Below are 225762 nucleotides of genomic sequence, written 5' to 3'. Positions count from 1 at the left end.
CCCCAGCACCACACCCACGCGGTCGCCGCGCCCAACGCCCATTTTCACCAGGCCGTTGGCCAACTGATTGGCCGCTTCCGCCAGGCGAGCATAGGTCCAGACCTCGCGGTTGCCAGATTCATCTTCGTAGTAGATGGCAATGCGCCGCGCATCCGGACTGCTGGATGCCCAGCGGTGGCAGCACGCTTCCGCGATGTTGAACTGGGTGGGTACCAGCCAGCGGAATGTTTGGTAGAGCGCCTGATATTGGTCGTTCATGGCCCTATGTTGTGAGCATGTTGCAGCGTGAACGGGTCAAGTTGGCCCGTTGCCCCAGATGCAAGCATGACCTAGAGGGCCGTGAACTGCAACATCCCCGTTGCGTAACGGGGACGCATACGGGTTATCACGGGTGTTTGCCTTGGCGGCGCAGTGCGGAGGGCAGGGCCGGCAGCGTCAGCGAGCGGGGCGGCCGGGCGGCGGGATCGGCTTCGCGATCCGCCATGACAGTGGCCCAGTCCAGCAACTGGAGCTGGCCGTCGTGCGTCTCCGCCAGGGCGGACAGGCTCTCCACCCAGTCGCCGTCGTTGCAGTAGAGGATCTCGCCCACGTAGCGCAGTTCGGCCTTGTGGATATGGCCGCAGACCACGCCGTCCAGGCCCCGTCGCCGGGCTTCGCCCGCCAGCGCCTCTTCGAAGTCCGTGATGAAGGACACGGCGTTCTTGACCTTGTGCTTCAGGTATTGCGACAGGGACCAGTAATGCAGTCCCAGGCGGTGGCGCAGCCGGTTGAAATGATGGTTGATCCACAGCGCCAGTTGGTAGAGCCCGTCGCCCAGGTGGGCCAGCCAGCGGCTGTGCTGGATCACGCCGTCGAACTGGTCGCCATGCAGCACCAGCAGGCGCTGCCCCTTGGCGGTGGTGTGCACGTCCTCGTCCAGGATCTCGATGTCGCCGAAGGCATAGCCAGCGAACTCGCGCGCGAATTCGTCATGGTTGCCCGGGATGAATACGACCCGGGTGCCGTTGCGCGCCTTGCGCAGGATGCGCTGGATGACGTCGTTGTGCGCCCGGGGCCAGTGCCAGTGCTTGCGCAGCTGCCAGCCGTCGACGATGTCCCCCACCAGGTAGAGCGTGTCGGAATCGTTGTGGTCCAGGAAGTCGAGGAGGAATTCCGCCTTGCACCCGGCGGTGCCCAGGTGAATATCGGAAATCCAGAGGGCGCGCCAGTGCGCGGGGCGGATTTCGTTCACGGTCGCTTTCCCAGGGGCTGTGCTCATGCCTGGGAATGAAACCATCCGGCGATGACCGGAACGTGAACGCTGCGTGACGCTGTTGTGACGGCGGGCGAGGCTCTGCGATGCACGGCGGACCGCCGTGCATCGGGTTCATGGGTTCGGGGGGGGGCCGCGACCGGAGTCGGCAGTCAGGGCTGCTGCGGGTTGGCCTTCTTGGCCCGCAGGCGCTTCCAGATGCCGCCGCCCAGCGCGGCCGCGGCCAGCAGGCCGACCTTGGCGAACTTGGCCAGGAAGGCGGCGATCACGGCGAACAGGCCCAGTTTCTTGGCCGCTACGCCAGCCACCAGGGCGGCCAGGCCGTACTCGGCCACCTTGTCGGTCGAGGAGTTGAAGTCGGCGTAGCGCTTGCCTTCGACGTAGTTCAGGTTGTCCAGCAGGGTCAGCACGGCCGTCTTGTCCTTGGGCACCATGCTCTTCTGCGTGATCAGGTCCAGCGTGATGTAGCCGTCGCGGCCCAGCGCGTAGGTGTTGTAGTTGACGGTGGGGTTCTCGGTGGCGCTTTCGCCCTTGTGCTTGACCGCGACCGACCAGACCAGGCGCTGCGAGTGGCTGTCGTACTTCGGCGCCTCGACCCAGCCGTCCATGATCAGTTCGGGGAAGCCACGCTTCTTGCGCTCTTCGTTGGATTGCTCGGTGCCTTCGCGCAGGCTGTCCAGCAATTCGTTGACGTTCCAGTTCTTGGCGTCGTCGTCCTTGATGTAGCCGGCCTTGTCGAAATTGACGGTGATGACCCAATCGTCATCGTCGCTCTTGGGCATCACCACGCCCAGCAGGGAAGGATCCTTGCCGTTGCCGTAGGCCGCCATCAGCCGGTCCGCCTGCAGGCGCGGCACGAAGAACATGGATTCGGGCAGATGCACGACCGCCTGCTCGCCCAGCTTGACGTCGGCGGGCCCTTCCTGGGCAGCGGCGAAGGCGGCCTTGGTGGCCGCTTCGATTTCCTGTTGGGCGGCGGCGTTCTGCGCCAGGGCGCCGGCGGGCAGCAGGAACAGGGCGCTGGCGGCGGCCAGCGCAACACGGGAAAGGAAAGCGCGCATGATGGTTCTAGGGCGTCTGAAAAAAGGGGCCCCATTGTCTTTGCGGTCGACTTTCAACTTTCTGAAAGCAAAAGGCTAATTCGGCGCACGATGTTGCCGTTTGTCGCAGAATGTATACGGCGCGGCGGCTGACGCTGCCTGCGCAGGCTAGCGGGCCTTCTTGTGGCGCGGCGCGTTGCGCAGCCGCGTGCCCAGGATGCGATCGTGCAGGAACTGGCCGTCGGGATCGAACCAGGACCAGACGAAGATGGTGAAGGGCGCGGCGACGATGAACATGTCCATCGAAGGCCAGCCGGTGGCGCTGGCGGCCGCCCACACGACCGCCGCGCCGGCCAGCACCAGAGGCCAGACCAGGATGTAGCGCAACATCAGGCGGGTCGTGGACGGGGTGTTGCCGTCGCGGTCGACCAGGCGGATGTTCCAGGTTTTCATGGGCAGGGTCTGGCCGCGGCGGCGCCAGCACAGCACGAAATACGCTCCGATGGCGACGAACAGCCAGGCCTGCCGGGCGCCGCGCAATTCCAGCGCGTTCTTGCTCTGGGTCAGGGTATCCAGCAGGTAGCCAGCCAGGAACACCACGCCAAACAGCAGCACGGCTTCGTACATCATGCAGGCGAACCGGCGCAGCCGGTTGGGGGTCTGGTCAAGGAGGGCGTCGGTCGTCATGGGTCGCTATTATCCGACAAAGCCCAGGCCTTCCAAGGCAAAAAAAAACCCACCGGTAAGGGCGGGTCTTAAAAGGGGCTATGCAGCCCCCAAGGGGAAAACTGTTCAGGCCGTAAGCCTGGGCCTTGCTCAGGCGGCGGAGTGCGCGTTCTTGGCGCTCGTCTTGCCAGCCAGGGCACGGATGCCGTGGGCCAGCTTACGCAGGCCGGCGGCCAACGCCCGCATCGGGTGCGGACGGAATTGTTCTTCGATAGCCTGGAGCATCAGTTGGCGCTCGAGTTCGTCGGTCAGGCGGATGGTGTTGTTCGGGTTGATCACAATAGCCTCCACGGGCTTGCACTGTTTGTTTAGCTACTAGGGATAACCCGAATTATAGGGGTTAACCCTGAACTTGTGCAAGTGCCTGGTGCATATTGGCAACACCTTGGTGCGATGATGCGCTCAAACGGTGCTGGGGAAAACCATAAGCAAAGATAAGCGCGCCATGTTGCGGCGCCTTTACAACGCGCTGTTCAAGGGGAAGGGGGCGCCCGGGGGCCGAAACCTCCCGGGGCGCAGGGGCGCTCAGGCGTCGCGGTAACCGGCCGCGACCAGCTCGAAACCGAACAGGCGGCAGTCCAGCGAACCGTTGTGCAGCGGCACACGGCGCTTGGGCTTCAAGCGCATCTGGTTGGGCAAGGTGAGGTCGCTGGTGATGACGTGCAGTTGCCAGCCCGCGAAATTGCGCTTCAGGCAGGTGGCCCAGTCGCGCCACAGATCCGCGTCCTGTTCCGTCCCCATGCGCTCGCCATAGGGCGGGTTGGTGACGATCCAGCCGTGGTCGGCGGGCGCCGTGACGTGGCGGGCATCGCCGACCTCGAAGCGGATCGAGTCTTCGGTCAGCCAGGCGCGTTCGGCGTTGTTGCGGGCGAATTCGATCGCGCGCGGGTCCAGGTCGTAGCCGACCAGCGGCGCGTCCAGTTGCGGCAGGATGCGCGCGCGGGCATCGTCCTTCAGGTCGCGCCAGCGGTAGGCGTCATGTCCGCGCAGGCGTTCGAAGCCGAACGGGCGCGAGATGCCCGGGGGCACGCCGAGGGCGATCCAGGCAGCCTCGATCAGGATGGTGCCCGATCCGCAGAACGGATCCAGCAGCGGGGCGGCTGGATCCCAGCCCGCCAGCGCCAGCATGCCTGCGGCCAGGTTCTCGCGCAGCGGCGCCTCGCCCTTGTCCAGGCGCCAGCCGCGCTTGAACAGCGACTCGCCCGAGGTGTCCAGGTAAAGCGTCGCGGTATGCCCGGTCAGGAACAGGTGCACGCGGGCGTCCGGACGCACGGTGTCGATGCTGGGGCGTTCGCCTTCCAGTTCGCGCAGGCGGTCGCAGATACCGTCCTTGGCGCGCAAATTGCAGTACTGCAGGCTTTGCACCGGGCTCTTGATGGCCGAGGTATCCACGCGCAGGGTCTGCTCCGCGCCGAACCAGCGCTCCCAGGGAGTGTCGCGGGCCAGGTCCAGGATGTCGTCTTCGTGCGAAATCTCGGCATGGGCGACCTGCACCAGGATACGGGTAGCCAGGCGCGAATACAGGTTGGCGCGCTGCACGCCGGCCCAATCGGCCGTGAACGAGCAGCCAGCGCGGCCGGCCTGGGCGTCCTCGAAGCCCAGCGCCTGCATTTCGGCCGTCAGCGCCTCTTCCAGTCCTTGGGGGCAGGGGGCGAAGATGGGAAATGTTTCCGCCTGGCGGGTTTCGCGCGGACGGCGGCTGCGGACCTCGACAGCGGGTTCGCGGTGGTCTTGGTCCCGGTTACGTGCTTCGACAAAATCCGATTCGTGCTCGGGTTCAGCCTGATATTCCGGCGCCGGACCGTCGTCCTCGAACGGGTCGTAGAAGCGTCCCGCCGGGGTGGCCGGCGCGATGTACTGATCGTCGCGCAGGCGCGGCGCGCGCTGCGGGGCGCGGCCGGAGCGGCCGCCGGATTCAGTTTCGCGGCGCGGGCTGTCGGCCCGCTTGCGGTCCGTAGCAGGTCGCCCCGATGCCGCCCGGTCCGAGGCGCCGCGTCCCGGCGCCGCCCGATCCGACGCGCCGCGCGCGGACTGGCCGCGGCCGGCGCCGCGCGGGCCACGCGCTTCCTCGTCCTTGCGCCGCTGATAGGCGGCGGGATCTTTCTGGCGTTCGATGCTTTCCTTGGTGCGCTCCTGTTGCGCGACCAGACGGGCGCGGGCGCCGCTGCGGGTGCGCTTGGGGGCGTCTTCGGCATAGGCGTCGCGCGCCGTTTTCTTGATCGTCAGCGTCTTGCGCGGGCGGTCCTGTTCATCAGAGGACATACGAATCCTGGCGAATGTGCAGAGGTAGGGGTATCAGAAGGGTTTGACGACGACCAGCGCCACCACCACCAAGAGCAGCAAGACGGGAACTTCGTTGAACCAGCGATAGAACTTGTGCGAACGGGTGTTTTTGCCCTGTTCGAATTTGCGCAGCATCAGGCCACAGGCGTGATGGTAGCCGATGACGAGCAGGACGAAAAAGAGCTTGGCGTGCATCCAGCCGTTGCCGGGGCCCACGCCGATGCGATAACCCAGATAGAGCCACATGCCGAATACCACCGCGACCACGGCCAGGATGGTGGTGAAACGGTACAGGCGGCGCGCCATGCCCAGCAGGGTGGTCTGGACCGCGGGGTCCGATTGCTGCGCCAGATTCACGAATATGCGCGGCAGGTAGAACAGGCCGGCGAACCAGGAAGCGATAAAGACAATATGAAAGGTCTTGACCCAAAGCATGGCCATGGCGCGATCCAGTCGAGGAAAGCCGCATTGTAAGCTGCGCCACTACGCGTTCAGGCCAAGAGGCAAAGCCCCGCGGACAGGGCTTTGCGGGGAGGCGGCTCAGATCACGTACAGGTCGACGTACTCGTGGACCGGCATGGCTTCCAGCCGCTTCTGGTCCAGCGAGGCCTGCAGGATGCGGTCTTGCTGGCGGGCTGGGAACATGCGCGCCAGATTGGTGCGGAACTTGGTTTCCAGCAGCGGTATGCCTTCGGCGCGGCGGCGCTTGTGGCCGATGGGGTACTCGCAGACGATCTCGTCCAGCCGCGTGCCGTCCTTGAATTCCACCGTCAGCGCATTGGCGATCGAACGCTTGTCGGGGTCGTGATAGTCGCGGGTATAGGCCGGGTCTTCCACGCACACAATCTTGTCGCGCAGCGCGTCGATGCGCGGATCCCGCGCCACCGTGTCCTCGTAGTCGGCCGCGGTCAGGCGGCCGAACAGCGTCGGTACCGCCACCATGTACTGGATGCAGTGGTCCCGGTCGGCCGGGTTGGCCAGCGGTCCCTTCTTGTCGATGATGCGGATGCAGGCTTCGTGCGTGCGGATTGTGATTTTCGCGATGTCGTCGGCGTTCTTGCCGGCGGCCTGCAGCCGGGCGTGGAGTTCCATTGCGCACTCGACGGCGGTCTGCGCATGGAATTCGGCTGGAAACGAAATCTTGAACAGCACGTTTTCCATCACGTAGCTGCCGTAGGGGCGCTGGAACCGGAACGGCTGGCCTTTGAACAGCACGTCGTAAAAGCCCCAGGTCTTGGCCGTCAGCACGGACGGATAGCCCATTTCGCCGGTCCGGGCGATCAGCGCCAGGCGCACGGCGCGGCTGGTGGCGTCGCCCGCGGCCCAGCTCTTGCGGCTGCCGGTATTGGGCGCGTGGCGATAGGTGCGCAGGCTCTGGCCATCGACCCAGGCCAGCGACACCGCATTGATCACTTCATCGCGGCTCAGGCCCAGCATCTGCGCCACCACGGCGGTGGAGGCAACTTTCACCAGCACGACGTGGTCCAGGCCGACCTTGTTGAAGGAGTTTTCCAGTGCGATGCAGCCCTGGATCTCGTGCGCCTTGATCATGCCGGTCAGCACGTCGCGCATCAGCAGGGGCGGTTTGCCGGCCGCGACCGCCGTGCGGGACAGCCAGTCGGCGGTGGCCAGGATGCCGCCCAGGTTGTCGGACGGGTGGCCCCATTCGGCGGCCAGCCAGGTGTCGTTGAAGTCCAGCCAGCGGATCATCGTGCCGATGTTGAAGGCGGCCTGCACGGGATCGAGCTGGAATTGCGTGCCCGGCACCTTGGCGCCGTGGGGCACGGTCGTGCCGGGGACGATGGGCCCCAGCAGTTTCCTGCACGCTGGATACTCCAGCGCTTCCAGGCCGCAGCCCAGCGTGTCGATCAGGCAGTTGCGCGCCGTTTCGTACGCCAGGCCGCTCTGGATTTCATACTTCAGGACGTAGTCGGCGATATCGACCAGAACCAGGTCGGGATCGGGACGGACGTTGGAGATCGGGGCAGACATAGCGGTACCTCTCCATGGAATGAATACAGGTGGCCATGCCGTGCCCTCGTCCGCGCCCTGGTGTCGTGGCTTACTTGCGCTTTTCCAGCGGCACGAACTTCTGGTCTTCCGGGCCCACGTAATTGGCGGTGGGGCGGATGATCTTGTTGTCGATGCGCTGCTCGATGATGTGGGCCGACCAGCCCGCCGTGCGCGCGATGACGAACAGCGGCGTGAACATGGCGGTGGGGACTCCCATCATGTGATAGCTGACGGCCGAGAACCAGTCCAGGTTGGGGAACATCTTCTTGATGTCCCACATGACCGTTTCCAAGCGTTCGGCGATGTCGAACATCTTGGTGCTGCCGGCCTTCTTGGACAGCTTCTTGGCCACTTCCTTGATGACCTTGTTGCGCGGGTCGGACACGGTATAGACGGGGTGGCCAAAGCCGATGATAACTTCCTTGGCTTCGACGCGGCGGCGGATGTCGGCCTCGGCCTCGTCCGGGGTTTCATAGCGCTTCTGCACGTCGAAGGCCACTTCGTTGGCGCCGCCGTGCTTGGGGCCGCGCAGCGCGCCGATGGCGCCCGAGATGGCGGAGAACATGTCCGAGCCGGTGCCGGCGATGACGCGGGCCGTGAACGTGGACGCGTTGAACTCGTGTTCGGCGTACAGGTTCAGCGAGATGTGCATGGCCTTGACCCACTCGTCGCTGGGCTTTTCGCCGTGCAGCAGGTGCAGGAAGTGGCCGCCGATGCTGTCGTCGTCCGTCTGCACGTCGATGATGCGGCCGTTGTGGCTGTAGTGGTACCAGTACAGCAGCGCCGAGCCCAGGTTGGCCATCAGGCGGTCGGCGATGTCGCGCGCGCCCGGGGTGTTGTGGTCGTCTTTTTCAGGCAGCACGCAGCCCAGCACGGACACGGCGGTGCGCATCACGTCCATCGGGTGGCTGGCGGCGGGCAAGGCTTCCAGCGCGGCTTGCAGTTGGGCGGGCAGGCCGCGCAGGCTGCGCAGCTTTTCCTTGTAGGCCTTCAGTTCGGCCTTGTTCGGCAGCTTGCCGTGGACGAGCAAGTGGGCGATTTCCTCGAACTCGCTGGCGTCGGCGATGTCCAGGATGTCGTAGCCGCGGTAGTGCAGGTCGTTGCCGCTGCGGCCGACCGTGCACAGTGCGGTGTTGCCGGCGACGACGCCGGACAGCGCAACCGACTTCTTGGGCTTGAAGCCGGCTTTTTCTTCCGGCTGGGCGTCCGTCTTGGCCACTTGCTTCTTGGGAGCCGTGCTCATGTCTCTACTCCTTCCTTTCGCGATGGTCGTTGCTATTGGGGGTGGGCATGCAAGGCGCCGGGCGGCTGCCGCGACGCCGGAAACCGTGGGCTGGCTTAGGCCTTGCCCTTCTGGAACAGCGCGTCCAGCTTCGATTCGAATTCGTGGTAACCGATGCGGTCGTACAGTTCCTCGCGCGTCTGCATCAGGTCCACCACGTTCTTCTGGTGGCCATCGCGGCGGATGGCGGTGTAGACCGCTTCGGCTGCCTTGTTCATGGCGCGGAAGGCCGACAGCGGGTAGAGCACCATGCCCACGCCCACGCTCTTCAGTTCTTCCACCGAGAACAGCGGCGTCTTGCCGAATTCGGTGATGTTGGCCAGCACCGGCACCTTGACCGCCTTGACGAAGCGGTCGTAGGTAGGCAGGTCGTAGGCGGCTTCGGCGAAGATCGCGTCGGCGCCCGCTTCCACGCAGGCCAGCGCGCGCTCGATGGCGGCGTCCACGCCATGGGAGGCAATCGCGTCGGTGCGGGCGATCAGGTAGAAGTCCGTATCGGTGCGGGCGTCGGCCGCGGCCTTGACGCGGTCGGCCATTTCTTCGGTCGAGACGATTTCCTTGCCGGGGCGATGGCCGCAGCGCTTGGCGCCGACCTGGTCTTCGATGTGGCAGGCGGCGGCGCCGAACTTGATCAGGCTCTTGACGCTGCGGGCGATGTTGAACGCCGACGGGCCGAAGCCGGTATCGATGTCGACCACCAGGGGCACGTCGCAGACGTCGGTGATGCGGCGCACGTCCGTCAGGACGTCGTCCATGGTGTTGATGCCCAGGTCGGGCAGGCCCAGCGAACCAGCCGCGACGCCGCCGCCGGACAGGTAGATGGCGCGGTAGCCGGCGCGCTTGGCCAACAGCGCGTGATTGGCGTTGATGGCGCCGATGATCTGCAGGGGGCTTTCTTCGGCAAGCGCGCGGCGAAAGAGGGCGCCGGCGGATTCGGGTCTGGACATGGGTGGTCTCCGTAATTTGGACCGGGTGTTTTCGTGGGCCCCGGATGAAACGACTGGACTGCGGACTGGCGCGTTGCAGGCCAGGCCGGGATGCGTCCCGTCCTGGTTCCTGACCTTACCGCGGGCCCGGAAAATAAATCTGTCCCCTTCGCGACATTCCTTTGCGCAGGGGCAAAGGGACAGGTTTATGTTTCGGTCTTGCCTAGGAATTGGGCCCGCGCAAACGGGCCCAATTCTTTACTCATGCGCTGCTTACTTCAGCAGGTCCTTGACGCCGTCGCGCTCTTCGAGGAGCTCTTTCAGCGTGAAGTCCAGGCGCTCGCGCGAGAAGGCGTCGATTTCCAGGCCTTCGATGCGCTTGTATTCGCCGTTTTCGGTCGTGACCGGCACGCCGTAGATGATGCCTTCGGGGATGCCGTAGGAGCCGTCCGACGGGATGCCCATCGTGACCCACTTGCCGTTGCTGCCCAGGACCCAGTCACGGACGTGGTCGATGGCGGCGTTGGCAGCCGAAGCGGCCGAGGACAGGCCGCGGGCTTCGATGATGGCGGCGCCGCGCTTGCCCACGGTGGGGATGAACGTGTCGCGGTTCCAGGCGTCGTCGTTGATCAGCTTGGACAGCGATTCGCCGCCGACGGTGGCGAAGCGGTAGTCGGGGTACATCGTGGGCGAGTGGTTGCCCCACACGACCAGCTTTTCGATGTCGGCGACGGCCTTGCCGGACTTGGCAGCCAGTTGCGACAGGGCGCGGTTGTGGTCCAGGCGCAGCATGGCGGTGAAGTTCTTGGCGGGCAGGTCCGGCGCCGACTTCATGGCGATGTAGGCGTTGGTGTTGGCCGGGTTGCCGACGACCAGGACCTTGACGTTGCGGCTGGCGACGTCGTTCAGGGCCTTGCCCTGAGCCGTGAAGATCTGGGCATTGACCGACAGCAGGTCCTTGCGTTCCATGCCGGGGCCGCGCGGGCGGGCGCCAACCAGCAGGGCCACGTCGGCGTCCTTGAAGGCGGTGCGCGGGTCGCTGTGGGCGGTGACTTCTTGCAGCAGCGGGAAGGCGCAGTCATCCAGTTCCATGATGACGCCCTTCAGGGCCTTTTGCGCTTTCTCGTCGGGGATTTCCAGCAGTTGCAGGATGACGGGTTGATCTTTACCCAGCATTTCGCCGGAGGCGATGCGGAATAGCAGTGCGTAACCGATTTGGCCGGCGGCGCCGGTGACGGCGACACGCAAGGCAGGCTTGGACATGGACGTTCTCCGTAATGGTTTGGCGAGAAAAAATCTCACCAAGCAGTGTAATCGTTGGGCGTGAAAATCAACGCGTGTGCAACGGCGTGCGCAGTGGCAGGCGCGAGGCCCGGGCAGCGTTGAATCCTAGATCGAATTTACGTGTCCGTCAATTGCTCTTCTATCTTATATAAGACATAAGACGTTGGACAGCCGCCCGGCCGATATGCCACAATAGAGCGTTTATTCGAATGCGCCGCAACCCGGTTTCGGTTGCGCGCCTGTATCAAGCCAGAACACTGGCGGCAGCAGCGCATTGCGGATGGGTTCGCTGCCTTGCGCCGCCCTCCCATTTCCCCGGATAAACATGACTCAATCAAAAAGATCCATGGCAGAGCCCCGGCCCGAAACCTCCTTACGCATTCGCGCCGCCCGCACGGCGGGCGAGGGGGCCGCTTTCAGTCCGCTCTACCGGCAAATCAAGGATCTGCTTGTCCAGAGCCTGGAACGCGGCGAATGGAAGCCCGGCGAACTCATCCCCAGCGAAATCGATCTGGCTGCCCGTTTCCAGGTAAGCCAGGGCACGGTGCGCAAGGCGGTCGATGAGCTGGCTGCCGAGCACATGCTGCTGCGCCGCCAGGGCAAGGGCACTTTCGTCGCCACCCACCACGAAGCGCGCGTGCGCTACCGCTTCCTGCGCCTGGCCGCCGATGACGAAGGCGAGGCCGGCCGGGCCGAAAGCCGCATCCTGGAATGCCGGCGCCTGCGGGCGCCCGCCGAGATCGCGCGCGCCCTGGACCTGCGTGCCGGCGAAACCGTCGTCATGATCCGCCGCCTGCTGTCCATGGGGCAGACGCCCACCGTCGTGGACGACATCTGGCTGCCTGGTTCCATCTTCCGTGGACTGACCCTGGAGCTGTTGACCGCCAACAAGGCGCCGCTCTACGGTCTGTTCGAATCCGAATTCGGCGTGAGCATGGTGCGCGCGGACGAAAAGCTGCGCGCGGTGATCGCGCCGGCCGAGGTCTGTCCGCTGCTTAATGTTCCCGCCGGGACGCCGTTGTTGCAGGTTGATAGGGTGTCTTATACGTATGGTGACCGCCCCATGGAAATCCGCCGGGGGTTGTACTTGACCGATCGATACCACTACCGCAATAGTCTGAATTGATGAGTTTTTTACCTACGATTTGATACCGACCCTATCTCTGGGCGAAAATACCGTGTTTGCCCGCAAGGGCTACGGCATTTCCGCCGTAACGATTCCCTAGTTCCGAAACACCGAGGCCGTCATGTCCGACACCGCTGCCAAGCCACGTCCGCAGTTTCGCAATATTGGTATTGCGCAACTCGCCAGCTACCGCCTGCCCCTGGCCGGCAAGCTGTCCATCCTGCACCGCGTCAGCGGTGCGCTGCTGTTCCTCTGTCTTCCCTTGGTCATTCTGCCGCTGTTCGCGGCCAGCGTGGCCGCACCGCAGACGTTCGCAGCCGTGGCCGCGTACGCCGGCAACCCGATCGTCAAGCTTGTCTTCCTGGTCCTGATCTGGGGCTATCTGCACCACTTCTGTGCCGGCATCCGCTACCTGCTGCTGGACCTGCACATCGGTATCGACAAGCTGTCGGCCAAGAAGAGCGCCGGCGTGGTTTTCGGGGTGAGCCTGGCGCTGACCCTGGTGTTCGCTCTCAAACTGTTCGGAGTGCTGTAATGGCCGACGTCAAAAACTACGGACCCAAGCGTCTGGTCGTGGGCGCCCATTACGGCGTCATGGATTTCATCATCCAGCGCATCACCGCCGTCATCATGGCCGTGTATACGCTGGTGCTGCTCATCGGCATCCTGATGATGCCGGCCTTCACGTACGAGCACTGGACCGCGCTGTTCAACTTCTACGTGGGCGTTCTTCCGGTTGGCCAGATCCTGGCCACCCTTGCATTCATTGCGCTGGCCTGGCATGCCTGGATTGGTGTGCGCGACATCTGGATGGACTACGTCAAGTCGGTGGGCGTGCGCCTGCTGCTGCAAGTGCTGACGATCCTCTGGCTGGTCGGTTCGGTCGTTTACTTCGCGCAAATCCTCTGGAGCATTTAAGCCGTGGTCTCTGTCATGAAATCCCTGCCGCGCCGCCAGTTTGATGTGGTGGTCGTTGGCGCCGGTGGAGCCGGCATGCGTTGTTCGCTGCAACTGTCCCAAGCGGGCCTGTCCGTTGCAGTGCTGTCCAAGGTGTTCCCCACGCGTTCGCACACGGTTGCCGCACAGGGCGGCGTGAGCGCCTCGCTGGGCAACATGAGCGAAGACAACTGGTACTGGCACATGTACGACACCGTCAAGGGTTCGGACTGGCTGGGCGACCAGGACGCCATCGAATTCATGTGCCGTGAAGCGCCGAACGCCGTGTACGAGCTCGAGCACTTCGGCATGCCGTTCGACCGCAACCCCGACGGCACCATCTACCAGCGTCCGTTCGGCGGCCACACCGCCAACTTCGGTGAAAAGCCGGTCCAGCGCGCCTGTGCCGCTGCCGACCGCACCGGCCACGCGCTGCTGCACACCCTCTACCAGCGCAACGTCGCCGCGCGTACCCAGTTCTTCGTCGAATGGATGGCGCTGGACCTGCTGCGCAACGAAGCGGGCGACGTCGTGGGCGTGACCGCCCTGGAAATGGAAACGGGCGAAATCTACATCCTGGAAGCCAAGACCACGGTGCTGGCCACCGGCGGCGCCGGCCGCATCTGGGCCGCTTCCACCAACGCCTTCATCAACACCGGTGACGGCCTGGGCATGGCCGCCCGCGCGGGCATTCCGCTGCAGGACATGGAATTCTGGCAATTCCACCCGACCGGCGTGGCCGGCGCCGGCGTGCTGATCACCGAAGGCGTGCGCGGCGAAGGCGGCATCCTGCTGAACAAGGATGGCGAACGCTTCATGGAGCGCTATGCGCCCACGCTGAAGGATCTGGCCCCGCGCGACTTCGTGTCCCGCTCGATGGACCAGGAAATCAAGGAAGGCCGCGGCTGCGGTCCGGACGGCAGCTACGTGGTCCTCAAGCTGGATCACCTGGGCGCCGACGTGATCAACAAGCGTCTGCCCTCGATCCGCGAAATCGCGATCAAGTTCGGCAACGTGGACCCGATCAAGGAACCGATCCCCGTCGTTCCGACCATCCACTACCAGATGGGCGGCATTCCGGCCAACTACCACGGCCAGGTGCTGACGCGCGAAAACGGCGAGAACAAGATCGTCAACGGCCTGTACGCCATCGGCGAATGCGCCGCGGTGTCGGTGCACGGCGCCAACCGCCTGGGCACCAACTCGCTGCTGGACCTGATCGTGTTCGGTCGCGCCACCGGCAACCACATCGTCAATTCGCATCCGGAACGCCAGCACGCGCACCAGCCCGTGCCGCAGCAAGCCGTCGAATTCTCGCTGGACCGCATCAACAAGCTGGAATCGCGCACTTCGGGCGAGAAGACCCAGGACATCGGCAACGCCATCCGCTTCTCGATGCAGCGCCACTGCGGCGTGTTCCGCACGCTGGAACTGCTGAACGAAGGCGTGACCCAGATCGAAGATCTGGCCAAGCAAGCCGACAACATCTACTTCAAGGACAAGTCCAAGGTGTTCAACACCGCGCGCGTCGAGGCGCTGGAATTGGCGAACATGACCGAAGTGGCCCGCGCCACGATCAAGTCGGCCGCCAACCGCACCGAAAGCCGCGGCGCGCACGCGCTGGACGACCACCCGACGCGCGACGACGAGAACTGGCTGAAGCACACGCTGTGGTACTCCGAAGGCAGCCGCCTGGATTACAAGCCCGTGCAGATGAAGCCGCTGACGGTCGAGTCCTTCCCGCCCAAGGCGCGTACCTTCTAAGTCCGGATTGAGCCCACTATGAGCACCAAGAGAATCGTCAAGTTCGAAATCTACCGCTACGATCCGGACAAGGACGAGCGCCCGTACATGCAGAAGCTGGAAGTCGAACTCCAGCCGACCGACAAGATGCTGCTCGATGCGCTGGTGCGCATCAAGAACGACGTCGATGACAGCCTGGCCCTGCGCCGCTCGTGCCGTGAAGGCGTGTGCGGTTCGGACGCCATGAACATCAACGGCAAGAACGGTCTGGCGTGCACGACCAACCTGCGCGAACTGAAGGAACCCATCGTTCTGCGTCCGCTGCCGGGCCTGCCCGTCATCCGCGACCTGATCGTGGACATGACGCACTTCTTCAACCAGTACCACTCGATCCGCCCGTACCTCATCAACGACACGCCGCCGCCCGAAAAGGAACGTCTGCAGTCGCCCGAGGCCCGCGAAGAGCTGGATGGCCTGTACGAGTGCATTCTGTGCGCGTGCTGTTCCACTTCCTGCCCGTCGTTCTGGTGGAACCCGGACAAGTTCGTCGGCCCGGCCGGCCTGCTGCAAGCCTACCGCTTCATCGCCGACAGCCGCGACGAAGCCACGGGCAGCCGCCTCGACAACCTGGACGATCCGTACCGCCTGTTCCGTTGCCACACCATCATGAATTGCGTCGACGTCTGTCCCAAGGGACTGAACCCGACCAAGGCGATCGGCAAGATCAAGGAACTGATGGTTCGCCGTACGGTCTAGTTTTTATTAAGCGCATTTTGCCTCCGGCGGCATTTTTTGCCGCCGGGCCGTCCCAAGGCAAAAACGTCCCCAAGGGGGGCAGCAAGCCCGCGTAGCGGGTGCGGCGTGGGGGCTTTTAAAGGTGTAAAGAAGGATGAGCAAGCTAACTGAATTGGAGCGGGCGCGCTTGCGTTGGCGGGCGCGCCGCGGCTTGCTCGAAAACGACTTGATCATCACCCGGTATCTGGATGCCCACGAGGCTGAGCTTACCGATGATGACGTAGCCGCATTGACGCAGCTTTTCGAGATGGGAGACAACGACCTTCTCGACCTGCTGCTGGCCCGCAAAGAGCTTGAGGGCGCGCTGGACACGCCCAGGCTTCGGAGCATCATTGGCCAGATGCGCGCGCTCTGATTAATTGAGAGGAATGAACATGAACCTGTCTGACAAAAAAGCCACTCTATCCTTCTCGGATGGCAGCGCCCCCATTGAGTTCCCTGTTTACAAGGGTACGGTTGGTCCGGATGTGATCGACATCCGCAAGCTGTACGGCCAGACGGGCATGTTCACGTTTGACCCCGGCTTCATGTCCACCGCTGCCTGCGAATCGGGCATCACGTACATCGACGGCGACAAGGGCGAACTGCTGTACCGCGGCTACCCCATCGAGCAATTGGCCGTCAATTGCGACTTCATGGACATCTGCTACCTGATCCTGAACGGCGAACTGCCCAACAAGGACCAGAAGGCCGATTTCGATTCGCAAGTGACCCATCACACGATGGTCAACGAGCAGCTGCACTTCTTCCTGCGCGGCTTCCGTCGCGACGCGCACCCGATGGCCGTGCTGACCGGCCTGGTCGGCGCGCTGTCCGCGTTCTACCACGACTCCACCGACATCACGAACCCGCAGCATCGTCACATCTCGGCCATCCGCCTGATCGCCAAGATGCCGACGCTGGTCGCGATGGCCTATAAGTATTCGCAAGGCCAGCCCTTCATCTACCCGCAGAACGACCTGTCCTACACGGGCAACTTCCTGCGCATGATGTTCGCCACGCCGTGCGAAGACTACAAGGTGAACGAAGTCGTCGAGCGCGCGCTGGACCGCATCTTCATCCTGCACGCCGACCACGAGCAGAACGCTTCGACCTCGACCGTCCGCCTGTGCGGTTCGTCGGGCACCAACCCGTTCGCCGCCATCTCGGCCGGCGTGGCTTGCCTGTGGGGCCCGGCTCACGGCGGCGCCAACGAAGCTTGCCTGCAGATGCTGGAAGAGCTGCAAGCCAACGGCGGCATCGCCAAGGTCGGCGAGTTCATGGAGAAGGTCAAGGACAAGAACTCGGGCGTGCGCCTGATGGGCTTTGGCCACCGCGTCTACAAGAACTACGACCCGCGCGCCAAGCTGATGCAGGAAACCTGCAAGGAAGTGCTCTCGGCCCTGGGCCTGGAAAACGACCCGCTGTTCAAGCTGGCCATGGAACTGGAACGCATCGCCCTGTCGGATCCGTACTTCGTCCAGCGCAAGCTGTACCCGAACGTGGACTTCTACTCGGGTATCGTCCAGCGCGCCATCGGCATCCCGACCTCGCTGTTCACGGCCATCTTCGCGCTGGCCCGCACGGTGGGCTGGATCGCCCAGTGGAACGAAATGCTGTCGGATCCCGATTACAAGATCGGCCGTCCGCGCCAGCTGTTCACCGGTTCGGTCACGCGCGACGTGCCCCCGATGGACAAGCGTTGATACGCAGTCTGGCTTGAACAAGAAACCGCCTTCGGGCGGTTTTTTGTTGCCTGTACGCCGTGTGGCCGCGGCGCGATGGTTTGGCGTGTACCATCCTTGCCATGATTCCGATAGCGCTGCCTTCTGCTGGCTTCTACATTTTTGTTTCCCTGGGTTTTCTTGCCGGTCTGGCGCTGCTGGCCTGGGCCGTGGTCCTGATCGCCAGCGGCGGCGCGCGCCGTACGGTGCGCAAGTACTGGAAGACTTCTTCCCTGGTGTTCGTCGTGCTGGCCGTGCCGTTCGCCTTCTATGCCTGGGTGCAGACGGTGATCTGGCAAATCGAGCGAGAGGGCGCCCGTGCCGAGGCAGCCCGCAATGTCACGCTGCAGGAAGTCACGACCGTCGGCGGCATCGCCATGCCCGCGGGCACTCGACTGAAGCTGCAGGACGAAGGGCAGCTGGAGACCTATCTCGAAGCGGAATTTCCGCAGCCCGTGGCCATGTATGGCGTGCAGGCGTCGAGCGCGCGGCGCTATCTCAATTCGGACTATGACGACGAAACCTACGCCTTGCGGGGCCGCTATCCGCGCAACGTCATCCTGCGTGGCGCGGGCAGCCAGACCGTGCTGGGCTGGCAGTGCGACGCCACGCAGGATATCGAATTCGAGGTGGCGCGCGATGGCGCGATGAGGGCGCTGGACAAGTGCGTGCTGGGGCCGGGCAACCGCGCCGAAACCCTGGACCTTGCGCCGGGTTCCGTCGTCTACGGCTCCGGCGGCACGGTCTACACCGATGGCTCGAGCGATCCGGACCGCTGGCGCATCGAGGTCAAGGATCCGATGGCGGTCCGGATATTCGGGCTGCCCTTGAGCGAGCCCCGGCTGTACCTGGACGAGGCGCGGCGCCTGCTGCGGGTCAGCGATGCGGAACTGGCCTGCCCGACGCGATTCGGCGGCGTGAGCTATGCCGCCGGCACCCAGGTCAAGTCGGTGCGCCGCGGCCGCGGCGATGCGCGCGAGCCGTTCCCGGGCGTGCTGGTGCTGAGCCCCTGGAATGGCCAGGCCGCCACACGCGACGGCCAGGCGGACGTGCCGGAAGGCATGTCGGTGATGCAGACCTTGGCTGGCGAGGTCGTGGACGTGGTCCGGAACGACACGGTGGGCGTCTTCCACTTCGCCACCTTCGTCGTGGGCGACGAGGAACCCGAGGCCCCCCGTCGCGCATCCTGCCCTTGAGCGCACGGCCCTCGCGGGCGGGTGTTACGCGCCGATGCCGCGCGCCATCAGCACGGCGAACAGCGGCAGGAAGATGAACAGGTGCGATTCGATCATGACCCAGCGCCGCGCCCGCTTGATGTCGGCGGCCGCAGGCAAGAAGCCCGGCTGCTGCCGCGACTGCTTGGCCCAGCGCAGGAAGGTCATCGTCGGTGCGATCGAACAGAGCCCGATGATGACGAAGAGCGTGATCTTGGCATGGAACCAGGGATTGCTCATGTAGAACGCGGCGCCCTTGATGCCCAGCGTCAAGCGCAGCACACCAGTGATGAGCACCACCACGGCGCTCAGCGCATAGAGGCGGTCATAGATGACCAGGCGCTTGAGGCCGGCGGCAGTGAGATCGGGCCGCAGCAGCACGGCTTCGGCGGTCAGGACCACCACCAGCAGGAAGATGGCCAGGTAGTGAAACCAGGCATACAAGGCGTCGGCCAGCATGTTGACTCCAGAAAACAAGGTTGAACTTGGTTTTTACCATCAGCCCGTGCCGGCGGGCTATCGCGGCGGCATGAGCCCGCGCAATGAAAATGGGCGCCCCGAGGGGCGCCCATTGCTCAGCGGCTGACTATCATCAACGGCGCTTCTTGGCGGCCTCGGCGGCTTCCTGCTGCGCGTCCACCACGGCCAGCGCCGTCATGTTGACGATGCGGCGCACGGTGGCGCTGGTGGTCAGGATGTGCACGGGGCGCGCCGCGCCCAGCAGGATCGGGCCCATCGCGACGCCATTGCTGCCAGTCATCTTCAGCATGTTGTACGTGATGTTGCCGGTGTCCAGCGTGGGCATGACGAGCAGGTTGGCGCGGCCCTTGAGCGTGCTGTCCGGGTAGGCCAGGACGCGGATCTTTTCCGACAGGGCGGCGTCGGCGTGCATTTCGCCGTCGACTTCCAGGTCGGGAGCGCGGTCCTGCACCATCTGGCGCGCGGCGGCCATCTTGCGCGAGGATTCCGTCACGCGGCTGCCGAAGTTGGAGTGCGACAGCAGGGCGATCTTCGGCACCACGCCAAAGCGCAGCATTTCGTCCGCGGCCTGGATGGTGATGCTGGCGACTTCCTCGGCCGTCGGGTTCTCATTGACGTGGGTGTCGGTGACGAACAGCGTCTGGTCGGGCAGCATCAGCACGTTCAGGGCGGCGTAGGTCTGGCCTTCCTTCTTGCCGATGATTTCGTCGATGTACTTGAGCTGGTTGTCGTACTTGCTGGCCACGCCGCACAGCAGGGCATCCGCGTCGCCGCGACGCAGCAGCATCGCGCCGATCAACGTGTTGTGCTTGCGGATCATCGCCTTGGCGATGGCCGGCGTCACGCCTTCGCGGCCCTTCAGCTGGTAGTACGCGTTCCAGGTTTCGTTGAAGCGGCTGTCGTCTTCCGGATCCACGATCTCGAAGTCCTGGCCGGCCGCCAGGCGCAGGCCGAACTTCTTGATGCGCATTTCGATGACGGCCGGGCGGCCGATCAGGATCGGGAACGCCAGCTTCTCATCGGCCACGGTCTGCACCGCGCGCAGCACGCGCTCGTCTTCGCCGTCGGCGTAGATGACGCGCTTGGGCGCCTTCTTGGCCTGGGCGAACAGCGGACGCATCAGCTGGCCCGAGTGGTACACGAACCCCATCAGCTTCTGGCGGTAGGCTTCGATGTCCTCGATGGGGCGGGCGGCTACGCCGGAGTCGGCGGCGGCCTGGGCCACGGCGGGGGCGATCTGGACGATCAGGCGCGGGTCGAAGGGCTTGGGGATGATGTAGTCCGGGCCGAACGACAGTTCCTGGCCGGCGTAGGCGCGGGCCACTTCGTCGTTCTGCTCGGCTTGCGCCAGTTCGGCGATGGCCTTCACGCAAGCCAGCTTCATCTCTTCCGTGATGCGCGACGCGCCAGCGTCCATGGCGCCGCGGAAGATGAAGGGGAAGCACAGCACGTTGTTGACCTGGTTCGGGTAGTCCGAACGGCCGGTGGCGATGATGCAGTCCGGGCGGGCGGCCTTGGCCACTTCAGGACGGATTTCCGGTTCCGGATTGGCCAGCGCCAGGATCAGCGGGCTGGCGGCCATGGTCTTGACCATGTCGGCGGTCAGCACGCCGGCGGTCGAGCAGCCCAGGAACACGTCGGCTCCGTTGACCACGTCGGCCAGCGTGCGCGCGTCGGTCTTCTGCGCGTAGCGCTTCTTGTTGGCTTCCATGTTTTCATCGCGGCCGTCCCAGATCACGCCGCGCGAATCCACCACGTAGATGTTCTCGCGCTTGACGCCCAGGTGGACCAGCAGGTCCAGGCAGGCGATGGCGGCGGCGCCGGCGCCGGAGCAGGCCAGCTTGACCTTGCCGATGTCCTTGTTCACGACCTTCAGGCCGTTCAGGATGGCGGCCGACGAAATGATGGCGGTGCCGTGCTGGTCGTCGTGGAAGACGGGGATCTTCATGCGCTCGCGCAGCTTCTTCTCGATGTAGAAGCACTCGGGCGCCTTGATGTCCTCGAGGTTGACGCCGCCCAGCGTGGGTTCCAGCGCGGCGATGATGTCGACCAGCTTGTCGGGGTCGTTCTCGGCCAGTTCGATGTCGAACACGTCGATGCCGGCGAACTTCTTGAACAGGCAGCCCTTGCCTTCCATCACGGGCTTGGCGGCCAGCGGGCCGATGTTGCCCAGGCCCAGCACGGCGGTGCCGTTGGTGATCACGCCCACCAGGTTGCCGCGCGAGGTGTACTTCGAGGCGGCGTCATCGCCCTGGTCGAAGATGGCCATGCAGGCGGCTGCCACGCCGGGGGAGTAGGCCAGGGACAGGTCGTCCTGGTTGGCCAGCGTCTTGGTCGGCGTGACCGAGATTTTGCCGGGGGTGGGGTAGGCGTGGTAGTCCAACGCCATTTTGGTGAGGGTTTCGTCCATGGGATACAGGCCTTGCGGGCGCTAAATGGAAAGGAAATGGGATTGCAAAAAGCGGGCTCGCGGCCCGCCGTATTTTCTGGGAAATGCTTGGGAACACCCGTATTTCAACAGAAAGCGCGGGTGCTTGGTTGTTGCGCTGCAGCGAATGGACGATTTTGCGCAAAACCTCGCTGCATCGCGGATTGCAATCCTATCTATCCCAAGGCGGCGTTTGCCGCGCGCCGGCATTCAGGCGCGCGCGCAACGCCTGGGCATCTTCCTGGCGGTCCAGGCTGTCCAGCGCGTACAGCACGATCCAATCCGCGCTGACCTCGAAGAAGTCGCGCAGCTGGGCGCGGGTGTCGCTGCGGCCGAAGCCATCGGTGCCCAGCGTGCGGTAGGGCGCGGGCACCCAGGCGCGGATCTGCTCCGGCACGGCGCGCACGTAGTCGCTGGCGGCGACGACCGGGGCGTTGCTGGCGCCCAGGCAACTGCGGACCCAGTCGGCGCCGGATGCAAGGCCGAGCACGCGGGAGCGTTCGGCTTCGCGGCCGTCGCGGGCCAGTTCGGAAAAGCTGGTGACGCTCCAGACTTCGGCGTCCACGCCGTAATCGGCCTGCAGGCGCTCCGCCGCGAGTTCGGCCTCGCGCAGCATCGGGCCCGCGCCCAGCAGGCGCACCTGGGCCTGCCCGCGCGCGGGCCGCAGGCGGTACATGCCGCGCAGGATGCCCTCGCGCACGTCGTTGCCTGCCGGCATGTCCGGCTGCGCCAGGTTCTCGTTGGTGACGGTCAGGTAGTAGAACTCGTCGCGCTGTTCGTCCAGCATGCGGCGCATGCCGTGCTCGACGATGATGGCGACCTCGTAGGCATAGGCCGGGTCATAGGCGCGGCAGTTCGGCACGGCGGCGGCCATGATGTGGCTGGAGCCGTCCTGGTGCTGCAACCCCTCGCCGCCGAGTGTGGTGCGGCCGGAGGTGGCGCCGACAAGGAAGCCGCGCGTGCGCTGATCGGCGGCTGCCCAGATCAGGTCGCCGATGCGCTGGAAGCCGAACATCGAGTAATAGATATAGAAGGGCAGCATCGGCAGGCCGTTGACCGAATAGCTGGTGCCCGCGGCCGTCCACGAGGAAATCGCGCCGGCCTCGGTAATGCCTTCTTCCAGGATCTGGCCGTCGCGCGCCTCGCGGTAATACAGCACCGAGCCGATGTCCTCGGGTTCGTAGAGCTGGCCTTGCGCGGAATAGATGCCGATCTGTCGGAACAGGTTGGCCATGCCGAAGGTGCGCGCCTCGTCCGCCACGATGGGCACGATGCGCGGCCCCACGTTGGCATCCTTGAGCAGGGCGGTGAGCATGCGCACGATGGCCATGGTGGACGACATTTCCTTGCCGTCGGCGGCCAGCGCGAAGCGCGCCCAGTGCTCCGCGTCCGGCGGCGCCAGGCGCGGCGCCTCGGTATTGCGGCGGGGAATGTGGCCGCCCAGCGCGGCGCGGCGCGCCTGCAGGTGGCGCAGTTCGGCGCTGTCCTCGGCCGGGCGGTAGAACTTCAGCGCCAGGCAATCGGCGTCCGAGATCGGCAGCGCGAAGCGGTCGCGGAAGGCCAGCAGCGCCTCGTCATCCAGCTTCTTCTGCTGGTGCGTGGTCATCTTGCCCTGGCCGGCCGAGCCCATGCCGAAACCCTTCTTGGTCTGCGCCAGGATCACCGTGGGCTGGCCGCGATGGCGCACGGCGCGGTGGTAGGCCGCGTGGATCTTCACCATGTCATGGCCGCCGCGGTGGAGGCGGTCGATGGCTTCGTCGCTCCAGTCGGCCACCAGGGCGGCCAGTTCGGGATTCTGGTTGAAGAAGTGGGCGCGGTTGAAGGCGCCGTCGTTGGCCGCGAAGGTCTGGAACTGTCCATCCACGGTATTGGCGAAGGCGCGCGCCAGGGCGCCGTTGGTGTCGCGCCGCAGGAGCGCGTCCCAGTCGCTGCCCCAGACCAGCTTGATGACGTTCCAGCCGGCGCCCGCGTACAGCGTTTCCAGTTCGTCGATGATGCGGCCGTTGCCGCGCACCGGGCCGTCCAGGCGCTGCAGGTTGCAATTGACCACGAACACCAGGTTGTCGAGCTTTTCGCGCGCGGCCAGCGTCAGCGCGGCGATGGATTCAGGTTCGTCCATTTCGCCATCGCCGAAGATGCCCCAGACCTTGCGGTCGCCGCCGGGCATCAGCGAACGGTGCTCCAGGTAGCGCATGAAGCGCGCCTGGTAGATGGCGTTGATGGGGCCGATGCCCATCGAGCCCGTGGGGAATTGCCAGAAATCCGGCATCAGCCACGGGTGCGGATACGACGACAGCCCGCGCAGGCCGCGCGCGCCAGCCGTGATCTCCTGGCGGAAATGCGCCAGGTCCTCTTCGCCCAGAAAGCCTTCCAGATAGGCGCGGGCATACACGCCGGGCGCCGAGTGCGGCTGCATGTAGACCAGGTCGCCGGGGCCGTCCGGGCTCTGCGCGCGAAAGAAATGGTTGAAGCCGACCTCGAACAGGTCGGCGGCCGAGGCGTAGCTGGCGATGTGGCCGCCCAGCTCTCCATGCGCCTGGTTGGCGCGCACCACCATGGCCAGCGCATTCCAGCGGTTGATGCGGGCGATCCGTTCCTCCACGGCGAGGTTGCCGGGGAAGGGCGGCTCCTGATCGGCGGGGATGGTGTTGAGGTAGGCGGTGCGGGTCTGGCTGTTGGCGCGCAGGCCCAGCGACGCCGCATGACCCAGCAGATTGTCCAGCACGTAGCCCGCGCGCTCAGAACCTTCCGCCTGTACCAGCGATTCCAGCGCCTCACGCCATTCGGCGGTTTCGGCGGGGTCGGCGTCGTGCTGGATGTCTTGCCCGGGGCGGGCGGAACTGGCGTCGCGCATGGTCTTGTCGTCTCCTGGTTTGACGTCCATGCTAGACCCTAGCCCCTGGCATGGGTGATCAAAATTCTGGGGAAACTTCGGAAAATTCAGCATAATCTTTTGCAAGTTTTACCGCTTGCGGCAGCTTCTGCCGAGGATATGCTTGGTGGTCGTATCAGAGGGGTGACCGCCAGGTGGACGCGAAGGCGCTAGAATTCGCGCCTGGCAAGATAGGAATAACTGCAATGACCCAACCCATCAGCGTCCCGGCAGAGGTCACGTTGCCCGAACTTACGTTCCGCGGCATCCTCCTGGGCGCAATCATCACCGTCATCTTCACGGCTTCCAACGTCTTTCTCGGACTGAAGGTGGGCCTGACGTTCTCATCCGCCATTCCGGCGGCGGTGATCTCGATGTCCGTCCTGCGCCTGTTCAAGGACGCGAACATCCTCGAAAACAACATGGTGCAGACCCAGGCCTCCGCGGCCGGGACGCTGTCGTCCATCATCTTCATCCTGCCGGCCCTGGTCATGATGGGGCACTGGCAGGGCTTCCCGTTCTGGCAGACGCTGGGCATCTGCGCCGCCGGCGGCATGCTGGGCGTGATGTTCACCATTCCGCTGCGCCACGTGATGGTGGTGCAGAGCGACCTGCCGTATCCGGAAGGCGTGGCTGCCGCTGAAATCCTGCGGGTGGGCAGCGCCGAGCGCGCCCAGGACGAGGCCGCGGACACCGGACGCGCGCCAGCCAAGGCCGAGACCGGCATGGGCGACATCGTGGCCGGCGGCGTGGTCGCCGCCGCGGTCAGCTTCGCGGCCAGCGGACTGCGCGTGCTGGGAGACAGCGTCAGCGGCTGGTTCGCGCTGGGCGGCGCGGTGTTCCGGCTGCCCATGGGCTTTTCGCTGGCGCTGCTGGGCGCGGGCTACCTGATCGGCATCGTCGCGGGCCTGGCCATGCTGACCGGGTTGATCATTTCCTGGGGCATCGCCGTGCCCATCCTCACCGCCATGGGCGACATCCCGGCGGGCACGTCGCTGGCGAAGTACGCCACCGGCCTGTGGGCTTCGCAGGTGCGCTTCATCGGCGCCGGCGTGATCGGCGTGGGCGCCATCTGGACCCTGGCCACGCTGTTCATGCCGATGGCGCGCGGCGTCAAGGCTTCGTTCGCGGCGCTGACCAAGGCGGGCGCGGCCCGCGCCGGACGCGCGCCGCGCACCGAGCGCGACCTGTCGGCCGGCTGGATCTCGGCCGTGACGCTGGTGCTGGTGGCGGTCCTGGTGGTGACCTTCCAGGTGTTCCTGTCCGGCGCGCCGCTGTCGCCTGCCGGCATCTGGAAGCTGGTGGCCTACGCCGTGCTGTTTGCCTTCGTCTTCGGCTTCCTGGTGGCCGCCGCCTGCGGCTACATGGCCGGCCTGGTGGGGTCGTCGACCAGCCCGATCTCGGGCGTGGGCATCGTTGCCATCGTGCTGGTGTCGCTGCTGATGCTGGCGCTGGGCGGCGAATTGCTGGGCGCGCAGAACGGCGTGCAGATGGCGATTGCGCTGTCGATCTTCAGCACCTCGGCGGTGGTGGCGGTGGCCTCCATTTCCAACGACAACCTGCAGGACCTGAAGACCGGCTGGCTGGTGGGCGCGACGCCCTGGCGTCAGCAGGTGGCCCTGCTGATCGGCTGCGTCGCCGGCGCGGCAGTGATTTCGCCGGTGCTGGAACTGCTCTACAACGCCTACGGTTTTGCCGACGCCATGCCGCGCGAGGGCATGGACCCGGCGCAGGCCCTGTCCGCGCCGCAGGCGACGCTGATGCTGGCGATCGCGCGCGGCATCTTCACGCACCAGCTCAACTGGACCATGATCCTGATCGGCATGGCGGTCGGCGTGGGCCTGATCGTGGTGGACGAGATCATGAAGCGCACCTGCCGCGTGGCCCGGATTCCGGTGCTGGCCGTGGGTATCGGCATCTATCTGCCGCCCACCGTCGCCGCGCCCATCGTGGTCGGCGCGGTCCTGGCATGGCTGCTGGAACGCGCCCTGCGCCGCCGCGCGGCCGCCGCCGGCAAGCCCTACGAGCAGTTCGCCGACGCAGCCAATCGCCGCGGCGTGCTGATCGCCTCGGGCCTGATCGTGGGCGAAAGCCTGGTCGGCGTGCTGATGGCCGGCATCATCGGCGCGGCCGGCACCGAAGCGCCGCTGGCGATCGCCGGCGCGGGCTTCGAGCACACGGCCTCGTTCCTGGGGTTGGCCGTCTTCGTGGCGGTGGCGATCCTGTTCTGGCGCCGGGTGATGAAACTGGCGTGAAGCGCCCGGCCGGTCCTGCCGGGCGGCCGCCTCAGGCGGCGTCCAGCAGGTCGGCCAGCGTGCGGGCGATGACCTTGGTGGCGCGCCGCAGGTCTTCCAGCACTACCCGCTCATCGTTGCGCTTGGCGTGCGATTCCAGCACGGTGCGCGGTCCGGCGCCGTAGATCACGCCCGGAATGCCCGCTTCGGCGTACAGGCGTACGTCGGTATAGAGCGGGGTGCCCATGGCGGCGATGGGCTCTCCGAACAATTCCTCTCCATGCTTCTGAATGGCCTGCACCAGCGGCTGGCTGCCGGGCAGCGGGCGCATGGAATTGGCCAGCAACAGGCGCTTGATGTCCACGCTGATGCCGGGCACGGCAGCAGCGGCTTCCTGGATGATGCGGCGGATGTCGGCCTCGACCTCGGCCGCGCTTTCTTCGGGGATCATGCGCCGGTCCAGCTTGAACGCCACCTTGCCTGGCACCACATTGGTGTTGGTGCCGCCTTCGATGCGGCCCACGTTCAGGTAGGGGTGGCTGATGCCCGGCACCTTGGAGCGGATTTCCCGGTACCGTGCGTTCTGCGCGTACAGCGCGTTCAGGATGGCAACCGCGCCTTGCAGCGCGTCCACGCCGCTGCTGGGGATGGCGGCATGCGCCATCTTGCCGTGGACCGTCACTTCCATTTGCAGGCAGCCGTTGTGGGCGGTTACGACCTCGTAGCTGAAACCCGCGGCGATCAGCAGATCGGGCTTGGTCAGTCCTTGGGACAGCAGCCAGCCGGGGCCGAGCAGGCCGCCGAATTCCTCGTCGTAGGTGAAGTGCAGTTCGACGGCGCCGCGGCTGGGGCGGGCGACGGCTTCCAGCGCGCGCAGGGCGAACGTGTAGCTGGCGAAGTCGCTCTTGCTGACCGCGGCGGCGCGGCCGTACAGGCTGCCGTCGTCGATCTCGCCGCCGTAGGGGTCATGTTCCCAGCCTTCGCCGGGCGGCACCACGTCGCCGTGGGCATTGAGCGCCACGCGCGGGCCGCCCGCGCCGTATTCGCGGCGCACGATCAGGTTGGTGATCGATTGCAGGCCATAGTCCCGCACGGCCTCGGCGGGCACGGGATGGGCTTCCGCCTGCAGGCCGAAGCCTTGCAGCAGCTCGGCCGTGCGCTCGGCATGCGGGGCGTTATTGCCGGGCGGCGTGTCGGTCGGCACGCGCACCAGCTCCTGCAGGAAGCGGACTTCCTCGTCAAAGTGGGCGTCAATCCAGGCGTCGAGTCGGGCGTAGTCGGTCATGGTCGGCTATTGGGTGTCGTGGGCAAGGTCGTCGAGCAGGTTCAGGAACGCCAGCACGGCAAGCTGGATGTCGTCGCTGGAGGTGGATTCGCGCGGGTTGTGGCTGATGCCGGAATTCTGGCCGCGCACGAACAGCATGGCCTGGGGCATGACCTCGTGCAGCTTCATGGCGTCGTGGCCGGCGCCGCTGGGCATGCGGTGGACGGGCAGTCCCAGCGCGTCGACGGCGCGTTCCCAGCGCTGCTGCCAGGCGCGATCGCTGGGCGCGGCGGCGGCGCGCATGGTTTCTTCCAGCGTGTAGCGCAGGCCGCGGCGCTGGCAGATGGCTTCGAGTTCGGCCAGCACGTCATGCGCCAGCGCATCGCGCTGCGCGTCGCTGGGCGCGCGCAGGTCCAGGCTGAAGCGGCATTCTCCCGGCACCACGTTGATCGAGCCGCCCGGGACTTCCAGCATGCCTATGGTGCCGACCGAGTCGCCGTCGCGGGCGGCGCGCTGCTCCACGTACAAGGCCAGTTCGGCCGTGGCGGTGGCGGCGTCACGGCGGCGGTTCATGGGCGTGGTGCCGGCGTGGCAGGCCAGGCCGTGGATCCGCACCTGGTAGCGCACGCAGCCGTTGATGGACGTGACCACGGCCAGCGGCAGCCCCATTTCGTAGAGCACCGGCCCTTGTTCGATGTGGACTTCGACGAAGCCCAGATAGCGGGCAGGGTCGCGCTTGAGCGTGGGAATGTCTTCACTGCGCAGGCCGGCTTGCGCCATGGCGTCGCGCATGCTGACGCCGTCGTCGTCCTGCTGGTCCAGCCATTGCGGCTTGAAGTCGCCGATCAGTGCGCCCGAGCCCAGGAAGGTGGCGCGGTAGCGCTGGCCTTCCTCTTCCGCGAAGCCAATGACTTCCAGGTGGTAGGGCAGGCGCTTGCCCTGGCGGCGCAGTTCGCGCACGCAGGCCATCGGCACGAAGATGCCCAGCCGGCCGTCGTATTTGCCGGCGTTGCGCACGGTGTCGTAATGGCTGCCCGTCATGAGCGTGGGGGCGTCGGGGCTGGCGGCCAGGTAGCGGCCAACCACGTTGCCGACCGCGTCGATGCCGACCTCGTCGAAGCCGCAGTCGCGCATCCATTGCGACAACAGTCCGGCGCAGGCGAGGTGGGCTTCGGTCAGGTAGGTGACGGTGAGCTGCCCTTTTTCGGCGTAGCCGGGATCGCTGTGGACGGCCAGTTGCTCGCCCCAGTCCCAGATGTCGTTGCCGATGGCGGGTTCGGCGCCGAAGCCATCGCGCAGGCGGATCTCGGCGATGCGGTGCAACTGCTGCTGGGCCTCATCGAACTCCAGGTCCGGCGGGTTGTCCAGGCGGCGGGTGAACTCGTCGATCACCTGCTGGCGCGTCATGCCGGCGCCGCGCGGGCCGCGCACGGCCAGCACGAAGGGAAAGCCGAACCTGGCGCGGTAGTCGGCGTTCAACGCTTGCAGGCGGGCAGATTCGGCGGGCGTACACGCGGCCAATCCGGCCAGGTCCTGTTCGCGCGCCGAATCCGCGTCCTGGGGCGTCCCTGCTGCCAGCTCGGGATGGGCGCGCAGTAGCGCCGTCCGGGCATCGGCATCCGCGTCGTTCACGGCGCGGCGCAGGCGCTGCGCCAGGTCGGCCAGCGAGCGGAACGGCCGGTGGCCAAGCGCGCGTTCGGCGATCCAGGGCGCGCGGCCGTACAGGCCGTCGAGCATGGCGGCGGCGTCCGCGGGCGCTGCCGCATTGAGTTGGGCTAGGGTGTGGGCCATGGCCGTCCTGTTCAGGCGTTGGGGGTGTAGGGATGCGCCGTCTTCCAGTGGCGCGCGATGTCCAGGCGCCGGCAGACCCAGACGCGGTCATGGCTGGCAATGTGGTCCAGGAAGCGCTGCAGCGCAGTGATGCGGCCGGGCCGGCCCAGCAGGCGGCAATGCATGCCGATGCTCATCATCTTGGGGGCCTCGTCGCCTTCGGCGTAGAGCGCGTCGAAGCTGTCCTTCAGGTACTGGAAGAAGGGATCTGCGTGCGAATAGCCCTGCGGCAGCGCGAAGCGCATGTCGTTGCAGTCCAGCGTGTAGGGCACGATCAGTTGCGGCACGACGCTGCCGTCCGTTTTCTGTACGCGCATCCAGAAGGGCAGGTCGTCGCCGTAGTAGTCGCTGTCGTACTCGAAGCCGCCGTAGTCGGCCACCAGACGCCGCGTGCGCGGGCTGTCGCGTCCGGTGTACCAGCCCAGCGGACGGCTGCCGGTCAATTGCGTGATCGCGTCCATGGCCAGGCGCATGTGTTCGCGCTCGGTGGCCTCGTCGATGTGCTGATAGTGGATCCAGCGCCAGCCGTGGCAGGCGATCTCGTGTCCCAGCTCGACGAAGGCGGCGGTCAGCTCGGGGTGGCGCTGCAAGGCCATGCCGACGCCGAACACCGTCAGCGGCAGGCCGCGCTTCTCGAATTCGCGCAGGATGCGCCAGACGCCGGCGCGCGAGCCGTACTCGTAGATGCCTTCCATGCTGAGGTGGCGCTCGGGATAGCTGGCGGGGTTGAACATTTCCGACAGGAACTGTTCGGACCCGGCGTCGCCATGCAGCACGCTGTTTTCGCCGCCTTCCTCGTAATTCAGCACGAACTGCACCGCGATGCGCGCCTGCCCCGGCCATCGGGCATGCGGCGGATTGCGGCCGTAGCCGGCCAGGTCGCGGGGGTAGGGGAGCGTGGAATCGTAGACGGTCATGGACAGGCGGGCGGAGTGCAACGGCGCGCGGCGGCCGGGCGTGGGTGGGCGGACGACTTCCTGATGATCAGCACCATAGCTGGAAATCCTAGTTTTGTATACAAACTATGTACATAATTTTGCGGAGGCGATGTGTCGGGAAGGTCCGGCCACGGAAAAAAGCCCAGCCGGCGGACACGCCGGCTGGGCTGCGCTTCCTGCGCTCATCATGGGCGCTGGCGGCCAGGGCTGGCAAGCCCTGGGGCAAGGCTGGACTTTCAGCGCAAGTCGCCGCAAGGCCAGCCGAAGGCGCCGTAGGCGCCCTTATCCGTTGCGGTAGAGAAAGCTGTAGGCGTTGATCGCCGGCACCCCTCCCAGGTGCGCATACAGAACCCGCGAACCGGCCGGAATCTCGCCGCGGCGGATGATGTCCATCATGCCCTGCATGGATTTTCCTTCGTAGACCGGGTCGGTCATCATGCCCTCGAGCCGGGCGCAGAGGCGGATGGCCTCGTTGGTCTCGGCCGAGGGCAGGCCGTAGGCCGGATAGGCATAGCGGGTGTCCAGCACCACGTCGCGCTCTTCGATGGCAGTCCCGAGTCCGACCATATCGGCCGTGCGCCGCGCGATGCGCAGGATCTGCGCGCGGGTTTGCTCGGGCGTGCCCGAAGCGTCGATACCGATGACGCGGTCCGCGCGGCCATCCGCCGCAAAGCCCACCACCATGCCGGCCTGCGTACTGCCCGTGACGGCGCAGACGACGATGTAGTCGAACTTGAAGCCCAGCTCGGCTTCCTGGCGCCGCACTTCCTCGGCGAAGCCGACGTAGCCCAGGCCGCCAAGTTCATGGTCGGATGCGCCGGCCGGAATCGCGTAGGGCTTGCCGCCGCGCTTGCGGACGTCTTCCAGCGCCTCTTCCCAGCTGCGGCGAAAGCCGATGTCAAACCCCTGGTCCACAAGACGCACGTCGGCGCCCATCAGGCGGCTCATCATGATGTTGCCGACCCGGTCGTAGACCGCGTCTGAATAGTCCACCCAGTTTTCCTGCACCAGCACGCAGGCCAGGCCCAGCTTGGCGGCCACCGCAGCCACCATGCGGGTGTGGTTGGACTGGATGCCGCCGATGGTGACCAGCGTGTCGCAGCCCTGTTCCAGCGCCTGCGGGATCAGGTACTCCAGCTTGCGCAGCTTGTTGCCGCCGAACGCGAGGCCGCTGTTGCAGTCTTCGCGCTTGGCGTAGATCTCGACCTTGCCGCCCAGATGCGTGGACAGGCGCTCGAGCTTTTCGATGGGGGTGTCGCCGAAGGTCAGGCGATGGCGCGGAAATCGTTGCAGATCCATGGGACTCTCCTGGGCCGGGCCGGGTGGCGCGGATGGAAAAATCATAGGAATTTCAAGGATTTGCCGTCAATTGCGTATTTTTATTATTTAAAAGGAAAATAATTAAATAAACGTCCAGGTTTCTATTTAATATTTCCTGATTGGCTTTTTGATCGAAATTTAATTTTCAGGGACGTATCAAATGCCGGCAAATTCTGAGCTGGACCGCATTGATCGCCACATCCTGCGCGTGCTGCAGCAGGACGCGCAGATCACCAACCTGGAGCTGAGCGCGCGCGTCCACCTGAGCCCGGCCGCCTGCCTGCGCCGCGTGGAAAAGCTCAAGAACGAGGGCGTCATCCGCAAGACTGTCGCCCTGCTGGAGCCGGCGGAAGTGGACATGGCCACCCTGGTCATCGTGGGCGTGGTGCTGGACCGCTCCACGCCGGAGTCCTTCACCGATTTCGAAGCCGCGGCGCGCGGCATCAGCGGCTGCCTGGAATGCCACCTGGTGGCCGGCGAGTTCGACTACTTCCTGATGCTGCGCATCCGTGATCTGGAACGCTTCAACAAGCTGCATGCGGGCGAGATCATCAAGCTGCCCGGCGTACGCCAGATCCGCACCTTTTTCGTCCTGAAAGAGATCCTGTCGACCACCGAATTGCCCGTATGAACGAGGCTAATGCGCAACACTGCAATTTCTGCCAGTGAAAATGATGCGGCGCGGCATTTTGGGTTGCCGGAAATTGAATGCGAGTAGACGGCGCAATGGAAGGGGTTGCCTGGACATTCCAATGCTGCATGACGGCATTCCGAATGCGCTTTTGCGTCACGCAAACGCAAGAAGACGTCCTTAAACTCAAAGGGCTATACTCTTATCCCATACGGCTTTTAAGGCTTGTACGCGCCTTCTGCCCCTGCTATCCGCCTAACGGGAAGCCCGTGTCGCGGAAGGTTTTCCTGCATCGTGTCGAGTGAAGCACTCGTAAAGGTGAAGCGATATGTCTTCGGAAATAGAATCTCTATCCACGTCTTATCTCTTTGGGGGTAACGCCCCTTATGTTGAGGAGCTTTACGAAGCCTACCTCGACAATCCCGGTTCGGTACCTGACAACTGGCGCGAATACTTCGACCAGCTGCAACACGCTCCCGCTACCGACGGCCAGGAATCCACCCGCGACCAGGCCCACGCTCCCATCGTCGAATCGTTCGCCCAGCGCGCCAAGGCCAATGCCTTCGTGCAACGCGCGGCCGAACCCGACCTGACCGTGGCCAGCAAGCAGGTTTCGGTGCAGTCGCTGATCGCGGCCTACCGCTCCCTGGGTTCGCGCTGGGCCGACCTGGATCCGCTCAAGCGCCAGGAACGTCCCCCGATCCCCGAACTCGATCCGGCCTTCTACGGCCTGACCGAAGCCGATCTGGACCAGACCTACTCGGCCACCAACACCTACTTCACGACCGCCAGCACGATGACGCTGCGCGACATCCTGAAGGCGCTGCGCGACACGTACTGCCGCAGCATCGGTGCCGAATTCACGCACATCTCCGACCCCGCCGCCAAGCGCTGGATCCAGGAACGCCTGGAAGCCACCCTGGGCGCGCCCGCCTACTCGGCCGAAGAAAAGCGCCACATCCTGCAGCAGCTGACCGAGTCCGAAGGCCTCGAGCGCTTCCTGCACACCAAGTACGTCGGCCAGAAGCGCTTCTCGCTGGAAGGCGGCGAAAGCTTCATCGCCTCGATGGACGAAGTGGTGAACCACGCCGGTGAAAACGGCGTCCAGGAAATCGTGGTCGGCATGGCCCACCGCGGCCGCCTGAACCTGCTCGTGAACATCATGGGCAAGATGCCCGGCGACCTGTTCGCCGAGTTCGAAGGCAAGCACGCCGAAGGCCTGACCGACGGCGACGTGAAGTACCACAACGGCTTCTCCAGCGACCTGTCCACCCGTGGCGGCCCGGTCCACCTGTCGCTCGCGTTCAACCCGTCCCACCTGGAAATCGTCAACCCCGTGGTCGAAGGCAGCGCGCGCGCCCGCCAGGAACGCCGCGGCGACGCCGAAGGCAAGCAAGTGCTGCCGGTGCTGGTGCACGGCGATGCGGCCTTCGCCGGCCAGGGCGTGGTCATGGAAACCCTGAACCTGGCCCAGACCCGCGGCTATGGCACGGGCGGCACGCTGCACATCGTCATCAACAACCAGATCGGCTTCACCACGTCCGACCCCCGCGACTCGCGCTCGACGCTGTATTGCACCGACGTGGTCAAGATGATCGAAGCGCCGGTGTTCCACGTCAACGGCGACGATCCCGAAGCCGTCGTGTTCGTGACCAAGCTGGCGCTGGACTACCGTCTGCAGTTCCGCCACGACGTGGTCGTGGACATCGTCTGCTTCCGCAAGCTGGGCCACAACGAGCAAGACACCCCGTCGCTGACGCAGCCCCTGATGTACAAGCGCATCGGCCATCACCCCGGCACGCGCAAGCTGTACGCCGACAAGCTGACCACGCAAGGCGTGCTGGCCGACGGCGAAGCCGATCAGCTCGTCAAGGATTACCGCCAGCTGATGGAAGACGGCCAGCGCACCATCGAACCGGTGCTGACCGACTACAAGAGCAAGTACGCCATCGACTGGTCGCCGTTCCTGGGCGCCAAGTGGACCGACCAGGCCGACACCGCCGTGCCGCTGGCCGAACTCAAGCGCATCGGCGAACGCATCACCAGCGTGCCGGAAGGCTTCACGGTGCACCCGCTGGTCGCCAAGCTGCTGAACGACCGCCGCACCATGGCCAAGGGCGAAATGAACCTGGACTGGGGCATGGGCGAACACCTCGCCTTCGCGACCCTGGTGTCCTCGGGCTACGCCATCCGCATCACCGGCCAGGACTCGGGCCGCGGCACGTTCACGCACCGCCATGCCGTGCTGCACGACCAGAACCGCGAACGCTGGAACGACGGCACCTACATTCCGCTGCAGAACGTCTCGGAAGGCCAGGCTCCGTTCACCGTCATCGACTCCGTGCTGTCCGAAGAGGCTGTGCTGGGCTTTGAATACGGTTACTCCAGCGCCGAACCCAACACGCTGACCATCTGGGAAGGCCAGTTCGGCGACTTCGTCAACGGCGCCCAGGTCGTGATCGACCAGTTCATCAGCTCCGGCGAAGCCAAGTGGGGCCGCCAGTCGGGCCTGACCCTGATGTTGCCGCACGGCTACGAAGGCCAGGGTCCCGAGCACTCGTCGGGCCGCATCGAGCGCTTCCTGCAGCTGTGCGCCGACAACAACATGCAAGTGGTCCAGCCGACCTCCGCGTCGCAGATCTTCCACGTGCTGCGCCGTCAGATGATCCGTCCGTTCCGCAAGCCGCTGGTGCTGTTCACGCCCAAGTCGCTGCTGCGCAACAAGGACGCCGGTTCGCCCCTGACCGACCTGGCCGGCGGCAGCTTCCGCCCGGTCATCGGCGAGGTCGACGAGGCCATCGACGCCAGCAAGGTCAAGCGCGTGCTGGCTTGCTCGGGCAAGGTCTACTACGATCTGGTCAATGCCCGCCGCGAGCGTGGCGCCGACAACGTTGCGATCGTCCGCGTCGAACAGCTGTATCCGTTCGCGCACAAGTCGTTCGAAACGGAACTGCGCAAGTACCCGAAGGCAACCGAAGTGATCTGGGTTCAGGACGAACCGCAGAACCAGGGCGCCTGGTTCTACGTTCAGCATCACGTGTACGAGAACATGGTCGAAGGCCAGAAGCTGGGTTACGCCGGCCGCGCCGCGTCGGCATCGCCGGCCGTGGGCTACCTGGCCAAGCACCAGGAGCAGCAGAAGGCCCTGATCGAAACGGCTTTCGCGCCCAAGTTCAAGGTCATGTTGACGAAGTAACACTCGCTTGATGCACGCGCCGCGCGCGCAGGTTTCTGGAATTCCGATTCGAAGCTTGCCGCGCAGCGCGACCAGAACACAAACTTTACGGAACAAACAAAATGGCTATTACCGACGTCGTCGTCCCCCAACTCTCCGAATCCGTCTCCGAAGCGACGCTGCTGACCTGGAAGAAGCAGCCGGGCGCTGCCGTTGAAGCGGACGAAATCCTGATCGAAGTCGAAACCGACAAGGTCGTGCTGGAAGTGCCGGCTCCCGCTTCGGGCGTGCTGGCTGAAATCGTCAAGGGCGACGGCAGCACCGTCACCTCCGGCGAAGTGCTGGCTCGCATCGACACCGCCGGCAAGGCCGCCGTTGCCGCCGCCGCGCCCGCCGCCGAAGCGCCCAAGGCCGCCGAGCAAGCCGCTGCCGCTCCGGCCGCCGCTCCCGCTTCGTCGGCTGCCGCCGGCGTGGCTTCGCCCGCTGCTGCCAAGATCCTGGCCGAGAAGGGCGTTGACGCCGCTTCCGTGGCTGGCTCCGGCCGCGACGGCCGCGTGACCAAGGGCGATGCCCTGGCCGCCAGCGCTCCCGCCAAGGCCGCTCCGGCCAAGGCCGCCGCTCCGGTCGCGCCCCCGACGCTGTCGCTGGACGGCCGTCCGGAACAGCGCGTGCCGATGAGCCGCCTGCGCGCCCGCATCGCCGAGCGCCTGCTGCAATCGCAACAGGAAAACGCGATCCTGACCACGTTCAACGAAGTGAACATGCAGGCCGTCATCGACCTGCGCAACAAGTACAAGGACAAGTTCGAGAAAGAGCACGGCATCAAGCTGGGCTTCATGTCGTTCTTCGTCAAGGCCGCCGTTGCCGCGCTGAAGAAGTTCCCGCTGATCAACGCCTCGATCGACGGCAAGGACATCATCTACCACGGCTACTTCGACATCGGTATCGCTGTCGGCAGCCCGCGCGGCCTGGTTGTGCCGATCCTGCGCAACGCCGACCAGCTGTCGATCGCCGACATCGAAAAGACCATCGCCGACTTCGGCCGCCGCGCCGCTGACGGCAAGCTGGGCATTGAAGAAATGACCGGCGGCACGTTCTCGATCTCCAACGGCGGCGTGTTCGGCTCGATGCTGTCGACCCCGATCATCAACCCGCCGCAATCGGCCATCCTGGGCGTGCACGCCACCAAGGATCGCGCCGTGGTTGAAAACGGCCAGATCGTCATCCGCCCGATGAACTACCTGGCGCTGTCCTACGACCACCGCATCATCGACGGCCGCGAAGCCGTGCTGGGCCTGGTCGCCATGAAGGACGCCCTGGAAGATCCGCAGCGCCTGTTGCTGGACCTGTAATCTCGACGCCCCGGCCCGGCGCCCGATCGACCTTCGGGTCTTGCGGCGCCCCGGCCGGCTCCATGCCGGCCCGCAGGGCGGGGCGTGTTCCACTCAATACCTCTTCGCGAGAACACTATGTCCAAACAATTTGACGTCGTCGTCATCGGCGCGGGCCCCGGCGGCTACATCGCCGCCATCCGCGCCGCGCAGCTCGGCATGTCGGTGGCTTGCATCGACGCCTGGCAGAACGGCCAAGGCGGCCCGGCTCCCGGCGGCACCTGCACCAACGTCGGCTGCATCCCGTCCAAGGCGCTGCTGCAATCGTCCGAGCACTACGAACAAGCCAACCACCACTTCGCCGAGCACGGCATCGAAGTCAAGGGCGTCAGCCTGAAGCTCGACACGCTGATCGGCCGCAAGAATACGGTGGTCAAGCAGAACAACGACGGCATCCTGTACCTGTTCAAGAAGAACAAGGTCACGTTCTTCCATGGCAAGGGCGCGTTCGCCGGCCAGGTTGACGGCGGCTGGGCCATCAAGGTCACCGGCACCGCCGAGGAAGACCTGGTTGCCAAGCACGTGGTGGTCGCCACCGGTTCGTCGGCGCGCGAGCTGCCCGGCCTGCCGTTCGACGAAAAGGTCGTGCTGTCCAACGACGGCGCGCTGAACATCGGCGCCGTGCCGAAGACGCTGGGCGTGATCGGCGCCGGCGTGATCGGCCTGGAAATGGGCAGCGTGTGGCGCCGCCTGGGTTCCGAAGTCACCATCCTGGAAGCCATGCCGGAATTCCTGGCTGCGGCTGACGGCCAGGTGGCCAAGGAAGCCCTGAAGGCCTTCACCAAGCAAGGCCTGAACATCCAGATGGGCGTCAAGATCGGCGAGATCAAGGCGACCGCCAAGTCCGTCACCGTGCCCTACGTCGACGCCAAGGGCGCCGAGCAGAAGCTGGTGGTCGACAAGCTGATCGTTTCGATCGGCCGCGTGCCCTACACCGGCGGCTTGAACGCCGACACCGTGGGCCTGAAGCTCGACGAGCGCGGCTTCATCGCCGTGGACGGCGACTGCAAGACCAACCTGCCGAACGTCTGGGCAGTGGGCGACGTGGTGCGCGGCCCGATGCTGGCGCACAAGGCCGAGGAAGAAGGCGTGGCGGTTGCCGAGCGCATCGCCGGCCAGCACGGCCACGTCAACTTCGACACCGTGCCGTGGGTGATCTACACCTCGCCGGAAATCGCCTGGGTCGGCAAGACCGAGCAGCAGCTCAAGGCCGAAGGCCGCGAGTACAAGGCTGGCAGCTTCCCCTTCCTGGCCAACGGCCGCGCCCGCGCGCTGGGCGACACCACCGGCTTTGCCAAGGTGATCGCCGATGCCAAGACCGACGAGGTCCTGGGCGTGCACATCGTGGGCCCGATGGCCTCGGAACTGATCTCGGAAGCCGTGACCATCATGGAATTCCGTGGCGCAGCCGAAGACATCGCCCGCATCTGCCACGCGCACCCGACGCTGTCGGAAGCCGTGAAGGAAGCCGCATTGGCCGTGGACAAGCGCGCATTGAACTTCTGATACGCGCATAGCCGATGCAAGACGGGGGCGGGTTCACGGATCCGCCCTTTTTTCATTCTGCTTTTCCTGCTCCCACATGAACGTCCGCGAATACTACGAACACGCCCTGGCCGAACGCGGCTACAAGCCCGACGAAGCCCAGAAAAAGGCGATCGACCGGCTGCAGCGCTATTTCGACGAATGGGTCAAGTTCAAGTCGATGCGCTCGAACGCGCTGAAGAAGCTGCTGAACCGCCCCGACGTGCCGCGCGGCGTGTACCTGTGGGGCGGAGTGGGGCGGGGCAAGAGCTTCCTGATGGACGCCTTCTACGCCACCGTGCCCGTGGTGCGCAAGACGCGCCTGCACTTCCACGAATTCATGCGCGGCGTGCACCGCGAACTCGAAGAAGTGAAGGGCATGCAGGATCCGCTGGACGAAGTGGCCAGGCGCGTGGCCAAACGCTACCGCCTGATCTGCTTCGACGAGTTCCACGTATCCGACGTGGCCGACGCGATGATCCTGCACCGGCTGCTGTTCAAGCTGTTCGAGTACGGCACGTCCTTCGTGATGACGTCCAACTACGAGCCCTCGACCCTGTATCCGGACGGCCTGCACCGCGACCGCATCCTGCCCGCGATCCAGCTGATCCAGGCGCGCATGGACATCATGAACGTGGACGCCGGCGTGGACTACCGCCGCCGCTCGCTGGAACAGGTGCAGTGCTATCACACGCCGCTGGACGAGCGCGCCCAGAAAGCATTGCAGGAAGCATTCGACAGCCTGGCCGACACGCCGCCCCAGGATCCGGTGCTGCATATCGAGCACCGCGAGATCCGCGCGCTGGCGCTGGGCGGATCGGTGGTGTGGTTCGATTTCGCCACGCTTTGCGGCGGGCCGCGTTCGCAGAACGATTATCTGGAGTTGGCCAACCGCTTCCATGCGGTGATCCTGTCGGGCGTGCCGCGCATGGGACCGCGCCAGGCTTCGGAGGCGCGCCGCTTCACCTGGCTGATCGACGTGTTCTATGACCACCGCGTCAAGCTCATCATGTCCGCCGAGTGCGAACCCGAGGAGATCTACACGGAAGGCGCGCTTGCCAATGAATTCCACCGCACGGTCTCGCGCATCCTGGAAATGCAGTCGCGCGAGTACCTGGAATCGGAACGCCGCCACACCGTGTCGTTGTAGTCGCGCCGCATCTGTCCGAATTTTCCGGGCAGATCGCGGTTGAAATTGGTAATACAAGTCATTATCAATTAAGATTTGGAGACTTCTGGTCCAGCACCGCAGTTTCCAACGTGTCTTCCACCCTCTTGTCCGCATCGGCCGCGCGCACCGACCCTTCCGCCGCGCCCGTCGATGGCCTGTACCGCGATCACCGCCCCTGGCTGTTCGGCTGGCTGCGCCGCAGGCTTGGCTGCGAGCACCGGGCCGAAGACCTGGCGCAAGACGTGTTTCTGCGCGTGATCCAGGGCCGCAAGGCGGTGCGCGCCGGCGAAGCACGCGGACTGCTGACCACCATTGCCAAGGGCCTGGTGGTGGACCACCAGCGGCATGCGGCATTGGAACGGGCCTATCTCGCCTACCTGGCCGCCATACCCGAGGCTTATGCGCCGTCCCCCGAAGAGCAGACCGAGCAACTGCAATCGCTGGCGCGGCTGGACCGTCTGCTGGACGGCTTGCCGCCCAAGGCGCGTTCCGCGTTCCTGCTGTCGCAGCTCGACGGGCTGACCTATCCCGAGATCGCCCAGCGGCTCGAAGTCTCCTTGAGTTCGGTGCAGCAATACATGGTGCGCGCCATGACCGCGTGCTACGCGGCCTTTGATGACTAGCGCCGCGGACCCCGTCGCCGACCAGGCGATCGCCTGGTGGGTGCGGCTGCAATCCGGCCTGGCCGGTGCGGCAGAGCGGCAGTCCTGCGAGGCATGGCTGGCGCAGGATCCCGCGCATCGCTGCGCGTGGGATCGCTTGCAGCGCATCAGTCAGGATGCGCGGCGCGTGCCGGCGGCGTTGGCGCATGACGCGCTGACGCGTTCTGCATCGTCCTCGCCCCGATCGGCCGGCCGTCGCACGGTATTGCGCGGATTGCTGGCTGTTGGCGGCACGGCTTTTACCGGTTGGGCGGGCTACCGGCATACGCCGTGGCAGCGACTGGCGGCGGACCTCAGCACCGGCACAGGCGAACGGCTGGCCGTTGCGGTGGCTGATGGATTGCACATCACCTTGAACAGCGACAGCGCGGTGCGCCTGCACTTGCAGGACGATGCCCGCGGCCTGGACCTGTTGCGCGGCGAAGTGCTGGTGCGGACCGAAATGCGGCCCGCCATGGCGGCTCTGCGCGTGGATACCGGGCATGGCGAACTGCGCGCCGAACGGGCGCGCTTTGACCTGCGGCGCACCGCCGCAGGCGCGCGCTTGGGCGTGTACGAAGGCAGCGTGACGCTACTGCGCGGCGGCGTGGCTACGCATGCGGAAGCCGGGGAGCGCCTGGAATTCTCCGAGCATGGCGAAGTCGGCCGTCTTGCCTCCGATCCCGACCGGCTGGCCTGGACCGACGGGCTGGTGGTGGCCAAGGACTGGCGCCTGGACTACTTCGCGCAATACCTGGCTCGCCAGCGCCTGGGCATGATCCGGGTGGATCCGGCGGTGGCCGGTCTGCGGCTGTCGGGCGTATTTCCGCTGGATGACGCCGAGCGTGCGCTCAAGGCACTGGAGCCCGCCTTGCCCATCCGCGTGACGCGGCATACGCAGTATTGGCTGCAGGTCGGTCCGCGCGAGGCCTGAGCGTTACAAATTTTTTTGCCTGCGGCTTGCAGGTTTTCCGATCCCGTACGGAAGGCAGGGATAGATACCACCGTACAGGGAGAGTTTTGTGTCCGCTTCATCTCACTCGCGCTTGCGCGCCCCCTTGTCTGCCGGCCGCATGGCCCTGCTGGCCGCCATGTGCGCGGGCGGGCTTGCCGCCGGCATGCCGCAGGCCTGGGCGCAGCCGGCGCCCGCTTCCGCGAACGCGCCGCGCAGCTACCAGATCGCTGCCGGCTCCTTGGCCGATGCCCTGACGCAGTTCGCGCGCAGCGCTGGCGTGGTCCTGTCGTTCGATCCGGCGCTGGTGCGGGGACGCCGCTCGGACGGGTTGGACGGCGCCTACTCGGTGGGCGCGGGATTCGCCCGCATCCTGTCGGGCAGCGGTTTGCAGGCGCGTGCGCAGTCGGGCAATACCTGGACGCTGCTGCAGGTTGCCGCGCCCGCGGGCGACACGCCCACGCTGGCGCCGGTGACCGTGTCGGGCATGTCCGACAGCGCAATCACGACGGTGGGCTACGTGGCCACGGTGAGCGCCAGCGCCACCAAGACCGACACGCCGCTGATCGAAACGCCGCAGTCGGTATCGGTCGTCACGCGCGAGCAGATCACGGAGCAGGGCGCGCAGACACTGAACCAGGTGCTGCGCTACACCGCGGGCGTGGCCACCGAATCGCGCGGCGCCACCGCCACGCGCCTGGACCAGTTCAGCGTGCGCGGCTTTCAGGCTTCGTCCTACCTGGACGGCTTGCGAGTATTCGGCGGGCGCGACGCCTTGCCGCAGGTGGACACCTATCGCCTGGAGCGCGTGGACGTGCTGAAGGGACCGGCCTCCGTCATGTACGGGCAGGGCGGTCCGGGCGGCGTGGTCAACCAGGTCAGCAAGCGCCCGCTGGAAGAGACGCTGCGCGAGGTCGAGGTGCAGGTCGGCAACTATGACTATCGTCGCGCCAACTTCGATTTCGGCGGTCCGGTCGATGAAGACGGCAAGTTCCTGTACCGCCTGGTCGGCTCGGGCTACATGTCCGACGGCCAGGTCAAGGACACCAAGGAACGCCGCTACTTCGTGTCGCCGGCCTTTACCTGGAAGCCCAGCAGCGACACGACGCTGACGGTGCTGACCAACTTCCAGCGCGATCCCGACATGGGTTCCTATGGCAGCGTGCCGGCCATGCGCACGCTGCTTTCCGCGCCCGACGGCATCCGCCTGCCGGCCGATTACTACGACGGCGACGCCAATTTCGAAAAGAGCGACCGCAAGAGCTATTCGCTGGGCTATGTGCTGGAGCACCGCTTCAACGACAACATCAAGGCATCGCAAAGCCTGCGCTGGACGCGCGCGGAAGCGCAGTACCGCAGCATCTACGGCGCGATGACCAATAACTACGGCTATACCGACAAGACCTACCGCTACCAGCAGCGCGCGTCGATCGCGACGGATGTGGACGTGGGCGCGCTGGTGCTGGACAACAATGTGCAGGCGCGTTTCAACACCGGCCCCTTCGCCCACACCACGCTGCTGGGCTTTGACTATCAGCACGTCAAGACCGACACGCTGTCCGGCTTTGGCACCGCGCCCGCGCTGGATGTGCTGAACCCGAACAATCATCAGAACATCCCGGCGCCGGCGTTCTCGACGGATGCGACCAACAAGCAGTACCAGACCGGCCTGTACTTCCAGGACCAGATCAAGATCGATCGCCTCTCGGTGTTGCTGGGTGGCCGCTACGACTGGTCGCGCACCGTGGGCGAGACCACCACGATCGCCACCGGACGGGTCGCGCCGTCCTCGCTGAATGCGGAGAAGTTCACGGGCCGCCTGGGTGCGATCTACAACTTCGACAACGGCGTGGCGCCGTACTTCAGCTATTCGGAATCGTTCGAGCCGCAGTCCGGCACGGGCTGGCAGAACAAGCCGTTCAAGCCGATCGAAGGCAACCAGTACGAGGTCGGCATCAAGTACCAGCCGCCGGGCAGCGCCACGCTGCTGTCGTTTGCGGCGTTCGACATCCGCCGCGAGAACATGACCACCACCGATCCGGATCCGACCCACATCTGCGGCACGGCGGGCGGACGCTGCTCGATCCAGGCGGGCGAGCTGCGCACGCAGGGCATCGAGCTCGAAGCCAAGACCGAGCCGCTGCGCGGCCTGACGCTGGTGGCTGCTTACTCCTTGATGGACAACGAGTACTCCAAGGGCTATCCCAACGCCGCGGGCATGAACCTGAAGGGCAAGACGCCGGTGGGCGTGCCTTCGCAACAGGCGTCCGCCTGGGCCCGCTACCAGTTGCAGGACGGTCCGCTGGCGGGCGTGGGGGTGGGTGGCGGCGTGCGCTACATCGGTTCCTCGTATGCCAACGAGACCAACACCCTGAAGGTGCCGTCGGTCACGCTGTTCGACCTGATGCTGGACTACGACCTGGGCCGCGCGTCGCCGTCGCTCAAGGGCATGCAGGTGGCGCTGAACGTGCAGAACCTGTTCGACAAGGAATACATCGCGTCGTGCTCGGGCGATTCCTGGTGCTGGTACGGCTACCAGCGCTCCATCAAGGCCAGCCTGCGCTATCGCTGGTAAGTCTTGCTGCTAGTTCGAAGTGAGAATGGTTATAATTTAAAACCCTCCGAATCGGGCTTGGGCCGCGGGGCTGGTCCGATCCGGTCCTCTAAAGGAAATCAATAATGACATTCGCAAGAACCTTGGCCGCCATTGCCCTGTTGGGCACGGCGGGCGCCGCGCAGGCGCATTTCGTTTGGTTGGAACGCAGCGCCGAGGGACCGGCCAAGGCGTATTTCGGGGAATGGGCGGATGACGTGCGCGAAAAGCGTGACGGCCTGCTCGGCAAGATCATGGTCGCACCCGTCGTTACGGGCGCCGATGGCAAGCCGCTGAAGGCCTCGGGCGAAGGCGCCGACTTCCTCGAATTCGCGGCGGCGGGCAAGGGCGATGTGCGCTTGCGCCAGGCCTACCAGTTCAAGGACACCCTGGTGCAGTACGGCGCCAAGGCCGGCCGCGCGGACACCGAGGGCAAGCTGGACCTGGAACTCGTGCCGGTCGCGGCCGGGACCAACGCCTTCGTGCTGCAGTTCAAGGGCAAGCCGCTGGCGAAGACGGAAGTCACCGTATTCGGCCCGCCCAAGTGGGAGAAGCGCTTCCACAGCGATGAGAACGGCCGCATCGAAATCACCACCCCGTGGCCCGGCCAGTACGTGCTCGAAGCCGCCCACGTCGAAGACAAGGCGGGCGAGGCCGACGGCAAGGCATACGCCAAGATCCGCTACGTTTCCACTACTACCTTCAACGTGTCCCAGTGAAAGCTCCCGCTGCCGGCGCAGGCATGATGCGCTACCGTCTGGCCGTCTTTTCCAGGGCGGCGGCCGCCATCCTGGGCGGCTATGTTCTGGCGTCGGCGGCAGCCGCCTGCCTGGCGATCTGGCTGCCCATGCGGCGGCCGGACGCCGTGGTCACGGCGCAGATGCTGTCCTTTGTGTTCTACGCCTGCGGCGTGATCTGGGTTTTTGCCACGCGCAATGCCTGGCGCGCCTGGGCCGGCGTGCTGGCGCCCGCCGCGCTCCTGGGCGGGCTGTTCGCGATCGGCCGCGCGATGGGGGCGGCATGAAGGCGAAAGTGGAAAAGGCGCCGGGCGAGGAAGGCCTGCGCCAATCCATGTCCTGGCTGCACACCTGGTCGGGACTGATCTTCGGCTGGGTGCTGTTCGCGATGTTCCTGACCGGCACGCTGGCGTTCTTCCGCCCCGAGATCACGGCCTGGATGCAGCCCGAGATCCAGACGCGGCCCGCGCCTGCGGCGCAGTCCGTGACTGCTGCACAGAACTACCTGGCGGAACATGCGCCCGACGCCACGCGCTGGTTCATCACGCCGCCGTCCGACCGCGAACCGCTCATCCAACTGCTCTACCAAGTGCCCAAGCCCAAGCCGGGCGAACGCGGTTTCGTGCGCGTGAAGCTGGACCCCGCCACCGGCCAGGCCCTGGCCGCGCGCGAGACGCGTGGCGGCGACTTCTTCTACCGCTTCCATTTCGAACTGGAAACCGCGTTTCCCTGGGGGCGCTGGCTGGCCAGCATCGCCGGCATGTTCATGCTGGTGGCCATCATCAGCGGCATCATCACCCACAAGAAGATATTCACCGACTTCTTCACGTTCCGGCCCGGGAAAGGCGGGCAGCGCGCCTGGATGGACGGCCACAACGCCTTGTCCGTGCTGGGGCTGCCGTTCCACCTGATGATCACGTTCAGCGGGCTGGTGCTGTTCATGGCCATGCTGATGCCGGCCGGCATACTGGCCGTCTACGAGAGCCCCAGGCAGTATTCCGACGAGGTCTTCAAGTCCTTCAGGATCACTCCCGCGCGCAACGAGCCCGCGCCGCTGACCGCGCTGGCGCCGCTGGTGGAGCAGGCGCAGCAGCACTGGCAAGGCGGCCGGGTGGGGCGCATCACCGTCAATCATCCCGGCGATGCCGGCGCGACCGTGACCCTGGTGCGCGACGCCGCGGATGGCGTGTCGTTCGGCAAGCTGGCGCCCTACATGCGTTTTGACGGCGTCACGGGCGCATTCCAGGAAGGCGAGGACGAGCTCGGCGCCACGGCGCGTACGGCGGGCGTCATCGTCGGCCTGCACCTGGGATTGTTTGCCGAACCGTTTTTGCGCTGGCTCTATTTCCTGGTCAGCATGGCGGGCACGGCGATGGTGGGCACGGGCCTGGTCCTGTGGATCGCCAAGCGGCGGCAGAAGGCGCGTCCGGGGGCGCGCGAAGCGTTTTCGTTGCGCCTGGTCGACGCGCTCAACGCCGGCACGGTCGCTGGCCTGTTCATCTCGATCGCCGCCTTTTTTTGGGCCAACCGCCTCCTGCCGATCGACCTGGCGGGCAGGCAGTTCTGGGAATCGCGCGCCTTCTTCGCCGTCTGGGGCTTGTCGCTGGTCTACGCCTTCCTGTTCCAGCGCAGCAAGTGGCGCGACCTGTTGGCCGCGGCCGCGGCCTCCCTGGCGCTGGTGCCGGTGGTCAACGCCCTGACGACCTCGCGCCATCTCGGGGTGTCGCTGCCTGCGGGCGATTGGGTCATGGCTGGTTTTGACCTGACCTGCCTGGCCGGGGCGCTGCTGCTGGCCTGGATGGCGCGCAAGGCGGCCCGCGCCAGCAAAGCGGGCGCCAAGGCGCCCGCCAAGGGCCGCGCCGCATCCAAGCCGTCCCAGCCCGCCTACGAACCTAGAGGTGATACGCCATGACGCTAGCTGCCTTCTGCCTGGCCTACGCGGGCTTTTCCGCCCTGTGCCTGGGCATGGACCGCCACTACGAAGACCTGTTCGACCGCGCGCTGCCGCGGCGTCACAGGTTGCCTTTGCGCCTGTTCGGCTGGGGGGCGCTGGCTTTGTCCTTGTGCGCCTCGGCGGCGGTCTGGGGCTGGAGCTACGGCACGGTGGAATGGATCGGCATTCTGAGCATCGCCGGGCTGCTGCTGATCTGGTTCCTGACGTTCCGGCCGCGCGCCGCGCTGACCGCGGGCGGGCTGTGCGCGCTGGCGGCGCCAGTGTTGGCCGTCCTGTAGCCGCGCGCCCGGCAAGTTACACTGGGCGTTTCCCCCAGCAAACGCCTCTTCGCCTCATGAATACCCGCGTCCTCACCGGCATCACCACCTCTGGAACTCCCCACCTCGGCAACTACGCGGGCGCGATCCGTCCCGCCGTTCAGGCCAGCGCGCAGCCCGGCGTGGACGCATTCTTCTTCATGGCGGATTACCACGCCCTCATCAAGTGCGACGACCCTGCCCGCGTGGCGCGCTCGCGCCTTGAAATCGCCGCGACCTGGCTGGCGGTGGGCCTGGACCACGAGCGCGTGACCTTCTACCGCCAGTCGGACATCCCCGAGATCCCCGAGCTGACCTGGCTGTTGAACTGCGTCACGGCCAAGGGCCTGATGAACCGGGCGCACGCCTATAAGGCGTCGGTGGACCAGAACACGGAAAAGGGTCTGGAACCGGACGATGGCGTGACCATGGGCCTGTTCTCGTACCCGGTGCTGATGGCCGCTGACATCGTCATGTTCAACGCCAACAAGGTGCCGGTGGGCCGTGACCAGATCCAGCATCTGGAAATGGCGCGCGACATCGCCCAGCGCTTCAACCACCTGTACGGCCGCGACTATTTCACGCTGCCGGAAGTGGTGATCGAAGAAGACGTGGCGACCTTGCCGGGCCTGGACGGCCGCAAGATGTCCAAGAGCTACAACAACACCATTCCGCTGTTCGAGGGCGGCGCCAGCGCGCTGCGCGCGGCGGTGATGCGCATCGTGACCGATTCGCGCGCGCCGGGCGAACCCAAGGACGCCGAGAACTCGCACCTGTACACCATCTACCGCGCCTTCGCCACGCACGAACAGGCTGCCGCGCTGCGCAAGCAGCTCGAAGAAGGCATGGGCTGGGGCGAAGCCAAGCAGGCGCTGTACGACCACCTGGAAAACCTGCTGGCGCCCATGCGCGAGAAGTATTTCGACCTGATGGCCAACCCTGGCCGCATCGAAGACATCCTGCAGGCCGGCGCCGCCAAGGCGCGCAAGCTGGCCACGCCTTTCATGCAGGAACTGCGCCAGGCCGTGGGCCTGCGCAACCTGGAAGCCGGCTCGGGCGCCAAGGCCGCGCAGCCCAAGAAGGAAAAGGGCAAGGGCGCGCGCTTCGTCAGCTTCCGCGACGAGGACGGCAGCTTCCGTTTCCGCCTGCTGGCAGCGGATGGCGAGGAACTGCTGTTGTCGCAGCGTTTCGCCGATCCGAAGGAAGCCGGCGCGTTGATGCGCCGTCTGCAAGCGGAACCGGCCGATGCGGTGCTGAAGGCCGATGGGCAAGGCTATGCCGCGATGATCGACGGCGTGGCCGTGGCCACCGCGCCGGCTGGCGCGCAAGACGAATCCGGCGCCTTGCTGGAACGCGCGCGCGCCGCGCTGTCGTCTTTGTCGCAGGAATAAACCCAAGGGGCCGGCGCGCAGCCGGCCCGGCGGTTCAGGCCGCGCGGGCGCTGGCTACGATGCGCCCGTCGCGCACCTGGAAGCGCTGGGCGCTGCCCTGTCCGGCGATTTCCAGCATGTCGCCTTCCGTGTAGCCCGTGACATTCGGGCAGTCCAGCCATTCGGGGTTGATGAACGGGAAGTACTTGAGCGTGCCGCTGCCCTGGCTGGCAAAATCGAAGGTGGTGTTGGCGACCACTTCCGGATCCCATTGGCTGGCATCGAAAGTCAGCGCGCAACCCGCGCCGATACGGTAGGTGATGCTGGCGCCCATGCTGGCGAATCCCAGTGCGCCGACGTGCAACTGCGCCCCATTGCTCAATTCGATGATGCGGCTGCCCAGCCGCTCCAGCGTGATGTGCTTGAAACTGACTTCGGTGCCATCGACAAGCAGGTGCGAATACTGGCCCAGGGTGATTTCGCTGTAGACGCCGCTGGCGTTGGCTTCCTTGGCGGTGAGGGTTGCCGTTTCATTGGCGGCGAGCGTGATGGTATGGGACATGGCTGGGCGGATCTCCGGTCGTTCGGGGCAGGGCGCTGTTGTTCTTGTGCTGCTCCCCGGCAGGCGCTATGCGCCTTGGCTCGCCTGCTCGCGGGGGGCTTGTGCCGCCTTGCGGCCTGGCGCCGCCGGGTTTTATTATTTGGACACAATTAGATATTTTCTATCATTTTTGATAGGTTTGGCTTGAGAGAAAACAAGTAACCCGCCTCTTTACGGGTAAGCCCTAGGTAAAAAAAACCGGCGCATCAGGCGCCGGTTTTCCGTGGGGCGGGTCTCGCTCAACGCTTGAGCTTGGCGAACGCGTCCGCCATGGCGCTGTTCATGCCGGCGCCGGCCCCGGCGCCGCCGCGGCTGCCGTCGCCCTGCGGACGGCGGTTGCGGTCGCCGCCCTTGGGGGCGTCGCCGCTGCGGCGGGCGGGAGCTGCGGTGTCGTTCAGGCGCATGGTCAACGCGACGCGCTTGCGCGCCACGTCCACTTCCAGCACCTTCACGCTGACCGTCTGGCCCACCCGCACGACGTCGCGCGGATCCTTCACGAACTTTTCGGCAAGGGCCGAGATGTGGACCAGACCGTCCTGGTGCACGCCGATGTCCACGAACGCGCCGAAGTTCGCCACGTTGGTCACAACGCCTTCCAGCACCATGCCCGGGTACAGGTCGTTCAGGGTTTCGACGCCTTCCTTGAACTGCGCCGTCTTGAACTCCGGACGCGGATCGCGGCCGGGCTTTTCCAGTTCGGCGAAGATGTCGCGCACCGTCGGCAGGCCGAAGCGCTCGTCGGTGAAGTCGGACGGCGACACGCCCTTGAGCGCTTCGCGCTGGCCGATGATCTGCTTCACCTCGGCCTTGATCTTGGCGACGATGCGTTCGACCACCGGATAGGCTTCGGGGTGAACCGACGAGGCGTCCAGCGGGTTGTCGCCGTTGGGAATGCGCAGGAAGCCCGCGGCTTGTTCGAATGCCTTGTCGCCAAAGCGCGGCACCTTGCGCAGGATCTCGCGGGTCGGGAAGGCGCCGTTCTCGTCGCGCCAGGCGACGATGTTCTTGGCCAGCAGCGAATTCAGGCCGGACACGCGGGCCAGCAGGGCGGCCGACGCGGTGTTCACGTCCACGCCCACGGCGTTCACGCAATCCTCGACCACGGCGTCCAGCGAACGCGCCAGCTCGCGCTGGTTGACGTCGTGCTGGTACTGGCCCACGCCGATGGCCTTGGGATCGATCTTGACCAGTTCGGCCAGCGGATCCTGCAGGCGGCGGGCGATGGACACCGCGCCGCGCAGCGTCACGTCCAGGTCGGGGAATTCCTGGGCCGCGGTTTCAGACGCCGAATAGACGGAAGCGCCGGCCTCGGAGACCACCACGCGGGTGACCTTCAGGTCCGGGAAGCGTTCCATCATGTCGCCCACCAGCTTCTCGCTTTCGCGCGAGGCGGTGCCGTTGCCGATGGCGATCAGGTCGACCTTGTGGCGCGCCACCAGGGCGGCCAGCGTGTTGATGGTGCCGTCGCGGTCGCGGCGCGGTTCGAACGGGTAGACGGTGGTGGTGTCCACGACCTTGCCGGTCTGGTCGATCACGGCGACCTTGCAACCGGTGCGGATGCCGGGGTCCAGGCCCAGCACGGCCTTGGGGCCGGCGGGCGCGGCCAGCAGCAGGTCCTTCAGGTTGGCGGCGAACACCCGGATGGCTTCGGCTTCGCCGCTTTCGCGCAGGCGGCCGATCAGCTCGCTTTCGAACGCCGTCAGCAGCTTCACGCGCCAGGTCCAGCGGCAGACTTCGCCCAGCCAGCGCGCGCGCGGCGTGGCGTCCAGCGCGAACAGGCCGTTGCCCAGCTTGAGGAAGCCGGCGATGCGGGCCACGCAGGGATGCGGCGTCTGCGCTTCCAGTTCGGCTTCCAGGCCCAGGCGCAGTTCCAGCACGCCTTGCTGGCGGCCGCGCAGCAGCGCCAGGATACGGTGCGAGGGCAGGGTGCGCAGCGGTTCGTTGAAGTCGAACCAGTCGCGGAAATTGGCGCCCTCGGTTTCCTTGCCGTCGACCACCTTGGAATGGATCAGGCCGGTGGACCACAGGTGCTCGCGCATGTCGGCCAGCAGATCCGCGTTTTCCGCGTAGCGCTCGGCCAGGATGTCGCGCGCGCCGTCGAGCGCGGCCTTGGCGTCGTTGATGGACGCTTCGGGATTCAGGTATTGCGCGGCGAGCGCGGCGGGGTCGCAGGCGGGATCGGCGAGGATGCCGTCGGCCAGCGGCTCCAGGCCCGCTTCGCGGGCGATCTGGGCGCGGGTGCGGCGCTTTGGCTTGTACGGCGCGTACAAGTCTTCCAGGCGCTGCTTGGTGTCGGCCGTGGCGATTTCCTGCTGCAGCGCTTGCGTGAGCTTGCCCTGTTGCGAGATGGATTCAAGAATGGAGCCGCGGCGCTCTTCGAGTTCGCGCAGATAGCCCAGGCGCACTTCGAGATTGCGCAGCACGGTATCGTCCAGGCCGCCCGTGGCTTCCTTGCGATAGCGGGCGATGAAGGGCACGGTGGCGCCATCGTCCAGGAGTTCCACCGCCGAAGCGATCTGGGAGGCGCGCGTGCCCAGCTCGGTGGCGAGCTGCGCGACGATGCGGGCGTTGTCGACGCCGGCGGCGACGTACGTGATAGCGGAAGTTTCAGACATCTCGATACGACGACAAAAAGGAAAAACAAGGGGCGGATTGTGCCATAAGCCGCTGTTACAAAACGTGCCAGGGTGGACGGATATGTCCCCCTCGCGACGGCCTGGCGGCCAATCCGCGGCCCGGCAGCGGGTATCATTTGGTCCTTTCCCACCCAAGTGTCTGGCGCCCGAACCGCAACCGGCACCGGTTCACCGTTGACTCGCTATGCTGGACCTGGATATCTCCGAATTCTTCGACGCCGACGGGCCTTTGGCCACGGCTTTGCCCGGCTACAAGCCCCGGCCTTCACAGGTCGAACTCTCGCAGGCCATAGGGCAGGCCATCCAGGACCGCGCCACCTTGGTGGCGGAGGCAGGCACCGGCATCGGCAAAACCTGGGCCTATCTTGTACCCGCCTTCATCCAGGGCGGCAAGGTGCTGATTTCCACGGGTACGCGCACCCTGCAGGACCAGCTTTTCGCCCGTGACCTGCCGCGCGTGCGCGCGGCGTTGGCCGCGCCGGTGACGGCCGCGCTGCTCAAGGGCCGCGGCAACTACGTCTGTCATTACCACCTGGATCGCCTGCAGGGCGACGAGCGCGCGCTGAAGTCGCGCACCGAAATCCAGCAGTTGCGCCAGATCCAGGTGTTCGCGGGCATTTCCAAGACGGGCGACCGCGGCGACCTGGCGCAGGTACCGGAAGACGCCGACATCTGGCAGCGCGTGACCTCCACGCGCGAGAACTGCCTGGGCCAGGAATGCCCGCGCATCCGCGACTGCTTCGTGGTAAAGGCGCGCCGCCAGGCGCAGGAAGCCGACGTGGTGGTCGTGAACCATGCCCTGTTCATGGCCGACCTGGTGCTGCGCGAAGAGGGCGTGACCGACCTGCTGCCCGAAGCGGACACCGTGATCTTCGACGAAGCGCACCAGTTGCCGGACACGGCCACCCGCTTTCTGGGCAGCAGCGTGTCCACGCACCAGTTGCTGGATTTCGGCCGCGCGCTGGAAGCGGCCGGCCTGGCCTACGCGCGCGAAGCCGCCAAATGGAGCGACGTCAGCCGCCATGTGGAAACGGCGGCGCGCGAGCTGCGCCTGGTCTGTGCGCCGCTGGACCGTATGCCCGGCCGCAAGGCGACTTTCGAGGCCATCCCCAATCCCGAGGAATTCGACGAAGCGCTGTTGGCGCTGCGCGAGGCCGTGGACGGCGCGGCCAAGGCGCTGGGCGCGGTGGCCGAAAAGCACCCGGACCTGATGGCGGCCGCGCGCAGCGGCGCCGAGATTTCGGTGCGGCTGAAGCGCTGGGCCACGCCGGGCCGGGCGGGCGCAGACCATTCCGACGAAGGCTGGGGCCGCGACGACCAGGCGTCCGAACCCGTCGTGCAATCGGCGCTGGGCGATGGACTGCCCACGCCTGCCGCCATCCTGGAGGGCGCGGCCGCGGCGGAACAATGGACCGGCCCGGCGGTGCGCTGGGTCGAACACGGGCAGCACCACGTGCGCCTGCATTCGGCGCCGCTGTCGGTGGCCCAGGCTTTTTCCAAGTACCGCAAGCCGGGCCAGGCCTGGATCATGACCTCGGCCACGCTGTCCGTGAACGGCGAGTTCACGCACTTCACCAGCCAGCTGGGGCTGGAGAAGGCGCGCACGGGCAAATGGGAATCGCCCTTCGACTATCCCGAACAGGCCTTGCTGTTCGTGCCGCGCGGCATGCCCGAACCGCAATCGCCGCAGTTCCTCGACCGCTTCGTGCAGACCCTGCTGCCGCTGCTGGAGGCCAGCCCCGGCGGCACGCTGGTGCTGTGCACGACGCTGCGCGCGGTGGACAAGGTCGCCAACCTGCTGGCCGACGCCTTCGACGATGCCGGCCATGAATGGCCATTGCTCAAGCAGGGCGAGGGCACGCGCCGCGATCTGCTGGACCGCTTCTGCAAACTGGAGCATCCGGTGCTGGTGGGCAGCGCCAGTTTCTGGGAAGGCATAGACCTGCCCGGCGACGTGCTGACCCTGGTGGCGATCGACAAGCTGCCGTTCGCGCCGCCCGACGATCCGGTCATCGAGGCGCGCCTGCGCGCCTGCCGTGCGCATGGCGGCAATCCCTTTGCGGAATACCAACTGCCCGAAGCCGCGATCTCGCTCAAGCAGGGCGCGGGCCGTCTGATCCGTACGGAATCGGACTGGGGCGTGCTCATGGTGGGCGACGCGCGCCTGGTCGAAAAGCCTTATGGCAAGCGCCTGTGGCGCGGTCTGCCGCCGTTCGCGCGGACGCGCGAACTGGAAGAAGTACTGGCGTTCTACCGGCGCAAGCAGGAACCGCAGGACTAGCGGCCGTTCACGCCACAATCAGCCAGCCCTGGGGGCTGCCCGCGCCAGCGGGCCCCCCTGCCAGCCGCCTCAGGCCGCGACCCGTTCCGTCCGCCGCGACATCGCCCACCACCCGGTCATGACCGCGGCCAGGCCCACGATGGGCAGCATGGCGGCGTTCAACGTTTCCCAGCCCATGCGCACGAGCGCCGGACCCGCGGCCAGCGTGGCCAGGGCGGTGGTGGCGTAGCGCAGCATTTCGGCGGCTCCTTGTACGCGCGCCCGTTCGGCGGGACGGTAGGACTGCGCCAGCAGCGTGGTGCCGCCGACAAACATGAAGTTCCAGCCCACGCCCAGGCAGAACAATGCCGCGTGGAAGGCCGTGAGCGAAGTCGATTGCATCGCGATCAGCGAGCAGGCCGCGTTCAACGCCATGCCCATGCCAAGTACGCGGGGCAGACCCAGCCGGTTGATCAGCGCGCCGGCGAAGAAGGCCGGGGCGTACATGCCGATCAGGTGCCACTGCATGATGCTGGCGCCATCGGCGATGCTGTGCTGGCAGGCGACCGCGGCCAGCGGCGCGGCCGTCATGACAAACATCATCGACACCGAACCCACGACGTTGTTGGCCAGGGCCGCCACGAAAATCGGCTGCCGCATGACCTCGCCCAAAGGACGGGCCGGCAGGCCTGCGGCCTGCGTGTCGGCGGGCTGGCCGCCTTCGCCTGCCTGGTCGCGGTAGGCGATGAGCAGCAGCGCGCTGGCGGCTCCCAACAGCGCCACCATCAGATAGGCGCCGGAAAAGATCGCGGCGGGGAAGATGTCCTTGGCCCAGGCCGCCAGCGCCGGCCCCGCGATGGCGGCGATGACGCCGCCCGTCAGGACCACGGATATGGCGCGGCTCTTGGCCTCGGCGGGTACCGCGTCGGCGGCGGCCAGGCGGTAGTACTGCGCAAACGCCTGGAACACGCCGACCAGCGCCGTGCCCAGGCAGAAGAGCCAGAAGTCGCTGGCGAACACCGCGGCCACGGAAATCAGCCCACCGGCCGCGCCCGCCAGCGATCCCAGCATGAAGCCCGCACGGCGGCCGATGCGCTGCATGAGCAGCGATGCATACCAGGTGACCGCGGCGCCCGCCACGGTGATCAGCGCGAACGGCAGCGTGGCCAGGGCGGGATGCGGCGCCAGCATCTGGCCGGTCAGCGCCGTCAGGGTCAGGTCGATGGAGATCGCCGCGATGTACAGGCCCTGGCAGACGGCGAGGATGCGGGCATTGCGCAGGCCGCGCGTGGAGGAGGTCATGGCTGTGGGAGTCCGGAGGATTGACAGGCCCCACTCTAGCGCCGGAAACTATGGCAAGAATGACTATTTTCCCTCATTTCATGCCATGACCCATCGCGTCTGCATCCTGCCCGTACCCAACTTCCAGCTGCTCGACATGGCAGGCCCGCTGTCGGTCTTCCAGATCGCTGCCGAACTGGTGCCGGGCGCCTACGAAGTGGCCGTGGCGTCGGCCGAAGGCGGCCTGGTCCGCTGTTCGGCCGGCGTGCCCGTGCTGACGCGGCCCTGGCGCGGTCTGCGCGCCGACACCGTGCTGGTGCCGGGCGGCCAGGGCGCGCGCGAACCCCAGGCGGCCCCGGCCATGCTGGCCTATCTGCGCGCCGCGCATGCGCGCGGCCGGCGCGTGGCCAGCGTCTGCACCGGCGCGTTCGTGCTGGCGCAGGCCGGCATCCTGCAAGGGCGCCGCGTGACCACCCACTGGCGTCATGCCGCCGAACTGCAGCAGCGCCATCCCGCGCTTGCGGTGGAAGCGGACCGCATCTACGTCGAGGACCGCGCGGTCTGGACCTCGGCGGGCATCACGGCCGGCATCGACCTGGCGCTGGCCATGGTGCAGGCGGACCACGGCGAGGCGGTCGCCCGCGCCACCGCCCGCGAGATGGTGGTCTATCACCGGCGCACGGGAGGGCAGTCGCAGTTCTCTGCATTGCAGGACCTGGCGCCAGCCAGCGGACGCATGCGCGAGGTGCTGGCCCATGTGGGCCAGCACCTGGACGAAGTCCTGGACATCGAGCGCCTGGCCGGCGTGGCCTGCCTGAGTCCGCGCCAGTTCTGCCGCCAGTTCAAGCTGGAAACCGGGCAGACCCCGGCCAAGGCCGTGGAGCGCGTGCGCGCCGAGGCTGCGCGTGAACTGGTCGAGGAAGGCGAGGCCGGCATGGATGCCATCGCGCGCCGGGTGGGCTTCGGCGATACGGAGCGCATGCGCCGCGCCTTCATCCGCATCTACGGGCAGCCGCCGCAAGCGCTGCGGCGCGGCGCGCCGGCATGAAAAAGCCCCTGCGTGGCAGGGGCTTTGCTTGGTGCGGCGGGCGTTACGTCAGTTGAACGGGTTCCACCAGCTCTTGTCGGCCTTCAGGCCCTTGGTCTTGAATTCGCTGTTGGGGAAGTTCTTGTCGTACACGCGCTGCGAGTCGTTCTTCAGTTCGGTCAGGCCGAGCTTGTCGTAGGACTCGACCATCAGATAGAGCGCTTCCTCGGTGGCGGGGGCGCCTTCGAAGTCGGTGATGACGGTCTGCGCACGGTTGGCCGCGGCCACGTAGGCGCCGCGCTCGTAGTAGTAGCGGGCGACGTGCACTTCGTTCATGGCGATGGTGTTGACCAGCCAGGCGACGCGCTTCTCGGCATCCACCGTGTACTTGCTGTCCGGGTAGCGCTTGATCAGCTCGTTGAACGCGTCGTAGGACGCGCGCAGGCCCTTGGGATCGCGCTCGGCGGGATCCTGGCCGGTGATGCTGCTCATGAAGGCGCTGGCCGGGGTGAAGTTGATCAGGCCCTTCAGGTAAAGGGCGTAGTCGGTGCCGGGGTGATTGGGGTAGAGCTGCTGGAAGCGGTCGATGGCGGCCAGGGCCTGCTCGTTTTCGCCGTCCTTCCAGTTGACGTAGGCAAGCTCAAGCAGGGCTTGCTGGGCGTAGACGCCGAAGGGGTAGCGGCTTTCGATCGCGGTCAGGCGTTCGCGCGCTTCTTTCCAGCCGCCCGAGGCCATTTCCGCCTTGGCGTCTGCGTAGAGCTGTTCGGCGCTCCAGTTGGTGGTCTTGTCGTACTTGCTGTTGCTCGAGCCGCAACCGGCGATGACCATCACGGCGAGCAGCGCGATAACCACGCGCAAGACCGGCCCGCTTCGGGAGGCGGGATTCGAGGGAGCTGCGGAGTGGTGAATCACGAGAATCGTATCCTTGGTGTTAGCATGCAAGGCTGATTATATGATTTGTCTCCATGTCTGATACAGCCTCCGGCGCGGATCTCGTTTCCGACGACGAACTCCTGGGTATTTCCGAAGAAAACCCGCAGGGGGAACCGCAATTTGTAACAGTGCCTTCCGGCACGCGCGCCGACCGGTTGGACAAGGTGCTCGCGGGGCTGATGCCCGAGCATTCCCGCAGCCGGCTGCAGGGCTGGATCGAGGCCGGCAACGTCCACGTGAACGGCAAGCCCGGCAAGATCCGCCAGACGGTCGGACCCGACGACGAACTCACCGTCTGGCCCCAGCCCGCGCCCGAAACCCTGGCCTTCGCGCCCGAACCCGTGGAGTTCGCGGTCGTGGCCGAAAGCCCCGACTGGATCGTGGTGAACAAGCCCGCCGGCCTGGTGACGCATCCTGGCGCCGGCAACTGGAGCGGCACGCTGCTCAACGGCCTGCTGTACCGCTATCCCGAACTGGCGCAGGTGGCGCGCGCCGGCATCGTGCACCGCCTGGACAAGGACACCTCCGGCCTGATGGTCGTGGCGCGCAACGAAACCGCCCAGACCCACCTGGTGCGCCAATTGCAGGCGCGCAGCATGGGCCGCGAGTACGTGGCGCTGGTCCACGGCTGGCTGGCCGCGGCCGGCAAGGTCGATCGTCCCATCGGCCGCGATGCGCGCGTGCCGGTCCGCATGAGCGTGGAGCGCCCGGTGGCGCCCAAGCCCGCCATCACCCATTACATGCCCGCCCGCCGCGGCGAGGCGGATCCCGGCGGCCGCGTCACCGAAGTGGTGTGCCGCCTGGAAACCGGCCGCACCCATCAGATCCGCGTGCACATGGCCAGCCTGGGGCATCCGCTGCTGGCCGATACCATCTACGGCGGCAAGAACATTGCGGGCGCGCAGCGGCAGATGCTGCATGCGCGCGCGCTGCATTTCGAAGATCCGGGCGGTCGCGGCGAAGTCGACTTCACCGCGGCCGTGCCTCCCGACATGAGCTTGGTCCAGGAAGAGATTGCATGGAACGCGTAGTGGCAGGCTTGCCGGTGGTGACGGGCCCGCAATGGCCGGGCGTGAACTACTTCTGCACGACCCGGGCAGGGGGCGTGGGCGTCGCGCCGCACGACACCTTGAATCTGGGCCGCCGCGCCGGGGACGATCCGGACACGGTGACTGAGAACCGGCGCCGCGTGCGCGCTGCGCTGCCGGCCGAACCCCTGTGGCTGCGTCAGGTCCATGGCAGCGTAGTGGTGGATGCCGATCAGGCCGACCTGCCGGACGAGCCGGCGGTCGACGCCAGCGTCACGGCGCAGCCCGGCCGCGTGCTGGCCGTGATGGTTGCCGATTGCCTGCCCGTGGTCATCGCCGATGCGCAAGGCACGGTGCTGGGCGCGGCGCATGCCGGCTGGCGCGGCCTGTCGGGCGGCGTGCTGGAGAACACGCTCGCGGCCATGCGCGCCAAGGCGCCGCAGGCCTCGGGCTGGCGCGCCTGGGTCGGCCCCGGCATCGGCCCGCAGGCGTTCGAGGTCGGGCAGGACGTACTGGACGCGTTCACCAAGGACGATCCGGCAACCCTGCGCTACTTCACGCCGCGGCCGGGCATTTCCGGAAAATGGCTGGCCGACCTCGCCGGATTGGCTGATTTCCGCCTGCGCCGCGCCGGAGTACAAGAAGTGTCCTTGAGCGGGATGTGCACGGTGGCCGGGGCGGACCGGTTCTTTTCGTACCGCCGCGACGGCGAAACCGGACGCATGGCTTTGCTGGCCTGGCTAGGCCCGGTTTGATCTGGCGCAAGGCCCGCAGCCGGCCTTGCGTCATACCCTGTCAGGCCTCCTTGTATACCCGCATTGACAGTCCCGGACCCGGAATGCAACATCAATCGCGTAGTTTCGATAACAAGGTGTCGAAGTGAATGCCAATCTCTCCGCAGGGCCCATTCCGGTGAGCGTGGCACCGGAAGTCCTGGCCGACATTCAGGCCGAATTCTCCCGCGAGTGGCAGCGCCTTTGCGATGACGCCCGCCGTGGCGCGCTTGCGCCGCCGCCAGACCGCCGTTTTTCGGGTGATGCCTGGGCCTCCAATCATTCGCACCTGCTGCTGGCGCATACCTATCTGCTGTCGGCCCGCGCCATGTCGCGCATGGTCGACGCGGCCCAGGTCAGCGAGCCCATGCGCGATCGCCTGCGCTTTTCCATCATGCAATGGGTCGACGCGCTGTCGCCGTCGAACTTCCTGGCGTTGAACCCGGATGCCCAGCAATCCATCGTCGAAAGCGCCGGACGCGCGCTCAACGAAGGGCTGGCCAATCTGCTGGGGGACGTCAAGAAAGGCCGCATCACGCAGACCGACGAATCGCAGTTCGAGATCGGCCGCAACGTCGCCGTGACGCCGGGCGAAGTGGTGTTTGAAAACCGGTTGTTCCAGCTCATCCAGTACGCGCCGTCGACCGCCACCGTGCACGAACGGCCGCTGGTCATCGTTCCGCCGAACATCAACAAGTTCTACATCCTGGACCTGCAGCCCGAAAATTCCTTCGTGCGGCACGCGGTGGACCAGGGCTATACGGTATTCCTGATTTCCTGGCGCAATCCGGTGTCCAGCGACACCGATGGCGTGGACCGCGCGACTTGGTCCGATTATCTGGACGACGCGGTGCTGCAGGCGCTGCGCGTGGCCAGCGACATCACCAAACAGCCGCAGGTCAATGCGCTGGGCTTCTGCGTGGGCGGCACGATGCTGGCTTCCGCGCTGGCCCTGGCCGAGGCGCGCGGCGAGCATCCGGTCGCGTCGCTGACCCTGTTGACCTCGCTGCTGGATTTCCACGATACCGGCATCCTCAACGTCTTCGTCGACGAAGCGCACGCGCTGCTGCGCGACCACCAGTTGGGGCAGGGCGGGCTGATGCCCGGGCGCGATCTCGCCACCACGTTCTCGTTCCTGCGGCCCAACGAGCTGGTCTGGAACTATGTGGTCGGCAACTACCTGAAAGGCCAGAAGCCGCCCGCGTTCGACCTGCTGTTCTGGAATGGCGACAGCACCAATCTGCCCGGCCCGTTCTTCTCCTGGTATTTCCGCAATACCTACCTGGAGAACAACCTCAAGGTGCCGGGCCGCGCGCAGGCCGCGGGCCTGCCGCTGGACCTGACGCGCCTGGAAATGCCGGCGTACATCTTCGGGTCACGCGAGGACCATATCGTGCCCTGGGTTTCGGCGTATGCGTCGACCCAGGTGCTGCGCGGACCGCAGCGCTTCGTGCTGGGGGCGTCCGGCCACATCGCCGGCGTGGTGAACCCTCCGGCGAAGAAGCGCCGCAGCTACTGGGCGGCTGACAAGCTTGAACAGTCAGGCCATCATCTGCCTGGCGACCCGAACACCTGGTTCGCGCAAGCGGTCGAGACGCCGGGCAGCTGGTGGCCCGATTGGGCCGGCTGGCTGTCGGGCCATTCCGGCAAGCAGGTCAAGGCGCGTGAAAAATTGGGCAATGCCAAGTACCGGCCGATAGAGCCGGCGCCTGGCAGATATGTGAAAGTCCGGGCAGCCTGAAGCCGCGACCAGCGGTTAGGCCCAGACGAGAAGAAGGTTAATCAACGAGGCGTCCGTCGCACACAGGAGGAAGTCCAATGAGCGGAAAACTGGCTTACGTTACAGGCGGGATGGGCGGTATCGGCACCTCTATTTGCCAGCGCTTGGCCAAGGATGGCTTTCGCGTGGTGGCAGGTTGCGGCCCCAGCCGCAACTACCAGCAGTGGCTGGATGAGCAGGCAGCGCAGGGCTACACGTTCTACGCGTCCGTGGGCAACGTGTCCGATTGGGACTCCACGGTAGAAGCCTTCGAACGGGTCACGAAGGAGCTGGGCCCGGTCGACGTGCTGGTCAACAACGCGGGCATCACCCGCGATGGCCTGTTCCGCAAGATGAGCGCGGACGATTGGCGCGCGGTCATCGACACCAACCTGAACAGCTTGTTCAATGTGACCAAACAGGTGATCGACGGCATGGTCGAACGCCAGTGGGGGCGCATCATCAACATCAGCTCGGTGAACGGGCAGAAAGGCCAGTTCGGCCAGACGAACTATTCGACCGCCAAGGCCGGCATCCATGGCTTCACCATGGCGTTGGCCCAGGAAGTCGCCAGCAAGGGCGTCACCGTCAACACGATTTCGCCCGGCTACATCGGCACCGACATGGTCCGCGCCATCCGTCCCGACGTGCTGGAAAAGATCGTCGCCACCATCCCGGTGCGCCGCCTTGGCACGCCGGAAGAAATCGCGTCCATGACGTCGTGGTTGGCCTCGGACGAGTCCGGCTTTTCGACGGGCGCGGACTTCTCGCTCAATGGCGGCCTGCACATGGGCTGACCCATCGCGGGCCGCCAGCGGGCGGCCCGTCGGCGCCGGAGGGCCTCGGGGAGAGGGCCCTCCGGATTACACTAACCCTATCCGAAGCCTTAGAGATCGCCCGATCCGGGGACAACCATGACGCAAGCACAAACCGGCGCCAGCCTGCGCCTGATTAAAAAGTACCCCAACCGTCGCCTGTACGACACCCGGACCAGCACCTACATCACCCTGGCAGATGTCAAGCAACTGGTCCTGGCAAACGAAGAATTCCAGGTCGTCGATGCCAAGAGCAGCGAAGACCTGACGCGCAGCATCCTGCTGCAGATCATCCTTGAAGAGGAAAGCGGCGGCATGCCCATGTTCTCCTCGAACATGCTGTCGCAGATCATCCGTTTCTATGGCCATGCCATGCAGGGCATCATGGGTTCCTACCTGGAAAAGAACATCCAGGCCTTCATGGAAATCCAGCAGCGCATGGCGGAGCAATCCAAGGGCTTGTACGGCAGCCAGTTCGGCCCCGAGGCCTGGGCCCAGTTCATGAACGTGCAGACGCCCATGCTGCAGAACATGATGAACAACTACATCGACCAGAGCAAGAATCTGTTCGTGCAGATGCAGGACCAGATGCAGGATCAGACCCGCGCCATGTTCTCGACCTTCCCGTTCACGCCTGGCGGCACGCAAGGTCCCGGCCGCAAGTAATGGCGGGGCCGTGCCTGGCGCGGCCTCATCGATCAGCACCCCAAAAGCCGGACATAGATCTGGTTCTTGGGGTGTTTTTTCATCACCGCGTGCAGGTTCTGCTCGCGCGGCAAGCAAGCACAGATACCTCGGAGAGCAAGCATGAGACTGAACAAGGCGTTTTCCCGCCTGGCCTGCGCGGCACTGGCAGGCTTGACGGCCATGTCCGCGTCGCCCGCCGCTTGGGCTTGCACACGCGTGGTCTTCCATGGCGCCAACCAGCAGGTGGTTACCGCACGCTCCATGGACTGGAAGAACGACATCACCAGCAACCTGTGGGTATTGCCGCGCGGCATGGCGCGCAGCGGCGAGGCCGGCCCGAACTCCCTGCGCTGGACTTCGCGCTACGGCAGCGTGGTCACGTCCGGCTATGACGTCTCCACCACCGATGGCGTGAACGAGGCGGGCCTGAGCGCCAATCTGCTGTGGCTGGCCGAATCGCAGTACCCGCAATTCGATGCGAAGAGCAAGCCCGGCCTGACCATCGCGGCGTGGGCGCAATACGTGCTGGACAACTACGCCACCGTCAAGGAGGCCGTGGCGGCGCTGGAGCAGGAACCCTACACCATCGTCTCGGACAACGTGCCGGGCGAGGACCGCCTGACGACGCTGCACCTGTCGATCTCGGACGCCAGCGGCGACAGCGCCATCATCGAATACATCGGCGGACGCCAGGTGATCCACCATAGCCGCGACTACCAGGTGATGACCAACTCGCCTCAGTTCGAGCAGCAGCTTGCGCTCGATGCCTACTGGCAGCAGATCGGCGGCACCACCATGCTGCCGGGCACCAACCGCGCAGCCGATCGTTTCGTGCGCGCATCGTTCTACATCAACGCCATCCCCAAGGATCCCGATCCCAACAAGGCGCTGGCCAGCGTCTTCAGCGTGATACGCAACGTCTCCGTACCCTATGGCATCAGCACGCCCGGACAGCCCAATATCTCGTCCACCCGCTGGCGCACAGTCTTCGACCACCAGCGCAAGCTGTACTTCTTCGAATCGGCCCTGACGCCCAACACGTTTTGGGTGGACCTGAAGGCCCTGGACTTCAGTCCGGAAACCGGCAAGGTGCTGAAGCTGGACCTGGGGCCGGATCAGCGCCACACGTTTGCGGGCGACGCCACGCGCGACTTCCAGCCCGCGGCGCCGTTCAAGTTTCTCGGGCTCTGAAAAAAGGTCAGGGCCTTTTTCGCCGCTTGATCAAACGCAATGATCCGCAGATTTTCCTGATCCGAGGTTCAGGGTTCTGTCAGTTGATTTGGTTACATTAATGAAAACGGTTCTTGTTTGTATTTTAGGAGCCGTCGTCTCATTTGTGTCTCAAGGATTATGCACATGATCAAGAAAGCCTTGGCCCTGGCCATTGTCGCCCTGAGCGTTTCCGCCGCGAACGCGGCCGAATACCCCATCGGCAAACCGGTGGAAAAGGGCGGCATGGAAATCGGCGCGGTGTATCTGCAGCCGATCGAAATGGACCCCCCGGGCATGATGCGCCCGGCCAAGGATTCGGATGTGCACCTTGAGGCCGACATTCACGCCACCGCCGGCAACAAGACGGGCTTCCCCGAAGGCGAGTGGGTGCCTTACCTGGTCGTGAAGTACGAAATCCAGAAGGTCGGCAGCCAGAACGTGCAGAAGGGCACCTTCATGCCGATGGTCGCCAACGACGGTCCGCACTACGGCGAGAACGTCAAGCTGGAAGGTCCGGGCAAGTACAAGCTGAAGTACTCCATCCTGCCGCCGACCGCGGACAAGATGAGTCACTTCGGCCGTCACGTCGACAAGGAAACCGGCGTGGGGCCGTGGTTCGAGCCCTTCGACCTCGAATATGAATTCGTCTACGCCGGCACCGGCAAGAAGGGCGGTTACTGATCGTGCGCAGCCTGCTTCGCGTTGCCGTCGCATTGCTGATCGGCCTGGCCGGCCTGGCCGGCGGGGCGCCCGCGCAGGCTGACGAACTACCCACGTTCACGCTGACCTTCAAGCCGAACGGTACGTTCGAGCCCGCCACGCTGGAAGTGCCGGCGGGCCGTTTCAAGATCGAGCTCATCAACGAGAGCAACGAGCCGGTGGAGTTCGAAAGCATTCCGCTGCGCAAGGAAAAAGTCCTGGGGCCGGGTGTGAAGTCTTTCGTGGTGATCACCATTTCCCGCCCCGGCGAGTATCCATTTTTTGATGACTTTCACCAGAGCGTGAAAGGCACCTTGGTCGTCAAACCCAAGGAATAAGCGGTAGCAATATATGGAACAGGTCCTCTTTATCGTCTGGCGTGAAAGCGTCGAAGCCATGCTGGTGGTGGGCATACTCTACACCTGGCTGCGCTCCACGCCGGAGGGCAAGCGTGGCCTGAACTACCTGTGGGGTGGCGTCGCGGCAGGCCTGGCGCTGGCCGTGGCCCTGGCGCTGGTGCTGCTGGGCGTCTCCTCCTGGCTCAGCGACGAAGGCCAGGAATGGTTCCAGGCCATCATGTCGCTGGCCGCGTGCGCGCTGGTGGTGCAGATGGTCGTGTGGATGAAGAAGCACGGCCGCACGCTCAAGGGCGAACTCGAAGGCGGGGCCCGCGCTTCCGTCGCCAGCGACAACTGGTGGGGCCTGTTCGTGCTGGTGGCCATTGCCGTGGCGCGCGAAGGCAGCGAAACCGTGGTGTTCCTGTACGGCACCGTGTCGGCGGGCGAGGGCGGCAGCGACATGCTGATGCTGGCGCTGGCTGGCGTGGCCGGTTTTGTGGTGGCGTTGCTGACGTTCTGGCTGTTGCAATTGGGCGGCAAGCTCATCACCTGGCGCCGCTTCTTCCGCGTGACCGAAATCCTGTTGCTGCTGTTGGCCGGCTCGCTGCTGGTGGGCGGCCTGGATCACCTGATTTCGCTGGACGTGCTGCCGACCATCGTGGATCCGGTCTGGGACAGCTCGTGGCTCTTGAGCGACAGCACCGGCGTGGGCAAGGTCCTGGCCGACTTCGCCGGCTACCGCGCGCTGCCTGCGTTGATCTCGGTGCTGTTGTGGGTGGCTTACTGGATCATTGTGTGGGCGCTGCTGCGCTGGGTGGGGAGCAAGCCGGCAGGCGCTGCCACCGCCGCCCGCAGCGCCACCTGAACCCGACTGTTGCCGGACTGAATATTTGAAGGTTTGACCATGGCAGCTGCACTCGGGAGGGCGACCTCCCGTATCGCCGACTTTCTCCGTGACCATGCCCCGCTGTTGCGCAAGCTGCAGTGGGGCATTGTTGCGATATACGCGTTCCTTTTGATCGTGCCCGCGATCCTGCCCTTGCCGGACAACGCGGCCTCGGTCTTCAACAATCTGACCATCGTCGCTCAGTTCGCGTTCTGGGGCGTGTGGTGGCCGTTCGTGCTGATTTCCATGCCCATCCTGGGCCGGGCCTGGTGCGGCTGGCTCTGTCCCGAGGGCATGCTGACTGAATGGGCCAGCGAGCGCGGCCAGGGCCATGCGATTCCGAAATGGATGCGTTGGGGCGGCTGGCCTTTCGTCGCGTTCGCGTTGACGACCGTCTACGGGCAACTGGTCAGCGTCTACCAATATCCGCTGGCGGTGCTGGCGGTGTTGGGCGGGTCCACGGTGGCGGCCATGATCGTCGGCTGGCGCTACGGCCGCAGCAAGCGCGTGTGGTGCAAGTACCTGTGCCCGGTCAACGGCGTCTTCAACCTGTTGGCCAAGCTGGCTCCCTGGCACTTCAAGGTCGACGAAGAGAAGTGGCGTCATCCTGTCATCCGCATCGAGCCCATCAACTGTGCGCCGCTGGTACCGCTGCGCCACATGAAGGGCGCGGGCGACTGCCATGTCTGCGGACGCTGCAGCGGCTATCGCGGTGCGATCGAACTGACGCCGCGTTCGCCCGAAGAAGAAATCGTGCATGTCACCCATGGCGATCCATGGCAGACGGCGCTGCTGTGCTTCGGCCTGATGGGCATCGCGATCGGCGCCTTCCTCTGGAGCGCCAGCCCCTGGTACGTGACCGCCAAGCAGTGGGCCGCGACCTGGCTGGTCGAACACGACATCATGTGGCCGCTGCTGGACAACGCGCCCTGGTTCATCCTGACGCATTACCCGGAAGTGAACGACAGCTTCTCGTGGCTGGACGGCGCCGGCATCCTGATGTTCGTCGTCGGCGCCACGATCTGTGTCGGCGGCGCTTCCTTCCTGTCGTTGTGGATCGCCGACCGCCTGGCGCCCGCCGCGCCTGTGGAAGGCGAACCCGCGACGCGCTGGGGCCGTCCTGGCCTGCACAAACTGGCGCAGGCCCTGATTCCTTCCGCCGGCATCGGCGTGTTCCTGGGCCTGTCGGCCACCACCGTAAATCTGCTCAAGCACGAAGGGATGCAGGCCGCCTGGGCCGCGCCGGTGCGGTTCACGCTGCTAAGCCTGGCGGTGCTGTGGACGCTGCGCCTGTATGCGCGCCTGCTCAAGCCGCGCGCGGCAAGCGGTTGGCGCAAGGGGCTGGCCTGGCTGGTGCTGGCAGCCGGCCTGGTGCCGTTCTGCCTGGCATGGGTGTTGTTCTTCGCGGTCTGGTAGTCCGGGCCCGAGGCTTGCGATAAAGTAGGGAACGCGCCGGCTCAAGCCGGCGCAATGTTTTCAACTATCGCTACCGCCATGGCCACCTACGCTTTCCGCCTGCTCAACGTTTTCGCTTCCTCCACCTTCAGCGGCAACCAGCTCTGCGTGTTCGAAGACGCGCGCGGCATGGACGACGCCACCATGCTGAATCTGGCGGCGCAATTCAATCTGTCCGAAACGACCTTCATCCTGCCCTCCGACAAGGCGGCAGCGCGCGTGCGCATTTTCACGCCGGGCTTCGAGATGAAGTTCGCGGGCCATCCCACCATAGGCACCTCGCAGGTCGTGCGTGACTTGCGGCAGACGGGCGATGCATTGACCCTGGAGTTCGCTGCCGGCGTGGTGCCGGTGACGGCGCGCGGCGATGCCTGGACCTTTACCGCGCCGTGCCCGGATGGCGTGCGCACCGCCGCGCCCGAGCTGGAGCGAGGCGAAATCGCCAGCCTGCTGGGTCTGGATGCGAGCGATCTGCTGGACGATCCGATCTGGCTGGACACCGGCGCCGATCAACTGCTGGTGCCGCTGGCCAGCGTGGACGCGGTACGCCGCGTTGCGCCCGATGCCTCGCGGCTGGACCGTTGGCAGGCCAACAGCCTGGGCCGCAAGGTCATGTATGCCTACGCTTTCGACGACAGCCGCCAGCAGGATGGGCGCCAGGTGGTGGTGGCGCGCTATTTCTACGCCAAGGCGGGCGGCGGCGTGAACGAAGACGCCGGCACGGGTTCGGCCTGCGCCAATCTGGGCGGCTGGCTTTTGCATCAAAAGCGACCCTTGCCCGCCAGCATCCTGGTGGAGCAGGGCGACCAGATGGGCAGGCCCTGCCGGTTGTTGCTGGACGTCCAGGCCGATGGCCGGATCCAGGTGGGCGGACGCGCCCTGGAGATAGGCCGGGGCGTAGTGGACGTCTGATCAGGACCGCCGTGCGGGACGCGGCGCAAAAGCAAGGCGGCGCCTGTGTCGGACACAGGCGCCGCCTTGTTTTCAAGACCGGGCCGAAGCGGCCCGGTCGGGCTTACTTCTTGTTCTTGGCCGGGTCGACCTTGATGTTGTTCATCACCTGCTTGACGCCTTCGACGCCGCGCGCCACGGTGGCGGCATGATCGGCTTCGGCCGCGGTGCCGACGGTACCCGTCAGCTTGGTGACGCCCGCATTGGTCTCCACGGCGATGTCCAGCGCGCTCAGCTGCTTGTCGGCCACGATGGCAGCCTTGACCTTGGTGGTCACGGTGGCGTCGGACGCGTACTCACCCACGGACTGTTTCGGCTTGCCGTCATCGGCGGCAAAAGCCATGGAAGTGAAGACGGCGCCCGTGCCCAGTGCAGCGGCGGCGATCAGCTTGCGGAATTCCATAGTCATGCTCCTTGTTAGTGGTTCAGCGCGTCGGGACGCGAGGATTGTGTGGTGTCTTGGGTCCGAGTTCTATTTTTTGCGGAATGCGCCGCCGAGGATGGACAGCAGCGCCAGTACCAGGAAGACGAAGAACAGGATCTTGGCGATGCCGGCAGCGCCGGCGGCGATGCCGCCGAAGCCCAGGACAGCCGCGATGATGGCGATGACGAAGAAAACTACGGCGTAGTGCAACATGTCAGCTTCTCCTGGTGGTTTATCGGATCAAGGATTGCGGTCGAAGAAGTCGCGGACTTCTTTTTCAGCTTGTTCCTTGGTCTTGCCATAACGCTCCTGGATCAGGCCCGCCAGACGTTCGGCGTTGCCTTCGGTGCGGGTCAGCTCGTCGTCGGTGAGCTCACCCCAGGCGGCCTTGGCCTTGCCCGTCAGTTGCTTCCATTTGCCAGCGATGATGTCGTTGTTCATGGTGACCTCTCCTGTTGCTAGCGGCATCCGGTTTGCGGCCTGTAAACCGGGTTGTCGCGGTTGAGTGGGACACTGATCAGCTAGGGCCTGCCGGTTCAAGAAGTTGCCGTGCAGGCCATGTACTTACCGTACGAGCCTGCGGCATGGCCGTCAAACCTGGCTGTGGGCAAATGTAACGGCCTGGCGGCGGCAAAATGGCCTGGTTTCCGGCGGGAGGAGATTGCAGGCGCATTAGGTGCCGCAGTTACATTCCGGCAATGTCTTGTCCCCTTTTGAGGGAGGCTGGTAACTGGATCTGCAAGTCTGGATGCGGGCATGCGCGCTTGGCTTGCCGACGCGCGCGCCGGTATAGTGTCCGCGGAACCCGCAAGCAGGTTCGGCCACAGAATATGGAAAGAGGAACTCGCATGACGCAACGACTTTGCCGCGCTATCTTGCTGACGCTGGCCGCGATGGCCGCGCTCGGATGCACGCACGTGACGGACCGCTATCAGGCCGCTGCGCCTGTGGTGTCGTCCAGCAGCTGATCGGCGCGCGCCGACGCAAACGGGGCGCCCTTGGGCGCCCCGTTTGCACTTCAGGAACCGCGTACGGCTCAGGCTTGCGCGATGCGGCGCGCGATGTGATCCAGCGCCTCTTCGACCTGGTCGACCAGGATCAGGCACAGGTCGCCTGCGCCCAGGCGCGCCAGCGCCGTGTCGATGGCGAGAAACTCGCCGTGGATCTCTTCGACGTGCTTGCTGCGCGTGGCGTTGGCCAGGCCTTGTTGCAGCAGGGCCAACACTTCGCCGTCGGCGCGGCCGCGCTGGCATTGGTCCTGGTAAAGCAGCACGTCGTCGAAGGCTTCGCCGAGGATCTCGGTCTGCATCCGGATGTCTTCGTCGCGCCGGTCGCCCGCGCCGCTGATGACCACGGAACGGCGCTTGGCCGGCATGGCGTCCACCGCGCGCACCAGGGCCAGGATGGCATCGGGATTGTGGCCGTAGTCGGCGATCACCGTGGCGCCGCGGTAGTCGAACACGTTGAAGCGTCCGGGCGCTGTCTGGGCGTCGTTGACGAAGCTGGCCAGGCCGCGGCGGATGATGTCCGTGTCCAGACCCAGCGCCCAGGCCGCGGCGATTGACGCCATGGCGTTTTCCACCTGGAAGGTGATCGTGCCGTTGCGCGTGAGCGGAATGGCGGCCAGCGGGTAACGGGTTTCTTCGCCGCCCTGCGCGGTGACGATGGAGTCGCCGTCGCGGTACACGCAGCGCAGGCCTTGCGCGCGATGCGTGGCCAGCACGGGATGATTGCGGTCTTCGGCGAAGTAGGTGATGGAACCCGGGCAGCTCGCCGCCATTTCAGCCACGATGGGATCGGCCGCGTTCAGCACCGCGGTGCCGCTGGGGTGCACGTGCTGCACGATCACGCGCTTGACCACGGCCAGGTCCTCGACCGTGCTGATGTAGCCCAGGCCCAGGTGGTCGCCCATGCCGATGTTGGTGACGATGGCCACATTGCAGCGGTCGAAGGCCAGGCCTTCGCGCAGGATGCCGCCGCGCGCGGTTTCGAACACGGCCGCGTCGACGTCCGGGTGCATGAGCACGCTGCGGGCGCTGCGCGGGCCGCTGCAATCGCCGGTGTCGATGCGCAGGTTGTCGACGTAGACGCCGTCGGAATTCGTCATGCCGACGCGGTTGCCGGCGACGCCCAGGATGTGGGCGGTCAGGCGCACGGTGGTGGTCTTGCCGTTGGTGCCGGCCACGGCCACGACCGGGATGCGGCCGTCGTCGCCGTCCGCGTACATGTTGGCGATGATGGCCTCGCCCACGGCGCGGCCCTTGCCGAAGGACGGATTCAAGTGCATGCGCAGGCCGGGGGCGGCGTTCACTTCCACCACGCCGCCGTTCTGGTCTTCAAGCGGGTAGAGCACGCTTTCGGCGACCACGTCCACACCGCAGATGTCCAGCCCGATCATGCGGGCCGCCGACACCGCGCGCGCGGCCATTTCCGGATGCACTTCGTCGGTCACGTCGGTGGCCGAGCCGCCGGTGCTCAGGTTGGCGTTGTTGCGCAGGAAGATCAGGGTGCCGGACGGCGGCACGGAGTCGGCCTCGAAACCCTGCTTCTTGAGAGTCGCCAGGGCAATGTCGTCGAAGCGGATCTTGGTCAGCGAGGTCGCGTGGCCGTCGCCGCGCAGCGGGTCGGCGTTGACCTGGTCCACCAGTTGGCGGATGGTCTGCACCCCGTCGCCCGTGACCTGCGGCGGGTCGCGGCGCGAGGCCGCGACCAGTGCGCCGCCGACCACCAGCAGGCGGAAGTCGTGGCCGGGGATGTAGCGCTCGACGATGACCTCGGAGCTGATTTCCTCGGCCACTTCAAAGGCCTGGATCACGCGCTCGCGGGATTCGATGTTGACGGCGACGCCGCGGCCCTGGCTGCCGTCGCGCGGCTTGACCACGACCGGGCCGCCCAGTTCCTCGGCGGCGGCCCAGGCTTCCTCGGCGGTGGTCACCGAACGGCCCATGGGCACCGGCACGCCGGCGGCGTCCAGCAGCATCTTGGTCAGGTCCTTGTCCTGCGCGATTGACTCGGAGATGGCGCTGGTCAGGTCGGTTTCGGCGGCCTGGATGCGGCGCTGCTTGCTGCCCCAGCCGAACTGCACCATGCTGCCCTGGGTCAGGCGGCGGTAGGGGATGTTGCGGGCGGTGGCGGCATTGACGATGGAGCCGGTGCTGGGCCCCAGGCGCACGTCTTCGTCCAGTTCGCGCAGGCGCTTCAAGGCGTCGGCGAGATCGAAGGGGGTGTCGTCCAGCGCGGCGCGCACCAGCACTTGCGCCAGTTCCATCGCCAGCTTGCCGACTTCTTCCTCGCTGTACTCGACCACCACCTGGAACACGCCAGGCTCGATGGTGGAGGCGGTGCGGCCGAACGTGACGGGGCAGCCGGCATGCGCCTGCATCGTCAGGGCCACGATCTGCAGCACGTGCGCGATGGAGACCGCGCCCTGATGGCCTTCCGGACGCAGCAGCCCGGTCTGCGGCAGGCGCGCGCGCAGGCGCGCTTCGAAATCAGGCAGGTTGTCGATGGAGCATTCGGCGTCGGCGCAGGAAACGATGGCCTCGATCGCGGTGTTCTTGCTCCACAGATTGGGGCCGCGCAGTGCTCGGATACGGGAAACTTCCATGGCAGGTATTCCTGTCTAGCTCACGCGCGCCCCGCTAGTACGAGGGCGCGCGCAGATATTGTCAGTATTGCTGAATCCAGCGGCGGACCAGGTCGATGGTGGGACCGGAGAAGGCTTCGTCGGACTGCAGCAGGACGAAGTCGCCTGCGGCGATGGCGTCGAGCTGGCTCTGGATGGCCTTGCCGTGGTCGGGTTCGTCCTGGATGTCCTTGACGCGGGAGCCTTGCGCCAGGCCCTGGCGCAACAGCGCGCGCGCCTCGCCTTCGGGACGCTTGCTGCGCACGGTCAGGTCGTCGTAGAGCACCACGCGGTCGAAGGCGTCGCCCAGCAGCTTGCCCTGTTCGATCAGGTCCGCGTCGCGGCGGTCGGCGCCGGCCGAGTAGACGGCGGCGCGCGTGGTCGACGGGAACTGGTCGATGGCGGCGATCAGGGGGCGCAACGCCGAGGCGTTGTGCACGTCGTCGACCACCACGGTGCTGCCGTTGCGTTCGAACAGCGTGAACTGCCAGGGAGCGTCGGCCTGGTCGATGTCGAAGGTCTCGATGCCGGCGCGGATCAGCTCCACGGGTATGTCCAGCGCCCAGGCCGCGCCCACCGCGGCCAGCACGTTCTCGACCTGGAAGGCCACGCGGCCGCCATGGGTCAGCGGGATCGAGGCCACCGTGGCCAGGCGCTCCTCGCGGGTGCCATGCGCCAGCACGATGCCGCCGTCGCGCACGAACACGGCGCGGCCGTCTTGTTGCAGGTGAGCGACGATGGCGGGCAGGGCGGGATCGATGCCGAAGAAGATCACGGCGCCGTCGGATAGCTCGGCCATTTCCACCACGCGCGGATCGCGCGCGTTCAGCACGGTGGAGCCGCCGGGCAGCACCACGTCCACCTGCGTGCGGAACACGTTGAACATGCGCTCCGTTTCATTGATGTCGAAGTCGCCCAGGTGGTCGGCGTCGTCGATGTTGGTGACCACGCCAACCTGGCAGCGGTCGTAGGCCAGGCCTTGGCCCAGGATCACGCCGCTGTCGTTCTCGATGACGGCGGCATCCACGTTGCGGTTCATCAGCAGGCGCGTACCGGAAGCGAAATCGGCGCGGTCGCCCTTTTGCACCAGGCGGCGGTCCAGGTACAGGCCTTCACTGCAGGCCAGGCCGGTGCGCTTGCCGGACAGGCTCAGCAGGCGGGCCACCAGGCGCGCCACCACGGTTTTGCCGTTGGTGCCGGTAACGCCGACGATGGGGATGCGGCCCGCATCGCCTTCAGGGAACAGGTGGTCGACGATGGCGCGGCCGACCGGACGCGGCGTGCCGTCGGCAGGCTTCAGGTGCATCAGCAGGCCGGGGCCGGCGTTGACTTCGACGATGGCGCCGCGCTGTTCTTCCAGCGGGCGCGAGATGTCCTCGGCCACCAGGTCCACACCGGCGATGTCCAGGCCGACGATGCGCGCGGCCAGGGTCACGGTGGCGGCGATGCTGGGATGCACACGGTCGGTGACGTCGAAGGCGACGTTGCCGCTGCGTTGCACCAGCACGCGCTGGCCTTCGGGCGGAACGCTGTCTTCCGACAGGCCCTGGCGGGCGATTTCCAGCCGCGCGGCGGAATCGAGGCGCACCGGGTTCAGCGGGTGGTTCTCGGTGCGGCCGCGGCGCGGGTCGGTATTGATCTGGCTGTCGATGAGTTCGGTGATGGTGGACTTGCCGTCGCCCGTCACCCAGGCCGGTTCGCCGGCGGCGGCGGCCACCATGCGGTCGCCCACGACCAGCAGGCGGTGTTCGTTGCCCAGCACGAAGCGTTCGACGATGACGCCGCTGCCTTCGTCCACGGCCACGCGGTAGGCCGACACCACTTCCTCGCGCGTCGTCAGATTGGTGAACACGCCGCGGCCGTGGTTGCCGTCATAGGGCTTCACGACCACCGGCAGGCCGATGTCCTCGGCAGCTTCCCAGGCGTCGTCCTCGCTGCGTACGAGGCGGCCTTCGGGCACGGGCACGCCGCAGGTCGACAGCAGTTCCTTGGTCAGGTCCTTGTCGCGCGAAATGCCTTCGGCGATGGCGCTGGTGCGGTCGGTCTCGGCAGTCCAGATGCGGCGCTGGGCCGAGCCGTAGCCGAACTGCACGAGGTTGCCCTCGAACAGGCGGATGTAGGGAATGTCGCGGTCGTCGGCGGCATCCACGATGCAGGCGGTGCTGGGGCCGAGACAGTGCTTGTCGATCAGGCTGCGCAGCTTGGCGATGGCGGCGGGCACGTCGAAGGGGCGGTCTTCGATGCCGGCCATGACCAGGTCGCGGGCTTCGTTCAGGGCGGTGCGGGTGACCTGTTCCTGCCAGGCGCGCACGACGACCTTGTAGACGCCGCGGGTGGAGGTTTCCCGGGCCTTGCCGAAACCGCCGCGCAAGCCGGCCAGGTTCTGCAGTTCCAGGGTGACATGTTCAAGTATGTGGCCGGGCCAGGTGCCTTCTTTCAGGCGCGACAGGAAACCGCCCCGGACTCCCGGACTGCAGCGGTGCTCGATCAGCGTCGGCAGCCATTCGGTCAGGCGTTCGTAAAAGCCGGGAATGGTGTTGGAGGGATAATCCTCCAGTTCACCGATATCCACCCACGCTTCGAGTACCGGACGGTACGTCCAAATGTTCGGGCCGCGCAAAGCCACGACATCGAGAAATTCAATGTCTTTCTTTTTCATGTTTTAATTTACGAGAGAAGCAGGTTGGCACGCGCGGACGCCCCTATGCAAGACCGCGAATTTATTGGGGTTGCGCCTTTAGAATAATGCCAACGAGTGGGGGATCCCAGATATTCCTAATTAGAAAAATCGGCTGCTACTATACGACGCCTTCAAGGCGTGAAATCGTTATGTTGTAAGGAAGGGACACGTTTGCCGCCAGTCCTGGTTGCGAACCGGTTGCCGCCTAGTAGGGCAGAGTCCTGGCCCGGCATGCGTACCAATGAAAAAACCAAACCTGCTTTCCGGCCTTGCCGAAGCCTTTCCTGCCCGCTGGCGCGATGAAATCAGCGCCGAACTGGCGGACGGCGAAACCTTGTTGGCCTGGGTTGAAATAGACCTGGATCAGCGCCTGAAGTTCCGTCCGGGGCTTATCGCCGCCACCGACCGCCGGCTGTTGGCGCGCCATCCCGACGAACCGCGCTGGGAATCCTGGGCATATGGCCCCCAATTAAAACTGAGCCTCACCGACCACGCTGGCGCCGCGCTGCTGGAATTGCACGACGACGGCTCCCGCCTGGGCGCGTGGCGTTTCACGCTGGCGCGCAATCCGGCCGCGTTGCGGCTGCTGGCGCAGTTCGAAACGCAGCAGGCCATCCGTTTGTCCGGCCATCAGGACGAGGATCTGGCGGAGCGCACCTGCACCGTCTGTAATAACGTCATCCCGGCGGGCGAGGAAGAATGCCCGACCTGCAACCAGGAACAGGCAGCGCCATCCACCACTTGGGCGCTGCTGCGCCTGTGGCGTTTCGCCCGCCCTTACCGCGGGCCGCTGCTGGCGGGTTTCGTGCTGACCCTGCTGGGCACCGCCGCCACCCTGGTGCCGCCGTACCTGACCATGCCGCTGATGGACGACGTGCTGATTCCGTTCCAGAACGGCGCGCCCATCGATTACGACAAGGTCCGCCTCTATCTGGGCGGGCTGCTGGCCTCGGCTTTCCTGGCCTGGGGGCTGGGCTGGGCCCGGACCTATATCCTGGCCTGGGTCAGCGAGCGCATCGGCGCGGACCTGCGCACCACCACCTATGAGCACCTGCAGCAGCTGTCGCTGGAGTATTTCGGCGGCAAGCGCACCGGGGATCTGATTTCCCGCATCGGCAGCGAAACCGACCGCATCTGCGTGTTCCTGTCGCTGCACTTGCTGGACTTCGCCAACGACATCCTGATGATCTGCATGACCGCGGTCATCCTGGTGTCCATCAACCCGTGGCTGGCGCTGGTCACGCTGGTGCCGCTGCCGTTCATCATCTGGATGATCCACGCGGTGCGCGACCGCCTGCGCCATGGCTTCGAAAAGGTCGATCGCATCTGGTCGGAGATCACGAACGTCCTGGCCGACACCATTCCGGGCATCCGCGTGGTCAAGGCTTTCGCGCAGGAAAAGCGTGAAGTCGCGCGCTTTCGCGAAGCCAACAACCGCAACCTGGAAGTCAACGACCGCGTGAACACCACCTGGTCGCTGTTCTCGCCCACCGTCACGCTGCTGACCGAAGTGGGCCTGCTGGTGGTGTGGATCTTCGGCATCTGGCAGGTGTCGCAGAAGCAGATCACCGTTGGCGTGCTGGCCGCCTTCCTGGCCTATATCGGGCGCTTCTACATGCGTCTGGATTCGATGAGCCGCATCGTCTCGGTCACGCAGAAAGCGGCGGCTGGCGCCAAGCGCATCTTCGACATCCTGGACCATGTCTCCAGCGTGCCGGAACCGCAGAATCCCGCCAAGCTGCCGCACATCAACGGCCGCATCGAGTTGCGCGACGTGGGCTTCCGCTACGGCAACCGCCAGGTCATCCGCGGCTTGAACCTGAACATCGCGCCGGGCGAGATGATCGGCCTGGTGGGCCACAGCGGCTCGGGCAAGAGCACGCTGATCAACCTGATCTGCCGCTTCTACGACGTATCCGAAGGGGCGGTGCTGGTGGACGGCGCCGATATCCGTTCGGTGCGCGTGGCGGACTACCGCCGCAACATCGGGTTGGTGCTGCAGGAGCCGTTCCTGTTCTTCGGCACCATCGCCGAGAACATTGCCTACGGCAAGCCGGACGCCACCCGTGACGAAATCGTGGCTGCGGCGCGCGCCGCGCATGCGCATGAATTCATCCTGCGGCTGCCGCACGGCTACGACTCGCTGGTCGGCGAACGTGGCCAGGCCTTGTCCGGCGGCGAACGCCAGCGCATCTCGATCGCGCGCGCGCTGCTGATCGATCCGCGCATCCTGATTCTGGACGAAGCCACCTCGTCGGTGGACACCACCACCGAAAAGGAAATCCAGAAGGCGCTGGACAACCTGGTGCGTGGCCGCACCACAATCGCCATCGCCCACCGTCTGAGCACGCTGCGCAAGGCGGACCGCCTGGTGGTGCTGGACCGCGGCCAGATCGTGGAGCAGGGCCCGCACGAAGAACTGATGGCCCGCGAGGGCGCCTACTACCGCCTGTACCAGGCGCAGGCGCGCCAGGCCGAGGCCGACGCGCAGGCGTCGGGCAGCGAAGACATGGCCGCCGTGGCCTGACGCGGAACCGGAATTATCGTCATGACCTTGCCGTCTTTTCAGCTGCGCCGCAATGCCTTCGGGCGCCTGGAGTTCCAGTCCGCCGATGGCCAGAACCACGAGGGCGTGCTGCCCGTGCGCGCCTTTCCCATCAGCGAACCGGGCCGCGGCCTGTCGCTCGTGACAGTGGACGGGCGCGAACTGCTCTGGATCGAGCACCTGTCCGATGTGCCGGCTCCGCAGCGCGAGTTGATCGAGGAAGAACTGGCAAGCCGGGAATTCATGCCCGAGATCCGCAAGCTGGCCAGCGTCTCCACTTTCGCCACCCCCAGCACCTGGCAGGTCGATACCGACCGCGGCCCCACCTCGTTCACGCTGCGCGGCGAAGAAGACATCCGCCGCCTGAGTCCGCAGACCCTGTTGATCGCCGACAGCCACGGCATCTTCTATCTGGTGCGCGACATCCAGTCGCTGGACAAGCACAGCCGCAAGCTGCTGGACCGCTTCCTCTAGCCCTCAGCCTTCCCGCGGCCGCTTGAACGGGGAGTGCGTTTCCAGTTCTCCCAGATAGTCCGTCACCGCCGCGGTTTCCTCGTCCAGGAAGTTTTGGATCGCGTCCGCGAAGCCGGGGTGCGCGACCCAGTGCGCCGACCAGGTGGGCGTGGGCAGCAGCCCGCGCGCCATCTTGTGTTCGCCTTGCGCGCCGCCCTCGAAGCGCGCGATGCCGTGGGCAATGCAATAGGCGATGGACTGCATGTAGCAGGTCTCGAAGTGCAGCCCCGGCACGTATTCGGTCGCGCCCCAGTAGCGCCCATACAGCGCGTCGCCGCCCGCCAGGTTGAGCGCGGCCGCCACCGGCCGGCCGTCGCGCTCTGCCAGGATCAGCACGAAGGCACCGGCCTGTTCGCGATACGCGCGGCGGAAGAATTCGTGGCTCAGGTAGGGTGGATTGCCATGGCTGAAGTAGGTGCGGCAATAGCATTCGTAGAAGAAGTCCAGCTCGACCGCGCCGATCTCGGCCCCGCGCAGCCAGCGGTACGACAGCCCGGCGGCCGCGACCTTCTTGCGGTCCTGGCGGATCTTCTTGCGCTTGTCGTGGCTCATCGTGGCCAGAAAGGCGTCGAAGTCCGCGTAGCCCGGATTGGTCCAGTGGAACTGCACGCTTTCGCGGATCATGAAGCCGGCCTCGCGCAGCGCGCGCATGTCGGCCTCGGCGGGGAAGAGCAGGTGCAGCGAAGACACCTTGGTCTCTTCGGCGAAGGCGACCAGCCCGCGCACCAGCGTGGCGCGATCCTCATCGTTGCCGGCCAGCAACCTGGGGCCGGTGACCGGCGTGAAGGGAATGGCCGACAGCAACTTGGGGTAGTAGCGCAGCCCGTGGCGCTGGAAGGCGTCGGCCCAGGCGTAGTCGAATACGTACTCGCCGCGCGAATGGGATTTCAGGTAGAGCGGCGCAGCAGCCGCCAGCGCATCGTCGCGCCACAGCGCCAGGTAATGTGGCGCCCATCCGGTCTGGGGCGTGGCGCAGCCGGTCTCGTGCAGCGCGCGCAGGAATGCATGGCGCAGAAAGGGCTGGTCGCCCGCCAGCGCGTCCCATTGCTGGGCGTCGATGCGGGACAGGTCGGTCTCTATGGTCAGGCGCAGGGAATCCATGGGTGAATGATAAAGTCTCCGTGTATGCGCGAGGCCTGCGGCCACGGCGCTTTCAAGGGATTTCGGGCGGGCGCGAGGCCGCCCGGCACAGAGAAGCATATGGATAGCAACACGACGCCCGACGCGGCCGGGCATCGCCAGGATTGCCTGCGTGGGCAGGCGCTGGCGGCCCTGGCCGCCACGGCCTGGCAGGACAAGCTGGCGGCAGTGCGCGCCATGTCGGATGAGACGGTGCTGGACTGCGAGCAGGCCTACACGCCCACGGCGGAACTGCCGGGCCGCCCGGCGCGGCCTGAGCTGGTGGTCCCCGCCCAGGTCAAGCAGCGTTCCATGGCCACCGAGGAAGGGCGCGCGGCGCTGCTGCACGCGCTGGCGCACATCGAATTCAATGCCATCAACCTGGCTCTGGATATCATGTGGCGCTTTGCTGGCATGCCGGCAGCCTTCTACCGCGACTGGCTGCGCGTGGCGCGCGAAGAGGCCTATCACTTCGATCTGCTCAGGCAGCGTCTGGCCGCCATGGGCTACGCCTATGGCGACTTCCCCGCCCACAACGGGCTGTGGGACATGGCGCAGCGCACGCAAGACGATCTGCTGGCCCGCCTGGCGCTGGTGCCGCGCACGCTGGAGGCGCGCGGCCTGGATGCTTCCCCCGCGATCCGTGCCAAGCTGGCGGGAGCGGGCGATGCGGAAAGCGCTGCCATCGTCGACATCATCCTGGCCGACGAGATCGGCCACGTGGCCATCGGTAATTATTGGTACAAGCAGCTGTGCGCGCAGGCAGGCAAGGATCCCGTGTCCTGTTATGCCGAACTGGCGCAGCGCTATGACGCACCCCGGCTGCGCGGTCCCTTCAACCTGGAGGCGCGCCGCGCCGCCGGCTTCGACGACGCCGAGCTTGCCGCGCTGCAGGTCGGCTGACTGGACGACATGAACAACCATAACTTCTTCAAGACGCTGCGGGCCCGCCCGCTGCGCGCGCTGGCCTGCGCCCTGGCCGGCGGCGCCCTCATTTCGCTGGCGCCCGCGGCGTCGGCCGCCGACGCGTTCGCGGCCTGCCTCGCGCAATTGCGCGGCGCGGCGCTCAAGGCCGGCGTGTCCGGCGCCACGTTCGACACCCAGACCGCCGGGCTTGCACCGGACATGACAGTGCTGGATCTGCTGGACGCCCAGCCGGAATTCAAGACGCCTATCTGGGACTACATGGCGGCCCTGGTCGACGACGAGCGCGTGGCCGACGGCCGGGCCGGCATGGCGCGCTGGCAGTCCGACCTGGACCGCGCCGCGTCGCGCTACGGTGTGGACGCAGCCACCATCGCCGCGGTGTGGGGCGTGGAAAGCAACTACGGCCGCACACTGGGCGGCCGGCCCCTGCTGACGTCGCTGTCCACGCTGTCCTGCTTCGGCCGGCGCCAGGCATATTTCCGCGGCGAATTCTTTGCCACGCTGAAGATCATCCAGGACGAGCACATCGCGCCCGAACGCCTGACGGGCTCCTGGGCGGGCGCTTTCGGCCAGACCCAGTTCATGCCCTCGACGTACTTGCGGCTGGCGGTGGACTTCGACGGCGACGGCCGCCGCGACCTGGTCGACAGCGTGCCGGACGCGCTGGCATCGACAGCCAATTTCCTCAAGCGCGCGGGTTGGAACAGCGCGCTGCAATGGGGCTATGAAGTCCGCCTGCCGGCGGGTCTGGACACTTCAGGCGCGGGCCGCAAGAACAAGCGCGCGATGTCGTACTGGGCGGGGCGCGGCGTGACGCGGGCCGACGGCCAGCCGCTGCCCGCGGGCGACACGCCGGCGGGGCTGCTGCTGCCGGCGGGCAGCAAAGGTCCTGCCTTCCTGGTCACGCGCAATTTCGACGCCCTGTATTCCTACAACGCAGCCGAAAGCTACGCGCTGGCCATCGCCCACCTGTCCGACAGGCTGCGCGGCGGCGGCCCGCTGGTGCAAGCCTGGCCAACCGACGATCCAGGCCTGTCGCGGGCGCAGCGGCGGGAATTGCAACGGCTGTTGATTGCTCGCGGCTATGAGATCGGCGAACCCGATGGCATGATCGGCGCCCGCACCCGGCAGGCCCTGCAGACGGTGCAGCGCGAACTGGGCCTGCGGCCGGACGGCCGCGCCGGCCTGAAGTCGCTGCAGGCCTTGCAAGAGGGAAAGGCCGTCAACTGACGGGATGCAATCGACAAGCTTTGTAAAGATGCCGGGTGTCATCCATCGGATGACAGGCGGGGCGGCAGGCATGGGCCTATACTGGATCTCCGTTTTTTCAGGAGCACGATGATGAGCCTATTGGATACCTTGGCCTCGATGGCCGGCGGCGGTCAGCAAGGGGGCTCGGCTTCGCTGCTGCCCGCGTTGATCGAGCAACTGAACAAGTACCCGGGCGGCCTGACCGGCCTGATCGCCAGCTTCCAGAAGGGCGGCTTGAGCGAGATCGTGGCCTCGTGGGTGGGCACCGGCCAGAACATGCCGGTCAGCGCCGATCAGCTCGGTTCCGTGCTGGATCCCGGCGTCGTCAACGAACTGGCCGCCAAGACCGGTCAGGACACGGACTCCGTGCTGGGTTCGCTGTCCTCGCTGCTGCCGCAACTGGTGGACAAGGCCACGCCCAACGGCGAGGTCCAGGGCGAACAGCAATTCAACCCTGCCGACCTGCTGGCGTCCCTGTCGGGCATCTTCGGCAACCGCGCCGGGTAAATCCTATCGCCAGGCAGCCCATGCAGGCGTCTGCGCCTGCTTCCACCGGCCGGCGACGCCTGTTGCAGGGCCTGGGCGTGGCGGCGCTGGCCGCCAGCCTGCCCGCCTGCGCGCCGGCCTGGTCGGTGCAAAGCACCTTCTGGCAGCTTTGGCCCAGCCACCTGGAATTGAGCCCGCAGGCGTGGCGCGAACGCATCGCCGCCATGCACGCGTTGGGATTCCGCGAGATCATCATTCAGTGGGTGGGCGCCAGCGGCGGGGCGCAGCCCTGGCAACTGCCCGCGTCCACGCTGGCGCTGATCTTCGACGAGGCCGAGCGCCTGGGCATGGGGCTGCAGTTGGGCCTGCCCTACGACGAGCGCTGGTGGCGACAGTTGGGCAATCCGGATGACGCCGCGCTGGCCGCATTCCTGCAGGCCACGCAGGCGCAGGCGCTGGCTTATGCGCAAGCGTCGAACGCAACCCGGCTTGCCGCTTTCCGCGGCTGGTACATCCCTTACGAGATCGAGCAGCACAGCTGGGCCGCGCCCGGCCGCCAGGCGCTGCTGGCGCAATGGCTGCGCGAGCTGTCCGATCCGCTCGTGCAACAGACGGGACGCGTGCCCGCCATCTCCACGTATCACAGCAAATTGCCGGGAGCGCTGAGCCTGGCCGACCTGTGGAACGGATTGTTGGATGTGGTCAGGCTGAGGCCCATGCTCCAGGACGGAGTGGGCGTGTCCGGCATGGCGGCGTATGAGGCGTTGGAGCCCTTGCATCGCATGCTGCTGGCGCGTCGTGCGCCGTTCGACCTGATCGTCGAACTATTCGAGGAACTGCCGTCCGAACGCCAGGACGGTACCACCTTCAATGCCCGCTCCGCCGACGCGGCGCGCGTGCGCCGGCAGTTGCGCATCGCGCGGCGCTACCGCGCGCAACGCGTGGTCGCCTTTGCGGCTGATCCCTGGCTGATCGGGCCTACGCCCGAGGCCGAGCGCCTGAAGCGGGAATGGCCGCTCTAGGCGGCCGATCAGCGGTCTGACGCGGAATGGCTAGCGCGGTTGCGCCGCGGCCATGGCCTTGAGCTGCGCGCAGGTCTTTTCCTTGTCGGCCGCGCTCAACGTGCCCAGTTGCACCTTGGCTTGGCTGTAGGACTTCGAAAAAGCGGCGTCGAAGTCCGCCGCCGACATGCCCTGGGCGCTGGTCGCAGTCTTCTGTTGTTGCTTCATCTGCTCGAGCTGCGCTGCCGTGTAGGCGCCGCAGTACTCGGCGGCGGCATGCATCTGGCCACTCACGGCCGCCAGGTTGGGCATCTGGCCCTGCATGGTCTGCTGGGCAAGGGCGGCGCCGCTGGCCAGGGTCAGGGCGGCGGCGGCCAGGGCGATACGGGCTTGTTTGAACATCGGCAATTCAATCTCCAACGCGGTGAGGGATGAGGTTTGCACGCCTGGCGATCGCTCAGCCTGCGTGGCGCGGAGCACTATGCCCGATTCATTGTTATAGGCTTATGAACCGATGTAATCGTGTGTATCAGCGGCTCAGTACGACAGCGTCATGTTCATGAACCAACCCTTGGCGCGGTCGCTCTCGCCCCCGCCCAGGCTTGTACGGTACTGGACGCCGAAGTCCAGGTAAGAGCGCGGCGCGTTGTAGTGGTCTTCGCGGAACCAGTAGCGCACGTTGAAGCCCGGCCCCACGCCCAGCGACCAAGAAGTGCCGTGGTCGGACAGGACCACCGACTGGCTGCCGTAGCCGGGCAGGTCGTCCAGCTTGGCCACGCTCTTCTGCCACAGCCAGTCCGCGCCGACCACCGCGTACGGAAACAGCACCAGCTTGTCGCTGATGCTGGTGGCGCGGAAGCTGCGGCCCACGCGCAGTTCGCCGGACAGGAAGGCCTGGTCGCGCTTGAGGCGGCCCGAGGAACTGCCCAGATCCTGCTGACGCTGGCCCTTGGAATCCACCGAATAGGCGGTATAGCGGGCGCTGTTGTCGTCCCAGGCGTAGCCGGCCTGCGCATAGCCTTCGATCGTGAGCCAGCTGGGTACGTCCACGCGCAATTCGCGGCCTTGGTAATAGCCGTAGGTGACGTAGGACATCCAGCCCCCGGCATTGCCGTTGAGTTTGTAGCGCGCCACGGCGCTCTGGTCCTGCAGATTGGGATAGGCGTTGTGGAAGGCCTGCTGCGCCGCGCACTGCACCGCGCTGGATTCGGGGTAGGCATAGCCCTGGCGGGTGGCGGATCCCAGAAAGAAGCGGCGTTCGATGCCGAAAGTTATGCCGGTATCGGCCAGCAGATAACGCAGGCCCAGCGCGCCGATGGTGCTGGGGATGCCGGATGAGGTGCTGTTGTTGCGAAAGCGTTCTTCGTTAGAGCGTTCGTCCGGGGTGCTTTCCCCGGTGCAAGGGTCGACATTCCTGCGCGACTCGTAGGTGCTGCCGCTGTCGTACAGCGTGTTGGAGCTGCGCGCGTACGCCTCGAGCATGCCCCAGCGGTTGTTCAGTTGCGGCGGACGCCAGAAGATTTCCGCGGTGCTGAAGATCACGTCGCCAGGGGTGTTGATGGCGGCCCCGCCCAGGCTGGAGCTGGCCGGCCGTGCGCCGCGATAGGATGCGGAGAACGAGCCGCCCCATTCGCGCGACAGGGCGGCGACGCCGCTGCGCGTGTTGTAGCGCTCCAGCGGCGTGAGGCCCAACTGGCCGGCATCGTCCATGTCGATGGCTTGCTTGAGCGAGTCGGTGGCGGCGCGGTTGTCGCCCATTGCCGACTGCGCATAGGCCTGGTCCAGGATCAGGCGCGGCGGCGCCTGGCCGGTGGCGCGCGCGGCCGCGAAGTCGGACGCCGCGCCCGCGGGCTGGCCCAGGCGCTGGCGCGCATAGCCGCGCTGCGCAAGCAGCTGGGCCGAGTCCGGCTGGCGGGCGATGGCGTCGCTCAGCCGGGCTTCCGCCTCGGCGGCTTGCGCCTTGTTGCCCGCGGCCAGCGCGGTCGTCAGCAGCTGGGCATAGCTCTCATTGTCCGGCGCTTGCGCCACGGCCTGGCGGGCCAGCGTGATGGCTTCCTGGTAGGCGCTCTTGTCGTAGGCGGCATAGGCGCCCGTGGCGGCCTCGCTACCCGGAGCCGGCGCCGCGGGCGCCTGGCTTGCGGCGATCTGCTTCTGATAGGCCTGCTGCCTCGCCTGCAGCGCCGCCTTGTTGGGCGCGCCCAGCGCCAGCGCCGTGTCGACGGCCTGGCTGGCGGCTTCGTAGCGCTGTTGCGCGCCCAGCGATTCCACCCACAGCAAGGCCCATTCGCCTTGCCTGGGCACGGCGCGGAAGGCGCGTTCGGCGCCTGCGGCGGACGCGGCGTAATCCTGGCGTCCATAGTCCGCATAGGCGCGCGCCGCCACGGGATAGGCGCGCTGGTACGGGGTTTGCGGCGCGGGCTTGCGGACAGGGGCGGGCGTCTGCACGGGCGTCTGCCCGGAAGCTTGCGCAGGCGTTTGCGCCGCGGGCTGTGTGGGCGTGGCGGCCACGGCAGGCGGGCGCTGCAGGTTGGCCTTGGCCTGCCGCAGTTCCGGGGTGCCCAGGCCGTCGGCGATCGCCGCGTCGGCCGCACGGGCGGCCTCCTGCCGTTTACCTTGCTTTTCCAAGGCATAGACCAGCAACAGGCGCAGGCGAGCCACGTCGGGCCGCAGGCGGATGGCGTTCTCCGCCATGATCTGGGCGGTTTCGTAATGGCCGGCGTCGTACTGCTTGTAGGCCTGGTCGGCCAGTTGGTAGGCGTCGCCTTCCAGCGGACGTTCGGCTGCGGCGGCAGGTTGCGCGGCCGCTACAGGGACTGCGGCCACGCACAGCAGGGCGCTGAAAGCCAGCGTACGGGAAAGGACGGTCATGGAGGAGTGGGCCTGTGCGATAGCGGGTCCGCGGGGTGTTCGGTTTGCGTCGGGGCGCCTTGCTGGAATGACAGCGCTTCGTGCAGCGTCTTTTCGTCGAGCCAGCCCCGCTCCATCAGGATTTCGCCCAGCGGCCGCTTCTCGCGCGCCTGGATCTCCAGCGCCTGCTCCAGCATCTGATGATCGATGGCCTGCCAGGACAGCAGCAGGTCGCCCAGGCGCTGGCGCTGCTGCGCCAACTGGTCGGTGGAGGGGAAGTCATGCATGGTCTTGTCCCAGGCCAGCCGCTTGCCCGTGATCAGGTGGCCGATGAACAGGCGCCAGGCCCGCGCCGCCGCCATGGCGTTGATGAAGTTGCCGACGATCATGCGCGGCATGGACAGCAGGGCGTGCTCCCAGCCGTACATGCGGCCGACGAAGTACGCGCGCTGCACCACGCGCAGCAGCAGGGCCCCCGCGTTCAGCCACATCAGCGTCACCAGCCAGCCGCCGGGGCGGAAGTAGGAAGGGTAATAAACCTTCCACCAGCCAAAGCGGTCGGCCAGATAGAAGAGAAAGAAGTTGGCCAGCAGCAGATAGGCCAGTATTGCGATGAACGACGTGAACAGTCCCTTGCGGTCGCGGAACAGCAGATACTTGGTGGCCAGCGAGCCGGTCCATCCCACCTGCTGCCAGCCTTGCAGGCCGATGCCCAGCGTCCAGCGCGCCTTTTGCCGGTAGGCGGTGCGGAAGGTGTTGGGGAAGTACTCGCGCACGCCCAGCGGCATCCTGATGGCGGAGATCTTCTCCCGCCCCAGGCCGAACCATGAGCGGCGGCGCGTCACGTACTCGACCTCGAATTTGCCGAAGATCTGGCGCATGCCGCGCTGGGCCAGGCGCGCGCCGATGTCGTAGTCCTCGGTCAGCGTGTCGGTATTGAAGGGCTGGTTGTTGGTCTCTGCCGCCAGCACCTCCAGCGCGTGGCGCGAGAAGCAGGTGCCGACGCCGGCGGACGGCACCATCTTGGACAGGCTTTCACGCACCACCAGGTCCTTGGTGTGCCATTCGGCGAACTCGTCCATGTAGGTGCCGGCGACCAGCTCGTGCCACTCCCGTTCCAGCGACGTGACTGGCAACTGGATGAAATCGATGCGCGGCAGCAGATAGTTGTAGTACTTGAGTTCCAGCGGGTGCAGCACGTCTTCGCTGTCGTGCAGGATCACGCCGGCGAAGGGCTCGGGCTGCATGGCGTTCTGCGCGAAGATGGCCTGCACGATCCAGTTCAGGCAGTCGGCCTTGCAGGTCGGCCCGTCGTGCGGCACTTCCACCCGTATCAGTTGGCGGTAGCGCCGCCGCATGCGTTCCACTTCCTTGATGGTGCGCTCGTCGTTCTGGTACGTGCCCGCGAAGATCATGTAGTTCTTGTATTCCAGCGTCGACACCATGTTCTCCAGCATGGGCGCGATCACGTCGTACTCCAGCCAGGCCGGCACCATGATCGCCAGCGGCTGTTCCCGCTTGGCGCGCAACTGCTCGGCGGTCAGCGGCGCATACTGGCGCTTGACCGTCAGCCCGCGGCGCAGTTCGCGCAGCCAGAACCAGCCGTCGATGAACAGGTCGTCCAGGCTGGACAGCAGGATGATGACGCCGACTACCGCCGTCACGATCTCCAGGCCGCGGTAGTAGTCGGCGATGAGGTAGGGCCAGTAAAGCGAGGACATGGCGCCTCCGGGTTACTTGCTGTCCTTGTTCTTCCTGCGGGTGACGCGCAATGCGGCGATCAGGATCAGGAGCAGGACCAGCAGGCCCACGCTCAGCGCCGGGACGCTCCACGACAGGTAGTTGCGCCATTCGAAGAAGGCGCTTGCGCCCGCCCCCGGCGGCTGGCCCGCCGCGGGATTGGCGCTGTCGATCCAGGCCAGCGGCCCTGCCGCGCCGATGATGGCGATGTTGCCGCGGTTCAGCACGAAGGGCGCCTGCGGCATGACCGGGCGCTGGCCCAGCGTGTGCCACAGCAGGCCGTCCTGGCCGCCGGCGCGCACCACTTCGGCCGTGCTCAGGTTGTCCAGGCCGGAAACGTCGAGCCAGGGCGCGCTCTTGCCGTCCACCGTCAGCTGCTTGCGGTCCGTGACCTTGACCATGGGCTTGGCGCCGTCGACCGCGACTTCCATCGCCACGAAGGGGCCGCCGGGCTTGGCCGCCTGGCCCGCCGGCGTGAGCGACAGCGCCGCGCGCGTGGCGGACAGGCCGCTGGCCGTGGCGATGCCGATGACGCGTTGCAGGCTGGCCGGCGCGTCGGCCAGATAGCCGTCGGGGATCAGCAACTGGGGGCTGCCGGCCAACAGCGGCAGCAGCCCCACGAAGGTGCCGTCCGGCTGCGCGCGGCCCGGCTTCACATAGCTGGTGGGCAGCACGTTGACGGGGTAGCCTTGCGGGATTTCATTGCAATCCACCGATACCGGCTGGCGCTGGAACGTGACGCGCACCGCGTTGGTAAGGCCCAGGGCGTAGCCGGGCACGCGCGCCGTCAGGCGTTCGGGATGGCCGTCGGCGTCCATCTGCTTGGCGGCCAGCAGGATGCCATTCCAGAACACCGAGGCGACCGGCCGGGTGGCGGACGCGCCCGGCGCGGCGGCCAGGTCCATGACCAGTTCGTCCGGCATGCTGCCGTCCGCCGACACCGCGGCCAGCGCGAACGTGGCGTTCCAGTCGCCGCGCGCGACCACGTCGAAGCTGGCGGACGATCCGCCCAACGCGGTCAGGCGCATGCCATCTTCGCCCGAAGCCTGCGGCGGCTCCGCCGTCTTGACCTGCGCCTGGCGCGTGACCAGGATGCGGCGCCAAGCCGTGTCGAAGGCACCCGCGCCTTGCGCGCCGGCGTCGGCTGCCACGGCGATGACCGCCTGCCGGCCCAGCGGCGCCAGGCGGATCTCCTTGGAGGGCAGGTCCTGGCCGGCCAGGGGCATGCGCCGCTGGCGCCAGGCCTGGAAGGCCTCGGCGGCGTCGCCGTCCTGCGCCAATTGCGCCTGCAAGGCGTCCAGCGCCTCGTTGTAGCGGGCGCGCAGCGCGGCATCGGCGATCACCACGTCGCCGCTGACGGCGGGGGCGCCCATGACCAGCAGCGCGCCGATCTCCGCGGCGTTGGCCAGCTTGTGCTTGTCCTTGCCCGCCAGGGCTGCGAACGCCTGCACTTGCCCCAGTCCGTTCGGGGCCTGCAGGCCGCGGGTGTCGATCTCGTCGCCCACCGCCGGGAAGGCGCGGACTGCGACCCGCTTGCCGCTGCGCTCCATCGCCACGCCCATGCGCCAGGCGCTGTCGAAAGCCTGCTGGTCGAGCTTGGCGCCCGCCACCATCAGCACGGGCTTGCCGGGCAGGGTGCTCCAGGCTTCGTCCAGGCTGCCGATGGCCGAGGCGTCGTAGCGGTAGCTCAGGCGCGTGCGCGGCGACACCATCAAGGCGTTGGCGGTGGCGCGGTTGCTTTCGCACTGGCGCTGCGCGATCTCCGATTGCCAGTCCACCGCCAGGCGCACGAAGCCGGTGTCGCGCACGCGTTGCTCCACGTTCAGCTTGCGCGTGGCCGACCCCTCGCCGTCGGCGATGCGCTGCGCCGTCTGCGGCACGCCGTCCACCCATAACACCATGCTGGCGCGGCCCGGTTCGCCCTTGATGTAGCGCGCGTCGAAATCGAGCGTGGCGTCGGCTATCGCCACGCCGCGGGGTACCGGCAGGTAGAACTCCTGGCGCGCATCGCTGTTGCTCAGCACCACCGGTTCGCGGATGCCCAGGTCTTCCAGGCTGGTGTCGCGCGTGACCCAGTCGTCGCCCAGCAAGCGCCGCAAGGCGTCGCCCGCGGGACTGGCCATCGCTCCCAAGGGGAGCAGCAACCCGGCGGCGATCAGCGCGCGGCAGAGGGTGCGGGCGGCGGGGGAATGCGGGGCATGGGGCATGAGGGCTCCGGTGGTGAGGGGCATGGGGCGGCTAACGGGCCGCGGCCGGTGCTTGAGGCGCAAACTCGGATACGGCGCGGCCGCAAAGCGCATCGACGATGCGCTGGCTGGCGAGGCCGTCGCCATAGGGATTGATGCGGCGCGAGAACGAAGCGTGCAGTTCCGGGTTGTCGAGCAAGCGGTTCACTTCGGCCAGGATGCGCTGCGTATCGGTGCCGACCAGCGTCACGGTGCCGGCCTGCACGGCTTCCGGGCGTTCGGTGACGTCGCGCATCACCAATACCGGCTTGCCGAGGTAGGGCGCTTCTTCCTGCACCCCGCCCGAGTCGGTCAGGATCAGGTAGGCGCGCTGCATGAACCAGACGAAGTCCAGGTAATCCAGCGGGGCGATCAGATGCACGCGCGACAGGCCGTCCAGTTGAGCCATCACCACGTTGCGCACCTGCGGATTCAGGTGCACGGGGTAGACGATCTGCAGGTCTTCGCGCCGCGCCAGTTCGGCCAGGGCGGCGCAGATGTTCCGGAAGCCCTCGCCGAAGCTTTCGCGCCGGTGTCCGGTCACCAGCAGCAGGCGGCGCTGCGGATCCAGCCAGCCGTAGCGTGCCGCCAATTGCTGCGCCAGCGCACCTTCGGGCGCGAGCTTGGCGCAGGTCATGGCCAGCGCGTCGATCACGGTATTGCCTGTGACCGTGATGCGGCCCGAGAGGTTTTCGCGCAACAGGTTGGCGCGCGATTGCGCCGTCGGCGCGAACAGCCAGTCGCCCACCGCGTCGACCACGCGGCGGTTCATTTCCTCGGGGAAGGGCTTGGCCAGATCGCCGGTGCGCAGGCCGGCTTCGACGTGGCCGATGCGCGCGCGGCGGTGGAAAGACGCCAGCGCGCAGGCCGATGCGGTGCTGGTGTCGCCGTGGACCAGCACGCAATCGGGCTGCTCCGCCTCCAGCACGCTGTCCACCCGGCTGATCAGCCGCGCGTACAGGCCGTTGAGCGTCTGGTTGGGCACCATGATGTCCAGGTCGTGCTGCGCCCGCAGGTCGAACAGGGCCATCACCTGATCCAGCATCTCGCGATGCTGGCCCGTCACGCAGACGACGCTCTGGATCCTGGGTTCGCCTTGCAGCGCGGACACCAGGGGCGCCATCTTGATCGCTTCGGGACGGGTCCCGAATATGGAAAGGACTTTCATCGCAAGAGCGGGCCCCCTACGCCGGTGGCATTTTCTTGCGTAGATTATGGATTGAAAGTAATCGTAATATGTGACGGTTTATTTCAATAAAAGGGGATTGCCGGAAAATTTGGGGACAAACTGTTGCTTTCGCGCGATACCCCGAACTATTTACCCAGCGTCATGCCGCCGTCGATGGTGACGACCGAACCCGTCATGAACAGGAACGGCGGCCTGGTCAACGCGATGATCGACGCCGCGATTTCCTGGGTAGTCGCCAGGCGGTTCATCGGATGCATGGCCGCAAGCCGCGCTTCGTCCAGTTCGCCCGCGTCGATGGAATGCTGGATCAAGGGCGTCTTGACGTAGCCCGGCGCCACCGCGATGACCCGGATGCCGTCCTCGGCCCATTCATTGGCCAGCGACCGCGTCAGCGTCGCCACGCCGGCCTTCGATACGGCGTAGTGGGCGCGGCCCTTCATCATGACCATGCCGGCCACCGACGCGATGTTGACGATGACGCCGCCGCGGGCGCGCAGCGCCGGATACAGGGCATGCGCGCAATGGAAGGTGCCGTTGAGGTTCACCGCCAGGACCTGGGCCCATTCCGCGGGGTCCTTTTCCGCGACCGGGGCACGGCTGCCGGCGATGCCGGCGGCGTTGATCAGCAGGTCTACGCCGTCCAGCTGTGCCGCCGCGCGGGCTACGCTGGCGTAGTCCGAAACGTCGACGGCCACGGCGTCATCCGCGGCGCTCCGGTCCCACACCACGACCTGCCAGCCTTCGGCGCGCAGCTGCCGCGCGCATTCCTGGCCGATCCCGCTTGCGCCGCCGGTGATGACGGCGGTCCTTGCTTGAGTGTTCGTGCTCATGTCTGACTCGCTATGTAGGTTGTGTCGATTTCAGGTGCCGGAGGCCGCTGCTTGCGCGGCCGGCGCCGCGCGCCGGTTGCGCACGCACAGGATCGCCAGGCCCGCGCTCGCCAGCGTCGCCAGGGCGAACACCTGGGCCGCGAGTTCCCATTCGCCGCCGCTGGCCTGCATGACCGCGCCGGTCAGGGTCGGGCCGAAGAAGCCACCCAGCGAGCCGATGGTCGTAACCAGCGCCAGGGGGCCGGCGCTCGCGCCGATGTAGTTCTGCACCGCGGCATTGAGCGGACCGTAGTACGCGATGGTGTAGCCGGTGATGATGGACACCACGGCCAGGAATGCCGCCAGGGACACCGTCGCCGCGCCGTGCAGCATCAGGAAGCCGCCCGCGCCCGCCAGGCAGACGACCGCCAGGTGCCAGCGGATGTCGCCGGTGCGTTCGCTGCTGCGTCCGACCACGTAGCTGAACACCAGCGCCACGACGTTGGGAATCATCAGCAGCGCGCCGATTTCCAGCGGCGTGATGCCGTACAGCTGCTTGAGTATGGTCGGAAGAAAGTACGCCAGGGCAAAGGTCGCGGCATACGCGGCCAGCAAGATCAACAGCAGGCCCCACAGCATGGGCTGGCGGAAGACGGCGAATCCGTGCGTCCAGGAAGCGGAGGGGAAGGCCGTGCGGGCCGGAGCCTCGTGTTCCATGACGGCGCGCAAGCCCTGGCGCTGGCCGTCGCTGAGCCAGCGGGCCTCCTGCGGCGTGCCGGGCAGGTAGCGCAGGATCAGCAAGCCCAGCAGCATGGTGGGCAGGCCTTCGATGAGGAACAGCCAGCGCCAGCCCGGCATGCCGGCGTCGATCTTCAGCAGCGCGCCCGCCAGTGGCCCGCCGAAGATCATGGCCAGCGGCAGCGCCATGATGAAGATCGAATTGATGCGGCTGCGGTAGCGCGGCGGAATCCAGGATGCGATGTAGAAGTTGACGGCGGGAATGAAACCGCCTTCCGTCACGCCCAGCAGGAAGCGCAGCGCGTAGAACGATTTTTCACCGTGCAGCGCGGCCATCAGGCAGGAGACCAGGCCCCAGGCCAGGAACATGCAGGCCAGCCAGCGCCTGACGCCGAAGCGTTGCAGCGCCAGGTTGGCGGGCACGCATACGCTGGCATAGCCGATGAAAAAGAGGCCCGCGCCGAACCCGTAGGCCGCCAGGGAGATGCCCAGGTCCGCGCCCATCTGCAGCTGCGCATAGCTGATGTTGGTGCGGTCCAGGAAGTTGAGCAGATATCCTGCGAACAGCAAGGGCAGGACGCGATTGCGAAAGCCGGCGACAGCCTGTTCGGCATGCGCCAGATCTTCATTGCGGATCATGGTAGGTCTCCTGTCGTCCGCCTTGGTGGCGGATCTCTCTAGGCTGGGATGGCGGCGGCGCGGGGCAGCACTGCGCCGGCTGTGGTTTCAGTTGCGCCCTGTCACCCGGGCGTACAGGTCGGTATCCGGCCACGCGGCGCCGCGCCAGGCGACGTGCTGGTCGGGCCGGATCAGGGTGAGCGGGGCGGGGTAGAGGTTGGCCACGCCGCCTTCGTCCGGACGGATCAGCGTCAAGGGCACGCCCGCAGCCTGCGCTGCGGATACGGCGGCATCGACGTCGCGGGCGGCCGCCGTGGGCAAGGCCAGCAGGGTAAAACCCGGGCCGAAATGGTCGTACAGCGAGCTGCCGTCATGCAGCCAGGCATGCGGCGCCAGGGCGCCGGGACGGGACGAGGGCGTGTAGTTGATGAAGTCCCGGGCCGGCTCGGGGCTGCCGTCGGGCACGATGACGGGAGAGTCCGCGTACTGGTAGCCCAGCACCACGCCCAGGGTGGAGAACTCGCGCATCTTCGCCGCGCGGATGCGCGCGCCGGCTTCCTGGCGCGCCCGCTCGCCTGCGGCGCCAGCGTCTTCAAGATGGTCCGCCAGCAAATGATTGCCGAGGATCGAATGGTTGTGTTCGGCTTCGTCGAGCACCCATTGGTGCACGGGCCGGCGTTCCCGTTGATAGCTGTCGATGAGGGCGGGGCCGCCCCAGCCTTGCAGCGCCGCGGCCAGCTTCCAGCCCAGGTCCACGCTGTCGGCCACCCCCATGTTCATGCCATAGCCGCCGAAGGGCGGATGCAGATGGCAGGCATCGCCCACCAGGAAGACGCGCCCTTGGCGGTAGCGGTCGCCCAGCAGCTTGCTGGCGGTCCACTCGTCGCTGCTGAGCACCTCGTATGGCAGGTCGATGCCGGTGGCGCGGGCGATCATGGCGCGCGCGTCGATGTCGCTGGCGCGTTGCTGCGGGTCCACGTGAGTGGGCATGAAGAACCAGGTGTCGCCGCTGTCCATCGGACCGATCAGGCTGGGCGCGTCGCCGTTGATCTGCCAGTACATGATGGCGGGGCCGTGCCGATGGGCCTGGGCCAGTCCGGGGGCGCGGAACACGATGTTGTAGTTGCGGGACAGCCCGTAGCTGCCTTCCATGCGCGTGCCGATCAGGTCCCGCACCAGGCTGCGGGCGCCGTCGGCGCCCACCAGGTAATCCACTTCCAGTTCGATGTCCCGGCCTTGCGCCAGATCGCGCAAGCGCGCGTGCACTCCGCCGGCATCCTGCGTCAGGTCCAGCAGCTCGGAGCGGAACCGTATCTCCACGTCGGGTAGCGAGGAGGCATGCGAACGCAAGACCTCTTCCACGGTGTACTGGGGTATCCACTGCGCGTGTTCCGAGTACAGCGGATTGCGGCCGGGGGCGCAGTACATGGCGTTCTCGTGCCGCCCGAGTTCGACGCCGGCCAGGCGGGTGCAGAACACGACGTTGGAGGGGTAGTACGCGCCCAGCGGCGACGCCGCGCGCAATCGGTCGGCGATGCCCCAGCGGCGCAGGTGTTCGCGCGTGCGCACATTGGTCGTCTTGGCGCGCGGCGCGTATCCCACGCGGTCGTTGCGCTCGATGAGCAGGCACGGAATCCTTCTGTGCCCCAGTTCGATCGCCAGACTCAGTCCGGCCGGTCCGGCGCCCACGATCAGCACGCGGGGCGAGGCTCGCTTCTCCACCTTCGGTCTCCTCGGTTGCCTGCTCACCTGCAGGCTTTGGAAGCATCCTAGGCCTATGTCCATGATGCTGAAAGATGGCAGAATTGGCTTACCGATATCAAATTTGATTCACTTCCATGAAGCTCAACACCCTGCGGGATTTCCTGGCCGTGGCCGAACGCGGCGGCGTCAGGGCCGCGGCCCGCCATCTGGACGCGCCTCAGCCGGCCATCTCGCGCAGCATCCGCGAACTCGAGAAAGAGCTGGGGTGCGTGCTGTTCGAACGGCATGCCAAGGGCGTGCGCCTGACCCCCATGGGCGCCGTGTTCCTCAGGCGGGCCAACGCCATCCGCCATGAGCTGCAGCGTGCGCGCGACGAGATCGGCCAGTTGAACGGCGCGTCCCGCGGACGCGTCACGCTGTGCATGTCGACCGCGCCGCATCTGGGACTGTTCGCCGAAGTGTTGCGCGAGTTCCGGGCGCGCTACCCGGATACTCATCTGGAGATCATCGACGGGGTCTACCCGCTGGTGGAGGCGTCCCTGCTGGATGGCACCGTGGACTTCTACATCGGGCCGGTGCCCGCGCGCACGCCTGGCGAACTACAGGTGGAAAAGCTCTTCGACAACACGCGCGTGATCATCGGCCGCAAGGGCCATCCGCTGGCGCGCGCCCGTTCCCTGCGCGACCTGGCCGGGGCGCAATGGATCACCACCTCCATCACGCACAAGGCCGAAGAAGAGCTGGGTCCGCTGTTCGAGAAGCATGGCCTGCCGCCGCCGCACCTGGCCTTGAAGGCCCAGTCCGCGCTGACCTTCATCACGGCCCTGACCAATTCCGACCTGCTGATGATGCTGCCGGTGCAATGGCTGCAGTATCCGCTGCTGCAAGGCGTGTTCCAGGAAATCCGCGTCAAGGAACCGCTGCCCGCGCCGCCGGTATGCATCGTGCAGCGCGCCGGCCTGCCGCTGACGCCGGCGGCCGAGTACTACTGCACGCTGGCGCGGCGGGCAAGCGCGCGGACCTCGGGCTAGAGGCCGGCCGCCGGCCACTGGAAGCGTTGCGCCACCTTGTCGAGAAAGCGGCCGGCCGCCTCGCGGTGGTAGTCGGTGGAGCGGGCCACGCCCTGGCCCGCGGCTTCCAGGTCCAGCATCGCGTTCAGGTCGCTGTTGAGCGAAGCGTTGAAGCCGCGCTTGGTGATCGCCAGCGCCGCCATGGGCAGTTCTGCCATGGATAGCGCGATCTGCCGCGCGCGCTCGTGGATCGCCTCCTGCGGCTGGATCTCGAACACGATGCCCATGTCGCGGGCTTCCTGCGCCTCGAATTCGCGGGTGGAGAAGGCCAGTTCCTTGGCGCGTTGCAGGCCCACCATGCGCGGCAGCGTGTACATGGTGGCGCAATCGGGGATGGCCCCCAGCCGCAGGAAGGACAGGCAGAAGCGCGCCCGCGGCGAGGCCAGGATCAGGTCGGCGGTCAGGGCCAGGCCCAGCCCGGCGCCATAGGCCGGGCCGTCGACCGCCGCGATCACCGGCCGGTCCAGCGTGATCAGGCCTTCTATCGTCAGGAGCAGGCTGGCCATGCGTTCGCGCGCCTCTTCGGCGGAGCCGCCGGAGCCCATGGTGGAGATGTCGCCGCCCGAGCAGAAGGCGCCGCCCGCGCCGGCCAGGATCACGACGCGCACGCCGCGGTCGCGCCGGATCTCGCCCACCAGATGGGCCAGCTCTTCGCGCATGACCATGTCCAGCGCGTTGCGCTGGGCGGGGCGGTTCAGCGTGATGGTGGCGACGCCGCCTTCCACGGCATAGAGCAGGGTCTTGAACTCGCTAGAGATGACTTGCATCGGATCGGTCTCCATGTCTGCCTTCCATGATGGCCGGGCCGCGCCATGCGGATCCGGCCGCAAGCTGCCGCGGGCGCTCAGGCGATGGCGCCGCGTTCGCGCAGGGCCTGGATCTCGGCTGGCGCCAGGCCCAGTTCCGCCAGCAATTCTTCTGTGTGCGCACCGGGCGCGGGCACTGCGCGAGCCTGCCCGGGCGTGCGCGAAAGCCGCGGCGCGGGGGCGGGGTGCACGATGCCGCCGGTTTCGATGAAACTGTTGCGCGCCACATGGTGGGGGTGCCGCGGCGCTTCCTCGAAGTCCAGCACCGGCGCGAAGCAGGCATCCGTGCCTTCGAGCAGCGCGCACCATTGCTCGCGGGTGCGGCCCGCGATGATGCCGGCCAGCTTGGCGCGCAGCTGCGGCCATTGCGCGCGTTCCCATTGCTGCTGGAAGTCCGGGTCGTCGATGCCGCAACGCTCCAGCAGCAGGCGGTAGAACTGCGGTTCGATCGCGCCGATGGAAACGTACTTGCCGTCCGCGCAGGCATAGCAGCCGTAGAAATGGGCGCCGCCGTCCAGCATGTTGGACTGGCGCTGGTTGATCCAGCCTCCGTCTTGCAGCTTGCCGTGGTAGGCGCTCGCCAGCAGGGACGCGCCGTCGCAGATGGCTGCGTCCACCACCTGGCCCCGGCCCGTGCGGCCGGCCTCGAGCAGGCCGCAAAGCACGCCGAAGGCCAGCATCATGGCGCCGCCGGCCATGTCGCCGACCAGATGCAGCGGCGGCGTCGGCGGCCGGTCGGCATGTCCCATGGCGTGCAGCGCGCCGGTGATGGCGATGTAGTTCAGGTCATGGCCGGCCGCCTGCGCCAGCGGTCCGTCCTGGCCCCAGCCCGTCATGCGTCCGTACACCAGCCGCGGATTGCGCGCCAGGCATTCGTCCGGCCCCAGGCCCAGCCTTTCCATCACGCCCGGGCGGAAGCCTTCCAGCAAGGCGTCCGCCCGGTCCAGCAGCCGCAGCACGATGTCGGTCGCGCCGGGCTTCTTGAGATCCAGCGCGATCGTGCGCCGGCCCCGGTCGATGATGGTACCGCCGCCGCCCAGGAAGCCGGGCGCAAGCCGGTCGATGCGGATCACGTCCGCGCCCATGTCCGCCAACATCATGGCGCAGAACGGGCCGGGCCCGATGCCGGCCATTTCCACCACCGTCAATCCGTTCAGGGGACCAGCCATGTCTATCGTCACTCCATGATGTGTCGGGTTCTCAGGCTTCGAAGAATTCGGCGCGCGCGTCCAGGATGACCTGGGTGTACTTCTCCATGTTGGCGTCCATGCGATGGGTCGGGCCGACGATGGACAGGGCAGTCAACTGTCCGCCGACACGCCCGGCGATGCCGATGGCCGAGACGCCTTCATTGCCTTCGTCGCGGGTGTGGAAGTACTTCTTTTCCAGCTGGGATTCGATCTGCGTGCGCAAGGTGCCGGGGTCGGTGATGCTGCTGGCCGTGACGTGTTCGAACGGCAGCGCATCGATCACGGCGTTGCGTTCTGCGGCGTCCATTTCACCCAGCAGCGCCTTGCCCAGCGCCGCGACCTGCAGGTCGAAGGTGGTGCCGGGCTGCACCACGTAGCGCAAGGCGCGCGGGCTTTCCTGGCTGGCGTAGATCTTCACCTTGTTGCCGTCGAGCAGGCCGCACATCGAGGATTCGCCGGACTGGCGCGTCAGGATCTCCAGCGCTTCGGACGCGAAGGCTTGCAGCGGGTCGGCCGCCGAAATGCCCTGGGCCACGTCGAGCAGCCTGCCCGTCGGGTGGAAGTAGCGCGACTTGGGCGTGCGCAACAGGTAGCCTGCCTGGCGCAGCGTGTAGAGCAGGTCCGAGCAACTGCTGTCGGCCAGGTCGAGAAAGCGCGCCATTTCCGAATTCGTCAGGGGACGGCGCTCCCGCGCATAGACTTCGAAGACTTGCAGCACGCGCTGTGCGGTAGGGAGGATTTGCGGCATAGGATGTCGGAGTGGATAGTGGAACCGGCCCGGGCGTTTGCGTAGCCGGTCATTTCAACGCGGAAATGCCTAATACGCTTTGCGCCATGAGCAGGGCCTGGATCTGGTTGGTGCCTTCGGCAATGCTCAGGTGGCGGGCGTCGCGGTAATGACGCTCGACGGGGAACAGCGTGGTGTAGCCTGCGCCGCCATGCACCTGCATGGACAGTTCCGCCACGCGCAGCACGGCGTCGGTGGCATGGCGCTTGGCCATCGAACATAGCATCTGGCTGTCGGCGGCGTTGCGGTCCAGCGCGTCGGCGGCGCGCCAGCACAGCAGGCGCGAGGTTTCGACCAGCGTCATCATGTCGGCGATCATATGCTGCACCAGCTGGAAGCCGCCTATGGGCCGGCCGAACTGGACCCGGTCGCCGGCGTATTTTACCGCCGCCTCATAGGCGGCCTCGGCGATGCCCAACGCGGAAAACGCCACCACGCAGCGGCCGATGTTGAGGTACTTCTTGGCCAGCGCGAAGCCCTTGCCCTCGGCGCCGATCAGGTTGGCCGCGGGGATCTCCACGTCTTCGAACAGCAGCTCGCCCAACGGGCAGCTCAGCATGCCCATCTTGTCGATGGGGCTGGACGAAAAGCCTTGCATGGCGCGCTCGAACAGCAGGCAGGACACGCCGCGTTCGCCGCCATCCCGCTGGGTCTGCACGAACACCACGCCCAGCTCGCAGACCGTGCCCAGGCTGATGTAGAGCTTGCGGCCGTTGACCCGCCAGCCGGTTTCGGTCTGCACCGCGCGCGTTTCGACATGGGCCGCGTCCGAACCAATGTTGGGTTCGCTCAGCGCGAAGCTGGCGATCGCGTCGCCCGACAGGACGCGCGGCAGGTACTTTTCCTTGAGGTAGGGCGAGCCGCCGTCGCTCAGCACCGAGGCGGCGAGATTGCTGGTGCTGACGATGCTGCGCAGCGACGGCCAGACGCGCGCGAGCTCGGCTATCAGCATGCCGTAGGTCGTCATCGGCAGGCCGTAGCCGCCGTCCTTTTCCTGCAGCATGCCGCCCAACAGGCCGAAGTCGCGCATGGCGCGGACCATGTCCTGCGGCACCACGCGGGCTTCGGCCTCGTAGCGGTTGACGATGGGCGCGACTTCGGCCGTCAGGTAGCGGCGCAGCGAGTCGCGCAATTCGATCTGGGTGGAGTCCAGTGAGAAGTCCATGCGAGTCCTAGGCGGATATGGTCGAGGAGGGCGTTGCGGCGGCGGTCATGAGGGGCGTTGCTCCAGGCTGGCATCCGCGCCGGGGCGCAGGCCGATCAGCGCGTCCAGCGGCATCGCGCCCTGTCCTTCGGCGCCGACCCAGACCGGGTTGAGCTCCAGTTCCTGCAAGGTGTCGCGGCGGCTCCAGGCAAAGTCCGAGACCCGCAGGATCAGGTCCTCCAGCGCGGCAAGGTCGGCGGGCGCCTGGCCGCGCACGCCGTCCAGCATGTCGGCGTAACGGATCTCGCGCAGCAGGGCGCGCGCATCGTCGCGCGACAATGGCACCATGCGGTGGGCCACGTCGCGGATGGTTTCGACGAAGATGCCGCCCAGGCCGAAGGTCAGCACCAGGCCGAAGGCCGCATCGCTATGCACGCCGACCAGCACCTCGCGGCCGCCCGGCGGCAGCATGCGCTCCACCAGGATGCCGTCGATGATGGCGTCCGGCTGGTGGCGTGCGACCGATTCATGAATGGTGGCATAGGCTTCGCGCGCCGCGCCGGCGCTGGCGATGCCCAGCTTGACGCCGCCCGCTTCGGTCTTGTGCGCGATCTGGGCGCTGACCACCTTCATCACCACGGGAAAGCCCAGGCGCTCGGCCTCGCGGGCTGCCTGCTCGGCGGTGGCGGCAACCACTCCTTCGGGTATTGGCAGGCCGGCCGCGCGCAGCATGGCCTTGGCCGCGGCTTCGCTAAGCATGCGGGCCTGGTCGGATGCGGCATCGGCGTGCGCGGGCGCTGCCGCCGTCGCGCGTTCGGGCCGCTTCCACGGTATGGCCTTGGACAGGGCCGCGATCGCGTCCGACAGCGACAGGAACGGCAGCAGGCCGGCGGTTTCCAGCAGTTGGAAACCGCCGCCCAACCGCCGGCTCATCCAGACCGGCACGATCAGAGTTTCGGTTTCGGCCGCCACCGTGGCGATGGCCTGCGCCATGCCGTCGGTGATGGAACCGTAATCCATGGGGATGGGGAACAGCACCGTGCCCACCGCCGGGTCGGCGCATATCGCGCGCAGGCAGGCCGCCGAGGCTTCGGGGTTGCGCAGGATGTCGGCAGTGGTGTCTACCGGGTTGTCGATACTGGCGAAATCCGGCAGCAGCTTGCGCAAGGCGGCCTTGGTCTCGGGCGCGAACACCGCCATCGGCAGGCCGGCTGCGCCGGCGATGTCGGCGGCCAGCGCGGCGGTGCCGCCCGAGAAGGTATGGATGCACAGGCCGTTGCCGCTCTTGGGCGTGATGCGCGTCAGCAGGCGCGAGACCGCCAGCAGCTGGTCCAGGTCGTCCACTTCGATTGCGCCGAACTGCCGGAACACAGCGCTGTTGACCGCAGCCGTGCCGGCCACCGACGCCGTGTGCGACTGCGCGGCGCGTACGCCGGCTTCCGACCGGCCCACCTTCAGCACCACCACCGGCTTGTTGCGGGCGCGCGCCAGTTCCAGCGCCGCCGTCAGCCGCCTGCCGTGCTTCACGCCTTCCATCAGCAAGGCGATCACGCTGGTTTTCGGATCGTTCGCCATGTGGGCGATGAAGTCAGGAATCTCCAGGTCGACCTCGTTGCCGGCGGAGAACCACAGGCCCACTCCCTGGCCGTAGGACAGGCCCTGCAGCAGGTTGCGGCCGAGTCCGCCGCCCTGGGTCGCCAAGCCGATGGAGCCGGTGTTCAGATCGTCCTTGAAGGCGGGCGAGAAGGTCATGCCCAGGCGGTCACGCACGTTCACGAAGCCCGGACAGTTCGGCCCGTAGACGTGCAGGCCGGTAGCCTCGCACAGCTCGGCGATCTCGCGTTCCAGGCGCCGGCCTTCCTCGCCTGCCTCGGAAAAGCCGGAGGTCATGACCACCGCGAAAGGGATCCCGCGCGCCGCGCATTGCCGCAAGGCATCCAGCACCAGCGAGGCGTTGATCATGATCAGGGCCACGTCGATCTCGGCTGGCGGCAGGGCGCTGATGGATGGCCAGCAGGGCCGGCCGCCGATTTCCTGGTAGGCCGGGTTGACCGCGTACACCTCGCCCGGCACCGACGAATGCAGCACCAGGTTGTCGTACAGGCGGCGCCCCTGGCTGGATTCGCGGGCAGAAGCGCCGACCACGGCCACATTGCGCGGATTGACGAAGCGCGTCAGGTCTGCGAACGGTTTCATGCCGCGCCCTCCATGGACCGCAGCACCATCGCGAAGTCGGCCTGGACCACCACCTCGCCGCGCTGGTTGACGGCTTCGCGCCGGAACACCACCTTGTCCTTGCCCGGCCGGTACTGCCCGGTTTTTTCGGTCATCGTCACTCGCACGACGATGGTGTCGCCGATGAAGGTGGGTTTGGGAAAGCGGCAGTTGATGTCGATCAGCGCCAGCACGTAGGGTTCCAGCTGGCGGTAGCCGCTGGACTGGGTGGTCAGCCCGGACAGCACGGACAGCACCAGCAGGCCGTGGGCGATGCGCTGGCCGAAGGGCGTGGCGCTGGCGTACTCGTGGTCGACGTGCAGGCGGTTGAAGTCGCCGGACAGGCAGGCGAAGTTGACGATGTCGCTTTCGGTAATGGTGCGGCCGGCGGATTCGAAGCAATGGCCGACCTCCAGCGGCTGCTGGACGGGAAGCGGGGATGGGCTGGCAGGGCTTGCGCTTTGCATGGCTGATCGGATTCCGGAAGGGAGGAGCGTTTTACGAAGCGTAGCGGCCGCCGGTCACATGCAGCAGTTCGCCCGTGATGAAGGAGGACCGTTCAGAGGCCAGGAAGGCCACCGCGTTGGCGATGTCCTCGACCGCGCCCAGGCGTGGCACCGGCTGGCGCGCCAGCGCATTGGCGCGCAGGGTTTCGTAGGTGGACAGGCCGCGCACCAGCGGCGTTTCGATCAGTCCCGGGGCGATGGCGTTGGCGGTGATGTTGAACTTGCCCTGTTCCAGCGCCAGCGCGCGGGTGAAGCCGATCAGGCCCGCCTTCGCAGCCGAGTAGTTGGTCTGGCCGGGATTGCCCCAGTGCGCGCGCGAGGCGATGTTGATGACGCGGCCCCACTTCCTTTCCATCATCGAGGGCAGGGCGGCCTTGGTGCAGTAGTAGGCGCCTTTCAGGATGGTGTCGACCACCGAATCCCAGTCCTCCACCGGCATCTTGAGCAGGTACTTGTCGCGCGTGAAGCCGGCGTTGTTGACCAGGATGTCGATGCCGCCGAACTTGTGCGCGGCCAGCTCGGCCATGGTCTGCACCTGTTCCGCGTCGCAGACGTCGAGCACGGCGCCGATGGCCTCGTGGCCGGCCTGCTTCAGGTTGGCTACCGCCTGTTCCACCGATTCGGGATTGATGTCGGTAATGACGATGCGGGCGCCTTCCTGCGCCAGGGCCAGTGCCGACGCGTAGCCAATGCCGCGGCCGGAACCCGTGATGACGGCGACTTTACCGGTGAGTTGCAGGTCCATCTCCATTCCCCTTCTGTAGCTGATGGCGCCCGGCACGCTGGGCCCGAAATCCGATATCCCGGGATAGGCGCCTGGCAAGTTTGAATTTATTCCGAGGTTCCGAACAAATATACACACCACCGGAATTCTTGACAATTAATATCGGCACGTCGTTATACTGTTCGGCATGTCGGAATAAGTTGGCCCGACATTCCCATATCTCTAAAAAAACGGAAGGAGATCGACTCATGGCAATGTTGAAGGGATTGTTGGCCGCGGTACTGAGCCTGGCTGCCGCAGGCGCAGCCAGCGGGGCCGACGCTTATCCGGACAAGCCGGTGCGGGTGTACGTGGGCTTCGCGCCCGGCGGCGCCACGGACTTGCTTGCCCGCCTGTACGCCAAAAAGCTCGGCGAACGTTTCAACCAGACATTCATCGTGGAAAACCGCCCCGGCGCGGGCGGCAACATCGCGATCCAGGCGCTGACGCAGGCCCCGGCCGACGGCTACACCATCGCGATGGCGGCCAACTATGTGGCGGCCAACGCCGCCATGAAGCGCAACCCCTACGACTGGGAGCGCGACCTGATGCCCATAGGCATGGTGGCCTCCACGCCCAACATCCTGGTGGTGCCGCCCGGCTCCAGCATCCAGGGTGTCGACGACCTGATCAGCAAGGCCAAGGCCGGCGGCAACAAGCTGACTTTCGCCTCGGCCGGCATGGGCTCGTCCATCCACCTGGCGGGCGAGCTGTTCAAGGTCATGGCCGGCGTCGACATGACCCACGTGCCCTACAAGGGCGTGTCGCCGGCCGAGGTGGACCTGATGTCGGGCACCGTGGACATGATGTTCGGCAGCGTTTCCACGGCCATTCCGCTGGTGCAGTCCAAGAAGCTGAAGGCGCTGGCTGTCACCGGGCGCGAGCGCATGAAGGCGATGCCCGACCTGCCCACCATCGAGGAAGCCGGCCTCAAGGGCTACGACGTGGAAGCGGTGTACTTCATTGCGGCCCCCGCCAAGGTGCCGGCGCCGGTCCTGAAGACGCTGGCCGATGCCGTGGCCGACATCAACAAGCAGCCGGATGTCCAGGAATTCATGGACCGGATCTACGCCCGGCCCCTGACTGGCGGCCCCGAAGAGGCGCGGGCCTTCCTGAAGAGCGAAGTGAAGAAGTGGCAGGGCGTGGTCGATGCCACCGGCATGAAGGTGGACTGACGCGCGGCAACGGGTCCGTTTGCCGGATTCGAGACAGCGGGCGCCACAAGCCCGCGGACACAAGACCAATCAGGAGACATACATGAACACACGCAGGCGATACACGCTGGCAGTGCTGGCCGGCCTGATGACCGCAATGACCTTGCCGCAGATGTCGCACGCGGCCGATGACTATCCGAACAAGCCCCTGCGCCTGATCGCGCCCAGTTCGCCCGGCGGGATCCTGGACATCACCAGCCGGGTGATAGGCAAGAAGCTGTCGGAGCGGCTCGGCCAGCCGGTGGTGGTGGAAAACATGGCAGGCGCGGCCGGCATCCTGGGCATGCAAGGCCTGCTGCGCGCCGAGCCCGACGGCTACACGATGGTCATGGGCAGCAGCGGCCCGAACGCGGTCAATTACACGCTGTACAGCAAACTGCCGTACGCCATGTCCGACTTCGCCCCGGTGATCCGCATCATCACCATGCCGAACGCGCTGGTGGTCAACGCCAACGCGCCGGTCAAGACGCTGGCCGAGTTCCGCGACTATGCCCGCAAGAAGCAGGGCAATCTGTCCATGGCGGTTTCCATGATCGGCACGTCCGGACACCTGGGCGGCGAGCTGCTGAAGAACCGCCTGGACTTCACCGCTGTCACCGTGCCCTACAAGGGCGCCGCGCCCGCGACCAACGACCTGGTCGCAGGCCAGGTCGACTTCACGGTCGAGAACGTGATCACCGTGGCGCCGCTGGTCAAGGCGGGCAGGCTGCGGGCGCTGGCGGTCACCACCCGCGAACGCAGCCAGATCCTGCCCGACGTGCCGACGCTGGCCGAGCAAGGCTATCCCGATGTCGACGTCGGCGCCTGGCTGGGCGTGCTGGTCGCGGCGCGCACGCCGCCAGCGGTGGTCGCGCGGTTGAACAAGGAGCTCAACGCGGTCCTGGCCGATGAAGAGGTGAAAAAGCAGCTGGCGCAGCAGGGCGGCATTCCGCTGGGCGGCACGCCGGCCGAGTTCGACAGCTTCATCCGGTCGGAAAAAGACCGCTGGGAAAAAATCATCAAGGCCGCCGGCATCAAGGCGGAATGACCAGCATGCCGGCGGCCTGGCGCCGCCGGCATGCGTAGGGAGGCATGATCCATGGCAATCGATTATCAAAACCTGCGCAACTGGAAGTTCGAGGACCGCGTCGACCGCTACAGCGCGCGCGACTGCATGATCTACGCGCTGGGCCTGGGCTACGGCAGCGATCCGGCCGATGAAGCCGAGCTGCGCTACGTGCACGAGGACGGGACGGCCGTGGTGCCGACTTTCCTGGCCACCATCGGCGCGCCCAATGGCTGGGCCGCCGATCCGGCCACCGGCATAGACTGGGTCAGGATCCTGCACGGCGAGCACCGCATGACCTTCCATGCGCCGCTGGCCGCGGCCGGCGCGGTGCGCAGCCAGACCCGCGTCACGCGCGTCGTGGACAAAGGCGCCAGCAAGGGTGCGCTGGTAGTCACCGTGCGCGACATTTCGGATGCCGACAGCGGCGCGCCGTTGGCCACGGTGGAGCATGTGTCGTTCTGCCGCGCCGATGGCGGCTTCGGCCAGGGCGACGAGCCGCCCGAGGCCCTGCCGGCCACGCCGCAACGCGAACCCGATCAGGTCGTGCTGCTGTCCACGCTGCCGCAGCAGGCGTTGCTCTATCGCCTGAACGGCGATCTCAATCCGGTGCACGCGCTGCCGCACATGGCGCGCACCGCCGGCTTCGACCGGCCCATCCTGCATGGCCTGTGCACCTACGGCATGGCGGCGCGAGCCTTGCTGCAGGCTTGCGCGCCGGCGGCGCCGCAACGGCTGGGCGCCATCGCCGCGCGCTTTTCCGCGCCGTTCTTCCCGGGCGAGACTCTGCGCGTGGAGATCTGGCGCGACGGCGACCGCCTGCAATTCCGCGCGCTGGCCCACGAGCGCGGCACGGTGGTGCTGAGCCACGGCGCCGCCAGCCTGGCGCATTGAGAAAAACCAGAGGTGAACCATGTCAGTACTTGAAGCCCATGCCCGGGAGATGCCCGATGGCATCGCCTACCGCATGATTCCGTCCGGCACCGCGGTGACCTGGCGCGAGTTGGAACTGCGCAGCCGCAAATGCGCGGCGGCCATGCTGGACGCCGGCCTGCAATCCGGCGATGTGATCGCGGTATTCCTGGAAAACCATCCGCGCTTCTTCGAACTGTTGTGGGCCGCGCACCGCGTCGGCCTGTACTACACCACCATCAGCCGCCACCTCAAGCGCGAGGAAGCGCGCTACATCATCGAAAACTGCGACGCGCGGGTGCTGTTCTATTCCGGTCACACGCAGGCCGAAACGGATGCGGACGAGCTGGATGCGCGCGGCGTGCTGCGCGTCAGCATGGACGGCGCGGACGCCAGCGCAATCCCGTACGAAGACTGGATCGGCCGCTACGCCGATGACGTGGCCCTGCCTGAAACCCCGGAAGGCACGGACTTCCTGTATTCGTCGGGCACCACCGGGCTGCCCAAGGGCATCAAGCGCCCGCTGTCGGTGGCCAACCGCTATTTCCGCGTTGGCGATGCGCCCAGCAGCGCCTGGAAAGCTTTCGACCGCGACACCGTCTATCTGTCCACCGCGCCGTTCTATCACGCGGCCCCGGTGCGCTGGAATATGGCGGCGCTGCGGGCGGGCGGCAGCTGCGTGATGATGGAAAAATTCGACGCGGCCGCTGCGCTGGAGGCCATCGCCACCCATGGCGTCACGCATTCGCAATGGGTGCCGACCATGTTCATCCGCTTGCTGCGCCTGCCGCAGGAGGAGCGCACGCGCCACGACCTGTCCACGTTGCGCTACGCCGTGCATGCGGCCGCGCCGTGCCCCGCCGACGTCAAGGAAGCCATGATCGCGTGGTGGGGGCCGATCCTGTACGAGTACTACAGCGGCACCGAACTGGTGGGACGCACCTCGCTGGGCTCCGATGAGTGGCTGGCGCACCGCGGCTCGGTCGGCCGGCCGGAGTTCGGCCAGGCCCACATCATGAGCGAGGACGGGCTGAACGAACTGCCCCCGGGCCAGCCAGGCGTCATCTATTTTTCCGGCGGCGGCTCCTTCGAATACCACAAGGACCCGGCCAAGACGCGCGGCGCCTACAACGCGCGCGGCTGGGCCACCTACGGCGATATCGGCTACCTGGACCAGGACGGCTATCTGTACCTGACCGATCGCCTGTCCAACATGATCGTGTCGGGCGGCGTCAACATCTATCCCCAGGAAGCCGAGAACCTGCTGAGCATGCATCCCGCGGTGGCGGACGTAGCAGTGGTCGGCGTGCCGAACCCGGAGTTCGGCGAGGAGGTCAAGGCCGTCGTGCAATTGCGCGATCCGGCCACGGCCAGCCCCGACCTGGCGCGGCAGTTGATCGACTATTGCCGCGACCGGATCTCGCCCATCAAGTGCCCGAAGAGCGTGGACTTTTCCAGCGACATGCCGCGCACCGAGACCGGCAAGCTGCTCAAGCGCCTGGTCAAGCAACGTTACTGGCCGCAAGCCTAGGCGGCCCGCCATGAAAGATCAGGAGGCAGCATGAATCGGCAGCGCAAGCTTTTCTCGGCGGAGCATGACCTGTTCCGCGACACCGTGGCGCGCTTCATCGGGCAAGAGATCACGCCGCATCACTACCAATGGGAACAGGAAGGCCTGGTGCCGCGCGAACTGTGGCGCAAGGCCGGCGCGGCCGGCATCCTGCTGCCCAGCACGCCCGAGGAATACGGCGGGGGCGGCGGCGACTTCCTGCACACGATCATCGTGGTGGAAGAGATCGCCCGTGCGCTGGCCACCGGCGTCACCGGCTTCACCACCCATTCCGATATCGTCGCGCCGTATCTGCTGAACTTCGGCACCGAGCGCCAGAAGCAGCGCGACCTGCCCGGCATGGCCCAGGGCGATATCGTGGCGTCCATCGCCATGACCGAGCCGGGCGCGGGCAGCGACGTCAAGGCGATACGCACCGCGGCGGTCCGCGCGCAGGGCGGCTACGTCATCAACGGCCAGAAGACCTTCATCACCAACGGCTTCCATGCCGACCGCGTGCTGGTGGTGGCCAAGACCGATCCGGCAGCCGGCGCGCGCGGCATCAGCCTGTTCTGGGTCGATACCGCGACGCCCGGATTCACGCGCGGACGCCTGCTGGACAAGGTCGGGCAGAAGGCGCAGGACACGGCCGAACTCTTCTTCCAGGACATGTTCGTGCCGGACGAGGACATGCTGGGCGAGCCAGGCCAGGGCTTCGGCTATCTGATGAAGGAACTGGTGCGCGAGCGCCTGATGATCGCGGTGCGCTGCGCCATGGCGCTGGAGAGCGCGCTGCAATGGACCGTCGACTACACCAAGGACAGGCGCGCCTTTGACAAGGCGTTGATCGACAACCAGCACATCCGCTTCAAGCTGGCAGACATCAAGACCCTGGCCGCCGCCACTCGCGCCTTCGTCGACGGTTGCGTGCAGCAATACCTGGATGGCGAGCTCGATGCCGGCGGCGCGGCCATGGCCAAGCTGTGGGCATCTGAAGCCACCAGCGCCATCGACGACCTGCTGCAGTTCCACGGCGGCTACGGCTACATGCGTGAATACCCCATCGCCCGCGCCTACACCGACGTGCGGCCCAACCGGATCTACGGCGGCGCCTCGGAAGTGATGCGAGAGCTGATCGCACGGACGCTTTGAACTTTCTTCTTCTTCGACTTCGACAGGAACAGATCCCTACATGAGCAAGCATCTCTCGAAATCGGTTGCCATCGTCGGCGCCGCCGAATCCGACCTGGGGAAAGTGCCCGGGATGACCTCGCTGGACCTGCAGGCGCAGGCAGCGGCCCGCGCGCTGCGCGATGCCGGCCTGACGCTCAAGGACGTCGACGGCGTGTTCGCGCACGTGGACGACAAGTTCGCCGGGCTGCACCTGGCGGAATACCTGGGCATACGGCCGCGCTATGTGGATTCGACCAGCGTGGGCGGCATGTCCAGCGTCATGCACATCCGCCACGCCATGGCCGCCATCGAGGCCGGCATGTGCGAGGTGGCGCTGGTGGCCTACGGCAGCACCCAGCTGTCGGACGGCACGCGCAAGGTGGGCGGCACGCCCGAAGACATGCGCATGCCGCGCGGACAGTTCATCACGCCGTATGGGCAGCTGAGCCCTATCGGCTACTACGCGATGGTGGCGCAGCTGCACATGCAGCGCTACGGCACCACCCACAAGGACCTGGCCGAAGTGGCGGTGGCGGCGCGCAAATGGGCGCAGCTCAACCCCAAGGCCTACCGCCGCGAGGACACCTCGATCGAGGAAGTCATGGCGTCCAAGTTGATTGCCGACCCCTTGCGCCAGCGTGACTGCTGCCTGGTGACCGACGCCGGCGGCGCGGTCATCATCACGTCCGCGGCGCGAGCGCGAGAGCTCAAGCGGCCGCCGGTCTACGTGATGGGCATCGCCGAATCCTTCTCGCACCACTACACGCCCTTCAACACGGCGGACTGGCTGGACACCAATGTGGCGCAGACGGCCGACGCCGCGCTCGCCATGGCCGGCGTCACGCGCGCCGACATCGACGTGGTGCAGATCTACGACCATTTCACCATCGGCGTGATCCAGTCGCTGGAAGAACTGGGCTTCTGCAAGCGCGGGGAGGGTGGGGCCTTCGTGGCGGACGGACGCCTGGCTCCGGGGGGCGACTTCCCCATCAATACCTCGGGCGGCGGCCTGTCCTACAACCATCCCGGCCAGTTTGGCATGCTGCTGCTGCTCGAGGCCGTGCACCAATTGCGCAAGGAATGCGGCGAGCGCCAGCTGCCCCGCGCCGAACTGGCCCTGGTGCACGCGCCAGGCCTGGTTTTTTCCTGCAACACCACCCTGATACTCGGAGTCTGACCATGGAACTCGCCCAACGCCCGCTGCCGCAACCGACCCGGATCACCCAGCCTTACTGGGATGCGGCGAAGGAAAGCCGCCTGGTCATCCAGCAATGCGCCTGCTGCAAGACGCGCCAGTTCTATCCGCGCGAATTCTGCGCCGCCTGCCTGTCCGACGACATCGAGTGGATCGACTCCGCAGGACTGGGCACCGTCTACACCTACACCGTCAACCGGCGTCCGAGCAATGCCGCCCTGAGCGAAAAAGTGCCATATGTGGTCGCCATGATCGACCTGGACGAAGGCGTGCGCATGATGGCCAACATCATCGACACCCCGCCCGAGGCGGTCCGGATAGGAAGCCGGGTGCGGGTGTGTTTCGAACGGGTGTCGGACGAGATCACCTTGCCGCAGTTCAGGCTGGAGGTGTGAGCACAGCGCCGGCCGGCGCAGGCAAATAAAAAAGGCCGGTCTGACTTTGAATCAGACCGGCCTTCTGCGGTATTTGGTGGAGCCGGGGGGAATTGAACCCCCGTCCGCAAGCCCTCCGCAACCAGTTCTACATGCGTAGTCGATTTATTTGGTTTTAACCCTGGACTTAGCCAACCGACAGGCCGGACCAGAGCGATTCACGTAATTTAAATTTGAACCGTGTGACCCCAGTTCAAACCGATTCCTTGTGAATGTCGCTGCTGCGGTTCGAGGGTTGCCCCCCTAGGAAGTTGCCTTCCCCCGCCTGACCCAAGGACAGATCAGTGCAGCGGCTCACCGCTTAAGCGGCGAGAGCGAAACGCTCGTCGTTGGCGTTTGTAGTGTTCCAGTGGTTTAACGAGCGTACTGGTGCTCGGCATGCCCTGAGTTGTTTCGCGACCCACGTCGAATCCGGATCGGCCCCAAGAGGATCTATTGTACTGGGAAACGCCATAGCCTGCTGCATCGTCTGCGCCGCCATGCCCGGGCGTGGCGCAGACGATACAGGCGGGCCGTCACACGGCGTTGGCGCAGGCCGCCTTGGGCTCCCGGCGCGGGCGCGAAGCCGCCATCAGCGCGAAGGCCAGGACCACGGAGATGCCGACGATGACGGCCGCGGCCCAGCCCAGCGAGGCCAGTCCGTAGTTGTCGATGACGTACCCGCCGACCACGGCGCCCAGGCCGATGCCGGTGTTGGCGCCCGAGATATTCAGGGACGCGGCAAAGGCCGGCGCTTCCGGCGCGGACTTCATCAGCCGCACGTGGCAGACGATGAAGAGCGCGGCTTGCGCAATGCCCCAGACGCCCAGCGCCACGGCCAGCAGTCCGTGCGACTGCATCACGGGGGCGATCACGGCCAATCCTGCCGCCATCAGCGCCGAGAACAAGGCGGTCGCGCCCAGGGGGCTGCGGTCCACCATGCGGCCGCCCAGGGTGTTGCCGATCAAACCGACGGCGCCGAATGCCATCATCGTCCAACCGACGATCTGGCCGTTGAAACCGGCCAGCCGCTCCAGCATGTCCGCCAGGTAGGTGTAGGCCGTGAACATGCCGGTGAAGACCAGCAGCGACAGCAGCACATGGCCGACCACGATCGGGTTGCGCAGGATGCGCAGCTGCGTGATGAGCTTGACGCTGTCGGCGCGGATGCGGGTGCTGGGGAAGGCGAACAGCAAGAGCAGGGCCTTGGCGAACGCCACCGCCGACAGCACGCCAAAGGCGGCGCGCCAGCCGAAGGCGTCGGAAATCAGCACGCCGATGGGGATGCCGAATACCGTGGCCGCGACGATGCCGAAGGCAACCATGGAGATGGCGCGGCCGGCGCGCGCCGGGCCGACCAGTTCCACGGCCGTGGCGCTGGCCAGCGACCAGAACACCGGCAGAGCCAGGGCAGGGACGAGGCGCGCCACGGCCATGACCCAGATGTTCGGCGCGACGGCCGCCAGGGCGTTGGACAGGCCGAACAGCACCAGCACGCCAATGAACAGGCGCTTGCGCTCTATGTTGGCCATGAGCGCCGTGAGCAGCGGACCGGTCGCCGCCACCGTGAAGGCGAACAGCGATACCAGCAGGCCGGCCTGGGACACGGTGACGTTCAGGTCGCGGGCCAGGCCGGGCAGCAGCCCGATGATCAGGAACTCTGTCGTCAGGATGGTGAAGCCGGCGGCGGAAAGTAACAGGATGGGCAATAGCATAGGCATTCCTCTGGCGCGACGCGGCAAGGCGGCGCGCGGGGGGCGTTGTGGGCGGTCTAAAAAAGGTCAGGTGTGCGCCGGCCTGAATGCCGGGCAGAGCAACGGGGCCGAAGGGCGCCGTGGCAGGGATCAGTGGCGGACGGCGGTGTCCGCAACCTCCGGCATCAGCCGGAAAAGGCAATCGGGAAGCACCCGCATGCCTTGCATAAGCCACACTTTAAGTGACTTTGGTTTCAGGATAAAGGCCCTGGTTTCGGAAATATTGTTCGGGAAACTCAACTAATTTTCACGAACAACAGCAAGACAGGAGCCGGGCCGCGTGGCGGCCCGGTCAGGCAGGCTTACCGCAGGTCGCTGGGCAGCAGCGGCTGGATGGCGGACCAGAGTTCCGCGGGGGAATTGGCGCAGGTTTCCGCTTCCCAGGCCGTGATGTTGTCGTCTTCGCCGACGTAGCCGTAAGCGGCCGCGACCGCCGGCATGCCCGCCGCGTGCGCGGCCTGGATGTCGCGCAGATCGTCGCCGACATAGACGCAACGGTCTACGGCGAAGCCGGCTTCGCGCGCGGCGTGCTGCAGCGGCAGCGGGTGCGGCTTGGCGTGAGCCGTGGTGTCGCCGCAGACCAGGACGGCACTGTCGCGCGTCAGGTCCAGGTATTCGACGATGGGCAGGGTCAGATAGGTGACCTTGTTGGTCACGATGCCCCAGGACAGTCCGCGGTTGCGGATGTCCGCCAGCAGCGCTTCGATGCCGGGAAACAGCTTGCTGTGGACGGTGGAGCCGGCGGCGTAGTCTTCCAGGAACTGCAGCCGGGTGAGCTCGTAGTCGGCGTCGCCCGGCTTCAGGTCCAGCGCCACGCGCAGCAGGCCGCGGGCGCCCTGGGATGCGACCGGGCGCAGGGCCTCGTACGGCATAGGTTCCAGTCCCTTGCGGGTGCGCTGGCGGTTGGCTGCGGCGGCCAGGTCGGGGGCGGTGTCGGCCAGCGTGCCGTCGAAGTCAAACAGGATCAGGGCGCTCATTTGCGGGTAGCCATCAGGTAATTGACCGAGGTGTCGGACGACAGGGTGTAGATCTGGGTGATCGGGTTGTATTCCATGCCGCGCATGCTGACCGGTTCCAGGTTGGCGCCGCGCGCGGCTGCCGACAGCTCGCTGGGCTTGATGAACTGGTCATAGCTGTGCGTGCCGCGCGGCAGCAGGCGCAGGACATATTCCGCGCCCACGATGGCGAACAGGAAGGACTTGGGATTGCGGTTCAGCGTCGAGAAGAACACCCAGCCGCCCGGTTTCACCAGGGTCGAGCAGGCGCGCACGATGGACGCCGGATCCGGCACGTGTTCCAGCATTTCCATGCAGGTCACCACGTCGTACTGGCCGGGTTGTTCCGCTGCGAGTTCCTCCACCGGAACCTTGCGGTACTCCACCTTCACGCCCGATTCCAGGCCATGCAGGCGAGCCACCTTCAGGGACTTGTCGGCCAGGTCGATGCCGGTCACCTCGGCGCCGCTGCGCGCCATGGCTTCGGACAGGATGCCGCCGCCGCAGCCCACGTCCAGCACCTTCTTGCCCGCCAGGCTGCCTGCGCATTCCTGGATCCATTCCAGCCGCAGCGGGTTGATGGCGTGCAGGGGCTTGAACTCGCTTTCGGGATCCCACCAGCGGCTGGCCAGGGCGCCGAACTTGTCGATTTCGGCCTGGTCGGCGTTGATGGGGCGGGCGGTATCGTGGGTTTGCGTAGTCATGGGCAGGTTCAGCGTAAGGCGACTCTATGACTCTATATATAGAGGGGTCCATCGCGCCGGGCGAGGGAGGGGCGGCGCAACCCTGCACCGCTTTGGTGCGTGGCTGGCGAAAAAAAGGGCCTCGCTATGCGAGGCCCCCTTATTGTAGCTAGTCCAGCAATTACTTGCGGCTACCCACGATTTCGATCTCAACGCGACGGTTTTGGGCGCGGCCTTCCTTCGTCTTGTTGGAAGCGATCGGGTTCAGCTCACCCTTGCCTTCCGTGTAGATACGGTTCGGGTCGATACCCTTGCTGACCAGGTAGGTCTTGACCGAAGCGGCGCGGCGCTCGGACAGCTTCTGGTTGTAGGCTTCGGTACCGATCGAGTCGGTGTGGCCCACAGCAATGATGGTTTCGAGGTCGATACCGCGAGCTTGCTGGGCGACTTGGTCCAGCAGCTGACGGCCTTCGGGCTTCAGCGTCGACTTGTCGAAGTCGAAGAACGTGTCAGCATTGAACACGACCTTGGCCGCCATCGGGGCCGGCTTCGCCTTCTGTTGTGCAACCGGCACGCCGTCGCAACCGGGGATACCGGTGGCCGGGGTCCAGAATGCATCGCGCCAGCACAGTTCGTTCGTGCCGTTCTTCCAAACGTCACCGAACGGGTTGCGCCAGTTGTCCACGGTTTGCGCGGAAGCTACACCAGAGGCCGTGACGGCGGCGAAGGCGAGCGCCAGAGCGAATTTGGAGGGTTTGTTCATGTTTCTCCTCGTTGAGCTTGAAGCTGGATAAGTGACTCGCAGCGAACCCCCGCCGCATATCAGGAAAACGGGGCCAGTATAGCAACGCCAAGAGCTGGTTCAAAGGAATAGCTACTGGGTTTCCTGCGTGCTGGAAACAATCTTAAGGCATTTGGGGGGCTTTGGCTTCCCTGGAGAGGCGCATTGGCGCTGGATATGACGTTTTCGGCGCTCCTTCGGTTTTCCATGTTGGTTTTTGACAACAGGGCCGCGGGACGCGGGCGGACGCGCGGTTGGTCGCCGCCCCATATCTTCCCGTCCGGCCGGTCGAGGCGCCGCTTGGGGAGCGCCTTCTGACCGCCGCGGGAATCGGATGATAGAATTTCCTGTTTACCCGGCCCGGGTTCCTCCTTACACGATTCTGTCGTTATATATATGGATTCCTTTGCCAAGGAGACGCTTCCGGTATCGCTGGAAGAAGAGATGCGCCGCAGTTACCTCGATTACGCGATGAGCGTGATCGTCGGGCGGGCGCTACCGGATGTGCGGGACGGCCTCAAGCCTGTCCACCGGCGCGTGCTCTACGCGATGCACGAACTGAACAACGACTGGAACCGCGCCTATAAGAAGTCGGCGCGTATCGTCGGGGACGTCATCGGTAAATACCACCCCCACGGCGACCAGTCCGTCTACGACACCATCGTCCGCATGGCGCAGGATTTCTCCATGCGCTACATGCTGGTCGACGGCCAGGGCAACTTCGGCTCGATCGACGGCGACAACGCCGCGGCGATGCGTTACACCGAAATTCGCCTGGCCAAGATCGCCCACGAATTGCTGGCCGACATCGACCAGGAAACGGTGGACTTCGGCCCCAATTACGACGGCAGCGAACAAGAACCGCTGCTGTTGCCGTCGCGCCTGCCCAACCTGCTGGTCAACGGCAGCTCGGGCATCGCGGTGGGCATGGCCACCAATATTCCGCCCCACAACCTCCAGGAAGTGGTCGACGGCTGCCTGTACTGCCTGCGCAATCCGGGCTGCTCGGTCGATGAGCTCATGGAGCTCATCCCGGCCCCCGATTTCCCCACTGGCGGCATCATCTACGGCATGTCCGGCGTGCGCGAAGGCTATCGCACCGGTCGCGGTCGCGTCATCATGCGCGCCAAGACCCACTTCGAGGACATGGAGAAGGGCAACCGCCAGGCCATCGTGGTCGACGCGATCCCCTACCAGGTCAACAAGAAGACGCTGCAGGAACGCATCGCCGAGCTCGTCAACGACAAGAAGATCGAAGGCATCTCGGACATCCGCGACGAGTCCGACAAGGACGGGATGCGCCTGGTCATCGAGCTCAAGCGCGGCGAGGTTCCCGAGGTTGTCCTGAACAACCTCTACAAGAACACGCAGCTGCAAGATACCTTCGGGATGAACCTGGTGGCGCTGGTCGATGGCCAGCCCCGCCTGCTCAACCTCAAGCAGATGATCGACTACTTCCTGCAGCATCGCCGCGAAGTGGTCACGCGCCGCACGGTGTTCCAGCTGCGCAAGGCCCGCGAACGCGGCCACGTGCTGGAAGGCCTGGCCGTCGCGCTTGCCAACATCGACGATTTCATCGCCATCATCAAGGCAGCTCCGACCCCGCCGGTCGCGCGCCAGGAACTGATGGCGAAGTCGTGGGATTCGTCGCTGGTGCGCGAAATGCTGTCGCGCGCCGACGGCGACACGCCGGGAGGCCGCGCGGCCTTCCGTCCGGACGACCTGGGCGCCGAGTTCGGCCTCCAGGGCGACGGCCTGTACCGCCTGAGCGACACGCAGGCCCAGGAAATCCTGAACATGCGCCTGCAACGCCTGACCGGGCTGGAGCAGGACAAGATCGTCGGCGAATACAAGGACATCATGTCCACCATCGCCGACCTGCTGGATATCCTGGCGCGTCCTGAGCGCATCACCACGATCATTGGCGAAGAGCTGCAGGCCATCAAGGCGGAGTTCTCGACCGGCGCGAAGGATACGCGCCGCTCGGAAATCGAACTCAACGCCACCGAGCTCGACACCGAAGACCTGATCACGCCGACCGACATGGTCGTGACCCTGTCGCACGGTGGCTACATCAAGAGCCAGCCGCTGTCCGAGTACCGCTCGCAAAAGCGCGGCGGACGCGGCAAGCAGGCCACGGCCATGAAGGAAAACGACTGGATCGACCAGTTGTTCATCGCCAACACGCACGACTTCCTGCTGTGCTTCTCCAACCGCGGCCGCGTGTACTGGCTGAAGGTCTGGGAAGTGCCGCAAGGCACGCGCAACTCGCGCGGCAAGCCCATCGTCAACATGTTCCCGTTGGCCGAAGGCGAGAAGATCACCGTGGTGCTGCCGGTCAAGGAATTCAGCGAAGACCACTACGTCTTCATGGCGACCTCGCGCGGCACGGTCAAGAAGACCCCGCTGTCCGACTTCTCCAACCCGCGCAAGGCCGGCATCATCGCCGTGGACCTGGACGACGGCGACTACCTGATCGGCGCCGACCTGACCGACGGCCAGCATGACGTCATGCTGTTCTCGGACGCCGGCAAGGCCGTGCGCTTCGACGAGAACGACGTGCGTCCGATGGGCCGCAACGCCCGCGGCGTGCGCGGCATGATGCTGGAAGACACCCAGACCGTCATCGCGCTGCTGGTGGCTGGCGACGAAACGCAAAGCGTGCTGACCGCCACCGAAAACGGCTACGGCAAGCGCACCCCGATCACCGAGTACACGCGTCACGGCCGCGGCACCAAGGGCATGATCGCCATCCAGACCAGCTCGCGCAACGGCAAGGTCGTGGGCGCGGTGCTGGTCATGCCTTCGGACGAGATCATGCTGATCACGACCGGCGGCGTGCTGGTGCGCACCCGCGTCTCTGAAATCCGCGAAATGGGCCGCGCCACGCAAGGCGTCACGCTCATCAACGTCGACGACGGCAGCTCTCTGTCCGGCGTGCGCCGCGTCGTGGAAAGCGATGCGGACGATGACGGCGACCTGGGCGAAGACGGCCAGGACGCGGACGGCGGCGACGACAACGGCGCTGCGGACTCGACGGATTCGACGGAACCTACGGAGCAATAATGGCCCGCCCCTGGAACTTCTCGGCAGGCCCCTCGGCCTTGCCCGAGGTGGTGCTGCAGCAAGCCGCTGCGGAAATGCTGGACTGGCACGGCAGCGGCATGTCCGTGATGGAAATGAGCCATCGCGGCAAGCATTTCGTGCAGATCTGCGATGAAGCAGAGTCCGATCTGCGCGACCTGCTCGGACTGACGGCGGACTACGCCGTCATGTTCATGCAGGGCGGCGGTTCCGGGGAAAACGCCATCGTTCCCATGAATCTCATGGGACGCCGCGGTACGCCGGCGGCCGACTTCGTCGTGACGGGCCATTGGTCCAAGCGTTCGTACAAGGAAGCCGGCCGCTACGGCAGCACCCATGTGGCGGCAAGCAGCGAGCAGGCCATCCAGCTGGATGGCCGCGAGCAGGCGCCGCTGACCTGGGTGCCGCCGGTCGATACCTGGCAAGTGCGCCAGGATTCGGCCTATCTGCACCTGTGCAGCAATGAAACCATCGGCGGCGTCGAGTTCATGGACTGGCCCGACACCGCCGCGCTGGGCGCGCCCGACGTGCCGCTGGTCGTCGACGCGTCCTCGCATTTCCTGTCGCGTCCGATGGACGTGACGCGCTGCGGCATGATGTACGCCGGCGCGCAAAAGAATGCCGGCCCGGCGGGCGTGACCATGGTCATCGCGCGCCGCGACCTGATCGGCCACGCCTTGCCGATCTGCCCGTCCGCGTTCGATTACGCCAACGTGGCCGCGGAGCATTCGCGCTACAACACGCCGCCCACCTTCGCCATCTACGTCGCCGGCCTGGTCTTCAAGTGGGTCAAGGCCAATGGCGGCGTGGCCGGCATGGAAGCCGCGAACAAGGCCAAGGCCGATCTGCTGTACGGCTATCTGGACAGCACCAGCTTCTACCGCAATCCCATCCACGCACCGGTGCGCTCGCGCATGAACGTGCCGTTCGTGCTGCGCGACGAATCGCTCAACGACGCCTTCCTGCAAGGCGCGGACGCGGCCGGCCTGACGCAGCTCAAGGGCCACAAGAGCGTGGGCGGCATGCGCGCCTCGATCTACAACGCGGTGCCCCTGGCTGGGGTCACGGCGCTGGTCGAGTACCTCAAGGAATTCGAGCGTCGCTATGGATGACGATCTGCAGCGCAAGCTGCTCCCCTTGCGTCAGCGCATCGACGCGTTGGACGCCCAGATCCTCGACCTCCTGACGCAGCGCGCAAGCGCAGCGCTGGAAGTGGGCGAGGCCAAGCACGCCGCGAATGCCGATGGCCCCGTGCTGCGCCCCGAGCGCGAAGCCGAGGTCATCCGCCGGCTGCAGCAGACCAATCCCGGCCCGTTCCCGAACGCTGGCGTGGCCGCGGTCTGGACCGAAATCATCTCGGCCTGCCGCGGCCTGGAGCGCGGCATGACGGTCGCCTTCCTGGGACCGCAGGGCTCGTTCTCGGAACAGGCGGCGCAGGAGCATTTCGGCCACGCCGTGCAGAAGCTGCCTTGCGCTTCGTTTGACGAAGTCTTCCGCGCCGTCGAGGCGGGGCAGGCCGACGTCGGCATGGTTCCGGTCGAAAACTCCACCGAAGGCGCGGTCAACCGCAGCCTGGACTTGCTGCTGAACACGCCGCTGAAGATCCTGGGCGAGCGTTCGCTGGTCATTCGCCATTGCCTGATGTCGCAGTCCGGCAGCATGGACGGCATCAAGACGATTTCCGCGCATCCGCAGGCGCTGGCCCAGTGCCAGGGCTGGCTCACGCGCAACTATCCCGATGTGGCCCGCGTGGCCGCGTCCAGCAATTCCGAAGCCGCGCGCGCTGCCGCGGGCGACCCGAGCATCGCGGCGATCGCCGGTGAAGTGGCGGCGCCCGCCTGGAACCTGCAGATCGTGGCCGCGGGCATCCAGGACGACCCGCATAACCGCACGCGCTTCCTGGCGATCGGCAACATCGAGCCGCTGGTCAGCGGCAAGGACAAGACCAGCCTGATCCTGGCCGTGCCGAACCGCGCTGGCGCCGTCTACGAAATGCTGGCGCCGCTGGCGGCCAATGGCGTGTCCATGACGCGCTTCGAGTCGCGGCCGGCCCGCACCGGCCAGTGGGAATACTATTTCTATGTGGACGTCCTGGGTCACCGCAATGACCCGAACGTCGAACGCGCCCTGGCCGCCTTGCAGGCGCAGGTTGCCTACCTGAAAGTGCTGGGTTCCTACCCGGCGCCGTGAGCCCTTCCGACATGACCACCGCATCCAAGCCCCTCGTTGCTCCGGCGCACGTCAGCGCCATCGCGCCTTACCAGGCCGGCAAGCCCATCGAAGAACTGGCCCGCGAATTCGGGCTGGACCCGGCCGGGATCGTCAAACTGGCGTCCAATGAAAACCCGCTGGGCATGCCCAAGTCGGCGCGCGAGGCGATGCTGGCCGCGGCCGAGTCGTTGGCGCGCTATCCCGATCCCAACGGCTTCGACCTGAAGTCGGCGCTGGCTGAACGCTACGGCGTGCCGATGAGCTGGGTCACGCTGGGCAACGGCTCCAACGACATCCTGGAAATCGCGGCGCTAGCGCTGCTGGAGCCGGGCGTTTCGGCGGTCTATGCGCAGCACTCGTTCGCGGTCTACCGCCTGGCCACCCAGGCGCGCGGCGCCCGCCACATCGTGGTGCCGGCCAAGGACTACGGGCATGACCTGGATGCGATGTTCGATGCCATCGCCGACGATACGCGGCTGCTGTTCATCGCCAACCCGAACAACCCCACCGGCACCTTCGTGCCGGGCGACCAGGTCGCGGCCTTCCTGGAGCGCGTCCACGCCGCCCACGGCGATCGCGTGACGGTGGTCCTGGACGAGGCCTACAACGAGTACCTCGATCCCGAGTTCCGCTTCGACAGCACCGCGCTGGTGCGCCGCTATCCCAACCTGATCGTGTCGCGCACCTTCTCCAAGGCCTACGGCCTGGCGGGGCTGCGCGTGGGCTTCGCGGTGGCGCAACCGGCCCTGACGGATCTGCTGAATCGCGTGCGCCAGCCGTTCAACGTCAATACGCTGGCGCAGGCCGCGGCCATCGCCGCGTTGCGCGACGCGGCCTACCTGGAAGAGGTCTACGCCTCCAACAAGGCGGGCAAGGCGCAGCTGTGCGCCGCGTTCGAGCGCCTGAAGCTGCGCTACGTGCCCAGCTACGGCAACTTCGTGCTGGTGCATGTGGGCGACGCCCCGCGCATCAACCTGGAGCTGCTCAAGCGCGGCGTGATCGTGCGCCCGGTTGCCGGCGACGGCTTGCCGGAGTGGCTGCGGGTGTCCATCGGACTGCCGCAGGAAAACGAGCGGTTCATCGAAGCCTTGAGCGCCATCCTGTCCGCATGAACGACGCGTCACCGAAATCCGATCAGGGGGCCGCTGGCCCCCTGATTCCTGTATTGGCCGTAGTAGGCGTGGGCCTGATCGGCGGATCCTTCGCCGCGGCCTTGCGCCGGGCGGGGCAGGTGGGCCGGGTGCTTGGGGTAGGGCGCAACGCGCAATCGCTGGCCCGCGCCGTTGAACTAGGGCTGATCGACGAAGCCGCTTCCGCAGAGGATGCCGCGGCGCGCGCCGATCTGATCCTGCTGGCGACGCCAGTGGGCGGGCTGGGCGACGTGCTGTCGCGCATGCGCGCGCATCTGCGCTCCGATACCGTGCTGACGGATGGGGGCAGTACCAAGGCCGAAGTGGTCGAGGCCGCACGCGCCGCCCTGGGCGACCGGATCGCGCAGTTCGTGCCTGGCCATCCCATCGCCGGCGCAGAGCGCACCGGACCGGAGGCGGCCGATGCCGACCTGTACCGCAAGCGCACCGTCATCCTGACGCCGCTGGCCGAGAATGGCGCGGCCTCGCTGGAGCTGGTGCGCCGGGCATGGCAGGCTTGCGGGGCGGACGTGATCGACATGGACGCCGACGCCCATGACCGCGTGCTGGCTTCGGTCAGCCATTTGCCGCATCTGCTATCGGCGGTGTACATGGAGCAAGTGGCCGAGGCCACCGATGCTTCCACGCGCCTGGCGCTGGCGGGCAGCGGTTTTCGCGACTTCACGCGCATCGCCGCGGGTTCGCCCGAGATGTGGCGCGACATTTTTCTGTCCAACCGCGACGCCATGCTGACCGAACTGGCCGACGTGCGCACGGTGCTGGATCGTGCCGAACGCGCCATTGCCGATGGCGATGGCGCGGCTTTGCTGACGCTGCTGGACACGGCGGCCCGCGCCCGCCGCAACTGGCGCAAGGAGTAGCTGACATGGGCGCTTTGCCTTATCTCGATCTGCCGCGCGTGCGGCAAGCGCGGGGCGTGATGGCCCTGCCGGGTTCCAAGAGCATTTCCAACCGCGTGCTGCTGCTGTCCGCCATCGCCGAGGGCAGCACCGTCATCACCGGTTTGCTGGATTCCGACGACACCCGCGTCATGCTCGGCGCCTTGCGCCAACTGGGCGTGCAGGTGTCGGAACTGGAGGCGGGCAGTGTCACGGTGCAGGGCGTGCGCCGCTTTCCGGTGGAAAGCGCCGACCTGTTCATGGGCAACGCCGGCACCGCGATCCGGCCGCTGACCGCGGCGCTGGCGCTCATGGGCGGCGATTACCGCCTGTCGGGCGTGCCGCGCATGCACGAGCGCCCCATTGGCGACCTGGTCGACGCGCTCAAGGGCTTGGGCGCCAGCATCGATTACCTGGGCCAGCCTGGCTATCCGCCCCTGCATATCGGCCGCGGCGACATCGCGGCGGACGCGGTCACGCGCGTGCAGGGTTCGGTGTCCAGCCAGTTCCTGACTGCCTTGCTGATGGCCGCGCCGCTGCAGGCGGGCCGCAGCGGCAAGCCGGTCACGATCGAAGTGCTGGGCGAGCTCATCTCCAAGCCGTACATCGAGATCACGTTGAACCTGATGGCGCGCTTCGGCGTGCAGGTGCGGCGCGACGGCTGGAGCCGTTTCGTCATCGACGGCGGGGCGGCCTATCGCAGCCCCGGGCAGATCGCGGTCGAAGGCGACGCCTCGACGGCTTCCTATTTCCTGGCGCTGGGCGCGATCGGCGGCGGGCCGCTGCGCGTGACCGGCGTGGGCGCGGACAGCATCCAGGGCGACGTCGCCTTTGCCGGCACGCTGGCCGACATGGGCGCCACCGTGACCTACGGTCCCGACTGGATCGAGGTGACGGGCGCGAGCGTCGCCCAGGGCGAACGCCTGAAAGCCTTCGACACCGATTTCAACCTGATCCCGGACGCCGCCATGACCGCGGCCGCCCTGGCGCTGTACGCCGACGGCCCGTGTCGCCTGCGCAACATCGGCAGTTGGCGCGTCAAGGAAACCGACCGCATCCACGCCATGCAGACCGAACTGGAAAAGCTGGGCGCGCAGGTGGAATCGGGGCCGGATTGGCTGCGCGTGACGCCGCCGGCGCAGGATGCCTGGCGCGATGCGCACATCGGCACCTGGGACGACCACCGCATGGCAATGTGCTTTTCGCTGGCGGCTTTCGGGCCGGCGGCCGTCCGTATTCTCGACCCGGGCTGCGTCAGCAAGACCTTCCCGGGTTACTTTGATGTTTACGCGGGCCTGGTAGCGGCCTAGCGAAGAATCGCCCATGACTTCGATTTCCCCTGCAACTTCCTCCACTGTCCCCGTCATCACCATCGACGGCCCCACCGCGTCCGGCAAGGGCACGGTGGCCCACCGCGTCGCCAAGGCCCTGGGCTGGGCCGTGCTCGACAGCGGCGCGCTCTATCGCCTGACCGCGCTGGCGGCGCTCAACCGCGGCTTGTCCCCCGAGGACGAGCCCGCCGTGGCGCGCGTGGCCGAAACCCTGGATGTGCGTTTCGAAGGGCCTCATGTCTACCTCGAGGGCGTGGATGTCGGCCACGATATCCGTCGCGAGGAAGTCGGCAACTTCGCCTCGCGCGTGGCCGCCTTCCCGGGCGTGCGCCAGGCGCTGCTCGAGCGCCAGCGCGCCTTCCGGCTGGCTCCAGGCCTGGTTGCGGACGGGCGCGACATGGGTACGGTGGTGTTTCCCGATGCGCCCCTGAAGGTGTTCCTGGTAGCCGATGTGGTCGCGCGGGCGCAGAGGCGCTGTAAGCAGTTGATCGAAAAGGGAATTTCTGCTAATCTTGATGACCTCCTACGGGATATGCGCGAGCGGGACGCCCGCGATATGGGGCGGACTACCGCTCCCTTGGCTCCCGCAGCGGATGCACACGTGCTGGATTCGTCTGATTTGACGGTTGCAGAAACGGTGCAGGCAATACTGGATTTCTGGAAGAACGCTGCCGCGGATTGAATTACCGGTCCCGGACTTTTCTCTCGAATCCTCCGCAGTTTTCTGTTTTTTTTATCGGCCCTGTTCAAGCCAGGCGCAGCCCCCACGGGACACCCCGCAAGGGTAAACCGGCAAGCAGGCATTTTGACTCCACTGTGGCGGGCAATCCGCTGCGGTGTGTTTTTAACGGCCATTTCGGCCCAATGGATTTCAACCCCATGTCTTCCGTTTCCACTACCGCCACCGGCGGCGAAAGCTTCGCCGACCTTTTCGCACAAAGCCTCAAGAGCCAGGACATGAAGTCCGGCGAGGTCATCAGCGCCGAAGTCGTGCGCGTCGACCACAACTTCGTCGTCGTCAACGCTGGCCTGAAGTCCGAAGCGCTGATCCCCCTGGAAGAGTTCCTGAACGACCAGGGCGAGCTCGAAGTGCAACCTGGCGATTTCGTCTCGGTGGCCATCGATTCCCTGGAAAACGGCTACGGCGACACCATCCTGTCGCGTGACCGCGCCAAGCGCCTGTCGGCCTGGCTGCAACTGGAAAAGGCCCTGGAAAACGGCGAACTGGTTACCGGCACCATCACCGGCAAGGTGAAGGGCGGCCTGACCGTCATGACCAACGGCATCCGCGCGTTCCTGCCGGGTTCGCTGGTGGACCTGCGTCCGGTCAAGGACACCACCCCGTACGAAGGCAAGACCCTCGAATTCAAGGTCATCAAGCTCGACCGCAAGCGCAACAACGTCGTTCTGTCGCGTCGCCAGGTGCTGGAAGCCAGCATGGGCGAAGAGCGCCAGAAGCTGCTCGAAACCCTGCACGAAGGTGCTGTGGTCAAGGGCGTGGTCAAGAACATCACCGACTACGGCGCGTTCGTGGACCTGGGCGGCATCGACGGCCTGCTGCACATCACCGACATGGCCTGGCGCCGTGTGCGTCACCCCTCCGAAGTCCTGCAAGTGGGTCAGGAAGTCGAAGCCAAGGTGCTCAAGTTCGACCAGGAAAAGAGCCGCGTCTCCCTGGGCGTCAAGCAGCTGGGCGAAGATCCGTGGGTGGGCCTGGCTCGCCGCTACCCGCAAGGCACCCGCCTGTTCGGCAAGGTCACCAACCTGACCGACTACGGCGCGTTCGTTGAAGTCGAAGCCGGCATCGAAGGCCTGGTGCACGTCTCCGAAATGGACTGGACCAACAAGAACGTCGATCCGCGCAAGGTCGTGACCCTGGGCGAAGAAGTCGAAGTCATGGTCCTGGAAATCGACGAAGACCGTCGTCGCATCTCGCTGGGCATGAAGCAGTGCCGCCAGAACCCGTGGGAAGAGTTCGCCACCAACTTCAAGCGTGGTGACAAGGTCCGCGGCGCCATCAAGTCGATCACCGACTTCGGCGTGTTCGTCGGCCTGCCCGGCGGCATCGATGGCCTGGTTCACCTGTCCGACCTGTCGTGGACGGAAACCGGCGAAGAAGCCGTGCGCAACTTCAAGAAGGGCGACGAGATCGAAGCCGTGGTTCTGGGCATCGATACCGACAAGGAGCGCATCTCGCTGGGCATCAAGCAGCTGGAAGGCGACCCCTTCAACAACTTCGTTGCCACGTTCGACAAGGGCGCCGTTGTTCCGGGCACCATCAAGTCGGTCGAAGCCAAGGGCGCTGTTGTCACGCTGTCCGTGGACGTTGAAGGCTACCTGCGCGCTTCCGAGATCTCCTCGGGCCGCGTTGAAGACGCCACCACCGTTCTGACCGCCGGCGAGAACATCGAAGCCATGATCGTCAACATCGACCGCAAGACGCGTTCGATCCAGCTGTCGATCAAGGCCCGCGACAACGCCGAAACCGCCGAAACGATCCAGCGCATGTCCGACGCCAGCGCTTCGTCCGGCACCACCAACCTCGGCGCGCTGCTGAAGGCCAAGCTGGACCAACAGCGCAACGACGGTTAATTCGTGACCAAGTCGGAGCTGATCGCCGCCTTGGCGGCCCGCTATCCTCAGCTGGCCGCCCGCGACACCGATTACGCGGTCAAGACCGTGCTCGACGCAATGACCCAGGCCCTGGCCTCGGGTCAGCGCATCGAGATCCGCGGTTTTGGCAGCTTCTCGCTGTCGCAGCGGTCTCCCCGCATCGGTCGCAATCCGAAATCCGGCGAACAGGTGCTGGTGCCTGGAAAACAGGTGCCGCACTTCAAGGCGGGCAAGGAATTGCGCGAGCGGGTGGACTTGGCCGGCGGCAATGACGAGGACGCTCAATCTTCTGGATCGAGTGAACCGATGCCGTCGATGGTGAGTCTGCACGCCATGCATTGACGGCACGGCAGTAAGGCCGCCTTCGGGCGGATCGGACCGAGAACCTAGCCCCTTGAGCAATCAAGGGGCTTTGTTTTTTGGCGCCAGGCGGGATCCGTCGCTTACAATTGATAGTCTTGAATTCTTTGGAGCATGCGCCATGCGCTACCTAGTCTGGGCCCTGCGATTGCTCGTGTTTGTTGCAGTATTGATGTTCGCGTTGAAAAACACGGATCCGGTCGCCGTGAAGTTCTACGCCGATTACGTGGTGCAGGACGTGCCCCTCATCGTTGTGATGCTGGTCGTGTTCGTCTTGGGCGCCTTGTTTGGCTTGTTGCTGACCGTGCCCGCCGCCATGCGCCGCCGCCGCGAAGCCATGCGCCTGCGCCGCGAGCTGGACCGTGTCCAGGCCGCCGTCGCCGGCACCACGCCCGCCGTGCCGCCGGAGGCCGTGGCCCCGATGTCGCCGCTGTGATGCCGTTGCGTCAGCACTGAATCCCTTTCCGCACTGAATTACCGCAAGAGCCCGCATAGTGGATTTTGAACCTTGGTGGTTGATTTTCGTGCCGGTATTGTTCGCGCTGGGCTGGCTGGCCGCGCGCTTCGATATCCGGCAAATGCTGCGGGAAACCCGCAGCCTGCCCGACTCCTATTTCCGCGGGCTGAACTTCCTGCTCAATGAAGAGCCGGACCGCGCCATCGACGCCTTCGTCGAGGTGGCCAAGCTGGACCCGGAAACCACCGAGCTGCACTTTGCGCTGGGCAGCCTGTTCCGCCGCCGGGGCGAAATGGAGCGCGCCATCCGCGTGCACCAGAGCCTCCTGAACCGTTCCGACCTGCCCGCCGCCGAACGCGAGCATGCGCAGCACGAGCTGGCGCAGGATTTCCTCAAGGCCGGCATGCTGGACCGCGCCGAAAACGGCTTCGAGCAGCTCAAGGACACCCGCTACGCCTTGCCCGCGCTGCGTTCGCTGATCCGCATCTACGAATCCGAGCACGATTGGCCGCGCGCCATCGAAGCCGTGAAGACGCTGCAGGGCCTGGTCGACGAGCCGGTGCCGCAGCTCGTGCACTATTACTGCGAACAGGCGCAAACCGCGCTGTCGGCCAAGCCCGCCGACATCGACGCGGCCCACAAGGCGCTGGATGCCGCCGACCATGCCTTGTCGACCATCGATCCGGCGTCGAGCAAAGGCGCCATGGTGCGCACCGCCATGCTGCGCGCCCGCCTGGCCCTGATCGAACAGGACCCGAAGCGCGAACGCCTGTACCTGGAGTCGATCATGACCGACGCTCCCGAGTACGCCGGCCTGGTGGCCGAGCAGGTCCTGGCGAACTACCGCGCCGCCAATCAGGAAGCGGCCGGGCTCGACGTGCTGCAGAAGCAGTATGCGCGCCACGCGTCGCTGGACCTGTTCAACGTGCTGTTCCGCGAACTGCGCGCCCAGCAGGGCTCCGCGCCGTCATGGGCATTTGCCCGCAATGCCTTGCGCAGCCATCCGTCGCTGCTGGGGCTGGACCGTCTGCTGGAGGCCGAGCTGGCCAATCCGGAAAGCGGCGCCGAGCAGGCGCCAGTGCCGGGCGCCGACCTGACGTTGTTGCGCAGCCTGATCCACAAGCATACGCAGCGGCTGGACCGCTACGCATGCCGCAGTTGCGGTTTTCAGGCGCGTCGCTTTTACTGGCAATGTCCCGGCTGCAACGCCTGGGAAACCTACGCGCCGCGCCGCTTGGAAGAACTTGAATGAATGCATTTCCCGCCGAAGCCATTTCGCATAGCCGCGTCCTCGTGGTGGGCGATGTGATGCTGGACCGGTACTGGTTCGGCGAAGTCGAACGCATTTCGCCCGAAGCGCCGGTGCCCGTGGTACGCGTGGCGCGCCGCGAAGACCGCCTGGGCGGCGCGGCCAACGTCGCGCGCAACGTGGCGGCCCTGGGCGGCCATGTGACCTTGGTCGGCGTGCTGGGCGAAGACGAGGCGGGCGACAGCGTCCGGCGCTTGTCCGCCGAAGCCGGCATACAGGCCGAGCTGGTCGCCGATCCGTCCTTGCACACGACCTTGAAGATGCGCGTGCTGGGCCGCCAGCAGCAGTTGCTGCGCGTGGACTTCGAACAGCATCCGGCACAGGCCGCGCTGGACAACGTCGATGCCGCTTTCGCGCGCCATCTGGCCAACCACGACATCGTCGTGCTGTCCGACTATGCCAAGGGCGTGCTGGCGCGGGTCGAATCGCTGATCGCGCTGGCCCGCAACGCCGGCGTGCCGGTGCTGGTGGACCCGAAGGGCCACGATTACACCCGTTACCGCGGGGCGACGCTCGTCACCCCCAACCGCTCGGAAATGCAGGAGGCCGTGGGCCGCTGGAGTTCCGAGGCCGAACTCACCGATCGCGCGCAGCGCCTGCGCGCCGACCTGGATCTGGAAGCCTTGCTCGTGACCCGTTCCGAGCAGGGCATGACTTTGTTTACCGACGCGGGACGCGACCACATCGACGCGCAGGCGCACGAAGTGTTCGACGTGTCCGGCGCAGGCGACACCGTGCTGGCGACGCTGGCCGTGTCGCGCGCCATCGATCTGCCGTGGGTCGACGCGATGGGCTGGGCCAACAAGGCCGGCGGCATCGCCGTGGGCAAGCTTGGCACGTCCATCGTCACCGCCGCGGAATTGGCAGGAGAACTCTCATGATCGTCGTTACCGGAGCCGCGGGCTTCATAGGCAGCAACCTGGTGCGCGGGCTCAACCGCCGCGGCATCAAGGACATCATCGCGGTCGATGACCTGACCGAAGGCGACAAGTTCGTCAACCTGGTCGATTGCCAGATCGCGGACTACATGGACAAGGACGACTTCCGCCGCCGCGTCCTCGACGGCAGCCTGCGGGAAGTGCGTGCCGTGCTGCACCAGGGCGCGTGCTCGGACACGACCGAGCGCAACGGCCGCTACATGCTCGACAACAACTACCGCGTCACGCTGGAGCTGTTCGAGTTCTGCCAGGAGCGCCGCATTCCGTTCCTGTACGCCTCGTCGGCGGCGGTCTACGGCGGTTCCTCGATCTACGTGGAAGACCCCGCCAACGAAGGCCCGCTGAACGTCTACGGCTATTCCAAGCTGCTGTTCGATCAGGTCCTGCGCCAGCGCATGGACAGCCTGACCGCACAGGTGGTGGGCCTGCGCTACTTCAACGTCTACGGTCCGCACGAACAGCACAAGGGCCGCATGGCTTCGGTGGCGTTCCACAACATGAACCAGTTCCTGGAGCATGGGCACGTGCGCCTGTTCGCGGGCTGGGACGGCTACGTGGATGGCGGCCAGAGCCGCGACTTCATTTCCGTCGAAGACGTGGTCGCGGTCAACCTGCATTTCCTGGACCACCCCGAGCAGTCGGGCATTTTCAACTGCGGCACGGGCCGCGCGCAGCCCTTCAACGATGTGGCGGCCGGCGTGGTCAATGCGCTGCGCGCGGAGCGCGGCGAAGCCGAGCTGACGCTGGCGCAACTGGTGGAACTGGATCTGATCCGCTACATCCCGTTCCCGGACGACCTGAAAGGGCGCTATCAGAGCTACACGCAGGCCGATGTCACGCGCCTGCGCGCAGCGGGATTCCAGGCGCCGATGCGCGATGTGCGGACCGGCGTCACCGAGTACGTGCGTTACTGGCGCGCCCGCAAGTAGGTCTGCGCCACTGCGCCGGGTCTGCAAGAAAAGCCACCGTTCGCGGTGGCTTTTTTTCGCCTGGCGGTTTGCCGGGGCGGATGTTTCCATTCACTGCGCCGCCGTGGCGGGGCGCGCCGCCCGCATGATCTGAGCGTGGCGTGACAGCCGTTGCGCCAGACTCCTGGGAGACCCTCCATGAATCCATTCCTTCAATCCGCCGCTGCCCACCCGGCCCCTTTTGCCAGATGGCGCAGGGCGCGCGCCACCCTTGCTTCCGGCGCCCGGCCGCGCCCTTTGCGGCAGGCCTTGGGCGCGCTGCTGGTAACGGCGGGCCTGGGCCTGGCCGCGCCGCAGGCGCACGCGGTGGACCTCAACCAGGCCAATGCCCAGCAGCTCGAAGGCGTCCGGGGCATCGGCCCGCGCATGGCGGAAATCATCATCAAGGAGCGCGAACGGGGCGGCAAGTTCGAATCCTTGAACGACCTGGCTGAACGCGTGCGCGGCATCGGCCCGAAGAAGGCGCAGGCCCTGCAAGAGGCCGGCCTGCAGGTGGCAGGGACGGGCCCTCAGGCCGGGCAGGGCGATACGGCGGCCAAGCCGGCGCAGGGCAAGCCGGCTGCGGGCAAGGCCGAAGCCAAATCCGAAGCGAAACCGGCGGCGTCCCAGCCCGCGGCCCGCGCCCGGCCCTGAGCGCGTCGCGCGCCGCGCGGGTAGCCCTGGCGGGAGCGCGGCTTTTGGCGGCGCGCGCCGCCAGGCGGGGTTATCATCGTCCGCATGACTACTACCTATCCCACTATCGAGCAAACCGTCGGCAATACGCCGCTGGTGCGCCTGCAGCGCATTCCCGGGGCCGCGGGCGCCGCCCGGGGCAATGTCATCCTGGCCAAGCTGGAGGGCAACAACCCCGCCGGCTCCGTGAAGGACCGTCCGGCCCTGTCGATGATCGCCCGCGCGGAAGAGCGCGGCGACATCAAGCCGGGCGACACCCTCATCGAGGCGACCAGCGGCAATACCGGCATCGCGCTGGCCATGGCTGCCGCCATGCGCGGCTACCGCATGATCCTGATCATGCCGGACAACCTGTCGGTGGAACGCCGCGCGGCCATGACGGCCTACGGCGCCGAGCTGATCCTGACGCCCGCGGACAAGGGCGGCATGGAATACGCCCGCGACCTGGCGTCGGCCATGCAGGCGGACGGCCGCGGTCTGGTGCTGGACCAGTTCGCCAACCCCGACAACCCCCGCGCCCACATCGAAACCACCGGGCCGGAAATCTGGAACCAGACCGAAGGGCGCGTTACTCACTTCGTGAGCGCCATGGGCACCACCGGCACCATCATGGGCGTGTCGACCTACCTGAAGTCGCGCAACCCGGCGGTGCAGGTGGTGGGCGCGCAGCCCGCCGAAGGATCGTCGATCCCGGGCATTCGCAAGTGGCCCGAAGCCTACCTGCCCAAGATCTTCGATCGCAGCCGGGTGGACGCCTATGAATCCATCGAGCAGGCCGAGGCCGAACAGATGGCGCGCCGGCTGGCGGCGGAAGAAGGCATCTTCGGCGGAATTTCATCGGCGGGCGCGCTGGTTGCCGCCCTGCGCGTGGCCGAACGCGTCAACGACGCTACCATCGTGTTCATCGTTTGCGACCGCGGCGACCGCTACCTGTCCACGGGCGTCTTCAACTGAACGCCTGACCGCCGTCGGGCAGAACAGAACCGCCATGCCGGGTTTGCCGGGCATGGCGGTTTTTCATTGGTCGGGCGCGGCGTGCGCCCGTGTTTCTTGCGCACTTATTCGGGCTGGATGCCGGCGTCCTGCATCACCTTGATCCAACGCTCGCTCTCCGCCAGGTTGAAGGCTTCGGCTTCCTGGTAGCTCATGGTGCTGGGCAGCGTGCCTTGCGACTTCAGCGCTTCAACCACCTTGGGCGATTGCGAGGCTTCGATCATGACCTTGTTCAGCTTGGCGATGATGGGCTGCGGCGTGTCTTTGGGCGCCCACATGCCGTACCAGGTGACGATGTCGAAGCCGGGCAGGACGCTTTCCGCGATGGTCGGCACGTCGGGCAGTTCGGCCAGGCGGGTCTTGGTCGTCACGGCGATCGGGCGGATCTTGCCGCTCTGGATCAGCGGGAGAGCCGGCGCCAGCGGCGCGTACATCAGGTCCACGTGGCCGCCCGCGACGTCGGTCAGGGCCGGGCTGCTGCCGCGGTAGCCGACATGGGTGATCTTGGCCTTGGTGGAGGTATTGATCAGTTCGCCCGCCAGGTGCGGCAAGGTGGCCACGCCGGGGGATGCGAAGGTCAGCGAACCGGGCTGGGCCTGGCCCTGCTTGATCAGTTCGCCGAAGGTCTTGAACTTCGAGTTGGGCGGGACGACGGCCACCATCGGCACCGTGCCCAGCACGCCCACCATCTTGAAGTCCTTGATCGGGTCAAAGCTCAGATTCTTGAACTGGGCCGGATAGATGCCCTGCACCGACGGGTTCATCAGCAAGGTGTAGCCATCCGCCGGCGCCTTGGCGACCTGGGCCGTGCCGATGGTGCCGCTGGCCCCCGCGCGGGTTTCGATCACCAGCGGCTGACCCAGGATCTCGCCCATCTGGACCGCGATCAGGCGGCCGACCACGTCCGTCGGTCCTCCTGCCGCCCAAGGCATGATCACGCGGATGGGCTTGTCCGGATAGTCCGCCTGCGCGTAGGCGGTTGCTGCCGGCACGGCCGCCGTGGCGATCGCCGAGCAGGCCGCGGCGAGGAAGGTGCGTTTGTTCATCTACTGTCTACTCCTACAAAGGTGAGATTGGCCGAGGGCAGCGCTGCTTGCAGCATCGCCTTGACCTCGGCCAGCTGTTTCCCCGTGGTGGCTTCGTTCTTCAGCATCCGGCTCAGCGGGCCGGCCACCACGATGGCAAAGGGTTGTTCGTATGCGCGGAATCCGAGCGAAATGGACATCACGTCCTCGACGTTCTCGCCCACCGAGCGCTGCCAGCCGCGCGCCATGCCCGCCTCCAGGTCGCGGTCGAAGGCTTCCCGGCTGGTGAGCGTGCTGTCCGTGTAGGCGGCAAAGCCGCTGTAGGCCTTGAACCACTTCTGCCGTTCTTCCTGCGACAGCACCGATAGCAGCGCCTTGCCGGAGCTGGTGGCGTGCACCGCCTTGAAGCCGCCCGGCTGATGCGAGAAGCGGATGGTCTGCTTGGACTCGGCGACGATCAGGTACACGACCTTGTCGTCGGCCAGCTTGGCCAGCAAGGCCGTCTCGCCCGTCAGGTCCCGCACCCGGGCCAGCACCGGCTCGATCACCGCGTTCAGCGGGTCGCTATGGCAGATCAGGGTGGCCACGTGTATCAGTTTCTGGGTCGGGTAATAGCCGTGCTTCTTGCCGATTTCGTAGAGATAGCCGCGCGCCACCATGGTCTTCAGCAGCCCATGGCAGCTCGACAGCGGAATCCCCATCTGGGCAGCGATCTCGCTGTACAGCAGGGGCTTCTGCTCCTCCGCAAAGAGGTTCAGCACATCCAGCACTCGGCCAGCAGTTTTCACATCCATGATGTTAGTATCCTATACGTGATAAATTTATGTCAAACAGCATTCAATCGACCAGGAGTTGCAACGCATGAGATGGAAGAACCGTCCTGAGGGATCGAACTGGGGAGATTTCGGGCCTGACGACCAGCGAGGTTGCCTGAATTACATCACCCCCGCGAACGTGCTGAGCGGCATGCGGGAAGTGCGCGAAGGCCTGAGCTTCTGCCTGTCGCTGCCGCTGGATTACCCGGGCGGCAACGGCGTGAACGTGCGGCGCCACCCGCCCAAGCTGCGGCCTACCGAGAGGGACGGCGACCAGTACCTGAATTTCCCGCTGGGACGCCTGCGTCCCGGCTGCGTCGACGTGCTCAGCGACGACATCGTCGAAATGAGCTTGCAGTATTCGACGCAATGGGATTCGCTGGCCCACGTGGGCGCGCTGTTCGACGCCAATGGCGACGGCCTGCCCGAGCGCGTCTACTACAACGGCTACCGGCCCAACGAGCACGTGGTGGGTCCGGTGGACTACGACGTGGGCAATGGCTATGCCAAGACCGATCTGGGCCAGGGGCCGGCCTCCAACGCCAAGAAGCTGGACATCACCCAGCTGGCCGAATCGTGCCTGCAGACGCGCGGCGTGATGGTCGATCTGGCGCGCCACTACGGACGGGAGCAGAAGTCGGTCGGCTATGACGAGCTGATGCGCATCCTGGACGCGGACCGGATCGAGATCGAGCAGGGCGATATCGTGCTGTTCCATACGGAATTCGGCGACGCCCTGCTGGAAAAGAACCGCGAGCCGGATCCCCATACGCTGCACGAGATCTGCGCCGGCCTGGACGGCAGCGACGAGAAGCTGCTGCAGTGGATCACCGACTCGAAGGTGGCGGCCATGGCCTCGGACAACCACGCCTTGGAAATCTATCCCACGCAGAAGCCCAATGCCTGCTGCGCGGCGCTGCCTCTGCACCATCACTGCATCTTCAAGCTGGGCCTGCCGATAGGCGAGATGTGGTACCTGGGGGCGCTGGCGCGCTGGCTGACGGCCAACGGCCGCAGCCGCTTCCTGCTGACGGCGCCGCCGCTGAACCTGCCTGGCGCCGTGGGTTCGCCCGTGACGCCGGTGGCGACGGTGTAAAGCGCAGGACCCGCGGCGCCTGGCGCCGCGGTCCTGGGGGCTTCAGCGGCCCACGCGCGCTTCGATCTCGCTTGCCAGATCCGCTACCGAGGTCGCGTAGAAGTAGCTGCGGTTGTACTTGGTGAGCGCGAAGAAGTTGGGCGTGCCGACGCGATATTGCGCCGTGCCTCGGGCCTCCTCGACCAGGTCGACCACGCCCAGCGGCTGGCTGCCCCAGCCCGAGGCCGATGCGCCTGGCTGCAGGCGGGCGCCGGCGGCGGTGAGCGTGCCCCAGCTTTGCTTGGGTTCCAGTCCGCCGTCGACGAGCGCGGTGGGATCGGCAGGCAGCACCACGGGTGCGAACACCGGCAGGCCGCGCTGCCAGCCGTGCTGCGACAGGAAGCTGCCCACGGACATGATGGCGTCGCGGGTGTTGTTGCTCAGGTCGATATGGCCGTTGTCGTCGCCGTCCACCGCGTAATGCATGACGCTGGTGGGCATGAACTGCGGCATGCCGATGGCGCCGGCGTACGAGCCGCGGGTTTCCAGGTCCAGCTTGTCTTTCATGACCAGGGTCAGGAAGTCGGCAAGCTGGCCGCGGAACATGGTGGCGCGTTCGGGCTTGGCGGGGTCCGGGTAGTCGAAGGCCAGCGTCGTCAGCGCATCCAGCACGCGGAAATTGCCCATATTGCGGCCGTACAGCGTTTCCACGCCGATGATCGAGGCAATCACCGGCGCCGGAACGCCGAAGCGCTGCGCCGCCTGGTTGAGCAGGTCGCGGTTCTCGTTGTAGAACTCCACGCCCCAGCCGATGCGCTTGGGTTCGACGAAGCGCGAGCGGTAGGTCAGCCAGCTGCGCCAGATCTTCTTGCCCGGGGGCGACGGCGCGATCAGGCGCGCGACGGTGGCGTTGTAGCGCGAACCGGCCAGCGCGGCGACCATGGGGTCCAGCGGCAGTTGGCGCTCGGTGGCCAGGTTTTCCACGAAAGTGCGGACTTCAGGCCGCAACGTGCCATTGGCGGCCAGCGCGGCGGGGGCGTCGTCCGCCAGTTCGGATCCAGGTGTCGGCGCGCTGGGTCCGATGCGGATGGGGGCCGGGGTTGATTCGGCGGCCGGCTGGCCGGCGACGGTGTTGGGTGCAGAGGGGGCGGTGGTGGAGCAGCCCGCCAGCAGGGCGGAGAGCGTTCCGAGTTGCAGTAATCGCCGACAGATGAACATAATCTTCCTTATGGAGACCATGTATCTTACCCACCCGGCATGCCGCCTGCATGAAATGGGCAGTTGGCATCCCGAAAGCCCCCAGAGGCTGGACGCCATTTCAGACCAGTTGCTTGCCAGCGGCTTGATGCCTTACCTGGACGACCGCCAGGCGCCGCAGGCATCCCGCCATGACATATTGCGGGTGCACACTGTCCAGTATCTGAACAGTTTGCGTGAACATACGCCGGAGCAAGGGTATTTCCCTATCGATCCGGATACGCTGATGAATCCCCATACCTACGAAGCCGCCCTGTACGCGGCCGGGGCAGGGGTGGCCGCGGTGGACGCGGTGATGGGCGGAGAGGCCCGCACGGCCTTCTGCGCGGTGAGGCCCCCGGGGCATCACGCCTGCCGTTCCCAGGCCATGGGATTCTGCTTTCTGAACAACGTCGCTATTGCGGCGCAGCATGCGCTGGACTTCCACGGCCTCTCCCGCGTGGCCATCGTCGATTTCGACGTGCACCACGGCAACGGCACCGAAGACATCTTCGCCGGCAACGACCGGGTGCTGATGTGCAGCTTCTTCCAGCATCCGTTCTTTCCCAATAGCGGCGCCGAGAGTCCCGCTTCGAACATGCTGAACGTGCCCGTGGCCGCGTACACCGGCGGGGCGGCGGTCAGGACCATCGTCACCGATACCTGGCTGCCGGCGCTGGAAGCGCACCGGCCCGAACTGATCCTGGTATCGGCCGGTTTCGACGCGCATCGCGAGGACGACATGGGCCAGATGGGCCTGGTCGAGGCGGATTACGCCTGGATAACAGAACAGCTCGTGGAGGTGGCCGAGCGCCACTGTCAGGGGCGCATCGTCAGCACGCTGGAAGGCGGTTACAACTTGTCCGCCTTGGGCCGCAGCGTGGTCGCCCATATACGAGCGCTGGCGAAGCTGTAGAATCGAGAAAAAATTGTGCAATGCGATCCCGGCGCATGCCGGGTAATTATTTTCCATTTGGAGGCAGCGGGATGAAGGTTTTGGTACCTGTCAAACGCGTCGTTGACTACAACGTCAAGGTGCGCGTCAAGTCTGATCAAACCGGCGTGGATATCGCCAATGTGAAGATGTCCATGAACCCCTTTGACGAGATCGCCGTCGAGGAAGCGACCCGCCTGAAGGAGAAGGGTGCTGTCGCCGAGGTCGTGGCGGTTTCTTGCGGCGTTGCGCAATGCCAGGAAACGCTGCGCACGGCCATGGCCATCGGCGCCGACCGCGGCGTGCTGGTCCAGACCGATGCCGAACTCCAGCCGCTGGCCGTGGCCAAGCTGTTGAAGGCGCTGGTCGACAAGGAACAGCCGCAGCTGGTGATCCTGGGCAAGCAAGCCATCGACGACGATGCAAACCAGACCGGCCAGATGCTGGCCGCGCTGCTGGACTGGCCGCAAGCCACGTTCGCCAGCAAGGTCGAGCTGGCCGATGGCAAGGTCACGGTCACGCGCGAAGTCGACGGCGGCCTGGAAACGCTGACGTTGAAGCTGCCCGCCATCGTCACCACCGACCTGCGCCTGAACGAGCCGCGCTACGTCACGCTGCCCAACATCATGAAGGCCAAGAAGAAGCAGCTGGACACCGTCACGCCTGAAGAGCTGGGTGTGGACGCCGCGCCGCGCCTGAAGACGCTGAAGGTCAGCGAGCCGCCCGCCCGCAAGGCCGGCATCAAGGTGGCCGATGTCGCGGCCCTGGTGGACAAACTCAAGAACGAAGCGAAGGTGGTCTGAACATGACGACGCTGGTTATTGCCGAACACGATAACGCCCAGCTCAAGGGCGCAACCCTGAACGCCGTCGCCGCCGCCGCCAAGATCGGAGGCGACGTGCACGTGCTGGTCGCCGGCGCCAATGCGCGCGCCGTGGCCGACCAGGCCGCCGCCGCCGCCGGCGTGGCCAAGGTCCTGCTGGCCGACGCGCCGCAACTGGCCGACGGCCTGGCCGAGAACGTCGCCGCCCAGGTGCTGGCCGTGGCCTCGGGCTACAGCCACATCCTGTTCCCCGCGACCGCCTCGGGCAAGAACGTGGCACCCCGCGTGGCTGCCAAGCTGGACGTGGCGCAGATCTCCGACATCATCGGCGTGGAATCGGCCGACACCTTCCAACGCCCGATCTACGCCGGCAACGCCATTGCCACGGTGCAGTCGGCCGATGCCGTCAAGGTCATCACCGTGCGCACCACCGGCTTTGACGCCGTGGCCGCGCAGGGCGGTTCGGGTGCGGTGGAAGAAGTCGCCGCCGTGGCCGATTCGGGCCTGTCCACCTTCGTGGGCCGTGAAGTCGCCAAGAGCGACCGTCCGGAACTGGCTGGCGCGCGCGTCGTCGTCTCCGGCGGCCGTGGTCTGGGCAGCGCCGAAAACTTCAAGATCCTGGATCCGCTGGCCGACAAGCTGGGCGCGGCGCTCGGCGCCTCGCGTGCCGCGGTCGACGCCGGCTACGCGCCTAACGACTGGCAAGTCGGTCAGACCGGCAAGATCGTTGCCCCGCAACTGTACGTCGCGGTTGGTATCTCGGGCGCCATTCAGCATCTGGCCGGCATGAAGGATTCGAAGGTCATCGTGGCCATCAACAAGGATCCGGAAGCGCCGATCTTCGGCGTGGCCGATTATGGCCTGGTGGGGGATCTGTTCCAGGTCGTGCCCGAACTGACCGGCGCGCTGTAAGCCACAACGCGCAGCCGTATCGAAGGCCCGCCAGCTTCGCGCTGGTGGGCTTTTTTTATTTTTTGACGCGAGGACTACACATCTTGTGATTTCAGTATTCCAAATCTTTTGATTTCTCGAAAGATTCTGATAATGTGTTCCGCGCGCAGCTAGATTCGCGCAAGTGCTTGGCCTGTACAGAACGAAGGAGATTCGGGATGGAATGGTTCTTTGACACTCTGCGAAAATATCCGGAACTTGCGATATTCCTTACCCTCGGTCTCGGGTACTGGATAGGCGCCAAGAAACTCTTCGGATTCAATCTGGGAGCCGTGACTGGCACGCTGCTGGTCGGCGTGCTGGTGGGACAGCTCAATATCACGATCGCTCCCGTCCTCAAGCAGGTCTTCTTCCTGCTCTTCCTCTTCGGTCTGGGTTACGGCGTCGGACCGCAGTTCTTCCGAGGGATGAAAAGCGATGGCCTTCCGCAGGTCATCTTTGCCGTCATTATTTGCGTGATCTGCCTGTTGGTGACATGGGCGACAGCCGTAGGCTTCGGCTTCGATGCCGGCACCGGCGCAGGCCTGCTGTCAGGGGCCCAAACCATTTCCGCGGTCATGGGCGTGGCGACGGACACCATCAACGGATTGGGCATAGACGCAGCAACCAAAAAGAAATGGATTGACAGCATTCCCGTCGCGTACGCGGTCTGCTACATCTTCGGCACGGTTGGAAGCGCCTGGATCCTGGCATCCCTGGGCCCGAAGCTGATGCGCGTGGACATCGTCAAAGAATGCCAGGAATACGAAGCCAAGATGTCGGGGGGCGCCGACTCGATGGAGTTGTCGGGCTACCGCAAGTTCATCGCGCGCGCCTACAAGCTGGACCGCGAGGAATTCGCCGGCAAGACGGTGGGAGAGCTGGAGTCCCGCTTCGTCGAGGCCCGGGTGTTCGTGGAGCGCATCCGGCGCGGCGACCAGATCATCGACAGCGATGCCAAGACGGTGCTGCAGCAAGGCGACGTGCTGGGCGTGACCGGCAGGCATGATGCGTTGGTTACGCAGGCCGCCGGCATCATCGGCACCGAAGTCGAGGACCGCGACCTGATCAACATGCCCGCCGAGGTCGTCGAAGTCGTCTTGACCAACAAGAACATCGCCGGCAAGACCATCAAGGAAATCGCCGACAGCGAAGCGGGCCGCGAACTGGGACGCGGCGTGTTCCTGCGCAAGGTCGTGCGCGGCGGCCACGACATGCCGATCAACTGGGGCTTGAAGCTTGACCGCGGCGATCGCCTGTTCGTGCTGGGCGCCAAGCGCGACGTTGAGCGCGTGGTCGGCCGGCTGGGCTACGTGGATCGCGCCACCAGCCAGACCGACATGGTCTTCGTCGGCTTCGGCATTCTGCTGGGCGGCCTGTTCGGCTCTCTGGTGCTGACCGTGGGCGGCGTTCCCGTCACCCTGTCGACCTCCGGCGGCGCGCTGATTTCCGGCCTGATCTTCGGCTATCTGCGTTCGGTGCATCCGACCTTCGGCCGTGTGCCGGAACCGGTGCACTGGTTCCTGACATCGGTGGGGCTGACGACGTTCGTCGCGGTCGTGGGTATATCGTCAGGGCCGGGATTCGTGCTGGGCTTCCAGCAATTGGGCGCCAAGCTCTTCATCGCGGGCATCATCGCCACCAGCGTTCCGATGATCGTGGGCGTATACATTGCGCGGTATGTATTCAAGTTCCATCCCGCCATTGCGTTGGGAGTCTGCGCCGGAGCCCGGACCACCACCGCGGCCATCGGCCAGATAACTGAAACGGCGAAGAGCCAGGTGCCTGCCCTGGGCTACACGGTTCCTTACGCCATCGGCAATACCCTGCTCATCATCTGGGGGATTGTCATCGTCATGCTCATGTCCTAGCAGAACGCCCCGCCAGCCCCGCGCTTGCGGGGCGTTTTGCAAGCGCGCCGGCGCGGCCGGCGACGCTCAGCGCCTGTCACCATGCAAACCAGGAGTACTGAACAATGGCTTCCACCGCGCCTCTTACCGTCAGCCTGGCTTCGGCCTTGAAAACCACCCGTTCGCGCCAACGCGACCTGGAGCAGCTTTCTCCGTTTGAACTCAAGGACTACCTGATCACGCTGGCCAAGGACAACCAGCACACCGCCGCCATCACCATGCTGAACGCGGGCCGCGGCAACCCTAACTGGATCGCCACCGAACCGCGCGACGCCTTCTTCCTGATGGGCCAGTTCGCGATGAAGGAAGCGCGCCGCGTGCGCGACGAGTCCATCCTGGCGGGCATGCCGGCCAAGAAGGGCTGCGCCGACCGGATGCGCAAGTTCCTGGCCAAGCACAAAGGCATGGACGGCTACGATTTCCTGGTCGGCGTGCTGGAGTACGGCGTCAAGGTCAAGGGCTTCGACCCCGACGCGTGGGTCCATGAACTGACGGACAGCATCATCGGCGACAACTATCCCGTGCCGCCGCGCGCGCTGGTCCATCTTGAACAGATCGTGCACGATTACCTGATCAAGGAAATGTGCGACGGCCGTCCGCCCAAGGGCAAGTTCGACCTGTTCCCGGTCGAAGGCGGCACGGCGGCCATGTGCTACATCTTCGATTCGCTGATGCAGAACGGCCTGCTCAAGCAGGGCGATACCATCGCGCTGTTCCTGCCGACCTTCACGCCCTATATCGAGATCTCGCATCTGGAGCGCTTCCAGTTCAAGATCGTGCCGATCAACGCCAGCAGCCTGCGGGCCGACGGCACCCATGATTGGCACTATCCGGCGTCCGAAATCGCCAAGCTCGAGAATCCCAAGATCAAGCTGGCGGTCACGGTCAACCCCAGCAACCCGCCGTCGGTGGCGTTCAGCCCGGTCGAGATGAAGCAGATCGTGCGCCTGATCCGCAAGAATCCGGACCTGGTGCTGGTGACGGACGATGTCTATGGCACCTTCGTGCCGAACTTCCGCTCGCTGATGGCGGAAGTGCCGCACAACACCATCTGCGTGTACTCGTTCTCGAAGAACTTCGGCTGCACGGGATGGCGCCTGGGCGTGATCGCGACCCATGAAAAGAACACCATGGACCGCCGCATCGCCGAATTGCCTGCATCCTGGAAACAGCGCCTGAACAAGCGCTATGGCGCCATGACGATGGAGCCCGAAAAGCTCAAGTTCATCGACCGGCTGGTGGCCGACAGCCGCAACGTCGCGCTGAACCACACCGCGGGCCTGTCCTTGCCGCAGCAGGTGCAGATGGGATTCTTCGCGCTGTCGCACCTGATGGACCTGAAGGACTCCTACAAGCACCTGACGATGAAGATCGTGCGCGCGCGCCGCGATGCCTTGTGGCGCGGCCTGGGCATACCCATGCCGCCCGAAGATCCGATGCGCGCCTGGTACTACGTCGAGCTGGATTTCATGGTCTGGGCCAAGATCACGTACGGCGATGCGTTCTGCAAGTACATGATGGCCAACTACGAGCCGGTCGACTTCCTGTTCCGCCTGGCCGAGAAATCCGGCGTGGTGCTGATGGACGGCGGCGGCTTCGGCGGTCCGCCATGGTCGATCCGCGTGTCGCTGGCGAACCTGGACGACGGCGACTACGCCAAGATCGGCAAGCATATGGTCGAAGCCGCCACCGAGTACGTCGAGGCGTGGAAGGCCGGCGAACTGGTTCGTTCGGGCCCGACGGCCGGCAAGGGCCAGACCACGAAGGCGCCCGCGGCCAAGCGCAAGGCGGGCAAGACCGCGGCAGCCAAGAAAGCGGTCAAGAAGGCAGTGAAGAAGGCCGACACGGCGGCGAAGTCCGCCAAGAAGGCCGTGGCGCGCAAGTAGGCGGGCCGGGCAGCAACCTCCAGGGCGACATGACGACATGACTTGTACGGTCGGGTTTTTCAATAGCGTTCCCATCGCGGTGCTGTTTGTGACGGTGGGCTTGGGATACCTGATCGGCAAGCTGAAAGTCGGACCGATCCAGCTAGGCGGCGTGTGCGGAACACTCATCGTCGCCCTGCTGATCGGCCAGACGGGTTGCCAGATGCGCGGCGACCTCAAGGAAGTCGCCTTCGCCCTGTTCATATTCGCGATGGGGTACTCGGGCGGGCCGCAGTTCTTTGCCAACCTGAACCGCTCCAGCTTGCGCTACATCGCGCTGCCTATCATCGAAGCATTGCTGGTGCTGACCATCGTGCTGGCCGCGGTGCCGCTGTTCGGCCTGGACGCTGGGACGGCGGCGGGCCTCGCGGCCGGCGCGGCCACCGAATCGGCCGTGGTAGGCACGGCGGCAGAGGCGCTCAAGCATCTGGGCCTGGCGGATGCCGAGGTCCAGCGCATGGAAGCCAACATCGCCACGGCCTACACGCTGACCTATCTGGTTGGCCTGATCAGCATCGTGTTCTTCACCAGCCAGGTAGCGCCAGCGCTGTTGCGCATGAATCTGCGCGAGGCTTCCAAGGCATTGGAGGAAAAGCTCGGGGTGGCGGCCGGGGAGGGCGAGGACGCGAACATGCCCACCTTGCCGCGGCTGGTGGGACGCTCGCATGTGGTCAAGGACGCGGATGGCAAAAGCGTGGCTGAAGTGGAGGCCGCGCTGGGCGGACGCACCGTCATCAGCCGCATCCTGCGCAATGGCGAGGCGGTGGACGCCACGCCCGGCGACATGCTGGCCACGGGCGACATCGTGGTGGTGCTGGGCTTGCGGCGCTTCGCGCTGCGCGCGGGTTCCGTCATCGGACCCGAAATCCAGCTGCCGGAGGCGCATGCCGACGACTTGCAGCTGAGCGAGCTGGCCGTCATCGTCAACAAGAAAGCCGTCAATGGCCATACCGTCGGCGAACTGGCGAAGCGGCCCAACGCCCAGCGCGCGCGCGGCGTGTTCCTGCAGTCCATCGTGCGCTCGGGCCATTCCTTGCCGATCACGCCAGCCACCGTGGTGCAATACGGCGACCTGGTTACGCTGGTCGGCGCCGAGCCCGAACTCTCCCAGGCCGGCGCGGCGCTGGGCAATGAGCTGCGGCGCAGCGGCGTGACCGACCTGGTGTTCCTGGCGTTCGGCATCCTGGCCGGCTTGTTGATCGGCAGCCTGAGCGCGCGGATGTGGGGCATCCCCGTGTCGCTGGGCAGTGGCGGGGGCGCGCTGGTCAGCGGTCTGGTCTGCGGCTGGATCAACGCCAAGCGGCCCTCGATAGGCCACATGCCGGACCATGCCGTGCAGTTGCTGAAGGATCTGGGCCTGGCTGTGTTCGTGGCCTGCGTGGGCTTGTCGGCGGGGCCGGAAGCCATCGCGCTGATCCGCGAGCACGGCGCGGTATTGCCGCTCATCGGCCTGCTGGTGTCGCTGGGGCCTGCCTGCCTGTCGCTGTGGGTGGGACACAAGATCCTGAAGATCGAAGGTCCCTTGCTGGTCGGCGCCATCGCTGGCCAGCATGTCAGCACGCCGGCCATCAGCGCCATCCTGACCTCCAGCGGCAGTTCCGTGCCGCTACTGGGCTACACGGTGACCTACGCCATCGCCAACGTGCTGCTGCCAGTGCTGGGGCCGATCATCGTGTCGCTGGCGCACCATCTGGGTTAGCGCGGGCTCTGCTTCAGCAGCGCGCATCCCTGCCACGCCTGATCGTCGATCAGGCGTTTTATTTCGTCCTTGCACAAGGCCATGATCTGGCTCACCGCCGGCGTGGGGGGCAGGCTCTCGCTGGCGCATAGCACCAGTTCGCGCGACAGCGTGTCGTCCAGGGCATGCGCCACGATCGACCCTTCCGCGATTTCGGGCTGCGCGGCCGAGCAGGGCAGGATCGTGGCGGCCATGCCGCTGCGCACCGCGGGGACGAGGATGGCCGAGGTGCTGGCTTCGGCAAACAGATTGCAGGTCAGGCCGGCGGTCAGGAAGGCATGGTCCAGGCGTGCGCGCAGCGTGTTGGGCAGGCTGGGCAGAACCAGGGGCAAGGCGGCGAAGTCCGCGATGGCCAGCGTGCGGCGCGGCAGCGCGACGCTAGCGTGAGCCAGCAGGAACAGGCTCTCGCGCAGCAGTGGCGTGCGCAGCAGTCCCTGCATGGGTTGCTGGTCCGGCGACAAGGAAAAATCGATGCGTCCCTGCAGCACCAGCTTGGTCAGGTCCGCGCTGGGCACATCGACGATTTCCAACACCACCGAAGGCAGCTCCGCCTTGGCCCGGCGCATCAGCGGCAACGCCAGCATGCGCGCGGTGCTGGAGGCCAGTCCTATCGACACCGTGCCGGTGACCTGGTCCCCGGTCTTAGACAGCAGGCTGCGAGTGCTGTCGACCTGACGCAGGATGGTTTGCGCGTGCCGGTACAGCAACAGGCCTTCCGCGGTGGGCTGGGCGCCTTTGACCCCGCGCACCAGCAGTGCGACGCCCAGGCTTTCCTCCAGCAGCGCCATCTGCTGACTCAGCGCGGGTTGCGCCACATGCAGACTTTCGGCGGCCCGGGTCATGTTGCGCATTTCAACCACCCGGACGAAGTACTTGAGCTGACGCAGATTCATTGGATAAGAAAATCTTATGAATGGATCGGAAAACAGTATTTTCGGGACCTGTGAAGCGCTGCCTAGAATGGGCTTCGCATCACGGGAGGACGAACATGAGTCTGCCATTGGCAGGGCTGAAAGTGCTGGATCTGACTCGGGCCCTTTCCGGGCCTTTCTGCACAATGATTCTGGGAGACCTGGGCGCCGAGGTCGTCAAGGTGGAACCCATGCCCGCCGGCGAGATGGCGCGGCAGTGGGGCCCCTTCGATGACGACATAAGTGTTTATTATCTTAGTGCCAATCGCAGCAAGCAAGGCATAGGCGTGGACTTCCGCAAGCCGGAAGGGATCGCGCTGCTGCGCAAGATGGCCCTGGCTTCCGACATCGTGGTCGAGAACTTCAAGGTCGGAACGATGGAGGCGATGGGCCTGGGATACGAGGCGTTGGCGCAAGAGCATCCGGGCCTGATCATGGCGTCGATTTCCGGCTTTGGCAGCAAGGGGCCGGCACGGGACTGGGCCGGATTCGATCAGGTCGCGCAGGGCTATTCGGGCTTCATGAGCCTGACCGGCACGCCGGAATCGGGGCCGATGCGGGTGGGCGTAGCCGTCGGCGACTTGAGCGCCGGCATGTGGCTGACGATAGGAATACTGTCCGCCGTCGCGCAGCGCGCCTCGACTGGTCGCGGGCAGCATGTCGAAACCTCGCTGCTGGCGGGCCTCATGGCGTTGCTCAGCGTGCAGGGCCAGCGCTACCTCAGCAAGGGAGAGATCCCGGAACCCTGCGGCAACGTGCATCCGGTCATCGCGCCCTACGGCACCTTCGAGACCGCGGACGGGCCGCTCAACCTGGCGCCCGCGACCCAGGCGATGTGGGTCAGGCTTTGCGGCATTCTCGGACTGTCCCATCTGGTGTCCGACGAGCGGTTCCTGACGAACGCCGAGCGCATGCAGCACCGCTATGCGTTGAAGCAGGAGCTGGAGGCGGGGCTCAAGCGCAAGACGCGCATGGAATGGACCGCGCTGATGATCGAGGGCGGCATTCCCGCAGGCCCCATCAATACCCTGGAGGATGTGTTCGCCGACGCGCAGGTGCAGGCTTGCGGACTGGTCCGCTCGTTGACGCATCCGGTGTTGGGCGAATTGCGGCAGGTGGACCTGCCCCTGGGCCTGAGCGGCGCGCAGGCGCCGAGCCGCCGCGCTCCGCCCGTGTTCGGCCAGCACACGCGCGAGGTATTCGCCCGTTACGGGATGGCAGATGCCGAGATCGACCGGCTGCTGGCCGAGGGCGTGGCGCATCAGGCGGAGACGTGCACATGACGGGTCCCGCCGATACGCCCAGCCTTGCCGTCGACGGCCACGTGGCGACCATCCGGCTGCGCAGGCCCGGCCATGCCAACCGGCTCGGGCCGCAGGACCTGGCGGTCCTCAGAGAGCATCTGGACAGGGTCAACGCGGACGACGCCGTGCGGGTGCTGCGCTTTCAATCCGACGGCAAGTATTTTTGCAGCGGGTATGACATTTCGTCCCTGGCGTCCGACAGCGCGCCCAGCTCTCTTTATTTTGGCCAGACCATGGACCTGATCGAGGCGGCGCGGCCAGTGACCATCGCCGCGGTGCAGGGCGGGGCCTATGGCGGCGGCACGGACCTGTGCCTGGCTTGCGATTTCCGCATCGGCACGCCGCAGTCCGACATGTTCATGCCGGCCACGCGCCTGGGCCTGCACTTCTACGCGGGCGGCATGTCGCGCTATGTGACGCGCCTGGGCCTGGACCAGGCCAAGCGCCTGTTCCTGACGGCGGAAAAAATCCAGGCCGACGAAATGCTGCGCATTGGATTCCTGACCGAGCTGGTGCCGCAAGAAATGCTATCGGCCCGGCTGGACGCCCTGAGCGCGCAGATTGCGGCAATGGCTCCGATTCCGCTGTTCGGCGTGAAAGCGCACCTGAACCGCATCGCGCGGGGCGAGCTCGATCTGGCCGCAATCGAGCAGGCGGTGCTGCGTTCCGAGCAGTCCCGCGACCTGGCCGAGGGCGCGCGGGCGTGGAAGGAGAAGCGCGCGCCGGATTTCACCGGCCGCTGACGCGGCCGGCGCATGACCAGAGAGCCGCGCCACAAGCGGCTCCGATTCCATCAAAGGAGACCCTGATGAAACCTGCTATTGCCGTCCATGGCGCCTTGCTTGCCGCCATCGCCTTGTCCGCGATGTCCGGTGCCGCGCATGCCGCCGATCCTTATCCCTCCAAACCCCTGACCTTGGTGATCGGGTTCCCGCCCGGCGGCGGGGCGGATCAAGTGGGGCGGGTCTATGCGAATGCGCTGGCCAGGCAATTGAAGCAGCCGGTGGTCGTGGAAAACCGCCCTGGCGCCGGTTCCACGATCGGCGCCAGCCTGGCCGCGCGCGCCGCCGCCGACGGCTACACGCTGTACCTGGGGAATTCCAGCGTCATGGGCAGCGACAGCGCCTTGTACAAGGTGGATTACACGCCGGACAACTTCGTGCCCGTGGCCCAGCTCACGACCGGCCCCATGGTCCTGATCGCGAACGCAAAGCTGGGGCTGAAAAGCGTGCAGGACCTGATGGACCGGGCCAGGAGCAAGCCGGGGTCCATCAATGTCGCCTCGTCCGGCAACGGCGTCATCACGCATCTGGCCGCGGTCGAGTTCATGACGCTTGCCAACGTGAAGCTGATGCACATTCCCTTCAAGGGGGGCGCCGCGGCGGCGCAGTCCGTGGCGGCGGGCGACACAGATATCTCGTTCGCCACGGCGCCTTCGGCCAAGTCGGTGATCGATACGGGCAAGGTGGTGGCCCTGGCGGTCACGTCTGGCCAGCCCTCGCGCCTGTTGCCCTATCCGACCATCGCGCAGACCGTGCCCGGCTATGACGTGTCCAACTGGTGGGGAATCTTTGCTCCCAAGGGCACGCCGCCGCAGGTGCTGGACACGCTGTTCAAGGCCAGCAACGATGTGCTGGCGCTGGCCGATGTGCAGCAGGGCATGGCGGCCGGATACGAGGAAGTGACGCCGTCCGCGTCCTTGGCCGCGTTCGGGGAGTATGCCCGCAAGGAAGGAAGCAAGGGTTTAAGATTGGCCAAAGAGAGTCAGGAAACGGCCAATTGATGGAGACCCCATGCCCTACGTAACCCCGCTGCAGGACTTCCGCTTCGCTTTGAAGGAGCTGGCAGGACTCGATGACGTCCTGAAACTGCCCGGCTTCGAAGAAGTCACGCCGGATCTGGTGGACGCCATCCTGGAAGAAAACGGCCGCTTCGTCGAGCAGGCCGTGGCGCCTTTGAACGTGCCGGGCGATACGCAGCCGCCGGTCTGGAAGGATGGCCAGGTCACGACCACGCCGGGCTACGCGCAGGGCTTCAAGGATTACGCCGCGGGCGGCTGGCAGGGCTTGCAGCATCCGGTGGAGTGGGGCGGGCAGGGCCTGCCCAAGCTGGTCGCGGCGGCGCCGGGCGAGAACATCCAGGCGGCCAGCCTGGCGTTTTCCCTGTGTCCCATGCTGACGGACGGCGTGATCGAAGCCTTGTTGACGGTCGGATCGGACGCGCAACGCAAGCAGTACGTGCCGCAGCTGATCGGCGGCAAGTGGACCGGCACGATGAACCTGACCGAACCGCAGGCCGGCTCGGACCTGGCGCAGGTCGCGACTCGTGCGGTGAAGCAGGACGACGGCAGCTACCGGCTGACGGGCCAGAAGATCTTCATCACCTATGGCGACCACGATCTGGCCGAGAACATCATCCATCTGGTGCTGGCGCGCACGCCGGACGCGCCGGCCGGCGTGAAGGGGATCTCGCTTTTCATCGTGCCCAAGTTCCTGGTGCAGGCCGACGGCAGCCTGGGCAAGCGCAACGACGTCTGGTGCGCGTCGCTGGAGCACAAGCTGGGCATCCACGGCAGTCCCACCGCAGTGCTCATGTACGGTTCGGGCAAGGGCGACGTGGGCGAAGGCGCCATCGGCTATCTGGTCGGCGAGCAGAACCGCGGCCTGGAATACATGTTCATCATGATGAATGCCGCCCGCTATTCGGTGGGGCAGCAGGGCATAGGCGTGTCCGAACGCGCCTATCAGCATGCCCTGGCCTATGCGCGCGAGCGCGTGCAGGGCCGCGCGGTCGAAGGGTCGGCCGGCCCCGTGGCCATCGTGCGCCATCCGGACGTGCAGCGCATGCTGATGACCATGAAGGCGCTGACCGAGGCGGCGCGCGCCGTGTCCTACGTGACGGCGGCCGCGCACGACAAGGGCACGCATCATCCGGATCCGGAGCAGCGCTCGCGCAACCGGGCCTTCTATGAGTACATGGTGCCCATCGTCAAAGGATTCTCCACCGAGACCGCGGTCGAGGTCGCATCGCTGGGCCTGCAGGTGCACGGCGGCATGGGCTATATCGAGGAAACCGGGGCCGCGCAGTATTACCGCGACGCGCGCATCCTGCCCATCTACGAAGGCACGACCGCGATCCAGGCCAATGACCTGGTCAGCCGCAAGACGCAGCGCGACGGCGGCGCCACCGCCCATGCCGCAATCGCGGCGATGCGCGAGACGCTGCGCGCAGTCGAGAACGAGGCGATGCGCGCGTCGGCGGACGATCGCGAAGGACTGCGCCTGCTGCGCGACAACCTGGACAGCGCCATCCAGGCCTACGAGGCCGGCGTGGCATTCATCCTGGAGCAGTCGCCGACCAATATCAGGGCGGTCTATTCCAGCAGCGTGCCCTATCTGATGCTGGCCGGCGTGGTGCACGGCGGCTGGCAGATGGCGCGGGCCGTGCTGGCCTGCCGCCGGCATCTGGCGGCAGGTTCCACCGATCCGTTCTACGGGGCCAAGCTGGCGACCGGATTGTTCTACGGCGCCCACATCCTGCCGCGCGCGCTGGCCCTGTCCGCCGCAGTGCGGGCCGGGGCGGTGGCGGACGCCTGCGGCGCCAGCTTGAATATTGCATAAGGTTATATGACTTGCGTATTTCCCCGGCTACAGGTTTGATGGAAGAATCGTTTCACAGACGCTGACCTGCGCCATGAAACGCTTTTCCTGCGCTGCCCGCCGCGACGGGCGGCCAGCCCCCAACCTGCATCCGCACACTGGAGACACCATGAGTCATCTACGCCTGGGCGACACCGCCCCTGATTTCGAACAGGAATCTTCGGCAGGGCCGATCCGCTTCCATGAGTATCTGGGCAACAGCTGGGGTGTTCTTTTCTCGCACCCGGCCGATTTCACGCCCGTCTGCACCACTGAACTGGGCTACACCGCCAAGCTGGCCGACGAATTCGCCAAGCGTAACGTGAAGGTGCTGGCGCTGTCCGTGGACGGCACCGATTCGCACACCAAGTGGATCGAGGACATCAACGACACGCAGTCCACCAAGGTCAACTTCCCGATCCTGGCCGACAAGGACCGCAAGGTGTCCGAGCTTTACGACATGATCCATCCGAACGCCAACGCCACGCTGACCGTACGCTCGGTGTTCATCATCGACCCCAACAAGAAGGTGCGCCTGACCATCACGTATCCGGCCAGCACCGGCCGCAACTTCAACGAGATCCTGCGCGTCATCGACTCCCTGCAGCTGACCGACAGCCACAGCGTGGCCACGCCGGTGAACTGGGAAGACGGCGACGATGTGATCATTGTTCCGTCCTTGCAGGACGAGGCCGTGATCAAGCAGAAATTCCCGAAGGGCTACAAGGCCGTGCGTCCCTATCTGCGCATTACGCCTCAGCCGAATAAGTAAATTCGGAAATCGAAGGGGCGGGTCTCCGTTAGCAACCGCCGCCTGCCCCTTGGGGAGGCGGCGGTTTTTCATTGGGGCGCGCATGGGGCCAGGGCAAATTCCCATTGCTGGGACACCGGTCCTATATGCCTGCGAGCGATGAGCAACCAAATAATGATTCGTTCCGTTCAGAACGCCCAGCCAGCACACTTGCTCCCACATTGCCGAACACAGGGAGCATGGGATGTCTTTCAGGAAAGCCGGTTGGTTGGCCGCCTTGGCCGCAGTGACGATGTCGTTTGCCGCGATTGCGCCGGCGCAGGCACAGCAGAAGCAGACGCTCCTGAATGTCTCATATGACCCGACCCGCGAGCTGTATCGCGCCATCGATGATGCGTTCATCAAGCAATACAAGGACAAGGCCAACGTCGACCTGACCATCCGCCAATCGCACGGCGGTTCGGGCCGCCAGGCGCGCTCCGTCATCGACGGCCTGGAAGCCGACGTGGTGACGCTGGCGCTGGCCTATGACATCGACGCGGTTGCCGACCGTGGGCTGCTGCCTGCCGATTGGCAGGCCCGCCTGCCGCAGAACAGCTCGCCCTACACCTCCACCATCGTGTTCCTGGTGCGCAAGGGCAACCCCAAGCAGATCAAGGACTGGGACGACCTGGTCAAGGATGGCGTGCAGGTCATCACGCCCAATCCCAAGACCTCGGGCGGGGCGCGCTGGAACTACCTGGCCGCCTGGGCCTATGCGCTGGAGAAGAACGGCGGCAGCGAGGACAAGGCCCGCGCCTTCGTGGGCGACCTGCTCAAGCACGTGCCGGTGCTGGACACTGGCGCGCGCGGCGCCACCACCACCTTCGTGGAGCGCGGCGTGGGCGATGTGCTGCTGGCCTGGGAAAACGAGGCTTTCCTGGCGCTGGAAGAGCTGGGTCCGGACAAGTTCGACATCGTGGTGCCGTCGCTGTCCATCCTGGCCGAGCCGCCGGTGGCCGTGGTCGACAAGGTCGTGGACAAGAAGGGTACCCGCGCCGCGGCGCAGGCCTATCTGGAATTCCTCTACACGCCCGCCGCGCAGGAAATCATTGCCAAGAACTACTACCGGCCCATCGACAAGACCGTGGCCGCCAAGTACGAAAGCAAGTTTCCCAAGGTCAAGCTCGTGACCATCGACGACAAGATCTTCGGCGGGTGGCGCAAGGCGCAGAAGGACCACTTCAGCGACGGCGGCACCTTCGACCAGATCTACCTGCCGCAAAAGAAATAAGCATCTGACGATCGGACGACGGCCATGACGACAGCCTCGAACCCGGTGGCAAGCGGCGCGCAAGCGCCTTTTGCCTTTCGGCGCAACAGCCCGGGCGTGCTGCCCGGATTCGGCATCTCGATGGGCTACGCGGTGCTGTACCTCAGCATCCTCGTGCTCATTCCGCTGGCGGCCTTGCCGATCAAGAGCGCGGGCCTGGGCTGGCAAGGCTTCTGGGACGCGGTGACCGCGCCGCGGGTGCTGGCCTCGTACAAGCTGACCTTCGGCGCGTCGTTGATCGCGGCGCTGGTGAACCTGGTGTTCGGCACGGTGGTGGCCTGGGTGCTGGTGCGCTACCGCTTTCCGGGCAAGAAGATTCTGGATGCGCTGGTGGATCTGCCGTTCGCGCTGCCCACGGCGGTGGCGGGCATCGCGCTGACCTCGCTGTATTCGCAGAAGGGCTGGCTGGGCGGACCGCTGGCCGACTGGTTCGGCTGGAAGGTGGCATTTACGCCCTTGGGCATCGTGATCGCGTTGATCTTCATCGGCGTGCCGTTCGTGGTGCGCACGGTGCAGCCGGTGCTGGAAGACGTGGAGCGCGAAATCGAGGAGGCCGCGGCCAGCCTGGGCGCCAACCGCTGGCAGGCCATACGCCGGGTGCTGCTGCCCATCATCATGCCCGCCTTGATGACGGGCTTCGCGCTGGCGTTTGCACGCGCGGTGGGCGAGTACGGCTCGGTGGTGTTCATTGCCGGCAACATGCCGATGGTGTCCGAGATCACGCCGCTACTGATCATCGCCAAGCTCGAGGAATTCGACTACGCGGGCGCTGCCGCCATTGCCACGGTGATGCTGGTGCTGTCCTTCGCGCTGTTGCTCGTCATCAATCTGCTGCAGGGCTGGCAGGCCCGCCGCAACCTCGGGAGGCTCGCATGAGCGCCGCGGACCGTCCCGCCCATCTGACCGAGCCGCGCTGGGTGCGCGGCGTGCTGCTCTTCATCGCGCTGGGATTCCTGGCGCTGTTCCTGCTGGTGCCGCTGGCAGCGGTATTCGCCGAAGCCTTCAAGAAGGGCTGGCAGCTGTACCTGGACGCCATCGTCGAGCCGGACGCGCTGTCCGCCATCCGACTGACGCTGCTGGTGGCGGCCATCGCGCTGCCGGTAAACCTGGTGTTCGGCGTGGCCGCGGCCTGGGCGATCACCAAGTTCCAGTTCCGCGGCAAGCAGTTCCTGATCACCCTGATCGACCTGCCGTTCTCGGTGTCGCCGGTGGTGGCCGGCCTGGTGTTCGTGCTGCTGTTCGGCACCCAGGGCTGGTTCGGCGGCTGGCTGCAGGAACATGACATCAAGATCGTCTACGCGGTGCCGGGCATCGTGCTGGCCTCGCTCTTCGTGACCTTTCCGTTCGTGGCGCGCGAGCTTATCCCCCTGATGCAGGCGCAGGGCAGCGAGGAAGAGCAGGCTGCGCTGACCCTGGGCGCCAACGGCTGGCAGATCTTCTGGCGCGTCACGCTGCCCAACATCAAGTGGGGCCTGCTGTACGGCGCCATCCTGTGCAACGCGCGGGCCATGGGCGAGTTTGGCGCGGTGTCGGTGGTGTCCGGGCAGATCCGCGGCCTGACCAACACCATGACCCTGCACGTCGAGATTCTCTACAACGAGTACCAGTATTCCGCGGCGTTCGCCGTGGCGTCGTTGCTGGCCCTGCTGGCGCTGGTGACGCTGGTGGCCAAGAACGTCGTCGAGTGGCGCAACGCGCGCTTTCAGCAGGCCGCCGACCTGCCGGTCGAGTATCCCGGCCAGCCGGCCGCCATCAAGCCGGCCCTGGCCTGACAGGAGACAAGCATGAGTATCGAAGTCCGCAATCTATCCAAGCGCTTCGGCCAGTTCCGCGCGCTCAACGACGTCTCGCTGCATATCGAGACGGGAGAGCTGGTCGCGCTGCTGGGCCCGTCGGGCTGCGGCAAGACCACGCTGCTGCGCATCATCGCGGGGCTGGAGTCGGCTGATTCCGGCAGCGTGCTGTTCGCGGGCGAAGACGCTACCGCGGTGGACGTGCGCCAGCGCCAGGTCGGTTTCGTGTTCCAGCACTACGCGCTGTTCAAGCACATGACGGTGTTCGAGAACGTGGCCTTCGGCCTGCGCGTCAAGCACCGCTCGCAGCGTCCTTCGGAGGACGTGATCCAGCGCAAGGTGCATGACCTGCTGGGCCTGGTGCAGCTGGACTGGCTGGCCGATCGCTATCCCGCGCAGCTCTCCGGCGGCCAGCGTCAGCGTATCGCGCTGGCGCGCGCGCTGGCGGTGGAGCCGCGGGTGCTGCTGCTGGACGAGCCCTTCGGCGCGCTGGACGCCATGGTGCGCAAGGAATTGCGGCGCTGGCTGCGCCGCCTGCACGACGAGCTGAATGTGGCCAGCGTGTTCGTCACCCATGACCAGGAAGAAGCGCTGGAAGTGTCTGACCGGGTGGTGCTGATGAACTCGGGCCGCATCGAGCAAGTCGGCACGCCGCGCGAGGTCTGGGAAGCACCGGCCACGCCCTTCGTCTACGGCTTCCTGGGCGACGTCAACCAGTTGCAGGGCTTTGCCACGCGGGGCGTCTGGAACGGCGCCGGCCTGTCCTTGCCCGCGCCAGAGCTGGCGCAGGCCGAAGCGCAGCGCGCCACGGCCTACGTACGGCCGCACGAGTTCGAAGTCGAGCGCTACCGTGCCGGAGCTGACGGCATTCCGGTGCGCCTGGCACACGCCTTCCTTGCCGGGCCCAGCGCCTATCTGGAGCTGGCGAGCGAGGATTCCGACGCCATCATCGAAGCCGAGGTGCCCGAGTCCCTGTACCGGGAGTTGGGCCTGCGCGATGGCGAAATTCTGTTGGCGCGTCCGCGGCGGGCGCGCATTTTCGCGACGCAATCATGAGCACTACCGATCTTTTGCCTGAACTCGAGTCGGGCCTGGCCGCGCGCTGGCGCGAGCTGGGCGCACGCCTGGCCGACGTGCAGCAGCGCTACCCGGACGCCGCGCTGGCGTCCTCGCTGGCGGCCGAGGACATGCTGCTGACGCACGCCATCTACAGCGCCGGCCTGGACCTGGAAGTCTTTACGCTGGACACGGGCCGGCTGCACGCCGAAACGCTGGGCGTACTGGACGCCGTGCGCGAACGCTACGGCCGCGAGGTCTCCGTGTACCGGCCGATAGCGGCCGCGGTCGAGCAGCACGTCGCCGAACACGGCGCCTATGCGTTCTATGAAAGCGTGGAGCTGCGCAAGGCCTGTTGCCAGATCCGCAAGGTCGAGCCGCTCAAGCGCGCGCTGGCCGGACGCGGCGCCTGGATCACCGGGCAGCGGCGCGCGCAATCCACCACCCGCGGCGAACTGCCGCTGGAAGAACACGACCAGACCTTCGGCCTCTACAAGTTCAATCCGCTGGCCGAATGGAGCGAAGAGGAAGTCTGGTCCGCCATCCGCGCGCTGGGCATCCCGTACAACCCGCTGCATGACCAAGGCTACCCGTCCATTGGTTGCGAACCCTGTACCCGCGCCATCCGTCCGGGCGAGGACCTCAGGGCAGGGCGCTGGTGGTGGGAGTCGTCGGACTCCAAGGAATGCGGCCTGCATGCGGGCAACCGGGTCATCGGCATCGCGGCGCGCGCCGACTGATGCGGCCCACGAATTCGAAATCTGTTTTAGGGGAAGTGCATATGTCTGCAGTGATCCAACGCAGCCACCTGGATTGGCTGGAATCGGAAGCAATATTCATCCTGCGCGAGGTGGCCGCCGAAAGCGAGAAGCCCGTGCTGCTGTTCTCTGGCGGCAAGGACTCCGTGGTGCTGCTGCGCCTGGCCGAGAAGGCATTCCGGCCGGGACGCTTTCCGTTCCCGCTGATGCACATCGACACCGGCCACAACTTCGACGAAGTGATCGCCTTCCGCGATGCGCGCGCGGCAGAACTGGGCGAGACCCTGATCGTGCGCAGCGTCGAGGATTCGATCGCGCGCGGCAGCGTGGTGCTGCGCCGCGAGACCGATTCGCGCAATGCCGCCCAGGCCGTGACGCTGCTGGAGGCGATCGAGGAATTCGGCTTTGACGCCTGCATCGGCGGAGCGCGCCGCGACGAGGAAAAGGCCCGCGCCAAGGAACGCATCTTCTCGTTCCGCGACGAGTTCGGCCAATGGGATCCGAAGGCGCAGCGTCCGGAACTCTGGAACCTGTTCAATACCCGCGTGCATCGCGGCGAGAACATGCGCGTGTTCCCGATCTCGAACTGGACCGAGCTGGACGTCTGGCAGTACATCCAGCGCGAGCAGCTGGCGCTGCCGTCGATCTACTACAGCCACCAGCGCGAGGTCGTGCGCCGCAAGGGCCTGCTGGTGCCGGTCACGCGGCTGACCCCGCCGCAGGATGGCGAACAGGTCGAACGCCTGCAGGTGCGCTTTCGTACCGTGGGCGATATCTCCTGCACCTGCCCGGTGGCGTCCGATGCCGCCGACACCCGGGCCATCATCGCCGAAACAGCGGTGACCGACATTACCGAGCGCGGCGCCACGCGCATGGACGACCAGACTTCCGAGGCCTCGATGGAGCGCCGCAAGAAGGAAGGCTATTTCTGATCGCTTGACACGCCGGCATCAGCCGGCGACCAGGAACGCACATGAACGCACTCAACGATTCTTTTCTTTCCGGCGCCGATACGGGCGTGCTGCGCCTGATCACCGCCGGCTCGGTGGATGACGGCAAATCGACGCTGATCGGCCGCCTGCTGTATGACAGCAAAGGCGTGTTCGCCGACCAGCTGGACGCGATCTCGCGCGCCAAGCACAAGCGCGTGGCGGGCGACGGCATCGACTTTTCGCTGCTGACCGACGGCCTGGAGGCCGAACGCGAACAGGGCATCACCATAGACGTCGCCTACCGTTACTTCTCGACGCCCGCGCGCAAGTTCATCATCGCCGACGCGCCGGGCCACGAGCAGTACACGCGCAACATGGTCACGGGCGCTTCAACCGCCGACGTGGCCGTCATCCTGATCGACGCCACCCGCGCGGCCGACGGCGTGCTGCTGCCGCAGACCAAGCGGCACAGCACCATCGCGCGCCTCTTGGGCATCCGCCATATCGTGGTGGCGGTCAACAAGATGGACCTGGTGGACTGGGACCGCGCCGTCTTCGAGCGCATCCGCGATGCTTATGCGGATCTGGCAGGCAAGCTGGGCATCGAGCACTTCGACGCCTTGCCGCTGTCGGCGCTCAATGGCGACAACGTCGTCACCTTGTCGCCGCAGACGCCGTGGTACGACGGGCAGCCTTTGCTGGCCTTGCTGGAATCGCTGGACCTGGCAAGCGACGGCCGCGCCTTGCCGCTGCGCTTTCCGGTGCAATGGGTGGCACGCCATGACGGCAGTCGCAAGGATGACTTCCGCGGCTATGCCGGCCGCGTCGCCAGCGGCGTGCTGCGGCCGGGCGACGAGATCACGGTGCAACCCTCGGGCGTGACGGCTGTTGTGAGCGAAGTGCGCGCCTTCGACCGCGCGCTGGATGAGGCGGTGGCGGGCGACTCGATCACGCTGGTGCTGGATCGCGACGTGGACGTGTCGCGCGGCGACGTGATCGTGCATGCGTCGGCGCCGGCGCAGGTCGCGCGCGAATTCGAAGCCGAGCTGTGCTGGCTCGATGCGCAGGCCTTGAATCCCGCGCGCAAGTATCTGTTGAAGGCGGGTACGCGCCTGACCTCGGCGAAGATCCGCGCGGTGCTGTCGCATCGTGACATCCACGAATTGCAGGAAGTGGAGAACACCGAGGGCACGCTGCGCATGAACGACATCGGACGCGTCACGCTCACCACGCGCGAGTCGTTGGCGGTTGATCGTTATGCCGATGTGCCCGCGACGGGCGCATTCATCCTGATCGACGAGGCCACGCATCAGACTGCTGCGGCAGGCATGTTGCGCTAATCCGCAAGAGGCCGGAAAACAACGGGTTTCCAGCCCCTGCGGGACCTGTTGTTTTTCTGCTAGATCCAGTATTGGCGCGGGTTTCCGGGCGATCTCGCCTGGTGAAATCGATTTGTCCGGACGGCGCCGGCGTCTTGCGGTAAAGTGGGGCTGTCTTACGAAAAGGCTTTTGGTGCTTGTCAAAACCACTGTGTTTTTGTACAGTAGTTTTCATGGCACGCACCGATCATTCTTTTCCCGCCGGTTCTGGGTCCCCGGCTGCCGCCCCCGCCGCCTTGCGCGGTCGGGGTGCGGTTACTAATGTTCGGCATCGCTTTCAGCGCGATGACCGCGTGCAGGTCGACGACGGCTGGTCCTCCTCCGGCCTGCCCGCCGACTTCATAGATTCCGTCCCCGATAATTTCCCCGAAGCTGCCGCCGGCGAGCAAGCCGCCCGCGTCATTCCCATCCTGCCGGATGCGCGCATAGCGCCCGCCGCTCCCAAGACCACGGTCACTGCTGAAGAAGCGCGCAAGATGCTGTCGCGCAACGATTCGCCCGATATCCCCTTCGACGTGGCGGTGAATCCGTACCGGGGCTGCGAGCATGGCTGCGTCTATTGTTACGCCCGGCCCACGCATTCCTACCTGGGCCTGTCGCCCGGGCTGGACTTCGAAACCCGGCTGGTGGCCAAGGCCAACGCGGTAGAGGCCCTGCGCGCCGAACTCGCGCGGCCCGGCTACAAGCCGTCTCCCATCAACATCGGTTCCGCCACCGACGCCTACCAGCCCATCGAACGCGAATGGCGGCTGACGCGCGGCCTGCTGGAACTGATGCTGGAAACCCGCCATCCGCTCACCATCGTCACCAAGAACGCGCTGGTCGCCCGCGACCTGGACCTGCTGGCCGCGCTGGCCGAGCAGAAGCTGGTGGTGGTGTACATGAGCATCACCACGCTGGACGCCGGCATGGCCCGCACGCTGGAACCGCGCGCCGCCGCGCCGTGGCGCCGGCTGGAAGCCGTGCGCAGCCTGACCGACGCCGGCGTGCCGGTCGGCGTGCTGGTCGCGCCCATCATCCCGTTCATCAACGACGAGTCCATGGAGCACATCCTCCAGGAGTCCAAGGCGGCCGGCGCGCACTATGCCAGCTACACCGTCCTGCGCCTGCCCTGGGAGGTCAAGACCCTGTTCGAGGATTGGCTCAACGCCCATTTCCCGGACCGCGCCCAGCGCGTCCTGCATCGCATCGAAGACCTGCGCAATGGCCGCCGCAACGATCCCAACTTCGGGTCGCGCATGCGCGGAACCGGCGTCTGGGCGGATCTGCTGCGTCAGCGGTTCACCATCGCCACGCGCAAGCTGGGCCTGAACCGCCATCGCCTGGCGCTGGACTGCGACCGTTTCCTGCCTCCTGCCGCAACTGCGGCGAAGGCTGCCGATTTCCTATCCCCGGTTGGCGCGCAAGCGTCTTCAGGGGTCCCTTTTCCCGCCGTATCGCCCGCAGCCGGCGGCGCGCACGGGCGCGCAGCGCGCCAGTTGCAAGCCATGGCCGCAGGCCAGTTGTCATTGTTCGATTGACCGCCGGCTGCCGCCGCGGATGCCTGCCGGGGGGCTACGCCTGGCGCTGGACCGTCTTTCCTAGGAGTTCCCATGAACACCGCTGATATTTCCGTCTTGTCGGACGAACTCGTCGTTACGCTGAACCCGCTGCGCCGCGGCACGAACCGCGCCCGCGCCTGGTGCGCCCGGGTGGCCGGCATGGCGCTGCCCTGGAACACCTCCGGGGCCGATGTCGAGCCGCGCCGCCGCGTGCGGCCCGGCTCCGCGCCGGCTCGCTGGCCGTTCCCGCCCGCGCCGGCCGAGGCTGGCGCGCCGGCAGGCCCGGCCGTCGCCGCGCCGATGCCTGCGCCCGCAGCACCGGTCGAGGCCGCGGTTGCCGCCGCGCCTGCCGCGCGCGAGCGCAGCCTGGGTAACGCCACGGTGGAACCCGTGACGGCTCAAGTGACCATGAAGGCCATGGTGATAGATGTGGTGATGGTGCTGGCCTGGGGCGCGATCATTCCTGGCCTGATGTGGCTGGGCGCGGCCGCCGGATTCTGAACGGTCGGATGCCCGGCGGTAGCCGGCAGGCAAGGCGTAACCGGTACGCGCCAGCCCCGCCAGCCGGAACTGCCCGGAGCAGGGTTCGTCAGCTTGAACCCAGCAGAACGACGCCCGCCAGGATGGCCAGGCAGCCAGCCAACCGGCCCGGTCCGACTTTTTCGCGCAGCAGGAACATGCCGGCCAGGGTGCCCAGCATCATGGACATTTCCCGGGCAGGGGCTACCAGGCTCAGCGGCGCGCCGTTGCGCAGCGCGTACAGCACCAGGATGTAGCCCAGCGGCGACAAGAGGCCCACGGCCAGCGCCAGATGCCAGTGCCCGCGCATGGCCTCCCAGGACTGGGGGCGGCGGCGCAGCATGTGGGGGGCCATCATGGTCGTGCGGGTCACGCAGGTAAACCAGTCGAACAGCACGGGGCTGATCAGCAGCACCTTCACGCCGTAGGCGTCGACGACGGTATAGGCCGCGATGAACAGGCCGATCACCACGCCCCAGCGCACGCCCACCCAGGCCTGGGCCTGCTTGAAAATGGCCAGGCGGCCCTGGGTTGCGATCAGCAGCACCCCGCCCACTACGCAAAGCATGCCGATGATGCCGGTGCTGGTGGCGGGTTCGCCCAGCAGCAGAAAGGCGCCGGTGGTGGACAGCAGCGGCCCGGTGCCCCGTGCGATGGGGTAGACCACAGACAGGTCGGCCACCTGGTACCCGCGTTGCAGGCACAGGCTGTAGCCCAGATGCAACAGGCTGGAAGTCAGGATGGCGCCGACCACGGGCCAGGTCCAGGTCATGCCGTCGTGCAACAGCACCCAGATGACCCACGGCGCATACAGTACCGAGGCGCACAGGCCATAGGCGAAGACGAAGGGAGCGCCCACCATGGCCGCGCGCTTGGCGAGCAGATTCCACGTGGCGTGGGCCATTGCCGCCAGGACGACCAATATCAGGGACGAATACGACATGAAGGAACAGCGCCAGATGACGTGTTTGTTACAGAAGACGGAAGGGTACTCCAAACCGCGAGAACCGGGGCCATGTTACCTGATGCCCGGAGCGATTTTTGGTGTAGAATCATTGGTTTGCCAAATCTCATCCTCTGCTTGCGGCACATGCAACGGGAGCTGGCCTTAGCGTCAGTTGGCCGTGCAACACGCGATGGATGCGGGCTTGTGCTTATAGCGCAATCCTGCAGAAGCCGCGTGAACAACATCGAACGGCAAAAGTTTTAGTCCGCAAAGACATGATGATCTAGGAGTTCTCATGAACCTTATCGCTATCCTGGAACAGGAAGAAATTGCCCGCCTGACCGGCGGTCAAGCCAAGCCTGAATTTGCTCCTGGTGACACCGTCATCGTGAGCGTGAACGTCGTTGAAGGCACCCGCAAGCGCGTGCAGGCTTTCGAAGGCGTCGTGATCGCCAAGCGCAACCGCGGCCTGAACTCCGCGTTCACCGTGCGCAAGATTTCGTCGGGTGAAGCCGTGGAACGTACGTTCCAGCTGTACTCGCCGCAAATCGCCGGCATCGAAGTCAAGCGCCGCGGCGACGTGCGCCGCGCCAAGCTGTACTACCTGCGCAACCGCTCGGGCAAGTCGGCGCGTATCAAGGAAAAGCTGGTCAGCAAGCAAGCCTCGGCGGCTTGATCGCTTATCGGCACACGGCCCTACCAGTGTCGGACGCTCACGCCATCCAGCGTTTTCGTTCGGCACGGGTTTCCGGGTTAAAAAGGCACCTGCGAGGGTGCCTTTTTCTTTTTGCAGAGTCTTTTGCAGAGACGTATGTCTGATTCCTCGTCTTCCCCGCGGCCCCGGCGGCCGCTGGCGCGTCCCGGCTTCGATCCGGCGACGCAACCCTGGGTGGTGGCCAACGCGTCCTTGCCGGCCGTGCCCGCCAGCCTGTTGACCCCGGATTCGTTGCGGGGCACGCTCAGCCAGCCGTCCACCTGGACGCTGGAGCTGTCGCGCGACACCGACCTGCGTTATCCGGGCCGCGAAGGCGTGCCCGTGCCTGCGGCGGTGCTGATTCCGCTGGTAACGCGCGACAACGGCGTGCACATCATGCTGACGCAGCGCGCCGCCCACCTGCATGACCATGCCGGCCAGATCAGCTTTCCGGGCGGGCGCATCGAAACCAGCGACTCCACGCCGGAGGCCGCGGCCTTGCGCGAAGCGCAGGAAGAAACCGGGCTGCCCGCCAACCACGTCGAAGTGCTGGGCAGCATGCCGCCGTATCTGACGGCGACGGGGTTCTCCATCATTCCGGTGGTGTCGCTGGTGCGTCCAGGCTTTGACCTGGCGCCCGACGCCTTCGAGGTGGCGGAAGTATTCGAAGTGCCGTTGTCCTTCCTGATGGATCCCGCCAATCACCGGCTGTACGAGGCCCGTCTGGACGACGGCCGGGTGCGCCAGTACTACGGCATGCCGTACGGCAAGCATTTCATCTGGGGCGCGACAGCCGGCATGTTGCGCAACCTCTACCATCTGCTGCGCCACGGCTTTACGCCCCGTTGATCCCCGCCGCAAGCCGGCCTTGGTTTCCGGCTTTCGCTGCCAATGAATACGGCCCCGTACAGGGACCGTATTCAATTACGGGACGTCCAGGGGAGTGTGTGTCGGACTCCGCAGCAGGTTCCCATTGGACGACACGCTAGTAGCGCTGCTGTCCCGCCAGGTTTTCTTCCAGGATGCGCTGGTACAAGGCGTAGCGCGCCGGATCGATTGCGCCCGCCTGCAAGGCCGCGACCACGCCGCAGCCGGGTTCCTGGCGGTGGGTGCAATTGTAGAAACGGCACTCCTCGATGGGCTTGGTGAACTCCGGGAAGCCGCGGATGATGTCCTCACGGCTCAGATGCTGCAGGCCAAAGGCCTGGAAGCCCGGCGAGTCGATCAGGTCGCCGCCCGGCGCGGGGAGGTGATAGAGCCGCGTGCTGGTGGTGGTGTGCTTGCCCATGTCCAGCGCGGTGGAGTGCTCGCGGGTGGGAGCGGCCGCGTCGGGCACCAGGGCGTTGAGCAGCGTGGACTTGCCCATGCCGCTCTGGCCCAGCAGCAGGCTGGTGTGTCCGGCCAGGCGCGGCGCCAGCAGCGTATGCACCTTTTCGGGTTCCAGCGCGCTGAGTTCGATCACGTCCACGCCCAGCGCGGCGATCGGCGCCAGCCGCGCGCGCGCCGCCGGCAGTTCGTCCGCCAGGTCGGTCTTGTTGAGGATGATGATGGGCGCGATATCCGCGCTCCAGGCGCCGGCCAGGGCGCGGCCGGTCAGGTCGTCCGAAAACGTGGGCTGCACGGCGACCACGATCAGCAACTGGTCGACGTTGGAGGCGAACTGCTTGGAACGCATTTCGTCCGAGCGGTACAGCAGATTGCGCCGCGGCAGGATGGCGTCGATGGCGCCTTCGTCCTTGCCCTGGGGGGTGATGCGCACGCGGTCGCCGACGGCGGCGCCTGCCTTCTTGCCGCGCGGGAAGCACTTGCGCAGCGTGCCGTCGGCGAGCTCCACCGTGTAGTGGCGCCCGTGGGCGGCGATGATGCGGCCTTCGTTGGACGGCGCGGTCATGCAGCGGCCGCCGTCAGGTGGCGGATGCGCACGGCGGCGGGGGGATGGCTGTCGTAGAAGGCGGAGTGCACGGGGTCGGGAGTCAAGGTGGCGGCGTTGTCGTCGTAGAGTTTGACCAGCGCGGACACCAGGCGTTCCGGCGAGCTCTGTTCGGCCGCGTAGCGGTCCGCTTCGAACTCGTCGCGGCGCGAGTACCAGCTGGCCACGGGCGTGAGCATGAAAGTGAAGACGGGGATCACCAGGAAGAACAGCAGCAGCGCCATGGCGTCGTTGCGTCCGCCCAGTTGCGGCATGACGCCCAGTCCCACGTAGAACCAGGGCTGTTGCGAGATCCAGCCCAGGATGGCGAAGAAAACCAGCGCGGCGGCGAAGCTGAAGACGATGCGCTTGACGATGTGGCGCTTGGCGAAATGGCCCAGCTCGTGCGCCAGCACGGCTTCGATCTCGTCGCCGTTCAGGCGCGCCAGCAGGGTGTCGAAGAACACGATGCGGCGCGAGCGGCCGAAGCCCGTGAAGTAGGCATTGCCATGGGCGGAGCGGCGCGAGCCGTCCATCACGAACAGGCCGTTGAGCGCAAAGCCGCAGCGCTGGGCCAGGCGCTGGATGCGGCCGGCCAGCTCCGGGTCGGACAGCGGCGTGAATTTATTGAAGAGCGGGGCGATGAACATCGGGTAGACGATCAATAGCGCCAGGTTGAACGCGGTCCACAGCGCCCAGGCCCACACCCACCAGTAGGCGCCCGCGCTGCCCATCAGCCACAGCACCGCGGCCGCCAGCGGCAGGCCCAGCACCGCCGCGACCAGCAGGCCCTTGGCGGCGTCGGCGATGAACAGGCCAGGCGTCATGCGGTTGAAGCCGAAGCGCGCTTCCAGCTTGAACTGCCGCCACAACGTGAAGGGCAGGCCCAGCACGCCCAGCAACAGCGCCACCACGACCAGCAGCAGCATCTGGCGCAGGAAGTCGTTGCTGGTAATCTGGGCCACCATCAGGTCGATGAGCTGCAGTCCGCCCATCAGGGTCAGGCACACCAGCAGGATGGCGTCGTAGGTGCGTTCCAGCATGCCCAGCTTGACCCGCGCCACGGTGTAGTCCGCCGCCCGCTGGTGGCTGGCCAGCCCGATACGGTGAGAGAATTCGGACGGCACCTGGTCGCGGTTGCGCGCGACATGGCGGATCTGGCGCGTAGCCAGCCACAGGCGCACGGCGATATCGGTCAGCAGGAAGGCAACGAACAGCAATGTGAACATGGGCGATGCGGCGTGCTCAAGTGTGGGTATGTGCGAAAATCGAACGTTTTATAGGCAAATTATATGGCTGTGAACGAAAACCGCCTGGTTTGGCTGGACATGGAAATGACCGGCCTGGACCCCGAGAAAGAACGCATCATCGAAGTCGCCGTGGTGGTGACGGAACCCGACCTGACCGTCGTGGCCGAGGGCCCCGTGCTGGTGGTGCACCAGCCCGACAGCCTGCTCGACGCCATGGACAGCTGGAACAAGTCCACGCACGGCAAGAGCGGCCTGATCGACAAGGTCAAGGCGTCCACGATTTCCGAGGCGCAGGCCGAGGATACGCTGCTGGCGTTTCTGGCGCAGCATGTGCCGGCGGGCAAGTCGCCGCTGTGCGGCAACACCATCAGCCAGGACCGCCGTTTCATGTTTGCTTACATGCCGCGCCTGGAGCAGTTTTTCCACTATCGCAACCTGGACGTGAGCACGCTGAAGGAACTGGCCCGCCGCTGGGCGCCGGCCGTCTACAAGGGATTCGAGAAGAAGAGCCGCCACGAAGCGCTGGCCGACATCTACGAATCGATCGACGAGCTCAAGTACTACCGCGAACACTTCCTGAAGGTATAAGCGGCCCCCGCCCATGCCTGCCGCCCCGTCCGCCTGCGAGCCGCTCATCGGGGATCACCCGTCGATGGCGGCGCTGCGCGATCTGGTCGGCCGGGTCGCCCGCAGCAAGGCCAGCATCGTCCTCATCTACGGCGAAACCGGCACCGGCAAGGGGCTGGTCGCCCGCAACCTGCATGCGCAGTCGGCGCGCGCGGCCAAGGGCTATACCGAGATCAACTGCGCCGCCATCCCGGGCAACCTGCTCGAGTCCGAATTGTTCGGCCATGAACGCGGCGCGTTCACCGGGGCGGTGGCGCGCAAGACCGGCCTGCTCGAAGCCGCCAATGGCGGCAGCGTGTTCCTGGACGAAATCCGCGAGCTGGATCCGGTCATGCAGGCCAAGATCCTGACCTTGCTGGACAGCCGGCGCTTCCGGCGCATCGGTTCCGTCCAGGAGGTTTCAGTCGATGCGCGCTTCATCGCCGCCACCAACAAGATCCTGTTGGGGGAGGTGCAGGCCGGGCGCTTTCGCGACGACCTGTATTACCGCCTGCAGGTGGTGTCGATCAACCTGCCGCCGTTGCGCGAGCGCGGCGATGACGTGATCGTGCTGGCGCAGCGCTTCCTGGAACGCTACAACGCCACCCACGGCAGCCGTTTCACCGTCATCGATCCCGAGGTGCGGCGCATTTTCAAGGCCTACGCCTGGCCGGGCAATGTGCGCGAACTGAGCAATCTGCTGGAGCGCATCTGCATCCTGGAAGACGGCGACACGGTACTGGCGCGGCACCTGCCGCAGCGCATCCTGCGCGAAGCGGGCAAGCCCGCGCCGGCGGCCTCGTCTGCCGCCGCCGGTACCTACGCCGAACTGTCCGCGCAGTTCCAGCGCGGCCTGATCCGGGCGGCCTTGCAGGCCCAGGACGGCAACCTGGGGCGCGCCGCCGAGTCCCTGGGGCTCACGCGGCACGCCCTGCGCCACCAGATGCTCAAGCTGGGGCTGGAAGGCTGAGGCCTATTCCGCGCTGATGTTGTGCTTGCGCGCAATGCCTTGCCACAGGGCCAGTTCCTCGCGCACGCGCGTGCCGAATTCGGCGCTGTCCATGCGCGACGGCACGGTGCCGTCCAGGTCCAGCAATGCCTTCATTTCGGGCGAAGCCGAGATCTCGACGAGCGCGGCGTTGAGCTTGTCGATATAAGGCTGCGGCGTGCCCGCCGGCGCGAACACACCCACCCAGATCTGCACCGAATATCCCGGCAGCGCCTGCGCGGCCGGCGGCAGGTCGGGGAACGCCGCGGAGGGCGATTGCGCGGTGGTCGCCAGCAGCTTGACCTTCTTGCCCTGCACCACGGGGGCCAGCGTGCTGTAGTTGGACAGCATGACATGGATCAGCCCGCCGGCCAGGTCGGAGGCGGCGTTGGCCGCGCCCTTGTAGGGCACGTGGGTCATCTCCGTGCCGGCCGCGTCGTCCAGCATGACGGTGGCCAGATGCGCCAGCGAACCGACGCCGGCGCTGCCGTAGTTCAGGGCGCCCGGCTTGCTGCGCGCCGCTTCCAGCAGCTGCTTCAACGAGGTATAGGGCGTCTGCGCCGAGGCGGCGATGACCAGCGGCCCCTGTCCTATCATCGCCACCGGCGCGAACTGCTTCAGCGGATCGTAGGGCAGGTGAGGCTGCGTGGCGGCGGTGGTCAGGAAGGTCGACGAGGTCAGGAGCAGCACCGAGCCGTCCTTGGCCGAGCGGGCTACGTACTCGGAACCGATCGCGCCGGCCGCGCCGCCGCGGTTTTCCACGATCACCGTGTTGCCGAAGCGGGCCGCAAGCTGCGGCGCGATCGCGCGGGCGATCGCGTCATTGCTGGCGCCGGCGGTGAACGGCACCACGATCTTGACCTGCTTGGGCACTTCCGTCTGGGCCGCTGCCGCGCCGGCCAGCAAGGATGCCGCCAGGAACAACGTTGTTTGCATTAGCGCTTTCATGATCGATTCTCTAGGAGAGCGGAGGTTGGAGCGGGCGCCGGGTGCGGCGCCCGCGGCGTTCAGTCCGGCATGGGGACGGCGACGTCCAGCAGCGGCGCATATTGCTGCGCGCCGAAGATGTCGCCATCGCCCGCGGACCCGCTGGGAGCCAGCCGGTAGATCGTGAACTTGATGGCCAGGCCGGGATCGTAATGCACGAAGTCCGATATGCGGCTGTCGTCGATGCGGTACAGGGCCGCCATGCTGGCGCGCGTCAGCGCGCCGGAGCGCTTGACCGCCTCGTAGGTCGCCGGCTCGCGGAAGATGATGTCGAAGGTGATCTTGTTCACGCCCGCGTTCTTGCTGCGGATGGTCTTGGCCAGGGTGCTGAGTTTCTGGGTGCTCATGGTCTTGCCGGCTCAGGCGCCAGCCTCGGTGAGGTGGGTCGGGAAGAGTTCGCCGGCGTCTTCCACCGGCAGCGTGTGGTTCAGGGTCCAGCGGTAGGCGGCGCTGGTGCGCACCACCTCGTCCAGCGGGAACGACACCGAACCGGCCGTGCCTTTCACGTCGGGCAGGCGGGCGTAGAACATCTGGCGCAGGCCCGTAAGCGTCAGTTCCTCGGCCATTTCGGCGGTCGGCGCCACGCCCTGGACCATGACGCACAGCTCATGGCCCGGCTGGTCGCGCAGCGGCTCCAGGTCGCCCATGACGCCGTCGCGCCCGTAGACCTTGTAGTGCAGCTCATAGCCCGAGTCGCCGAAGCGTTCGCGCACCTTGTCTCGCGCCCAGGCGATGACGCGGTCGACGTTGGCGATGGTGTAGGGATCGCGTATGCCGCAAAGTCCCATGTAGCGCTCGCCGACCTTGCCGGAGCCTTCCAGCTTTACGCGCACCTGGGCGGCGGGTTCGAAGCGCGAGCCGGTGATGCGGGTGGTCTTTTCGCTCAACTGCTCGTAGCGGCAATCGGCCATGTCCAGCCGGCCGCCTGCGAAGAATTCTTCGTAGGGATTGGAGCGCTCGTACATCGCGTGGCCCGCGACCGACGCGATGGTGCAGCGCTGGTCGGGATGCATGGCCGTGACGCGCACGTCCTCCGCCGAGATCTCGCCCATCACGGTTTCCTTGCCGCCATAGGGTTCGGCGCAGAACGAAGCGCACTCCAGCACCTTGCCCAGGTAATAGGCGCGGTCGGCGTCGTAGCCCCGGTGCAGGGCAGGGGCGGCGAACACGGCGGCATCCGAGCTGCGGCCGCCGATGATCACGTCCGCGCCAGCTTCCAGCAGCTTGATGTAGGGATGCACGCCGGCCACCGCCACGATGCGGTCGCTGGCATCCAGCTCGGCTTCGGTCAGGTCAGCGTAGCCGTCCAGGCCGGCCACCTGCTGGCCCGCGCGCAGCGCGCGGCGCACGCGTTCCTTGTCGACTTCGGAATAGAAGTAGCCGACCTTGAACGGCGCCAGCTTGTGCTCGGCGGCGATCTCCTTGATCAGGCGCACGTACAGGTCGACCCGGCTGTTGGAGCCGGTGTCGCCGGCCGAGCCGATGACCATGGGCACGCCCAGCTTGCGCGCGGCCAGCAGCATCTGTTCCAGGTCGTGGCGCTGCCAGGCTTGCGGGCTGGTGGAGGTGTCGGAGCCCAGCGGCACGGGACCCACGTCGTCGCTGCCCGAGTCGGCGGCGATGCAGTCCGGCCCGGCGGCGACGCCGAGCTGGAAGCTCTCGGTGCGCAAGGGGGCGAATCCTAAGTGCCCGTTCGGGCAGATGATGCTCATGGAACGCATGGGTGTAGTCTCTTCAGTTGAGTCGTCCGGTCTCGCTCGTACCGGCAATGACTACAACGCAAGATGCGTGCCAACTGGCGGGAAGCGTAAATCCCGCGAATTTGCGGGCTTGTTGGCGCGATCTCTTTAAATTTGCGGGTAAATTTTCACGCAATGCGTGAATTTCACACATAAAAAGCGATGCCATCTTCATACTCGGTCGCCCGGATCCGCGACGCCGAACGCCAGGCCTTGGCCGCCGGCAGAAACTTGATGCCCCTGGCGGGGGCCGCTGCGGCCCGTTACGCGGCGGCGCGGCTCGGGCCGGGGGCGAGGGTGCTGGCACTGGCGGGGCCTGGGAACAATGGCGGCGATGCGCTGGAAGCTGCGGCCGGCCTGCGCGCCATGGGACATGACGTGCGGGTGCTGTTGCCGGCGGGGGCGCAGCGCCTGCCGCCGGATGCCGCCCGCGCCTATGCCGGCTGGCTGGCCGCGGGTGGTGAAACCTGGTCGGAACTGGAACCGGGCTTCGTGCCGGAATTGGTCATAGACGGCCTGTTCGGCATCGGCTTGAATCGCCCGCTGGGCGCGGATTGGCAGGCGCTGGTGGACACGGTCAACGCCTGGAGCGTGCCGGTGCTGGCGCTGGACGTGCCCAGCGGCATAGACGCGGATAGCGGCGAGGCCCTGGGGCGGCCCATCCGGGCGCGCTGGACGCTGTCTTTCATCGGCCGGGCCAGGGGGCTGGAACGGCCAGGCCCGGGACGCGACGCCTGCGGCGTGTCGGAAGTGGACACGCTGGGCGTGACCATCGAGCCGGCGGCCTGATCCGAAAGGCAGGTCTTGGCGTCTTGGCCTAGGCGGGCTTGCCGCCGAAGCGCGAGGCGATGTCGGCCGCCAGCGGCGCGTAGCGCTCGTTGTCGCGGCCGGCCAGTGCATCCAGATGCGCTTCCGACGCGTCGAACACCTGCCAGTAGATGCGGCCGCAGATCTCGCGGGCGGCATGGCCGGGCCAGTCGTCAGGGAGCATGGGGCCCGGCAGTTGCGGATCGTGCAGCACGATCCGGCGCCAGCTGTGCAGCAGCATGACCCGCACGATGAACGCATCGGCGGGGGCGGGCGGGGTTTCCAGCAGCTTTTCCAGCGGGCCGAAATTCTTCGCGAACTGGCGGTACTGCTCGGCCAGCTCGTCCAGGTTCCAGCATTGCGAGGCCAGGCTGGCTATCGGCAGACCGCCTGCGCCGGCCAGGTCGCGCGCCGACAGCACCAGCGCGCGGTCGGGGATGCCCAGCTTTTCCAGGATGTCGTGCGCGGCGCTTGCCTCGGTGTGCGGATGCGCGAACAGCCCGGGCGCGATCATGCCGAAGCCTTCCCAGACCAGTTCCCGGCGCAACTCGGCGCGCTCGGCCAGTCCGTTGCCGGTGCGCGGCAGGGCGACCAGCGTCCATTCGCCGTTCCATTCCAGGGGCGGACCGACATAGATGCGCTGCGAGGCGTGCGCGGTGTGGCGCAGGCCCTGCTCGGAGATCAGGTAGAGGCTGCGCCTTCCGTGGCGTTCGGATTGCAGCCAGTTCTGCGCCACCAGGCGGAACACGCTGGTGCGCAGCAGCCGTTCATTGATGCCCAGCGGGGCCAGCAGCTCGATCAGATCGCCCAGCCAGATGGCGCCGCCGTGCGGCGCCAATGCGTCCCCGAGCAGGCTGACGCAGAGCGATTTCGCGCGCGGCGGATCGTTCTTGATCAGGCGTGACAGAAAGCGGTCCAGGGGCGACTGAGGGTTTGCCATTAGAGGGGGCCAGAGTGGCCGATATCGGGATCCGCAATATGATACATAAATCCAATGTGATACAGATTTGAGTTTGACAATGAATTTTTTGTATTAAATAATCCGCCTATGACATGACGGCACTGCGGAACGTTTGCTTTGCGTTTTCGCAAACCGTCTTCAAGGAGACAGACATGTACGCTCAACTCGTCGAAACCGGCGTCAAGCAGGTCAAGACCGCGGACCAGCTCGAAGGCCGGGAACAGACGTTCCAGCGCCGGATCGACGACGGCGTCCGCATCGAGGCCAAGGACTGGATGCCGGACGCCTACCGCAAGACGCTCGTGCGCCAGATTTCCCAGCACGCGCACTCCGAAATCGTCGGCATGCTGCCCGAAGGCAACTGGATCACCCGCGCGCCTTCGCTCAAGCGCAAGGCCATCCTGCTGGCCAAGGTCCAGGACGAAGCCGGCCACGGCCTCTACCTGTACAGCGCCGCGGAAACCCTGGGCGTGTCACGCGACGACCTGATCGACGACCTGCATGCCGGCCGCGCCAAGTACTCCAGCATCTTCAATTACCCCACGCTCAGCTGGGCCGACATCGGCATGATCGGCTGGCTGGTCGACGGCTCGGCCATCATCAACCAGATCCCGCTGTGCCGCTGTTCCTACGGCCCCTATGCGCGGGCCATGGTGCGCGTCTGTAAGGAAGAGTCCTTCCACCAGCGCCAGGGCTACGACCTGCTGATGCAGATGTGCCTGCACGGCACGCCCGAGCAGAAGGCCATGGTGCAGGACTCCCTGAACCGCTGGTGGTGGCCCGCGCTGATGATGTTCGGTCCCTCGGATGCCGACTCGCCCAACAGCGCCCAGTCCATGGCCTGGAAGATCAAGCTCTTCTCCAACGACGAACTGCGCCAGAAGATGGTGGACCAGACCGTGCCGCAGGCCGAATACCTGGGCCTGAAGGTGCCGGATCCCGAGCTCAAGTGGAACGCCGAGCGCGGCCACTATGACTTCGGCGAGATCGACTGGTCCGAGTTCTACGCGGTGCTCAAGGGCAACGGCCCCTGCAACCGCGAACGCCTGGCCGCGCGCGTCAAGGCGCACGAGGACGGCGCCTGGGTGCGCGATGCGCTAGTCGCCTACGCCGACAAGCAGGCCGAGCGCAAGGTAGCTTGAGCCCGCGGGCGGGCTCCACTCTTCTTCACCACCATTGCAAACCGGAGCGCGCCGCGCGCGCCCGGCATTCAAGGACATCCATCATGAGCAAAGACTGGCCCCTGTGGGAAGTGTTCATCCGCAGCCAGCACGGCCTGGCGCACAAGCACGTCGGCAGCCTGCACGCGCCCGACGCCGAAATGGCGATCAACCACGCCCGCGACGTCTACACGCGCCGCAACGAAGGCCTGAGCATCTGGGTGGTGCGCGCCTCCGATATTTCGGCCAGCAGCCCCGGCGACAAGGATCCGCTGTTCGAACCGGCCAACAGCAAGGTCTACCGGCATCCCACGTTCTTCCCGATGCCCGAAGAAATCAAGCACATGTAAGACGGCGGGGGAGACATGGACAAGACTCTGTTTGAATACCTGCTGCGCCTGGGCGATTCCTCGCTCATCCTGTCGCAGCGGCTGGGTGCCTGGACCGGCCACGGCCCGATCCTGGAAGAAGACCTGGCGCTGACCAACACCGCGCTCGACCTGTTGGGCCAGGCCCGCATGTGGCTGACGCTGGCCGGCGAAGTCGAAGGCGCCGGCCGCGATGAAGACGCGCTGGCCTATTTGCGCGATGCGCACCAGTTCCATAACGCGCTGCTGGTCGAACGCCCCAACGGCAACTACGCCGACACCATGGCGCGCCAGTTCCTGTTCGACGTCTGGCACTATTTCCTGCTGCAGCGCCTGGAAAAGTCCAGCGACGAACGCGTCGCCGGCATTGCGGCCAAGGCCATCAAGGAAGTGACCTACCACGTGCGGCGTTCCTCGGACATGGTGGTGCGCCTGGGCGACGGCACGGCGGAAAGCCATGCCAAGATGCAGGCCGCCATCGATGATGCCTGGCGTTTCACCGGTGAGTTGTTCGCCGACGACGCCGTCGACCTGGACGTCGCCGCCCGCGGCATCGGCTGTGAACTGTCGGCCCTGCGCCAGCCCTGGCTGGCCCATGTGCGCGAAGTCCTGGAAGAAGCCACCCTGACGGTGCCCGACGAAGCCGCCGCCAGCCATCTGGCATACCGTGGCGGACGCCAGGGCAAGCACACCGAGGAACTGGGCTACGTGCTCGCCGAAATGCAGTTCCTGCCGCGCGCCTACCCGGGAGCCACCTGGTGAACGCGCTGGCGCCCGTTTCCGCCGACCAGGTCTACGCCTGGCTGCAGGAGGTCCCCGACCCGGAGATCCCCGTGCTGTCCGTGGTGGATCTGGGCGTGGTGCGGGACGTGTCCTGGGACGGCGAGGCCTGTGTCGTGGTCATCACGCCCACATACTCCGGCTGTCCGGCCATGCGCGAGATCACGCAGGATATCCAGCAGACGCTGGCCCGCCACGGCGTCGCCGAGGTCCGCGTGGAAACCCGCCTGGCGCCGGCCTGGACCACCGACTGGATGAGCGAGAAGGGACGCGAGGCGCTCAAGGGCTACGGCATCGCCGCGCCCGCCGAACGCGCCGTCGACATCTCGGGCATCAGCCGGCGCGCTGCCGGCCCCGCCATCGCCTGCCCGCGCTGCGGCTCGAAAGACACGCGCCTGGTCAGCAACTTCGGGTCCACGTCGTGCAAGGCGCTGTATCGCTGCGTGTCTTGCCGCGAGCCCTTCGATTATTTCAAGACTCACTGAGAGCGGTTTCGCAATGAGCCAGAACCAATTCCATTCCTTGACGGTGGCTTCGGTGGCGCGCAACACGCGCGACGCCGTGGTCGTGACCTTCGACCTGCCCGAGACGCTGGCGCAAGAGTTCGCCTTCCTGCCGGGCCAGTACCTGACGCTGCGCACCGAGCTCAACGGCCAGGAACAGCGCCGCTCCTATTCCATCTGTTCCGCGCCCCACGACAAGCTGCTGCGCGTGGCCATCAAGAAGGTGGACGAGGGCGTTTTCTCGAGCTGGGCCAACCATGAACTGCAGCCCGGCCAGACCCTGGAAGTCATGGCGCCGGCCGGCAACTTCACCGTCGATTTTTCCCCCGAGAACAAGCGCCACTATGTGGCGTTTGCCGTAGGCAGCGGCATCACGCCGGTGTTCTCCCTGGTCAAGACCGCGCTGTCGACCGAGCCCGACAGCAAGTTCACGCTGTTCTTCGGCAACCGCGCTTCGTCCGCGGTGCTGTTCCGCGAAGAGATCGAGGACCTGAAGAACCTCTATATGGAGCGTTTCTCGCTGGTCTACATCATGAGCCGCGAGACCCAGGACATCGAACTCTTCAACGGCCGCCTGGACGGCGACAAGGTCGACCAGCTGATGTCGGCCTGGATGAGCCCCGAGGATATCGATTACGCTTTTGTCTGTGGTCCGCAGACCATGACCGAAAGCGTGGTCGAGCGGCTGCAGGCCCGCGGCATTCCGAAGTCGAACATCAAGTTCGAACTCTTCGGCGCGCCCAAGGGGCCGCGCGCATTGCGCACCGGCCAGGACGCCCGCCAGGCGCCCGGCAAGGGCCAGTGCGAGGTGACCGTGGTGCAGGACGGCCACAGCCGTATGTTCGTGATTGAAAAGAATAAAGACAGCGTGCTGGATTCGGCGCTGGCGCAAGGTATCGAACTGCCGTATTCGTGCAAGGGCGGGGTGTGTTCCACCTGCCGCTGCAAGGTCATCGAAGGCGAGGTGGACATGGACGCCAACTTCGCCCTGGAAGACTACGAAGTGGCGCGCGGATTCATCCTGAGCTGCCAGAGCTTTCCGGTCAGCGACCGCCTGGTCATCGACTTCGACCAGGAAACCTGACCCGGCCCGCGCCAGGCAGATAAAACCATATCCATTTGGAGAGACGCAGTGTCCCAACAATTCTTCGAACGCCATCAGCCCCTGCTGGAACAAGCCATGGCCGCCGCCTCCCTGCGCGGCTACTGGAGCCCCTTTGCCGAGTCGCCCAGCCCCCGCAACTATGGCGAAACCGCCAACGACGACGGCCGCGCGGCTTTTGAAGCGCTGCAAGGCAAGCCTTTCCCGCTGAACCTGCACGACGCCGACGGTACCGTCGGCGGCGAAAAATCGCCGTTCGGCTTCGACTTGGGCATCACCTATCCGCACGTGCCCGCCGACAAGCTGATCGCCGCCTCCAAGCGCGCGCTGGAAGACTGGCGCCGCGCCGGCCCGCGCGCCTGGGTGGGCGTGTCGCTGGAAATCCTGGCGCGCCTGAACAAGCGCAGCTTCGAGATCGCCTACGCGGTCCAGCACACCACCGGCCAGGGCTTCATGATGGCCTTCCAGGCCGGCGGCCCGCACGCGCAGGACCGCGGCTTCGAAGCCGTGACCTACGCCTGGCAGGAAATGTCGCGCATCCCCGGCGTGGCCGTCTGGGAAAAGCCGCAAGGCAAGAATGACCCGATCCGCATGGAAAAGCAGTTCACCGTGGTGCCGCGAGGCGTGGCGCTGGTGATCGGCTGCTCCACCTTCCCGACCTGGAACGGCTACCCCGGCCTGTTCGCCAGCCTGGCTACCGGCAACACCGTCATCGTCAAGCCGCACCCCGGCGCGATCCTGCCCCTGGCCATCACCGTGAAGGTGGCGCGCGAAGTTCTGCAGGAAGCGGGCTTCGACCCGGACGTCGTCCTGCTGGCCGCGCACGCTGCCGGCGATGACACCGCGCAGAAGCTGGCGCTGGACCCGGCGGTCAAGATCGTCGACTTCACCGGCAGCACTGCCAACGGCGACTGGCTGGAGAACAACGCCCGCCAGGCGCTGGTCTACACCGAGAAGGCCGGCGTCAACCAGGTCATCATCGATTCCACCGACGACCTCAAGGGCGTGGCCCGCAACCTGGCGTTCTCGCTGGCCCTGTACTCGGGCCAGATGTGCACCGCGCCGCAGAACATCTACGTGCCGCGCGACGGCATCCAGACGCCGGAAGGCCGCGTCAGCTTCGACGAGGTCGCTGCTGCCCTGGGCGCCGCGGTCGAGAAGGTCGGCGCCGATGCGGCCAAGGCCGTCGAGCTGACCGGCGCGATCCAGAACGAAGGCATCGTCGAGCGCATCGAGAAGGCCCGCGCGCTGGGCCTGCCGGTGGTGGCCGACAGCAAGGCGCTGACGCACCCGCAGTTCGAGAACGCCCGCGTCCGCACGCCGCTGCTGCTGCGCACGGAAGCTGGCAACGCCGCCATCAGCCAGGAATGGTTCGGCCCGATCGCCTTCGTGGTGGCTACCGATTCCACCACCCACAGCATCCAGCTGGCGCGTGACAGCGTCATCAAGCATGGCGCGTTGTCGCTGTCGGCCTACACCACCAGTGACGCCGTCGCCGACCAGGTGCAGGACGCGGCTGAAGTCTCGGGCGTGTCGCTGTCGCTGAACCTGACGGGCGGCGTGTTCGTCAACCAGACCGCCGCTTTCAGCGACTTCCACGGCACCGGCGCCAACCCGGCCGCCAACGCTGCGCTGTCGGATTCGGCCTTCGTGTCCAACCGCTTCCGCGTGGTGCAAACCCGCCGTCATGTCTGAACGGGGGCGATGACATGAGCTACCAGGATATCCAATTCGACCTGTCCGGCGGCATCGCGCGCCTGACGCTGAACCGTCCCGACAAGCTGAACAGCTTCACCGCCAACATGCACGGCGAAGTGGCCGACGCGTTGACGCGCGTGGAGACCGAGGGCGCGCGTGTGCTGCTGCTGACGGGAGCCGGCCGCGGCTTCTGCGCCGGCCAGGACCTGAGCGAGCGCAAGCCCGCCGCCGACGGCACGCCGCCCGACCTCGGCGAAACCGTCGACAAGTTCTACGGGCCGCTGGTGCGCCGAGTCAACGCCTTGCCCATGCCCGTCGTGGTGGGCGTGAACGGCGTTGCGGCCGGCGCAGGCGCCAACCTGGCGTTTGCGGGCGACATCGTCATCGCCAAGGCTTCGGCAACGTTCATCCAGTCGTTCTGCCGCCTCGGGCTGATCCCCGACACGGGCGGCACCTTTGTGCTGCCGCGTCTGGTCGGCCGTGCCCGCGCCATGGGACTGGCCATGCTGGGCGACAAGCTCAGCGCCAAGCAGGCCGAAGAGTGGGGCCTGATCTGGCAATGCGTGGCGGACGAGGAATTCGATGCCACGCTGGAACGCCTGGCGCAGCACTTCGCCAAGGCGCCGACCAAGGGCCTGGCGTACACCAAGCGGGCCATGCAGGCCAGCCTGGGCAATGACCTGTCCACGCAGCTGGACCTTGAGCGCGACATGATGCGCGAACTCGGCCGCAGCGCAGACTACGCGGAAGGCGTGGCCGCCTTCCTCGGCAAGCGCGAACCGCAATTCAAGGGGCAATAAGAATGAACGCACACGTTCCCGCGGTCGAAGTGCCGGCCGATCCCCAGGAGCTGGCGCAGGCCGTCGGCACCGTCATGTTTGCGGGCGATGCGGCCTCGCAGGGCCTGGACATGAAAGTCGAGGAAATGGCGCCGGGCTACGCGCGGCTGACCATGCGCGTGCGCGCCGACATGCTGAACGGCCACAAGACCTGCCACGGCGGATTCATCTTCGCCCTGGCGGACAGCGCCTTCGCCTTTTCGTGCAATTCGCGCAACGTCAGCACCGTGGCCTCGGGCTGCACCATCGACTATCTGGCCCCGGGCTTCGAAGGCGATCTGCTGACTGCCGTGGCGCAGGAGCGTTCGCTGGCCGGCCGCACCGGCGTCTATGACGTCACCGTCACCAACCAGGAAGGACGCAACGTGGCGCTGTTCCGCGGCCGTTCCTACCGCATCAAGGGCCAGATCGTCGGCGTCCCCGCGGACGCTTGAGGCAGCCAGCCAACCAAAGCTATACGGCCGCGGGCCGCGCCGCGAGCGGGCAGGGCATATGCCCGCCGCGATCCGGCCCCGCGCAGAGAGAATTTCAGGAGAGAGATAACCATGTCCAACACCATGAGCAAGCCGGGGCTGGACCCCATCGAGCATGCCAGCCAGGATGAGCTGCGCGCGCTGCAGCTCGAGCGCCTGAAGTGGTCGCTCAAGCATGCCTACGACAATGTGCCGCACTACAAGAAGGCTTTCGATGAAGCCGGCGTGCATCCCGACGATCTGAAGCAGCTGTCCGATATCTCGAAGTTCCCCTTCACCACGAAGAAGGAACTGCGCGAGAACTATCCTTTCGGCATGTTCGCCGTGCCGCGCGAGCGCATCTCGCGCATCCACGCCTCCAGCGGCACCACCGGCAAGCCGACGGTCGTGGGCTACACCAAGGGCGACCTGGACAACTGGGCCAACCTGGTGGCGCGCTCGATCCGCGCGGCGGGCGGCAAGCCCGGCGACACGGTGCACGTGGCCTACGGCTACGGCCTGTTCACGGGCGGCCTGGGCGCGCATTACGGCGCGGAACGCCTGGGCTGCACGGTCATCCCGATGTCGGGCGGACAGACCGAAAAGCAGGTGCAGTTGATCAACGATTTCCGTCCGGACATCATCATGGTCACGCCCTCCTACTTCTGCAATATTCTGGAGGAACAGCGCCGCCAGGGGATTGATCCGCGTCAAAGTTCGCTGCGCATCGGCATCTTCGGCGCCGAACCCTGGACCGGGCAGATGCGCGCCGACATCGAGGCCGAAGCCGGCATCGACGCCGTGGACATCTACGGCCTGTCCGAAGTGATGGGGCCTGGCGTTGCCAGCGAATGCGTCGAGACCAAGGACGGTCCGGTGGTCTGGGAAGACCATTTCTACGCGGAAATCATCAATCCCGACACGGGCGAGCCCGTGGCCGACGGCGAGCCGGGCGAACTGGTGTTCACCTCGCTGACCAAGGAAGCGATGCCCATCATCCGCTACCGCACCCGCGACCTGACGCGCCTGCTGCCGCCCACCGCGCGCAGCATGCGGCGCATCGGCAAGATCACTGGCCGCAGCGACGATATGCTGATCGTGCGCGGCGTGAACATGTTCCCGACCCAGGTCGAGGAACTGGTCCTGAAGATCGCCCAGCTGGCGCCGCATTACCAGTTGGTGCTGTCGCGCACCGGCAATATGGACGAGCTGGAAATCCTGACCGAACTGCGCGCCGAATTTTCCACCCTGTCGGATGCCGAGCGCGCAAACCTGGGCAAGCAGCTCCAGCATGCCGTGAAGACGCACATCGGCGTGAGCGCGCGCATCCAGGTGTCGGATTCCGGGCACGTGGAACGCACGCTGACCGGAAAGGCTCGCCGCGTGATCGACAAGCGGCCGAAATAAGGTCCAAAAAAAGCAGCCGCAAGGCTGCTTTTTTACTTGATCGTCCCGCGCACGATGCGCCGGTACCAATAGTGCAGCAAGGCCGCCGACAGTCCCAGGCCGACCATGGCCATCAGCCACATGCTGCCCGCGCCCTGGGGGGAGCCAGGGACCAGGATGGCGCGCACGCCGTCCAGGCCGCCGCGGCCCGGGCCGAAACCGAACCACCAGCCGCCGACCAGGCCCACGCCCGCCAGCGCCACCACCTGCAGCAGCAGCGGCACCACCGCGACCTTGTAGGCGCGCAGCAGGTAGGAGTTGATGCACTGCATCGAGTCGAACAGGTGGAACAGGGGCAGGACGGCCAGCAGCGTGGTCGCCACCGCGGCCACCTCCGGATTGTCGGTATAGGCGGCCAGGATCAGCGGACGGCCGGCCAGCAGCACCGCCGCCGTCAGCAGGGCGCCCAGGATGCCCAGCGTCAGGCCGGCCATGCCGGTGCGATGCGCATGGGCGAGGTTGCCCGCGCCGATGGCCTGCGCGGTCAGGGCTGCCGTGGCGACGCCCAGCGCCATGGGCATCATGTAGCAGAGCGCGGCCAGGTTGGACATGATCTGATGGCCGCCGGTCACGTAAGTGCCTTCGCGCGCCACCAGCAGGGCCATGAAAGTGAAGGCCGACACTTCGACCAGGTAGGAACCGCCCATGGGGATGCCCAGGCGCAGCAGTTCCTTGAGCGTCTTCCAGTCGGGCTTGCCGACGTGCAGCTTGAAGCGGCGGTAGTAGCGGTCGTGGGTGATGACCCACAAGCCGAGGCCCAGGCTCATCCACGACACCACGGCGGTGGCCAGTCCGGCGCCGGTGGCGCCCATGGCGGGCAATCCCAGCTTGCCGTAGATGAACAGCCAGTTGAAGAAGGCCTTGAAGACTATGGCTGTCAGGTTGATCGCCATGACCAGCTTGGGCCGCGAAACCGACGTGCCCAGCGCGTAGATGGTGCGGAACACCAGCGCGGCGGGCAGGGCCAGCACCAGGGCCTGCAGATACGAGCCGATGCGTTCGCGCACGCCGGGAGCGACCTCGCCGGACATGGACAGCCACATGTTGGGGAACAGCATCAGCACGGCGCCCACCACGGACAATCCCAGCGCCAGCCAGACGCCCTGGCCCCAACTGCGGCCGACCTCAAGATTGTTGCCTGCGCCGAAGTGCTGGGCCAGGATGGGGATCAGGGCGTGCACCACGCCCATCAGTCCGACGAAAATGGTGATGTAGATCGACGCGGACAGCGCCATTGCCGCCAGGTCGGCGGCGCTGGAATGGCCGGTCATGGCGGTGTCGAGCACGCCGAAGGAGATGCCGGCCCATTGGCTGACCAGCACCGGCCAGGCCTGCCTGGCGATGCCGCGCAGGGTGGCGCCGAAACTCATCGGCGCGGCGGGCGCGGGCGTCATCGGGGGGCGCCGACTCGGAGCAGGCGGAAGACTTCCTGGCGGTCGGCGCGCCGGCCGCCTTGCCACAGCACCTCGGCGCCGTCGCTGTAGGCGGCGGTGTTGTCCCGCAAGCTCTGGTTGCTGGTCTGCTGCAGCACCAGCGTGCACTTGGAGTCGAACGTGAACGTGAGGTTATTGAAGATCAGGAACGAGGCGCGCTGCCCGCTGCCCAGGCTAAGCCCGCGCACGCACTCGCCGGGGCGCACGTTCTGCTGCAGTGCCTGGGCCAACTGGCCCGACACGGTGCGGTAGCTGCGGGCGTAGTCCACGGCGGGTTGCCACAGCAGCACCAGCAGGATCCAGGTCACCGTCAGGCCGCCGGCCGACAGTACCGTGCCGCGCCACAGCGCCTGCGGCCGCACCCGCAGCCGCCACACCACCAGCGCGATCCAGCCCACGGTGAAACCCACGGCCAGCGCGAACGCGACCCAGGAGATCTCGGGTTGGTAGCCGGTGGTCTGGCGGGCGATATTGCGGGAAATCTGCGCCGGCCAACCGAAGTGCAGGGCAACCCAGCCCAGCCAGACCGTGATGGCCGTCAGCGAAAAGCACATGACGGCGAACCAGTCCAGCGTGTTGACCACGCCGCGGCGCAGCGTGGGCAGCGAGAACGCGCCCAGCACCGCGCAGGGCACGGCCAGCAGCACGTACTCGGAATCCGAGGCTTCTTCCAGGCCGAACAGCACGACCGCCGAGCACACCAGCAGGACCAGCGGCAGCCAGATGTGCGGCGCGTAGAGCCAGGCGCGCCAGCGCCAGATGGCCAGCAGGGCCAGCGGCCAGGTCGGCCACAGGTACCAGGGCAGGTCGCGCAGGGTGCGCCCGATGTCATGCCAGGGCGGCACGGCGAAGGACGACAGGTTCCAGGTCTTCCAGTTGCGGATCCAGTATTCGCTGCTGTGGCTGGCGGGTATCCACCAAGCCAGAATCAGGACGGCGGCCAGCAGCGCGGCCCACGGCAGCCAGCGCCGGCATTTCCACAGTCGGCTGCGGGGGTAGAACGCCAGGGCCGCGCCCACCATGATGGGGATGGCGCCGACCCAGCCGCGGGTCAGGAAACTGGCCGCCAGTGCGATGCCCAGGGTGGTGCTGCCGGTGAATGGCCGGTCTATGCTGCGCGCCAGCGAATAGAAGGCAAGCGCCTGCCAAGCCATGATGGCGGGCACCACGGTGGTTTCGTGGGTGCGCTGCAGGATGCCGACCGTGGCCAGCAGCAACAACAGCGCGGCGTCCGCCAGCATGCGTCCGTAGTCGCGCGGTTCGGGTTCGCCGCCGAAGGGCAGGGCCAGCGGTTGCGCCTCGGCGCGGCGGCCCAGCAGATAGGTGCCGTACCAGACGCTGGTGGCGGTGATGCCGAACCACAGCAGATTGGGCAGGCGGCCGGCGGTGATGTCGCCGATGTAGGGGCCGAACAGCCAGATGCAGATCGCGCCCACCCAGGTGATCAGGGGGCCTTCCTCGGCGTGCGCCAGGTGTCCCACCTGCGGCAGCAACCAGGTGATGCCGCCTTCGCGGATCGCCGTGATCATGGTCGCCAGCCCCACGGCATCGTCTGTTTTCCACGGGTCGCGCATGAACAGGCCGGCCACGATATAGGCCAGCGACAAGCCCAGCAGAATCAGTCTGGGCAGTTTCGCGGTAGCCACGGACGTGAGCCGGGCTGGAGTGGAAATGGAAAGTGGGGACACGGGCGTTAATGTAACCGAGTGGTCTGGTTGCGCTAGTACCCAGCGTCAGAATCGGACGGCCAGGGAGAAAAAAAAGCAGCCCGGAGGCTGCCTTTTCGCTGCGGCTCCCGGGGGAGCGACAGATCAGGAAGCGGACTTGACCGTGCCTGCGGTGCGGGCGAAGCGGGCGCGGAACTTTTCCACGCGGCCGGTTTCGACGATGCGCGTCTGGGCGCCCGTGTAGAACGGATGCGATTCGGAGGTCACGTCGCACTTGAAGAGCGGGTACGTCTTGCCATCCAGTTCGATGCTTTCGCGCGTCTGGACGGTCGAACGGGTGATGAACTTGTTGCCCGTTTGCAGGTCGGCGAAGACGACTTCGCGGTATTCGGGGTGAATGCCTTCTTTCATGGTGCTTTCCTAGGGCTCTGTCGAGCCTTGCAAGTTGTTAGGGTCGCCAGCCGGGTGTCCGGTGTCCCGCCTGCCTGGCGAACCCGCCGATATGCGGATCGGGTTTGCCCAGCGGCCGGATACTCGTTGACTGCTCCAGCCACGTATCCAAAAAGTAACCCCAAATTCTAGCATGGGAATTTTGGCCAGGCCAAGAGGAAAGGAGGCCCCGCTCAGGGGCTTCCCTTGGCCAAAAATTGGGGCCAGATAAATTCGGCGCTTAAAGATCCGTGCGCAGCTTCCAGATCTCGGGGAACAGCACCACTTCCAGCATGCGCCGCAGGTAGTCCACGCCCGACGTGCCCCCGGTGCCGCGCTTGAAGCCGATGACCCGTTCGACCGTCGTGACGTGGCGGAAGCGCCACAGGCGGAACGCGTCTTCCAGGTCGGTCAGCTTTTCTCCCAACTGGTACAGGTCCCAGTAGCGGTCGGGCTGGCGGTAGACCGTCAGCCAGGCAGCTTCCACGCCAGCCGACGATTGGTAGGGCTGGGTCCAGTCGCGTTCGAGGTGATCGGCCGGCACGTCCAGGCCGTGGCGCGCCAGCAGCCGCAGCGCCTCGTCGTACAGCGACGGGGCTTCGTAGGCGCTGCGCACCTGGGCCAGCAGGTCCTCGCGGTGCGCATGCGGCTTTAGCATGGCCGCGTTCTTGTTGCCGAGCAGGAATTCGACCTGGCGGTACTGATAACTCTGGAATCCGCTGGAACGCGCCAGATAGGGACGCAGCGCCGAATACTCGGGCGGCGTCATGGTCGCCAGCACGTCCCAGGCATGGACCAGCTGTTCCATGATCTTGCTGACGCGGGCCAGCATCTTGAAGGCGGGCTGCAAGCGGTCGGCTGCCACATTGGCGATGGCGGCGCGCAGTTCGTGCAGCATCAGCTTCATCCAGAGTTCGCTGGTCTGGTGCTGGATGATGAAGAGCATCTCGTTGTGCTCGGGCGACAGCGGATGCTGCGCGCCCAGCAGTTCGTCCAGATGCAGGTAATCGCCATAGGTCATGTCGCGCGTGAAATCCAGCTGCGCTTTTTCCTGGCGGACGATGTCTTCGGGGCGTTCGGAGTGGCTCATGCGCGGCCTCCCTTGCAGGGCGGGGCGGCGCGGCGCGCCGAGGCGGGCAGGGCGCGCCACGAGGGCGCGTGGGGGCGGGCGCAGGCAAGCGCCGCATGCAAATCGGAATGGTCTTTCATGGTCGTGCTTCCAGAACCGGCGGCCGACTTCGGATCGGCCGCCATGGCCAGCGGACCAGCCTACAGTTCGCGCAGGACGGCGCGAACCGGGCTGGCATCGGCCTGGACCAGCGCCAACGGCAGTGCGATCAACTCGTAATCGCCTTCCGGCACATCGTCGAGCACCAGGTTCTCCAGTACCCGCATGTCGTGCCGCAAGATCGTGTGGTGGCTGTCCAGGGTCTTGCTGGACGCGGGGTCGATGCTGGCCGTATCCAGGCCGATCAGCATGACGCCGCGTTCGGCCAGCCATTCGATGGTCTGGGGCGCGTAGGCGGAGAAATCGTCGGTCCACCAGTCCTGCGCGGCATGCTTGGCGGTGCGGACCAGCACGCGCGGCGGCAGGTTCAGGGCCGCATGGGCCAGGTGGTCCACCGTGATGAGGGGGCCGCAATCGATGGCGTGGATGACGCGACAGGGACCCAGGAATGGTTCCAGTGATACGGCCCCGATGGCTGCGGCGCCGTTCTGGTAGTGCAGGGGAGCGTCAGCGTGCGCGCCGATATGCGGCGACATGGTGATTTCGCTGACATTCACCGGACAGCCGGGCGCAAGCGACCATTTCCATTGCTGGCGGTACGGCGTGTCGCCAGGAAAGACTGGCGATGCGGTGGACACGGGCGGGGAAATGTCCCACAAGCGTTTCATGTCAGGCGGGGGGATCGAGAGATGCGTTAAGCCTAAAGCAATTGCGGGCGCTAGTCTAACGAATTCCGGCGCGGGCCGCAGCCTACAGGCCGCCGAGTTCGGCCATGGACACGACCGTGCCGGCAGCCACGATCAGGTGGTCCACCAGCCGGATGTCCACCAGCGCGAGCGCCTGCTTCAGGTGCTGGGTGAATATGCGGTCCGCGGCGCTGGGCTCGGCCAGGCCGGACGGATGGTTGTGGGCGATGATCAGGGCGGCCGCGTGATGGCGCAGGGCTTCGCGCACGACCTCGCGGGGATAGACCGATGCTTGCGACAGGGTGCCGCGCGCCAGCTCGCCCGTGGCGATCAGGCGCAGGCGGTTGTCCAGGTAGAGCGCAATGCAGTGTTCCACCTGCCGGTGCCCCAGCGCCATCTTGCAATATTGTTTTACCGGCAGCGGGTGATCCAGATTGCTGTTGCGGGCCAGGTCTTCCTCGATGGCGCGGCGGGCCAGTTCCAGCAGGGCGGCCAGCATGCACGCCTTGGAAACCCCCAGGCCGGGAACCGCGGTCAGCTCCTCGGGCGTCGCGCCCAGCAGGCCTCGCAGGCCGCCAAATCGGGTCAGGAGCCGGCTGCCCAGTTCAACCACGTCCAGGCCGGGAATACCGGTGCGCAGGGCGATGGCGAGCAGTTCCGAGTCCTGGAGCGCAGCGGCGCCGTGGCGCAGCAACCGCTCCCTGGGGCGCTCGTGTTTGGGCAGCCGGTCGGACAATTTCATAAGAGGCTCTAAAATCAAGGTTTACTCAATTGCATATACGGTGGCAGATCTTGAGCATCGCCTCTAATGAAGTGAACGTTTTGGTCCGTCCGGATTCCTACCTGACGCTGCACTATCGCATCACGCTGGCCTCGGGCCCGGGCAAGGATTCCGTGTTCGCCGACACCTTCGATGGCCGTCCCGGCACGCTGCAGATGGGCAGCGGCCAATGGGCGCCTGGCCTGGAAGCGGCGCTGGTCGGCCGCGCCGAAGGCGAGCGCTTCAGCGTCACGGTCGAACCCGCCGACGCCTACGGCGAACGCAACCCCGAACTGATCCAGCGCGTCACGCGCACCATGCTGGCCGAGCATGCGGGCGCCGACGCCACCTTCGAACCCGGCGACCTGGTGGAATTCACCGCGCCCAACGGCGGCCGCTATTCGGGCGTCCTGAAGGAAATCAACGACGAATCGGCCCTGTTCGATTTCAACCACCCGCTCGCGGGCATCAGCTTGCGGGTCGACGTGGCGCTCTTGGGAGTCCTCTGATGAGCCAGGTTGTCACCGCCACCGACGCCGAAGTCCTGCTGGCGCAGCCGCGCGGCTTCTGTGCCGGTGTGGATCGCGCCATCGACATCGTCGAGCGCGCGCTTGAATTGCATGGCGCGCCCATCTATGTGCGCCACGAAATCGTCCATAACCGCTACGTGGTGGAAGACCTGCGCGCCAAGGGCGCCATCTTCATCGATGAACTGGACGACGCGCCCGCCGGCGCCATCGTGGTGTTCTCGGCGCACGGCGTGTCCAAGGCGGTGCGGGCCGAAGCCGACGCCCGTGGGCTGCGCGTGTTCGACGCCACCTGCCCGCTGGTCACCAAGGTCCACATCGAGGTGGCCCGCATGCGCGCGGCCGGCCGCGAGATCATCATGATCGGCCACAAGGGCCATCCCGAGGTCGAGGGCACGCTGGGCCAGGCCCAGGGCGGCATGTACCTGGTCGAGACCGTCGAGGACGTCGCCGGCCTGCAGGTCACCGATCCCGAGAACCTGGCCTACGTCACGCAGACCACCCTGTCGGTGGACGACGCGGCGGCCGTGTCGCGGGCGTTGAAAGAACGCTTTCCCAACATCGTCGAGCCCAAGAAAAGCGATATCTGCTACGCCACCCAGAACCGCCAGGACGCGGTCAAGGTGATGGCGCCGGATTGCGACCTGGTGCTGGTGGTGGGCAGTCCCAACAGTTCCAACTCCAACCGGCTGCGCGAAGTGGCCGAGCGCAAGGGCGTCGCGTCCTATCTGATCGACGGTGCGCAATCGATCGATCCGGCCTGGCTGGTGGGCCGCAAGCGCATCGGCGTGACCGCGGGCGCTTCCGCGCCGGAGATCCTGGTGCAGCAGGTGATCGATCGGGTCAAGGAATTGGGCGCGGTGTCGGTACGCACCATGCCCGGCCTGGAAGAGAATGTGGCGTTCCCGCTGCCCAAGGGTCTGTCCCGCAAGTCGGCGCAGACGGAATCGCTGGAATAAGCAGGCGGGCGCCGCGCGCATGCGCGGCGCCGCAACAGAAAATCAAGGAGACTTCATGCAGTTGTACAGCTACTTTCGCAGCTCGGCCGCGTACCGCGTGCGCATCGCCCTCAACCTGAAGGGCTTGCCCTACGAATACCTGCCCGTGCATCTGCTGAAGGACGGCGGCCAGCAACTGTCGGCGGATTATCGCAAGGTGAATCCGACCGCGCTGGTGCCCACGCTGGTCGATGGCGACGCCGTCATCGGCCAATCGCTGGCCATCATCGAATACCTGGAAGAAACGCATCCTGAAGTGCCGTTGCTGCCGGCGGACGCGGTAGGCCGCGCGCGGGTGCGCGACCTGGCGCTGGGCATCGCCTGCGACACGCATCCCCTGAACAACCTGCGCGTGCTGAAGTACCTGAAGCACACCCTGGGCGTGGACGAGGCGGCCAAGACCGCCTGGTACAAGCACTGGGTGCATCAGGGCCTGGAAGCCCTGGAGGCGCAATTGGCCGGTTCTTCCGCCACCGGCCTCTTCTGCCACGGCGATACGCCCACCATTGCCGACCTGTGCCTGGTGCCCCAGGTGGCGAACGCCCAGCGTTTCGACTGCGACCTGTCGGCCATGCCCAACGTCGTGCGCATCGATGCCGCCTGCCGTGCGCTGCCGGCGTTCGACGCGGCCGCGCCGGGCAAGCAGCCCGACGCGGAGTAGCGCCTATCCGTGTGCGGACCGGCTCAGCCGATCTGCACCGGCACGAAGATCTTGTCTTCGCCGCGCTGTACCAGCAGGGCGACCGTCTTGCCCGCCTTGGACAGCGCGTCCTTCACCTGAGCGACGTTGCGCACCGGTACGCCGTTCAGCGACAGCAGCACATCTCCCGGTTCGATCCCGGCCTTGGCGGCCGGTCCGATCGAACGTTCGATCAGCAGCCCCTCGGCGCCAGCCGCCTGCTGCTCCTGCGGGCTCAGCGGACGCAGTGCCAGGCCGAGCTGGCCGCGCTGAACCTCCTGGTCGCCAGCCGAGGCCTGCGTCTTGTCCTTGGGCACGCCGCCCAGGGTGGCGACCAGCTCCTTCTGCGAGCCGTTGCGCCAGACGTCCAGCTTGATCTTTTCGCCCGGAGTCGCCAGCGTGATGGTGGAGGCCAGGTCGCCCGAGGACACGATGGTCTTGCCGTCGATCTTGCGCACCACGTCGCCAGGCTGCAGGCCGGCCTTGTCGGCGGCGCTGCCTTTCTCCACGCTGGAAACCAGCGCGCCCGAGGGGGTATCCAGCTTGAAGGAGTTGGCCAGGTCCTGGTTCACTTCCTGCACCGTCACGCCCAGCCTGGCGTGCTGCACCTTGCCGTGTTCGAGGATCTGGTCCTTGATCTTGTAGGCCACGTCGATCGGGATCGAGAACGACAGGCCCTGGAATCCGCCGGTGCGGCTGTAGATCTGCGAATTGATGCCCACGACTTCGCCGCGGTCGTTGAACAGCGGGCCGCCCGAGTTGCCGGGGTTGACCGCCACGTCCGTCTGGATGAAGGGCACCGAGGTGTCGTCGGGCAGCGACCGGCCCTTGGCGCTGACGATGCCGGCGGTGGCCGTGTTCTCCAGGCCGTAGGGCGAGCCGATGGCCAGCACCCATTCGCCCACCTGCAGCTGGTTGACGTCACCCACCTTCACCACCGGCAGGTTCTTGGCGTCGATCTTGAGGACGGCCACGTCGGTTTGCGGATCCGAGCCCAGCACGCGGGCCTTGTATTCGCGGCGGTCGGTCAGCTTGACCGTGACTTCCTTGGCGTCCTGCACCACGTGCGCATTGGTCAGGATGATGCCGTCGGCGCTGACGATGAAGCCGGAGCCTTCGCCGCGCATGGGCACTTCACGCGCGGGCCGCTGGCCGCGCGCGCCGGGAATCTGGCCGAAGAATTGGGCGAACGGATCGCCTTCGTCGGCGGACACCTTGCGGGTGCCGCTGACGCTGATGTTCACCACGGCCGGACCGAAGTCGCGCGTGATCTGCGCAAAGTTGGGCGGGCTGGACGTGCCCGGCGCCTGGAAGGAGGAAGCGATGGCCGGCGCGGTGGCCGCCATCGAAACGCCGCCGGTGAAGGCGGTTGCGCCCGCGCCGCCTATGGCGCCGGCTGCCAGCAGCGCCAGCACCAGGCGCGAGGGTTTCATTTGGGTGGTCTTCATGTCGGCTCCTGCGTTCATGTTGAAGGACATGGCGCTATCTTCGGGCCTGACACTTAGGCGAGTCTTAAGTCGGAAAAACCACCTTCACGCGCAGGCCTGCGCCCACCGGCGTGTCCTGCAGTTCTATGGTGGCGCCGTGCTGGTCGGCGATGCTGCGCGCGATCGCCAGCCCCAGGCCGCTGCCGTGCTGCGAATTGCCTTCGACGCGGTAGAAACGGTCGAACACGCGCTCGCGCTCGTCCGGCGCAATGCCGGGGCCCTCGTCGTCGATCAGCAGGGTCGTCTCGCCGGGAGCCTGTTCCAGATGGAGGTGGACGCGCTTGCCGGCGGGCGTGTACTTGATTGCGTTGTCCAGCAGGTTGCGTGCCAGCAGCGTCAGCGCGTCGCGATGTCCCTGCACCGATGCTTGCGGCGCGCCGTCCAGGTCGATGCTGATCGATTTCGCGTTGGCCTGGGGCAGCATTTCAGAGAGCGCCTGGCGCAGCACGTCGGCCAGGTCCACGGTTTCGGCGGGTGCCTGTCCGGCCGCGCTTTCATGGCGCGCCATGGATAGCAGCTGTTCGACCAGGCGTGTCGCGCGGTCGATGCCGGCTGCCAGCCGCTGTTCGGCCAGCCGGCGCGCATCCGTGTCGCCCGCGCGTTGCAGGGCCTGCAATTGCAGGCGTAGCGCAGTCAGGGGCGAACGCAGTTCGTGCGCCGCATCGCCGACGAACTGCTTTTGCTGCGCGAAGGCGCCGCGCATGCGCTCCAGCAGCAGGTTCAGTTCCAGCACCAGCGGCCGGATCTCGTCGGGCAGGCCCTCCACGCTGACGGGTGACAGATCTTCCGGCTGGCGCGCCGCAACCTGGGCGCGCGCCCGCTTCACAGGCCGTAGCGACCAGCTGACCACGCACCAGACGATCAGCATGAGCAGGGGAGCGGCGGCGGCGATGGGGGCGATGGTGCGCAGCGCCAGCGCGCGCGCCATGCTGGTGCGCACGGTCATGTCCTGCGCCACCTGGATGACCTGGAAGGGCGTGGCCAGCGAATATACGCGGTAGGTGCTGCCCTCCATCTTCGCGTCGGAGAAGCCGAGGACGATCTGGTCCGGCAGCGGCCGGCGGGATCGGGAATTGAAGACGCGCACGCCGTCGGGCGTCCAGATCTGGATGATCAGGTCGTCCGCCACGGGCGAACCCGCGCCGCGCGCGTGCGCCGGACCTGTGCTGAGCAGTCCGTCGCCGGTGCCCAGCGACAGGGCGGTGCGCTGCAGTAGCGAGTCGAAGATATCGTCGGCCTGCGCCAAAGTGCTGCGGTAAGCGATGGCGCCTTGCACCAGCGCGCCGACCACGATGGCGGCCAACAGGAAGAAAAGCAGCCTGGCTCTCAGTGAGTAGCTAAGCGGAATGCTCATGTTTTGGGGATGACATAGCCGACGCCTCTGACGTTCTGGATCAGGTTCGGACCCAGCTTCTTGCGCAGGCCATGAATATAAACCTCAACAGCGTTGCTGCTGATGCCGTCTTTCCAGCTGTACAGCTTTTCTTCCAGCTGGGCGCGCGAAAAAATCATGCCCGGGCGAGCGATCAGCGGTTCGAGCACCGCCCATTCGCGCGCGGTCAGCGTGACCGGAGCGCCGTCCACCATGGCGGCGTGCGACTGGGGATCGATGGTGATGCCCTCATGCTCGAACACCGGTTCCGCGCGGCCTGCGCTGCGGCGGATCAGGGCGCGCATGCGGGCCAGCAATTCATCCACGTCGTAGGGTTTGACCACATAGTCGTCGGCGCCGGCGTCCAGTCCCGCGATCCGGTCGCTCACGGCATCGCGGGCGGTGGCTATCAGCACCGGCGTGCGGTCCTTGCGCGTGCGCAGGTCGCGTAGGAGCGACAGGCCGTCGCGCTTGGGCAGCCCCAGATCCAGAAGTATGAGGTCGTACGTATCGGTGCGCAGCGCGAGCTCCGCGGCATTGCCGTCCTTGACCCAGTCTACGGCGTAGTGTTCGGCGCGCAGGCAGTCCAGCACGCTCTCGCCTATCATGAGGTCATCTTCGACTAGAAGGATGCGCATGGTCGTGTCCGCCAGGATGGTCCAGCAGATTGGATGCGTGGCGGCGGACGGGAGTTCCCGGGTAAGGGTTCGGCGCGCGAACCGGCGCGGAAATGAAAAAAGCAGCCCGAGCGGGCTGCTTTTTGGAATCTGGTGCCGGCAATAGGAGTCGAACCTACGACCTTCGCATTACGAATGCGCTGCTCTACCAACTGAGCTATGCCGGCAAGACCATTTGCTCCGCTCCTGTAAGAGCCGCAAGCAAAACATCTTCGTTTTTTCCGGTCCGTCACCCTGTTTATGGGGTCCGATCTGGAAAGACCGAGATCATATCAGAGTTTTTTTGCGATGGGAAACCAAGCGGGCCAAACAGGCGAAAAAATCAGCGATTTGCACACTTCAAATTTTTAGTTCATAATCTCGTTTCTTAGCAGTTCCCCGATAGCTCAGTCGGTAGAGCGACGGACTGTTAATCCGCAGGTCGCTGGTTCGAGCCCAGCTCGGGGAGCCAAAGAATTCAGGGCCATTCACGCAAGTGAATGGCCCTTTTGGTTTTCTCCATCAGGGCGGCGAGCATGGAAGATCGGGTATGGACGACAAACGCATAGGCGTGACGGTGATTTCCGGCTTCCTGGGTAGCGGCAAGACGTCGCTGCTCAATCGCCTGCTGAGGGATCCGGCATACGCTGACGCTGTCGTCATCGTCAATGAGTACGGTGAGATCGGTGTGGACCATCACCTGGTGCGCCAGGCCCGCGACAACATTGTCCTGGTTGAAGGCGGCTGCCTGTGTTGCGTCGTCAGCGGCGCGGTAGTCGACGCTTTACGCGAATTATTCATGTTGGCGCTCAGCCGCAAGATCAAGCCCTTTCGTCGCGTGGTCATCGAAACCAGCGGATTAGCCGATCCCGCGCCCATCCTGTTCACCCTCAAACACGACCGTTTCCTCGCCGAGCGCTATGCGTACCGGGGCGCGATCGTCCTGGCGGACGCCCGCAATGGGTTGGACCAATTGGAGCGGCAGCCCGAAGCCCCGCGGCAACTGGCCCTGGCGGATGTCGTGGTGTTCAGCAAGCCGGACCTGGCGGACGCCGCGAGTCTGGATCTTCTGGATCAGGCCGTCGCCGCCATTAATCCGGGGGCGCAGCGCTGCGTGCAATGGCCTGATGCGCCGCTTGCGGATCCGCTGCGCGCGGGTCTCGACCTGCGGGCCAGGCGCGATGGCGTGACCCTTGCGAATTGGTTGCGGCCCTTCGCGCAGTCGAGAGCCGCCGTTCATGGGGATGTGGGCAGTTTCTCGCTGGTATTGGCTGCTCCTGTCGGACGGGCGGCGTTTCTTGCGGGCATGTCGCGGGTTCTGGAACGCTATGGGCAGGGCTTGCTGCGCATGAAGGGGCTGGTGTGCTTTGAGGGTGAGGCGCTGCCGTGCGAGGTGCATGGCGTGCATGGCGAGCTCTATCCGATCAATCAGCTGGAGCAGTGGCCGGACGAGGGGCGGGCGTCACGGCTGGTCTGCATCCTGCGGGGGTTGGATGTCAATGAGGTTCGTGCCGCCTTGGGCGTTGCGCTCGGGCGGCCGGCTCCTTGATCGTCTGCGTCTGAGCGTCTGGTCCGGTCAGGGCTTGCGGGTGGCCGTCTCGATTATGGTGTCGATGTTGCGCCGAAATACGGTATAACCGGAGCGGTCTGGTGCAAGAATCGAGACAATCATGGATCGTTTGAAAGCCATGCAGGTATTCGTGGAAGTCGCTGACAGGGGCAGCCTGTCGGCGGCGGCGATCCATCTGGACATGTCGCGCGCCATGGTGTCGCGCTATCTCGCGGAAATGGAGCAGTGGGTGGGGGTGCGCCTGCTGCACCGCACGACGCGGCGCCTGAGCCTGACGCCGGCCGGCGCCGAAACGCTGCCGCGCTGCCGCCAGATGCTGGACATGGTGGGAGACCTGCGCAATGCGGTATCGACCCCGGACGACACGCCCCGCGGGCTGCTGCGCATTACCACCAGCATGTCGTTTGGCTCCCGTCATCTGGCCAGCGCCATTACCGACTACGTCAAGCTGCATCCGGGCACCTCGGTTGACCTGATGCTGGTCGACCGCGCCGTCAATCTGGTGGAAGAGCGCGTGGATCTGGCGGTGCGTATCACCAATGACCTGGATCCCAACCTGATCGCCCGCAAGCTGGCGGTCTGTCGTTCGGTGGTGTGCGCCTCGCCCGAGTACCTGCAGCGCGAAGGCGTGCCGGCGCGCATCGAGGACCTGTCCTTGCGCAACTGTCTGACTCATTCGTATTTCGGCAAGAGCCTGTGGCGCTTCGAGCGCGACGGCGAGCCGGTGGATGTGCCGGTCAGTGGCAATATCAGCGCGAACGAGGTGTCGGTGTTGTCGCGCGCGGCGCTGGAGGGCGCGGGTATTGCGATGCTGCCGACCTACTATGCCGCGGACTACATCGCATCGGGCCGCCTGCGGGCCATCCTGACGCAAAGCAAGCCGCAGGAGCTGGGTATTTATGGTGTTTATGTCTCGCGCCGCCAGATGCCTCTGATCTTGAGGTCCATGCTGGATTTTCTGGTGGACCGCCTGGAATCCACGCCGTGGGACAAGCCTGCTCCGTAGTTTTTGCGCCGCGCAAGGCGCTGTGCGGGCTTGAGGGTGGGGTATATGGCGGTATAATGAAACAACTGCTTGAATATGTTGGACGCGGCGGGCGGATGCCGGCCTTGTCTGGTTAGAAAACATCCAAGAATCGTGGTTGCGGCTTATGTGGGCCGCGGGCATTGCGGAACTGGTTTTTCGCGTGCGCCAGGGGAAACGTATCGGGTTTGTGGGTTGTGGCGGTCTGTCCGTGGCGCCCGAACCTTGATGATTCAGGTCCTTGATATCGATTGCCGCGGGAAGGCGGCGCCGGGTTGCCGGCGTGCTCCGCGGGCTGGCTGGCGATTTGTGCCGGCTTTTCCAGAATTTGCTTGAGTGTTTGCTGCGCGGGGCGCGGCAGGCATCCCGCTCAATCCCGATTGGCGCGGTCGTTTCGGCACATGTCCGGGGTATCTCTATCCGGGGCGCATGGCGGTAAACACAGGAATCCAGTGAGAACTACGCAAACCCATGCAGTCTGTTGCTGGCGAGCCGCCGAGGCTGCCGGTGCGGCGGCGGGTGCCTGTGCTGCCGTGCTGCGCACGTCGGTGCAGCCGGGTTTGCTGGATCTGCGGATTTTTTCCGCCGCCGCAAATGAAAAAGGCCCGGCGAAATCGCCAGGCCTGAATCAATTTGGTTGCGGGGGCAGGATTTGAACCTACGACCTTCGGGTTATGAGCCCGACGAGCTGCCAGACTGCTCCACCCCGCGTCTGAGAAATGAATAGTAGCCTTATTTTCAACCTAGCGCAAGTTAGCCCTTTTTGAATTTGAATGTCGATGAACGATAGCGAGGCAATACTCGTGTTGGAAACCGCGCTGCTATGCGCGGCGCAGCCGATGCAACTGTCCGATATGCGCAAGCTGTTCGGGGACGATGAACAATTCGACAACAGCGCATTGCGCACGCTTCTGGAAACGTTGCAGGCCAATTGGGCCGATGGCGGGCTGGAGCTGGTGCAGTTGGCCACCGGATGGCGCTTTCAGAGCCGCCCGCGCATGCAGCGCTACCTTGAGCGCCTCAATCCGGAAAAGCCGCCCAAGTATTCGCGCGCCGTGATGGAAACGCTGGCCATCGTGGCCTGGCGCCAGCCGGTGACGCGGGGCGACATCGAGGATATTCGCGGCGTCACCGTGTCTTCGCAGATCGTGAAGGCGCTGGAGGACCGCGGTTGGATCGAGGTCATCGGCCACCGCGACGCGCCGGGCCGTCCGGCGCTGTTCGGCACGACGCGCCAGTTTCTCGATGACCTGGGCCTGCGCGCCCTGGATGAATTGCCGGCGCTGGAATCCGCGCAGGCCGCGGCCGCGCTCGCCGGGCTGGATCTGGGTGAAGTGCAGCAGGTGCTGGGCGGCGAAGCGCCCGCCACCGAGGATGCGCCCACCGATGATGCCGAAGCTGCCGGTCAAGCGGTTGCCGAGGCTGCGGAGGGCGTCGAGGGTGAGGCGAGCGCCGAGGGCGGGGTTGGCGGCGAAGCCGAGGCTCGTCCTGGCGGCGAACCTGCGGCTACGGCAGGCGAGGGTGAGGCGTCCGAAGTCAGTATTCCGGTTGCGGAATTGTCTGTTTCGGAACAGGATGTACCCATCGCTCCCGTCGATAGCGTAGAATCCATGCTTTCGCGCACAGAAGAAGGCGCGGATCCCGCCGACGAATCCACCGTCCGGGAGCAAGCCGAAGGCTTGTCCAATACGTCAGCCACGTCCGGTTTTCCCGACGATGCGGCTGACAACGACATTTCCGATATGGCCGCCGATGCCCCAGAAGCCGGCGCTGCAAAGGAAAGCGTCGAGAACGCAAAACACGCGGAACCGACCGACCCGATTGACGAGACCGATACCGCGGCGCCTGACGCCGCCGGGCATGAGCCCGCTTCCGGTCTTGCCGATCCTGTTCGGCCTGGCCCGGATGCCGCCTCTCCGGAATCGGACGAGGCAGGCGTCGAGCGGCCCGAGGCCGATCGACAGCCGGCGTCCCCAGATGATGACGAGCCTGCCGCAGGCAGGCCCACCCAAGTTTGAAATTCGGAGCTGTCCCAGTGACAACGAATACAGCAATGCAGGACGACAATCCCCGTTCGGATGATGCCGCTTCCAATGGCCAGCCGGAATCCGCCGCGCGTGAGCCGGCGGCTGAAGGCGAGACGGGAGCCCGCGGCAGGGGCCGCAAGCTGAGAACGCCGTTCCGCCGTCGCCGCGGCGATACCGCCGCCGAGCAGGCGCCGGCCGGCGAAGCGCAGCCCGCGGCGGCTGCCGCCCCTCAGGCCGAGCCGCAGGAGTCGCGCGGCACCGAGCAGGAAGCCGAGCAGGCGTTGTCGTACCTGGAAACCGCTGACCGCATGGAGCAGCGTCTGGGCAAGTACCTGAACAGCGATTCGGTCATGCCCAAGCTGCACAAGGTGCTGGCGGACGCCGGCATCGGTTCGCGCCGCGAAATGGAAGAACTGATCGTTGCGGGCCGCGTGTCGGTCAACGGCGAGCCGGCCCATATCGGCCAGCGCGTGGCGCCCAATGACCAGGTGCGCGTCAACGGCAAGCCCATCATGCGCGTCAATACGAAAAAGCCGCCGCGCGTGATCCTGTATCACAAGCCCGCTGGCGAGATCGTCAGCCATGACGACCCGGGCGGCCGCGCAAGCGTTTTTGCCCGCCTGCCGAAGCTGCGCACGGGCAAGTGGCTGTCGGTCGGCCGTCTGGATCTGAACACGGAAGGCCTGTTGATCTTCACGACCTCCGGCGACATGGCCAACCGCATCATGCATCCGCGCTACGGCACGGAACGCGAGTACGCGGTGCGTGTGCTGGGAGAAATGGACGAGGCTCAGCGCCAATCGCTGGTCGACGGCATCGAGCTGGACGACGGCATGGCTGCCTTCGGCGCCCTGGACTACCTGGGCGGCGACGGCAGCAACCGCTGGTACCGCGTCACCCTGCAGGAAGGCCGCAACCGCGAAGTCCGCCGCATGTTCGAGGCCGTGGGCGTCACGGTCAGCCGGCTGATCCGCACCCGTTTCGGCGACGTGGTCCTGCCGCGTACGCTGCGCCGCGGCCGCTGGGAAGAGCTGGATTCTTCCCTGGTCACGGCCTTGATGGTCCAGTTGGGCCTGGTACGCGACGACGATGAATCCGGCGGCAACCGTCGCCGCTCCAAGCAGCCGCAGTCGCATGACAGCGCGCTGCCCCCGGGTTTCGGCACCATGGACCGCAACGGCATGAACGGCGCGCGCATCGGCCGCCGCGGCAAGCTGCAAGGCGGTCGCTTGGGCAGCGCAGGCCAGGCGGCCGCGTGTCCGTCGGATCCTTTTGGCACGGGCCTGATGATTGCTGGTGGTTATGCCAACGGCCATCCCCTGTCGGGAGAGGGCGCTGGGGGCAACCGCAAGGGCGGCAAGCCTGGCGGCGGCCGTTCCGCAGCGGGGGCGGGCGGCAAGGCCGGCGGCAAGCAGGGCGGGGGCAAGCCTGGTGGCAAGTCCGGCGGCAAGCCGCGCGGTCCGCGCGCGGCTGCGGCGGGCGGCCAGCCTGGCAATGCCGTGTCGGTCGAGGCTGGCGGCGGCAACGTCGCGGAAGCGCCGGCTGGCGGTCGTCGCTCGGCTGGCGGCAAGCCTGCCGGTGCGCGTGGCAATAGCGGTCGCGGCGGCAAGCCGGCAGGCGCCGGTGGCGGCCGTAGCGGTAACAAGTCGGGCGGCGCCGGCGGCAATAAGGGGCCGAACGCTGGCGGCAAGCCGCGCGCACCCCGTAATGCCTCGTCGTCCCCGCGCGGCGATGACTGGCAGCCGCGCGGCGCTTCGGCGCACGAATCCCGTCTGGGCGTGATGGGCGGGCGCGGTCGTCAGGGTCGCTGAAGGCCTGCGGGCGGCGCGCCGGACGCGCCGCTGCGCGGGATATGTCCCGCATAAACGTAAGCCCGCGACGAATCAGGCGTTTTTCCAGTTTATCTGGTAAAATCAATGGTTTTCATGGCTTCGCGCCGTCGCCTTTTGCGTGCCCGCAAGGAAAAGCACGCAAATACAGGGGCGGCAAGAGCTGGCAGTTTGCATCGGACTTTGCGCCTGGTGCTGCCTGGCCCGGGTTGCGGGTTGGGGCGGCGGGTCTTAATGGCCTGGGGCGGCGCAAGCCAAATTTAGGTCGCAATATAGGGCACTGCCCAGCATTGCTCCTTACGTGCAGTAGGGTGGCGGCTGGGCGCTGTGCAATACGGTGGGCTGGGCGTGCAGCCCATTTTTTTTGAGTATATGGCTGATTTATTCGCATTGACCAAAGAGGCTCTGGCCGGCATGGACGTCGAACTCGTGGACGTCGAGCGTGCCGCCCTGGGCCTTTTGCGCGTCACGATCGATCGGGTCGGCGGTGTGCGCATCGAAGACTGTGAACAGGTGTCCCGCCAGTTGTCGCGGGTGTTCGAAGTCGAGAACGTCGACTACAAGCGGCTGGAAGTCGGTTCGCCGGGCGTCGACCGCCCGCTGCGCAACGAGGCCGACTTCCGCCGGTTCGCAGGCGAGCGCATCGAAATCAAGCTGCGCGAGGCATTGGACGGCCGCAAGGTCTTTGCCGGCACCCTGACGGTGCCCGAAGACGACGCCGCAGCCTCCGACGCGGCTGCTGGAATGCAAAAGACCGTGTTCGGTCTCGAATTTGAGGCAAAAAAGAACGACGTCCAGGTATTGAATTTCACGGTCGACGATATCGAACGTGCAAAACTGGATCCCGTTCTGGATTTCAAGGGCAAAAAGCGATGAGTCGCGAAATTCTTCTGTTGGTCGATGCCTTGGCGCGTGAAAAGAACGTCACGCGCGACGTCGTGTTCGGAGCGCTGGAAAGCGCGCTGGCCTCGGCGATGAAAAAGCGCTTCAAGGATGATGCGGACATCCGTGTCGCCATCGATAGGGACACGGGCGATCACGAAGGCTTCCGCCGCTGGCTGGTCGTGCCCGACGAGGCTGGCCTGCAAGAGCCCGACAAGCAGGAAATGCTGTCGGACGCGCAGGAAATCGTCCCCGGCATCAAGGAAGGCGAGTACATCGAAGAGCCGCTCGAACCCATCGAGTTCGGCCGCATCGGCGCGCAGGCCGCCAAGCAGGCCATTCTGCAGAAGATCCGCGACGCCGAGCGCGAGCAGGTGCTGAACGACTTCCTGGACCGTGGCGAGACCATCGTGTCCGGCACGATCAAGCGCATGGACAAGGGCGACGCCATCGTCGAAACCGGCAAGATCGAAGCGCGCCTGCCGCGTTCCGAAATGATCCCGAAGGAAAACCTCCGGGTGGCCGACCGCGTCCGCGCCTTTGTGTTGCGCGTAGACCACGCCGCGCGCGGCCAGCAGGTGATCCTGTCGCGCACCGCGCCGGAATTCATCCGCCAGCTGTTCGAGAACGAAGTCCCCGAAATCGAGCAGGGCCTGCTGGAGATCAAGGCCGCGGCCCGCGACGCCGGCGTGCGTGCGAAGATCGCCGTGGTGGCATACGATAAGCGCATCGACCCGATCGGCACCTGCGTGGGCATGCGCGGTTCGCGCGTGACTGCCGTGCGCAACGAGCTGGGCGGCGAACAGGTCGATATCGTGCTGTGGTCGGAAGACCCCGCGCAGTTTGTCATCGGCGCCCTGGCGCCGGCCAACGTCGAGTCCATCGTCGTTGATGAAGACAAGCACGCGATGGACGTCGTGGTGGACGAGGAAAACCTGCCCAAGGCCATCGGCGCCAAGGGTCAGAACGTTCGCCTGGCTTCCGAGCTGACCGGCTGGCAGATCAACATCATGACGCCGGAAGAAAGCCTGAACCGCCAGGAAGTCGAGCGTTCGGGCCTGCGCGCCACGTTCATGAGCAAGCTGGACGTCGACGAGGAAGTCGCTGACATCCTGATCGACGAAGGTTTTACCGGTATCGAGGAAATCGCCTACGTGCCCATGCAGGAACTGCTGGAAATCGAGGCCTTTGACGAAGACACCATCAATGAGTTGCGCGCCCGTGCCCGCAATGCGCTGCTGACCGAGGCGATCGCCCAGGAAGAGCGCCTTGAGACCGCGCAGGATTTGCTCGAACTCGAAGGCATGACGCCCGAACTGGCTGCCAAGCTGGCCGAGCGCCAAGTGCATACGCGTGATGATCTGGCCGAACTGGCGACGGACGAACTGGCGGAAATCGCCGGTCTGACCGAGCAGGAAGCCAGCGATCTCATCATGCGTGCCCGCGCCCATTGGTTCGACGAGGAATAACCAAAAGGACACGGGTCCGCGGCGGACGGAATATCCGCCGCCGCGAGTTCACGTTGTTTGTAATAGCTGCATATAGGGAAGAGAGAGCCTAATGTCGAGTAATACCGTCGCGCAGTTCGCTACCGAGCTGAAAATGCCTGCCAATGTGCTGCTGGATCAGCTGCGCTCGGCTGGCGTTGACCTCAAATCGGTCGACGATTCCGTCACCGACAGCGACAAGGCGAAATTGCTCGAATCGCTGCGTCGCGCCCACGGCGCGACCGAAGGCAAGAAGATCACCTTGACGCGCCGCCAGACGTCCGAGATCCGCCAGGCGGATGCCACCGGCCGTTCGCGCACGATCCAGGTCGAAGTGCGCAAGAAGCGCGTGTTCGTCAAGCGTGATCCCTCCGAAATCGCCCTGGAACAGGCCGCGTCCGCGCGTGCCGAAGATGAGGCAGCCGCCGAAGCGGCGCCGCAGGAAGTGTCGGCGCCCGTCGCACCCGAAGCTGCCGCTCCTCGCGAGACCGCTCCCGTCCAGGCTGAGGCTATTGCCCCGGCCAAGGCGGAAGAGCCCGTTGCTGCAGAAGCGCCCGCGCCGGTCGAAGCGCCCGCGCCTGTTGAATCCGTCGCGGCCGAAGCGCCCGCTCCCGTCGAGGCGAAAGCCGCCGAAGTCCAGGCCCAGCCTGAACCCGAACCGACGCCGGCGCCTGCTCCTGCCGAGCCCGTGGCCGAAGAGGCCAAGCCCGAAGTCAAGACTGAATCCACCGAGCCCAAGGCTGAAGAAGCCAAGCCGGAACCCGTTGTGCTAGCCAATAAGTCCGAACCATCTTCCTCCCAGGCCGCCGCGCCTGTCGCCCAGGCTCAGCCTGCCGCGAAGTCCGAACCCGTCAAAACCGCCGCGAAGCCCGAGCCCGCCGCGCCCGCCGTCAAGGTTGGCAACCGTGCGGACAACCGCCGCGCCGGCCCGCCTCTCGCGGCTTCCGCCGCGCCGGCGGCCCGCGACGAGGCCCGCCGCAAGGCCGAGGCTGAAGCCGCCGCTCTGCGCGAGATGCTGAACCGTCCGCGCAAGGTGCTGCGCGCTCCCGAACCGGAAGCGCCCGCCGCTGCCGCGCCGATCTCCGGCACGCTGCACAAGCCGGCTGGCAAGCCGGGCGCCGCTCCCGGCGCCAAGAAGGACGCCAAGCCCGCCGCTCCCGGCGCGAAGAAGACCATCAAGACCGCCGAAGTCGCTTCGACCTGGTCCGATGACGCTTCGCGCAAGAAGCCCGCGGACAAGCCGGCAGCCCCGGCCAGCCGCGACGGCTGGCGTGCTGGCGGCAAGGGCGGCGGCAAGGGCGGCCGAGGCGGCCGCAACCAGCAGAACGATCGCCGCAACGAGCCGGCGCCGCAGGAATTCATCGCGCGTGAAGTTCACGTGCCGGAAACCATCAGCGTGGCCGACCTGGCCCACAAGATGTCCGTCAAGGCCGCAGAAGTCATCAAGCAATTGATGAAGCTGGGCCAGATGGTCACCATCAACCAGGTGCTGGACCAGGAAACCGCCATGATCGTGGTCGAGGAACTGGGCCACGTGGCAATCGCCGCCAAGCTGGACGACCCGGAAGCCTTCCTGGACGAAACCGCCAGCGTGTCGGAAGCCGAACAGCTGCCGCGCGCGCCGGTTGTCACCGTCATGGGCCACGTCGACCACGGCAAGACCTCGCTGCTGGACTACATCCGCCGCGCCAAGGTTGCCGCGGGCGAAGCCGGCGGCATTACTCAGCACATCGGCGCCTACCACGTTCAGACCGAACGCGGCATGGTGACCTTCCTTGACACCCCGGGCCACGAGGCGTTTACCGCCATGCGTGCCCGCGGCGCCAAGGCGACCGACATCGTCATCCTGGTCTGCGCGGCCGACGACGGCGTGATGCCGCAGACCCGCGAAGCCATCCACCACGCGAAGGCCGCAGGCGTTCCGATGGTCGTGGCCATGACCAAGATCGACAAGCCCTCCGCCAACCCCGACCGCGTCAAGCAGGAACTGGTTGCCGAGGAAGTGGTGCCGGAAGAATACGGCGGCGACGTGCCGTTCGTGTCCGTGTCGGCCAAGACCGGCGAAGGCATCGACGATCTGCTGGAAAACTTGCTGCTGCAGGCCGAAGTGCTGGAACTGAAGGCTCCCGTCGACGCGCCCGCCAAGGGCCTGGTGATCGAAGCTCGTCTCGACAAGGGCCGCGGCCCGGTCGCGACCATCCTGGTGCAAAGCGGCACCCTGCACCGTGGCGACGTGGTGCTGGCCGGCGCAAGCTTTGGCCGCGTGCGCGCCATGCTGGACGAAAACGGCAAGCCTATCCAGGAAGCCGGTCCGTCGATCCCCGTGGAAATCCAGGGCCTGACCGAAGTGCCGGCCGCTGGCGACGAGCTGATGGTGCTGTCCGACGAGCGCAAGGCGCGCGAAATCGCGCTGTTCCGCCAGGGCAAGTTCCGCGACGTCAAGCTGGCCCGCCAACAGGCCGCCAAGCTCGAGTCCATGTTCGACAACCTGGGCGAGGGCACGCAGACCCTGGCCCTGATCGTGAAGACCGACGTCCAGGGTTCGCAGGAAGCGCTGGTGCAGTCCCTGGTCAAGCTGTCGACCGACGAAGTGCGCGTGCAGGTCGTGCACGCCGCCGTGGGCGGCATCTCGGAAAGCGACATCAACCTGGCCATCGCCTCGAACGCTGTCGTCATCGGCTTCAACGTCCGCGCCGAAGCCAGCGCCAAGAAGCTGGCCGAGAACAACGGCATCGACGTGCGCTACTACAACATCATCTACGACGCCGTGGATGAAGTGAAGGCAGCCATGTCGGGCATGTTGGCGCCCGAGAAAAAGGAAGAAGTCATCGGCTTGGTCGAGATCCGCGAGGTTTACAGCATTTCCCGCATCGGCAACATCGCCGGTTGTATGGTGCTGGACGGCCTGGTGCGTCGCGATTCGCAAGTCCGCCTGCTGCGCAACAACGTGGTCCAGTGGACCGGCCAGCTCGATTCGCTGCGCCGCTTCAAGGACGACGTCAAGGAAGTCAAGTCGGGCTTCGACTGCGGCCTTACGCTGCGCGGCAACAACGACATCCAGGTGGGCGACCAGCTGGAAGTCTTTGAAATCAAGGAAATCGCGCGTACGCTGTAAGGCGACCGCGAGGCATTTTTTCTAATGAGCCGTCACAAGTCCAAAGCCATCCCCGGCCGCAATCTGCGGCTGGCCGACCAGATCCAGAAGGATCTGGCCGGGATCATCCAGCGCGAGATCGACACGAGCCGCGCTGGACTGATCACGCTCTCTGGTGTGGAATTGTCGACCGACTACGCGCATGCCAAGGTGTATTTCACGGTTCTGGGCGCCGAGCCCGAAGCCGCGACCGCCTTGCTGAACGAAAAAGCCGGTTGGCTGCATTCCCAGCTGTACAAGCTGCTGCACATACATACTGTCCCCACTTTGCGCTTCTTCCACGACGAGCAGATCGCCCGTGGCATCGAAATGTCGATCCTCATCGACCGCGCAAACCGGCCCGGCCCGCATTCGGGCGTGCCCGACGAACCTGAAGACCAGTCCTGATCGGGCTGTCGTCACTGCTTTAAACCGGATTCCGACGATGGCTAAACGACGCGGGCTTACGCTCGACGGTGTGCTGTTGCTCGACAAACCCGTGGGTTTGTCGAGCAACCACGCCTTGCAACGCGCCAAACGCGCCATGGACGCGGCAAAAGCCGGCCACACTGGCACGCTGGATCCCTTCGCCACCGGTCTGCTGGTGTGCTGCATGGGACGCGCAACCAAGATTTCCGGTGCGATGCTCAACGCCGACAAGGCATATCGCGCTACGCTGCAATTTGGCTCCGAAACCGACTCCGGCGACCTGACCGGCAACGTCGTGTCCACCGCCGAGCCGGGCTTTACCGTGGATGAGCAGGCGCTGCGCGACGCGCTGTCACGTTTCTCGGGCACGATCGAGCAGATTCCGCCCATGTATTCGGCGCTCAAGCGCGACGGCAAGCCCTTGTACGAGTACGCGCGCGCCGGCATCGAGCTGGAACGGCCGCCGCGCCAGATCACGATTTACCGCATCGAACTGCTGTCCCTGAACGGAACCGAGGCAGAGATCGATGTGGCATGCAGTAAAGGCACATACATCCGGACGCTGGCCCAGGACATCGGGCGCGTGCTGGGCTGTTACGCCCACCTGACGGCGCTGCGGCGCACGCACGTCGGGCCGTTTTCCCTGGAACGCGCCGTTGCGCTGGATGCCTTGCAGGCCATGCCAGACCCCAAGCAGGCATTGCTTGCATTGAACGAATTGCCGGAGGGCTTGCTGCCCTCCACCCTGACCTTAAAGGACTCGCTATGACTCGCGCCTTGCGCAACGTCGCCATCATCGCCCACGTGGACCACGGTAAAACCACCCTGGTCGACCAGCTGCTGCGCCAATCCGGCACCTTCCGCGAAAACCAGGCGCTGACCGAACGGGTCATGGACTCGAACGACCTGGAAAAAGAACGCGGCATTACGATTCTGGCCAAGAACTGTGCCGTCGAATACGAAGGCACGCACATCAACATCATCGACACCCCGGGACACGCGGACTTCGGCGGCGAAGTCGAGCGCGTGCTGTCCATGGTCGACGGCGTGCTGCTGCTGGTGGATGCGGTTGAAGGCCCCATGCCCCAGACCATCTTCGTGACCCGCAAGGCGCTGGCCCTGGGCCTGAAGCCCATCGTCGTGGTCAACAAGGTCGACCGTCCGGGCGCCCGCACCGATTTCGTCATCAACGCCACCTTCGACCTGTTCGACAAGCTGGGCGCCACCGACGAGCAGCTGGACTTCCCGGTGATCTACGCCTCGGGCCTGTCGGGCTACGCCGGCCTGAATCCTGAAGTGCGCGAAGGCAACATGCGCCCGCTGTTCGAAGCCATCCTCGAACACGTGCCGCAGCGCGACGACGATCCCAATGGTCCGCTGCAGATGCAGATCATCTCGCTGGACTACAACAGCTACGTCGGCAAGATCGGCGTGGGCCGCATCAACCGCGGCCGCATGCGTCCCGGCATGGAAGTGGCTTACAAGTTCGGTCCTGAAGGCCAGGGCGGCCGCGGCCGCATCAACCAGGTGCTGAAGTTCCACGGCCTGGAGCGCATCGTCGTGGACGAAGCCGAAGCCGGCGACATCGTGCTGATCAACGGCATCGAAGAGCTGGGCATTGGCTGCACGGTGACCGACACCGCCAATCAGGACGTGTTCCCGATGCTGCGCATCGACGAGCCCACCCTGACCATGAACTTCATGGTGAACACCTCGCCCTTGGCCGGCCGCGAAGGCAAGTTCGTGACCAGCCGCCAGCTGCGCGACCGCCTGGACCGCGAACTGAAGTCGAACGTGGCGCTGCGCGTGCGCGACACGGGCGACGACACGGTGTTCGAGGTGTCGGGCCGCGGTGAACTGCACCTGACCATTCTGCTGGAAACGATGCGCCGCGAAGGCTACGAGCTGGCCGTGTCGCGTCCGCGCGTGGTGTTCAAGGATATCGACGGTGTGAAGTGCGAGCCGTTCGAATCGCTGACCGTCGACGTCGAAGACGCCCACCAGGGCGGCGTGATGGAAGAGCTGGGCCGCCGCAAGGGCGACCTGCAGGACATGCAGCCGGACGGCCGCGGCCGTACCCGCCTGGAATACCTGATCCCGGCTCGCGGCCTGATCGGTTTCCAGAACGAGTTCCTGACGCTGACGCGCGGCACCGGCCTGATGAGCCACATCTTCCACGAATACGCGCCCATCAAGGAAGGCTCGATCGGCGAGCGCCGCAATGGCGTGCTGATCAGCCAGGATCACGGCGACGCCGTGGCCTACGCCCTGTGGAAGCTGCAGGATCGCGGCCGCATGTTCGTGAGCCCGGGCGATGCGCTGTACGAAGGCATGATCATCGGCATCCACAGCCGCGACAACGACCTGGTCGTGAACCCCATCAAGGGCAAGCAGCTGACCAACGTGCGCGCCTCGGGCACCGACGAAGCCGTGCGCCTGGTTCCGCCGATCCAGATGTCGCTGGAATACGCCGTGGAATTCATCGACGACGACGAACTCGTGGAAATTACGCCCAAGTCGATCCGTCTGCGCAAGCGCTTCCTGCTGGAAAACGAGCGCAAGCGCGCCGCGCGCGAATCCGCCGTCTGATGGCACGGCGCGCAGCTTGGCTGCGCTGCTACAAAAAAACGCAGCCTTCGGGCTGCGTTTTTTTTGGGGCCGCAGTGTCAGGGGCGGTTCGCGCTTGCCGCGCCAGGCAGGCGCTGCACCGCGTCCAGCAGCCGGGCGGCGAACTCCTGGGCGGCGCGGCTGCGCGAGGCTTCCTTGCGCCACAGGATGGCCGCGCGGCGGATGGTGGTGGGGTCGGTCAGCGCGATGCTCTTCAACCCCGATCCGGCCGCGCCCGCCGCATGCTCGGCGGCGATGGTCGCCAGTTCGCCCTGCCGGCACAGGTGGATCAAGGCGTCCACCGACTCCATTTCGACCCGCACGTCGGGCGTCAGCCCTGCCTGGGCGCAGGCCGCGTCTATCATGCGGCGCGTGGCGAAACTGCGCGGCAGCAGCGCCAGCGGCACACCCGCGAGATCGCGCATGCGCAGGCTGCGCCGCGAGGCCAGCGGGTGGTTTTTGCCAACCACGACCTGCAGACGTTCGTCAAACAGGGGTTGCGCCTCGATTTCTTCCCGCAGCGCCGGATGGAATGAAATGCCCAGGTCCAGCTGGCCGCTGACCAGCAGGTCTTCAATGGGGCCAGCCCGCAGATCGCGCACCTGGATCTGGACCTTGGGAAAGGCCAGGCTGAACCCGGCCACTGCGTCCGGCACGAAATGGGTCAGGAAGGTGGGGATGACGCCTATGGTCAGGGACCCCGCCTGCAGGCCGGCCAGATCCGCCAGCGCCATCTTGCCGGCTTCGATTTCCTGTAGCGCCCGGCTGGCGTGGTCGCGCAGCACCCGGCCCGCCTGCGACAGGCGCAGCCCCCGGCCGATGCGGTCGAACAAGGGCATGCCCAGCTCTTCTTCCAGCTGGCGCAGGCCATGCGACAGGGTGGATTGGGTGACGTGCAGGGCGTCGGCCGAGCGGGTCAGGTGCTCGGTGTCGGCGACGCTGAGAAAGTAGCGCAGCTGGCGCAATTCCATCGAGGGGCTCCTGGCGCTATGCCGGTCTGGGCGGTCGATGATTGTAAGTGTATCGTTCGACCATATCGAATGATAAATGCAATATAAATCATTGGATGCAAAACCGGCCGAGCCCTAACCTTGCCGCATCACTCACGCAGGGCTTCAGGCTTTATGACATCCGTTTCGACCCCGGCTCCGATCACGGCAGACGATGCCACCTGGCGCATCGAGCGCATCCACGCAAGAATCGTCGACATCCCGACGATCCGGCCGCACAAGTTTTCGTTCGGCGCCATCAACCGGCAAAGCCCGGTGATCGTGCAGCTCTGGCTAGCCAACGGCGCCTGCGGTTTTGGCGAAGCGGCCACGATAGGCGGCCCGTCGTGGAACGAGGAATCGCCGGAAACCATCCTGCATGCGATCCAGAACTACCTGGCTCCCGCCGTGGCCGGCGCGGATGCGCGCAGATTCGCCGAACACCTCAACCGCTTCGATGCGGTCTGCAAGGGCAATACCTTCGCCAAGAGCGCGGTCGAGATGGCGCTGCTGGACGCCGTGGCGCGCAGCCTGGGCGTGCCGGCCTGGCAATTGCTGGGCGGCAAGCGCATCGAACGCCTGCCGCTGGCCTGGACGCTGGCCAGCGGCGATTCGCAACGCGATCTGGAGGAGGCCGAGCAGATGATGCAGGCGCGCCGCCATCGCCTCTTCAAGCTCAAGATCGGCGCGCGCAGTCCGGCGGACGACGTGGCGCACGTGACGCGCATTGCGCGCGGCCTGGACGGCCGCGCCGACATGACGGTGGACGTCAACCAGGCCTGGGACGGCAACACCGCCCGCCGCTATCTGCCGCAACTGGTGGAGGCCGGCGTGACCCTGATCGAACAGCCCGTGGCGAAGTGGGACGTGCAGGCGCTGCGCGAAGCGACGCAGTCGCTGGGTTCGGCCGCGCTGATCATGGCGGATGAAACCGTGTGCTCCGCGCAGGACGCCTACATGCTGGCCGCGCAGCGCGCCTGCCATGTGTTTTCCCTGAAGGTCGCCAAGCACGGCGGGTTGCTGCGCACGCGCGAGGTCGCGGCCGTGGCGCAAGCGGCCGGCATCGGCTGGTACGGCGGCACCATGCTGGAAACCTCGCTGGGAAGCGCGGCGTCGGCGCACGTGTTCGCCACGCTGTCCGACCAGCACCACGGTTGCGAACTGTTCGGCCCGCAATTGCTGGTCGACGACATCGTCGAGCAGCCGATGACCGTGCGCGACTTCGAACTCCACCTTCCCGACGGCCCCGGCTTTGGCGTCGTCGTCGACGAAAAACGGCTGGAACGTTTTGACCGCGCAAGGGCGGGCCTGACGCCCGCCACGGTCGACTTCGGCCGCCGCGGCGAGGCCGCTGCGACCTGACCCATCACTTTCCCGATCATTCCAAAAAGCAGGAGACGCATCATGGCTGAATATACCCAGCAACAACTACTGGATCTGGTCAACAGCTCCCAGGTCAATCCGGGCAACGACCGCGTGCGGCAGATCACGCAGCGCATCGTGTCGGACCTGTTCCGCGCGATCGACGATCTCGACATCAAGCCCGATGAATTCTGGGCGGGCGTGGACTGGCTTGCGCGCCTGGGCGGCAGCGGCCAACTGGGGTTGATCACGGCAGGCCTGGGCTTTGACCGCCTGATCGACATCCGCGAGGAAGAGGCCGACGAGGCCGCCGGCCGCGCCGCCGGCACGCCGCGCGCGATCGAGGGACCGCTCTACATCGCGGGCGCGCCCTTGTCCGACGGCGAAGCCCGCCTGGACGAGGATCCCGCAGCCGGCACGGTGCTGGTGATGGAAGGGCAGGTGCGTGACGTGGACGGCAATCCCGTCGCCGGCGCGCTGGTGGACGTGTGGCACGCCAACGAGCTGGGGCGTTATTCGCACTTCGATCCCGACCAGGCGGACTACCACCTGCGCCGCAAGATCAAGACCGACGCGCAAGGCCGCTACCGCTTTCGCAGCTTCATCCCGCCGGGCTACGCGATTCCGCCGAACAGCCCCACGTCCGAATTGTTCGGGGCGCTGGGCCGCCATGGCAACCGGCCGGCCCACATCCACTTCCTGGTGGCGGCCGACGGGCAGCGCACCTTGACCACGCAGGTCAACATCCCGGGCGACACCTTCCTGGACGATGACTTCGCCTTCGCCACGCGCGACGGCCTGGTGGTCGAACTGCAGCCCAATACGCCGGCCGCCGGCTATGAGAGCCTGGGCGTGAACGCGCCGTTCACACGCGTCTGTTTCGACTTTGTGCTGCAGCCGGCGCTGGACGCCGACGAGGCCCGTCCGCAAGCCCGCATGGACCGCGCCACCGCCTGACCGATGCCCGGGCGGCGCCCGCAAGCGGCGCCGCCATTCTTTTCCCCAAATCACCTAGAACAACCCGCAGGCGCGAGGCCGGGTTCGGCCGCGCCATGGAGACAACCATCATGGCCGCGACTTCCAGCTGGTCGATTCCGACGCTGATCGACCAGGAACGACTGGGCGCCTTTCAATGGCGCGTGTTGATCCTGTGCTTTCTGATCGCGCTGTTCGACGGCTTCGACACACAGGCGATCGCCTTCACCGGGCCGGCGATCCTGGCCGCCTTCGATCTGAAGGCGGGCGCGCTGGCGCCCATCCTGACCGCTGGCATCGTCGGCATGACGGTGGGCGCCATGACCCTGGGCCTGATCGGCGACCGCATCGGCCGCCGTCCGGCCATCATGCTGGGCCTGGCCCTGTTCGGCCTGTCCACGCTGGCCACGGCCTGGGCCACCGACACCACCCATATCCTGGTGCTGCGCTTCATCGCCGGCCTGGGCATGGGCGGCTGCACGCCGGTGCTGCTGGCGCTGGCCGCCGAGTACGGTCCGGCCCGTTTGCGCGGCGCCATCATGACCGGCGTGCTGCTGGGCCTGCCGGCCGGTGCCATGCTGGGCGGCCTGTTGGCCGCCCGCATGCTGCCCGTCATCGGCTGGGAAGGCATCTTCATCGTGGGCGGCCTGGCGCCGCTGGTCCTGCTTGCCGTCGCCTTTCTGATGCTGCCCGAGTCGCTGTACTTCAAGGCCACGCGCCGCGATCCGGAAAGCCAGCGCTACATCGCGCGCGTCTTGTCGGCCATCTCGCGCCGCAAGCTGGACGCCGACGCGCAGTTCACCGTGCCGGAGGAATCCGTCGCGCGCGCCGGCGTCGGCGCCTTGTTCTCGGATGGCCACGGCGCCAAGACCGTGGCGATCTGGGCGGTGTACCTGCTGAACTGGGTGGCGTGGTTCATGCTGCTGTCGTGGCTGCCCACGGTGCTGAAGGCCGCGGGCCTGCCCGCCGAGCAGGCGCCCATGGGCACGGTCATCGTCAACGCCGTCTTCATCATCTGCGCGATTCCGCTGTCCTTCGTGCTGCCGCGCGTCAACACGAGGAGGCTGCTTGGCGGCATGTTCGCGCTGGGCATCGTGGTGGCCGTCGGCCTGAGCCAGGCCGGCGACAACTGGACGCTGGTCTTCATCCTGGTCGGCGCGGCCGGCTTCGGCATCGGTGGTCAGCAGATTGCACTGAACTACCTGGTGGTGGGCGCTTACCCCACCGCCTTGCGCGCCACCGCCACCGGCTGGGCTATCGGCATGGGCCGCGCGGGCGCGATCGCGGGTTCGGCCATCGGCGGCAGCTTCCTGGCCTGGGGCGGACCGTCGGGATTCTTCATCGCGTTGGCGATACCCCTGGCGGTCGCGGCCCTGGCGGTGCTGAGCCTCAAGCTCAAGCACGCGCGGCCGGACGGCGCGCTTTCGGCGGCCCATTGATATAGCAAAGGACGATACAAGCATGAGCACACATCTACGCTTCGAGGGCCTGGTGGCCCTGGTCACCGGCGCCGCCCAGGGCGTGGGCCGGGCAACGGCCCGGCGCCTGGCGGCTGAAGGCGCGCACGTGGTCGTGGTGGACCGGGCGGAGGAGCAGGGCGCCGCCGTGGCCGAGGAGATCCGCGCCGCGGGCGGACGTGCGAGCTTCGCACAGGCCGATCTGGAAACCCATGAGGGCGCGCAGTCCATGGTGCGCGCCGCGTTGGAGATCAACGGCCGCATCGACGTGTCGGTGCATAACGTGGGCGGCACGATCTGGACCCGGCCGTTCTGGGAATACACGCCGGAGCAGATGCAGCGCGAGGTCAACCGTTCGTTGTGGCCCACGCTGTGGTCCTGCCGTGAAGTCATACCGGTGATGCGGGCGCAGGGCGCGGGCGCCATCGTCAACGTGGGTTCCAACGCCACGCGCGGCATCTACCGGGTGCCGTATTCGGCCTCCAAGGGCGGCGTGCACGCCGCCACCGTCTGCATGGCGCTGGAGCTGGCGAAGTCGGGCGTGCGTGTCAATTGCGTGTCGCCGGGCGCGCTGGACAACGGCGTGCGCGCGATTCCGCGCAATCACGAGACGCCATCCGTGCAGGAAGCCGCCTGGGTCAGCGAGATGTATGCCTCCTGCCTGCGCGACACGCCGCAGGACCGCCCGGGCCAGGCCGAGGAAGTCGCCGCGGCGATCTGCTTCATGGCGGCGCCCGAGGCGTCCTACATCACCGGGCAGATCATGTATGTGGCGGGCGGCGACATAGGCTGAAGACCGGGCTGGTTCAGCTGGCCTTGCGCCCGGCCGCCAGCCAGTCCAGGAAATCGCGGCCCGGTCCCTGGTCGCGCACGATCGCGCCGATGGGCTGGAATGAACCGGGCGATTCGATGCGCACGCGCTGGAAATGTCCGTGCTGCATGTACCAGTTGCCCAGGGTCTGCGGCACCATGGCCAAGGCCTTTTGCGCATGCATGACGGCGATGAGCAGCGGCATGGGCGGGGCGGCGCTGCTCAGCCGGCACAGCCGCGGCACCACGCCGGCGCGTTCGAAGAAGGCCTTGAAGACCGCATGGATGGCCAATTCCGGGCGAGGTTCTATCCATAGTTGGGATGCCACCTGCGCCAGCGTGGGGGCGTCGTCCGGATCCAGCAGCGGGTGGCCGGCAGCGGCTACGATCACCGCCGCGTCTTCCTGCAGCGGCACGAATTCCAGGCCGGCGGGCACGGCTTCCGGACGCCGGCACAGCAACATGTCCAGGCTGCCGCTGGCGGCTTGCGGCAGTAGTTGCTCGCGGCTGCCTTCCACCACCTCTACTTGCAGTCCGGGCCGCGCGTTCATGTAGGCGGGCAGGCGCTCGGCCAGCAGGCCGCCCGTGGCTGCCGGGATGGCGCCCAGGCGCAGATTGCCCGTGGCGCCCTGGCGCAGGGCCGCCACCGAATCGGTGGAAGCGCGCAGCGTCGTCAGCATGCTGCGGGCGCACTCCGCCATGAGCTGGCCGCTGCGCGTGGTGCGCATGCCGCGGGCATGGCGCTCGAACAGTTGCACGCCCAGCAGATCTTCGATGTCGGCCAGCGCATGGGTGGCCGCGGGTTGGCTCAGGCCGATATGGCTGGCCGCCTGCTGAATGCTGCCCAGGTCGGCGATGCTGGCCAGCAATTGCAGGTGGCGCAGGCGGCCTTTGGCGAGCAGGCGGGACAGCAGGGTGGCGGGAGCGACGTCCATGGCTCGGGGAGGGAAGATATTCAAAATACGAATATATCCACGCATTAATGTATTTGAAATAAGGATATGCCCTGGACACAATGCAGCGATCCCTTATATCGCTTCCGTTCCCCAGGAGTGGCTGGTCCATGAAGTCCCGTCTGCTGCACGCGCTGGTTTGCGCCGTAACTTTCAGTGTTTCGTCCCTGGCCGCCGCCCAGGATGCCTATCCCTCCCAGCCCTTGCGGCTGATCGTGCCGTTCGCGCCCGGCGGGTCCACGGACGCGCTCGCCCGCGCGGTGGCCGAGGGCCTGCGCAAGGAACTGGGCCAGAGCGTGGTGGTGGAGAACCGCGCCGGCGCGGGCGGCCTGCTCGGCACCGAGGCGGTGGCCCGGGCCGAACCTGACGGCTACACGCTGGGCATGGCCACGGTCAGCACCATGGCCGTCAATCCGCTGCTGTACGGCACCAAGCGGGTCAACCCCGAAACGCAGCTCAAACCAGTGGCCTCGGTGGCGACGGTGCCGGTCGTGTGGATGGTGAATCCGGCGTTTCCGGCGCAGGATTTTGCGCAGTTCCTGGCTGAGCTGCGGGCCCATCCGGGCAAGTATTCCTATGGTTCGCCCGGCGTCGGTTCGCTTGGCCACCTGAATCTGGCGGCGATGAATGCCGATCTGAAGGTCGATGTGCTGCACGTGCCGTACCGCGGCATGGGGCCGGCGCTGACCGCCGCGGTGGGCGGCGAGGTGCAGGTGCAGCAGGACCAGTACGCGTCCGCGCAATCGCTGGTCAAGGCTGGCAAGCTGCGCGCCATCGCCGTGTCGGCGCCCGCGCGGATGCCTGACATGCCGGACCTGCCGACCATGACGGAACTGGGTTATCCGCAGCTGAACGCGCTGGGCCAGACCTGGTTCGGCCTGGTCGTGCCCGCCGGTACGCCCGATGCCGTGGTGCAGCGCCTGAATCAGGCCGCGGTGCGTGCGCTGGCCGAGCCTGGGCTGGTGCAGCGCCTGGCGGGCATGGGCGCGCAGCCCGACGCCGGCACGCCGCAGGCCTTTGCAGAGCGCATCGCGCAGACGCTGGCCGCCAACCGCAAAATCATTGAAACTGCCGGCATCAAGCTCGACGAGTGACCTGACCGGTTTTTTCCCCGCCATTACAGCCACAGGAGAAACAATGGGTGCCATCGATAAACTTGCGCCGTTCATCGACGCGCGCAGCGAGCGCTACGCGGAACTGAGCGACCGCATCTGGAGCCTGGCCGAACTGCGCTACGACGAACACAAGTCCGCCGAGCTGCACATCGCGATGCTGGAAGTAGCGGGTTTCCGCGTCACGCGCGACGCCGCCGGCATTCCCACCGCCTTCGTGGCCGAGGCCGGCAACGGCGGCCCGGTGATCGGCATCCTGGGCGAGTACGACGCGCTGTCGGGCCTGAGCCAGGAGAGCGGCGCCTACGCCTGCCAGCCTTCGCCGGAAACGCCGAACGGCAACGGCCACGGCTGCGGCCATCATCTGCTGGGCACGGCCGCGCATTTTGCGGCGGTGGCGGTGAAGGAATTCCTGGAGGCCAACGGCCTGCCCGGCACCATCCGCTTCTACGGCTGTCCGGCCGAAGAGGGCGGTTCGGGCAAGACCTTCATGGCGCGCGCGGGCCTGTTCGACGACGTGGATGCGGCGCTGACCTGGCATCCCGCATCGCACACCGGGATCTTCCACCAGTCCTCGCTTGCCAACATCCAGGCCTATTTCCGTTTTCGCGGCGTTGCCGCGCACGCGGCCAATTCGCCGCACCTGGGCCGCAGCGCGCTGGACGCGGTCGAGCTGATGAACGTGGGCGTGAACTACCTGCGCGAGCACATGGTGCCGGATGCGCGCGTGCATTACGCCGTGACCAACAGCGGCGGCATTTCACCGAACGTGGTGCAGGCCCGCGCCGAAGTGTTGTACCTGGTGCGCGCACCCATCAATTCGCAGGCGTCCGAACTATACGAGCGCGTGCAGAACGTGGCGCGTGGCGCGGCGCTGATGACGGGTTGCGAACTGGAAATCGTGTTCGACAAAGCCTGCTCGAACTACATTCCCAACGGCGTGTTGAACCAGATCATGTACGCCAACATGCTGGCCTTGCAGGGGCCCGATTACACCGCGGGCGAGCAGCAGGCCGCTCGCCGCATGTGGGATGCGATCTCTACGGACGACATCGACAACGCCGGCAAGAACCTGGGCGCGGTGCTGCGCAATCCCACGCCGCTGTTTGCCGGCGTGGCGCCCTACGAGCCCGGCAAGGCTGAGATCACCTACGGTTCCACCGACGTGGGCGACGTGAGCTGGGTCGCGCCCACCGCGCAATGCTGGGGCGCTTGCTACGCCTACGGCACGCCGTTCCATTCCTGGCAGATGGTGGCGCAGGGCAAGATGTCCATGGCGCACAAGGGCATGGTGCACGCGGCCAAGATCATCGCGGCGACCGCCGCCGATCTGTACACGCAGCCCGAGGCGCTGGCGCGCGCCAAGGAGGAACTGATGGAGACGCGCCGCGGGCAACCTTACGTCTGCCCGATTCCGCCGGACGTGCTGCCCTCGTTCATGCGCAAATAACAGGGAAAGGGCCCCCACGCTGCGCACGCTTCGCGCGCTTGCTGCCCCTCCGAGGGGGCGGCAAGCGGGCCTTGAGCTACATGCGATTTCAGGCCGGCAGGGACGGCGCGTATTGCGCGTCCGAATTGACCTTGGCGTGGAATTCCACCACCTTGCGCACCACCTTGACGGGATCGTCTTCGATGATGAAGAGATCCAGGTCATGCGCGCCTATCATGCCATTGGCCAGCACCTGGCCGCCCAGCCATTCGACCAGTCCGGACCAGTACTCGCTGCCCACCAGCACGATGGGAGCGGGCGGGACCTTGCCCGTCTGGATGAGCGTCAGCGCTTCGAAGAGTTCATCCAGGGTGCCGAAACCGCCAGGCATCGCCACATAGGCGAAGCTGTGCATGAAGAAGGTTGCCTTGCGCGAGAAAAAATACTCGAATGACAGGCTGATGGTTTGGTATTCGTTGTTGTGCGCTTCGTGGGGCAGGCTGATGTTCAGACCGATGCTGGTGCCGCCTGCTTCGAACGCGCCCTTGTTGGCTGCCTCCATGATGCCGGGACCGCCGCCGGCGATCACCGCGAAACCCGCATCCGCCAGGGCGGCGGAAATTGCGACGGTGGTTTCATAGTGGGGGGAATTACGGCTGACTCGCGCACTGCCGAAGACGCTGACAGCAGGCCCGATGTTCGCGAGCTTGTCTGCCGCCGTCCGTATCTCTGACATAATCAGCGGAATTTGTTTGTTGGCGGGTGTTTCCGCAGCTATTGCCATATCTGCCTTTGTAACCATGAAAAAAACCTTATTACTGGTCGACGGTTCAAGTTACTTGTACCGCGCTTTCCACGCTATGCCTGATTTGCGCAACGCGCAAGGCGAACCCACGGGGGCGCTCTACGGCGTGGTGAATATGCTGCGCAAACTTGTCTCTGATCATAAGGCAGAGTATGCCGCATGTATTTTCGATGCCCGCGGCAAGACCTTCCGTGACGATATCTATCCGGAATACAAGTCGCATCGCCCGCCCATGCCGGAAGACCTGGCCGCGCAGATCGAGCCCATCCACCGCGCCGTGCGCGCGCTGGGCTGGCCGGTGCTGGCCATCGAGGGCGTCGAGGCCGACGATGTGATCGGCACCCTGGCCAAGCGCGCCGCCGAGCATGACGTGCACACCATCGTGTCCACCGGCGACAAGGATCTGGCGCAGTTGGTCAACAGCCACGTCACCCTGGTCAACACCATGACGGGCGAAGTGCTGGACGAGGCCGGCGTGGTCAACAAGTTCGGCGTGCCGCCCGACCGCATCGTGGATTACCTGATGCTGGTGGGGGACGCCGTGGACAACGTCCCCGGCGTCACCAAGGTGGGCCCGAAGACGGCGGTCAAATGGCTTACGGAATTCGGCTCGATAGACAAGCTGATTGAAGGCGCGGAAGGCGTCAAGGGCGTGGCGGGCAGCAACTTGCGCGAGGCCATTCCCAACTTCCCGCTGACGCGCCAATTGCTCACCGTGAAGTACGACTGCGACCTGGCCGGCCACGTGGACAACGTGGATGACCTGACGCCGCGTCCGCGCGACGATGCGACGCTGACCGAACTCTATGAACGCTACGGTTTCCGCACTTGGCTGCGCGACCTGACCGGCGACGCCGAACGCGTGCCCGCGGGCGACGCCCGCGTTGCGCACGAGGCGCCCGCCGCGCCCGTGGAGCTGGATTATCAGATCATTTCCGATTGGGCCGCGTTCGACGCCTGGATGGAAAAGCTGAAGGACGCGCCCCTGGTCGCGGTGGACACCGAGACCACGTCGCTGGACGAAATGCAGGCCAGGATGGTGGGCATGTCGCTGGCGGTGGCGCCGGGCGTGGCGTGCTACATCCCGGTCGCGCATCGCGGTCCGGACAATGCGCCGCAGCTGCCCAAGGCCGAGGTGCTGGCGCGCCTGAAGCCCTGGCTGGAAGACGCGTCCCGCGCCAAGCTGCTGCATCACGCCAAGTACGACGCGCACGTGTTCGCCAACGAAGGCATCAAGCTGGCCGGCATCGCCGAAGACACGATGCTGCAGGCCTATGTGCTGGAATCGCACCGCGGCGTGGGCCTGAACGACCTGGCCCAGCGCTATCTGGGCCGCAGCGGCGTGTCCTACGAGGACCTCTGCGGCAAGGGCGCCAAGCAGATCGGCTTTGACGAAGTGGCGGTGGACAAGGCCGGCCATTACGCGGCCGAAGACTCGGACTTCACCTTGCAGCTGCACCAGGTGCTGCGCCCTATGGTGGCGGCCGATGCGGGACTGAACCGTATCTACCTGCTGGAAATGCAGGTGTCCTCGGTGCTGACCACGGTCGAGCGCAACGGCGTCAAGGTAGACGCCGCGGAGCTTGGCCGCCAGAGCCACAAGCTGGGCCAGGAGATGCTGCAGCTGGAACAGAAGGCCTATGAACTGGCCGGCCAGCCCTTCAACCTGAATTCCCCCAAGCAGTTGGGCGAGATCCTGTTCGGCCGCATGCAGCTGCCGGTGGTGCGCAAGACCGCCAGCGGCGCGCCGTCCACCGACGAAGAGGTGCTGAGCAAGCTGGCCCAGGACTATCCGCTGCCGCAGGTGCTGCTGGAGTACCGCGGCCTGTCCAAGCTGAAGTCCACCTATACGGACAAGCTGCCGCGCATGATCAACCCGGATACCGGGCGGGTGCACACGCATTATTCGCAGGCCGCGGTGATTACCGGCCGCCTGGCTTCGTCCGATCCCAATCTGCAGAACATCCCCGTGCGCACCGAGGCCGGCCGGCGCGTACGCGAGGCGTTCATCGCCGAGCAAGGCATGCTGCTGTCGGCGGACTATTCCCAGATCGAGCTGCGCATCATGGCGCACGTGTCGGACGACGCCAACCTGCAGCGCGCCTTCGCAGCGGGCGAGGACATCCACCGCGCCACCGCTTCGGAAGTGTTCGGCGTGTCGCTGGCCGACGTCTCCACCGACCAGCGCCGCGCCGCCAAGGCCATCAACTTCGGCCTGATCTACGGCATGGGGGTGTTCGGCCTGGCGTCCAACCTGGGTATCACGCGCGATGCCGCGCAGGCCTACATCGACCGCTATTTCGCCCGCTATCCCGGCGTGGCCATGTACATGGACGACACCCGCCGCCGCGCGCGCGAGCAGGGCTACGTGGAAACCGTCTTCGGACGCCGCCTGCAGTTGCCGGAAATCCGCGGCGCCTCGGGTCCGCGCCGCCAGGCGGCCGAACGCGCGGCCATCAACGCGCCCATGCAGGGCACGGCGGCCGACCTGATCAAGATGGCCATGGTGGCGGTGCAGGACTGGCTGGAAGCCGAAAAGCTGCAGACGCGCATGATCATGCAGGTGCACGACGAACTGGTGCTGGAAGCGCCCGACGCCGAGCTGGAACTGGTCAAGGAAGCGCTGCCGCGCCTCATGTGCAACGTGGCGGAACTGCGCGTGCCGCTGGTGGCGGAAGTCGGCATGGGCAAGAACTGGGAGCAGGCCCACTAGAGCCGGAAGCACCCGGTCCCAGGACACATGGGCCGCCTGCGGGCGGCCCATTTCCGTTTTTGGTATTGAAACAATATAATGTTTCGCTTCCCTCCGCCTTAAAGCGTCCCCCCAAAAATGTTGCTGCTCTGGATTTTGCTCGCCACCGTCACCGGCGGGCTTATCGCCGTCCTTGTCGCCAGCTGGCTGGCCTACAAGGTTTTCGCGCAATACCTGCACCACATGGTCAGCCTGTCGGTGGGGGTGCTGCTGTCGGTGGCGCTGCTGCACCTGCTGCCCGAGGCCTTCGAGACGGGGGTGGGCGATGCCCACGTGCTGTTCGGCCTGATGCTGGCATCGCTGATCGGCTTTTTCGTGCTGGAGAAGATTGCGCTGCTGCGCCACAGCCATCACCACGAGGGCGACGGCCATCACCACCACAAGGGGCATGACCGCCACGAGGCGGGCCGCGGCGGTGTGCTGATCCTGATCGGCAGCTCGCTGCACAACCTGTGCGACGGGGTGCTGGTGGCGGCGGCTTTCCTGACCGATCCGCTGCTGGGCGTGCTGACCGCGGCGTCCATCATCATCCATGAGGTGCCGCACAAGCTGGGTGACTTCGTGGTGTTGCTCAACGCGGGCCTGGCGCGCCGCCGCGCGTTCTCCCTGATCCTGTTCACCAGCTTGTGTTCAGCCGTGGGCGGCATAATAGGGTACTTCGTGCTGCAGCAGGCGCAGCAATGGGTGCCGTATGTCCTGGTGGTTGCAGCCAGCAGCTTCCTCTACATTTCGGTGGCCGACCTGATGCCGCAGATGCACGAACGGGTATCCCTGGCCGATGCCGTCCCGCAATTGCTGCTGGTCGGCGTGGGCGTGGTGCTGATCTACAGCGTCACCACGGTGATGCACCATGGGCACGACCACGAGGCCGAAGCCGGCCAGGCCGCGCCGCAAGTGGAGCATGGCCACCGGCACTAGGACAGGCGCGGGGCCGTGCAGGCGCTGACGGGATATCCGGCTTGGTTGATCATCCCTACACAGGAGTTCTTCATGAGTTTTTCCGCCGCAGCCGGCAACGTCGCGCCCACCGTGATCCACACGGACACCCAGGGCCTGGTCCACGGGGATTTCAAACTGCCCGTGGCCGACGGCACGATCGCCGCTTATTACGCCGCGCCCGAAGGCAAGCGCGACCTGCCCATCGTGCTGGTTGTGCAGGAGATCTTCGGCGTGCACGAGCACATCAAGGACCTGTGCCGCCGGGTCGCCAAGGCCGGCTACCTTGCCGTCGCCGCCAATCTGTACGAACGCCAGGGAGATGCCTCGGTCTACACCGACATCCCGAAACTCATTGCCGAGCTGGTCAGCAAGGTGCCGGACGAACAGGTGTTCGCCGACCTGGACGCCAGCGTGGCCTGGGCGGCCGCGCACGGCGGCGATCCCAAGCGCGTGGCGGTGACTGGCTTTTGCTGGGGCGGTCGCCTGACCTGGATGTACGCCGCGCACAATCCCGACGTGAAGGCGGGCGTGGCCTGGTACGGCAAGCTCAGCGTGGGCCATGGCCCGCTGATCAAGCGCGTTGCCTTCGACGTGGTCAACGAACTGCACGCCCCGGTGCTGGGCCTGTATGGCGGCAAGGACGCCAGCATTCCGCTGGCCGACGTCGAAACCATGAAATCCAAGCTGGCCGCCGGCAACGACAACGCCCGGCGCTCGGAATTCGTGGTGTATCCCGAGGCCGACCACGCCTTCCTGGCGGACTACCGCGCCAGCTACAAGGCCGAGGCCGCGCAGGATGGCTGGAAGCGCATGCTGGAGTGGTTCAAGCGCTATTTGTAGGATGCGGGGCAGCGAAAGCTGCCCAAGAGCGCGGTGAAAAAAGCCGACCACATAAGGTCGGCTTTTTCGTTCTGCTCAGTTCCCAGCCTCGCGCAAGCGGCTGGGCAGCAGTTCGCCGTGCCGCGCCAGCAGCGGATAGGCCGCCGCGCCGACCAGATGGGAATTGATGCCCTTCATGTCGCGCAGGATGTCCAGGTAGAGCGCGCCCACCTCGGCGGCGTCGACCTCGCCGCCTTTGATTTTCTGCAGGTGCGTGTCCGCGGCATGGGTCTCGATCGAGCGGAAGCGCGCCTTTTCACCCGCCAGCGCACGGGCCTGGCGCAGGTCGTCGTTGACGAACAGGGCGGCGGCGGTGCGCTGGTTGGCGATGAGCTGGCCCAGCGTGTCGTCCAGGCTGGCGCGCTGTTCGGGCGAAAAGATCCAGCCCTGCTTGCGCAGCTTGGCGACGTGGCTGAGCAGGCCGTGGTGGGCGATGTCGCCGGCATGGCCGATATTGCTGGTGAAGGCCAGGATGTCGTCCAGGCGCTGGATGTCCTCGCGCGTCATGTTCTCCTGGTCCAGGGTGGCCAGGTAGGTGGTGATGGCGTTTTCCAGCTTGTCCAGCGCGGCGTCCAGCTGGCGCGCCTGCACCATGCGGTGGCGGTTGTCGCGCTTGAAGCCGGCGCGGGCGTAGAGCAGCAGCGTCTGCAGCATGTCGGCCATGCGCAGGGCCTCGCGCGCGGCGTTGCCCAAGGCTACGGCGGGCACGTCATGAGCCCATTCATCCAGGTACTGCGGGCGCGACGGGTCGTTCGGATCCGCGCGCTTGGGCAGCCAGCGCGTCAGCAGGGCGGCGTAGGGCGTCAACAGCGGCAGGAACACCAGGGCGATGACGGCGTTGAACAGGGTGTGGAAGTTGGCCACGGCGCGGGCTGGGTCGGAGGCCAGATCGCTCATCATCGGCTGCAGGTAGGGCAGCAGTATCAGCCCGATCAGCACGCCCAGCACCCGGGTCAGCAGGTTGCCCAGGGGCAGGCGGCGCGCGGCGGGGTCGTCTCCGGTCACGCCTTCGATCATGGGGTTGATGGCGGTGCCCAGGTTGGCGCCCAGCACCAGCGCGAAGGCTACGTGCGGGGCCACCATGTGGTGGCTGGCCAGCGACATGACCAGCACCACCACGGCCACGCTGGAATGCGCCGCCCAGGTGAAGGCGGCCGCCAGCAGTACCGTGGCCACGGGCTGGGTCGCCAGCGCGTCCAGGATCATGCCCAGCATGGGCGCGGTCTGGAAGGGCTGGAACAGTTCGACCAGTTGGTGCAGCGACAGCAACAGCAGGCCCAGGCCGATGAAGACGCGTCCCAGGTCGCGCGTGCGGCCCGGCGGGTAGCGGCGGAACATCCATACGCCCGCGAGGATCAGGATGGGGGCGAGCGAGGTCAGGTCGAAGGACAGCAGCTGGACGATGAGCGTGGTGCCGACGTTGGCGCCCAGCATGGCGGCCAGGGCCGGCGCCAGGCCGACGACGCCGCCGGCCGCGAAGCCGGTGATCATCAGGCCCGTGGCGGTGCTGCTCTGCAACGCGGCGGTAATGCCCAGTCCGGCGGCGAATGCCCGCAGCCGGGTTCCCAAGGCCTTGCCCAACGCCGCGCCCAGGGCGGCCCCGAAGGCGCGCTGCACGCCTGTTTGGACCATATGCACGCCCCAGAGGAGCAGGGCGACGTAGCCGGCGAAGTCAAGCAGGGTAATGAGTCCGGACATCCTGGCGTATTTCCATTCTTTTATGACAAGTAATAATTCTGTAATGATCGCATGCGCGGCGCTGCCGGGGGAACCTGTCCCCGCAATACAGCATACGCCTGCGGGCGCATCTGCGGGGCAGGACGCTAGCTGCGCGTGGGCTGGCCTACGCGTATCATTGCCTCATCAATCGCAGATGCAATGGAGTTTTGCGTGGCTGTTTCCGTATTCGACCTGTTCAAGATAGGCATAGGCCCGTCTAGCTCCCATACGGTGGGCCCCATGCGGGCCGCCCTGTTGTTCGCGCAAGGCCTGGAGCGCGACGGCCTGATGCCCAATGTGGCCACGGTGCGCGCCGAGCTTTACGGCTCGCTGGGCGCCACGGGCAAGGGCCACGGCACCGACAAGGGCGTGCTGCTGGGCCTGATGGGCGAAGCCCCCGACACCGTCGACCCCGCCGCCATCGCCGGCATGATCGCGTCGGTGCGGGCCAGCCGCCAATTGCCGCTGCTGGGACGCTATCCGGTTCCTTTCGTCGAAAAGGAACACATGATGTTCTACCGCCGCGAAGCCATGGCGGAACATCCTAACGGCATGAAGTTTCACGCCTTTGACGCCAATGGCGAATCACTGCGCGAGGCCCGCTACCTGTCGGTGGGGGGCGGTTTCGTGGTGACGGCCGGCGCGTCCAACAGCCAGGTCATCGCCGCGCACGACCAGTTGCCGTACCCGTTCCGCATGGGTCGCGAACTGATGGGCATGTGCAGCGAGAGCGGCCTGTCGGTGGCGCAGCTGATGATGAAGAACGAGTTGACCTGGCGCGACGAGGCCGAGGTGCACGCCGGGCTGGACCGCATCTGGCAGGTCATGCAGGACTGCGTGTCGCGCGGTTGCGGCATCAACTATCCGGAAGCGGACGGTGAACTGCCTGGCCCCTTGCGCGTGCGCCGCCGCGCGCCCGAGCTTTACCGCAACCTGACCCAGCGCGCCGAGCGCACCCTGTCCGATCCCCTGTCCGTGATGGACTGGGTCAATCTGTACGCCATGGCGGTCAACGAAGAGAACGCCGCGGGCGGGCGCGTCGTGACGGCGCCGACCAATGGCGCGGCCGGCATCATCCCGGCAGTGCTGCATTACTACGACCGCTTCGTGCCTGGTTCCAACCGCGAGGGCGTGCGCGACTTCCTGCTGACCGCGGCGGCCGTGGGCCTGCTGTACAAGTACAACGCCTCGTTGTCGGGCGCCGAAGTCGGCTGCCAGGGCGAGGTCGGCGTGGCCTGCTCGATGGCGGCGGGCGGCCTGGCCGCGGCCCTGGGCGGCACGGTCGAACAGGTCGAGAACGCGGCCGAGATCGGCATGGAGCACAACCTGGGCCTGACCTGCGACCCCGTGGGCGGCCTGGTGCAGATCCCCTGTATCGAGCGCAACGCCATGGCCTCCATCAAGGCCGTGAACGCTGCCCGCATGGCGCTGCGCGGCGACGGCCAGCACTACGTGTCGCTGGACTCCGTCATCAAGACCATGCGCGAGACCGGCGCCGACATGAAGACCAAGTACAAGGAAACCGCGCGCGGCGGGCTGGCGGTGAACATCGTCGAGTGCTGAGGGCACGGGGTGACGACGATGCGGGAGGGCGAGCGGCTGTCATGGCCTCGGGGTTCCTTCCCGAAGCAAGGGAAGAACGCAGGCCGGGGAGGAAATGGCAAACGGCACGCCTGCAGCCTGCAGCTGGCCGCTGTCCGGGTCGATGCGCAGGCAGGAAATGCGGTGCTCGTCCTGGCTGGCGACCAGCAGGAAGCCGCCGTCCGGGGTGATGGCGGCGTCCCGCGGGGTGCGCCCGCCGGCGGGCCACAAGCCTATCGGCTCAAGCCAAGGGGCGGATTCCAATAGCCGAAATCCTGCGATGCTGTCGTGGCCGCGGTTGGTCGCGTAGAGCCAGCGTCCGCTCGGATGCAGGCAAAGCGCGGACGCGGAGTTGGCGTTTTGCCAATCTGCCGGCAGCGTGCCGATCCGGGCGAGCGCCTGTGCATGGGGATCGCGTGCCGTGGGCAGTTGAACGACGCTCACGCTATTGGACAGTTCGTTGAGCACGAAGGCGCGGGTACCGGCCGGATTCAGCCGCAGGTGGCGCGGCCCGGAACCTGGTCCTATCTGCACCTGCAGGTCCGGGAGCAGATCCAGCGCGGCGCCCCGCAAGGCATGGCGGGCGACGCTGTCGGTACCCAAGTCACACAGGTAGACCGCATCGCCGGACGGGGTCGGCTGGGCGCAATGCACATGGGGGCTCGCCTGGCGGTCGCTGCGCGGACCGCTGCCATGGCGCACGATGATGTCGGGCGGGGCGCTGGGCAACCCCTGCCGGTCGAGCCGGTAGCTCAGGAGTTCGCCGCTGCCATAGTTGGATACGAAGAGGCGGTCCGCCGCAGGCGTCAGGCTGATGTGGCAAGGGCTGGCGCCAGGCGTAGGCACATTGAGCAAATGCCGCAGCGTGGCCGCGCCGTCGACCGCGTAGACGTCGATGCTGGCGCCCACTTCCTGCTCGCTCACGCCGTACAGCAGGCCGAGGGACGCGGAATGGCACAGGTAAGAGGGATTGACGCCATGGCTGTCCACCTGCAATTCACGCAGCGTGGCCGTCGCGGCGTCGAACCTCAGCAAGTGGATGCCGCGCCCTATGCCGTGCACATGCGGCATCGGCCGCGTATACGTGCCCACGGCAACCAGCCAGCTGCCCGTTCCGCGGGCCGGGGAGTGCGTACTCGATTCAGCCACGGTCTGCCCTCGACATCACGTCTATCCATACGGCCAGGACCGGCGCCAGGCCCCTGAAATTATGCGCCCACCCCATTGAAGCAGGAATGTCTGATCGTTGATCGTCTTCGGGGTCTGCCTCGCATCCTGGGGACCTTTTTTGGCCGGAGCCGGAAAAGACGATGGCCCGCGCAAGCGGGCCATCGAGTCAGGGCTGCAGGGCGCGAGGCCCGTCTGAGCGAAAGGCTTAGATCACGCGCGCATTCTGCAGCGCGGCGATGCGGGCCGGAATCGGCGGGTGCGAGGCGAACATCGCGGCCAGGCCGCCCTTGCCGGTGATGCCCGAGGCCTCGAAGGACTTGGGCAGCTCGCCCGGTTCCAGGCCGCCCAGGCGGGCCAGGGCGCGGATCATGGGTTCGCGGGCGCCCATCAGGTGGGCCGAGCCGGCGTCGGCGCGGTACTCGCGCTGGCGCGAGAACCAGGCCACGATGATCGAGGCCAGCACGCCGAAGATGATTTCACAGACCAGCACGGTGATGTAGTAGCCCGGGCCGATGCCGCGTTCGTTCTTGAACACCACGCGGTCGATGAAGTAGCCGACCACGCGGGCCAGGAACACGACGAAGGTGTTCACCACGCCCTGGATCAGCGTCAGCGTGACCATGTCGCCGTTGGCGATGTGCGCGACTTCGTGCGCCAGCACGGCGGCGACTTCTTCCTCGCTCATGCTTTCCAGGAGACCGGTGGACACCGCGACCAGCGAGTCGTTCTTGAAGGCGCCGGTGGCGAAGGCGTTGGGGGCGCCTTCATAGATGGCGACTTCCGGGCGGCCGATGCCGGCGCGGTCGGCCAGCTGGTGCACGGTGTCGACCAGCCAGGCTTCGCGCTGGTTGCGGGGCGAATTCGGGTCGAGCACCTGGGCGCCGGTGCTCCACTTGGCCATGGGCTTGCTGATCAGGAGCGAGATGATCGCGCCGGTGAAACCGACCACCACCGAGAAAATCAGCAGGGCGTTCAGGTTCAGGCCGTTGGCGGTGATGTAGCGGTCCACGCCCAGGATGCGCAGCGTGGCCGACAGCACCAGCATGACAGCCAGGTTGGTCAGGACGAACAGGACAATGCGTTTCATGTTTTTTGTGTTCCTCTGCGAGCAGGATATGCCGGGATTCGACACTGCTGCGGGCCGCCAGTTCCCCGACTCGCGGCGCCGCTTCCGGTGACGGAGAGTATAGTATCGCTTTCCCTTATTCCTCCTCACTTTTCCCTTAGCGTAGACCCCCATGCAGGCACTCTGGATGTTGCTGGCGTCCGCCATGTTCGCCATCATGGGTTCGTTCGTGAAGCTCGGCACCGAACA

Annotated in this window: 197 protein-coding genes, 3 tRNA genes and 1 other RNA gene (2 of these 201 running past the window's edge); 125 read left to right on the top strand and 76 right to left on the bottom strand. The window is 66.2% G+C overall.

Annotated features, from left to right (window positions below; all coding sequences use genetic code 11):
* The 11 genes from AC1RHV_RS21670 to AC1RHV_RS21620 all read right to left on the bottom strand — a co-directional run.
* Positions 1 to 258 carry the start of an acetate--CoA ligase gene (locus AC1RHV_RS21670; RefSeq protein WP_313389449.1) on the bottom strand. 1437 nt of this gene lie to the left of the window's left edge, so the window shows 258 of its 1695 coding nt (coding positions 1–258); the start codon lies at positions 256 to 258; its stop codon lies off the left edge, out of view.
* Between the two features lie 127 nt (positions 259 to 385).
* Positions 386 to 1258, bottom strand: coding sequence for a UDP-2,3-diacylglucosamine diphosphatase (locus AC1RHV_RS21665; protein ID WP_119450948.1), 873 nt, complete (start codon positions 1256 to 1258; stop codon positions 386 to 388).
* Between the two features lie 146 nt (positions 1259 to 1404).
* Positions 1405 to 2313 (bottom strand): DUF2167 domain-containing protein, encoded by a 909-nt coding sequence (locus AC1RHV_RS21660; RefSeq protein ID WP_492301946.1) that lies wholly within the window; start codon positions 2311 to 2313, stop codon positions 1405 to 1407.
* A gap of 147 nt (positions 2314 to 2460) precedes the next feature.
* The gene (locus tag AC1RHV_RS21655) at positions 2461 to 2979 is read right to left on the bottom strand and encodes an RDD family protein (RefSeq protein WP_192329966.1); all 519 of its coding nucleotides are present in this window, start codon (positions 2977 to 2979) and stop codon (positions 2461 to 2463) included.
* A gap of 129 nt (positions 2980 to 3108) precedes the next feature.
* The gene (locus AC1RHV_RS21650; protein WP_006389355.1) at positions 3109 to 3297 is read right to left on the bottom strand and encodes a hypothetical protein; all 189 of its coding nucleotides are present in this window, start codon (positions 3295 to 3297) and stop codon (positions 3109 to 3111) included.
* Between the two features lie 246 nt (positions 3298 to 3543).
* Positions 3544 to 5280 carry a THUMP domain-containing class I SAM-dependent RNA methyltransferase gene (locus AC1RHV_RS21645; protein ID WP_054450736.1) on the bottom strand — a complete coding sequence of 579 codons (1737 nt, stop codon included), beginning with the start codon at positions 5278 to 5280 and terminating at the stop codon, positions 3544 to 3546.
* 33 nt (positions 5281 to 5313) lie between these two features.
* On the bottom strand, positions 5314 to 5742 hold the full coding sequence (locus AC1RHV_RS21640; protein ID WP_175163653.1) for a CopD family protein: 429 nt from the start codon (positions 5740 to 5742) through the stop codon (positions 5314 to 5316).
* 99 nt (positions 5743 to 5841) lie between these two features.
* Positions 5842 to 7293 (bottom strand): bifunctional 2-methylcitrate dehydratase/aconitate hydratase, encoded by a 1452-nt coding sequence (locus tag AC1RHV_RS21635; protein ID WP_192493211.1) that lies wholly within the window; start codon positions 7291 to 7293, stop codon positions 5842 to 5844.
* A 70-nt stretch (positions 7294 to 7363) separates the two neighbouring features.
* Complete coding sequence (prpC, locus tag AC1RHV_RS21630; protein WP_042792448.1) at positions 7364 to 8557, bottom strand: bifunctional 2-methylcitrate synthase/citrate synthase; 1194 nt, start codon at positions 8555 to 8557, stop codon at positions 7364 to 7366.
* A 95-nt stretch (positions 8558 to 8652) separates the two neighbouring features.
* Positions 8653 to 9543: a methylisocitrate lyase gene (gene prpB / locus AC1RHV_RS21625; protein ID WP_054450739.1), complete on the bottom strand. Its 891-nt coding sequence runs from the start codon at positions 9541 to 9543 to the stop codon at positions 8653 to 8655.
* Positions 9544 to 9795: 252 nt separating this feature from the next.
* Entirely contained in the window at positions 9796 to 10785 is a 990-nt protein-coding gene (locus AC1RHV_RS21620) for a malate dehydrogenase (RefSeq protein ID WP_013392305.1), read from the bottom strand.
* A gap of 367 nt (positions 10786 to 11152) precedes the next feature.
* On the opposite strand from AC1RHV_RS21620, the gene AC1RHV_RS21615 reads away from it, so the two are divergent.
* From AC1RHV_RS21615 to AC1RHV_RS21580, 8 genes are all read left to right on the top strand, one after another.
* The gene (locus AC1RHV_RS21615; protein ID WP_042792450.1) at positions 11153 to 11932 is read left to right on the top strand and encodes a GntR family transcriptional regulator; all 780 of its coding nucleotides are present in this window, start codon (positions 11153 to 11155) and stop codon (positions 11930 to 11932) included.
* Between the two features lie 121 nt (positions 11933 to 12053).
* Entirely contained in the window at positions 12054 to 12467 is a 414-nt protein-coding gene (gene sdhC, locus AC1RHV_RS21610) for a succinate dehydrogenase, cytochrome b556 subunit (RefSeq protein ID WP_013392307.1), read from the top strand.
* On the top strand, positions 12467 to 12850 hold the full coding sequence (gene sdhD / locus AC1RHV_RS21605; RefSeq protein WP_013392308.1) for a succinate dehydrogenase, hydrophobic membrane anchor protein: 384 nt from the start codon (positions 12467 to 12469) through the stop codon (positions 12848 to 12850). The genes sdhC and sdhD overlap by 1 nt, the downstream gene beginning before the upstream one ends.
* A gap of 15 nt (positions 12851 to 12865) precedes the next feature.
* Complete coding sequence (gene sdhA / locus AC1RHV_RS21600; RefSeq protein WP_225589297.1) at positions 12866 to 14632, top strand: succinate dehydrogenase flavoprotein subunit; 1767 nt, start codon at positions 12866 to 12868, stop codon at positions 14630 to 14632.
* 18 nt (positions 14633 to 14650) lie between these two features.
* Entirely contained in the window at positions 14651 to 15367 is a 717-nt protein-coding gene (locus AC1RHV_RS21595; RefSeq protein WP_054450743.1) for a succinate dehydrogenase iron-sulfur subunit, read from the top strand.
* A gap of 133 nt (positions 15368 to 15500) precedes the next feature.
* Positions 15501 to 15761: a succinate dehydrogenase assembly factor 2 gene (locus AC1RHV_RS21590; protein WP_013392311.1), complete on the top strand. Its 261-nt coding sequence runs from the start codon at positions 15501 to 15503 to the stop codon at positions 15759 to 15761.
* A gap of 19 nt (positions 15762 to 15780) precedes the next feature.
* Positions 15781 to 17091 (top strand): citrate synthase, encoded by a 1311-nt coding sequence (locus tag AC1RHV_RS21585; RefSeq protein ID WP_013392312.1) that lies wholly within the window; start codon positions 15781 to 15783, stop codon positions 17089 to 17091.
* Between the two features lie 101 nt (positions 17092 to 17192).
* Positions 17193 to 18305 carry a hypothetical protein gene (locus tag AC1RHV_RS21580; RefSeq protein WP_492301945.1) on the top strand — a complete coding sequence of 371 codons (1113 nt, stop codon included), beginning with the start codon at positions 17193 to 17195 and terminating at the stop codon, positions 18303 to 18305.
* Positions 18306 to 18329: 24 nt separating this feature from the next.
* Here AC1RHV_RS21580 and AC1RHV_RS21575 read toward each other — a convergent pair whose 3' ends face one another.
* Positions 18330 to 18782, bottom strand: coding sequence for a DUF2214 family protein (locus AC1RHV_RS21575; protein WP_054450746.1), 453 nt, complete (start codon positions 18780 to 18782; stop codon positions 18330 to 18332).
* Between AC1RHV_RS21575 and AC1RHV_RS21570 the strand changes: the two genes are divergently transcribed.
* Entirely contained in the window at positions 18781 to 18909 is a 129-nt protein-coding gene (locus AC1RHV_RS21570) for a hypothetical protein (protein ID WP_255423521.1), read from the top strand. The genes AC1RHV_RS21575 and AC1RHV_RS21570 overlap by 2 nt on opposite strands.
* Positions 18910 to 18915: 6 nt before the next feature.
* Here AC1RHV_RS21570 and AC1RHV_RS21565 read toward each other — a convergent pair whose 3' ends face one another.
* Together AC1RHV_RS21565 and mdeB are read right to left on the bottom strand one after the other, a co-directional pair.
* Positions 18916 to 21213: an NADP-dependent malic enzyme gene (locus AC1RHV_RS21565; RefSeq protein ID WP_054450748.1), complete on the bottom strand. Its 2298-nt coding sequence runs from the start codon at positions 21211 to 21213 to the stop codon at positions 18916 to 18918.
* A gap of 190 nt (positions 21214 to 21403) precedes the next feature.
* Positions 21404 to 24085, bottom strand: coding sequence for an alpha-ketoglutarate dehydrogenase (mdeB, locus tag AC1RHV_RS21560; RefSeq protein WP_492302209.1), 2682 nt, complete (start codon positions 24083 to 24085; stop codon positions 21404 to 21406).
* A gap of 224 nt (positions 24086 to 24309) precedes the next feature.
* Here mdeB and AC1RHV_RS21555 point away from each other — a divergent pair, with 224 nt between their 5' ends.
* A complete protein-coding gene (locus tag AC1RHV_RS21555; protein ID WP_306650285.1) occupies positions 24310 to 26358 on the top strand; it encodes an OPT family oligopeptide transporter in 2049 nt (682 codons plus the stop codon).
* A 31-nt stretch (positions 26359 to 26389) separates the two neighbouring features.
* On the opposite strand, the gene AC1RHV_RS21550 is transcribed toward AC1RHV_RS21555, so the two are convergent.
* The 4 genes from AC1RHV_RS21550 to AC1RHV_RS21535 form a co-directional block, all read right to left on the bottom strand.
* Positions 26390 to 27622 (bottom strand): M20 family metallopeptidase, encoded by a 1233-nt coding sequence (locus AC1RHV_RS21550; protein ID WP_492301943.1) that lies wholly within the window; start codon positions 27620 to 27622, stop codon positions 26390 to 26392.
* A 6-nt stretch (positions 27623 to 27628) separates the two neighbouring features.
* Positions 27629 to 29392 (bottom strand): 2-oxo-4-hydroxy-4-carboxy-5-ureidoimidazoline decarboxylase, encoded by a 1764-nt coding sequence (gene uraD, locus AC1RHV_RS21545; RefSeq protein ID WP_492301941.1) that lies wholly within the window; start codon positions 29390 to 29392, stop codon positions 27629 to 27631.
* Between the two features lie 11 nt (positions 29393 to 29403).
* Entirely contained in the window at positions 29404 to 30348 is a 945-nt protein-coding gene (gene puuE / locus AC1RHV_RS21540; RefSeq protein WP_175163661.1) for an allantoinase PuuE, read from the bottom strand.
* 303 nt (positions 30349 to 30651) lie between these two features.
* Positions 30652 to 31668, bottom strand: a complete 1017-nt coding sequence (locus AC1RHV_RS21535) for a 1-aminocyclopropane-1-carboxylate deaminase (protein WP_119450938.1) — start codon at positions 31666 to 31668, stop codon at positions 30652 to 30654.
* A 181-nt stretch (positions 31669 to 31849) separates the two neighbouring features.
* Here AC1RHV_RS21535 and AC1RHV_RS21530 point away from each other — a divergent pair, with 181 nt between their 5' ends.
* From AC1RHV_RS21530 to AC1RHV_RS21470, 13 genes are all read left to right on the top strand, one after another.
* Positions 31850 to 32320, top strand: coding sequence for an Lrp/AsnC family transcriptional regulator (locus AC1RHV_RS21530; protein ID WP_054450761.1), 471 nt, complete (start codon positions 31850 to 31852; stop codon positions 32318 to 32320).
* Positions 32321 to 32648: 328 nt separating this feature from the next.
* On the top strand, positions 32649 to 35516 hold the full coding sequence (locus tag AC1RHV_RS21525) for a 2-oxoglutarate dehydrogenase E1 component (protein ID WP_054450764.1): 2868 nt from the start codon (positions 32649 to 32651) through the stop codon (positions 35514 to 35516).
* Positions 35517 to 35617: 101 nt separating this feature from the next.
* Entirely contained in the window at positions 35618 to 36847 is a 1230-nt protein-coding gene (gene odhB / locus AC1RHV_RS21520) for a 2-oxoglutarate dehydrogenase complex dihydrolipoyllysine-residue succinyltransferase (protein WP_054450766.1), read from the top strand.
* 117 nt (positions 36848 to 36964) lie between these two features.
* Positions 36965 to 38392, top strand: coding sequence for a dihydrolipoyl dehydrogenase (gene lpdA / locus AC1RHV_RS21515; RefSeq protein ID WP_492301939.1), 1428 nt, complete (start codon positions 36965 to 36967; stop codon positions 38390 to 38392).
* 76 nt (positions 38393 to 38468) lie between these two features.
* On the top strand, positions 38469 to 39560 hold the full coding sequence (zapE, locus tag AC1RHV_RS21510; protein ID WP_054450771.1) for a cell division protein ZapE: 1092 nt from the start codon (positions 38469 to 38471) through the stop codon (positions 39558 to 39560).
* A gap of 110 nt (positions 39561 to 39670) precedes the next feature.
* Positions 39671 to 40204: a sigma-70 family RNA polymerase sigma factor gene (locus AC1RHV_RS21505; RefSeq protein WP_082400675.1), complete on the top strand. Its 534-nt coding sequence runs from the start codon at positions 39671 to 39673 to the stop codon at positions 40202 to 40204.
* A complete protein-coding gene (locus AC1RHV_RS21500; protein ID WP_119450935.1) occupies positions 40197 to 41156 on the top strand; it encodes a FecR domain-containing protein in 960 nt (319 codons plus the stop codon). The genes AC1RHV_RS21505 and AC1RHV_RS21500 overlap by 8 nt, the downstream gene beginning before the upstream one ends.
* 139 nt (positions 41157 to 41295) lie before the next feature.
* Positions 41296 to 43749: a TonB-dependent siderophore receptor gene (locus tag AC1RHV_RS21495; protein WP_370528710.1), complete on the top strand. Its 2454-nt coding sequence runs from the start codon at positions 41296 to 41298 to the stop codon at positions 43747 to 43749.
* 104 nt (positions 43750 to 43853) lie between these two features.
* Positions 43854 to 44486 carry a DUF4198 domain-containing protein gene (locus tag AC1RHV_RS21490; RefSeq protein WP_119450933.1) on the top strand — a complete coding sequence of 211 codons (633 nt, stop codon included), beginning with the start codon at positions 43854 to 43856 and terminating at the stop codon, positions 44484 to 44486.
* 23 nt (positions 44487 to 44509) lie between these two features.
* A complete protein-coding gene (locus AC1RHV_RS21485) occupies positions 44510 to 44791 on the top strand; it encodes a DUF3649 domain-containing protein (protein ID WP_054450781.1) in 282 nt (93 codons plus the stop codon).
* A complete protein-coding gene (locus tag AC1RHV_RS21480) occupies positions 44788 to 46416 on the top strand; it encodes a PepSY-associated TM helix domain-containing protein (RefSeq protein ID WP_192354541.1) in 1629 nt (542 codons plus the stop codon). The genes AC1RHV_RS21485 and AC1RHV_RS21480 overlap by 4 nt, the downstream gene beginning before the upstream one ends.
* Positions 46413 to 46736, top strand: a complete 324-nt coding sequence (locus AC1RHV_RS21475) for a DUF3325 domain-containing protein (RefSeq protein WP_054450784.1) — start codon at positions 46413 to 46415, stop codon at positions 46734 to 46736. The genes AC1RHV_RS21480 and AC1RHV_RS21475 overlap by 4 nt, the downstream gene beginning before the upstream one ends.
* 56 nt (positions 46737 to 46792) lie before the next feature.
* A complete protein-coding gene (locus tag AC1RHV_RS21470) occupies positions 46793 to 48145 on the top strand; it encodes a tryptophan--tRNA ligase (RefSeq protein WP_054450785.1) in 1353 nt (450 codons plus the stop codon).
* A gap of 34 nt (positions 48146 to 48179) precedes the next feature.
* Here AC1RHV_RS21470 and AC1RHV_RS21465 read toward each other — a convergent pair whose 3' ends face one another.
* Both AC1RHV_RS21465 and tex read right to left on the bottom strand, forming a co-directional pair.
* Positions 48180 to 48686 carry a hypothetical protein gene (locus tag AC1RHV_RS21465; RefSeq protein WP_492301935.1) on the bottom strand — a complete coding sequence of 169 codons (507 nt, stop codon included), beginning with the start codon at positions 48684 to 48686 and terminating at the stop codon, positions 48180 to 48182.
* Positions 48687 to 48964: 278 nt separating this feature from the next.
* Positions 48965 to 51340 carry an RNA-binding transcriptional accessory protein Tex gene (tex, locus tag AC1RHV_RS21460; RefSeq protein WP_054450789.1) on the bottom strand — a complete coding sequence of 792 codons (2376 nt, stop codon included), beginning with the start codon at positions 51338 to 51340 and terminating at the stop codon, positions 48965 to 48967.
* Positions 51341 to 51545: 205 nt separating this feature from the next.
* On the opposite strand from tex, the gene yoaA reads away from it, so the two are divergent.
* Positions 51546 to 53642, top strand: a complete 2097-nt coding sequence (yoaA, locus tag AC1RHV_RS21455; protein WP_054450791.1) for a DNA repair helicase YoaA — start codon at positions 51546 to 51548, stop codon at positions 53640 to 53642.
* 69 nt (positions 53643 to 53711) lie between these two features.
* On the opposite strand, the gene AC1RHV_RS21450 is transcribed toward yoaA, so the two are convergent.
* Positions 53712 to 54923, bottom strand: a complete 1212-nt coding sequence (locus tag AC1RHV_RS21450) for an MFS transporter (RefSeq protein WP_460360234.1) — start codon at positions 54921 to 54923, stop codon at positions 53712 to 53714.
* 85 nt (positions 54924 to 55008) lie between these two features.
* Between AC1RHV_RS21450 and AC1RHV_RS21445 the strand changes: the two genes are divergently transcribed.
* The gene (locus AC1RHV_RS21445; protein WP_054450795.1) at positions 55009 to 55950 is read left to right on the top strand and encodes a GlxA family transcriptional regulator; all 942 of its coding nucleotides are present in this window, start codon (positions 55009 to 55011) and stop codon (positions 55948 to 55950) included.
* 48 nt (positions 55951 to 55998) lie between these two features.
* Here AC1RHV_RS21445 and AC1RHV_RS21440 read toward each other — a convergent pair whose 3' ends face one another.
* The gene (locus AC1RHV_RS21440; RefSeq protein ID WP_233564578.1) at positions 55999 to 56757 is read right to left on the bottom strand and encodes an outer membrane protein assembly factor BamD; all 759 of its coding nucleotides are present in this window, start codon (positions 56755 to 56757) and stop codon (positions 55999 to 56001) included.
* 137 nt (positions 56758 to 56894) lie between these two features.
* Between AC1RHV_RS21440 and AC1RHV_RS21435 the strand changes: the two genes are divergently transcribed.
* From AC1RHV_RS21435 to AC1RHV_RS21385, 11 genes are all read left to right on the top strand, one after another.
* A complete protein-coding gene (locus tag AC1RHV_RS21435) occupies positions 56895 to 57893 on the top strand; it encodes an RluA family pseudouridine synthase (RefSeq protein ID WP_054450799.1) in 999 nt (332 codons plus the stop codon).
* A complete protein-coding gene (gene pgeF, locus AC1RHV_RS21430; RefSeq protein ID WP_054450801.1) occupies positions 57881 to 58645 on the top strand; it encodes a peptidoglycan editing factor PgeF in 765 nt (254 codons plus the stop codon). Before AC1RHV_RS21435 ends, pgeF begins: the two co-directional genes overlap by 13 nt.
* Positions 58646 to 58769: 124 nt before the next feature.
* The gene (gene phaC, locus AC1RHV_RS21425) at positions 58770 to 60404 is read left to right on the top strand and encodes a class I poly(R)-hydroxyalkanoic acid synthase (RefSeq protein WP_054450803.1); all 1635 of its coding nucleotides are present in this window, start codon (positions 58770 to 58772) and stop codon (positions 60402 to 60404) included.
* Positions 60405 to 60481: 77 nt separating this feature from the next.
* Positions 60482 to 61219, top strand: a complete 738-nt coding sequence (phbB, locus tag AC1RHV_RS21420; protein ID WP_054450805.1) for an acetoacetyl-CoA reductase — start codon at positions 60482 to 60484, stop codon at positions 61217 to 61219.
* Between the two features lie 117 nt (positions 61220 to 61336).
* Positions 61337 to 61903: a polyhydroxyalkanoate synthesis repressor PhaR gene (gene phaR / locus AC1RHV_RS21415; protein WP_042792481.1), complete on the top strand. Its 567-nt coding sequence runs from the start codon at positions 61337 to 61339 to the stop codon at positions 61901 to 61903.
* A 201-nt stretch (positions 61904 to 62104) separates the two neighbouring features.
* A complete protein-coding gene (locus AC1RHV_RS21410) occupies positions 62105 to 63115 on the top strand; it encodes a linear amide C-N hydrolase (RefSeq protein ID WP_370528711.1) in 1011 nt (336 codons plus the stop codon).
* A 165-nt stretch (positions 63116 to 63280) separates the two neighbouring features.
* Positions 63281 to 63817, top strand: coding sequence for an iron transporter (locus AC1RHV_RS21405; RefSeq protein ID WP_013392347.1), 537 nt, complete (start codon positions 63281 to 63283; stop codon positions 63815 to 63817).
* 2 nt (positions 63818 to 63819) lie between these two features.
* Positions 63820 to 64173 carry a cupredoxin domain-containing protein gene (locus AC1RHV_RS21400; RefSeq protein ID WP_370540024.1) on the top strand — a complete coding sequence of 118 codons (354 nt, stop codon included), beginning with the start codon at positions 63820 to 63822 and terminating at the stop codon, positions 64171 to 64173.
* A gap of 13 nt (positions 64174 to 64186) precedes the next feature.
* Positions 64187 to 65038, top strand: coding sequence for an FTR1 family iron permease (locus AC1RHV_RS21395; RefSeq protein WP_054450811.1), 852 nt, complete (start codon positions 64187 to 64189; stop codon positions 65036 to 65038).
* 39 nt (positions 65039 to 65077) lie between these two features.
* Positions 65078 to 66475, top strand: coding sequence for a 4Fe-4S binding protein (locus AC1RHV_RS21390; RefSeq protein ID WP_492301932.1), 1398 nt, complete (start codon positions 65078 to 65080; stop codon positions 66473 to 66475).
* Positions 66476 to 66553: 78 nt separating this feature from the next.
* Positions 66554 to 67426 carry a PhzF family phenazine biosynthesis protein gene (locus tag AC1RHV_RS21385; RefSeq protein ID WP_192493225.1) on the top strand — a complete coding sequence of 291 codons (873 nt, stop codon included), beginning with the start codon at positions 66554 to 66556 and terminating at the stop codon, positions 67424 to 67426.
* Positions 67427 to 67529: 103 nt separating this feature from the next.
* On the opposite strand, the gene AC1RHV_RS21380 is transcribed toward AC1RHV_RS21385, so the two are convergent.
* From AC1RHV_RS21380 to cphA (AC1RHV_RS21360), 5 genes are all read right to left on the bottom strand, one after another.
* Positions 67530 to 67868 carry a BON domain-containing protein gene (locus AC1RHV_RS21380; RefSeq protein WP_013392352.1) on the bottom strand — a complete coding sequence of 113 codons (339 nt, stop codon included), beginning with the start codon at positions 67866 to 67868 and terminating at the stop codon, positions 67530 to 67532.
* A gap of 69 nt (positions 67869 to 67937) precedes the next feature.
* On the bottom strand, positions 67938 to 68102 hold the full coding sequence (locus tag AC1RHV_RS21375; protein WP_006389411.1) for a DUF1328 domain-containing protein: 165 nt from the start codon (positions 68100 to 68102) through the stop codon (positions 67938 to 67940).
* Positions 68103 to 68129: 27 nt separating this feature from the next.
* Complete coding sequence (locus AC1RHV_RS21370; protein ID WP_006389412.1) at positions 68130 to 68330, bottom strand: CsbD family protein; 201 nt, start codon at positions 68328 to 68330, stop codon at positions 68130 to 68132.
* A 595-nt stretch (positions 68331 to 68925) separates the two neighbouring features.
* Positions 68926 to 71496, bottom strand: coding sequence for a cyanophycin synthetase (cphA, locus tag AC1RHV_RS21365; RefSeq protein WP_175164107.1), 2571 nt, complete (start codon positions 71494 to 71496; stop codon positions 68926 to 68928).
* Between the two features lie 61 nt (positions 71497 to 71557).
* Positions 71558 to 74173, bottom strand: a complete 2616-nt coding sequence (cphA, locus tag AC1RHV_RS21360) for a cyanophycin synthetase (RefSeq protein ID WP_054450818.1) — start codon at positions 74171 to 74173, stop codon at positions 71558 to 71560.
* Positions 74174 to 74435: 262 nt separating this feature from the next.
* Here cphA (AC1RHV_RS21360) and AC1RHV_RS21355 point away from each other — a divergent pair, with 262 nt between their 5' ends.
* Together AC1RHV_RS21355 and AC1RHV_RS21350 are read left to right on the top strand one after the other, a co-directional pair.
* A complete protein-coding gene (locus AC1RHV_RS21355; RefSeq protein ID WP_054450820.1) occupies positions 74436 to 76721 on the top strand; it encodes a cyanophycin metabolism-associated ABC transporter in 2286 nt (761 codons plus the stop codon).
* Positions 76722 to 76742: 21 nt separating this feature from the next.
* Positions 76743 to 77213, top strand: coding sequence for a cyanophycin metabolism-associated DUF1854 family protein (locus AC1RHV_RS21350; RefSeq protein ID WP_054450822.1), 471 nt, complete (start codon positions 76743 to 76745; stop codon positions 77211 to 77213).
* A gap of 3 nt (positions 77214 to 77216) precedes the next feature.
* Here AC1RHV_RS21350 and AC1RHV_RS21345 read toward each other — a convergent pair whose 3' ends face one another.
* Entirely contained in the window at positions 77217 to 78353 is a 1137-nt protein-coding gene (locus tag AC1RHV_RS21345; protein WP_492301929.1) for a GNAT family N-acetyltransferase, read from the bottom strand.
* Between the two features lie 99 nt (positions 78354 to 78452).
* Between AC1RHV_RS21345 and AC1RHV_RS21340 the strand changes: the two genes are divergently transcribed.
* The 4 genes from AC1RHV_RS21340 (at position 78453) to AC1RHV_RS21325 (ending at position 82057) form a co-directional block, all read left to right on the top strand.
* Positions 78453 to 79274, top strand: a complete 822-nt coding sequence (locus AC1RHV_RS21340) for a ferritin-like domain-containing protein (RefSeq protein ID WP_492301928.1) — start codon at positions 78453 to 78455, stop codon at positions 79272 to 79274.
* A gap of 9 nt (positions 79275 to 79283) precedes the next feature.
* Complete coding sequence (locus AC1RHV_RS21335) at positions 79284 to 80528, top strand: lytic murein transglycosylase (RefSeq protein ID WP_492301926.1); 1245 nt, start codon at positions 79284 to 79286, stop codon at positions 80526 to 80528.
* Positions 80529 to 80639: 111 nt separating this feature from the next.
* Positions 80640 to 81056, top strand: a complete 417-nt coding sequence (locus tag AC1RHV_RS21330; RefSeq protein WP_054450829.1) for a YidB family protein — start codon at positions 80640 to 80642, stop codon at positions 81054 to 81056.
* A gap of 20 nt (positions 81057 to 81076) precedes the next feature.
* Positions 81077 to 82057, top strand: coding sequence for a DUF4434 domain-containing protein (locus tag AC1RHV_RS21325; RefSeq protein ID WP_054450830.1), 981 nt, complete (start codon positions 81077 to 81079; stop codon positions 82055 to 82057).
* A gap of 30 nt (positions 82058 to 82087) precedes the next feature.
* Here AC1RHV_RS21325 and AC1RHV_RS21320 read toward each other — a convergent pair whose 3' ends face one another.
* From AC1RHV_RS21320 to AC1RHV_RS21285, 8 genes are all read right to left on the bottom strand, one after another.
* The gene (locus AC1RHV_RS21320; protein WP_054450831.1) at positions 82088 to 82438 is read right to left on the bottom strand and encodes a hypothetical protein; all 351 of its coding nucleotides are present in this window, start codon (positions 82436 to 82438) and stop codon (positions 82088 to 82090) included.
* 135 nt (positions 82439 to 82573) lie between these two features.
* Positions 82574 to 84904 carry an NfrA family protein gene (locus tag AC1RHV_RS21315; protein ID WP_492301925.1) on the bottom strand — a complete coding sequence of 777 codons (2331 nt, stop codon included), beginning with the start codon at positions 84902 to 84904 and terminating at the stop codon, positions 82574 to 82576.
* Positions 84901 to 86604 carry a glycosyl transferase family protein gene (locus AC1RHV_RS21310; protein ID WP_054450835.1) on the bottom strand — a complete coding sequence of 568 codons (1704 nt, stop codon included), beginning with the start codon at positions 86602 to 86604 and terminating at the stop codon, positions 84901 to 84903. Before AC1RHV_RS21310 ends, AC1RHV_RS21315 begins: the two co-directional genes overlap by 4 nt.
* A gap of 12 nt (positions 86605 to 86616) precedes the next feature.
* Positions 86617 to 88830, bottom strand: a complete 2214-nt coding sequence (locus AC1RHV_RS21305) for a cellulose biosynthesis cyclic di-GMP-binding regulatory protein BcsB (RefSeq protein ID WP_175162863.1) — start codon at positions 88828 to 88830, stop codon at positions 86617 to 86619.
* Between the two features lie 31 nt (positions 88831 to 88861).
* Positions 88862 to 90016, bottom strand: a complete 1155-nt coding sequence (gene wecB / locus AC1RHV_RS21300) for a non-hydrolyzing UDP-N-acetylglucosamine 2-epimerase (RefSeq protein ID WP_119450919.1) — start codon at positions 90014 to 90016, stop codon at positions 88862 to 88864.
* A gap of 146 nt (positions 90017 to 90162) precedes the next feature.
* Positions 90163 to 90867 carry an SDR family NAD(P)-dependent oxidoreductase gene (locus AC1RHV_RS21295; RefSeq protein WP_054450840.1) on the bottom strand — a complete coding sequence of 235 codons (705 nt, stop codon included), beginning with the start codon at positions 90865 to 90867 and terminating at the stop codon, positions 90163 to 90165.
* Between the two features lie 30 nt (positions 90868 to 90897).
* Positions 90898 to 92223, bottom strand: coding sequence for an MFS transporter (locus tag AC1RHV_RS21290; RefSeq protein WP_192354531.1), 1326 nt, complete (start codon positions 92221 to 92223; stop codon positions 90898 to 90900).
* A gap of 87 nt (positions 92224 to 92310) precedes the next feature.
* Entirely contained in the window at positions 92311 to 93924 is a 1614-nt protein-coding gene (locus tag AC1RHV_RS21285; protein WP_492301922.1) for an FAD-dependent monooxygenase, read from the bottom strand.
* A gap of 116 nt (positions 93925 to 94040) precedes the next feature.
* On the opposite strand from AC1RHV_RS21285, the gene AC1RHV_RS21280 reads away from it, so the two are divergent.
* The gene (locus tag AC1RHV_RS21280; RefSeq protein WP_054450843.1) at positions 94041 to 94937 is read left to right on the top strand and encodes a LysR family transcriptional regulator; all 897 of its coding nucleotides are present in this window, start codon (positions 94041 to 94043) and stop codon (positions 94935 to 94937) included.
* On the opposite strand, the gene AC1RHV_RS21275 is transcribed toward AC1RHV_RS21280, so the two are convergent.
* From AC1RHV_RS21275 to fabG, 7 genes are all read right to left on the bottom strand, one after another.
* Positions 94934 to 95758, bottom strand: a complete 825-nt coding sequence (locus AC1RHV_RS21275; RefSeq protein ID WP_054450846.1) for an enoyl-CoA hydratase/isomerase family protein — start codon at positions 95756 to 95758, stop codon at positions 94934 to 94936. The two genes, AC1RHV_RS21280 and AC1RHV_RS21275, sit on opposite strands and share 4 nt — an antisense overlap.
* Before the next feature lie 62 nt (positions 95759 to 95820).
* On the bottom strand, positions 95821 to 96951 hold the full coding sequence (locus AC1RHV_RS21270; protein WP_192329995.1) for a CaiB/BaiF CoA transferase family protein: 1131 nt from the start codon (positions 96949 to 96951) through the stop codon (positions 95821 to 95823).
* A gap of 31 nt (positions 96952 to 96982) precedes the next feature.
* A complete protein-coding gene (locus AC1RHV_RS21265) occupies positions 96983 to 97720 on the bottom strand; it encodes an IclR family transcriptional regulator (protein ID WP_054450848.1) in 738 nt (245 codons plus the stop codon).
* A gap of 49 nt (positions 97721 to 97769) precedes the next feature.
* A complete protein-coding gene (locus AC1RHV_RS21260; RefSeq protein ID WP_125472801.1) occupies positions 97770 to 98924 on the bottom strand; it encodes an acyl-CoA dehydrogenase family protein in 1155 nt (384 codons plus the stop codon).
* A 45-nt stretch (positions 98925 to 98969) separates the two neighbouring features.
* Positions 98970 to 101099, bottom strand: coding sequence for an acetate--CoA ligase family protein (locus tag AC1RHV_RS21255; RefSeq protein ID WP_346546839.1), 2130 nt, complete (start codon positions 101097 to 101099; stop codon positions 98970 to 98972).
* Positions 101096 to 101584 (bottom strand): MaoC/PaaZ C-terminal domain-containing protein, encoded by a 489-nt coding sequence (locus AC1RHV_RS21250; RefSeq protein ID WP_460360225.1) that lies wholly within the window; start codon positions 101582 to 101584, stop codon positions 101096 to 101098. Before AC1RHV_RS21250 ends, AC1RHV_RS21255 begins: the two co-directional genes overlap by 4 nt.
* Before the next feature lie 31 nt (positions 101585 to 101615).
* The gene (fabG, locus tag AC1RHV_RS21245; protein ID WP_119450912.1) at positions 101616 to 102368 is read right to left on the bottom strand and encodes a 3-oxoacyl-ACP reductase FabG; all 753 of its coding nucleotides are present in this window, start codon (positions 102366 to 102368) and stop codon (positions 101616 to 101618) included.
* Positions 102369 to 102595: 227 nt separating this feature from the next.
* On the opposite strand from fabG, the gene AC1RHV_RS21240 reads away from it, so the two are divergent.
* The 7 genes from AC1RHV_RS21240 (at position 102596) to AC1RHV_RS21210 (ending at position 109869) form a co-directional block, all read left to right on the top strand.
* The gene (locus AC1RHV_RS21240) at positions 102596 to 103561 is read left to right on the top strand and encodes a tripartite tricarboxylate transporter substrate binding protein (protein ID WP_460360224.1); all 966 of its coding nucleotides are present in this window, start codon (positions 102596 to 102598) and stop codon (positions 103559 to 103561) included.
* A gap of 82 nt (positions 103562 to 103643) precedes the next feature.
* Positions 103644 to 104627 (top strand): Bug family tripartite tricarboxylate transporter substrate binding protein, encoded by a 984-nt coding sequence (locus tag AC1RHV_RS21235; protein WP_054450860.1) that lies wholly within the window; start codon positions 103644 to 103646, stop codon positions 104625 to 104627.
* 51 nt (positions 104628 to 104678) lie between these two features.
* Positions 104679 to 105539 (top strand): MaoC/PaaZ C-terminal domain-containing protein, encoded by an 861-nt coding sequence (locus AC1RHV_RS21230; RefSeq protein WP_492301920.1) that lies wholly within the window; start codon positions 104679 to 104681, stop codon positions 105537 to 105539.
* A gap of 19 nt (positions 105540 to 105558) precedes the next feature.
* Entirely contained in the window at positions 105559 to 107088 is a 1530-nt protein-coding gene (locus AC1RHV_RS21225; RefSeq protein ID WP_492301918.1) for an AMP-binding protein, read from the top strand.
* Positions 107089 to 107118: 30 nt separating this feature from the next.
* Positions 107119 to 108258, top strand: coding sequence for an acyl-CoA dehydrogenase family protein (locus AC1RHV_RS21220; protein ID WP_492301917.1), 1140 nt, complete (start codon positions 107119 to 107121; stop codon positions 108256 to 108258).
* A 40-nt stretch (positions 108259 to 108298) separates the two neighbouring features.
* A complete protein-coding gene (locus AC1RHV_RS21215; RefSeq protein ID WP_119450909.1) occupies positions 108299 to 109456 on the top strand; it encodes an acetyl-CoA acetyltransferase in 1158 nt (385 codons plus the stop codon).
* Between the two features lie 2 nt (positions 109457 to 109458).
* Positions 109459 to 109869, top strand: a complete 411-nt coding sequence (locus AC1RHV_RS21210) for a Zn-ribbon domain-containing OB-fold protein (RefSeq protein ID WP_492301915.1) — start codon at positions 109459 to 109461, stop codon at positions 109867 to 109869.
* 74 nt (positions 109870 to 109943) lie between these two features.
* Here AC1RHV_RS21210 and ssrA read toward each other — a convergent pair.
* The 5 genes from ssrA to ompA all read right to left on the bottom strand — a co-directional run bounded on the left by ssrA (position 109944) and on the right by ompA (position 114082).
* Positions 109944 to 110332: a transfer-messenger RNA gene (gene ssrA, locus AC1RHV_RS21205) on the bottom strand.
* A 91-nt stretch (positions 110333 to 110423) separates the two neighbouring features.
* The gene (locus tag AC1RHV_RS21200; protein WP_119450907.1) at positions 110424 to 111602 is read right to left on the bottom strand and encodes an MFS transporter; all 1179 of its coding nucleotides are present in this window, start codon (positions 111600 to 111602) and stop codon (positions 110424 to 110426) included.
* Between the two features lie 341 nt (positions 111603 to 111943).
* A complete protein-coding gene (locus AC1RHV_RS21195) occupies positions 111944 to 112618 on the bottom strand; it encodes an HAD-IA family hydrolase (RefSeq protein ID WP_492301913.1) in 675 nt (224 codons plus the stop codon).
* Positions 112615 to 113340, bottom strand: coding sequence for a bifunctional 2-polyprenyl-6-hydroxyphenol methylase/3-demethylubiquinol 3-O-methyltransferase UbiG (gene ubiG, locus AC1RHV_RS21190; RefSeq protein WP_054450880.1), 726 nt, complete (start codon positions 113338 to 113340; stop codon positions 112615 to 112617). Before ubiG ends, AC1RHV_RS21195 begins: the two co-directional genes overlap by 4 nt.
* 160 nt (positions 113341 to 113500) lie before the next feature.
* Positions 113501 to 114082, bottom strand: a complete 582-nt coding sequence (gene ompA / locus AC1RHV_RS21185) for an outer membrane protein OmpA (RefSeq protein ID WP_013392385.1) — start codon at positions 114080 to 114082, stop codon at positions 113501 to 113503.
* A gap of 414 nt (positions 114083 to 114496) precedes the next feature.
* Between ompA and gyrA the strand changes: the two genes are divergently transcribed.
* From gyrA to cysM, 15 genes are all read left to right on the top strand, one after another.
* Complete coding sequence (gene gyrA, locus AC1RHV_RS21180; RefSeq protein ID WP_054450882.1) at positions 114497 to 117166, top strand: DNA gyrase subunit A; 2670 nt, start codon at positions 114497 to 114499, stop codon at positions 117164 to 117166.
* Positions 117166 to 118296 (top strand): 3-phosphoserine/phosphohydroxythreonine transaminase, encoded by a 1131-nt coding sequence (gene serC, locus AC1RHV_RS21175; RefSeq protein WP_492301911.1) that lies wholly within the window; start codon positions 117166 to 117168, stop codon positions 118294 to 118296. The genes gyrA and serC overlap by 1 nt, the downstream gene beginning before the upstream one ends.
* The gene (pheA, locus tag AC1RHV_RS21170; protein ID WP_054450886.1) at positions 118289 to 119374 is read left to right on the top strand and encodes a prephenate dehydratase; all 1086 of its coding nucleotides are present in this window, start codon (positions 118289 to 118291) and stop codon (positions 119372 to 119374) included. Before serC ends, pheA begins: the two co-directional genes overlap by 8 nt.
* A gap of 11 nt (positions 119375 to 119385) precedes the next feature.
* On the top strand, positions 119386 to 120507 hold the full coding sequence (hisC, locus tag AC1RHV_RS21165; RefSeq protein WP_492301908.1) for a histidinol-phosphate transaminase: 1122 nt from the start codon (positions 119386 to 119388) through the stop codon (positions 120505 to 120507).
* A complete protein-coding gene (locus AC1RHV_RS21160) occupies positions 120504 to 121406 on the top strand; it encodes a prephenate dehydrogenase (RefSeq protein WP_492301907.1) in 903 nt (300 codons plus the stop codon). Before hisC ends, AC1RHV_RS21160 begins: the two co-directional genes overlap by 4 nt.
* Positions 121407 to 121411: 5 nt before the next feature.
* Positions 121412 to 122734, top strand: coding sequence for a 3-phosphoshikimate 1-carboxyvinyltransferase (gene aroA / locus AC1RHV_RS21155; protein WP_175162847.1), 1323 nt, complete (start codon positions 121412 to 121414; stop codon positions 122732 to 122734).
* A 13-nt stretch (positions 122735 to 122747) separates the two neighbouring features.
* A complete protein-coding gene (gene cmk / locus AC1RHV_RS21150; protein WP_492301906.1) occupies positions 122748 to 123437 on the top strand; it encodes a (d)CMP kinase in 690 nt (229 codons plus the stop codon).
* 197 nt (positions 123438 to 123634) lie between these two features.
* A complete protein-coding gene (gene rpsA, locus AC1RHV_RS21145; RefSeq protein ID WP_026382780.1) occupies positions 123635 to 125347 on the top strand; it encodes a 30S ribosomal protein S1 in 1713 nt (570 codons plus the stop codon).
* 3 nt (positions 125348 to 125350) lie between these two features.
* Positions 125351 to 125710 (top strand): integration host factor subunit beta, encoded by a 360-nt coding sequence (locus AC1RHV_RS21140; protein ID WP_013392394.1) that lies wholly within the window; start codon positions 125351 to 125353, stop codon positions 125708 to 125710.
* A 139-nt stretch (positions 125711 to 125849) separates the two neighbouring features.
* Positions 125850 to 126164, top strand: a complete 315-nt coding sequence (locus tag AC1RHV_RS21135; RefSeq protein WP_013392395.1) for a LapA family protein — start codon at positions 125850 to 125852, stop codon at positions 126162 to 126164.
* Between the two features lie 58 nt (positions 126165 to 126222).
* A complete protein-coding gene (gene lapB / locus AC1RHV_RS21130; RefSeq protein WP_054450896.1) occupies positions 126223 to 127437 on the top strand; it encodes a lipopolysaccharide assembly protein LapB in 1215 nt (404 codons plus the stop codon).
* Entirely contained in the window at positions 127434 to 128375 is a 942-nt protein-coding gene (gene rfaE1 / locus AC1RHV_RS21125) for a D-glycero-beta-D-manno-heptose-7-phosphate kinase (RefSeq protein WP_054450899.1), read from the top strand. Before lapB ends, rfaE1 begins: the two co-directional genes overlap by 4 nt.
* Positions 128372 to 129361, top strand: coding sequence for an ADP-glyceromanno-heptose 6-epimerase (gene rfaD, locus AC1RHV_RS21120; protein WP_054450903.1), 990 nt, complete (start codon positions 128372 to 128374; stop codon positions 129359 to 129361). The genes rfaE1 and rfaD overlap by 4 nt, the downstream gene beginning before the upstream one ends.
* Positions 129362 to 129538: 177 nt before the next feature.
* Positions 129539 to 130033, top strand: coding sequence for a ComEA family DNA-binding protein (locus AC1RHV_RS21115; protein WP_054450906.1), 495 nt, complete (start codon positions 129539 to 129541; stop codon positions 130031 to 130033).
* 84 nt (positions 130034 to 130117) lie between these two features.
* Complete coding sequence (gene cysM, locus AC1RHV_RS21110; protein WP_041655288.1) at positions 130118 to 131026, top strand: cysteine synthase CysM; 909 nt, start codon at positions 130118 to 130120, stop codon at positions 131024 to 131026.
* A gap of 104 nt (positions 131027 to 131130) precedes the next feature.
* On the opposite strand, the gene AC1RHV_RS21105 is transcribed toward cysM, so the two are convergent.
* Positions 131131 to 132111 (bottom strand): Bug family tripartite tricarboxylate transporter substrate binding protein, encoded by a 981-nt coding sequence (locus AC1RHV_RS21105; protein WP_054450908.1) that lies wholly within the window; start codon positions 132109 to 132111, stop codon positions 131131 to 131133.
* Entirely contained in the window at positions 132108 to 132884 is a 777-nt protein-coding gene (locus AC1RHV_RS21100; protein WP_054450911.1) for an IclR family transcriptional regulator, read from the bottom strand. The genes AC1RHV_RS21105 and AC1RHV_RS21100 overlap by 4 nt, the downstream gene beginning before the upstream one ends.
* A gap of 67 nt (positions 132885 to 132951) precedes the next feature.
* On the opposite strand from AC1RHV_RS21100, the gene AC1RHV_RS21095 reads away from it, so the two are divergent.
* Positions 132952 to 134001, top strand: a complete 1050-nt coding sequence (locus AC1RHV_RS21095; RefSeq protein WP_175162843.1) for a cyclase family protein — start codon at positions 132952 to 132954, stop codon at positions 133999 to 134001.
* 42 nt (positions 134002 to 134043) lie between these two features.
* On the opposite strand, the gene mltB is transcribed toward AC1RHV_RS21095, so the two are convergent.
* Positions 134044 to 135198, bottom strand: coding sequence for a lytic murein transglycosylase B (gene mltB / locus AC1RHV_RS21090; RefSeq protein ID WP_119450899.1), 1155 nt, complete (start codon positions 135196 to 135198; stop codon positions 134044 to 134046).
* A gap of 10 nt (positions 135199 to 135208) precedes the next feature.
* On the opposite strand from mltB, the gene AC1RHV_RS21085 reads away from it, so the two are divergent.
* The 6 genes from AC1RHV_RS21085 to aspT (AC1RHV_RS21060) all read left to right on the top strand — a co-directional run bounded on the left by AC1RHV_RS21085 (position 135209) and on the right by aspT (AC1RHV_RS21060) (position 143437).
* Positions 135209 to 136132, top strand: coding sequence for a histone deacetylase family protein (locus AC1RHV_RS21085; protein WP_082400679.1), 924 nt, complete (start codon positions 135209 to 135211; stop codon positions 136130 to 136132).
* Positions 136133 to 136203: 71 nt separating this feature from the next.
* A complete protein-coding gene (locus AC1RHV_RS21080) occupies positions 136204 to 136953 on the top strand; it encodes an electron transfer flavoprotein subunit beta/FixA family protein (RefSeq protein ID WP_013392406.1) in 750 nt (249 codons plus the stop codon).
* Positions 136954 to 136955: 2 nt separating this feature from the next.
* Positions 136956 to 137885 carry an electron transfer flavoprotein subunit alpha/FixB family protein gene (locus tag AC1RHV_RS21075; RefSeq protein WP_054450918.1) on the top strand — a complete coding sequence of 310 codons (930 nt, stop codon included), beginning with the start codon at positions 136956 to 136958 and terminating at the stop codon, positions 137883 to 137885.
* A gap of 197 nt (positions 137886 to 138082) precedes the next feature.
* Positions 138083 to 139774 (top strand): aspartate-alanine antiporter, encoded by a 1692-nt coding sequence (gene aspT / locus AC1RHV_RS21070; RefSeq protein ID WP_054450920.1) that lies wholly within the window; start codon positions 138083 to 138085, stop codon positions 139772 to 139774.
* 104 nt (positions 139775 to 139878) lie between these two features.
* On the top strand, positions 139879 to 141699 hold the full coding sequence (locus AC1RHV_RS21065; RefSeq protein WP_119450897.1) for a bifunctional aspartate transaminase/aspartate 4-decarboxylase: 1821 nt from the start codon (positions 139879 to 139881) through the stop codon (positions 141697 to 141699).
* A gap of 37 nt (positions 141700 to 141736) precedes the next feature.
* Entirely contained in the window at positions 141737 to 143437 is a 1701-nt protein-coding gene (gene aspT / locus AC1RHV_RS21060) for an aspartate-alanine antiporter (RefSeq protein WP_054450923.1), read from the top strand.
* Here aspT (AC1RHV_RS21060) and AC1RHV_RS21055 read toward each other — a convergent pair.
* Positions 143434 to 144369: a LysR substrate-binding domain-containing protein gene (locus tag AC1RHV_RS21055; protein ID WP_054450925.1), complete on the bottom strand. Its 936-nt coding sequence runs from the start codon at positions 144367 to 144369 to the stop codon at positions 143434 to 143436. The genes aspT (AC1RHV_RS21060) and AC1RHV_RS21055 overlap by 4 nt on opposite strands.
* A gap of 95 nt (positions 144370 to 144464) precedes the next feature.
* Here AC1RHV_RS21055 and AC1RHV_RS21050 point away from each other — a divergent pair, with 95 nt between their 5' ends.
* From AC1RHV_RS21050 to AC1RHV_RS20985, 14 genes are all read left to right on the top strand, one after another.
* Complete coding sequence (locus tag AC1RHV_RS21050) at positions 144465 to 145670, top strand: CaiB/BaiF CoA transferase family protein (protein ID WP_054450927.1); 1206 nt, start codon at positions 144465 to 144467, stop codon at positions 145668 to 145670.
* Positions 145667 to 146434: an enoyl-CoA hydratase/isomerase family protein gene (locus tag AC1RHV_RS21045; RefSeq protein WP_054450929.1), complete on the top strand. Its 768-nt coding sequence runs from the start codon at positions 145667 to 145669 to the stop codon at positions 146432 to 146434. The genes AC1RHV_RS21050 and AC1RHV_RS21045 overlap by 4 nt, the downstream gene beginning before the upstream one ends.
* 65 nt (positions 146435 to 146499) lie before the next feature.
* Positions 146500 to 147474: a tripartite tricarboxylate transporter substrate-binding protein gene (locus AC1RHV_RS21040; protein WP_492301900.1), complete on the top strand. Its 975-nt coding sequence runs from the start codon at positions 146500 to 146502 to the stop codon at positions 147472 to 147474.
* A gap of 10 nt (positions 147475 to 147484) precedes the next feature.
* Entirely contained in the window at positions 147485 to 149311 is a 1827-nt protein-coding gene (locus AC1RHV_RS21035; protein WP_054450934.1) for an acyl-CoA dehydrogenase, read from the top strand.
* Between the two features lie 148 nt (positions 149312 to 149459).
* The gene (locus AC1RHV_RS21030; RefSeq protein ID WP_042792543.1) at positions 149460 to 150101 is read left to right on the top strand and encodes a peroxiredoxin; all 642 of its coding nucleotides are present in this window, start codon (positions 149460 to 149462) and stop codon (positions 150099 to 150101) included.
* 271 nt (positions 150102 to 150372) lie between these two features.
* On the top strand, positions 150373 to 151353 hold the full coding sequence (locus AC1RHV_RS21025) for a sulfate ABC transporter substrate-binding protein (RefSeq protein WP_225589316.1): 981 nt from the start codon (positions 150373 to 150375) through the stop codon (positions 151351 to 151353).
* A gap of 24 nt (positions 151354 to 151377) precedes the next feature.
* Complete coding sequence (gene cysT / locus AC1RHV_RS21020; protein WP_492301898.1) at positions 151378 to 152268, top strand: sulfate ABC transporter permease subunit CysT; 891 nt, start codon at positions 151378 to 151380, stop codon at positions 152266 to 152268.
* Complete coding sequence (gene cysW, locus AC1RHV_RS21015) at positions 152265 to 153164, top strand: sulfate ABC transporter permease subunit CysW (RefSeq protein WP_054450940.1); 900 nt, start codon at positions 152265 to 152267, stop codon at positions 153162 to 153164. The genes cysT and cysW overlap by 4 nt, the downstream gene beginning before the upstream one ends.
* A gap of 12 nt (positions 153165 to 153176) precedes the next feature.
* Positions 153177 to 154241: a sulfate/molybdate ABC transporter ATP-binding protein gene (locus AC1RHV_RS21010; protein ID WP_492301897.1), complete on the top strand. Its 1065-nt coding sequence runs from the start codon at positions 153177 to 153179 to the stop codon at positions 154239 to 154241.
* Positions 154238 to 154981 carry a phosphoadenylyl-sulfate reductase gene (locus AC1RHV_RS21005; protein WP_492301895.1) on the top strand — a complete coding sequence of 248 codons (744 nt, stop codon included), beginning with the start codon at positions 154238 to 154240 and terminating at the stop codon, positions 154979 to 154981. Before AC1RHV_RS21010 ends, AC1RHV_RS21005 begins: the two co-directional genes overlap by 4 nt.
* 41 nt (positions 154982 to 155022) lie before the next feature.
* Entirely contained in the window at positions 155023 to 155931 is a 909-nt protein-coding gene (gene cysD / locus AC1RHV_RS21000) for a sulfate adenylyltransferase subunit CysD (protein WP_059379315.1), read from the top strand.
* A 41-nt stretch (positions 155932 to 155972) separates the two neighbouring features.
* Positions 155973 to 157271 carry a sulfate adenylyltransferase subunit 1 gene (locus tag AC1RHV_RS20995; RefSeq protein ID WP_310531087.1) on the top strand — a complete coding sequence of 433 codons (1299 nt, stop codon included), beginning with the start codon at positions 155973 to 155975 and terminating at the stop codon, positions 157269 to 157271.
* Positions 157272 to 157483: 212 nt separating this feature from the next.
* Complete coding sequence (locus AC1RHV_RS20990; RefSeq protein WP_175162835.1) at positions 157484 to 158830, top strand: PA0069 family radical SAM protein; 1347 nt, start codon at positions 157484 to 157486, stop codon at positions 158828 to 158830.
* A gap of 72 nt (positions 158831 to 158902) precedes the next feature.
* Positions 158903 to 159352, top strand: coding sequence for a hypothetical protein (locus AC1RHV_RS20985; protein ID WP_054450951.1), 450 nt, complete (start codon positions 158903 to 158905; stop codon positions 159350 to 159352).
* An 88-nt stretch (positions 159353 to 159440) separates the two neighbouring features.
* On the opposite strand, the gene AC1RHV_RS20980 is transcribed toward AC1RHV_RS20985, so the two are convergent.
* Positions 159441 to 160313 carry an EamA family transporter gene (locus AC1RHV_RS20980; protein ID WP_054450952.1) on the bottom strand — a complete coding sequence of 291 codons (873 nt, stop codon included), beginning with the start codon at positions 160311 to 160313 and terminating at the stop codon, positions 159441 to 159443.
* A gap of 298 nt (positions 160314 to 160611) precedes the next feature.
* Between AC1RHV_RS20980 and rplS the strand changes: the two genes are divergently transcribed.
* Positions 160612 to 160992 (top strand): 50S ribosomal protein L19, encoded by a 381-nt coding sequence (gene rplS, locus AC1RHV_RS20975; protein ID WP_006218237.1) that lies wholly within the window; start codon positions 160612 to 160614, stop codon positions 160990 to 160992.
* A 135-nt stretch (positions 160993 to 161127) separates the two neighbouring features.
* Positions 161128 to 161859 carry a CoA pyrophosphatase gene (locus AC1RHV_RS20970; RefSeq protein ID WP_119450892.1) on the top strand — a complete coding sequence of 244 codons (732 nt, stop codon included), beginning with the start codon at positions 161128 to 161130 and terminating at the stop codon, positions 161857 to 161859.
* A 136-nt stretch (positions 161860 to 161995) separates the two neighbouring features.
* On the opposite strand, the gene rsgA is transcribed toward AC1RHV_RS20970, so the two are convergent.
* Positions 161996 to 162901, bottom strand: a complete 906-nt coding sequence (rsgA, locus tag AC1RHV_RS20965; protein WP_054450957.1) for a ribosome small subunit-dependent GTPase A — start codon at positions 162899 to 162901, stop codon at positions 161996 to 161998.
* Positions 162898 to 164148, bottom strand: coding sequence for a M48 family metallopeptidase (locus AC1RHV_RS20960; protein ID WP_054450959.1), 1251 nt, complete (start codon positions 164146 to 164148; stop codon positions 162898 to 162900). The genes rsgA and AC1RHV_RS20960 overlap by 4 nt, the downstream gene beginning before the upstream one ends.
* Before the next feature lie 63 nt (positions 164149 to 164211).
* Between AC1RHV_RS20960 and orn the strand changes: the two genes are divergently transcribed.
* Both orn and AC1RHV_RS20950 read left to right on the top strand, forming a co-directional pair.
* Positions 164212 to 164757: an oligoribonuclease gene (orn, locus tag AC1RHV_RS20955; protein WP_042792554.1), complete on the top strand. Its 546-nt coding sequence runs from the start codon at positions 164212 to 164214 to the stop codon at positions 164755 to 164757.
* Positions 164758 to 164770: 13 nt separating this feature from the next.
* On the top strand, positions 164771 to 165745 hold the full coding sequence (locus AC1RHV_RS20950) for a sigma-54 interaction domain-containing protein (protein WP_054450961.1): 975 nt from the start codon (positions 164771 to 164773) through the stop codon (positions 165743 to 165745).
* A 3-nt stretch (positions 165746 to 165748) separates the two neighbouring features.
* On the opposite strand, the gene AC1RHV_RS20945 is transcribed toward AC1RHV_RS20950, so the two are convergent.
* The 3 genes from AC1RHV_RS20945 to AC1RHV_RS20935 form a co-directional block, all read right to left on the bottom strand.
* Complete coding sequence (locus tag AC1RHV_RS20945) at positions 165749 to 166699, bottom strand: tripartite tricarboxylate transporter substrate-binding protein (protein WP_225590493.1); 951 nt, start codon at positions 166697 to 166699, stop codon at positions 165749 to 165751.
* 71 nt (positions 166700 to 166770) lie between these two features.
* Complete coding sequence (locus tag AC1RHV_RS20940) at positions 166771 to 167097, bottom strand: DUF4387 domain-containing protein (RefSeq protein ID WP_013392433.1); 327 nt, start codon at positions 167095 to 167097, stop codon at positions 166771 to 166773.
* 12 nt (positions 167098 to 167109) lie between these two features.
* Positions 167110 to 168471 carry an acyclic terpene utilization AtuA family protein gene (locus AC1RHV_RS20935; RefSeq protein WP_054450963.1) on the bottom strand — a complete coding sequence of 454 codons (1362 nt, stop codon included), beginning with the start codon at positions 168469 to 168471 and terminating at the stop codon, positions 167110 to 167112.
* 180 nt (positions 168472 to 168651) lie between these two features.
* Here AC1RHV_RS20935 and AC1RHV_RS20930 point away from each other — a divergent pair, with 180 nt between their 5' ends.
* Positions 168652 to 169278, top strand: a complete 627-nt coding sequence (locus AC1RHV_RS20930; protein ID WP_192330018.1) for an NAD(P)H-hydrate epimerase — start codon at positions 168652 to 168654, stop codon at positions 169276 to 169278.
* Between the two features lie 28 nt (positions 169279 to 169306).
* Here the strand turns inward: AC1RHV_RS20930 and paaX are convergent, their stop codons facing one another.
* A complete protein-coding gene (gene paaX, locus AC1RHV_RS20925) occupies positions 169307 to 170236 on the bottom strand; it encodes a phenylacetic acid degradation operon negative regulatory protein PaaX (RefSeq protein WP_119450889.1) in 930 nt (309 codons plus the stop codon).
* Positions 170237 to 170409: 173 nt separating this feature from the next.
* On the opposite strand from paaX, the gene paaA reads away from it, so the two are divergent.
* The 9 genes from paaA (at position 170410) to paaK (ending at position 178566) form a co-directional block, all read left to right on the top strand.
* The gene (gene paaA, locus AC1RHV_RS20920; RefSeq protein WP_054450966.1) at positions 170410 to 171399 is read left to right on the top strand and encodes a 1,2-phenylacetyl-CoA epoxidase subunit PaaA; all 990 of its coding nucleotides are present in this window, start codon (positions 170410 to 170412) and stop codon (positions 171397 to 171399) included.
* A gap of 83 nt (positions 171400 to 171482) precedes the next feature.
* Positions 171483 to 171767, top strand: a complete 285-nt coding sequence (gene paaB / locus AC1RHV_RS20915; protein ID WP_006388300.1) for a 1,2-phenylacetyl-CoA epoxidase subunit PaaB — start codon at positions 171483 to 171485, stop codon at positions 171765 to 171767.
* Positions 171768 to 171782: 15 nt separating this feature from the next.
* The gene (gene paaC, locus AC1RHV_RS20910) at positions 171783 to 172547 is read left to right on the top strand and encodes a 1,2-phenylacetyl-CoA epoxidase subunit PaaC (RefSeq protein WP_119450888.1); all 765 of its coding nucleotides are present in this window, start codon (positions 171783 to 171785) and stop codon (positions 172545 to 172547) included.
* Positions 172544 to 173050 carry a 1,2-phenylacetyl-CoA epoxidase subunit PaaD gene (gene paaD, locus AC1RHV_RS20905; RefSeq protein ID WP_054450968.1) on the top strand — a complete coding sequence of 169 codons (507 nt, stop codon included), beginning with the start codon at positions 172544 to 172546 and terminating at the stop codon, positions 173048 to 173050. The genes paaC and paaD overlap by 4 nt, the downstream gene beginning before the upstream one ends.
* A 13-nt stretch (positions 173051 to 173063) precedes the next feature.
* Positions 173064 to 174152 (top strand): 1,2-phenylacetyl-CoA epoxidase subunit PaaE, encoded by a 1089-nt coding sequence (gene paaE / locus AC1RHV_RS20900; RefSeq protein ID WP_054450969.1) that lies wholly within the window; start codon positions 173064 to 173066, stop codon positions 174150 to 174152.
* Positions 174153 to 174200: 48 nt separating this feature from the next.
* Positions 174201 to 175865, top strand: coding sequence for a phenylacetic acid degradation protein PaaN (paaN, locus tag AC1RHV_RS20895; protein WP_054450970.1), 1665 nt, complete (start codon positions 174201 to 174203; stop codon positions 175863 to 175865).
* Between the two features lie 14 nt (positions 175866 to 175879).
* Positions 175880 to 176668 carry a 2-(1,2-epoxy-1,2-dihydrophenyl)acetyl-CoA isomerase PaaG gene (gene paaG / locus AC1RHV_RS20890; protein WP_119450887.1) on the top strand — a complete coding sequence of 263 codons (789 nt, stop codon included), beginning with the start codon at positions 175880 to 175882 and terminating at the stop codon, positions 176666 to 176668.
* Positions 176669 to 176670: 2 nt separating this feature from the next.
* Complete coding sequence (paaI, locus tag AC1RHV_RS20885; RefSeq protein ID WP_054450972.1) at positions 176671 to 177141, top strand: hydroxyphenylacetyl-CoA thioesterase PaaI; 471 nt, start codon at positions 176671 to 176673, stop codon at positions 177139 to 177141.
* Between the two features lie 111 nt (positions 177142 to 177252).
* Positions 177253 to 178566 (top strand): phenylacetate--CoA ligase PaaK, encoded by a 1314-nt coding sequence (paaK, locus tag AC1RHV_RS20880; RefSeq protein ID WP_054450973.1) that lies wholly within the window; start codon positions 177253 to 177255, stop codon positions 178564 to 178566.
* Positions 178567 to 178598: 32 nt separating this feature from the next.
* Here paaK and AC1RHV_RS20875 read toward each other — a convergent pair whose 3' ends face one another.
* The 6 genes from AC1RHV_RS20875 to radC form a co-directional block, all read right to left on the bottom strand.
* Positions 178599 to 179999, bottom strand: a complete 1401-nt coding sequence (locus tag AC1RHV_RS20875) for an MATE family efflux transporter (RefSeq protein WP_119450886.1) — start codon at positions 179997 to 179999, stop codon at positions 178599 to 178601.
* Positions 179996 to 181726, bottom strand: coding sequence for an ArnT family glycosyltransferase (locus AC1RHV_RS20870; RefSeq protein ID WP_054450975.1), 1731 nt, complete (start codon positions 181724 to 181726; stop codon positions 179996 to 179998). The genes AC1RHV_RS20875 and AC1RHV_RS20870 overlap by 4 nt, the downstream gene beginning before the upstream one ends.
* 123 nt (positions 181727 to 181849) lie before the next feature.
* Positions 181850 to 182116 carry a type B 50S ribosomal protein L31 gene (locus AC1RHV_RS20865; RefSeq protein ID WP_054450976.1) on the bottom strand — a complete coding sequence of 89 codons (267 nt, stop codon included), beginning with the start codon at positions 182114 to 182116 and terminating at the stop codon, positions 181850 to 181852.
* Positions 182117 to 182375: 259 nt separating this feature from the next.
* Positions 182376 to 183224 carry a tryptophan 2,3-dioxygenase gene (gene kynA, locus AC1RHV_RS20860; RefSeq protein WP_054450977.1) on the bottom strand — a complete coding sequence of 283 codons (849 nt, stop codon included), beginning with the start codon at positions 183222 to 183224 and terminating at the stop codon, positions 182376 to 182378.
* Positions 183225 to 183403: 179 nt separating this feature from the next.
* Entirely contained in the window at positions 183404 to 184030 is a 627-nt protein-coding gene (gene kynB / locus AC1RHV_RS20855) for an arylformamidase (protein WP_054450978.1), read from the bottom strand.
* Between the two features lie 82 nt (positions 184031 to 184112).
* A complete protein-coding gene (gene radC / locus AC1RHV_RS20850) occupies positions 184113 to 184790 on the bottom strand; it encodes a RadC family protein (protein ID WP_054450979.1) in 678 nt (225 codons plus the stop codon).
* Positions 184791 to 184840: 50 nt separating this feature from the next.
* On the opposite strand from radC, the gene AC1RHV_RS20845 reads away from it, so the two are divergent.
* From AC1RHV_RS20845 to maiA, 3 genes are read left to right on the top strand one after another with little or no spacing between them, the layout of a single operon-like run.
* Positions 184841 to 185317, top strand: coding sequence for an FKBP-type peptidyl-prolyl cis-trans isomerase (locus AC1RHV_RS20845; protein WP_492301888.1), 477 nt, complete (start codon positions 184841 to 184843; stop codon positions 185315 to 185317).
* Entirely contained in the window at positions 185317 to 186294 is a 978-nt protein-coding gene (ispH, locus tag AC1RHV_RS20840) for a 4-hydroxy-3-methylbut-2-enyl diphosphate reductase (RefSeq protein WP_125473831.1), read from the top strand. Before AC1RHV_RS20845 ends, ispH begins: the two co-directional genes overlap by 1 nt.
* 55 nt (positions 186295 to 186349) lie before the next feature.
* Positions 186350 to 186994 carry a maleylacetoacetate isomerase gene (maiA, locus tag AC1RHV_RS20835; RefSeq protein ID WP_054450982.1) on the top strand — a complete coding sequence of 215 codons (645 nt, stop codon included), beginning with the start codon at positions 186350 to 186352 and terminating at the stop codon, positions 186992 to 186994.
* A 23-nt stretch (positions 186995 to 187017) separates the two neighbouring features.
* Here maiA and AC1RHV_RS20830 read toward each other — a convergent pair whose 3' ends face one another.
* The 4 genes from AC1RHV_RS20830 to AC1RHV_RS20815 form a co-directional block, all read right to left on the bottom strand.
* Complete coding sequence (locus AC1RHV_RS20830) at positions 187018 to 188460, bottom strand: DegQ family serine endoprotease (protein ID WP_054450983.1); 1443 nt, start codon at positions 188458 to 188460, stop codon at positions 187018 to 187020.
* A 64-nt stretch (positions 188461 to 188524) separates the two neighbouring features.
* On the bottom strand, positions 188525 to 189853 hold the full coding sequence (locus AC1RHV_RS20825; RefSeq protein ID WP_119450883.1) for an ATP-binding protein: 1329 nt from the start codon (positions 189851 to 189853) through the stop codon (positions 188525 to 188527).
* Entirely contained in the window at positions 189850 to 190509 is a 660-nt protein-coding gene (locus tag AC1RHV_RS20820; protein WP_054450985.1) for a response regulator, read from the bottom strand. The genes AC1RHV_RS20825 and AC1RHV_RS20820 overlap by 4 nt, the downstream gene beginning before the upstream one ends.
* A 130-nt stretch (positions 190510 to 190639) precedes the next feature.
* Positions 190640 to 190715 (bottom strand) — tRNA-Thr (locus AC1RHV_RS20815).
* Positions 190716 to 190923: 208 nt separating this feature from the next.
* Between AC1RHV_RS20815 and AC1RHV_RS20810 the strand changes: the two genes are divergently transcribed.
* The 3 genes from AC1RHV_RS20810 to AC1RHV_RS20800 all read left to right on the top strand — a co-directional run bounded on the left by AC1RHV_RS20810 (position 190924) and on the right by AC1RHV_RS20800 (position 193103).
* Positions 190924 to 190999: transfer RNA gene (locus AC1RHV_RS20810), tRNA-Asn, on the top strand.
* A gap of 78 nt (positions 191000 to 191077) precedes the next feature.
* Entirely contained in the window at positions 191078 to 192076 is a 999-nt protein-coding gene (locus AC1RHV_RS20805; RefSeq protein ID WP_492301885.1) for a CobW family GTP-binding protein, read from the top strand.
* 121 nt (positions 192077 to 192197) lie between these two features.
* Positions 192198 to 193103 carry a LysR family transcriptional regulator gene (locus tag AC1RHV_RS20800; RefSeq protein WP_119450881.1) on the top strand — a complete coding sequence of 302 codons (906 nt, stop codon included), beginning with the start codon at positions 192198 to 192200 and terminating at the stop codon, positions 193101 to 193103.
* Positions 193104 to 193755: 652 nt separating this feature from the next.
* Here AC1RHV_RS20800 and AC1RHV_RS20795 read toward each other — a convergent pair.
* Positions 193756 to 193832 (bottom strand) — tRNA-Met (locus AC1RHV_RS20795).
* 62 nt (positions 193833 to 193894) lie between these two features.
* Between AC1RHV_RS20795 and scpB the strand changes: the two genes are divergently transcribed.
* The 8 genes from scpB to typA all read left to right on the top strand — a co-directional run bounded on the left by scpB (position 193895) and on the right by typA (position 205497).
* On the top strand, positions 193895 to 195139 hold the full coding sequence (gene scpB / locus AC1RHV_RS20790; RefSeq protein ID WP_492301883.1) for an SMC-Scp complex subunit ScpB: 1245 nt from the start codon (positions 193895 to 193897) through the stop codon (positions 195137 to 195139).
* Between the two features lie 35 nt (positions 195140 to 195174).
* Positions 195175 to 196959 carry a pseudouridine synthase gene (locus AC1RHV_RS20785; RefSeq protein ID WP_054450989.1) on the top strand — a complete coding sequence of 595 codons (1785 nt, stop codon included), beginning with the start codon at positions 195175 to 195177 and terminating at the stop codon, positions 196957 to 196959.
* Positions 196960 to 197349: 390 nt separating this feature from the next.
* Positions 197350 to 197853, top strand: a complete 504-nt coding sequence (gene rimP / locus AC1RHV_RS20780; RefSeq protein WP_054450990.1) for a ribosome maturation factor RimP — start codon at positions 197350 to 197352, stop codon at positions 197851 to 197853.
* Positions 197850 to 199328 (top strand): transcription termination factor NusA, encoded by a 1479-nt coding sequence (nusA, locus tag AC1RHV_RS20775; protein WP_054450991.1) that lies wholly within the window; start codon positions 197850 to 197852, stop codon positions 199326 to 199328. The genes rimP and nusA overlap by 4 nt, the downstream gene beginning before the upstream one ends.
* Positions 199329 to 199419: 91 nt before the next feature.
* Positions 199420 to 202461, top strand: coding sequence for a translation initiation factor IF-2 (gene infB, locus AC1RHV_RS20770; RefSeq protein WP_054450992.1), 3042 nt, complete (start codon positions 199420 to 199422; stop codon positions 202459 to 202461).
* Positions 202462 to 202485: 24 nt separating this feature from the next.
* Positions 202486 to 202887 carry a 30S ribosome-binding factor RbfA gene (rbfA, locus tag AC1RHV_RS20765; protein ID WP_054450993.1) on the top strand — a complete coding sequence of 134 codons (402 nt, stop codon included), beginning with the start codon at positions 202486 to 202488 and terminating at the stop codon, positions 202885 to 202887.
* Between the two features lie 37 nt (positions 202888 to 202924).
* Positions 202925 to 203677, top strand: a complete 753-nt coding sequence (truB, locus tag AC1RHV_RS20760; protein ID WP_054450994.1) for a tRNA pseudouridine(55) synthase TruB — start codon at positions 202925 to 202927, stop codon at positions 203675 to 203677.
* Complete coding sequence (typA, locus tag AC1RHV_RS20755) at positions 203674 to 205497, top strand: translational GTPase TypA (protein ID WP_054450995.1); 1824 nt, start codon at positions 203674 to 203676, stop codon at positions 205495 to 205497. The genes truB and typA overlap by 4 nt, the downstream gene beginning before the upstream one ends.
* A 77-nt stretch (positions 205498 to 205574) precedes the next feature.
* On the opposite strand, the gene cynR is transcribed toward typA, so the two are convergent.
* On the bottom strand, positions 205575 to 206486 hold the full coding sequence (gene cynR, locus AC1RHV_RS20750) for a transcriptional regulator CynR (RefSeq protein WP_054450996.1): 912 nt from the start codon (positions 206484 to 206486) through the stop codon (positions 205575 to 205577).
* A 153-nt stretch (positions 206487 to 206639) separates the two neighbouring features.
* Here cynR and AC1RHV_RS20745 point away from each other — a divergent pair, with 153 nt between their 5' ends.
* From AC1RHV_RS20745 to AC1RHV_RS20730, 4 genes are all read left to right on the top strand, one after another.
* On the top strand, positions 206640 to 207866 hold the full coding sequence (locus AC1RHV_RS20745) for a muconate cycloisomerase family protein (protein WP_054450997.1): 1227 nt from the start codon (positions 206640 to 206642) through the stop codon (positions 207864 to 207866).
* Positions 207867 to 207908: 42 nt separating this feature from the next.
* Positions 207909 to 208823, top strand: coding sequence for a dioxygenase family protein (locus AC1RHV_RS20740; RefSeq protein ID WP_175214004.1), 915 nt, complete (start codon positions 207909 to 207911; stop codon positions 208821 to 208823).
* Between the two features lie 110 nt (positions 208824 to 208933).
* A complete protein-coding gene (locus tag AC1RHV_RS20735) occupies positions 208934 to 210280 on the top strand; it encodes an MFS transporter (protein ID WP_492301880.1) in 1347 nt (448 codons plus the stop codon).
* A gap of 22 nt (positions 210281 to 210302) precedes the next feature.
* Positions 210303 to 211091: a 1,6-dihydroxycyclohexa-2,4-diene-1-carboxylate dehydrogenase gene (locus AC1RHV_RS20730; RefSeq protein WP_492301878.1), complete on the top strand. Its 789-nt coding sequence runs from the start codon at positions 210303 to 210305 to the stop codon at positions 211089 to 211091.
* A 13-nt stretch (positions 211092 to 211104) separates the two neighbouring features.
* Here AC1RHV_RS20730 and AC1RHV_RS20725 read toward each other — a convergent pair whose 3' ends face one another.
* Entirely contained in the window at positions 211105 to 212043 is a 939-nt protein-coding gene (locus AC1RHV_RS20725) for a LysR family transcriptional regulator (protein WP_492301876.1), read from the bottom strand.
* Between the two features lie 128 nt (positions 212044 to 212171).
* Here AC1RHV_RS20725 and AC1RHV_RS20720 point away from each other — a divergent pair, with 128 nt between their 5' ends.
* A complete protein-coding gene (locus tag AC1RHV_RS20720; protein WP_082400683.1) occupies positions 212172 to 213155 on the top strand; it encodes a Bug family tripartite tricarboxylate transporter substrate binding protein in 984 nt (327 codons plus the stop codon).
* 43 nt (positions 213156 to 213198) lie between these two features.
* The gene (locus AC1RHV_RS20715) at positions 213199 to 214623 is read left to right on the top strand and encodes a M20 family metallopeptidase (RefSeq protein WP_054451003.1); all 1425 of its coding nucleotides are present in this window, start codon (positions 213199 to 213201) and stop codon (positions 214621 to 214623) included.
* A gap of 88 nt (positions 214624 to 214711) precedes the next feature.
* Here the strand turns inward: AC1RHV_RS20715 and AC1RHV_RS20710 are convergent, their stop codons facing one another.
* On the bottom strand, positions 214712 to 215404 hold the full coding sequence (locus AC1RHV_RS20710) for an LOG family protein (RefSeq protein WP_444978601.1): 693 nt from the start codon (positions 215402 to 215404) through the stop codon (positions 214712 to 214714).
* Between AC1RHV_RS20710 and polA the strand changes: the two genes are divergently transcribed.
* The 3 genes from polA to AC1RHV_RS20695 all read left to right on the top strand — a co-directional run bounded on the left by polA (position 215403) and on the right by AC1RHV_RS20695 (position 219938).
* Positions 215403 to 218120, top strand: a complete 2718-nt coding sequence (gene polA, locus AC1RHV_RS20705; protein WP_054451004.1) for a DNA polymerase I — start codon at positions 215403 to 215405, stop codon at positions 218118 to 218120. The genes AC1RHV_RS20710 and polA overlap by 2 nt on opposite strands.
* Positions 218121 to 218237: 117 nt before the next feature.
* A complete protein-coding gene (locus tag AC1RHV_RS20700) occupies positions 218238 to 219077 on the top strand; it encodes a ZIP family metal transporter (protein ID WP_054451005.1) in 840 nt (279 codons plus the stop codon).
* 72 nt (positions 219078 to 219149) lie between these two features.
* Positions 219150 to 219938, top strand: a complete 789-nt coding sequence (locus tag AC1RHV_RS20695; protein WP_125470911.1) for a dienelactone hydrolase family protein — start codon at positions 219150 to 219152, stop codon at positions 219936 to 219938.
* 75 nt (positions 219939 to 220013) lie between these two features.
* Here AC1RHV_RS20695 and AC1RHV_RS20690 read toward each other — a convergent pair whose 3' ends face one another.
* Positions 220014 to 221675, bottom strand: coding sequence for a Na/Pi cotransporter family protein (locus tag AC1RHV_RS20690; protein ID WP_054451007.1), 1662 nt, complete (start codon positions 221673 to 221675; stop codon positions 220014 to 220016).
* Between the two features lie 192 nt (positions 221676 to 221867).
* Here AC1RHV_RS20690 and AC1RHV_RS20685 point away from each other — a divergent pair, with 192 nt between their 5' ends.
* A complete protein-coding gene (locus AC1RHV_RS20685) occupies positions 221868 to 223259 on the top strand; it encodes an L-serine ammonia-lyase (RefSeq protein ID WP_119450578.1) in 1392 nt (463 codons plus the stop codon).
* Positions 223260 to 223298: 39 nt separating this feature from the next.
* On the opposite strand, the gene AC1RHV_RS20680 is transcribed toward AC1RHV_RS20685, so the two are convergent.
* Entirely contained in the window at positions 223299 to 224426 is a 1128-nt protein-coding gene (locus tag AC1RHV_RS20680) for a lactonase family protein (RefSeq protein ID WP_192354509.1), read from the bottom strand.
* Between the two features lie 226 nt (positions 224427 to 224652).
* A complete protein-coding gene (gene htpX / locus AC1RHV_RS20675) occupies positions 224653 to 225534 on the bottom strand; it encodes a protease HtpX (protein ID WP_013392481.1) in 882 nt (293 codons plus the stop codon).
* Positions 225535 to 225685: 151 nt separating this feature from the next.
* On the opposite strand from htpX, the gene AC1RHV_RS20670 reads away from it, so the two are divergent.
* On the top strand, positions 225686 to 225762 hold the 5' portion of the coding sequence (locus AC1RHV_RS20670; RefSeq protein ID WP_054451009.1) for a DMT family transporter. Its footprint extends 778 nt past the window's final position; only the first 77 of its 855 coding nucleotides appear in the window; the start codon lies at positions 225686 to 225688; the stop codon falls past the right edge of the window.

The organism is Achromobacter sp. GW823-FHT04E03 (assembly GCF_058796095.1).
The sequence above is the reverse complement of the archived record's forward strand: the minus strand, read 5'-3'. Positions and strand labels throughout refer to the sequence as shown.

What these genes read in the sequence shown, in the direction of transcription:
- AC1RHV_RS21665 (WP_119450948.1), bottom strand. Translation starts at nt 1,258, where the DNA reads ATGAGCACAGCCCCTGGGAAAGCGACCGTGAACGAAATCCGCCCCGCG.
- AC1RHV_RS21660 (WP_492301946.1), bottom strand. Translation starts at nt 2,313, where the DNA reads ATGCGCGCTTTCCTTTCCCGTGTTGCGCTGGCCGCCGCCAGCGCCCTG.
- AC1RHV_RS21655 (WP_192329966.1), bottom strand. Translation starts at nt 2,979, where the DNA reads ATGACGACCGACGCCCTCCTTGACCAGACCCCCAACCGGCTGCGCCGG.
- AC1RHV_RS21645 (WP_054450736.1), bottom strand. Translation starts at nt 5,280, where the DNA reads ATGTCCTCTGATGAACAGGACCGCCCGCGCAAGACGCTGACGATCAAG.
- AC1RHV_RS21640 (WP_175163653.1), bottom strand. Translation starts at nt 5,742, where the DNA reads ATGGCCATGCTTTGGGTCAAGACCTTTCATATTGTCTTTATCGCTTCC.
- AC1RHV_RS21635 (WP_192493211.1), bottom strand. Translation starts at nt 7,293, where the DNA reads ATGTCTGCCCCGATCTCCAACGTCCGTCCCGATCCCGACCTGGTTCTG.
- prpC (WP_042792448.1), bottom strand. Translation starts at nt 8,557, where the DNA reads ATGAGCACGGCTCCCAAGAAGCAAGTGGCCAAGACGGACGCCCAGCCG.
- prpB (WP_054450739.1), bottom strand. Translation starts at nt 9,543, where the DNA reads ATGTCCAGACCCGAATCCGCCGGCGCCCTCTTTCGCCGCGCGCTTGCC.
- AC1RHV_RS21620 (WP_013392305.1), bottom strand. Translation starts at nt 10,785, where the DNA reads ATGTCCAAGCCTGCCTTGCGTGTCGCCGTCACCGGCGCCGCCGGCCAA.
- AC1RHV_RS21615 (WP_042792450.1), top strand. Translation starts at nt 11,153, where the DNA reads ATGGCAGAGCCCCGGCCCGAAACCTCCTTACGCATTCGCGCCGCCCGC.
- sdhC (WP_013392307.1), top strand. Translation starts at nt 12,054, where the DNA reads ATGTCCGACACCGCTGCCAAGCCACGTCCGCAGTTTCGCAATATTGGT.
- sdhD (WP_013392308.1), top strand. Translation starts at nt 12,467, where the DNA reads ATGGCCGACGTCAAAAACTACGGACCCAAGCGTCTGGTCGTGGGCGCC.
- sdhA (WP_225589297.1), top strand. Translation starts at nt 12,866, where the DNA reads ATGAAATCCCTGCCGCGCCGCCAGTTTGATGTGGTGGTCGTTGGCGCC.
- AC1RHV_RS21595 (WP_054450743.1), top strand. Translation starts at nt 14,651, where the DNA reads ATGAGCACCAAGAGAATCGTCAAGTTCGAAATCTACCGCTACGATCCG.
- AC1RHV_RS21590 (WP_013392311.1), top strand. Translation starts at nt 15,501, where the DNA reads ATGAGCAAGCTAACTGAATTGGAGCGGGCGCGCTTGCGTTGGCGGGCG.
- AC1RHV_RS21585 (WP_013392312.1), top strand. Translation starts at nt 15,781, where the DNA reads ATGAACCTGTCTGACAAAAAAGCCACTCTATCCTTCTCGGATGGCAGC.
- AC1RHV_RS21580 (WP_492301945.1), top strand. Translation starts at nt 17,193, where the DNA reads ATGATTCCGATAGCGCTGCCTTCTGCTGGCTTCTACATTTTTGTTTCC.
- AC1RHV_RS21570 (WP_255423521.1), top strand. Translation starts at nt 18,781, where the DNA reads ATGTTGACTCCAGAAAACAAGGTTGAACTTGGTTTTTACCATCAGCCC.
- AC1RHV_RS21575 (WP_054450746.1), bottom strand. Translation starts at nt 18,782, where the DNA reads ATGCTGGCCGACGCCTTGTATGCCTGGTTTCACTACCTGGCCATCTTC.
- AC1RHV_RS21565 (WP_054450748.1), bottom strand. Translation starts at nt 21,213, where the DNA reads ATGGACGAAACCCTCACCAAAATGGCGTTGGACTACCACGCCTACCCC.
- mdeB (WP_492302209.1), bottom strand. Translation starts at nt 24,085, where the DNA reads ATGCGCGACGCCAGTTCCGCCCGCCCCGGGCAAGACATCCAGCACGAC.
- AC1RHV_RS21555 (WP_306650285.1), top strand. Translation starts at nt 24,310, where the DNA reads ATGACCCAACCCATCAGCGTCCCGGCAGAGGTCACGTTGCCCGAACTT.
- AC1RHV_RS21550 (WP_492301943.1), bottom strand. Translation starts at nt 27,622, where the DNA reads ATGACCGACTACGCCCGACTCGACGCCTGGATTGACGCCCACTTTGAC.
- uraD (WP_492301941.1), bottom strand. Translation starts at nt 29,392, where the DNA reads ATGGCCCACACCCTAGCCCAACTCAATGCGGCAGCGCCCGCGGACGCC.
- puuE (WP_175163661.1), bottom strand. Translation starts at nt 30,348, where the DNA reads ATGACCGTCTACGATTCCACGCTCCCCTACCCCCGCGACCTGGCCGGC.
- AC1RHV_RS21535 (WP_119450938.1), bottom strand. Translation starts at nt 31,668, where the DNA reads ATGGATCTGCAACGATTTCCGCGCCATCGCCTGACCTTCGGCGACACC.
- AC1RHV_RS21530 (WP_054450761.1), top strand. Translation starts at nt 31,850, where the DNA reads ATGCCGGCAAATTCTGAGCTGGACCGCATTGATCGCCACATCCTGCGC.
- AC1RHV_RS21525 (WP_054450764.1), top strand. Translation starts at nt 32,649, where the DNA reads ATGTCTTCGGAAATAGAATCTCTATCCACGTCTTATCTCTTTGGGGGT.
- odhB (WP_054450766.1), top strand. Translation starts at nt 35,618, where the DNA reads ATGGCTATTACCGACGTCGTCGTCCCCCAACTCTCCGAATCCGTCTCC.
- lpdA (WP_492301939.1), top strand. Translation starts at nt 36,965, where the DNA reads ATGTCCAAACAATTTGACGTCGTCGTCATCGGCGCGGGCCCCGGCGGC.
- zapE (WP_054450771.1), top strand. Translation starts at nt 38,469, where the DNA reads ATGAACGTCCGCGAATACTACGAACACGCCCTGGCCGAACGCGGCTAC.
- AC1RHV_RS21500 (WP_119450935.1), top strand. Translation starts at nt 40,197, where the DNA reads ATGACTAGCGCCGCGGACCCCGTCGCCGACCAGGCGATCGCCTGGTGG.
- AC1RHV_RS21495 (WP_370528710.1), top strand. Translation starts at nt 41,296, where the DNA reads ATGGCCCTGCTGGCCGCCATGTGCGCGGGCGGGCTTGCCGCCGGCATG.
- AC1RHV_RS21490 (WP_119450933.1), top strand. Translation starts at nt 43,854, where the DNA reads ATGACATTCGCAAGAACCTTGGCCGCCATTGCCCTGTTGGGCACGGCG.
- AC1RHV_RS21485 (WP_054450781.1), top strand. Translation starts at nt 44,510, where the DNA reads ATGATGCGCTACCGTCTGGCCGTCTTTTCCAGGGCGGCGGCCGCCATC.
- AC1RHV_RS21480 (WP_192354541.1), top strand. Translation starts at nt 44,788, where the DNA reads ATGAAGGCGAAAGTGGAAAAGGCGCCGGGCGAGGAAGGCCTGCGCCAA.
- AC1RHV_RS21475 (WP_054450784.1), top strand. Translation starts at nt 46,413, where the DNA reads ATGACGCTAGCTGCCTTCTGCCTGGCCTACGCGGGCTTTTCCGCCCTG.
- AC1RHV_RS21470 (WP_054450785.1), top strand. Translation starts at nt 46,793, where the DNA reads ATGAATACCCGCGTCCTCACCGGCATCACCACCTCTGGAACTCCCCAC.
- AC1RHV_RS21465 (WP_492301935.1), bottom strand. Translation starts at nt 48,686, where the DNA reads ATGTCCCATACCATCACGCTCGCCGCCAATGAAACGGCAACCCTCACC.
- tex (WP_054450789.1), bottom strand. Translation starts at nt 51,340, where the DNA reads ATGTCTGAAACTTCCGCTATCACGTACGTCGCCGCCGGCGTCGACAAC.
- yoaA (WP_054450791.1), top strand. Translation starts at nt 51,546, where the DNA reads ATGCTGGACCTGGATATCTCCGAATTCTTCGACGCCGACGGGCCTTTG.
- AC1RHV_RS21450 (WP_460360234.1), bottom strand. Translation starts at nt 54,923, where the DNA reads ATGACCTCCTCCACGCGCGGCCTGCGCAATGCCCGCATCCTCGCCGTC.
- AC1RHV_RS21445 (WP_054450795.1), top strand. Translation starts at nt 55,009, where the DNA reads ATGACCCATCGCGTCTGCATCCTGCCCGTACCCAACTTCCAGCTGCTC.
- AC1RHV_RS21440 (WP_233564578.1), bottom strand. Translation starts at nt 56,757, where the DNA reads ATGGTCATCGCCGGTTGCGGCTCGAGCAACAGCAAGTACGACAAGACC.
- AC1RHV_RS21435 (WP_054450799.1), top strand. Translation starts at nt 56,895, where the DNA reads ATGTCTGATACAGCCTCCGGCGCGGATCTCGTTTCCGACGACGAACTC.
- pgeF (WP_054450801.1), top strand. Translation starts at nt 57,881, where the DNA reads ATGGAACGCGTAGTGGCAGGCTTGCCGGTGGTGACGGGCCCGCAATGG.
- phbB (WP_054450805.1), top strand. Translation starts at nt 60,482, where the DNA reads ATGAGCGGAAAACTGGCTTACGTTACAGGCGGGATGGGCGGTATCGGC.
- phaR (WP_042792481.1), top strand. Translation starts at nt 61,337, where the DNA reads ATGACGCAAGCACAAACCGGCGCCAGCCTGCGCCTGATTAAAAAGTAC.
- AC1RHV_RS21410 (WP_370528711.1), top strand. Translation starts at nt 62,105, where the DNA reads ATGTCCGCGTCGCCCGCCGCTTGGGCTTGCACACGCGTGGTCTTCCAT.
- AC1RHV_RS21405 (WP_013392347.1), top strand. Translation starts at nt 63,281, where the DNA reads ATGATCAAGAAAGCCTTGGCCCTGGCCATTGTCGCCCTGAGCGTTTCC.
- AC1RHV_RS21395 (WP_054450811.1), top strand. Translation starts at nt 64,187, where the DNA reads ATGGAACAGGTCCTCTTTATCGTCTGGCGTGAAAGCGTCGAAGCCATG.
- AC1RHV_RS21390 (WP_492301932.1), top strand. Translation starts at nt 65,078, where the DNA reads ATGGCAGCTGCACTCGGGAGGGCGACCTCCCGTATCGCCGACTTTCTC.
- AC1RHV_RS21385 (WP_192493225.1), top strand. Translation starts at nt 66,554, where the DNA reads ATGGCCACCTACGCTTTCCGCCTGCTCAACGTTTTCGCTTCCTCCACC.
- AC1RHV_RS21380 (WP_013392352.1), bottom strand. Translation starts at nt 67,868, where the DNA reads ATGGAATTCCGCAAGCTGATCGCCGCCGCTGCACTGGGCACGGGCGCC.
- AC1RHV_RS21375 (WP_006389411.1), bottom strand. Translation starts at nt 68,102, where the DNA reads ATGTTGCACTACGCCGTAGTTTTCTTCGTCATCGCCATCATCGCGGCT.
- AC1RHV_RS21370 (WP_006389412.1), bottom strand. Translation starts at nt 68,330, where the DNA reads ATGAACAACGACATCATCGCTGGCAAATGGAAGCAACTGACGGGCAAG.
- cphA (WP_175164107.1), bottom strand. Translation starts at nt 71,496, where the DNA reads ATGGAAGTTTCCCGTATCCGAGCACTGCGCGGCCCCAATCTGTGGAGC.
- cphA (WP_054450818.1), bottom strand. Translation starts at nt 74,173, where the DNA reads ATGAAAAAGAAAGACATTGAATTTCTCGATGTCGTGGCTTTGCGCGGC.
- AC1RHV_RS21355 (WP_054450820.1), top strand. Translation starts at nt 74,436, where the DNA reads ATGAAAAAACCAAACCTGCTTTCCGGCCTTGCCGAAGCCTTTCCTGCC.
- AC1RHV_RS21350 (WP_054450822.1), top strand. Translation starts at nt 76,743, where the DNA reads ATGACCTTGCCGTCTTTTCAGCTGCGCCGCAATGCCTTCGGGCGCCTG.
- AC1RHV_RS21345 (WP_492301929.1), bottom strand. Translation starts at nt 78,353, where the DNA reads ATGGATTCCCTGCGCCTGACCATAGAGACCGACCTGTCCCGCATCGAC.
- AC1RHV_RS21340 (WP_492301928.1), top strand. Translation starts at nt 78,453, where the DNA reads ATGGATAGCAACACGACGCCCGACGCGGCCGGGCATCGCCAGGATTGC.
- AC1RHV_RS21335 (WP_492301926.1), top strand. Translation starts at nt 79,284, where the DNA reads ATGAACAACCATAACTTCTTCAAGACGCTGCGGGCCCGCCCGCTGCGC.
- AC1RHV_RS21330 (WP_054450829.1), top strand. Translation starts at nt 80,640, where the DNA reads ATGAGCCTATTGGATACCTTGGCCTCGATGGCCGGCGGCGGTCAGCAA.
- AC1RHV_RS21325 (WP_054450830.1), top strand. Translation starts at nt 81,077, where the DNA reads ATGCAGGCGTCTGCGCCTGCTTCCACCGGCCGGCGACGCCTGTTGCAG.
- AC1RHV_RS21320 (WP_054450831.1), bottom strand. Translation starts at nt 82,438, where the DNA reads ATGTTCAAACAAGCCCGTATCGCCCTGGCCGCCGCCGCCCTGACCCTG.
- AC1RHV_RS21315 (WP_492301925.1), bottom strand. Translation starts at nt 84,904, where the DNA reads ATGACCGTCCTTTCCCGTACGCTGGCTTTCAGCGCCCTGCTGTGCGTG.
- AC1RHV_RS21310 (WP_054450835.1), bottom strand. Translation starts at nt 86,604, where the DNA reads ATGTCCTCGCTTTACTGGCCCTACCTCATCGCCGACTACTACCGCGGC.
- AC1RHV_RS21305 (WP_175162863.1), bottom strand. Translation starts at nt 88,830, where the DNA reads ATGCCCCATGCCCCGCATTCCCCCGCCGCCCGCACCCTCTGCCGCGCG.
- wecB (WP_119450919.1), bottom strand. Translation starts at nt 90,016, where the DNA reads ATGAAAGTCCTTTCCATATTCGGGACCCGTCCCGAAGCGATCAAGATG.
- AC1RHV_RS21295 (WP_054450840.1), bottom strand. Translation starts at nt 90,867, where the DNA reads ATGAGCACGAACACTCAAGCAAGGACCGCCGTCATCACCGGCGGCGCA.
- AC1RHV_RS21290 (WP_192354531.1), bottom strand. Translation starts at nt 92,223, where the DNA reads ATGATCCGCAATGAAGATCTGGCGCATGCCGAACAGGCTGTCGCCGGC.
- AC1RHV_RS21280 (WP_054450843.1), top strand. Translation starts at nt 94,041, where the DNA reads ATGAAGCTCAACACCCTGCGGGATTTCCTGGCCGTGGCCGAACGCGGC.
- AC1RHV_RS21275 (WP_054450846.1), bottom strand. Translation starts at nt 95,758, where the DNA reads ATGGAGACCGATCCGATGCAAGTCATCTCTAGCGAGTTCAAGACCCTG.
- AC1RHV_RS21270 (WP_192329995.1), bottom strand. Translation starts at nt 96,951, where the DNA reads ATGGCTGGTCCCCTGAACGGATTGACGGTGGTGGAAATGGCCGGCATC.
- AC1RHV_RS21265 (WP_054450848.1), bottom strand. Translation starts at nt 97,720, where the DNA reads ATGCCGCAAATCCTCCCTACCGCACAGCGCGTGCTGCAAGTCTTCGAA.
- AC1RHV_RS21260 (WP_125472801.1), bottom strand. Translation starts at nt 98,924, where the DNA reads ATGGACTTCTCACTGGACTCCACCCAGATCGAATTGCGCGACTCGCTG.
- AC1RHV_RS21255 (WP_346546839.1), bottom strand. Translation starts at nt 101,099, where the DNA reads ATGAAACCGTTCGCAGACCTGACGCGCTTCGTCAATCCGCGCAATGTG.
- AC1RHV_RS21250 (WP_460360225.1), bottom strand. Translation starts at nt 101,584, where the DNA reads ATGCAAAGCGCAAGCCCTGCCAGCCCATCCCCGCTTCCCGTCCAGCAG.
- fabG (WP_119450912.1), bottom strand. Translation starts at nt 102,368, where the DNA reads ATGGACCTGCAACTCACCGGTAAAGTCGCCGTCATCACGGGTTCCGGC.
- AC1RHV_RS21240 (WP_460360224.1), top strand. Translation starts at nt 102,596, where the DNA reads ATGGCAATGTTGAAGGGATTGTTGGCCGCGGTACTGAGCCTGGCTGCC.
- AC1RHV_RS21235 (WP_054450860.1), top strand. Translation starts at nt 103,644, where the DNA reads ATGAACACACGCAGGCGATACACGCTGGCAGTGCTGGCCGGCCTGATG.
- AC1RHV_RS21230 (WP_492301920.1), top strand. Translation starts at nt 104,679, where the DNA reads ATGGCAATCGATTATCAAAACCTGCGCAACTGGAAGTTCGAGGACCGC.
- AC1RHV_RS21225 (WP_492301918.1), top strand. Translation starts at nt 105,559, where the DNA reads ATGTCAGTACTTGAAGCCCATGCCCGGGAGATGCCCGATGGCATCGCC.
- AC1RHV_RS21220 (WP_492301917.1), top strand. Translation starts at nt 107,119, where the DNA reads ATGAATCGGCAGCGCAAGCTTTTCTCGGCGGAGCATGACCTGTTCCGC.
- AC1RHV_RS21215 (WP_119450909.1), top strand. Translation starts at nt 108,299, where the DNA reads ATGAGCAAGCATCTCTCGAAATCGGTTGCCATCGTCGGCGCCGCCGAA.
- AC1RHV_RS21210 (WP_492301915.1), top strand. Translation starts at nt 109,459, where the DNA reads ATGGAACTCGCCCAACGCCCGCTGCCGCAACCGACCCGGATCACCCAG.
- AC1RHV_RS21200 (WP_119450907.1), bottom strand. Translation starts at nt 111,602, where the DNA reads ATGCTATTGCCCATCCTGTTACTTTCCGCCGCCGGCTTCACCATCCTG.
- AC1RHV_RS21195 (WP_492301913.1), bottom strand. Translation starts at nt 112,618, where the DNA reads ATGAGCGCCCTGATCCTGTTTGACTTCGACGGCACGCTGGCCGACACC.
- ubiG (WP_054450880.1), bottom strand. Translation starts at nt 113,340, where the DNA reads ATGACTACGCAAACCCACGATACCGCCCGCCCCATCAACGCCGACCAG.
- ompA (WP_013392385.1), bottom strand. Translation starts at nt 114,082, where the DNA reads ATGAACAAACCCTCCAAATTCGCTCTGGCGCTCGCCTTCGCCGCCGTC.
- gyrA (WP_054450882.1), top strand. Translation starts at nt 114,497, where the DNA reads ATGGATTCCTTTGCCAAGGAGACGCTTCCGGTATCGCTGGAAGAAGAG.
- serC (WP_492301911.1), top strand. Translation starts at nt 117,166, where the DNA reads ATGGCCCGCCCCTGGAACTTCTCGGCAGGCCCCTCGGCCTTGCCCGAG.
- pheA (WP_054450886.1), top strand. Translation starts at nt 118,289, where the DNA reads ATGGATGACGATCTGCAGCGCAAGCTGCTCCCCTTGCGTCAGCGCATC.
- hisC (WP_492301908.1), top strand. Translation starts at nt 119,386, where the DNA reads ATGACCACCGCATCCAAGCCCCTCGTTGCTCCGGCGCACGTCAGCGCC.
- AC1RHV_RS21160 (WP_492301907.1), top strand. Translation starts at nt 120,504, where the DNA reads ATGAACGACGCGTCACCGAAATCCGATCAGGGGGCCGCTGGCCCCCTG.
- aroA (WP_175162847.1), top strand. Translation starts at nt 121,412, where the DNA reads ATGGGCGCTTTGCCTTATCTCGATCTGCCGCGCGTGCGGCAAGCGCGG.
- cmk (WP_492301906.1), top strand. Translation starts at nt 122,748, where the DNA reads ATGACTTCGATTTCCCCTGCAACTTCCTCCACTGTCCCCGTCATCACC.
- rpsA (WP_026382780.1), top strand. Translation starts at nt 123,635, where the DNA reads ATGTCTTCCGTTTCCACTACCGCCACCGGCGGCGAAAGCTTCGCCGAC.
- AC1RHV_RS21135 (WP_013392395.1), top strand. Translation starts at nt 125,850, where the DNA reads ATGCGCTACCTAGTCTGGGCCCTGCGATTGCTCGTGTTTGTTGCAGTA.
- rfaE1 (WP_054450899.1), top strand. Translation starts at nt 127,434, where the DNA reads ATGAATGCATTTCCCGCCGAAGCCATTTCGCATAGCCGCGTCCTCGTG.
- rfaD (WP_054450903.1), top strand. Translation starts at nt 128,372, where the DNA reads ATGATCGTCGTTACCGGAGCCGCGGGCTTCATAGGCAGCAACCTGGTG.
- AC1RHV_RS21115 (WP_054450906.1), top strand. Translation starts at nt 129,539, where the DNA reads ATGAATCCATTCCTTCAATCCGCCGCTGCCCACCCGGCCCCTTTTGCC.
- cysM (WP_041655288.1), top strand. Translation starts at nt 130,118, where the DNA reads ATGACTACTACCTATCCCACTATCGAGCAAACCGTCGGCAATACGCCG.
- AC1RHV_RS21105 (WP_054450908.1), bottom strand. Translation starts at nt 132,111, where the DNA reads ATGAACAAACGCACCTTCCTCGCCGCGGCCTGCTCGGCGATCGCCACG.
- AC1RHV_RS21100 (WP_054450911.1), bottom strand. Translation starts at nt 132,884, where the DNA reads ATGGATGTGAAAACTGCTGGCCGAGTGCTGGATGTGCTGAACCTCTTT.
- AC1RHV_RS21095 (WP_175162843.1), top strand. Translation starts at nt 132,952, where the DNA reads ATGAGATGGAAGAACCGTCCTGAGGGATCGAACTGGGGAGATTTCGGG.
- mltB (WP_119450899.1), bottom strand. Translation starts at nt 135,198, where the DNA reads ATGTTCATCTGTCGGCGATTACTGCAACTCGGAACGCTCTCCGCCCTG.
- AC1RHV_RS21085 (WP_082400679.1), top strand. Translation starts at nt 135,209, where the DNA reads ATGGAGACCATGTATCTTACCCACCCGGCATGCCGCCTGCATGAAATG.
- AC1RHV_RS21080 (WP_013392406.1), top strand. Translation starts at nt 136,204, where the DNA reads ATGAAGGTTTTGGTACCTGTCAAACGCGTCGTTGACTACAACGTCAAG.
- AC1RHV_RS21075 (WP_054450918.1), top strand. Translation starts at nt 136,956, where the DNA reads ATGACGACGCTGGTTATTGCCGAACACGATAACGCCCAGCTCAAGGGC.
- aspT (WP_054450920.1), top strand. Translation starts at nt 138,083, where the DNA reads ATGGAATGGTTCTTTGACACTCTGCGAAAATATCCGGAACTTGCGATA.
- AC1RHV_RS21065 (WP_119450897.1), top strand. Translation starts at nt 139,879, where the DNA reads ATGGCTTCCACCGCGCCTCTTACCGTCAGCCTGGCTTCGGCCTTGAAA.
- aspT (WP_054450923.1), top strand. Translation starts at nt 141,737, where the DNA reads ATGACTTGTACGGTCGGGTTTTTCAATAGCGTTCCCATCGCGGTGCTG.
- AC1RHV_RS21055 (WP_054450925.1), bottom strand. Translation starts at nt 144,369, where the DNA reads ATGAATCTGCGTCAGCTCAAGTACTTCGTCCGGGTGGTTGAAATGCGC.
- AC1RHV_RS21050 (WP_054450927.1), top strand. Translation starts at nt 144,465, where the DNA reads ATGAGTCTGCCATTGGCAGGGCTGAAAGTGCTGGATCTGACTCGGGCC.
- AC1RHV_RS21045 (WP_054450929.1), top strand. Translation starts at nt 145,667, where the DNA reads ATGACGGGTCCCGCCGATACGCCCAGCCTTGCCGTCGACGGCCACGTG.
- AC1RHV_RS21040 (WP_492301900.1), top strand. Translation starts at nt 146,500, where the DNA reads ATGAAACCTGCTATTGCCGTCCATGGCGCCTTGCTTGCCGCCATCGCC.
- AC1RHV_RS21035 (WP_054450934.1), top strand. Translation starts at nt 147,485, where the DNA reads ATGCCCTACGTAACCCCGCTGCAGGACTTCCGCTTCGCTTTGAAGGAG.
- AC1RHV_RS21030 (WP_042792543.1), top strand. Translation starts at nt 149,460, where the DNA reads ATGAGTCATCTACGCCTGGGCGACACCGCCCCTGATTTCGAACAGGAA.
- AC1RHV_RS21025 (WP_225589316.1), top strand. Translation starts at nt 150,373, where the DNA reads ATGTCGTTTGCCGCGATTGCGCCGGCGCAGGCACAGCAGAAGCAGACG.
- cysT (WP_492301898.1), top strand. Translation starts at nt 151,378, where the DNA reads ATGACGACAGCCTCGAACCCGGTGGCAAGCGGCGCGCAAGCGCCTTTT.
- cysW (WP_054450940.1), top strand. Translation starts at nt 152,265, where the DNA reads ATGAGCGCCGCGGACCGTCCCGCCCATCTGACCGAGCCGCGCTGGGTG.
- AC1RHV_RS21010 (WP_492301897.1), top strand. Translation starts at nt 153,177, where the DNA reads ATGAGTATCGAAGTCCGCAATCTATCCAAGCGCTTCGGCCAGTTCCGC.
- AC1RHV_RS21005 (WP_492301895.1), top strand. Translation starts at nt 154,238, where the DNA reads ATGAGCACTACCGATCTTTTGCCTGAACTCGAGTCGGGCCTGGCCGCG.
- cysD (WP_059379315.1), top strand. Translation starts at nt 155,023, where the DNA reads ATGTCTGCAGTGATCCAACGCAGCCACCTGGATTGGCTGGAATCGGAA.
- AC1RHV_RS20995 (WP_310531087.1), top strand. Translation starts at nt 155,973, where the DNA reads ATGAACGCACTCAACGATTCTTTTCTTTCCGGCGCCGATACGGGCGTG.
- AC1RHV_RS20990 (WP_175162835.1), top strand. Translation starts at nt 157,484, where the DNA reads ATGGCACGCACCGATCATTCTTTTCCCGCCGGTTCTGGGTCCCCGGCT.
- AC1RHV_RS20985 (WP_054450951.1), top strand. Translation starts at nt 158,903, where the DNA reads ATGAACACCGCTGATATTTCCGTCTTGTCGGACGAACTCGTCGTTACG.
- AC1RHV_RS20980 (WP_054450952.1), bottom strand. Translation starts at nt 160,313, where the DNA reads ATGTCGTATTCGTCCCTGATATTGGTCGTCCTGGCGGCAATGGCCCAC.
- rplS (WP_006218237.1), top strand. Translation starts at nt 160,612, where the DNA reads ATGAACCTTATCGCTATCCTGGAACAGGAAGAAATTGCCCGCCTGACC.
- AC1RHV_RS20970 (WP_119450892.1), top strand. Translation starts at nt 161,128, where the DNA reads ATGTCTGATTCCTCGTCTTCCCCGCGGCCCCGGCGGCCGCTGGCGCGT.
- rsgA (WP_054450957.1), bottom strand. Translation starts at nt 162,901, where the DNA reads ATGACCGCGCCGTCCAACGAAGGCCGCATCATCGCCGCCCACGGGCGC.
- AC1RHV_RS20960 (WP_054450959.1), bottom strand. Translation starts at nt 164,148, where the DNA reads ATGTTCACATTGCTGTTCGTTGCCTTCCTGCTGACCGATATCGCCGTG.
- orn (WP_042792554.1), top strand. Translation starts at nt 164,212, where the DNA reads ATGGCTGTGAACGAAAACCGCCTGGTTTGGCTGGACATGGAAATGACC.
- AC1RHV_RS20950 (WP_054450961.1), top strand. Translation starts at nt 164,771, where the DNA reads ATGCCTGCCGCCCCGTCCGCCTGCGAGCCGCTCATCGGGGATCACCCG.
- AC1RHV_RS20945 (WP_225590493.1), bottom strand. Translation starts at nt 166,699, where the DNA reads ATGCAAACAACGTTGTTCCTGGCGGCATCCTTGCTGGCCGGCGCGGCA.
- AC1RHV_RS20940 (WP_013392433.1), bottom strand. Translation starts at nt 167,097, where the DNA reads ATGAGCACCCAGAAACTCAGCACCCTGGCCAAGACCATCCGCAGCAAG.
- AC1RHV_RS20935 (WP_054450963.1), bottom strand. Translation starts at nt 168,471, where the DNA reads ATGCGTTCCATGAGCATCATCTGCCCGAACGGGCACTTAGGATTCGCC.
- AC1RHV_RS20930 (WP_192330018.1), top strand. Translation starts at nt 168,652, where the DNA reads ATGCCATCTTCATACTCGGTCGCCCGGATCCGCGACGCCGAACGCCAG.
- paaX (WP_119450889.1), bottom strand. Translation starts at nt 170,236, where the DNA reads ATGGCAAACCCTCAGTCGCCCCTGGACCGCTTTCTGTCACGCCTGATC.
- paaA (WP_054450966.1), top strand. Translation starts at nt 170,410, where the DNA reads ATGTACGCTCAACTCGTCGAAACCGGCGTCAAGCAGGTCAAGACCGCG.
- paaB (WP_006388300.1), top strand. Translation starts at nt 171,483, where the DNA reads ATGAGCAAAGACTGGCCCCTGTGGGAAGTGTTCATCCGCAGCCAGCAC.
- paaC (WP_119450888.1), top strand. Translation starts at nt 171,783, where the DNA reads ATGGACAAGACTCTGTTTGAATACCTGCTGCGCCTGGGCGATTCCTCG.
- paaE (WP_054450969.1), top strand. Translation starts at nt 173,064, where the DNA reads ATGAGCCAGAACCAATTCCATTCCTTGACGGTGGCTTCGGTGGCGCGC.
- paaG (WP_119450887.1), top strand. Translation starts at nt 175,880, where the DNA reads ATGAGCTACCAGGATATCCAATTCGACCTGTCCGGCGGCATCGCGCGC.
- paaI (WP_054450972.1), top strand. Translation starts at nt 176,671, where the DNA reads ATGAACGCACACGTTCCCGCGGTCGAAGTGCCGGCCGATCCCCAGGAG.
- paaK (WP_054450973.1), top strand. Translation starts at nt 177,253, where the DNA reads ATGTCCAACACCATGAGCAAGCCGGGGCTGGACCCCATCGAGCATGCC.
- AC1RHV_RS20875 (WP_119450886.1), bottom strand. Translation starts at nt 179,999, where the DNA reads ATGACGCCCGCGCCCGCCGCGCCGATGAGTTTCGGCGCCACCCTGCGC.
- AC1RHV_RS20865 (WP_054450976.1), bottom strand. Translation starts at nt 182,116, where the DNA reads ATGAAAGAAGGCATTCACCCCGAATACCGCGAAGTCGTCTTCGCCGAC.
- kynA (WP_054450977.1), bottom strand. Translation starts at nt 183,224, where the DNA reads ATGAGCCACTCCGAACGCCCCGAAGACATCGTCCGCCAGGAAAAAGCG.
- kynB (WP_054450978.1), bottom strand. Translation starts at nt 184,030, where the DNA reads ATGAAACGCTTGTGGGACATTTCCCCGCCCGTGTCCACCGCATCGCCA.
- radC (WP_054450979.1), bottom strand. Translation starts at nt 184,790, where the DNA reads ATGAAATTGTCCGACCGGCTGCCCAAACACGAGCGCCCCAGGGAGCGG.
- ispH (WP_125473831.1), top strand. Translation starts at nt 185,317, where the DNA reads ATGAGCCAGGTTGTCACCGCCACCGACGCCGAAGTCCTGCTGGCGCAG.
- maiA (WP_054450982.1), top strand. Translation starts at nt 186,350, where the DNA reads ATGCAGTTGTACAGCTACTTTCGCAGCTCGGCCGCGTACCGCGTGCGC.
- AC1RHV_RS20830 (WP_054450983.1), bottom strand. Translation starts at nt 188,460, where the DNA reads ATGAAGACCACCCAAATGAAACCCTCGCGCCTGGTGCTGGCGCTGCTG.
- AC1RHV_RS20825 (WP_119450883.1), bottom strand. Translation starts at nt 189,853, where the DNA reads ATGAGCATTCCGCTTAGCTACTCACTGAGAGCCAGGCTGCTTTTCTTC.
- AC1RHV_RS20820 (WP_054450985.1), bottom strand. Translation starts at nt 190,509, where the DNA reads ATGCGCATCCTTCTAGTCGAAGATGACCTCATGATAGGCGAGAGCGTG.
- AC1RHV_RS20805 (WP_492301885.1), top strand. Translation starts at nt 191,078, where the DNA reads ATGGACGACAAACGCATAGGCGTGACGGTGATTTCCGGCTTCCTGGGT.
- AC1RHV_RS20800 (WP_119450881.1), top strand. Translation starts at nt 192,198, where the DNA reads ATGGATCGTTTGAAAGCCATGCAGGTATTCGTGGAAGTCGCTGACAGG.
- scpB (WP_492301883.1), top strand. Translation starts at nt 193,895, where the DNA reads ATGTCGATGAACGATAGCGAGGCAATACTCGTGTTGGAAACCGCGCTG.
- AC1RHV_RS20785 (WP_054450989.1), top strand. Translation starts at nt 195,175, where the DNA reads ATGCAGGACGACAATCCCCGTTCGGATGATGCCGCTTCCAATGGCCAG.
- rimP (WP_054450990.1), top strand. Translation starts at nt 197,350, where the DNA reads ATGGCTGATTTATTCGCATTGACCAAAGAGGCTCTGGCCGGCATGGAC.
- nusA (WP_054450991.1), top strand. Translation starts at nt 197,850, where the DNA reads ATGAGTCGCGAAATTCTTCTGTTGGTCGATGCCTTGGCGCGTGAAAAG.
- infB (WP_054450992.1), top strand. Translation starts at nt 199,420, where the DNA reads ATGTCGAGTAATACCGTCGCGCAGTTCGCTACCGAGCTGAAAATGCCT.
- rbfA (WP_054450993.1), top strand. Translation starts at nt 202,486, where the DNA reads ATGAGCCGTCACAAGTCCAAAGCCATCCCCGGCCGCAATCTGCGGCTG.
- truB (WP_054450994.1), top strand. Translation starts at nt 202,925, where the DNA reads ATGGCTAAACGACGCGGGCTTACGCTCGACGGTGTGCTGTTGCTCGAC.
- typA (WP_054450995.1), top strand. Translation starts at nt 203,674, where the DNA reads ATGACTCGCGCCTTGCGCAACGTCGCCATCATCGCCCACGTGGACCAC.
- cynR (WP_054450996.1), bottom strand. Translation starts at nt 206,486, where the DNA reads ATGGAATTGCGCCAGCTGCGCTACTTTCTCAGCGTCGCCGACACCGAG.
- AC1RHV_RS20745 (WP_054450997.1), top strand. Translation starts at nt 206,640, where the DNA reads ATGACATCCGTTTCGACCCCGGCTCCGATCACGGCAGACGATGCCACC.
- AC1RHV_RS20740 (WP_175214004.1), top strand. Translation starts at nt 207,909, where the DNA reads ATGGCTGAATATACCCAGCAACAACTACTGGATCTGGTCAACAGCTCC.
- AC1RHV_RS20735 (WP_492301880.1), top strand. Translation starts at nt 208,934, where the DNA reads ATGGCCGCGACTTCCAGCTGGTCGATTCCGACGCTGATCGACCAGGAA.
- AC1RHV_RS20730 (WP_492301878.1), top strand. Translation starts at nt 210,303, where the DNA reads ATGAGCACACATCTACGCTTCGAGGGCCTGGTGGCCCTGGTCACCGGC.
- AC1RHV_RS20725 (WP_492301876.1), bottom strand. Translation starts at nt 212,043, where the DNA reads ATGGACGTCGCTCCCGCCACCCTGCTGTCCCGCCTGCTCGCCAAAGGC.
- AC1RHV_RS20720 (WP_082400683.1), top strand. Translation starts at nt 212,172, where the DNA reads ATGAAGTCCCGTCTGCTGCACGCGCTGGTTTGCGCCGTAACTTTCAGT.
- AC1RHV_RS20715 (WP_054451003.1), top strand. Translation starts at nt 213,199, where the DNA reads ATGGGTGCCATCGATAAACTTGCGCCGTTCATCGACGCGCGCAGCGAG.
- polA (WP_054451004.1), top strand. Translation starts at nt 215,403, where the DNA reads ATGAAAAAAACCTTATTACTGGTCGACGGTTCAAGTTACTTGTACCGC.
- AC1RHV_RS20710 (WP_444978601.1), bottom strand. Translation starts at nt 215,404, where the DNA reads ATGGTTACAAAGGCAGATATGGCAATAGCTGCGGAAACACCCGCCAAC.
- AC1RHV_RS20700 (WP_054451005.1), top strand. Translation starts at nt 218,238, where the DNA reads ATGTTGCTGCTCTGGATTTTGCTCGCCACCGTCACCGGCGGGCTTATC.
- AC1RHV_RS20695 (WP_125470911.1), top strand. Translation starts at nt 219,150, where the DNA reads ATGAGTTTTTCCGCCGCAGCCGGCAACGTCGCGCCCACCGTGATCCAC.
- AC1RHV_RS20690 (WP_054451007.1), bottom strand. Translation starts at nt 221,675, where the DNA reads ATGTCCGGACTCATTACCCTGCTTGACTTCGCCGGCTACGTCGCCCTG.
- htpX (WP_013392481.1), bottom strand. Translation starts at nt 225,534, where the DNA reads ATGAAACGCATTGTCCTGTTCGTCCTGACCAACCTGGCTGTCATGCTG.